Genomic DNA, 228,587 nt, shown 5'->3' with positions numbered 1-228,587 from the left:
GTCGCCGCTGTCGAGCGGCGTGTTCCAGGCGGCCTTGGTATGGTTGTTGACGGTCGGGATCTGCAGCCGGTTGATCAGGCGAAGCAGGTCGATCTCGGAGCCTTCGGAGGCCGCGACCATGGTGATGCCGTCTATATTGAGGTTCGGCGCGTTCTCGACATGGCTCTTCTGGATGTTGACGTCGCCATTGTTGATTTCGCGGGCGGAGGTGATGTTGAGCTTCTCCGCCGCCGCCATCGCGCCACGGTTCATGGCGTTGAAATAGTCGTTGTTCAGCGTGTAGAACGAATCCATGAAGTTGCGCGGCGTGGCAAGCGGATCGCCCGCGGCGCGGGCGCGGGAAAAGCCCGTTCCCGCCAGTGCCGGCGCGAGGCCCGCGAGCGCCAGAAGGCGAAAGAAATCCCGGCGTGTCCTGTCGCTGCCGAGCTTGCCGGCCAGAAGCCCGGCCAGAGTCGTATCGTCGTGCATTGCATCCTCCCAAAGCGCTATCCCGCATGAAGCATGGCGGCTCGAACGCATGTTTGCAACAGAAAAGTTACCGGTATCATTTCACTCGAGCGATATTGTGCGTAGAGCATCCGTCTTCCTCGCAAAGAAGCCTTCATCAAACTCCTGTATAATCATCATAAAATTGGATGAATCAAAAACACCCCGAGAGCCCCTCAGCGTAAATACGGCGTAAAAATGATAGCGATACCATAAATTGCACGCAGCAAGGCCGCCGCGCTCGTTCGCCGGGCGCAGCGGTGGACATCTCATGCGGACTATGCCGTCAGGCCGGTTGGCGGCCGCACAGCGGGATCACGCCGTTCGCGTCACTGAACCCGGCTCGTCTCGCCGGCGCCAAGCGCGATCTCAACGATCTGCAACCGGGCATCGGTGAGCCGCGAGGGATACTGCGTCCGTAGCCGGTCCTCATGCACGGGGATGACGCGCCGGTGCTCGCCGCCCGCATCCTTCAGCATCGCGGCACTGGCGAAGATCAGGTTCGACTGGCTGCCGACGGCCAGCCCGATCGGCACGATCTGCGGATCGCTGGGATCGAGGCCGGTGAAATTGTCCCAGGTGTAGATGAGGTCGCCGGCAAAGACGTAAGTGTCCTCGCTGGCCCGCGCGCCGTCATTGCGCACCGTCACATACATCGAGCCGTAGGTGTGGGTGTCGGCGGCAAGACGCACGTCGATGCCCGGCAGCACGTCGTCCTGGTCGCCGTCGATCGTCTTCAACCGCCCGCTCTGGGCCGCCTCGACCGCCTTGACGATATCGGCGGGATCGCCGCCACCGGTGAGAAACCGGTATTCCGACCCGAGCGACAGCGCCCAGGCCCATTTGTCGAGTTCGCGCTTCTGCACGTAGAAAGTGGCGTTGGGAAACAGGTGTATCGCGCCCATATGGTCGAAATGGGCGTGGGTGATCAGGATATCGGTGACATCCTCGGGCGCGATGCCGCATTCCGCCAGCACCTCGCGCGGCCCGTGATAGTTGGAAACACCATAAGCGTCGGCCAGCGCCTTGCCGTAATTGACATGGTCATAGCCGGTGTCGATCATCACGACGCGGTCGCGACCCTTCAGCAACACGTAGCCATAGGGCAGCTTGCGCGTGCCCTTGTATTGCGGGCCGTAGAGCATGACGCTCAAGGGGAACAACTCCACCGCCGCATATTCCAGAACCCAGATCGAATAGTCGGCCATCAGCCTCTCCTCTCAGCATGCCGTTGCGGAAAACCGGGCCGCCGGCGCCGCGCGGTGCCAGGCGCAGCAGGCCTCGCGCAGATCGACCGTCTCGAAACCCGGCACGATGCGGCCGGCCCGTTGCAATTCGTCCGATGCGGCGCGCAGGAGCGTCGACAGGCGGTCCTGTTCGTCGCGGCCACCGCGCATCGACATGCAGGCGAAAGCCTGCGCGATCGCGCGCTCCAGTGCCGCCGCCGCGCGCGACAGGTGCCGGTGATGATGGGCGGCATTGTCGGGAGGCGACGCTGCGCGAAGGTGCCGCCGCGCATCCGCCATCGTCCGCTCCGCCCGCTCGACCGGAGCGGCACAAAGCGTCGCGCGGCCACTGCCGGTCAAAAGCAGCAGCGCCACGCCGCCAAGCTGCGTCAGCGCCTCCAGCATCCGCTGCTGCGCCGCCTTGCTGTCAGCCCGATAGGCAGACGCGCGCGCGGCGGCGCTCTCCCGATCGCCCATCCCGTCAACTCCTCCCATGCGCGCCTCGTCCCGCGTAGATCCGCCGCTTCTCCGGATTTATGATACCGGTAACGCAATTTCTTCCGTGCCGTCAAGCGGAGTATTGATATTGACGCGCGCAAGCGGGTAAATGATCGGCACCTCATGTGACAGGATCGGGCATGGCGAAGAAGGAAACGGGCGGCAAGAGCCGCACGGGCAGCGGCAGTTCCAGGATGCGCGATGTCGCCGAGCGGGCCGGTGTTTCACCGATGACGGTGTCGCGGGCGCTGAAGGGCACGGGCAAGGTTTCGGCCAAGACCCGCGAGCATGTGCTGGCCGTCGTCCATGACATGGGTTACCTGCCGAACAACCTCGCCAGCAGCCTGTCGTCCAACCGGTCGACGACGATCGGACTGATCGTTCCGAGCATCGACAACTCCATCTATACGCAGACGATCAAGGGCCTGTCCGACGTCCTGCGCCGGTCGGGATTTCAGCTCATGATTGCGGAGAGCGGCTATGATCCGCTTGTCGAGGAGCAGATCATCCTGACCTTTCTCGCGCAGCGGGTGAGCGGGCTGGTGCTGCACAACACCGAACACACGGCCCATGCCATCGCGCAGCTGCGGAAATCCGGCGTCCCGGTCGTCGAGAACGGCAATTTGCCGAGCAATCCCATCGATATGGCGGTCAGCTACTCTAACCGGGATGCCGCCTTCGCCATGACCACCCATCTCGGCCGGCTCGGCTACAAGCAGATCGCCTTCGTCTCGCTGTCCTCGGTCAACAACGAGCGCTCGCGCGACCGCCTGCTCGGCTACCGGGAGGCGCTGCAGGCCATGGGCCGATCCTACGACGCTCGCCTTGTGGTAGAAACAGGACGGGGCCTCGGCGGCGGTGCGGACGCGCTTTCCCGCATCCTGCAGACGGCGCCGGAAACCGATGCGCTGTTCTGCGCCGGCGACGTTCTGGCGGCCGGCGCCCTGTTCGAGTGTCAGCGCCGGTCGATCGCCGTGCCGGGCCGGCTCGCGATCGCCAGTTTCGACGATGTCGACCTGCTGAAGCATGTCACGCCGCCGATCACGACGCTGCGCCTGCCGCGCTACGAGATCGGCGAACGCACGGCGCAGATGCTGCTCGGCCGCATCACCGGCCATGCCGACACGCTCCACGGAAACGTCGTCGACCTCCGCTTCGAAGTGATACAGCGCGAGAGCGCCTGATACGGGTTGCGCATGATCCTGTCGCCGTCTATAGTCGGTTTTGTTACCGGTATCATTTTTATGCGATAACGGTCATGACCGCAAGCGGCGCACGCGACGGGGAGAGGCAGGCCTGCGGCCGTCTCGCCGGCGGCGCGCCATCAACAGAAGCGACCAATAGATGACACAGCCCCCAGAGACGTTCGCGCCCGACCGCTTTCTGCCTGAACGCTCCCTGGATGGCCGCTTCCTGAGCGGCAGGACGGCGCTGGTCACGGGCTCGACGGCGGGCCTGGGGCTCGCCATCGCGCAGGGGCTGGCCGAGGCGGGCTGCAACATCGTGATGACAGGCCTTGCCGAGCCGGCCGAGGTCGAAAGCCAGCGCCTGTCGCTTGCATCATCCGGTGTCGACGTTGCGTATCTGAAGAGCGACCTCACGACCCTCGACGGCGTCGAGTCCCTCGTCGCGCACGCACTCGACCGTTTCGACGGCGTCGACATTCTCGTCAACAATGCCGTCGTGCGCCATTTCGCGCCGATTGTCGGGTTTCCACCGGAAAACTGGGATGCGGCGATCGCGGTCAATCTGTCGGCCGCCTTCCATGCGATCCGGCTGCTGCTGCCGCAGATGCAGGCGCGCAATTTCGGCCGCATCTTCAACATGACCTCCGTCTATGGCAGCCGCGGCACCGTCGATCGCGTCGATTACGTCACGACGAAGGCGGCGCTGCAGGGGCTGACGCGGTCGGTCGCCTTGGAAAATCTCGACTACGACGTCACCTGCCACAGCATTTGTCCGGGCTCGGTGCTGACGCCGGGGACCGAGGGGCGCGTCGTCGAGATCATGCAGTCGCAGGGCGTGGCGCGAGCGGATGCCGAGCGCAGCTTCCTCGCCGGCAAGCAGCCAAGCGGCCGGTTCGTCTCGGCGAAAAGCGTCTCGGACCTCTTGCTTTTCCTCTGCGGTCCGGTGGCGCGCGACATGACCGGTTCGCTGCTGCCGGTGGAGGCCGGCTGGCTGGCGAGCTGACGGATTTTATCCGCGCGACCAAGGGGAGGAGACGGCGATGACGGACATCTACGACATCTATGCGGTACGCTACGGCCATCATTTTCGCCATGCCGCGGCCAATTTCGTCGGCGGCGACCCGCATGACGCGCCGATGCCGCTCGACTATTTCGTCTGGGTGATCAGGGGCGAGAACGGCACCTATCTCTTCGACACCGGCTTCGATGCGGCGATGGCAGCAAAACGCAAGCGCGACCTCGTCCGGCCCGTCGAGGACGGACTGCGGCTGATCGGCATCACGCCGGATTCGGTGCGCGAGATCATCCTGTCGCATCTGCATTTCGACCATTGCGGCAATCACGACCTGTTCCCGAATGCCCGCTATCACCTGCAGGACGTGGAGATGGCCTATTGCACCGGCCGCTGCATGTGCCATCCGGTGCTGCGCCAGCCCTTTGAAGCCGAGGACGTGACGAACATGGTGCGCAAGCTCTATGAAGGCCGCGTCGTCTTCCATGACGGCGTGTCCGAGATCGCCCCCAATCTCATCGCCCACCGCGTCGGCGGCCATTCGAAAGGTTTGCAGATCCTTCGGGTGCTGACACGGCGCGGCTGGGTGGTGCTCGGCTCGGATGCGGCGCATTTCTACGCCAATGTCGAGGAAGCGCGTCCCTTCCCGGTGGTCGAGAGCATCACGGACATGCTCGACGGATACGAGACGATGAAGCGTCTCGCCTCGTCGCCACGGCACATCATCCCCGGCCACGATCCGCTCGTGCTCAGGCGCTATCCCCTCCATCATCCCGATATCGCCGACATCGTCCGCCTCGATCTCGACGCGCTCGGCTGAACGACGCGGAGACGCAAGGCAAGGGCGATCGGGAGGCTGGAAAGGGCTTGTTGCAAAAAAATCCGTGTGTGCGGGAAAGAACGCTGGTGATGTTCAGCGAGATTTTTGATGGGCGATTTCAAGTGGCGGCATTTTCAGCGAGAGTTGGCTCTGTGTGTCTGAGCAATTTCGGGTGTTTCGCTCAGTGGATTTCCGCCTTGATTATGCCGCCGCCATCATGGGTGCCAGCGCGTTGAAGGAGGCCCGATCCGGCGTCTGCCGGTCAAGGGATGAATGTGGACATCGGTTATTGTAAAAGGTCAGATAACGGCCGATGCCAGCGCGGGCCTCGGACATGGCCTTTGTAGGCGTCGAGATAGACCTTTTCGTATTTGATCTACCGCCAGAGCCGCTCGACGAAGACGTTGTCGTGCCACGCACCCTTGCCATCCATCGAGAGGGCGATCTCCGCCTTCTTCAGCAGCGCCATAAAGTCCACCGAGGTAAACTGCGAGCCCCGATCCGTGTTGAAGAATTCCGTGTCGAAGATTTCCGGGTTGCCATGGCGGGCGAGCGCCTCCTCGACCGCTTCGATTCGGAAGGCCGCTTCCATCGTGATCGACGGCCGCCACGACAGGACCTTCCGGCTGAACCAGTCGACGACGGCGCAGAGATAGACAAATCCTCGCGCCATGGGGATGCAGGTCAGGTCGATCGCCCAGACCTGATGGGGCCGGGTGACCGTCAGCTTTCACAGGAGGCAAGGATAGATTTTCTGCCCAGGCGCTGGTTCGGACGTGTTCGGGCGACGACAGATCGCCTCGATGCCCATCTTCTTCATCGGCGTGGCGACATGCAATTGCCGGACCTCCAGCCCTTCTCCCCTCAAGAGCCCTTGCAACATCCGACTTGCGGCAAACGGGCAATCGAGATGCAGCGCGTCGAGCCGCCGCATCAGGGCCAGGTCGCTGTCCGACACGGCGCGCGGAAGATGATAGACGCTTCCACGGCTGAAACCGAGAAACTTTGCCTGGCGCACCACGGATAGCTTGTGTTCGCGGTCGATCATTTCTTTCCGCCCAGCAATCCCGCCTTGCCGAGCGCACCAGACAAAAAATCGTTCTCCAGTGTCCGTTCGCCGATCTTGGCGTGCAGCGTCTTTACATCGACGGTCGGACCAGCCGGCTCCGCCTTGGCTTCATCGCCGAAAACGCCTGTCGCCCCTCAAGGAGCTGGTCTTTCCACTGCTTTATTTGGTTGGCGTGCACGTCAAACTGCTGGGACAATTCCACCAGAGTTTGCTCGCCCCTGATGGCTGCCAGCGCCACTTTCGCCTTGAAAGCCGGGCTATGGTTCCGGCGCGGTCGTCTCGTCATGCTATCTCCTGTTCCCGGCATCTCAGCCGAACTCAGGCAGAAATTCCACTTGTCCCCCCCTGTGCAGATTTATCGAGCCACTTTTGCCTGACGATGCACCGGTGATGACGACAACTTTCTGGCGAGACATGCATGCTCCTCAAAGATGCGGATGGGTCGTCTGACGGGACGACAGGGCGCGAGGGTGCCCGTTTGAGGCTCGGCCCTCTTTGATGTCGACCGACATCAAAATTATATAGATTACATACGAAATCAAAAATCAAGCGGCTTTGGTCTCACCGTTTGATTTTCCCAGGCTTGAAACGCACGCATCTTCGCAGGCGATGCGGCGAAACGTTCGGTGATTTTTTAGATTGCGAATGAAATATAAATTCCTTATTGATTTCGAACGACATCCATTTCATCGGCAATTCTGTGAGGACCAATCATGAAACGCAGTCGGCTCGTTATCGGCGCGATGGCGCTGTCGGCCTCCGCAATCACAGCATTCGCGGCGATCTCCGCATCAACGCCGGCAGAGACCGTGACCGTGACCGATTCCCGCACGGCCGACCTTCTGGTGAGGGTCACGCGGGCTCTCCCGGTCGCGGATGCCGAGCGAAAGTTCACGGGGACGATTGCGGCGCGCGTGCTCAGCAATCTGGGTTTCCGTGTCCCCGGAAAAATCGTCGAACGGCTGGTCGAGGTCGGACAGGTCGTCAAGGCAGGACAGCCGCTGCTGCGCATTGACGACACGGATTTGCGACTGTCGCTCGATGCGCGACGGAACGCGGTGTCCGCCGCCCGCGCGGTTCTGATCCAGGCGGCTGCGGACGAACGGCGATATGCGACTTTGGCCAAGGGCGGGCTGGCCGCGACACCGCAGCGCTACGAACAGGCAAAGGCTGCACTGGACACCGCCCAGGCTCAGTTTTCGATGGCCGAGGCGCAGGCACGCGTCGCCGAAAACGAGGAGGCCTATGCCGTTCTCCTTGCCGGAGCCGATGGAACCATAGTGTCGGCCGCCGGAGAGCCGGGACAGGTGGTTGCCGCCGGTCAGACCGTCGTCCAGCTGGCGCATGCGGGCCCGCGCGAGGCCGTCATCGCCTTGCCGGAAACGATCCGCCCCGTGCTCGGATCGGCTGCCGAAGCCAGCCTCTACGGGAGAAACACACACTGGAGCCAGGCGCGCCTGAGGCAGATATCCGATGCTGCCGATCCCCGGTCGCGCACTTTCGAGGCGCGGTACGTGCTGGAAGGCGATGCGGCAGAAGCCCCCCTCGGCGCAACGGTGACCGTCCGGATCAGCGACGCGCAAAAGCGCCGGGACGTCTCCGTTCCGATCGCCGCCGTGCTCGATGACGGCCGTCGAACCGGTGTCTGGGCGCTCGACGAGGGTGCCACGACAGTGCGCTTCGTGCCGGTCACCATCAGGCAGCTTGCCGGCGACGCCGCCATCGTTACGGGGGTCGACCCCGGGCAGGAGATCGTCGCCCTCGGTGCGCATCGTCTCGCCGACGGCGCCTCCGTCAGGATCGACCGGCAGGCAGGGGCGGCGAACTGATGAACCTCAATCTTTCGGCACTCGCCGTGCGCGAGCGCGCGGTCACGCTGTTCTTCATCGTTCTTCTCGCCGCCGCAGGTGTCTATGCCTTCGTCAACATGGGCCGGGCGGAAGACCCGTCCTTCACGATCAAGACGCTCACCGTCACCGCCGTCTGGCCGGGTGCGACGGCGCGCGACATGCAGAACCTTGTCGCCGAGCCGCTGGAGAAACGGGTTCAGGAACTGACGTGGTACGACCGTGTCGAGACGACGACGAGGCCCGGTTTCGCCTTCCTGACCATCACGCTCAAGGACGGCACGCCGCCGTCGGCCGTGCAGGAGGAGTTCTATCAGGCGCGCAAGAAGCTCGGCGACGAGGCGCGCAACCTGCCGCCGGGCGTGCTCGGTCCCTTCGTCAACGACGAATTCTCCGACGTCAGTTTCGCGCTTTACGCGCTGAAGGCGAAAGGCCTGCCGATGCGCGCGCTTGCGCGGCAGGCGGAGGCAATCCGCCAGGACCTGCTGCATGTGCCCGGCGTCAAGAAGATCAATATTCTCGGCGAGCGGCCGGAGCAGATCTTCGTCGACTTCTCCCATGCGAAGCTCGCGACGCTCGGCGTTTCGGTTCAGGAGATCGCGGCCGCCCTGCAGCGGCAGAATGCCGTGACGCCGGCGGGGTCGATCGACACGAGCGGTCCCCAGGTGTTCATCCGCTTCGACGGCGCCTACGAGACGCTTCAGGCGATCGCCGACACGCCCATCGCCGCCAACGGTCGCACATTCCGGCTCGCCGATGTCGCGGACGTCCGGCGCGGCTATCAGGACCCGGAAACCTATATCATCCGCCATGACGGAGAGCCCGCGATCATGCTCGCGGCCGTGATGCAGCAGGGATGGAACGGACTTGAGCTTGGCGCGGCGCTCGAAGCCCGCTCCACCGCGATCGCGCAGACCCTGCCGCTCGGCATGACGCTCGCCAAGGTCAGCGACCAGGCCGTCAATATCGACGCCGCCGTCGGCGAGTTCATGCTGAAATTCGCCATGGCGCTTGGCGTCGTCCTCTTCGTCAGCCTGGTCAGCCTCGGCTGGCGGGTCGGCATCGTCGTGGCGCTCGCCGTTCCGCTGACGTTGGCCGTCGTCTTTCTCATCATGCTGGAGACGGGGCGGTTTTTCGACCGGATCACGCTCGGCGCGCTGATCCTGGCGCTCGGCCTTCTCGTCGACGACGCCATCATCGCGATCGAGGTGATGGTGGTGAAGATGGAGGAGGGCATGGACCGCATCAGGGCGGCCGCCTATGCCTGGAGCCATACGGCGGCACCGATGCTGTCGGGCACCCTCGTCACGATCATCGGGCTGATGCCGGTCGGCTTCGCCCGTTCCAGCGCCGGCGAATATGCCGGCAACATCTTCTGGGTCGTCGGTTTCGCGCTGATTGTGTCCTGGGTCGTCGCCGTCGTCTTCACCCCCTATCTCGGCGTGAAAATGCTGCCGGACATCAAGCCGGTGGCAGGCGGCCATCATGCCATCTACGATACGCCGAACTACCGGCGGCTGCGCGCCGTCATTCAGCTGACCGTCCGCCACAAATTCGCGACCTGCGCGATCGTCGTCGCGGCCATGGCCCTGTCCGTCGTCGGGATGGGCGGCGTCAAGCAGCAGTTCTTCCCGACGTCCGACCGCCCCGAGGTGCTGGTCGAGGTGCGCATGCCCGAGGGCACCAGCATCGATGCGACCGTGACGGCCGTCGAGAAGATCGAGCGCTGGATCGGCGATCAGCCGGAGGCGCGCATCGTCACCAGCTATGTCGGCCAGGGCGCGCCCCGCTTCTTCTTCGCCATGGCGCCGGAACTGCCCGATCCGGCCTTTGCCAAGATCGTCGTGCTGACGCCGGACGCCGAGGCGCGCGAGACACTGAAACATCGGCTGCGCGATGCACTGTCGGACGGCCTCGCTCCCGAGGCGTTCGTGCGCGTGACCCAGCTCGTGTTCGGCCCCTACACGGCATTCCCGGTCGAGTTCCGCCTGACGGGCCCCGACCCCGAGCAATTGTACCGGATTTCCGGCCAGGCCCTCGAGATCATGAAGGGCGTCGCCGACGTGCGGCAGGCAAACCGCGACTGGGGCAACCGCACGCCCGTCGTCCGCTTCGTTCCCGATCAGGAGCGCCTGAACCTCATCGGCCTTTCGCCCGCCGAGGCGTCGCAGCAGTTGCAGATGCTCGTCAGCGGCATTCCGGTGACCGAGATGCGCGAGGATATCCGCAATGTTCCGGTCGTGGCGCGCAGCGCCGGCGAAAGCCGACTGGATCCGGCACGGCTCGCCGACTTCTCACTGATCGGACGGGACGGCCAGCAGATACCGCTCGACCAGATCGGCCGCCCGGAGGTTCGCTTCGAAGAGCCGATCCTGAAACGGCGCGACCGCATGCCCATCATCACGATCCGCTCCGACCTCAGCGAGGCGACGCAGCCGCCGGAGGTCTCGAAACAGGTGCTCAAGGCCCTGCAGCCGTTGATCGCGTCGCTGCCCGTCGGTTATCGCATCGAGATGGCCGGAAACATCGAAGAGTCCGTCAAGGCGAACGATGCGCTCGCCAAGGTCTTCCCGGTCATGATCACGGCGACGCTCATCGTCATCATCCTGCAGGTGCGCAGCCTGTCGACGATGACCATGGTGATGCTGACGGCGCCACTGGGCCTCGCCGGGGTGGTCCCGATGCTGCTCGTCTTCGACCAGCCCTTCGGGTTCAACGCCATCCTCGGCCTGATCGGGCTCGCGGGCATCCTGATGCGCAACACGCTGATCCTGACGGAGCAGATCAAGGAGAACCGGTCAGCCGGCCTCGACGACTATCACGCGGTCATCGAGGCCACGGTGCAGCGCACGCGCCCGGTCATCCTGACCGCCCTTGCCGCCGTGCTGGCCTTCATTCCGCTGACCCATTCCGTGTTCTGGGGATCGATGGCCTATACGCTGATCGGCGGCACGGCGGTCGGCACGGTGATGATCCTGCTGTTCCTGCCCGCGCTCTACGCCGCCTGGTTCCGCATCAGGCCGACAGGCGGGGATGCGGTTGCGCCGGCGGCAGACACGCATGAACCGGCCCCCATGCATCCGATGATGATCCTGCCGAAAGCGGCGGAGTGAACAAGAGAGAGAAGAATCCGAAAATGATGGTGAGGGTATCATGCTGAGACGACTGCTTGCGAGATGGAAGCTCTGGGAAACGCCTTGGAGGGCCTGGACGATCCTCACGCCGTGCCGCTGGATCGGCTGGAGGAAAGGATGCGGCAGATCGAGGACGAATTGAGGATCAATCCGGCCTGTCTCCACATATGCGCATCCATGACCGGTTGCATCGACACGAAATAGATTGCAATCAAACTCTAAATAGGCCATCTATGTAAGACAATCTGACAGGAGACACAGATGAGGGTCAGTCGCGCGCAGGCGGAGGCAAACCGCGAGCATGTCATCAGCACGGCAAGCCGGCTGTTCCGCGAGCACGGTTTCGACGGCATCGGCCTCAAGGACCTGATGAAGGGTGCCGGCCTGACGCAAGGCGGCTTCTACAAGCAGTTCGCCTCCAAGGACGATCTCATCGCCCAGGCATCGCGACGGGCGATGGAAAGCGCCACCTGCCGATGGTCGTCGGCTGCCGCGGGGCGCAGCGATCCGCTCGAGGCCGTGGCCGACTTCTATCTGTCGACCGCCCATCGTGACGAGAAAGGCGACGGCTGCCCGCTCGTCGCACTTGGCGCGGACGCGGCACGCCAGACGGGAGACATCAGGGAGCCGTTCCAGGACGGCATTCGCGCGCATCTCGAAATCCTCGAGACAATGATAGCAAATCGAGAGGGAGCCGCGCCGGATGCGAAGGCCATGGTGATGCTGTCCCTGATGGTCGGGGCGGCCACCTTGTCGCGCATCGTCACGGATGAGGCCATGTCGCAGCGTCTCCTCGAAACGGCGTCCGCGGAGGTCAAACGCATCGCCGCATCGAAGGCCCCGGCCTGATCCATTGGCCCTGGATCGTCGCGGCATGACCGGTCGACGGGGGTGTCTGCCAATTTGGGGCTGAAGCCCCTCCGCTCGCACGGCGACGCGGGTCGATACGTCGTGGACGCGCACGACCGACAGGAGACATCATGCGTCGCATCGTTGCTGCCGGCATGGGCGCCGTCAGCCCCCTGGCCGCGACCGTGCCTGTCGCCTGGACCCGGCTTCTGGCTGGCAGGTCGGCGTAGCCAAATCTGCGGCCGGGCATCCGCTCGGCGGGGCGGATGGACGCGAGGCGATCCTTGCCGTCCCCGCCCTTCGGGACCCGATTGCGCCGCCGACGTTAAACCTGGACACCCCGGACCCGCGTGCCGACGGGATGGGCTTGGTTGCGTTCTCCGCACGGCCGACAGCCATGGATGCGATGTCGACTGGTTTCGGCTTCGCAGGCGTGACCGCGCGCCTCGTTCTCCGTCGTTGGCTGAGTGCCTGATCCATCCTAGCGGGCGCGGACGGTGCGGGTGCGCCGGATGGGCTCTGCCTGAAATTGCGCCAATCCATTGGCCTTATGCAACAAGGTTCCATGAGGCTCTGCAGCCCCTCGCATCGTGGCCGCCATATCAGTCGCACGATGGATATGGAAACGTTCGAAAGCCCTCCGTCTCCCAAGCCCGGTTCGCCATACTATTCTTTTTATAAATTGCACCTCCTGGAGGGTGGTCTACCTTGGAACGCAGGGCGCAATACTGATCGCCAACAAGGGTGATGACAGTCGCGTGATGAATTTTCCAAGGTTTTAACTTGCATCTCGAGATCTTCGCTGGAAATCGTGATCGCGGAAAAATATCATGGTTGTATTTTTGTCCATAAAAACGTAATGATTGCAATTATTCTGCCTTTTTAATTTGCAATTGCTTAAAATATTAACGTACTGGCGACGGTTTGAACTGCAGATTGACGTTTCGTAATGCCTGACGCCGGAACGATCGTGGCGGCCGGCTCCCGCGCCACATGCCGCCGATCAGTTCAGGAAGAACGTCATGTCCATCCGTTTCAAGCTCATTTCCAGCATACTCCTCCTCGTCGTGGCGATCGCCGGTACGACAGCCTTCGGCTATCACGCGCTCCAGAAGGAAGCGGAGCTGGCGCGGTCGATCGTGGCCGACCGGGTCATTCCCATGGACCAGCTGAAGAAGATTGCCGACAGCTACGCCGTCAGCATTGTCGATACGGTGCATCGGGTGCGGGGCAAGACCCTGTCGCCGCAACAGGGCGCGGCGCGCGTCGGTGCAGCCCTTGCAACCATCGAGGAAAACTGGGCGGCTTACCGGGCAACGTCGATGACGCCGGAGGAATCGGCACTTGCAGACGCGTTTGAAACCGAACGCGAAAAGGCGGATGTCGGCATTCGCGGCATCGAGGCCCTGTTCGGGGCGGGGAATGCCTCTGATATCGCGGCATTCGCGGACAGCGGACTCTATCCGTTGATCGATCCCCTCGGCGGTGCCATCGACACGCTCATCAAGCTCCAGCTGCGTGTCGCAACCGAAGCCCTCGTCACAGGGGCCGAGTTGAAGGCGATGCTGCTGACCGTCATGGTCAGCATCGCGGCGCTGGCATTCGTCATCGCCGGCCTATCCATTGCCGTGGTTGTCAGGGGCGTGATCAGGCCGATGAATGCCATCACCGGTGCCATGACGAGCCTTGCCGATGGCGCGCTCGATGTCACCATTTTCGGCCAGGGTCGCAGCGATGAAATCGGCCGCATGGCAGATGCCGTCGCCGTCTTCCGCGACAATGCCCGCGAGCGTGTACGGCTGACGGCGGAAGCGGAGCAAAACCTGTCCCAGACGGAAAAGGAACGGCGAGACAGGGCCCGTCTTCAGGCGGACGAGGCAGCGGAAATTGCCTTCGCCCTGCAGTCGCTCGGGCAAGCGCTTGGCGAACTGGCCGAAGGCAACCTCGCCTGCCGTCTGGAGCAACCGTTCGCCGCCCGTCTGGATGGCGTGCGCACCGACTTCAACAATGCCGTCACCCGTCTGAACGATGCCATGGGGCGTGTCGGCGACAATGCCCAGGCGATTGCTGCCGGCTCCCGCGAGATCCGCATGGCGGCCGACGATCTGTCGCGGAGAACCGAGCAGCAGGCGGCGTCCGTCGAGGAGACTGCGGCCGCGCTCGAGGAGATCACCACCACGGTTGCCGATTCCAGCCGGCGCGCGGAAGAAGCCGGTCGTCAGGTCAATGCCACGCGTGACCATGCAGAACGGTCCGGTGCTGTGGTCGACAAGGCCATCAACGCCATGCGCGCCATCGAGACGTCGTCGGGCGAGATCACGAGCATCATCGGCGTGATCGACGAGATCGCCTTCCAGACCAACCTGCTGGCGCTGAACGCAGGCGTCGAGGCCGCCCGTGCCGGCGATGCTGGCAGAGGCTTTGCCGTGGTCGCGCAGGAAGTGCGGGAGCTTGCACAGCGCTCTGCCACGGCGGCAAAGGAAATCAAAACGCTTATCCGCACGTCCGAGGAACAGGTGAAGGACGGTGTGGCACTCGTTGCCGAAACCGGTCAGTCGTTGCGCGCGATCGTCGACCAGGTCAAGCATATCGACCGCAACGTCGCCAGCATCGTCGAGGGCTCGAGGGAGCAATCCACCGGCCTCAACGAGATCAACACCGCCGTGAACACCCTGGACCAGGGCACCCAGCAGAATGCTGCCATGGTGGAGCAGTCGACGGCTGCAAGCCACGGCCTCGCGCGGGAAGCCGACGCACTTTTCGCACTCCTGGCCCGGTTCCGCCTGGAAGCGTCGGACAGCACACGGTCGATCCAATCCCTCGGCCTGGCACCTCAAGCTGCAAGGTCCGGTCCGTCGGCAGAGCCGCAATCCGGAACTTTCGACCCTGTCAGGCATGGAGGCAGGCGTGCGCTCTAGAGCATTTCCGGTGAAAACGGGATCACCCGAAATGCTCTATGCTTTTGTTTTAACCGCATTGTCCGACGCCGAAGCGATTTCGCTTAGGCTGGAAATGCTCTGAATCGTCTGCAAGGCGAGATGCTGCGGGAAAGCATGCCTCCGTCCGCCGATCATGACGGGCCGGATCGAGGGCATGGAGCGCAAAGCCCACACGGGCACTCCGGCTTGCCCGCCAGCCGACGATGCAGCGCGCGAGACGCCGGGCGGTTCAGAGATGCAGGACAGGCTCGCCGCCGAGCGCATGGGGTTGGCAGCGCGTGCAATCGCTTGCCGCCGTGCCGGGGCCGCGCTGATCTCGGTCTCGATCCGGACAAGCGCGCAGCCCTCGATGCCCTGTTGGCGCTACGCCGGCGTTGCCAGGCCGGGCTCGACACGGGCGAGGCCGCTCACAAGATCAAGCGTGCCGTCGTCTTCCACGAGCGCGGCGAGACCCGTGATCGCTCCTTCGACCGTCAGGCCTTCCGGGCTTCCCGCGTCAACCTGGTGGTCAGCGCCATCCTCTCTTGCAACACCGTCTGCCCCAGCCGCGCAACGGCTCATCTGCGCCAGCACGGCCGAAGCATTTCCGATGGGTTTCTGAAACACGTCTCGCCCCTCAGTCGGGAGCATATCATTCTCACAGGCATCTATTCCCAAGACACCGAGCATGGGACACCGAGCAGCAGATGTCCGAGGGTATCAGACCCTCGCGGCGTCCGCCAAAAATCCTCTGCGCCGTATGATGTCCAGGGTGTGTTCGCGCCTGGCGCAGGATTTTGAACAGACCTTGTTCCGCACCCATAAAGGCGAGACGGCTTTGCGATTTATACTTGATGAAAACTATCATATTTAGTAGGGCATGAGCCGGGCGTGAGGATGACGCGGCGGATCTTCGCGGCGGCATCCTTCCCAATCCGCTTCACCGCAAGCGCCTGCCGACCCCGCGTGCGGTCCGGCGGGACGGTTGTGCAAACCCGGCGAAGGACATCACATGCCGAGCGACACGACGTCATCCCGTCCGCTGCGCCCCGAGGACGCTTTCCGTGTGGAGGCAGTCGGGCTTGCCGTCGACGGGCGCGCGATCCTTTCGGACGTGACGCTTAATTTTCCGGCGGGCGAGATCACGGCCCTCGTCGGTCACAACGGCTCCGGCAAGTCGACCCTGCTGAAGATGCTCGCCCGCCAGCAGCAGCCGGACACCGGCCGCGTCACCTTCTGCGGAACGCCCGTGTCGACCTTCGAGCCCCGCGCCTTTTCCCGCCGCGTCGCCTATCTCGCCCAGGATGTCGGCGCCGCCGCCGGCATGACCGTGCGCGAGCTCGTCGCCTGCGGCCGCTATCCCTGGCATGGCGCGCTCGGCCGGTTCACGGCGCGCGACCGCGAGAAGGTGGAGGAAGCGATCGCGCTGACCCGTCTCGAGGGACTTGCCGGCCGCTTCGTCGAGACGCTGTCGGGCGGCGAGCGCCAGCGCGCCTGGATCGCCATGCTGGTGGCGCAGGACAGCGACTGCCTGCTGCTCGACGAGCCGACCTCGGCGCTCGACATCGCCCACCAGATGGAGGTGCTGGCGCTCATCCGCCGCCTCTCGCATGAAAAGGGGCTCGGCGTCGTCGTGGTGCTGCACGACATCAACATGTCGGCGCGTTTTGCCGACCGTATCCATGCGCTGAAGCGCGGCCGCGTGGTGGCGAGCGGCCGCCCCGCCGATATCATGCGCCGCGCGGCGCTTCAGGAGATCTACGGCATCGCCATGGATGTCATCCCCCATCCGGGCCTCGGCCTGCCGCTTGCCTATGTCTCCTGAGAGGCGGGCGATGAGGCGGCGCGCGCTTCTCCATCTCGCCGGCGGCAGCCTCCTTGCCGGTGCCTTGCCGGCGACAGCCGGGGCGATCCCGCGGAGGATCGTCAGCCTCGACTACGGCATTGCCTCGACGCTGCTGTCGCTCGGCGTCGTGCCGGCCGCCGTCGCCAGCCTTGCCGACTGGCCGAAATGGGTGGTCGAGCCGGCGATGCCGGACGGCGTCATCGACCTCGGCAATTCCTGGGAGGTCAATTTCGAGATCCTGACGGCGCTGAAGCCCGACCTGATCCTGACGACGCCCTATCTCGACGCCAGCCTGCCGCGGCTTGAGGCGGTGTCGCGCGTCCTGCGGCTTCCGGTCTTTTCCCCCGACGGCGGGGCGATCCTTCCCTCGGCGATCGCGGCGACGCGCGTGCTGGCCGAGCGCATCGGCCGCGCGGCGGAAGGGGAACGTTTTCTCGCCGATGCCGATGCCGCGTTCGAGGCCTGCCGCCGCCGGCTTGCCGGGCGCGAACAGCCGCCGCTCGCCTTCGTCAACTTCATGGATGCCCGCCATGCGCGGATCTACGGGCCGCCCGGCATGTTCCACGGCGTGCTGACGCGCCTCGGCCTCGTCAACGCCTGGACGCAGGAGAGCAACTACTGGGGGTTCCAGACGATCGGCATCGAGGAACTGGCGCGGGTGAGGGATTCCCGCGCGCGCCTCTTCGCGCTCGAGCCGCTGCCGCCGGACGTGCTGCCGAAGCTTGCCGAGAGCCCGCTCTGGCAGGCGCTGCCCTTCGCCCGGCCCGGCCATTTCGAGGTCATGCCGGCCGCGCTGATGTTCGGCATGGTCAACGAGGCGCTGCGCTTCGCGCGCCTCCTGACCGAGCGTCTGGAGGCCGCCGCGTGATCCCGACCGCTGTGCGATTTCCCGCCGGCCCGGCGGTGGCCGTCCTCTGCCTCGTTGCCCTTGCGGCCGTGATCGCCTGGAGCCAGGTCGCGCCCGTTCTTTCCGTGCCGGCGGCCGCCGGCTACGACATCGAGCGGATGGTGCTCTACCATGCGACGCTGCCGCGCATGGCGACGGCGCTTCTCTCGGGCGCCGCTCTGGCGCTGTCGGGCGCGATCTTCCAGCAGGTGCTGCGCAATCCGCTCGCCTCGCCGACCACGCTCGGAATTTCGGCCGGCGCCAGCCTGTCGCTGGCGCTCGCCACGCTGTTCCTCCCGGCGCTTCTGGGCTTCAGCCGCGATCTCGTCGCGCTTGCCGGCAGCGCGATGGCCGCGGCCGTCGTCATGGGCATCGGCGCGCGGCGCGGCTTCTCGCCCTTCTCGCTCGTGCTGTCCGGCCTCGTCGTCGGCCTGTGGTGCGGGGCGCTGTCGGCGGTGCTCCTGCTGATGAAGGACCGCTACCTCGTCAGCCTGTTCATCTGGGGCGCCGGTTCGCTGTCGCAGCAGAGCTGGTCCGTGCCGCTGGCGCTCCTGCCGAAGATCGCCCTGCTCGCGCTCGCCGCCGTCCTCGTCATCCGGCCGCTGGCGCTGGTCGACCTTGGCGACGGCGGCGCGACGGCGCTCGGGCTCGATGTCGCGCGGCTGCGGTTTTGCGCCGTCACGATAGCGGTGGCGCTCGCCGCCCTCGTCACCAGCGCCGTCGGCGTCATCGGCTTCATCGGCCTCGTCGCGCCGACCATCGCGCGGCTCTGCGGTGCGCGGCGGCCGGGCAGCCTCCTCCTCTGGTCGGCGCTGACGGGGGCCGCGCTGCTTTGGCTTGCGGACGGCGCGGTGCAGGTGCTTGCCGGGAGCCTTTCCGATTTCCTGCCGACCGGCGCGGTCACCGCCGTGTTCGGATCGCCGCTGCTCCTCGTGCTGCTGCCGCTGCTGAAGGTGCGCCCCCGGGTCGCCGCGCGCGCCTTTGCGCCTGCCCGGCGCGTCGCCGTCGACGGCCGGCTGCTGGCGGCGGCCGCGCTCGGCCTTCTCGCCGCAGTGCTGGTCGCCCTTCTCGTCGGCCGGGCGCTCGACGGCGGCTGGGCGCTGCCGGCGCGGGACCTGATGCCGGAAATCCTGGCCCTGCGCGGGCCGAAGGTCGCCGCCGCGCTCGCCTCCGGCGCCATGCTCGCGGTCGCCGGCGTCATTCTCCAGCGCCTGACCGGCAACGAGATGGCGAGCCCCGAAGTGCTCGGCATTTCCGCCGGCGCCACCTTCGGCGTGACGATCGCCGTCTTCGTGCTGGCCGCCCCCGGCCTCGGATACCAGATCGGCTTTGCCGGGCTCGGCGCGCTGACGGTGCTCGCCGTCATCGTCGGCTTCGCGCTGCGGTCGGGGCTGGCGCCGGAGCGAGTGCTGCTCGCCGGCATCGCGCTCGGCGCGATGGTCGATGCCGTCGTCGGCATCCTCGGCGCCACCGGCGACCCGCGCGCCATGCTGCTGATGCGCTGGATGAGCGGATCGACCTATGCGGTCGATGCGCCGGTCGCGATCGCCGTCTCGCTCGCCGGGCTGATCCTGCTGGCACTGGCGGTGCTTTCCCGCCGCTGGCTGGAGATCCTGCCGCTCGGGCCGACCGCGACCCTTGCGCTCGGACTGCCGCTGACGCGGGTGCGGCTGTTGCTGTTCGGCCTTGCGGGCCTCCTGAGCGCGGTCGCGACGCTCTCCGTCGGTCCGCTGAGCTTCGTCGGGCTGATGGGGCCGCATCTTGCGCGCGAGGCCGGATTCACGCGGGCGCTGCCGCAGGTGGCGGGCGCTGCGGCGATCGGCGGCGGGCTGATGGTGCTGGCCGACTGGGCCGGGAGGAGCCTCGCCTTCCCCTACGAGATCCCGGCCGGCCTCGTCTCGGCTCTCGTCGGGGCGCCCTTCCTCATGCTGATGCTGCGGCGGCGCGCCTGAGCGCACCGGGACCGGGTGTCAGGAAACGGTGAAAGGCACGCAACCGCCGGCGATCGCGGATCGTCCGGGCTGTTCAGGCCCGCCCCTGCGGCAGCGGGCAGCTCTCGCCGCAGCCGCCGACCGCCGGCAGCGCATAGCGCAGGCAGCAGACGCGCCGGCGGGCGCAGGCGGCGCCGGTCGAATCGCGCTCCATCCGGATCGCGCCGGAAAGCGGGTTCTTCCAGCCGTCGCTCCAGTGCGGCGGATCGACAAGTGCCGCGCCCTCCAGCGCCAGGCGCGGATCGGTCAACCGTCCCGCCTCGCCGACGATCCAGACGACATAGGCCGCGACATTTCCCCAGAGCAGCTTGCGGCTGACGCCGCAAGAGGCCGCGATCGCGCCGACGAGCGGTTCGGCGTGGTGGCGGAAGAGGCCGTGCAGCCCTTCCTCGATGGAGAGCCCCGGCTCGACCGAGCCGGGCGAGGAGAGCACGAAGGCACGCGGCGCGCCCGTCGTCGGGTCGAGGCAGACCTTCATCTCGTCGAGCGCCAGCGGCAGCCGCCGGCGCATCTCCAGCCAGGCGACGGTCGCGGCGATCGTCAGCGTGCTGAAATAGTAGAGCGTCCAGAGCGACACCACCGCACGCCGGTCGGCCGCCGGACCATGGCCGGCGGCGAACCGGTCGATCAGGGCATGGAAGGCGGCCGCGTCGAGCAGGGCCGTGCAGTCCAGACAGTCGGTTCCCTCAGGCGGGGCGAGCCGGAAGGCACCCTTGCAATAGATGTATTTTTCCCCGGTCGCCTCGGCCAGCAACCGGTCGAAATCGACCGGCCCGGCCGCCCCGTCTCGGGCGGCCGGGCCCGCAGCCCCTGATGTCGGCGATGCCGTCACGGGCGGACCGTCCCTACCATGTGTATTTCAGCGTGCCGGTGACCGTGCGGCGGTCGCCGTAATAGCAGGTGCTGTAATAGCAGGAGGCGGTGTATTCCCTGTCGAAGAGGTTCTTGGCGTTGACCGCCAGCGTGACGGCCTCCGTCACCTTGTACTGCGCCATGGCGTCGATCACGGCGGCGCCCGGCGTGGTCGACGTGTTGGCATTGTCGGAGAAGCTTTTTCCGACATAGCGCACGCCGGCGCCGAGCGTCAGGTCGCCGCGCGCGCCTTCGCCCGGGATCGTGTAGTCGAGCCAGGCCGAGGCGATGTGCTGCGGCACATGCATCGGCCGGTTGCCGACGAGGTCGCCATTGCCGTCTCCGGTGATCTCGGGATCCCAGTAGGAATAGGCGAGCGTCGCGTTCATCCGGTCGGTGACGGCGACCTTACCCTCGAACTCGATGCCGCGCACAGTGACCTCGCCGATCTGCTTCTGCACCGTGTAGAGCCTGTCCCAGCTCGGCACGTTGCTCTGGGTCAGGTCGAACAAGGCGAGGGTGAAGAGGCCCTCGAAGCTCTCCGGCTCGTATTTGACGCCGACCTCGTACTGCGTGCCCTCCTGCGCCTTCAGCGAGGTGAGGCCGCCATAGCCGTTGCCGCTTGGCGCGACGAGCGGCTGGAAGGATTCGGAGTAGTTGGCATAGAGCGCGAGCCCGTCCGTCACCTTGTAGGCGAGGCCCGCCCGCTTGGTGAAGGCGTTTGCCGCCGTGTCGTCCGACGTGCCGGTCAGGTGGTAGTCGGCGGTGTTGTGGACACGGTCGAAACGGCCGCCGAGGGTGACGATCCAGCGTTCGGCGAAGGTCAGCTGCTCCTGCGCATAGAGGCCGACGGCGTTCTGCCGCACCGTCCAGTCGACATAGGGGCCGAGAGTGATGCAGGCCCGGCCGCAATAGACGGGATCGGTGATGTCGAGGCCGCCGGCCGTGCCGTAGAGGATGGTCTCGGCGGTATGGTCGTAGGCGTAGTCGAGGCCGACGAGCGTCTTCGTCTCGACCCCGCTCCAGTCCGCGTCATATTGGAGCTGGTTGTCGATGACGAAGCGGTTGGAGTTGCCGTAGACGGCGAAGGCCTCGCGATTGGCCGTCGGATCGACCGAGGCGCCATAGACCTCCTCGTAATCGAGTGAGATGTGGCTGTAGCGGGCGTTCTGGCGGAAGGTGAAGCCGTCGCCGAATTCATGCTCGAACAGCCAGCCGAAATCCGCCTGCTTCGTGTCGAAATGGTTGAAGTCCGGCTCGCCGAGGAAGACGCCGGGGTCGAGCCGCGTTCCGGCCGGATAGCCGCGCGCGCCGGTGCCGTCGCGCTTCGAATAGTCGGTCAGGAGGGTGAGCGACGTACCCTCCTGCGGCGTGACCGTCAGCGCCGGCGCCAGATAGAGGCGGTCGTCGTTGGAATGGTCGAAGCCGTAGTCGCCGTCCTGGTAGAGGCCGGTCATGCGGTAGGTCCACACGCCGTCGGCATCGAGCGGCCCGGTCACGTCCGCGCCGACCTCTCGGTGGCCCTCGCCGAGCGTCGTGTAGGTCTCGGCCTGGAACGTGTCCTGCGGCCGCTTGGTGATCGCGTTGACGAGGCCGCCGGGGCCGTTGAGGCCGAACAGCGTCGAGGTCGACCCCTTGAGGATCTCGACGCGCTGCTGGCCGTAGGGTTCGATCCGGCTTGCGGTGAACCAGGCCGGAATGCGCGCCGTCAGCCCGTCGCGATAGGTGCCGAGCGCGGTCTGGTCGAAGCCGCGGATGCGGATATAATCGTAGCGGTTGTCGGAGCCGTATTCGTCGGTGACGACGCCCGCCGTGTAGGCGACCGCCTCCTGCAGGTTCTTGACGCCGCGGTTTTCGAGCTCCTTCTGCGTGACGACGGAAACCGAGGCGGCGGTGTCGAGGATCGGCGTGTCGGTCTTGGTGCCGGTCGCCGAGCGGGTGGCGACGACGGTCGTGTCCGGCCCGACGGCGCGGCCGGTCTTGCCGCCGGTGACGCTGATCGGATCGAGCGGGGTCGCCGCGCCCTCCTGCGCCCAGGCCTGCGGGGCGAGGCACAGCATCACCACGCCCGTCACCCCCATCCTCACCGCCGTTCTCCGGCCCCGGACCTCATGTCCGCCGCTGCATCCCATGCCACTCTCCTGCGTCCGTCGCGATTGCTGTCACCCCGGCGGATCGCTCCGCCTCGGGCCGGACCCTATAAATATGATTCAAAGAGTCAAGTTTATTTTCACGCTCTCGTGATGGGATAACAAGGGGGCGCGGTGCCCGACGGCCGGATCCTCCCCTGCCCTGACGACAGGGGCGACGGGCCGTTGCCGACGAATGCCGTTGCCAAACCGGGCCATTCCCGACACTCTCGGGCGCGGGGCCGCCCGGCCCCGTCGATCGCCCCTTTTCCAGGACCCGCCATGCCCGTCGATCCCCGCCTCGTTCCGCCCGCCGATGCCGATCAGCGCCGCGCCATCCGCCCCGTCGTCGTCTATCCGAACGGATCGCTGCCGCAGCCCGACATGGGCCGTCTCGAGGCCGCGCGCGCGACGCTCGAACGCGTCGACGAGGTGATCGTGCCGCCGCGCGAGGGTCGCGCCTTCCGCGTGCCGAAGGGCCACTTCGTCAGGATCGTCAGCATCGAGGGGCCGCAGGTCGGCGACCTCAACCTGTGGAATGCCGCCGATCTCGGCGAACGCTTCTTCAGCGGCAAGACGAGGGCGCTGCACGCCACCCATGTGACGACGGGCGACCGGCTGTGGAGCTGCCTGCCGCATCTGCGGCCGATGGCGACGATCAGCCACGACACGCTCGGCTGGTACGGCTTCGATGCGGATGGCGGCGGCGTGCACGACGTCATCGGCACGCGCTGCGACCCCTTCACCCACCGGCTGCTGACCGGCGGCGACTATCACCACTGCTGCCATTCCAACCTCTGCCGCGCGCTGGCGGAGAGCGAGGGCCTGTCGGTCACGGCGGCCGAGCCCTTCGTGCACGACGTGCTCAACGTCTTCATGTGCACCGGTTTCACCCGCGACACGCAGCAGTATTTCATGAAGGCGAGCCCGGTGCGTCCGGGCGACTATCTCGAGCTTTTCGCCGAAATGGACCTGATCGGCGCGCTGTCGGCCTGCCCCGGCGGCGATTGTAGCGCCACCCATTCCAGCGATGCCGCCGCCTGCCATCCGCTGAAGGTCGAGATCCTCAGGCCGGACGCGACGCTTCTCTCGGACTGGCCCTATCCGGAGCGCAACGCCTATCGTCACCCTTAACCGGCGCGTGCCGGGATGGCGCGCGCCTGCGGCCACGCCGCCCTCGGGGCCGCGTCTTCCGCGACCACGACCGTGTTGCGCCCGGCGCGCTTGGCCTCGTAGAGGGCGGCGTCCGCCCGGGCGATGAGGCCGTCCAGCGGCATCTCGGCGGGGTCGGCCGCGGCGACGCCGAGGCTCGCGGTCACGACATCCCCGTCCGCCAGGCCGCGATGGCGGATCGCGAGGCCGGCGATACAGGTGCGGATTTCCTGCGCCACCGCTTCGGCGGTGGCGGCGTCCGTGTCCGGAAGCAGCACGAGCATCTCCTCGCCGCCGAAGCGGAAGGCCGTGCCTGTTCCTCCCGCGCCGGCCGCGATGCGCTCGGCCACCGCCTTCAGGCAGGTGTCGCCCTCGAGATGGCCGTGCACGTCGTTGAAGAGCTTGAACCGGTCGATGTCGATGAGGATCAGGGCGACGGTGCTCCTCGCCTCGCGCCAGACGCTTGCCCCCAGCCGCGCGAGGCAGTGGCGGTTGTAGAGGCCGGTCAACGCGTCGCGCTCCGACTTGCGTTCCAGTTCCTCGTGCAGGAGCCGCCCGCGCATCTGGTGGAGGAAGGTCAGCCGGTCCTTGCCTTCCGCGATATAGGCGCTCATCCCCAGGAAAATCGCCACCGTGAGGTAGAAGGTGACGACACCGGAATAGGTGACGTCGTCGAGCGTTCCGTTGAGGGCGACGGTGGTGAACTGCACGGCGCAGAGCAGGACGAGGCCGGCGACCACCGTCGCGAAGCGGGGCCGGAGCGAGATGACGAAGAAGAGGAACGTCGCGACATTGCCGGTCTGGTAGGCGAAGTAATGCGGGCTGGTGCTCGCGATCGCGACCGTCATCGGCAGCGCGCCACCGAGGACCGCGACGCTGAGGGCAAGCAGATCGTAGTTGCGCGCCGACGGAAAGCGCCGCAGGGCGAGCACGGCAAACAGCGCGAAGGGTGTGAAGAGGGCGAAGCGGACGAAGGCCAGTCGCGAATAGACGTCGGTCATCATCGTCGCGTCGCCGAAGAAGACGGCGTCGTAGATGAGCGTGCCGACCAGCGCCCAGACCGGGGCGAGGCGGACGCGCTGCGCGGCGTAGTCCTCGAGAAACAACCGTTCGACCGGCGTGGAAAACCGCATCATGCGGAAGCCGCGCGCGATCTGGCGGTCGACGTCCTCGAGCGTCACGGCACCCATTGCGCAGCCTTTCGCGATCCCGCCGCGCCGTCGCCGCTTCTCTGCGACGGCCGGCTCCGGCCGGAGGCTACATCGCAGTGCTGACGAAATCCTTAACGCGCCTGTCCGCGCGGTCGGCGGGAAAGCGACGGCGGCTCAGAGCGCGCCGTTGCGCGGCGGCAGGCGGTCGTTCAGGTAGTAGTCGCCGACCACGTGGTACTTCCAGCGGACCGGATCGTGCAGCGTGTGGGTGCGGGCGTTGCGCCAGTGGCGGTCGAGATTGAGCCGGATGCGGGTCGATCCGGTGCCGGCCAGCTCGAACAGCGTGTTGGTCGCCTCCAGCGCCACCTCCGTCGTCAGCACCTTGGCGGCGGCGACCGAGAGCGTCGCCTCGAGCACGGTGTCCTGCGTCGTATTGATCTGGGCGATGTCGACCTTGCGGCCGGCCCGCTCGAGGAGCGCGGCGGCGGCCTCGATGCGGATCGCCACATTGCCGAGGCGCGCCACCGTCAGCGGATCCTCGCTCGCCTTCTCCACGCCGGCATTCATCCAGGGTCGCGCCTTGGTGCGGACGAAATCCACCGTTTCGCGGAAGGCGGCGCGGGCGATGCCGAGATCGACGCCGGCATGGATGATCTGGCCGACCGAGCCGATCGTCGAGGGCCGTTCGAAGCCGCGATGATGGGCGACCACGGCATCCGCCTTGACATAGACGTTCTGAAGCACGGTGGTGCCGCTGCCGGTCGTGCGCTGGCCGAAGCCGTCCCAGTCGTCGATGATCTTTACGCCCTCGGTGCCGCGCGGCACGAAGGACATGGTGAGGTTGTCGTCGGTGTCGAGCGCGAAGACGGTGATCCAGTCGGCGAAGATGACGCCGGTCGAATAGAATTTCCGGCCGTTGATGCGGAAGCCCGGGCCGTCGGGGACGATGCGGGTGGCGTAGTCGCCGACGGTCCTGGTGCCGACCTCGGAGAGCGCGTTGCCGAAGCGGTCGCCGATCAGCGCGCGGCCGAAGAAATAGCGCTTCTGCTCTTCCGATCCGTCGGTGCGCAACGCCTCGAGGATGTAGAAGTGGTTCTGCGGGATCTGGCCGATCGAACTGTCGGCTTCCGACAGGATCGCGGTCACCTCCGCAAGCACGCCGTTCGAAATGTCGGCGCCGCCATAGTCGGCCGGAACGGAGATGCCGAGAAGGCCCGACTGGGAGAGGAGGTCCATCTCGGCATGGGGCAGGAGCCGCTCGACGTCGCGCTCGCTGGCGCGTGCCGCGATCGCGTCCGCGACCGTGCGGGCCGCGGCCAGCGCCTCCTCCTCCGTGGTGATGCGGGTGGCCGCGGGACGGATGGTGCGGTCGGCGATATGGGAAAGCGTGGCCATGGGCGTCGCCTCGGCATGTGAACGATGGCGACGATCTGACCACGAAAGCGGCGCGGATCTAAGGAAGTAAATTCCATAGACATTGTCGACATTAGATTTTCTTCCCTTACGACGGCGCGCGGGCGGCGGCATCATGCCGGAAAGGACCAAGGGTCGTCCAAGACCGTGATCGCCCGGCGCTTGCCTGCGATGACGTGAAGCATGCCGCCGAGGAGTATCCCGTCATGACCGCCACCCTCATCCTTCCCGGTTATCTCGGGTCCGGCCGGGATCACTGGCAGTCCCACTGGCTCATGGACGATGCGTCGGCCCGGCAGGTGGAGCAGGAGGACTGGGCCCGTCCCGACCTCGATCTCTGGCTCGAGCGGCTGGAACGGGCCGTGTCGGCGCATGACGGCGTCCTCCTCGTCGCCCACAGCCTTGGCTGCCTGCTGGCCGCGCGGCTGGCGGCAAGCCCGCTCGCCGCCAGGGTGCGGGGCGCGCTCCTCGTCGCCGCCTGCGATCCGGCGGTGACGGAGGCGCGCCACCCGGGCGCGATCCGTTTCGGAACCCCGGCGGAGCGGCCGCTGCCTTTTCCGAGCACGCTGGTGGCAAGCCGCAACGATCCCTACATGCCCTTCGCCGGCAGCGCGCGGCTTGCCGCGCTCTGGGGGTCGACCATGGTCGATCTCGGCGAAAGCGGCCATATCAATGTCGACAGCGGCTTCGGCCGCTGGCCGATGGGCTACCGTCTCGCGCGGCTGCTGTTCAGGCCGCGCGATCCGGCGGAGGCCGCCTTTGCGCCCGCCGCGGCGTTTCGGGGCCTCGTGCGCGACCGACGGCTCGCGCCATGAGCGGCAGGCGGCGGGACGCCCATCCGGCAGCGCGTGTCGAGCGGAGGAACAGGACGGCATGATGGCATCGTTCGGCTTGCTGAGGGAGAAACAGGAGCGCGCCGCTCCCGTGGTCGCGATCGTCGGCGGCGGTTTTTCCGGGGCGATGGTCGCCTGGCACCTGCGGCGGCTTTCGCCGCACGCCTCGATCCTCGTCTTCGAGCCCCGCGCCACGCTCGGCGCCGGGCTTGCCTATGACACCGCCGATCCCGCCCACCGGATCAACGTGCCGGCCTCGCGGATGAGCCTGTTTCCGGAGGACGACCAGCATCTCGTGCGCTGGCTCGGCGCGCATACGCGGGAAGCGGACGATCCGGAGGCGGCGATCGAGGGCGGCCATCTTTTCCCCCGCCGCCAGGTCTTCGGCCGCTATGTCGCCTCGGTGCTCGCGCCGCTCGTCGAGACGGGAAGCATCGTCCATCGCCGGCTGCGCGTCGCCGATGCGCGGCGGACGGCGGACGGGCGGTGGCGCCTGACGCTGTCGGACGGCTCGACCGAGACCGCCGACCGGCTGGTGCTGGCGACGAGCCATCCGGCCCCGCGCGCGCCGCGGGCGATCGACGCGGCGCTTGCCGGCCACCCGGCCTATGTCGCCGACGCGACGGTTGCGGGCGCGCTCGCCGCGATCCGGCCCGACGACCGGGTGCTCGTCGTCGGCAGCGGGCTGACGGCCGCAGACGTGATCGCGACGCTGACGCAGGCCGGCCATTCGGGGCCGATCCTCGCCGTGTCGCGCCGGGGCCTGCGCTCGCGCGGCCACCATCTGGCGGAAACGCCGGACACCGGGATCGACCTCTCGATCACGCCGCAGCCGACGGCGCTCGCCCTGCTCAGGGCGGTGCGCCGCGCGCTGGCGCGGGCGCGCGAGGCGGGCCTGACCTGGCATCCGGTCTTCGACCGGCTGCGCGGCGACGGCGGGGCGATCTGGCGCGCGCTTTCTCCAGTGGAGCGCAAGCGTCTGGTGCGGCATCTGCGGCCGTTCTGGGACGTACATCGCTTCCGCATCGCGCCGCAGGTCGAGCGGGTTCTCGACGGCCGCGTCGCCGGCGGCTCGCTTGTGTTCCGCGCCGCGGCGATCACGGCCGTGGAGCGCAACGGCGACGGCACGATCCGCGTCGATCTTCGCCTCAGGCGCGGCGGCGGGCGGCTCCGCGAGGAGGTCGACGCCGTCGTCGTCACCACCGGCCCCGGCCACGGCGCCATCCTCGAAAGCCAGCCGCTGCTCGCCGGGCTTGCCGCGGCCGGCGATGTCTGCGCCGACACAGCCGGCCTCGGGCTCGCCGTCACGGAGGAAAGCCGCGCCATCGGCGCGCAGGGCCGGGTCGCCGCCGATCTCTTCGTCGCCGGGCCGCTGGCGCGGGGGACGTTCGGCGAGCTGATGGGCCTGCCGCAGGTCGCCGAACATGCCCGCCTCGTCGCCGGCGAGGTCGCGGAAAGTCTCGCCGGCGCACCGGGCGTTTCCGGCGCGCCGGCGGCCTGAAGGCCGGCGTCCCGGAGGATGGGTGGCGGTCAGCCGGAAAAGCCGCCATCTGCGAGAAAGGCCGCCTCTTCCGCCGTCGTGTCGCGGCCAAGCATCGGATTGCGATGCGGGAAGCGGCCGAACCGGCGGATGATCGCGCGGTGACCCTCGGCGTGGTCGCGCCACGGGTCGCCGAGACGCGCATTGAGCGTGACGGAGAGATCCTGATCGGCGGCATCCTCGGAATGGGCGAAGGGCAGGCAGAAGAACAGCCTGAGGTCCGGCTCGACCGTTTCCATCAGTCCCGCCCGCAGCGCATGCCTGGCAAAGTGACGGGCGAGCCCGTCGGTTGCATACATGTGGGCGGTGCCGCGGAAGGCGTTGCGGGGGAACTGGTCGGTGAGGAGGAGAAGGGCCAGCGCGCCCTCCCCCGAGCCGATCCAGCCGTCATGCCTGCGGGCGGCCACCGCCATGTGCAGATCGAGGAAACCGTCGCGGAAACGGCGGTCGAAGCCTTCGTCCTTCTCGAACCAGAGGCCGCTCCGGCCGGCCTCGCGCCAGAAGGCGGTGACGGCGGCAAAGTCCCGGTCGTTCACGGGGCGGGCTGCGGCGCCGTCGCCCGCGCCGCCTCCGGCCGCGTCGCGTCCGGCTTGTTGCCGTAGAGCATGAACAGGCCCGCCTCGATGCCGCCGACGAGCTCGTTGGCGACGCGCTCGCTGTCGCGGCGGCGGATGTCGGCGATCGTCAGCTGCCGTTCCTCTTCCTCGACATCCATCAGTTCCAGCGCCTTCTCGGCGAGGACCAGGGCCGATTCGAAGGTCTCGCGGATCTGGAAGTCGACGCCGGCATGGGCGAGCTCCAGCGCATGCTCGCGGTCGAAGGCCCGTGCGATCACGGGCACGAGCGGGAACTCGGCCTTCATCAGCTCGACCACCTTCAGCGCCGCCGCCTTGTCGTCGATGGCGACGATGACGACGCGGGCCTCGCCGGCGCCGGCCGCATGCAGGATGTCGAGGCGCGACCCGTCGCCGTAATGGACCTTGAAACCGAAATCGCCGGCGTCGCGGATCGCGTCGGTGTCGGTCTCGATGATGGTGATCGAGCAGCTCTTGCCGAGCAGCGGCTGGCTGACGATCTGCCCGACCCGGCCGAAGCCGATCAGGAGGACGCTCGCGCCGTGGTTCGCCACCGCCTCGACCCCGTCCATCGAGGGGGCCGTGCGCGGCATCAGCCGGTCATGGGCGATGATCATCAGCGGCGTCAGCGCCATGGAGACGATGATCGTCGCCGTCAGGATGGCGTTCGCCTCGGCGTCGATGATGCCGACCGTCGTCGCGGCCGCATAGAGCACGAAAGCGAACTCGCCGCCCTGCGCCATCAGCACCGCCCGCTCCACCGCCTCGCGGTGGTCCGATTTCAGCAGCCGGGCGACGGCGTAGATGCCGGCCATCTTCAGCACCATGTAGGCGATGACGGCGACGACGATCAGCGGCCAGTTGGCGGCGATGACGGCGAAGTCGAGCGCCATGCCGACGCCGAGGAAGAAGAGGCCGAGCAGGATGCCGCGAAACGGCTCGACATCGGCCTCGAGCTGGTGGCGGAAGCTCGATTCCGACAGGAGCACGCCGGCGAGGAAGGCGCCCATCGCCATCGACAGGCCGCCGAGCTGCATGGCGAAGGCCGCGCCGAGCACGACGAAGAGCGCGGCCGCCGTCATCACCTCGCGCGCCCGCGCCTTGCCGAGCAGGCGGAACATCGGATCGAGCAGGTAGCGGCCGGCCAGCACCAGCGCCGCGATCGAGGCAAGCCCGATCGCAACGCCGGTCAGCCGTTCGCCGAGCGTGACGCCTTCGCCTCCCGGCGCGAGGAAGGCGACGAGCGCAAGCAGCGGCACGATGGCGAGATCCTCGAGCAGCAGGATCGCGACGATGCGCCGGCCGGGCGGCGCGGCAAGCTGCCCGCGTTCCTCCAGCACCTGCATGACGATCGCCGTCGAGGTCAGGACGAAGCCTGTGCCGGCGACGAAGCTCTGGGCGACAGGATAGCCGAGCGCCAGTCCGACGCAGGTAAGGAGCCCGATGCAGAGCCCGACCTGCGCCAGCCCGAGGCCGAAGATCTCGCCGCGCATCGACCAGAGCCGGGAGGGCTGCATTTCGAGGCCGATGACGAAGAGGAACATCACGACGCCGAGCTCGGCGACATGCAGGATCGACTGCGCATCGGAAAAGAGCCCGATGCCGAAGGGGCCGATGGCAAGGCCGGCGGCGAGATAGCCGAGCACCGAGCCGAGGCCGAGCCGCTTGAACAGCGGCACCGCCACGACGGCGGCGCCGAGCAGGACGACGACGGGGAGAAGGTCGAAACCGCCATGGGCGGCGGCCTCGCTTGCATGGGATACGGCGTCTGCGGCCATCGGCGTCATCCCCTCGCCAGCTGCCAGGCGGCAAGTGCCGCGACGGCGGCCGGAACGGCGAAGACGACGAGGAGAATCGGCAGTTCCTGTGTCACCGTATAGCCGGCCTTCGTCACGCCCACCCAGAGGTTGACGAGCGACAGCACCAGCCAGAGCGGCACGAAGGCCTTGGCCGCGACCGACACCGCGGCCGCGTCGCCGCCCCAGAGCCGGCCGAACAGGGCGAAAACGGCGAGAAGCAGCAGCCCCGCCAGAATGACTTGCAGCATATGCATCGTGGGTGTGCCCTCGTGTCGCCAGGGCCTGTCGCAGAGCCCGCACCGCAGCATCTTGCAGCCGGTGCGTCCGAGGTCAAGCGCCTCGATCAACCGTCGATGGCAGGCGCCGCGGTCGCAATGTCCGAGAGCCGGCGACGCGGCCCGGCCGCGCCTACCCCTCGAGGCGGGCGTAGCGTCCCTGGCTGTAGACCAGCGGCCGGCCTTCCGGCCCGACATGCACGGCGACGACGCGGCCGATGATGATCGCGTGGCTGTGCCGTTCTATCGTCTCCTCGACCACGCAGTCGATCGCCGTCAGCGCATCCTCGAGCGCCGCCGCGCCGCTGGCAAGCGTGATCCAGCGCGCACCCGCATAGCGTTCGACGCCCTTCAGCCCGCCGCGCCCGGCGAAGCGATCGGCGACCGCCTGCTGCTCGTCCGAGAGGATGTTGACGCAGAAATGGCGGGCGTCGCGGATCGCCGGCCAGGAGGAGGAGGAGCGGTTGATGTTGACGATCATCGTCGCCGGATCGACGGAAAGCGCCGTCGCGGAGGTCACCGTCGCGCCGGTGCGCTCGTCGCCGCGGCCGGCGGTGATGACGGAAACCCCGCCGGCGACGCGGCGCATCGCCGACTTCAGGCTTTCGGGATCGACGGATGTCGGGATCTCGGTCTCGATGTTCAAGCGCGCGACATGGGCGGTCATCGCCTGCTCCTTCAATGTTCCGTCTTGGCCGGGATGGTACGGCGGAATTCGCCGATGTCGCCGTCGTAGCATGGCGGGATCGAACGCCGGAGTGACAGGGTTTTAAACTGCACAAAAATGATAGAATTTCTTTTCCCTGAAGATCGGACCTCCGCGACCGACCGGGTGCCGCGTCCTGCGCTTCCGTCACGCCGGTGGCAGGGTTCCGGCGTGACGGAAGAGCGGCGCAACGGCAAGCAGCGCCTCAGTTCGCGGCCCGGACCATCCTCGGCGTCTCCGCCTCGCGCGCGTCCATCCAGTCGGCAAGGGCGGCGATCGAGGCATGGGCCTGGAGGACGATCTCGGGGACGAGGTCGATGTCCGGCAGGCTGCCGAGGCCGAGCGGCCCCATGGCGAAGAGGCCGTGGAAATCGCCGGAGGCGGTGAGCGCGCGCCCGGCCGGGTCGACCATGACGCCGAGGCCGAGTTCGTCGCGACAGACGAGCCCGCCGGCAAGCAGCTGCCGGTAAAGCGGCGCATCCGGATCGAGCGGCCGGCAGCGGCAATCGAGCACCCGTTCCGCGGAGACGACCTCCATGCCGTCGGGCCCGGAGATCAGCACGCCGTTGCGGGCGATGCGCTCGACCTTGCCGCGCTTCAGACTGATCGTCCCGTCTTCGAGCGCCTGCGTCAGGCGGCGATGATGGTCGATCGGCAGGCGGTTGCGATGGCTGTCATAGATCGGCTTGACATGGCGCTTGAAGCGGCTGCGCTCTTCCGGCGTCAGGCGATACCAGAGCTCGCGCGCATTCTGGCGAAAACCGTTCATGATGCCCTGCCAGCCGGTGCCGTCCGCCTCGGCCTTGCCGGCGGCCTCCCTCAGGAAGCGGAAGGCGGTGCGCAGCGTGCCCGGCAGCGGCCGGTCCGGCTGCACCGAGCCGATCGCCTTCTGCGCATGGGCGCGCGGCAGGAAGCGCGACCTCGTGATCAGCGTCACATGCCGGGCCTCGCCGAGAGACAGCAGCTTCAGCGCGCCATCGACGGCATGCACCCCCTGCCCGATCACCAGCGCCTCGCGCACCGGTTCCGTCGTTGCCGTCTCGACGCCGGCCTCGCGCAGGCCGAAACCGGTTGCGAGATAGACGGCGTCGAAGACATGCCGCTCCCGGTCGAGCGTGGTGACGGTGATGCCGGCCGCGCCGGGCCGGTCGATCGAGGCCACGGCGTCCGAGAGCACCTTCACTTCGGCATCGGGCCGCTGCTGCAGCGCCTCGGAAAAACGCTGATAGGCATAGGCGCTGAAGATCTCGCGCGAGACGAAGCGATGGTCCAGCCGCTCGCCGTCGTTGATCGGCACCGCCTTGCCGGCGGCGGCGCCATTGCCCTTCAGCCAGTCGCGGAAATCCTCCGGCAGCGCCGGATCGAGCGAGAGGTCGCGCACGCGGGTGTTGAGCAGCGTCGTCGTCGGCTGGGAGAGCGTCTCGCCGCCGAAGATGCGGGGGGCGGGATCGAACATCACCAGCCGGAACGGCCGGCGATAGTCGCGTAGCAGCGCGATCGCCGTCATCAGGCCGGAGAACCCGCGGCCGATGATGGCGAGGCGGGGAAGCGGACGCGGCACGGCGACGAAGGACGATTCCGTCGAAGGCGTTGCAACAGGGGTCATGCGGGCAGCTCCTTGTCGGTGGAAACGCGGGCAGCTCGGCCGGCCGGATCGGGCGCGGCCACGCATTCTCTACCAAAAGAATAGAGATTGCGGCCGGTTTGGCAAGAGGAAGCGTTGGCCTCGGTGCGGAAACGGCCGAGGGGCCACCCGGCGGCCTTGCCGGCGGAGGGAGGCACGGGCCGGGTTCGACGGTGTCGTGAAGGATCGGAGGGTGGGCGGCGACGTGCCTCAGACCGCCGCGAGAATCTCCGCCTGGAGACGGGCGGCGCGGGGATCGCCGTGCTCGCGGCGCGGACGGTCGAGGTCGATCGTCGCATCGAGCGCGATCGCCCCGTCGCGCAGAACGATGACGCGATCGGCGAGTGCCACCGCTTCGGCGACGTCGTGGGTGATCAGGAGCGTGGTGAAGCCGCGCTCCTGCCAGATTCCCTCGAGCAGCCTGTGCATCTCCAGCCGGGTCAGCGCGTCGAGCGCGCCGAACGGCTCGTCGAGCAGCAGGATGCCCGGCGCGCTGACCAGGGCCCGGGCGAGCGCCACCCTCTGCTTCTGGCCGCCGGAGAGCACGCTCGGCCAGTCGCCGCCGCGCCCCTCGAGGCCGACATCGCGCAAGGCGGCCTCGGCCTTTTCCTTCCATCCGGGCCCGCGGGCGATGCCGACATTCTCGACGACGCGCTGCCACGGCACGAGGCGTGCCTCCTGGAAGAGCAGGCGGACGTCCGGCGTCAGGCCCGCGACCGGCCGTCCGCCGATCTCGACGCGGCCCGCATTCGGCTGGTCGAGGCCGGCGACGAGGCGCAGCAGCGTCGACTTTCCCCCGCCGGAGCGGCCAACGACGGCGATGAACTGCCCTGCCGGGACCTGGAGGCCGAAGCCCGACAATACTTTGAGCGCGCCAAAACTCTTGTCGACGCGGGTGAGCGAAATCGGCATGCCGCCGTGTCGCGCCGTCGGCTCGGCCGGGAATGCCAGCGTCATGGGGTATCGCCCTTTCCGCCCTGATAGGCCGGATGCCAGGTCAGCGCCCGCCGCTCGATCGCCCGGGTCGCCATGTCTGCGACCTTGCCGAGCAGGGCGTAGACGATGATGCCGAGCAGCACGACGTCGGTCTGGAGGAATTCGCGCGCGTTCATCGTCATGTAGCCGAGACCGTTGGTGGCGGAGATCGTCTCGGCGACGATCAGGGTCAGCCACATAAGGCCGAGCGCGTAGCGCAGGCCGACCAGCATCGAGGGCAGCGCGCCGGGCAGGATGATGCGCAGGATCAGCGCCTTGCGGTCGAGGCCGTAGACCCGCGCCATCTCGACGAGCTGCGGGTCGATGGTGCGCACGCCGTGGAAGGTGTTGACGTAGATCGGGAAGAAGACGCCGATGACGACGAGGAAGATCTTCGCCGTCTCGCCGATCCCGAACCAGAGAATGACGAGCGGGATCAGCGCGAGATGCGGGATGTTGCGGATCATCTGCAGCGTGCTGTCGAGCGCGGTCTCCGCCGGCCGCCACAGGCCATTGACGACGCCGAGAACGAAGCCGACGCCGCCGCCGATCACAAGGCCGATCAGCGCGCGCTCGGTCGAGGCGAGCGTATGGTAGAAGAGCGAGCCGTCGGTCAGCACCCGCCAGAACGAGGCGGCGACCGTCGTCGGCGCCGGCATCAGCCGCGCGGTGACGAGGCCGCTGCGGGCGGCGACCTCCCAGGCGACGAGCAACAGAACCGGCAGCGCCCAGGGCGCCAGACGGCCGAGCGCCGCCCGGAGGTTCGGGCGGCGGCTGGCCTCGCCTTGCCGGAAGCCTGCGAGCGGCAGGTCGGTCATCAGGCACCGCCCTTGCGCACGGCATCCGCGATGCTGATCGAGGACGGGATCAGGCCGAGTTCGTGGAAGACGTCGGCGATCGCCTGCTGCTGCTTGACGACGGCCTCGTCGATCGCCTTGACGCCGTAGGACTGGCGCTCCAGCGCGATCGCCAGCACATCCTCGGGGATCCCGACGGAGGGCGAGAGCTCGGCGGCGGCGGCGGCGGTGTTCGCCTTCGTCCAGGTGTCGATCTCGCCGATCGCCTCGACGACGACGTCGAGCGCCGCGCCGTTCTCATCGACGAAAGTGCGGGCGCTGAGGTAGAACTGGTGGTTCGGTACGATGCCCTCGCCGTTGCGCAGCGTGCGGGCCTCGATCGCCACCTCGGCGGCGGCCTGGAACGGATCCCAGATCACCCAGGCGTCGACGGCGCCCTGCTCGAAGGCGGCGCGACCGTCGGCCGGCGGCAGGAAGGCGGTCTTGACGTCGGAATAGGCAAGGCCCGCCTCTTCCAGCGCCTTGACGAGAAGGTAGTGGACGTTGGACCCCTTGTTCAGCGCCACCGTCTTGCCCTTGAGGTCCGCCACCGTCTGGATGGCGCTGTCCTTCGGCACGAGGATCGCCTCGCCGCGCGGGGCCGGCGGCTCGTGGGCGACATAGACGAGCGGCGCGCCGGCGGCCTGGGCGAAGATCGGCGGCGTCTCGCCGGTCGAGCCGAAATCGACGGCCCCGACGTTCAGCGCCTCCAGAAGCTGGGGACCGGCCGGAAATTCGGTCCATTCGACGGCGTAGCCGATCGTTTCCAGCTTCTCTTCCAGCAGGCCCTTGCCCTTCAGCAGCACCAGCGTGCCGTATTTCTGGTAGCCGATGCGGATGACCTTGTCGCTGGCCCGCGCCGGGTTGAAGCCGGTGAGCGGCACGACGAGCGCGCCGGAGAGGACGGTGGTGAAGACGCGTCTGGTGATGCGCATGCGGTTGTCGCTCCTGAGGGTTCCCGGGCGGCATGGGACGCCGCTCTCTCGTTTGCTAATATCGATATAATAGATAGAATAAATTTCTTCGGTAGAAAATCTGTCCTAGAAATCGGCCATGCGGGGAATTTTCATTGCCCGCATGGCATCCGGGACGACGCGTGCGCGTCAGGAGCCGGAGGCGAGGCGGACATTCCCGCCATGGCCGCCGCCGCCGAAGACCTGGCGCTCGCCGAAGCTCGAACGGATCTCATTGCGCGGGCCGTCGATGCCGAGCACGGGGAAGAGCAGCTCCTGCACCCGGTAGGCCTCCTCGAGATGCGGATAGCCCGACGCGATCACGGTATCGATGCCGAGGTCCTGGTATTCCTTCAGCCGGGCGGCGACCGTCGTCGGCGAGCCGACCAGCGCGGTGCCGGCGCCGGAGCGCACCAGTCCGATCCCGGCCCAGAGATTGGGCGAGACTTCCAGCCTGTCGCGGCGCCCGCCATGCAGGGCGACCATGCGTGCCTGGCCGACCGAGTCCGACTGTTTGGCGAAGACGGCCTGGGCGGCGGCGATCGTCTCGTCGGAGAGCTTCGAGATCAGCCGGTCGGCCGCCTCCCAGGCTTCCTCGTCGGTCTCGCGGACGATGAAATGCAGGCGGATGCCGAAGGTCACCGTCCGGCCATGGGCGGCAGCGGCCTCGCGCACCTTGGCGATCTTCTCCGCCACCTGCGCCGGCGGTTCGCCCCAGGTCAGGTACTTGTCGATGATGCCGCCGGAAAAATCGATCGCCGCGTCGGACGAGCCGCCGAAATAGAGCGGCGGGCTCGGCTCCTGCACCGGCGGCAGCACCAGCCGGGCGCCATGCGCCTTGATGTGCTTGCCGTCGAGATCGGCCTTGCCGGTGGTGATCAGGCTGTTGAACACCTGGAAGAATTCGTCGGCATGGTCGTAGCGCTCGTCATGGGCGAGGAAGATGCCGTCGCCGGCGAGCTCCTGCGCGCTGCCGCCGACGACGATGTTGAGCAGCAGGCGTCCGTTGGAGACGCGATCGAGCGTCGAGGCAAGCCGGGCGTAGTAGGCGGGCGAGGCGGTGCCCGGCCGGATGGCGACGAGGAATTTCAGCTTTTCCGTCACGGCGGCGAGATTGGCCGCGAGAATGAAGGATTCCTCGCAGGCAGCCCCGGTCGGGATCAGCACGCCCGAATAGCCGAGCCGGTCGACGGCCTGGGCGATCTCGCGGAAATAGCCGGGATCGACCGGCCGGCTGAGATCGTCGGAACCGAGATAGGAGCCATCTCCGGAGGAAGGAATGAACCAGAGGAAATCCAGGGGCTTTGCGGAGGTCGACATGTCTGATCCTGTGGTGGCACCGGCGGGCGCACCCGCGCGCATGGGAAAAACGGCAGGGATCCCGCCGCATCGGACCGGATCGCTGCGCGTCCTTCGCCGCGCCGGTACGGATGGCCGAGGATACGGGATTTTCCATGGAATCTATAAGGAATATAATTTCGTTTTCAGCCGGGTTTTGAGACGCCTGATCCGCGCGCCCGGGCGGAGCCGTTCTCCCGGTCAGAGAGCGGCAAAAGAAGCTCCGGCCCGTCGTCTCGCCAGTTGGCGCAGCGGCGCCGGCCCGGCCGGGTCCGGCGCCTCGAAAAGAAAATGTACCCTTCGGTGGTCCAAAATCGCGGAAAGTCGGGTTCCATGTGCCTCGGTGCGGCCTCGGGCGAGCGCCCGGTTGTCGGGCAGACCGACGGTTGCGCCCTTCACCCGCGATCCTTAAGCAGGGCTTTCGCGTGGATCGCCATCATCCGCTCCTCGTTGGCCGGGATCACCAGCACCTCGAAGGGCCTGAGGAAGGCGAGTCGGTCGAGGATCGCCCCGCGCACCGGCGCGGCATTCTCGCCGACGCCGCCGGTGAAGACGAAACCGTCCATTCCCCCCATCGACACCGCCATCATCGCCGCCTGCTGGGCGATCTTCAGCGCATAGTGGTCGAGCGCGAAGGCGGCGCGCGGATCCGCGCTTTCGAGAAGTGTCCTGACGTCGTTGCTGATGCCCGACAGGCCCTTCAGCCCGGAGCGCTCGTAGAGCGTTTCCTCGACGGAGCGCACATCCATGCCGAGTTCGCGGATCATGAAGGTGACGGCGCCGGCATCGATCGCGCCGGGGCGGCTGCCCATCGGCACTCCGTCGAGCGCCGTCATGCCCATCGTCGTGTCGATGCTTCGACCGTCCCGAAGCGCGCAGAGGCTGGCGCCGTTGCCGAGATGGCCGACGACGAGGCGCCCCTTCGCCAGCCCCGGATGGTCGCGCTTAAGAACCCTTGCGATCCAGTCATAGGAAAGGCCGTGGAAGCCGTAGCGGCGGATGCCGCGGTCGCGCAGCGCCCGTTCCACCGCGAAAACCTGGAAGATGGGCGCGTGGCCGGCATGGAAGGCCGTGTCGAAACAGGCGATCGACGGCGCCTCGGCGAGCCGGCCGGCAGCCGAGATGCCGGCGAGATTGTAGGGCTGGTGCAGCGGCGCGAGCGGCACCAGCCGTTCGAGGGCCGCGCGGATCCCGGGCGTGACGATGACCGGAGCGACGAAATCGGCCCCGCCATGGACGATGCGGTGCACGCTCGCCACCATGCGCCAGCCGTCGTCATGGCGGTCGATCAACGCGATCACGGCGCCGAGGGCGGTGTCGTGGCCGGCAGATTCGAGCGCGCGGTCGATGCGGGCGCCGCTCTCCTCGACGACGGCCGTCAGCCGTGCCCCGGTGCCGATGCCGGTCACCTTGCCCTTGATCAGGCGGTCGAGGGTCCGGTAGGCGAAGACCTCGAACTTCAGGCTGGACGATCCGGTGTTGAGGACGAGGAGGACGTCGATCACGGGACCGCTCCCGTCCGCCGCGCCCGCGCCATCAGCATGGCGAGCGCGCAGGAGAGCAGCCGTGTCCGCTCGCCGTCGGCCCGGCTCGTCAGCACGACCGGCACGCGCGCGCCGAGGACGATGCCGGCCGCCTCGGCGCCACCGAGAAAGGTCAGCTGCTTGGCGAGCATGTTGCCGGCCTCGATGTCGGGAACGACGAGGATGTCGGCCTCGCCCGAGACCGGCGAGAGGATGCCCTTCTCGCGCGCCGCGGCGGCGCTGATCGCATTGTCGAAGGCGAGCGGCCCGTCGATCACGCAGTGCGCGATCTGCCCCCTGTCGGCCATCTTGCAGAGCGCTGCGGCATCGAGCGTCGCCTGCATCTTCGGATTGACCGTCTCGACGGCTGCGAGGATCGCCACCTTCGGCAGCCGGTCGCCGAAGACGACGCGCCAGAGATCGACCGCGTTCTGGACGATGTCGGCCTTGACGGAGAGGTCGGGCAGGATGTTGACGGCGGCATCGGTGATGATGAAGGGCTTCGGATAGCTGTCGATCGACATCAGATAGGCGTGCGAGATGCGCCGTTCGGTGCGCAAGCCGCCCTCCGACCGGAGGATCGCGCCAAGCAGTTCGTCGGTGTGCAGCGCGCCCTTCATGATCGCCTCGACCTTGCGGGCGGCGGCAAGGCCGACGGCGACGGCCGCGGCCGCGTGGCTGTGTTCGGCATCGACGATCTCCCAGCCGGAAACGTCGATTTCGGCCTCGCGCGCGGCGGCGATCGTCTTCTCCGCCGGCCCGACCAGAACGGGAACGATCAGCCCGTCGCGCATCGCCTCCGAGGCGGCCTCGATCACGCTCGGCTTCGCCGGATGGACGATCGCCATGCGCACCGGCGGCAGCGCCTTGCAGAGGTCGAGGATCGCGTCGGTCTGTCGGCTCATCGTCTGGGCACCTTTCGCTCTGCAGGCATCGCGGCGTGACCGCTCAGCGATGCACGGTCGGATCGATCGCGCGCATTATGGCACGCAATCGCCTGCGCGGCGACGACGCGACCCGGTGTCCCATTCCTGCGCCTGCGGTCGCCGCCGTCCGACGGCGCTTGCAGCATGTGCGGAGCCCGGCGCGGGCGGTATCGCTTCCACCGGTCGCTGCCGTCGGCACCAGGCTGGGATATCCCACTTCTGTACCAGACGATCGAATCCCTGCCGATGGGACGGCGCGAACGCGGTTCCACGATGACGCCGTGTCGCTGGACATCCTGTCACGCCGATGGCGCGGGAACGGACGGGGACGCGCGCACGCTGCCATGCCCTCCCCTGACGAGGCCCGCAAGGGCGAGCAGAGGCAGAGAGGGATACGCGTTTCGCCTACGTCTTCGGCACGTGGTCGCGGCCCGGATCGACCGAGGCCGGGCGGCCGTCGAGGAAGAGTTCGCCGATCTTCGGCGCGGTGCGGGAAATCACCTTGCCGGCCTTGATGACGGCAAGCCGCGTCGGCTTCAGCCGCAGCGCCTCGATCGGATCGGCGGCCTGCAGGATGACGAAATCGGCCTTGCAGCCTTTCTCAAGGCCATAGCCTTCGAGGCCGAGGGTCTTCGCCGAATTGACGGTGACGGCGTCGAAGATCTTCCTCTTGTCCTCGATGCCGGCCATCTGCGCCACGTGGACCGCCATATGCGCGACCTCCAGCATGTCGCCGGAGCCCATCGAATACCAGGGGTCCATGACGCAGTCGTGGCCGAAGCAGACGTTGAGGCCGGCCTCCATCAGCTCGCGCACCCGCGTCAGCCCGCGCCGCTTCGGATAGGTGTCGTGCCGGCCCTGCAGCATGATGTTGATCAGCGGGTTGGAGATGACGTTGATCCTGGCCTCCGCCATCAGCGGGATCAGCTTAGAGACGTAGTAATTGTCCATCGAATGCATCGAGGTGAGGTGCGAGCCGGCGACGCGGCCTTCGAGGCCGAAGCGGATCGTCTCGGCGGCCAGCGTCTCGATATGGCGCGACAGCGGATCGTCGGTCTCGTCGCAGTGGATGTCGACCGGCAGGCCGCGATCGGCGGCGATGCGGCAGAGCGCCTCGACGGAGGCCTTGCCGTCCTCCATCGTCCGCTCGAAATGCGGGATGCCGCCGACGATGCCGACGCCCATGTCGAGCGCCCGGTTCAGCGAGGCGACGCCGTCCTTCGCCCGGTAATAGCCGTCCTGCGGGAAGGCGACGAGCTGGAGGTCGATATAGGGCTTCACCCGCTCCTGCACCTCGAGCAGCGCCTCGGCCGTGACCAGCCTCGGATCGGAGGTGTCGACATGGCTGCGGATAAAGAGCAGCCCTTGAGTCACCGCGAGGTCGCAATAGCGCAGCGCCCGCTCGACCATCTCCTCCTTGGTCGCGATCGGCCGCAATTCGCCCCAGAGCGCGATGCCCTCAAGCAGCGTCCCCGACACGTTCATGCGGGGAATGCCAAGCGACAGCGTCGCATCCATGTGGAAATGCGGGTCGATGAAGGGCGGGCTGACCAGCCGGCCGGTGGCGGAGATTTCCTCGCCGGCCTCCGCCGCGATGCCGGGCTCGATGGCGGCGATCGTGCCACCTGAAACGGCGATGTCGATGCCGGTGCGGCCGTCGGGCAGGGTGGCGTCGCGGATGATCAGGTCGAACATGGTGGGCTCCTTCTGGACATTCAGCGTTCGCCGCGCCGGTAGGGCTGCATCAGCGCCTGCGGCACGCGGGCGCGCCGCGCCATGACGGCGAGCGCGACGATGGAGAGGATATACGGCGTCATCAGGAAAATCTGGTAGGGCACGCCCTCGACCACGGTCTGCAACCGGAGCTGGAAGGCGTCGAAGAAGGCGAAGAGCAGCGCGCCGAACAGCGCCCGGCCCGGCCGCCAGGAGGCGAAGACGACAAGGGCGATGCAGATCCAGCCACGCCCCTGCACCATGGTCGGGAAGAAGCTGTTGAAGGCCGACAGCGTGAGAAACGCGCCGCCGACCGCCATCAGCGCGCTGCCGGCAATCACGGCGCCATAGCGCACCTTCATCGGGTTGACCCCTTGCGCCTCCGCCGCATGCGGATTTTCCCCGACCATGCGGATCGCCAGCCCGACCGGCGTGCGGAAGACGACATAGGCGGTGACGAGGGCGACGGCGATGGCGAGATAGGTCGGCGCGGTCTGGGTGAAGAGGGCCGGGCCGAGGAAGGGCAGCGACGACAGCACGGGGATATCGAGCGCCCGGAACGGCTCGACAGTCGGCGGCGTGCCGGCGACGGGGACGACGAGACGGAAGACATAATAGCTGAAGGAGGAGGCAAACAGCGTGACGCCGAGGCCCGAGACATGCTGGGAGAGGCCGAGCGTCACCGTCAGCAGCGCATGCAGCACGCCGAACAGGCCGCCGGCAATCGCCGCGACGAGGAGCCCCGTCCAGAGGTCGGCGCCGTGGAAGACGGCGAGCCAGCCGATCATCGCGCCAAACGTCATGATGCCCTCGATGCCGAGATTGAGCACGCCGGCCCGTTCGCAGAGAAGCGCGCCGAGCGTGCCGAAGATCAGTGGCGTGGCAATGCGCAGGATCGCCGCCCAGAGGCCCGCCGAGGCGAGGATGTCGGCAAGCGCGCTCATCGGCGGATCCTGTACTGGGTGAAGAACAGCGCCACGACCATGGTGAGCAGCGACAGTGCGACGGTGACATCGGCGATATAGGTCGGGATGCCGAGGCCGCGGCTCATGCCGTCGGCGCCGACGAACATGATCGCGGTGAAGAGCGCGGTGAAGACGACGCCGATCGGGTTGAGGTTGGCGAGCATGGCGACGACGATGCCGGAATAGCCGAAGCCGGGCGACAGATCCGTGGTGACATAGCCCTTGACGCCCATCACCTCGATGGCGCCGGCAAGCCCCGCCAGCCCGCCCGACAGGCAGGCGACCTTGACCAGCGTCCGCCCGAGCGGCACGCCGGCAAAGACCGCGCCTTGCGGATTGAGGCCGGCGGCGCGCGACTGCAGGCCGAAGACCGTGCGCGACTGCACGAGATGGACGAGGATCGCCAGCGCGATGGCGATCAAGAGGCCGATATGCAGCCGCGAGCGGGCGACGAGCTTCGGCAGCATCGCCGCGTCCGCGACCGACTGCGATTGCGGCCAGCCGAAGGCGAGCGGATCCTTCAGCACCCCGTCGATCAGCATCGAGACGATCAGCACGGCGATGAAGTTCATCAACAGGCTCGTCACCACCTCGTCGACGGAAAAGCGCAGGCGCAGCCAGAGCGGGATCAGGATCAGCACCATTCCGGCGACAGCGCCGGTGACGAGCAGGGCGGGAATGAGGATCGGCCCCGGCAGGCCCGCGAGCAGTCGGGAACCGACGGCGGCGACCGCGATGGCGCCGAGATAGAACTGCCCCTCCGCGCCGATGTTCCACAGCCGGGCGCGGAAGGCGACGGCGGCGGCAAGGCCGGTGAGGATCAGCGGCGTCGCCCGCGTCAGCGTTTCGGTCGCCGAGAGCCGCGAGCCGAAGGCGCCGGTGAGGATGCGCCCGTAGGCTTCAAGGACGGGAGCGCCGGCGATGGCGATCAGGATGCCGGCGAGTGCCAGGGCGATGACGATGGCGGCGACCGGCGCGCCGACGACAAGGGTGAGCGGCCGGTGCTCACGACGTTCAAAGCGCATGGGAGACCTCCGCGACGCCGCTCCAGTCGCCGGCCATCATCAGGCCGAGGCGCCGCGCATCGGCCGCGCCCGCATCGACCGGCGGCGACAGGCGTCCGCCGACGATCGCCTGGATGCGGTCGGCGAGCGCGATCACCTCGTCGAGATCTTCCGAGATCAAGAGCACCGCCGTTCCGGCCCGCCGCGCGTCGAGGATGCGCTGGTGCACGGCGGCGACCGCGCCCTCGTCCAGCCCGCGCGCCGGCTGGGCAGCGATCAGGATGCGCGGATGGCGCCGCAAATTGCGCCCGAGGATCAGCTTCTGCATGTTGCCGCCGGAGAGCAGCCGGGTCCGCGTGGTCGGCCCGCCACCGCGCACGTCAAAACCGGCGATGATCTCGTCGGTGAATGCAATCGCCGCCTTGCGGTCGACAAGGCCGCGGCGGGAATAGGCGGGCAGCCGCTCCATCACGGCATTTTCCCAGAGCGCCATCTCGCCGATCGCGCCCTCCCTGTTGCGGTCCTCGGGGATGCGGCCGATGCCGGCCCCGACCACCTCATCCACGCTGAGATTGCCGACCGGCTGCCCGTAGAGAAGGATGTCTCCGCTGGAACGGGAAAGCGTGCCGGAGAGAAGCTGCGCCAGCGGCGCCTGGCCGTTACCGGAGACGCCGATGATGCCGAGCACCTCGCCCTCCCGCAGTCTGAATCCGACATCCGTCAGCCGGTCCACCCCGCCGATCCGGACGCCGAGGCCGCGCGTTTCCATGACGACGGCACCCGGCATTGCCGGTGCGCGCACGGGCCGCGTCACCCGCCGTCCGACCATCAGCTCGGCGAGCTCGGCCTTGTTCGTCTCCGTGGCGCGGCGTTCGGCCACCCTGCGGCCGCCACGCAACACGACGATGCGGTCGGCCGCCGCCATCACCTCATCGAGCTTGTGCGAGATGAAGATCAGCGACAGGCCCTGTCGCGCCATCTCCTTCAGCGTCGAGAAAAGCCGCGCGCCCTCGGCCTGCGTCAGCACCGCCGTCGGCTCGTCGAGGATCAGGATCCGGGCTTCGTTGTAGAGGGCCTTGAGGATTTCGACCCGCTGCTGCTCGCCGACCGAGAGATCGCCGAGCCGGGCATCGGGATCGACCTTCAGGCCGAAGCGCTCGGCGATGCCGGTCAGTTTTTTCCGTGCGGCGGTAACGCCCGAGGTGAGCCTCCACAGGCTTTCCGTGCCGGTCATGACGTTTTCGAGCACGGTGAGGTTGGGCGCGAGCGAAAAATGCTGGTGAACCATGCCGACGCCGGCGCCAATCGCCGCGCGCGGCTTGCCCGGCGGCAGCTCCGCGCCATGGATGCGGATATGGCCGGTATCGGGCACGTAATGGCCGAAGAGGATCGACATCAGCGTCGTCTTGCCGGCGCCGTTCTCGCCGAGCAGCGCGACGATCTCGCCCTTGGCCAGGCTGAGCGAGATGTCGTCATTGGCGAGCGTGTCGCCGAAACGCTTGCTGACGCCGAGGATCTCCAGAACCGGTGCCGTCATGCGTGAAGCCCCGCGATCGGAAAGGGATGGCGCCAGCGTTCCTCGGATTCGAGCCGGGCCGCAAGGGCGAGAAGCCGATATTCGCCCCCGAACGGCGCGATCATCTGGACGGGAAGCGGCAGGCCGTCGGCATCGGCGCCGAAGGAGAGCGTGATCGCCGGGAAGCCGGAAATGTTGGCGAGTGCGGCCAGCGGCGCGAAGGCGGCCATCCGGTGGAGATGCAGGTCGGTGTCGGCGTGATCGGACGGGAAGGAGCCGACCGGTGGCGGCGCGGTGGCGAGCATCGGCGTCAGGATCACATCCAGGTCTTCGAACAGGGTCCAGAGTGCCCGGCCGGCCTTGACGCCGGCATCGAGCGACGCCCAGAGCGCGGCAGCCGGAAGCGCCTGCCCGCGTGCGACGAAGGCCTGGGTCAGCGGCTCGGCGATCGCGACGTCAAGCGACAGGGTTTCAACGAGCAACGCCAGATTGGCGGCGACGATGTCGCCAAACGTCCTTCCACTCGCCGCGGCCATGGCATCGAAAATCCGCCTGTCGAGGGGGAAGCACAGATGGCCGGCGGCCTCAAGCGCTTTCGCCGCCGCCTCGACGGCACTGGCGCGGTCGGGATCGGTCGGAAAGGCCGCGCCGGTCTCGCACAGGACGCCGATGCGCAGCCGCTGATCCGTGACCGGGAGCGGCTCCGCGTCCGCGAAGGGGCCCCGCGTGTTCCCGCGCACTGCGTCGAAAAGGGCCGCCGTGTCGCGCACCGAGCGGGTGACGGCAAGCTCGCTGGCGATACCGCCGAGATGATTGCCGAAGGAAGGGCCGGCCGGCATTACGCCGCGTCCGGGCTTCAGCCCGACAAGGCCGCAGCAGGCGGCGGGCACGCGGATCGAGCCGCCGGCATCGGTCGCATGGGCGATGGCGACGATCCCGGCCGCGACCGATGCCGCAGCACCGCCGGAAGAGCCGCCCGCCGTTCGCAAGCGATCGAGCGGATTGCGGCAGAGAGGTCCGACCGCCGGCTCGCTTGCCAGCGACAGGCCGAACTCCGGCGTCGTGGTCAGCCCGAAGGGCAGCAGGCCGGCCTCGCGAAAACGGGCGGCGAGGTCGGACTCCGCCGCGCCACCCGAACGGTGAAGAAGCCGCGACCCGGCCGCGACCGGCAGGCCGGCGAAGGGACCGCCGAGATCCTTGGCAAGCGTCGGCACGCCGCCGAAGGGCCGCGCGCCGAAACGGGCGGGATCGGCGATGCGCTCCGCATCGGCGGCACGCGCAGCCGCCATCCCCATCCCGGCATCAAGATGGGCGACGGCGCCGAGGCCTTCCTGCCGCGCGACGGCGTCGAGGGAGGCTCGCATGACGCCTACGGCCGTGACGCTCCCCTCCCGGATCGCCCGGGCAAGCGTCGTCGCATCCGCGCGCATCAGGGGCCGGTTTACTTCGGCTCGTCCATGTTCTTGGTGACCTCGAAGGTGCCGGCCTTGATCTCGGCGCGCTTCGCCTCCATCGCGGCCTCGGCGTCGGCCGGCGCCACGCCCTTGACATAGGCGATGTCGCTGCCGCCGTCCTTCATCAGCCCGTAGGCCGTGTAGTTGCGGCCGACCGGCTTGCCGGCGGCGACATCGGCGATCGCGGCGTTGAGGATCGGCCGGAACAGCCAGAGCGCGTTGGCAAAGACGGTCTCGGGGTAGCGCGGCGTATAGTCGATCAGCGAGCCGACCGACCGGATGCCGCGTTCCTTGGCGGCATCCGCCGTGCCGATGCGCTCGCCGAAGAGAATGTCGGCGCCGGCGTCGATCTGGGCGAGGCCCGCCTCGCGAGCCTTCGGCGGATCGAAGAAGGTGCCGATGAAGGCGACGAGGTGTTTTGCGTCCGGGTTCACCGCCTTGACGCCCTCGGCGAAGGCGTTGATCAGCATGTTCACCTCGGGGATCGGGATGGCGCCGACCGAGCCGACGATGTTCGACTTGGTCATCTTGCCGGCGAGCATGCCGGCGAGATAGGCGCCGTCATGGTTCCAGGTACCGAACACGCCGAAATTATCGCCTTCCTCATTGCCGCTCGAGCCGAGCACGAAGGCGGTATCGGGATAGTCGGCGGCGACCTGGCGGGCTTCCTTTTCGACCGCATAGGCTTCGCCGATGATCAGCCTGTTGCCCTGCTCGGCATATTCGCGCATGGCGCGGGGATAGTCGGTGCCGGAGACGCCTTCGGAAAAGACGTATTCGATCACGCCTTCCTTGGCGGCCTCCTGAAGGGCGGCGTGCAGACAGGAATTCCAGGCATTTTCCACCGGCGATGCATGGATGCTGGCCACCTTCAGCGGTGCCGCGGCACGGGCGGCAGGCGCAAGGGCCGCAGCACCGAGCGCGATACCGGAGGCGATCACCGCCCGGCGGGAGATCAGCAGGTCGTTGGTCATGAGGTTCCCCTGTTATTTTACCATTTGGTTCAAAACCATATTGAGGGGTTAAAAAAGTGTCAAGCAAGTGAAAAGGGCGGGAAATGGGCAATCTTGGACGGCGTAGAAAGACCGCGGATGGAACGCGCGTTGATCGATGCCTGTCGTGACGGTCTCGCACGGAGATGATGGCTGAAACCGGCATTCCCAGGCGCGGCGGGACATTTCGACGACAGACGTTGCTATAAAGCCTCTGTGAAATCAGTCTCGATAATGCAACATTATCAGTTTTATTTTTTTGATGGCAAAATGTGCGTTTTTTTTAAGTTTGTCGAGGTAACCGCACATATCCCTGTATTTCTTGGCAGGAACCCGCTTTCTTCCGTTACCGACCACGCCCCGATGTGTCACAGACGTGCCAGGCTGGGCACTCCCGAGTGTCGACGGCATCCCGCTGACATCGCTTGACGATCTGGTCCGCGCGGACCCCTGGCCGCAGGCGCGATCCGCCGGCTCTTGGATCGCAAGCGGCGGTGAACATGCCGGGACCCCGTGAAGAGAAACTCACCCTGCGTGAGGCTGTGCTGTTGACCGACGATCCGGCACCGGTGGCAAGCTGCCTTTGGCCGGACGAATATTGCACCAGGGCTCTGCGGCAATCGGAACGTCGGTCGTCAGTGACGTGCCGGAGTCTCCGCCGGAACGATGGCCGCACGTCGATCACCGGCATCGTCGATTCTGCCATCCGCTCGGGACGCGCAATCTCCTTCGCGGTGACGGATCGCCGAGTCTGGTTCTTGCGCAGGTGCTGTTAGGGGGGCGGGGCTTCGTCGGACAGCCAAACCAATGAGGTTGTCGTGGTCTCGATCCTCGCCGGAGAGATGAAGGGAAAAAGAAAGAAAAATCAGCCTATTGTTCGGATCTCAATCCCAGGAGGCAATGCCGTCGCCGGCGCGACGTCGCGGTCGGCCCGTTGCGGGCCGCTGCCGGCGCCTGCCTATGCGGCATCGGCGAAGCGCGCCGTCACCTGTGCCTTCGCGCCGCGGATTGCCGTCTCGAGCGCATCGCCGAGGGCAAGCCGGGCGGCGATGCCGCTCGACAGCATGCAGCCCGTGCCGCGCAGACGGGCACCGGACCGCGCGGCGCGGAAGACGATGTCGGGCAGGCCGGGGCGCAGGAGGAGATCATCCGCCGTGTCGCCGGCGGCGTGGCCGCCCTTGACGAGCACGGCGCCGGCGGGGTTCAGCATCATGGCTGCCGCGCGGCCGGTCTCAACGTCTGCGATCTCCGCTGTTCCGGTGAGCCGCGCCAGTTCCGGCAGGTTCGGCGTCACCAGCGTCACGCGCGGAAGCAGAACCTGGCGCAACAGCATCATCGCCTCTTCCGACAGCAGGGCGCCGCCCGCCGAGGCCGCGAGCACCGGATCGAGCACCACCGGCACCTCCGCATGGGCCGCCAGCACGTCCGCGACCGCGACGAGGATCGGCCCGTTCGCCAGCATGCCGATCTTGACGGCGCCGACCGGGCCGCTGTCGAAGGCGGCGCGCATCTGCGCGGCGACGAGAGCGGGCGGCATCGCCTCGATCGCCTCGACGGCGCGGTGCGTCTGCACGGTCACGGCGGTCAGCGCCAAAGCGGCCTCGCCGCCGGCCTTCGCCACTGTGGCGACGTCGCGGGCGATGCCGGCGCCGCCGGAACTGTCGGAACCGGCGACGATCAGGACCGTCGCCACGGCGCCGTCCCTTCGATCCATGCGCGCGTGCGGGCCTCCGGGTCGCCATTCAGGGTGATGTCGGTAACGACGGCGGCACTGTCGGCGCCGTGGCGGAAGACCCCGTCGAGCCTTTCCGGCGTCAGCCCGCCGATCGCCACCAGCGGCAGGTCGCCGATGCGCGAGCGCCAGTCGCCGATCCGCTCCGGCCCCTGCGGCCGCCACTTCATTGCCTTCAGGATCGTCGGGTAGACCGGGCCGAGCGCGACATAATCCGGTCGCGCCGCCAGCGCCGTGCTGAGTTCGTCCCCGTCATGGGTGCTGACGCCGAGCTTCAGGCCGGCGGCCCGGATCGCGGCGAGATCGGCGCTAGCGAGATCCTCCTGGCCGAGATGGACGGCCGCGCAACCCTCGTCGAGGGCGATCCGCCAGTGGTCGTTGACGACGAGGACGCAGCCATGCGCGGCGCAGACCGCCTTCGCCCGGCGGATCTCGGCGGCGAGAACGTCGTCCGGCCGGTCCTTGATGCGCAGCTGCACTAGCTTGACGCCGAGCGGCACGAGGCGCGCGATCCAGTCGGCGCTGTCGACGATGAGGTAGAACGGATCGAGCCTCATGCGAACACCGCCCTGCCGATGACAGGCGTCGAGGGCACCGCCATGTCGCGCGGCTCAAGCGGCCCCGCCTCGAAAGCGCATCGCCCCGCGGCGATGGCGCCGGCAAAGGCAGATGCCATCCGCGCCGGATCGGCGGCGCCGGCGACCGCCGTGTTGAGCAGCACCGCGTCATAGCCGAGCTCCATCACCGTCGCCGCATGGGAGGGACGGCCGATGCCGGCATCGACGATCAAGGGGATATCGGGAAAGGCGGCGCGCATCGCCTTGAGGCTTGCGATGTTCTGCGGGCCGGCGGCGCTGCCGATCGGCGCGCACCAGGGCATCAGCACGGCGCATCCCGCCTCGACCAGTCTCTCCGCGACGACGAGGTCGTCGGTGGTATAGGGGAAGACCTGAAATCCCTCGCCCGTCAGGATCCGCGCCGCCTCGACGAGGCCGAAGACGTCCGGCTGCAGCGTGTCGTGATGGCCGATGACCTCGAGCTTGATCCAGTCGGTGGCAAAGACGTCGCGCGCCATCTTCGCCGTCAGCACGGCCTCGGCGACGGAATGGCAGCCGGCGGTGTTGGGGAGCACATGCACGCCCCATTCCCGGATCATCTCGAAGAACTGCCCGCCCTGCCGTCCGCCGGCCGTCTCGCGCCGCAGCGAGACGGTGACGATCTCCGCCTTCGAGCGGGCGACGGCCTCGGCGAGGATCGCCGGCGAGGGATAGCGCGCCGTGCCAAGCAACAGGCGGGAGGTAACTGTCCGGTCGTAAAGGGTCAGCATGGCTTATCCTCCCTGCATCGGGGAAAGCACCTCGATGCGGTCGCGCTCGGCAAGCGGAAAGTCCGCCCGCTCGTTGCGGTGGACGAGGTCGCCGTTGACGGCGGTCGCCAGCCAGTCGCCCTCGTAATCGAGAAGGGCGAGCAGGTCGGCAAGGGTGGCGGCGGCGAGATCGTGCTCCTCGCCATTGACGATGAGTTTCATCGGGCAGTTCCTGTCGTGATCGATCATGCGTCGGGTTCGGCATGCGGTCATGCGCGCCTACGATCGGCCGGTTGCGTCCCGATCGCCCGTGCCGTGGCCTGTGCCGCGATTGCCGGCGCCAGCAGGAAGCCGTGGCGGTAGAAGCCGTTGACGCGGATCGTGCGTCCCTCTTCGGTCACGCGCGGCAGGTTGTCGGTAAATGCGGGGCGGATCCCCGTGCCGGTCTCGAGAATGCGCGCCTCGGCGAAGGCGGGGTGCAGCGCATAGGCCGCGTTCAGGAGTTCCATCAGCGAGCGCGCCGCGATCGGGCCGTCGTCATCGCTTTCGATCATCGTCGCGCCGCACATGACGCGGCCCTCGCCGCGCGGCACGATGTAGAGCGGGATGCGCGGATGCAGGAGCCGCACCGGGCGCGACAGCGTCACATCGGGGCAGGCGAGCACGGCCATCTCGCCGCGCACGCCGCGCAATCCCGGCGTCGCGCCGATCCGCGCCGGCCCGGTACAGTCGACGATCCGCTCGAATCCGGCATCCTCCTCCGCTTGCGCCTCGTGGACGAAGAGCACGCCGCGCGAAGCGAGCGTTTCCCGCAGCCGGGTCAGGGCCTCGCGCGGATCGAGATGGGCCTCGCGCGGGAAGAACAGCGCCTCGGAGAACCGGCCGGCGAGATCCGGTTCGAGACGGGCGACCGTGTCCGCGTCGATCCGGTCGAAGCCCGAGGTGCGGGCGGCGAAGCGGGCGAGTTCCCGCCGGTCGCGGGCGGGCGCGACGACCAGCGTGCCGTTGCGCGTGACACTGCCCGGCAGAACCCGCTCCCACCAGTCGGCGGCCGATACGCCGAGCGTCAGAACTCTGTCCGGCGCGCTTTCACGCTCGCACCAGGGGGCGAGCATGCCGCCGGCGAACCACGAGGCGGGCGCGCGCGACCCCGGCGGCGGCGCGGCGACGGTGACGCGGGCGCCGGCTTCCGTCAGTTCATGGGCGACGGCGAGGCCGGCAACGCCGGCCCCGCGCACGAGGATGCGCATCTCATTCCCCCGCCAGCACCTGAAGGTCGTCGGGCGCCATGTAGAGGTCGCCGCCCTCGCGGTATTTCGCCGCCATCGCCGCCATGCCCTCCTTCTGCGCCTCGGCGCGGATGTCGTGCGAGATGCGCATCGAGCAGAATTTCGGGCCGCACATCGAACAGAAATGGGCGAGCTTGTGGGCCTCCTTCGGCAGGGTCTCGTCGTGGAAGGAGCGCGCGGTCTCCGGGTCGAGCGACAGGTTGAACTGGTCCTCCCAGCGGAACTCGAAACGGGCGCGGCTGAGCGCGTCGTCGCGCAGCTTTGCCGCCGGATGGCCCTTGGCGAGATCGGCGGCGTGAGCGGCGATCTTGTAGGTGATGACGCCGGTCTTGACGTCGGTGCGGTCGGGGAGCCCCAGATGCTCCTTCGGCGTGACGTAGCAGAGCATGGCCGTTCCGAACCAGCCGATCATCGCAGCACCAATCGCGGAGGTGATGTGGTCGTAGCCCGGCGCGATGTCGGTCGTCAGCGGCCCGAGCGTGTAGAAGGGCGCCTCGCCGCAGACCTTCAGCTGCTTGTCCATGTTCTCCTTGATCTTGTGCATCGGCACATGGCCGGGGCCCTCGATCATCACCTGGCAATCCTTGGCCCAGGCGATCTGCGTCAGTTCGCCGAGTGTTTCGAGTTCGGCGAACTGCGCGGCGTCATTGGCGTCGGCGATCGAGCCGGGGCGCAGGCCGTCGCCGAGCGAGAAGGAGACGTCATAGGCCCTGCAAATGTCGCAGATCTCGTCGAAATGCTCGTAGAGAAAACTTTCGCGGTGATGGTGCAGGCACCACTTGGCCATGATCGAGCCGCCGCGCGAGACGATGCCGGTGACGCGGTTGGCCGTCAGGTGGATGTAGCCGAGGCGGACGCCGGCATGGATGGTGAAATAGTCGACGCCCTGCTCGGCCTGCTCGATCAGCGTATCGCGAAAGATCTCCCAGGTGAGGTCCTCGGCGATGCCGCCGACCTTCTCCAGCGCCTGGTAAAGCGGCACGGTGCCGATCGGCACCGGCGAATTGCGGATGATCCATTCACGGATGTTGTGGATGTTGCGCCCGGTCGACAGGTCCATGACGGTGTCCGCACCCCAGCGCGTCGCCCAGACCATCTTCTCGACCTCCTCCGCCATCGAGGAGGTGACGGCGGAATTGCCGATATTGGCGTTGATCTTGACGAGGAAATTGCGGCCGATGATCATCGGCTCGGATTCCGGATGGTTGATGTTGGCGGGGAGGATGGCGCGGCCGCTGGCGATTTCGGCGCGCACGAATTCCGGCGTCACATGATCGGGCACATGGGCGCCGAACATCTCGCCGTCGCGGTCGAGCGCTGCTTCGGGCGCCTTGCGGCCGAGGTTTTCGCGGATGGCGACGAATTCCATTTCCGGCGTGATGATGCCCGCGCGAGCGTAAGCCAGCTGCGTTACCGTCCTGCCCGGCTTCGCCCGGAAGGGCTGCGCGAGGTTGGGAAATTCCGGCGTCAGCCGCTCGCCGGTGGCAAAGCCGTTGTCCTCGGGCCGCACATGCCGTCCCTGATAGGCCTCGACATCGCCGCGCGCCGCGATCCAGTCTCGCCGGAGTTTCGGCAGTCCTGCCTCGATGCGGATCTCGGCGCCGGCCTCGGTGTAGGGGCCGGAGGAATCGTAGACGGCGACGGGCGGCTCGCCGGCGGTCGGGTGCAGGTCGATCTCGCGCAGAGGCACGCGGATATCGGGATGCAGCGTGCCGGGAACGAAGATTTTCCGCGCGGCGGGCAGCGGGCCGGTGGTGACGGTCGGGGTGAGGTTTTTGGCGGCAATGTTCATCGTGAGGCTCCAAGGTTGGAGACCCAGTTCCACGCCGGACTGATGGAAAGACGCCGCAGCGCGGATAGACGATCCCTTGATCGGGAATACCGCTTGAGCAGGCGCTCGCACCGTCCCTACGCCAGTATGAACTGGATCAGGTTCAACGGGTCACTGCGCGCTCTAGCAGTATCTCAGCCCCTTGCCGGGACCCCCCTGGTGAATGATCCAAAGGCTAAGGCCAACCCTGCGGATCTGTCAAGCGGGTGTTTTCGGAAAGATCTTTTCGTTCGTCCTGGCTTACAGGAGACTGCGTCCTCCGTCGCCGGAAACGAACCGATCCCGCCCAAGGCCGTACAGGAGCGGGATCGGAAAAACTATTTTATTGCAATCTCTTGAAAGAAGATACCATGCCGGTTTCCCGGCCGGAGCCTCAGTCCATCTGGACGTTGGCGTCGCGGATGATCGGCGTCCATTTGGCGATCTCGGCGGCGACGTGGGCGCCGAGTTCCTCCGGCGAGGAGGCGACGATCGTGGCGCTGAACTCCTTCATCCGCTCGGCGACGGCGGGGTCGGCCATCGCCTTCTTCGCCGCGGCGTTGAGGCGTGCTACAACTTCCGGCGGTGTTCCGGCCGGGGCGAAGAGCGCGTTCCAGGTATAGGTCTCGTAGCCGGGAATGCCCGATTCCGCGACCGTCGGAATGTCGGGGAAGGATGCGGCCCGTTCCTTCGTCGTCACGGCGAGCGCGCGCAGCGTGCCGGATGTGATATGGCCTGACGAGGACGGCAGGTTGTCGAACATGATCGGCACCTGATTGCCGATGACGTCGTTCAGCGCCGGCCCCGCGCCCTTGTAAGGGATGTGCTGCATGCTGACGCCGGCCATCGACTTGAACAGCTCGCCGGAGAGATGCAGAGGCGTGCCGTTGCCGGACGATGCATAGCTGTATTTTTCGGGATCGGCCTTCAGCAGCGCCAGCAGTTCGCCGACCGTCTTTGCCGGCAGTTCGGGATTGACCACCAGCACGTTGGGCACGACGACGAGCAGCGAGACAGGGGCGAAATCCTTGACCGCGTCATAGGGCGTCGACTTGAGGATCAGCGGGTTCAGCGCGTGGGTGGCGACGGTGCCCATCAGGATCGTGTAGCCGTCGGCTTCCGCGCGGGCGACCTGGCCGGCGCCGAGATTGCCGCCGGCGCCAGCGACGTTCTGCACGATCACCTGCTCTCCGAGATCGTCGGCCATCTTCTGGGCGACGATGCGGGCGACGACGTCGGTCGAGCCACCGGCGGCAAACGGCACGACCAGCGTCACCTGCCGTTCGGGAAAGCCCGCCGCAAAGCCGGATGCGGCGAGCGACAGGAAGGCGGCGCCGGCGATCAGCGCGCGGCGGGTCAGTGTCATCATCTGCATCTTCTTCTCCTCCGTTGAAGACGTCATGGTGAATGCGTCGATGGCAGGCCGGGTCCGGCGCGGCGATCAATCCTCCTCCTGGAACACCTCCTCGCGCTTCGCCTTGACGCTCGGCATGAAGACGACGACGAGGACGCCGAGCGCGATCAGGAGCAGCACGGCGCTGATCGGCCTTGTGACGAAGGTGGTCGGATCGCCGCGCGAGAGAATCATCGCCCGGCGCAGGTTTTCTTCCAAGAGCGGCCCGAGCACGAAGCCGAGCAGCAGCGGCGCCGGCTCGCAGCGCAGCTTGGTCAGCAGGTAGCCGGCAAGACCGAAGAAGGCGACGGCATAGAGGTCGTAGACGTTGGAATTGACGCTGTAGACGCCGATGGCGCAGAAGGCCATGATGATCGGGAACAGCACGTAATAGGGGATCGTCAGGAGCTTCACCCACAGCCCGATCAGCGGCAGGTTGAGGATGACCAGCATCAGGTTGCCGATCCACATCGAGGCAATGATGCCCCAGAACAGCGCCGGCTGCTCACTGGCGACATTCGGGCCGGGAACGATGCCCTGGATGATCATCGCGCCAACCATCAGCGCCATCACGGGATTGGCGGGAATGCCCAGCGTCAAGAGCGGGATGAACGAGGTCTGCGCCCCCGCATTGTTGGCCGATTCGGGGCCTGCGACACCGGCGATCGCGCCGTGGCCGAACTCCTGCGGTTTGTCGGAGACGCGCTTTTCCACCGTGTAGGAGGCAAACGCCGCGAGAATGGCGCCGCCGCCCGGCAGGATGCCGAGCACCGAGCCGATCGCCGTGCCGCGCAGCACCGGGCCGACCATGCGGCGGAAATCGTCCCGTGTCGGAAGCAGGCCGGAGACCTTCGCCATCAGCACCGTGCGGGTCTTCTCGCCTTCGAGGTTGCGCAGGATCTCGGCGATGCCGAAGACGCCGACGGCGACAGCGACGAAATTGAGCCCGTCGGCATATTCGCGGATGCCGAGCGTGAAGCGCGGCGTGCCGGTGTAGATGTCGGTGCCGACGAGGCCGAGCAGCAGGCCGAGCACGACCATGGCCAGCGCCTTGATGATCGAGCCGTGGGCGAGCGCAATCGAGGAGACGAGGCCGACGACCATCAGCGAGAAATACTCCGCAGCGCCGAATTTCAGCGCGATGCCGGTCAGCGGAATGGCGAAGATGGCGACGAGGAAGGTGGAGACCGTGCCGGCGAAGAAGGAGCCGAGGGCGGCGATCGACAGGGCCGCGCCTGCCCTGCCTTTTCGCGCCATCTGGTAGCCGTCGATGGCGGTGACGGCGGAGGAGGATTCGCCGGGCATGTTGATGAGGATCGCCGTGGTCGAACCGCCATATTGCGCGCCGTAATAGATGCCGGCGAGCATGATCAGCGAGGAGACCGGCTCCAGCTGGAAGGTGATCGGCAGGAGCATGGCGATGGTGGCGGTGGCGCCGATGCCGGGCAGTACGCCGATCAGCGTGCCGAGCAGCACGCCGATGAGGCAGAAGAGCAGGTTTGCCGGCGAGGCGGCGGTGGCAAAGCCGAGCGCGAGATTGCTGATGAGATCCACGGCCGTCTCCTAGAACCGGACCCAGGGGCCGAAACGTTCGAAGGGCAGGCCGAGCGCGTAGCTGAACACGGCGACGGAGAAGACGGTGATCGCCGCCGCGAGCACCAGCGCCATTGGCGCCTTCATCCGCGTCGAGGCGAAGGCGGCGATCAGCGCGGTGAAGAACAGCGACGGCACGAAGCCGAGGCCGCGCACGGTCAGCCCGAAGAACACCGGCGCCGGCAGGATGAAGAGCATGCCGCGCAGCGCGATCGGCCCGAGGGCATCGCCCTTCACCCGCGTCGCCTGTGCCAGGATGACGAGCCCGAGCAGGGTCAGGATCACCGCCAGCACCAGCGGGAAGTAGCCAGGCCCCATGCGCAGTGCCGTGCCGATCTCCAGATCGATGCATTGAAGGATGAAGAAGCCGCCGAGCAGGACGAAGATCGCCCCGCACAGCGCGTTGGTTGTATCGAAGGCAAGCGGTTTCATCGGCGTTCGGTCCCCGGCATGAAGATGGTCGTCCGGCCGGATCCCGCCCGTGGCGGGCGGGGGCCTTGGCAAGGCCCCCGTCCTTTGCGGGAGGAGGAGTGGCGGACGGGAGGGTCGATGCGGCGCGCGGGCCGTCAGTCGGCGTACTGGCCGGCGGCCTCGATCACCGGCTTCCAGCGGGCGATCTCGCTTTCGAGCTTGGCTTTTAGTGCCGCTGGCGTCGCATCAGCTTCCGGCGAGGGGGCGGTGCCGAGTTCGGCGAAGCGGGAGACGACGTTCTCGTCCTTCAGCGCTTTTTTCAGCGCGGCCGACAGCTTGTCGGTCGCCTCGGCCGGCGTGCCCTTCGGCACGTAGATGCCGTGCCAGATGCCGACCTGGAAATCTTTCAGGCCCGCTTCCGCCGCCGTCGGCAGGTCGGGGAAGATCGCCAGCCGCTCGGGCGAGGTGACGGCATAGGCCTTGATCGTGCCGCCCTGGATCTGCTTCGTCGTGTTGGTCGTCTGGTCGCACATGATGTCGACCTGGCCGCCGAGGAGGTCTGTCATCGCCGGGCCCGTTCCCTTGTAGGGTACGGTGACGAGCGGCGTCTCGATGGCGCTCATGAACAGCATGCCGCAGAGATGGGAGGCGGCGCCGATGCCGGCATTGGCGACCGTCACCGTGTCCTTGTTCGCCTTGACGTAGTCGATCAGGCCCTTGAGGTCGGCCGGCTCGAAATCCTTGCGCGCGACGATCGTCATCGGAACCTCGGTGACGAGGCCGACATAGTCGAAGGCGTTCAGCGTGTCATAGGCGAGCTTGCGGTAGAGCGTGGCGCTGGTCGCCATGCCGATATGGTGGAGCAGGACGGTGTAGCCGTCCGCATCGGCGCTCGCCACGCGGCCGGCGCCGAGCGTGCCGCCGGCGCCGCCGACATTCTCGACGACGATCTGCTGGCCGAGATCCTTCGACATGGATTCGGCGACGAGGCGCGCCACCGTGTCGGTCGGCCCGCCGGCCGAAAACGGCACGACCATGGTGATCGTGCGTTCGGGATAGTCGGCATAGGCGGTGGTGGCGAAGGCGGCGGCAAGCGCGGTGGCGGCCAGCAGCGTGCGGAAAAGCGACATGAGATCCTCCCTTTGTCCCAAGAAGACGGCGGGGCTCCTCCGGCGCCGTCCCTGTTTCGCCAAGTGTGGCCGTCGCTGCCGATCCGACAACGCAAAAGCAGGGCCGCTGTGGCCCTGCCGGCTTTTTTGTGCCGCAGCATGGGTGGAAACCGCCCCAAACGCGCCTGCCGATGGGTGGATTTCCACCCATCGGCCTCAGGTCAGGCGATGCCGTCCTGCTTGCGCGTCTTGACGAGGCTCCAGGCGACGCCGCTGCCGATGATCGCGAAGGTGATGCCGAGCGAGACGGCGGCGGGGAATTTTTCGAGCCCCATCAGATCGGCGACGAAGACCTTCGAGCCGATGAAGACCAGCACGATGGCGAGCGCGGGCTTCAGGTAATGGAAGCGGTGGATCATCGCGGCAAGGGCGAAGTAGAGGGCGCGCAGGCCGAGAATGGCGAAGATGTTCGAGGTGTAGACGATGAAGGGGTCGGTGGTGATGGCGAAGATCGCCGGCACGGAATCGACCGCGAAGATGACGTCGGCGACCTCGATGACGATCAGTGCCATGAACAGCGGCGTGACGAACAGTTTCAGCTTGCCCGTCACCGGATGGGGCTGGCGGACGAAGAAGCGCTCGCCGTGATGGGTGTCGGTGACGTTCAGCCGGCGGCGCAGGAACCTGATCAGCGGATTGGCGGCAAGATCGGTCTCCTTCTCGGCGACGAACAGCATCTTCAGGCCGGTGAGGATGAGGAAGCCGGCGAAGAGATAGAGCACCCAGGAGAATTCGGTGACGAGCGCCGCGCCAAGGCCGATCATGATCGCGCGCAGCACGATGACGCCGAGAATGCCCCAGAACAGCACCCGGTGCTGGTAGAGGCGCGGCACGGCGAAGAAGGAGAAGATCAGCGCGATGACGAAGACATTGTCGAGCGCCAGCGTCTTCTCGACGACGAAGCCGGTCAGGTAGTTCATGCCGGAGTCGGGGCCGAGATACCACCAGACCCAGGCGCCGAAGGCCAGGCCGAGGGTGATGTAGAGCGCCGAGAGCTTCAGGCTGTCGGCGACCTCGATCTCGCGGTTCTCCTTGTGCAAGATGCCGAGATCGAAGGCGAGGATGGCGATGACGAGCGAAATGAAGGAAGCCCACATCCATACGGGCTTGCCGAGCCAGTCGGCAAAAAGGAAGGCGAAGTCCATCGTCCCTGGTCCCTGGGCCGGCAGTGCTGTCGGAAACGGTCCGACATCACACGGGCGCCGGCGGCTCGTGCCAGAGGGGCCCGGACCAACGGGTTGGAGGCGAAATGGGGCGGCCGGACGTCGGCTTCAAGCGGCGAGGCGATCACATGATCTTGAGGTCACGTGATCGTGGCGTGATCGTCCGGATCGGTGATCAGCTTCCGGTCGAGGCCGTATTTCTGCATCTTCTCGTAGAGCGTCTTGCGGGAGATGCCGAGGCTTTCGTAGACGGGGCGCAGGCTGCCGCCATGGGCGGCGATCGTACCGGCGATGATGCGTCGCTCATAGGCCGCGACGCGGTCGGCGAGCCGTGCCGTGCCGGTCTCGGCCGCCGGCACGGCGCCGTCGCCGATGTCGAGGCCGAGCACGTAGCGGTCGGCGGCGTTGCGCAACTCGCGCACATTGCCCGGCCAGTCGCGCTCGGCGATGCCGGCGAGCGTCTCCGGCGGCACGGCGACGTCGTCGCGGCCGTAGCGGGCGGCGGCCTCGCGCACGAGCTGGAGGAAGAGCAGCGGAATGTCGGCGCGGCGCTGGGAGAGCGCGGGCACGTGCAGCGTCGCGACGTTCAGCCGGTAGAAGAGGTCGGCGCGAAAACGGCCTGCGGCGACCTCGCCGGCAAGGTCGGCCTTGCTGGTGGCGATGAAGCGCACGTCGAGGGGCACCTGTTCGTTCGAGCCGAGCCGGGTGATCACCCTTTCCTGCGCCACGCGCAGGAATTTCGCCTGCAGGTCGAAGGGCATCGAGCCGATCTCGTCGAGCAGGATCGTGCCGCCGCGTCCGTGCTCGAACTTGCCGTAGCGCGGCCGCAGCGCGCCGGGAAAGGCGCCGGCCTCGTGGCCGAAGAGCTCGCTCTCGATCAGCGTTTCGGGGAGGGCGGCGCAGTTGATGGCGATCAGCGGCCGGCTCGACCGGGCGCTGATGTCGTGCAGCGCGCGGGCGACCACTTCCTTGCCGACGCCGGTGTCGCCGATGACGAGCGTATCGGCGTCGGTCGCGCCGATGGCGCGCAGCCGGTAGCGGAGATCCACCATCACCTGCGTGCGTCCGGGCAGGCGCGCCTCGATGTCGTCGCGCTTGCCGGCGACCGCGCGCAGTCTCCGGTTTTCGAGCACGAGGCTGCGCCGGTCCATGGCGCGCCGGACGATGCCGGCCAGGTGCTGGACGGAAAACGGCTTCTCGATGAAGTCGTAGACGCCCTCGCGCATCGCCTTGACCGCGAGCTGCACCTCGCCATGGCCGGTGACGAGGATGACCGGGATTTCCGCGTCGAGCTCGCGCACCCGCTGCAGAAGCGTCATGCCGTCCATGCCGGGCATGCGGATGTCGCTGACGACGACGCCGTCGAAACCGTAGCCGACCCGTTCCAGCACCGGCTCGGCCGCGGAAAAGGTCTCGACCGTCAGGTCGAAGAGTTCGAGCGCCTGCGCTGTCGAGCGGCGGAGCTCCTCCTCGTCATCGATCAGCAGGATGCGCCCGCTCATTCGGCCGCCGCCTTCGCCCCGCTTGCGGCATCGAGCGCGATGCGGAACAGGGCGCCGCCCTCCGCATGGGTCTCGACCGACAGGCTGCCGCCGAAATCCTTGACGATGTTGTAGGAGATCGACAGGCCGAGCCCGAGGCCGCGCCCGACGCCCTTGGTGGTGTAGAAAGGATCGAAGATGCGCTCGCGGATCGCCTGCGGCACGCCGGGCCCGTGGTCGCGCATGGTGATAAGCACGCGCTCGTCGCCGCATTCGGCACGCAGATGGATGCGCCGGTCGTCGAGGCCTTCCACCGCGTCGGCGGCGTTGGTCAGGATGTTGACCAGCACCTGCTGCAGGCGCACCGAGCCGGCGCGCACGACCGGCGGAACCGGGCCGAGATCGACGTCGAGCACCGCCTCCGCCGCCTTCAGCCGCGCGGCGACGATCTCCAGCGTGTCGGCGACCACCGCGTCGAGCGCCACCGGCCCGAGCTTCTCGTTCGGCTTGCGGGCGAAGTTGCGCAGGTGCCGGCTGATCGAGGCCATGCGGTCGATGAGGCCGGAAATGCGCCGGATGTTGTCCTCCGCCTCGCCGACCCGGCCGCGCTCGATCAGGAGCGCAGCGCTGTCGGCATAGGTCTTGGCGGCGGCGAGCGGCTGGTTGAACTCGTGCGACAGGGCCGCCGACATCTGGCCGAGGCCGGCGAGCTTGCCGGCCTGGATGAGGTCGCCCTGCGTCTTGCGCAGTTCCTGCTCGGTCAGGCGCCGCTCGGCGATTTCCTGTTCGATCTGCCGGTTGACGCGGGCAAGGTCGGCGGTGCGCTCCTCGACGCGCCGTTCCAGCTCACCTTGCGCCTCCGCCTGCAGCCGGAGCCGCTCGGCGAGCCGGGCGCGGCGCTGCAGCACGATGGCGAGCGTCAGGACGGCGAGGCAGATGAGCAGGACGACGGCCAGCAGCACGGTGCGCGCCTGGCCGTGCACCGAGGCCGTGTCGACGAGAACATTCACGGTCCAGTCGGCCTCGGGCATGTAGCGCGAGAGCACGAGATATTCACGGGTCGTGCCGCCGTCGGCGATCGTCATCAGGTCGTGCGCGCCGAGGCGGGTCCGCGTCACCGGCAGCTCCGTCAGCTTCGCCTCGGCGTAGCGGCGTGAGGCCTCGGTACGGGCGATGCGCTCCGGCGTCAGCGGCAGGATGCTGTCATAGAGCCAGTCCGGACTGCCGCTCATGAAGATGATCCCCTCGGGATCGGAGACGAAGATCCTGTATTCGCCGCCGCGCCAGGAGGCCTCGACCGATTCGATGTCGACCTTGAAGACGATGACGCCGGAAATGGCGCCGGCCTCGCCGATCGGGGCGGAAAAATAGTAGCCGCGCACCTGCGACGTCGTGCCGACGGCATAAAAGCGCGCCGGTCGTCCCCGGGCCGCATCCTGGAAGTAGGGCCGGTAGCTGAAATTCTGTCCGACGAAACTGCCCGGCCGGTCGTAATTGCTGGCGGCGATCGTCTCGCCGTCGGGCGTCAGGACGTAGATGTCGGAGGATTCGAGCAGGCCGTTGATCTCCTTCAGATAGGCGTTCGCCTCGGCCTTCAGCGCCGGGTCGCCGGGTGCCGCGACCAGGGCGCGGATACCCTCATGGTCAGCGATCAGCGCCGGCAGCGGCTCGTAGCGGCTCAGATGGCCGCTCAGCGCCGAGACGGCGAGCCGAAGCGTCGAGCCGGCCTGGAGCGAGGCCTCGTCCATAGCGCTGCGCGTCGCGAGCCGCCCGCCCTCGACGATCAGGAGGTAGGCGGCGATCGGCATCAGGCACAGAAAGGCGATCAAGCGACGTCGCGCGCGCACGGGCCGGGCTTCCTCCTTGCCGTCGATCTCGGTCATGGGGGAAGTCTAGTGCATCTTCCGGGACAAATGAAAGGCGCAGCCGCCCGATCCATGCCGAAAGCCCGGATGGCGGCCATCCGGGCTTTGCGGAACAGGGTGCCGGCATGGGGCCGCCGATCAGTAGCCGTAGCCGTACTGGAAGAAGACCTTGCCGCCGTGGCCGTTCCACCTGGAGTGGGAGTGGCTGTTGTAGCCGTAGCGCTTCTTGAACGTCTTGTATCCGTAGACCTTGTGGCCGTAGCCGTGATGCTTGTAGCCATAGCCATGGCCGTAGCTCTTGTGTCCGTAACCGTGGCCCCAGCCGTAACCGCCAGCCTGCGAGGGGGCGGCGAACGAGACGGCGGCGACGACGGCGACGACGGCGGACAGGATGATCTTGCGCATTTCGGTTTCTCCTTCGGGGTTCCGGAGGAGCCAATCTCGTCCGGTGATGGGACTTTCGCCCATTCTCCCCGCCGGCGCTGTTCCATGCGAAACACCTGCGGCAGCCATGCCGTCTTTTCCGCGCGCAGCCCTCAGGCCAGCTGCCGCGACACCTGCCGCGCCGTCTCCTGGTCGACGATCAGCACGGTGGCGAGCTTGGCCTTCAGCATGCCGAGGATCGCCTCCACCTTCTCCGGCCCGCCGCCGATGCAGATGCGGCGCGGCACGTTGACGAAATCCTCGAGCGGCATGACGATGTGGCGATCGTCGAAATCGGTACGGACGATCTCGCCTTCCGGGCTGAAGAAATAGCCGGAGACGAAGCCGATCGCCCCCTTGTCGAGATAGGTGTGCAGCAGTTCCTCGGTCATCACGCCGGAGGCCTCGAGCAGGGTCGGGCCGGCGAGCTGGGTGACGCCGAAGAGGTTGGTGGTGCACTGGCGAAGCAGGTTGAAATGCTGATCGATGATCGGCTCGCGCATCAGCAGCCGCTTCATCTCGGCATGGGAGACGACGCCCGGCGCATGCAGGTTGACGCAGCGCGCGTTGAGCCGCGCGGCGATGTTGGAGGTGCAGAGCTCCGGCGAGAAATCATAGGTCGCCATGGAGCTGCCGGTCACCTGCGCCACCGTCACGCCCGGCTTGTTCGCCGGCGCCAGCGCCTTCGACAGCGCCATCACCGTGCGCCCCCAGGCGACGCCGATCACCTCGTCGTCCTCGATCTTCTGTTCGAGGATGCGCGCGCCGACCCGGCCGATCCGGTCGTAGAGCGGCTGGCCGGACCCTTGCGCGGGCAGGACGTAGCACTCCATCAGCCCGCCCTTTTCCTTGATCTCGACGGACAGGTCCGCCCGCTCGAGCCGGGTCGGATCGATGGTGATGGTGACGATGCCCTCGTCGCGCGCCTTTTGCAGCAGGTTGAAGACGGAGGCGCGGGAGATGCCGAGCCGCGCGGCGATCTCGTCCTGCTTCAGCCCTTCCTCGTAATAGAGCCAGGCGGCCCACAGCGCCTGGTCGGCGCCGAACTGCATGGGCGGCGGCGGCCGGCGCCGCTTCTCGGGTGCCTCGTCGGATTGCATGTCTGTCTCCCCTCGGGTCGAGACTCTTGGCAGTTTTTTTCCTGTGCGTCCAGCCGCTTGCCCCCTGCTGCACCGCGGCAGAAATGGCAATTGCCATCGACAAATAAAAAAAGCCATTGACAATTTGCAAGCCTTGGTGAAAATTTCCATCAACAGGTTTCGGGAGGACAAGATGACCATTGCCGCAGGCGGCGTCCGCGCGCCCTTGAACGGTCGCGACTGGAACGCGCTGATCAGCGACGTCAGCGCCGGCCGCTGGATCGATCCGGACACCGGCAAGGCGGCCGAGGTGCCGTTCAAGACCATCCTGATCGAGGACAGCCTCCAGGGCGCCGAAGACGAACTCGTCGCCAGGGTATTGCCGGCGAAGAGTTATGCCGTCGTCGCCGACGAGGACACCTATGCCGTCTATGGCGAGGCGGTGGCGAGGGCGATCGGGCCCAAGGCCGAGGTCGTGGTGCTGAAGCATCCGCATGCCGACGAGGCAGAGGTGCGCGCGCTTCGCGAAAGAACCCGCCATGTCGAGGCGCTGGTCGCCGTCGGCTCGGGCACGATCAACGACCTGTGCAAATACACGACCGCCGGTGACGGCCGCGCCTATTGCGTCTTCGGCACCGCGCCGTCGATGAACGGCTATACCTCGACCACCGCCTCGATCACGCTGGATTCCGGCCTGAAGACCACCCAGCCGGCCCATGCCGCCAAGGGCGTGTTCCTCGACATCGCCGTCTCGGCCAATGCGCCGCAATACCTGATCGCCGCCGGTTTCGGCGACAGCCTCTGCCGGCCGACCGCCCAGGTCGACTGGTATTTTTCCCACCGGCTGCTCGGCACCCGCTACGCCACCTCCCCGTATGTTCTCCAGGCCGAGGACGAGGCGGAAATGCTGAAGCGCTCCGCCGGGCTCGGCGCCCGCGAGCACGAGGCGATCGGCTTCCTGCACCGCATCCTGACGCTCGGCGGCCTCGGCATCAGCGTCACGGGGCTCAGCCACCCCGGCTCGATGGGCGAGCACAATATCTCGCACTGGATGGACAGTTTTGCCGGCGACCGCCATCCCGGCACCGTGCACGGCCAGCAGGTCGGCATCGCCTCGGTGACGATGGCGCGGCTGCAGGAGATCATCCTGTCGAGCCCGAACGCGCCGCAGGTGCGCCCTACAAAATTCGACGAGGCGGCGATCCGTGCCCGCTATCCGGCGGCGGCCGTCGAGGACTGCCTGCGTGCCGCACGCGCCAAGGCGATGGATTCGGCCGCGGCCGCCCGCTTCAACGCGACGCTGGAAAAGCTCTGGCCGGAATTGCGCGCCGAGCTTCTCGCCGTCGCCATCCCGTCCGCGACGCTCGCCGCGCATTTGCGCGCCGCCGGCGGCGGCGCGACGGCCGCGGAGATCGGCATCGACCGCGACCTCTACCGCGATGCGGTGCGCTATTCGAAGGAGATGCGCGACCGCTATTCCATGCTCGACCTCGCCGCCGACATGGGCATCCTCGAAGACTTCATCGCGGAGGAATGCTGATGCGTCCGCTCGCCGATCTCTCCGACGCCGTTCTGGCCGATGTCGTCGCCGTCTTCACCGATATCGACGATACGTTGACCAGCGAGGGACAGCTGCCGGCCGCATCTTACGCCGCGCTGGAACAGCTGGCCGGGGCCGGGCTTGCCATCGTGCCGATCACCGGAAGGCCCGCCGGCTGGTGCGACATGATCGCCCGCTTCTGGCCGGTCGCCGGCATCGTTGGCGAGAACGGCGCCTTCTACTTCTCCTATGACCGCACGGCGCGAAAGATGCGCCAGCGCTTCTTCGCGAGCGATGCGGAGCGCAGGGAGAACCGACGCAAGCTCGATGCGCTGCGGGAAAAGATTTTGGCCGAGGTGCCGGGGACGGGGATCGCCTCCGACCAGCTCTATCGCGAAGCGGACCTCGCGATCGATGTCTGCGAGGATGTCGATCCCCTGCCCGCCGCCGAGGTCGACCGGGTGCTGGCGCTGTTCAAGGCTGCCGGCGCGGTGGCGAAACTCTCCTCCATCCACGTCAACGGCTGGTTCGGCGATTACGACAAGCTGTCGATGAGCCGGGTCTTTGCCGCCGACATTCTCGGTATCGATCTCGACCGGAAAAAACAGCGCATCGTCTTCGTCGGCGACAGCCCGAATGACGGGCCGATGTTCTCCTTCTTCCCGAATTCCTGCGGCGTCGCCAATGTCGTCGATTTCAAGGATTCGGGCAGCGCCCTGCCCGCTTTCGTCGCACCCAGCCGTGGCGGCGAGGGTTTTGTCGAGATCGCGGAACGGATTCTCGGCGCTCGCGCCGTGCCACAGCGGGAGCGCGCCCATGGCTGAGGCGAGCGCCAACCCCGTCTATGACGTCGCCATCATCGGCGGCGGCATCAATGGCTGCGGCATTGCCCGCGATGCGGCGGGGCGCGGTCTCTCCGTCTATCTCTGCGAAAAAGGCGATCTCGGCGGCGCGACCTCCTCCTCCTCGACCAAGCTTCTGCACGGGGGCCTGCGCTATCTCGAGCATTACGAATTCCGCCTGGTGCGCGAGGCGTTGCAGGAGCGCGAGACGCTCTGGGGCATCGCGCCGCATTTCGTCCGGCCGCTGCGCTTCGTCCTGCCGCACACGCCCGGCATGCGGCCGAAATGGCTGCTGCGCCTCGGCCTGTTCCTCTACGACCACATCGGCGGCCGCAAGCGCCTGCCGGGCACGGCGACCGTCCACTTCGACAGGAGCCCGATCGGCGAAGGACTGCGTGAAAGCCTGAAGGTCGGCTACGAATATTCCGACTGCTGGGTCGAGGACAATCGCCTGACCGTGATGAACGCCCGCTCCGCCGCCGAACTCGGTGCGGTGATCGAGCCGCACACGCGCTGCGTCTCCGCCGATCGCGGCGCGGACGGCTGGCGGCTGACGGTCGCCCGCGAGGAAGACGGGGCGCGAAAAACCGTCAACGCCCGCATCCTCGTCAATGCCGCCGGCCCCTGGGCGAACGGCATCGTCGATCTGGCGGCGAAGCGCCCGGCGCGGGGGAAGGTGCGGCTGGTGCAGGGCTCGCACATCGTCGTGAAAAAACTTTACACGCATGACCGGTGCTTCATCTTCCAGAACGGCGACGGCCGCATCGTCTTCACCATTCCCTATGAGGACGATTTCACTCTGATCGGCACCACCGACCGCGACTTCTCCGGCGATCCGGCAGGGGTAAGAGCGACCGAGGAGGAGATCGTCTATCTCTGCACGGCGGCAAGCGGCTATTTCCGCAAACCCGTCGACCGCGCCGATGTCGTCTGGAGCTATTCCGGCGTGCGCCCGCTCTACAGCGGCGACAGCGACGGCGGAGCGGCGCAGAAGGCGACGCGCGACTATGTGCTGGAGACGGACGAGGAAAACGGCATCGCCGTCGTCTCGATCTTCGGCGGCAAGATCACCACGTACCGGCGCCTGGCGGAATCGGTGCTGGAGACGCTTATTCCCCATCTGCCCCCGGCGAAGGCCGGCCATGCGCGCCTTCGCGCCGGCTGGACGGGACGCGCGGCGCTTCCGGGCGGCGGCTTTGCCATCGATGCCTTCAGCGACAGGGTCGAGGCGTTGCGGCGCACCTATCCGTTCCTGTCGCCGCGCGATGCGCTGCGGCTCACCCGCTATTACGGCACCGACGCGGCCCGCGTGCTCGGCAATGCCCGCAGCGCCGCCGATCTCGGCAAGGCGTTCGGCGCCGGGCTGACGGAAGCGGAGGTCGACTATCTGGTGCGGCACGAATGGGCGCGGACGGCTGAGGACATTCTCTTCCGCCGCAGCAAGCTCGGCCTGCGGCTGACGGCGGGCGAGATCGCGGCGCTCGACCGCCATCTGCAGGACAGGAGGCTGCCGCTGGCGGGGTGAGGAGACCCGGCCGGCAGCAGGAGACGACACGCGGAGAGGACTGGGGAAGGCCGGGCGCCCGAAAGGCCGGCACGGGAGGAGGAACCCATGTATCTCGGCATCGACCTCGGCACGTCCGGGGTGAAGTCGGTCCTGATGGACGAGGCTCAAGGCATCGTCGGCGAGCATGCGTCGCGGCCGCTGGAGGTCTCGCGCCCGCAGCGCGGCTGGTCGGAACAGCATCCGGACCTCTGGTGGGACGCCGTCTGCGAAAGCCTCGACGGGCTTGCCGCCGCGCATCCGAAGGCGATGTCGGCGGTCGCGGGCATCGGCCTCTCCGGCCAGATGTATGGCGCGACCCTCATCGACGAGGCCGACCGGCCGCTGCGTCCCGGCATCCTCTGGAACGACACGCGCACCGAGCGGCAATGCGCCGAACTGGCCGAAAAAGTGCCTGATATCGCCCGCATCGCCGGCCGCAGGCCGACACCCGGCGTCACCGCGTCGAAGCTCGCCTGGGTCGCCGAGGCCGAGCCGGAGATCTTCGCCCGCACCCGCCACGTGCTGCTGCCGAAGGATTATGTCCGCCTGCAGCTCTCCGGCGACAAGGCCTCCGACATGGCCGATTCCTCCGGCACGATGTGGATGGACGTCGCAGGGCGCGACTGGTCGGAGACGCTGCTCGCGGCGACCGGCATGCGCCGCGAACAGATGCCGAGGCTCCACGAGGGCACCGAGGCGACGGGCACGTTGCGCAGGACGCTCGCCGCGCGCTGGGGGATGACCGGTAAGCCGGTGATCGCGGCCGGCGGCGGCGACAATGCCTGCGGCGCCTGCGGCACCGGCGTGATCCGCGACGGCGAGGGCACCGTCTCACTCGGAACCTCGGGCGTGCTCTTCGTCGCCATGGACGAGGCGCGGCCGAGCGACACCCATGCGATCGAGACGCTCTGCCATTCCGTGCCCGGCGTCTGGCACCAGATGTCGGTGCTGCTCTCGGCCACGGCCTGCGTCAACTGGCTGGCGAAACTTTTGAAGCGGCCGGCCGCCGAACTGGTCGGCGCGCTCGGCACCGAGCTCGAGGCCCCCTGCCCGGTCCTGTTCCTGCCCTATCTCGACGGCTCCTGGTCGCCGCTGAGCGATGCGGAGATCCGCGGTGCCTTCGTCGGGCTCTCGCACGGCACCGACGACGCGGTGCTGACGCGCGCCGTGCTGCAGGGCATCGCCTTCGCCTTCCGGGAATGCGCCGATGCCTTCCGCTCGACCGGCACCTCGATCGACGGACTGCTCGCCATCGGCGGCGGCTCGCGCTCCGATCTCTGGCTGTCGATGATCGCCACCTGCCTCGGCGTCGAGCTGAAGGTGCCGGCGGCGAGCGAACTGGGTGCCGCCTTCGGCGCCGCCCGCCTCGGCATGATCGCCGCCACGGGTGCCGCGCCTCAGGACGTGCTGCGCCGGCCGGTGATCAGCCGGGCGATCGCCCCGGTCGAAAGCCTTCGGCCCGCCTATGGCGAGACCTATCGCGAATGGGCGGCGCTGGTCGCGCCCGTGCGCCGCGCCTCGGCCGAACTCGGCCGGGCCGGATGAGGAGATACCGCCCGCCCTCGTGGCGGGTGGCGTGACATTGCCGGCGCGGAGCCCCGCGTCCGGTCATCGAGTGGTCAAACCTTTGGGAGGAGCCTATGACCGAATTCCAGTTCAACCTGTCGCGTCGCGCACTGATGGGCGGCACCGCCGCCCTGTTCGCGGCGCAGTATTTCAGCGCCAGCGGCGCACGCGCGGAGGCGGGCAGCCGCAACTTCGCCGCGGCGCTGGGCTGGACGACCTATGACTCGGGTCGCCACCTGCAGGACGGTTTCGCCGCCGCCGTCGCCGAACTCGGCGGCAACCTGACGACGACGGATGCCGGCTTCGACGCGAAAGTCCAGTCCGACCAGATCGACTCGCTGATCGCCTCCAAGCCCGACGCGCTGTTCATCACGCCGGCCGATGCCGTCGCGATCGCACCCGCCGTGCAGCGGGCGATCACCGCCGGCATCCCTGTCTTCTGCGCCGACAGCGCCGTTCCGGGCGTCGCCGTCAACACGACCGCCATGTCGAACAATTTCGGCATGGGCTCCTATTCCTGCGAATACATCGCCAAGGCCTTGAACGGCAAGGGCCGCATCGCCCGCGTGCTCCTGCCGCAGAACGAGAGCTGGGACCAGCGCACGCTCGGCATGGAATGGACGCTGCGCCGCTATCCCGACATCAAGATCGTCGCCGACTGGGCCTTCGCGCTCGCCGGCAACGTCACCCCGCGCCAGGCCGTCGACAACATCCTGACGGCCAACGCCGATATCGACGCGATCTGGTGCGCCTGGGACGGCGCGGCCGTCGAGGGCACGCTCGCCGCGCGCGCCGCCGACCGGCCGAACCTGATCATCACCGGCATCGACGGCGGCTCGCAGGCCTTCAGCTACATCGCCGGCCCGTCGCAGCTGAAACTCTCCATGGCCCAGAGCTTCTACGAGATGGCCTATCTCGCCGTGCTCTACGCCCACCAGCATCTGGCCGGCGGCAAGACGCCGCGCCTCGTCATCACGCCGACCTACGCCGTGACCGAAACCATGCTGAAGGACGGCCTGCCGGACGACTTCGACGTGCCGGGCCGCGCCGCCGAACTCGGCTGGACCCGCGCCGTCTGACACGGACGCGAAACGAAGGCGCGGCCCTTTCGAGGGGCCGCGCCGTTTGCCGGTAAGCAAAACGGAGGTTGAAGTCCATGGCGGTTCCCGCATTGTCCGCAAAGGCGGTGTCGAAACGGTTCGGCCCGGTCAACGCGCTGAGCGATGTCGATTTCGTCCTCGAACCGGGCGAGGTCCATGCGCTGCTCGGCGTCAACGGCGCGGGAAAATCGACCTTCATCAAGATCGTCTCGGGTGTCTACACGCGCGATGCCGGCGTCATCGAGGTCGATGGCAAGCCGGTCGATTGCCGCACGCCGCAGGATGCGATGCTGAGCGGCATCGCCACGGTGCAGCAGCATCCCGAGCTCGTGCCGGATTTCACCGGCTACGAGAACATCTTTCTCGGCCGCGAGGCCGACCGGCCGAGTTTTCTCGCCCGCGTCGACCGGGCGGAACTAAAGCGGCGCGGCGACCAGCTGCTGTCGCGCTTTCCCGTCGACATCGACCTGTCGAAGCGGCTCGCCGACATGCCGGCGGTCGAGCGCGAGATCGTAGCCATCCTGCAGGCGCTTGCCGGCGACCACATCCGCATCCTCATCCTCGACGAGCCGACCTCGACCCTGACCGAGGTGGAGAAGGCCGTGCTTTTCCGGCTGATGCGCACGCTGAAGGCCGGCGGCATCTCCATCCTCTACATCACCCACCGGCTGGAGGAAGTGATCGAGATCGCCGACCGCTTCTCCGTCTTCCGCGGCGGGCGCAAGGTGGCGACGATGACGCCGACGGAGGCGGCCGAGCGCGGCCTGTCGCTCGCCGAACTGATGCTCGGCGAGACGCTCGGCCACGTCTTCCCGGAAAAGGCGGCAAGCGCGCCGGGTGAGACGGTTCTCGACGTGCGCGGCCTTGGCCACGGCCGCATCTTTTCCAATGTCGGCTTCGAGCTGAAGCGCGGCGAGATCCTCGGCATTTTCGGCCTGGTCGGCTCCGGCATCGATGAACTGTCCAAGGTGCTGTTCGGCGCCCTTCCCGCCGATGGCGGCGCGATGGCGCTAAAGGGCAGGCCGTTGAAACCCCGCTCGCCGCGCGAGGCGCTAAAGGCCGGCATCTTCCTCGTGCCCGGCGACCGGCGCATCGAGGGACTGGCGCTGACGCAGTCCTCGATCTTCAACATCACCATCGGCAACCTCTCCCGGGCCTCCGGCTTCGCCGGCATCCTGCGCCGGGCGCTGAACCGCAGGAAGAGCAGCGAATTCGCCAACCGCGTGGCCTTGAGCCCGCCCAATCTCGCCATGCCCGTGTCCGGCTTTTCCGGCGGCAACCAGCAAAAGATCGTCGTCGCCAAGGGCCTCTTCGCCGATGCCGACGTCTACATCTTCGTCGAGCCGACCGTCGGCGTCGACATCGGCGCGCGGGCAAAGCTCTACGGGCTGATGCGGGAGCTCTCGCGGTCGGCCGGCGTCATCGTCATGTCGAGCGACTGCGACGAGGTGCACGGCGTCGCCGACCGCAGCTTCGCCCTCTACAAGGGCCGCCAGGTGACGCTGCCCGGCCAGGTGATGACCCGCAACCAGCTGCTGATGGCCGGAATTCTTGGAGACGCCCGCCATGCATAAGAGCCTCCTGCCCGCCGGCTCCGGCCGGCTGATCGCCTTCGTCGCGCTCGTCGCCGTGCTCGCCGGCGCCTTCGCGCTCTACGAGCCACGCTTCCTGTCGAGCCAGAACCTCTCCGCCGTGACCCGGCACATGGCCGCAAACGGGCTCGCCGCCCTCGGCCTCACCTTCGTCATCATCGTGCGGAAGTTCGACCTTTCCTTCGCCGGAACGGCCTCCTTCGCCGCGATGACCATCGGCTTCCTCATCGCCAACGGCTTCGACCTCTGGTTCTGCATCCTGGTCGGCCTCGCCGCGGGTGCGGCCGTCGGCGCGGTCAACGGGCTTGCCGTCAGCTATTTCCGCCTGCCGGACATCGTCACGACGATCGCGACCGGCTCGATCGCCGGCGGCCTCGCCTTCCTCTATTCGCGCGGCCGCACGATCTTCCAGAACTTCATGAATTCGGGCATCATCGACCTCAACGACGCCCGCATCCTCGGCTACAGCGTCTCCTTCTTCTTCCTCCTCCTCGTCTATGCGCTCGCCTGGTTCTTCATGAGCCGCACCCGCTACGGCGCCTCCTTCCAGGCGACCGGCGAGAACCCGGTCTCGGCCTATTTCTCCGGCGTGCCGACGAAGCTCTACACCTTCCTCGCCTTCGTCATCTGCGGCATGACCTCGGTGCTCGCCGTCGTGCTGATCCTCGCCGAGTCCGGCACCGCCGATACCAACGAGGGCGCGAACCTCCTGATGCCCGCCTATGCCGGCGTCTTCCTCGGCGCGGCGCTCTTCGGCGGCACCTCGGTGCTGGCGACGCTCGCCGGAACCTTCCTCATCACCATGCTGCTCGACGGCTTCTCTCTGCTCGGCGTGCCCTACTACTATTCGGACGGCGTGGTCAGCGCGATCCTTCTCGCCGGCGTCCTCCTCTTCGACGCCCGCGTGCGCGCCATGGTGACCGACCTTTCCGCCTTCCTGATGCCGCCCGCCCGATCCGAGGAGAAACGGCCATGACCGACATCGTCGCAGAGCGCGTTTCCCGCGACCGGAGCCCCTCCATGCTTCCACGCCTCGTCAGCCGCTACTGGCTGGTCGCCACCCTCCTCGTGATGACCGCCGTCTTCGCCACGCTGAAGCCGCAACTCCTCGATCCCTCGAACGTCGCCACCATCCTGCGCACCTCGGCGCTGATGGCGATCATGATCCTCGGGCTGACTTGGCTGATCGCCGCCGGCAAGATCGACGTCAGCTTCATGAATGTCGCGGCCCTCGGCAACATGACCGCCGCCTATCTCCTGGCATCTGGCAGCGGCTGGACGGCGGCGGCCGCCGCCGGCATCGCCATCGGCGCGGTCGCCGGCCTCGTCAACGGCGTGCTCGTCGCGATCATGCGCATTCCGCCGCTGATCGTCACGATTGCCACCGGCGGCATCTGCGCCTCGATCGCGGCGGCGCTCGGCAAGGGTACCTCGATCCGCATCGCCGATCCCGGCATCTTGGGCGAGCTTCTCTATCTCAATTTCGGCCCGATCCCGCTGATCGCGATCGTCGTCGCGGTGATCTATGGCATTTCCTGGGTGGCGCAGGAAAAGCTGACCTTCGGCCACTACATCTTCGCCGTTTCCCAGAGCGAGGCGGCGGTGAACGAGGCCGGCATTTCCGCCCGCCGGCTGATCCTCTTCCTCTTCGTCTTTTCCGGCATCTGCTCGGCGGTCGCCGGCGTGCTGCTCGCCGCCAGCCTCTCCTCCGGCCAGCCGCTGCTCGGCTCCTCCTATTTCATCGACGGCCTGACCGCCGTTCTCCTCGGCGGCATGATGATCCGCGTCGGCAAGCCGAACGTCATCGGCACGACCACGGCGATCCTGCTTCTGTCCGTGCTCGTCAGCGGCAGCGCCATGCTCGGCTGGTCGGATTACCAGCGCCAGATCATCAAGGGCCTGCTGCTGCTCCTCGGCGTCGCCGTCGCCATGCGCATGAGCCGCCCCTCCTCCCCCCACACGTCCGGAGCCTGACGCCCATGTCCGCAAACGCTTACGTCATCGGCCTCGACGGCGGCACGGGCGGCGCCCGGGCGCTCATGTCCGACCTCGACGGCAATGTCGTCGCCATGGCGACGCACGAATACGACACGACCTTCCCGAAACCCGGCTGGGCCGAACAGACGCCGTCCGACTGGTGGCGCGCCGCCTGCGTCGCCGTGCGCAAGCTGATCGTCACCGCCAATGTGCCGGTCAGCCAGATCTGGTCGATCTGCGCCGACGGCACATCGAGCACGCTGGTGGCGCTCGACGAACAGGGCGAGCCGACCATGCCGGCGATCCTGTGGATGGACAACCGCGCCTCGCTGCAGGCACGCCGCATGCTGCAGACCAATGATCCGGCGCTGCGCCGGACCCGCCTCGGCGTCAGCTCGGAAACGGGCATCCCGAAAATCCTGTGGCTGAAGGAGAATCGGCCGGACATCTATCGCCGCTCGCGCTGGTTCGTCGAGATGGCCGACTATCTTGCCTTGAAGCTCACCGGAAAGCTGACGCTCGGCCACAACCAGATCACCAACCGCTGGTTCTATGACGGGCGGCGCGGCGGCTGGCCGGAACGGTTTTTCGCCCGCATCGGTCTCGACGGCATCACCGAGCGCTTTCCCTCAACCATCCTGCCGCTCGGCGCGCCGATCGGCCGGATCACGCCGGAGGCGGCGGAGGCCATGGGCCTGTCGCGCGAGACCACCGTCGTCTGCGGCGGCACGGACGCCTATGTCGCCATGCTCGGCCTCAATGTCTGCGCCGCCGGTCGCACCGCCTTCATTACCGGCTCCTCCCATCTCGTCCTGCCGATGACCGACAAGGACATCGAGGTGCCCGGCATTTTCGGGCCGCATCCGGATTGCGTCATCCCGGGCCTCTTCGTCATGGAGGGCGGGCAGGTCTCGTCCGGCTCGGTCATCCGCTGGTGGCACGACCACATCGGCAAGGCGCTGAAACCCGGCGAGGACGCCTATGCGGCGATGATGCGCGAGGCGGCGGAGATCCCGATCGGCGCCGATGGTCTGGTCGCCTTGGATTTCTGGCAGGGCAACCGCAATCCCTATACGGACTATGACCTGCAGGGCGCGATGTGGGGCATGACGCTGAAGCACACGCCGGCGCACATGCTCCGGGCGCTGGTGGAATCGGTGGCCTATGGCACGCAGAACATCCTGCAAACGCTCGCCGACAATGGCGTGCCCATTGAAACCATGGTGATCTGCGGCGGCGCCACCCGCAGCCCGTTCCTGCTGCAGATGCATGCCGATGTCGCCGGCATCCCGATCGTCGTGCCGAAGGTGCTGGAGGCGACCGCCTTCGGCTCGGCCATCGCCGCCGCCGTCGGCGCCGGCCTGCATGGCAGCCTGGTCGAGGCGGCGGCGCATATGGTGCGCGAGGAGACCGTCGTCGCGCCGGACATGGCCGCGCATCGGCGCTATGCCGAGGTCTTCTCCTACTATAAGGACACCTATCAGGCGCTGCATCCGCTGATGCACCGCATGGCGCGCCGCGGCGAGGAGGCCCCGGCTGCGGAGGATGTGCCGCATCCGGCGGCCGGGCACGTCTCGGCCTGAGGAGCTGCGGCGGCAACAGATTCGGGAGGATTTCATGGCCCATATCGGCGATCTCGTGGCCGAGATGCTGGCGCAGTACGGCGTCGAATACGTCTTCGGCATGCCCGGCGGCCAGACGACCGCATTGCATGACGGTATTTCGCGGCGCAACGACCGCATTCAGCACATCCTGATGCGCGACGAGCGCAATGCGGCCTATGCGGCGGATGCCTATGCGCGGCTGACCGGCAAGCCCGGCGTCTGTGACGTCACCGTCGGCCCCGGCGCCAATCTCCTGCCGGCCGGCTTCCTCGAGGCGCTCAACGCCTCGATCCCGATGATCGGCATCGTCGGCGAACTGCCGCTCGATTGGCTGCCGCTGAAGGACAAGGGCATCGCCTCCCAGGGCTTCGACCAGCTCTCCTTCTTCAAGTCCTGCTCCAAGGATGCCTGGCTGGTACCCTCCGTCGCGGCCCTGCCCGAGCTGATCCGCACCGCGTTTCGCGTTGCGACATCGCCTCGCCCCGGCCCTGTGGCGCTCTTGATCCCGCACGACATCTTCGATGCCGACTGGGACGAGGAGAAACTGACGATCCGCGTCGACGACCGTTCTCGGCAGGCGCCCTATCTGCGCTCGAACGCACCCGCCGACGATATCGCCCGCGCCGCCGCGCTGATCCGCAAGGCGAAGCGCCCGGCGCTGGTCTGCGGCGGCGGCGTGCATGGTTCGGACGCGGCCGGGACGGTGACGGCCTTTGCCGACCGTTTCGGCGGCCTCGTCGTCACCAGCCTGTCGGGCAAGGGATCGGTGCCGGAGACGAGGCCCTATGCCGCCGGCGTGCTCAATCCGCTCGGCTCCTGGGCCGCGATCGAACTGATCCAGGAGGCCGACCTCATCGTCTGGTGCGGCTCGAAGGTCAGCCAGAACACCGGCATGAACTGGACGCTGCCGAAGCCGGACCAGGCGACGATCACCATCGACTGCGATCCGCTCGAACACGGCCGCACCTTCCGCCCGACCGTGCCGCTGCTCGGCGACGTGCGCGAGATCATCGCGGCGCTCGGTGCGGCCCTCTCCGAGGATTTCACCGGCACGCGGCCGGACTGGGAGGCGCGCATCGCCGCGGTGAAGGCCGACGGCGAGGCGCGCAAGGCCGAGGAGATCGCCGCCGACACCGTGCCGATTTCGCCGCCGCGGGTGATGGACGAGATCGCCAGGCGCCTCGGCGCGGACGACGTCATCGTCTCCGACGCCTCGTTTGCCGCCGGCTGGATCGCCGGCTACATCCCGGCGAAAAAGCCCGGCCGCCAGTTCGTCTATGCGCGCGGACAGGGCGCGCTCGGCTATTCCGTCCCCGGCGCCATCGGCGCGGCGGCGACCCGGCCGGACGTGCGCATCGTCACGGTCGCGGGCGACGGCGCCTTCTCCTACACGGTCGGCGAATTGGTGACGCAGGCGCAGAACCGCCAGCGTATTGTCAATGTGGTGATCAACAATGGCAAGCTCGGCTGGATCCAGCTCTGGCAGGAGCTTTACTTTAACAATCCGCAATCGGTGGAACTCGAAACCCAGAGCCTGAAGCCCGGCTTCGCCGCCGCCGCCGAGGGGCTGGGGCTGAAGGGCTTCTATGTCGAGCGGCCGGAGGAGATCGGCGCCGCCCTCGACGCCGCCTTCGCCCATGACGGGCCGTCGGTGGTGGAGGTGCGCATCGACGACCGCGCCACGCCGATCCACTCCTTCAAGCGCCGCCTGAAGGACGGATCCGACAAAGCGCGCCCGCGCCCCGGTACGGTCTACAAGCTGCGCGACTGGAAGATTTCGCCGGACCTCTGAGCCTGTCGGCAGCCTCCGTCCCGCCGGCAGCGGCGCGACGGAGGCTGACCGGTTTGTCGGCGTGTCATCATCACCGCCTCGAACGTTGCCAGCGCTCGCCCAGACATCCTGAATGCGTCACGGACAAGGGCTGGGCCCGATCGGGCCGGTGTTCGACCGTTTCAGACATCTCTTGAGCGCGTGCCATGTCGCCTCGAAGAAACCATCGTTGACGCTTCGGTTCGGACAGTCATCGCGGACTTCGTCTCGTCGACGTGGCTCAGGAGCTGTCCGCGAACCGAGCAGAACGCTCCGTCGCAGGCCCCTTCTCGACCCTGGGACATCCGGTCGCGGCTCACGCTTCATAAAATTATCGTATCGATATCTTAAGAATATATAATTGGAATTTATCGATCGCCTCTGCTACCCCGCTAGCCACCGCGAGGGAACGGCGCGCACGATGCCCATGGACCCGGGTTCACAGCCCTGTTCCTTCCGACGGTTCGGCGCATTTTCGGCGGGAGCGGGATCGCACCGGCGCCGGAGATTGCGGTCAAGACAAGAACATGGCGCATGGCCGGCGGACCCCTTTTCCCCGGACGTGACCGAAACGTAAAATTTCCAATGGAGGACGACATGGACGCAATCACTCCGAAAACGGCCGGCAAATGTCCCGTCATGCATGGCGGCAACACGGCCATGGGCAAATCCGTGACCGAATGGTGGCCGAACGCGCTCAACCTCGACATCCTGCACCAGCACGACGTGAAGACCGACCCGTTCGGCAAGGCCTTCGACTATCGCGAGGCGCTGAAGTCGCTCGACGTCGAGGCGCTGAAGGCCGATCTGCGCGCGCTGATGACCGAGAGCCAGCCCTGGTGGCCGGCCGACTGGGGCAGCTATGTCGGCATGATGGCCCGCGTCACCTGGCATGCGGCCGGCTCCTACCGCACCTCCGACGGTCGCGGCGGCGCCAACACCGGCAACCAGCGCTTCGCTCCGCTGAATTCCTGGCCGGACAACGTCAACACCGACAAGGGCCGCCGCCTGCTCTGGCCGATCAAGAAGAAGTACGGCAACAAGATCTCCTGGGCCGACCTGATCGCGCTCGCCGGCACCATTGCTTATGACGTCGCCGGTCTGAAGACCTTCGGCTTCGCCTTCGGCCGCGAGGACATCTGGCATCCGGAAAAGGACGTCTACTGGGGCGACGAGAAGGAATGGCTGGCGCCGAGCGACGGGCGCTACGGCGACGTGACCAAGCCGGCGACGCTCTCCAACCCGCTCGCCGCCGTGCAGATGGGCCTGATCTACGTCAATCCGGAAGGCGTCAACGGCAAGTCCGACCCGCTGGCGACGGCAGCCCAGATGCGCGAGACGTTTGCCCGCATGGGCATGGACGACGCGGAGACGGTCGCGCTGACCGCCGGCGGCCACACGATCGGCAAGACGCACGGCAATGGCAGTGCCGCCGATCTCAGCGCCGATCCGGAAGCCGCGGGACCCGAATTCCAGGGCCTCGGCTGGATGAACACCAAGGGGCGCGGCATCGGCCGCAACACTGTCGTCTCCGGCCTCGAGGGCGCCTGGACCAGCCGGCCGACCCAGTGGGACAACGGCTTCTTCGAGATGCTGTTCAAGCATGACTGGCATCTGGTGAAGAGCCCGGCCGGTGCCACCCAGTGGGAGCCGATCACGATCGCCGAGGAGGACAAGCCGGTCGACGTCGAGGATCCGTCGATCCGCCTGATGCCGATGATGACCGATGCCGACATGGCGCTGAAGGTCGATCCGGCCTACCGGGCGATTTCCGAACGCTTCATGAATGATTTCGACGCCTTCTCCGACGCCTTTGCCCGCGCCTGGTTCAAGCTGACGCACCGCGACATGGGGCCGAAGTCGCGCTATCTCGGGCCCGACGTCCCGGCGGAGGACCTGATCTGGCAGGATCCGATCCCTGCCGGCCGCACCGACTACGACGTCGCCGCCGTCAAGGCGAAGATCGCCGCCGCCGGCCTGCCGGTCGCGGAGCTTGTCGCCACCGCCTGGGACAGCGCCCGCACCTTCCGTGGCTCCGACTTCCGCGGCGGTGCCAACGGCGCCCGCATTCGCCTCGCGCCGCAGAAGGACTGGGAGGGCAACGAGCCGGCCCGCCTCGCCAGGGTTCTCGCCGTCCTCGAGCCGATCGCGGCCGAGACGGGCGCGAGCCTCGCCGACGTGATCGTGCTCGCCGGCAACCACGGCGTCGAGCAGGCGGCGAAGGCGGCCGGCTTCGACATCGCCGTGCCTTTCGCACCGGGCCGGGGCGATGCCACCGCCGCGCAGACGGATGCCGACAGCTTCGCGCCGCTCGAGCCGCTGGCCGACGGCTTCCGCAACTGGCAGAAGGCGGACTACGTCGTCAGCCCCGAGGAACTACTGCTCGACCGCGCCCAGCTGATGGGCCTGACGGCGCCGGAACTGACCGTGCTTGTCGGTGGCCTGCGCGTCATCGGCACGAACCATGGCGGCACCGCCCATGGCGTCCTGACCGACCGCGTCGGCGCCCTGACACCGGACTTCTTCTCGACGCTGACCGACATGGCCTATTCCTGGGTCCCGACAGGCAAGAACCTGTACGAGATCCGCGACCGTGCCACCGGCGCAGTGAAGTACACGGCGACCCGCGTCGATCTCGTGATCGGCTCGAACTCGATCCTGCGCGCCTATGCGGAAGTCTATGCCCAGGATGACAACCGGGAGAAATTCGTCAACGACTTCGTCGCCGCCTGGACGAAGGTGATGAACGCGGACCGTTTCGACATCCGCTGAAGGCCTGACGGACGCTGAGGGCTGACTGGAACAAAAGACCCCGGCTCATGAAAACGGCCGCATCCGGGTATCGGATGCGGCCGTTGTCATATTTCATATTTTTGCAGGTAGAGCGGGTCCAAACAGGACAGGTTCGTCGAACCTGCTTTATCTTTTCAACTTTGCCGCATGTCGGACTCCGAAGCGATTTGGCTTCGGTTGACGTGTTCGAGACGCCTCAGCGGGAGGTTGCCTTGTCGCGGGCGTCCTTGGCCGACTGCCCGCTGCCGGACGGATCCGTGCCGCGGCCCTCGCGCTCATGCGCCTCCGGGCCGGCGACGATCACGCCGGTGTCGTCCTCGTCGAGGGTTTCGTGGTCTTTCGGTGCCTGCTTGTGCTGGTCTGCCATGTGGGTTCTCCCGCTTTCCGATGGAGATGAAACGGGAAAGGCCGGGCAAGGTTCCATGGCCGCCGGAACGGACGCAGTGGCGTCCGGCCTCAGATCACCAGGGCGGCGCCGTCGCAGGGGTGGAGCAGCAGGGATTCGAGCTCGGCGTCGAGATGCAGGACGGAGATCGATGCCCCGGCCATGTCGATCGACGTGCAGTAATGGCCGATCCAGTTCGCGGCGATCGCGATGCCTTTTGCCGACAGCCGTTCCTCGACGCGGCGATAGAGGATGTAGAGCTCCATCATCGGCGTCGAGCCGAAGGAGTTGACGAGCACGGCGACCCGGTCGCCCGCGGCCGGCCGCATCTCGGAAAAGATCCGGTCCATCACCATGTCGACGATGTCGTCGGCGGCGCCGAGTTTTTCGCGCATGACGCCCGGCTCGCCATGGATGCCCATGCCGATCTCGATCTCGTCGGGGCCGATCTCGAAATTGTAGCGCCGCGTCTGCGGCAGCGAGCAGGGCTCGAGCGCAACGCCAAGCGTGAAGGTGCGGGCATTGGCCCGGCGCGTCACGGCCTCGCATGCGGTGAGCGCCAGGCCACGGTCGCAGGCCGCTCCGGCGATCTTGAAGACGAAGAGATTACCGGCGACGCCCCGCCGCCCGTCGCGGTCCTCGTAGCTGGCGGAGGCGATGTCGTCGGTGGTGATGACGGTGCGCACGGCGATGCCGTTCTCGGCGGCGATCTCGGCCGCCATCTCGAAATTCATCACGTCGCCATGGTAGTTGCCGTAGACGAAGAGGACGCCGGCGCCCCGGTCGACTGCCCGCACGCATTCGAAGATCGGGTCGGGCGGCGGCGAGGAGAAGACGTTGCCGACCGCGACCGCGTCGGCGAGCCCCCTGCCGACATAGCCGAAGAAGCAGGGCTCGTGGCCGGAGCCGCCGCCAATCACCATGCCGACCTTGCCGGGCCGCGGCCCTTCGCGGGCGATCAGCGCGCGGGGAAAGCCGGGCAGCGGCGAAAGATGGCGGTGATGGGCCTTCAGCGCGCCGGCGAGCATCTCCTCAATCACGTCCTGGGGATTGTTGATGAACTTCTTCACCTGCTCGCGGGCCGCGATCGCCGTCGTCTCGGCGCGCGGACGCCCGACGATGCGCCCGTCATCGTCGGCGACGCCCTCGGCCCTGAGGATGCCGCTCGCCGTCACCGCATCGGTGACGAGGACAGAGACGAGCTTGCCGCGCAGGGCGGCGAGGATCGCCGGCACCTTGTCGTTGCCGCCCGCAACCGCGATCCGGGTCGGGATGGCGCTGAGGCCCGCAAGCGAGAGGCCGACCACCCGCTCCTCCATCGGCCCTTCCACCAGCCGGCCGCGCTCGTCGATGAACCGTCCGGCGACGACGCCGACCGCCTTGGCGGCGAGGTAATGCTGCAGGATTCCCGGCTCCTCGAGGAGGCCGCTCTGGTGCACCGTCGAGTTCGGCCGGAGCGAGGCGATGCCGAAGATGATCCTGTTGGCGGCCGAAAGCTGGTCGAGCTGCCGGCGCAGCACCGTCTCCTCCTCGAGCATCCGGCGCATCGCGGGGGACGAGACGAGGAGGGGGGCGAGAATGTTCTCGCAGGTGCCGCCGAGCGCCTCGGCATAGGTCCAGGCGCAGTGCTGCGGGGTGGACAGCAGCCCGGCGGCCATGCCGCCCGTCGCCTGCAGCACGGTGACGTCCTGAAGGCCGGCCTTGCTGAGATGGGCGCCGACGGCAAGCACGCTGCGCCCCCAGACGACCGCGAGCCGGTCGCCGGACCGCACGAGCTTCTCCAGCACCTGCGCGCCGACCACGCCGAGGCGGTCGATCAGCGCCAGCCCGTCATCGCCGGTCGGCGCGACGATGCAATCATGCAGGCCGAAATGGCGCTTGAGCGTCTGGGCGAGGTTGAGCGAGGCGAGCCGCGACGGGTCGAGCGTGATGCGGATGATGCCGCGCTCGCGCGCATCGGCGAGATAGGCGTTCACCGTCGCGCGCGAAATCCCCATGGTCCGCGCGATGTCGCCCTGGGTCAGGCCCTCCTCGTAATAAAGCCAGCAGGCCCAGACCAGCGGGTCGTTGCCGAAGCGCAGCGGCATGTCCAGGCCGGCGCCGTTTTCCCCGGGCTTTTCCCTCACCATGCGTCGCGTCCGCCCTCTCGCCGGGCACCCCGCCCGTCATTCGTCCTGTCATCACGGGCCATGTCCGGCCGGGACGAGACCGCTCCGGCGCGGATGCCACGTGTTCGGTAGAAGCCCCTTACCTGCCGGCCGCCGCGTCCGCGAGCGGGCCCGTGCGGCCGATCAAAAGACAGGATCAACGGCGCCGGGCAATCCCGCCGCGCCGGCCCGCTTTCGGGACAGCGTCCGGCCGAGCCGCCCTCAGCGATCGAGGAAATCGCAGATGACGCCGATGACGATCGCTGCCGAGGCCGCACCCGGATCGATATGGCCGAGCGAGCGGTCGCCGAGGCGCGAGGAACGGCCCTTGCTCGCCACCATCGTCTTCGTCGCCTCCGCCCCGTCTTCCGCCGCCCTGCGCGCCGCCGCAAGCACGGCCGCGACAGGCTCGCCTGCCTCGCGCGCCTTGACAACGGCGATCGCCGCCGGCTTCCAGGCGTCGATCATCGTCTTGTCGCCGAGCTCGGCCTTGCCGCGATCGGCGATGCCGCGCGCCATCGCCTCGATGATCATCGGCGCATCGGCAAGATCGATCGTCCCCTGCCCCTTGAAGGCGGCGCCGGCCCGCATGAAGGCGGTGGCGTAGAGCGGGCCCGACGAGGCGCCGACGGCGTTGAGGAAGGATTTCGCCGCCGTGTTGAACATGTCGGAGGGCGTCGCCGTCTCGGGCGCGAGCGCGTCGAGCGCCTTCGCCACGGCGCTGAACCCCTGCTCCATGGCGATGCCGTGGTCGGCATCGCCGATCTTGCCGTCGAGTTCGCACAGATGGTCGCGCTCGCCCTCGATGCGCCCGGCGATCCGGCGGAACATGTCCTTGATGTCGGTGGCGGTCAGCTGCATCGGCCCTCTCCTCACTTGACCTCGAACATCGCGCAGTCGCACGGATGGTCGAGCAGTTCGGTCGTTTCGTCGTCGAGATGGAGGAGCGTGATCGAGGCGCCGGCCATTTCGAGGGAGGAGCAGTAGGTGCCGACCCAGGTCTTGTGGATGCCGATCCCGGCCCCGGCAAGGCGCTGCGCCACCCGGCGGTTCATGATGTAGAGTTCCATCAGCGGCGTCGAGCCGAGCGAGTTGACGAGGACCGCGACCCTGTCGCCGGCGGCCGCACCCATCTCGGCGAGGATCCGGTCCATGATGTCGTCGACGATGGCGTCGGCGCTCTTCAGCGTCTCGCGGAGGATGCCGGGCTCGCCATGGATGCCCATGCCAACCTCCATCTCGTCCTCGCCCATCTCGAAGTTCCAGCGCCGCGTCTGCGGCAGCGAGCAGGGCGACAGCGCCACGCCGACGGTGAAGGTCCGGTCGTTGGTCTTGCGGGCGATCCGCTCGCACTCGTCGATCGAGGCCATCCTGTCGGCGGCGGCGCCGGTCAGCTTGAAGACGAAGAAGTTGCCGGCGACGCCGCGGCGCTTCTCGCGCTCGCTGCGCGGCGCGGAGGCGATGTCGTCCGTGGTCAGCACCGTGCGCACCTCGACGTCGTCGAGCGCCATCATCTCGGCCGCCATGTCGAAGTTCATCACGTCGCCGGCATAGTTGCCGTAGAGGTAGAGCACGCCGGCGCCGCGGTCGACGGCGCGGGTGCAGGCCATGATCGGGTCCGGCGGCGGCGAGGCGAAGACGTTGCCGACGGCGCAGGCATCGGCGAGCCCCTTGCCGACGAAGCCGACGAAGGTGGGCTCGTGGCCGGAGCCGCCGCCGATGACGATGCCGACCTTGCCCTGGCGCGGGCCGTTGCGGGCGATCACCGCGCGCCCGTTCTCCTCCGATACGTGGAGGATGTCGGGATGGGCGGCGAGAATGCCCTCCAGCATTTCGTCGACGGCGTTGTTGCCGTCATTGATGATCTTCTTCGTCTGCATGGCGAACCTCCCGTTTCGATGCGCCCGTCTCAGCCCTGGCGGACGGCTTGCGTCTTCATGAACTCCATGACCTGGTCGAAGGAGACGATGCCCGCATCCGAACCGAGCCCGGTGGCGACGAGGGCCGCCGAGGCCTGGGCGAAGGCGAGCCGGGTCTCGAGGTCCATACCATGATGGAGCGCGACGATGTAGCCGGCATCGAAACTGTCGCCGCAGCCGGTGGTGTCGACCACGTCGACCTCGTAGGCTGGCCTGGTCAGCCGGTTGCCCGCCCGGTCGGCGTAGAAGGCGCCCTCGGCGCCGAGCGTGAAGACGCAGGCGTTCACCCCCCTGTCGAGGAAGAAAGCGGCGGCGTCCTCGACCGTCGTCTGCCCCGACATGGCGCAGGCCTCCTCGATCGACGGCATGAAATAGTCGATATGGGGCAGGAGCGGCTCGACCACGCCGATCGTCTCGGCGGTCGCCGCAATGAGATCGAAGGTGACGGTGCGGCCGCGCCTCTTCGCCTCCGCCAGCAGTTTCCGGCTCGGCTCGCCGTCGAGCGTCCTCAGGAGGCCCGTGCCGCCGAGATGGATGATCGGCGGTGCCAGCACCGCGTCATAGGTGTCCTCGGCGACATCGAAATGATCGGAGGCGCCGCGCTGGTGCAGCGCCGGGCGCTCGCCGTTTCGGCGGATGTTGAGGATGGTGGCGGAGGAAGGCACGCCGGAAAGCCGCTGCATGCCCGACGTGTCGATGCCGAATTTCTGCATGGTCGCGAGCATGAAGTCGGCCTTCTCGTCGTCGCCGACGGCGCCGACGGCAAGGCAGTTCAGCCCCATCTTGGCAATGTCGACGACGGTGCCGCCGGCGGTGCCGGCGACGGTCAGGCGGATCTCCTCGATGAAGTCGACCCTCCCACCCGGCGGGATCGCGTCGACCGGCCGGCCGAGCACGTCGAGGATGTAGAGACCGATAACGGAAACGTCGTGCATGCGTCCTTCCCTCCTATGCCTGCCGGCCGGTGATCTCGGCGACCCTTACCCCGTCGCGATAGAGGCTGACTTGGGCCGGATCGATGGCCACATGCGCCGTCGCCCCGCGCGCGAAGGGCGGGCGCCCGTCGGTCTTCGCCTTGATCACGGTTCCGCCGACATCGAGCGTGACAATGAAGCGGCCGGCGATGGTGACGTTCATGTCGCGCACCCGCGCCGGAACGCTGCCCGGCTGCGGCTCCGCCACGATCCGCACATGCTCCGGGCGCACGCCGAGGCGATAGTCTCCGGGCCCGAGATCGCCGCGCGACAGCGTGAGCGCGCCCGCCGTCAACGGCGAGGCGACGTTCGCGCCGACAAGCGTCGCCGGCGGAAAATTCATGCCGGGATTGCCGAGGAACCAGCCGGCGAATTCCGTCGCCGGCGTGCCGTAGAGCGTCGCCGGCGTGTCGTACTGGACAATGCCGCCGTCCTTCATCAGCGCGACGTTGTCGGCGAGCGTCATCGCCTCCGTCTGGTCGTGGGTGACATAGACGATGGTCTGGCGCAGCCGCTGGGTGACGAGCTTGAAGGCACGGATGAGCAGCAGCTTGGCGTTGACCTCGACATTGGTCGTCGGCTCGTCGAAGAGCACGATGTCGGAACGGCGCGCCACCGCGCGGCCGACCGCGACCTTCTGCCGGCTGCCGGCATCGAGATCGCCGATGAAGAGATTGCGCTTGTCGCGCATGTCGAGGACGTCGAGCACCTCGTCGATGCGCCGCGACCGTTCCGCCGCCGACAGCGAGGCGTCCTGGGTCAGCGGCAGGGCGATGTTCTCCTCGACGGAGAGCGTCTGGTACATGACCGGATACTGGAACACCATGCCGACATTGCGCTTGCGCGGCGGCAGCGTTCCCATGTCGCGGTCGTTGAAGAGGATGCGGCCGGAGGTCGGCCGTTCCAGCCCGACGATCATGCGCATCAGCGTGGTCTTGCCGCAGCCCGACGGCCCGAGCAGGCAGGTCACCTGCCCGTCGGCGAAGGTCGCGGTCATGCTCCTGATTGCGGTGAAGGTGCCGAAGGTTTTCGTGACGTTGTCGATGACGATCCGTGCCATGGCTCTTCCCCTTACGCCGCCGCGCCGCCGGTGCAGCGGCCGAGGAAACGGCCGCTCTCCCGGTCGAAGACCATGACGCTTTCCGGCTGGACCGCGACGGTGACCGCGCTGTCGATCGGTGGCGCGCCGATGGCGTTTTCCGCCGGATAGGCCGCGGTCAGCGATACGCCGTCGACATCGGCATAGAGCACGATCTCGGAGCCCAGATGCTCGACGATCGCGACGCGCCCTGCCCGGCCGGGCCCTCCGGTGCCGACGAGAACGTGCTCGGGACGGATGCCGAGGAGGAGCCGGCTCGACGCGATCCCCGGGGGAAGCCGGAAGGAGAAGCCGGCGATCCGCGCCTCGCCGCCGCTCGTCCCAGCATCCAGGATGTTGGCGCGGGGAAAGCCGATCACCTCGAGGCTGCGCACGTTCCTCGGTTCGAGATACATGTCCACCGCCGGCCCATGCTCGACGAGCCTTCCCGCCTCCAGCACGACGAGGGACTGGGCAAGCGTCAGCGCCTCCAGCGAATCCGAGGTGGCGTAGACGAAGGTCGTCTTCAGCGCCTCGCAAAGCTGCTTCATCTCGTCCATCAGCCGCTCGCGCAGCTTGTAGTCGAGGCCGACCAGCGGATCGTCGAGGACGAAGACATGGGCGTCCTTCATCAGGCCGCGGGCGACGGCGACGCGCTGCTTCTCGCCGCCGGAGAGCTGGTCCGGCGTCTTCTTCAGTAGATGCGTGATCGACAGCATCGCCGCCGTCTGGTCGACGCGCCGCGCCGTCTCCTCGCGTGGAGCCTTCGCGAGCCGCATCGGATAGGCGATGTTCTCGAAGACGCTCATGTGTGGGTACAGCGCGAAGCTCTGCGGCACGTAGCCGATGTTGCGGCCCGAGGGCGGCGCATGGGTGATGTCGCGCCCTTCGAGCAGGATGCGGCCGGAATCGGCCTGTTCGAGGCCGACGAGCAGGCGGAACAGCACCGACTTGCCGGCCTTGGGCGGGCCGCAGATCACGGTGAAGCTGCCCGGCTCGATCGACAGGCTCACGCCGTCGATCGCCTTCCTGCCGTGAAAGGCCTTGGTGACGTCCTGAAACTCTACCGCATGCATGTCAGCGTCCAATTCCGGCAAAATAGGGGGCGAGCAGGATGCCGAGGCCGAACATCAGCGCGACGACGCCGAGCAGGAGCACGATGCGCAGGATGCTGGCGCCGACGCCCAAGGTCCGCGGCACGTTGCCGACGGCGATCTGCACCAGCGTGGCGCAGACGAGGATCGAAAGGCCGATGCGGAACACCGTCACCGACCATTGCTGGGCGACGAGCAGGATGCCGACGACGATCAGCGTCATCAGCACGGCCTCCAGCCGGTCGATGAACGGCGTCTCGCGCGTCGTCCCGGTGTCTTCGGTTTCGGGCGTCATGTCACACCTCCCCGCGGACCGTGCCGAAGGTCATACCGACGAGCAGGTATTTCTGGAAGAAATAGATGAAGAGGACCGGCGGCAGGATGTAGATCGAGGTCAGCGCCGAGATGAAGGTCCAGTTGAGGCCGCCGTCCGAATAGGCGCCGACGGCGAGCGCATAGGGAATGTTCTGCGTCGAGACGCCGCCGATGATGAAGTTGAACAGGAACTCGTTCCAGACGAAGATCATGTTGAAGATGAAGGCGGCGATCAGGCCCGGCTTCACCTGCGGCAGCACGACGCGGAAGATGATGTGGAACCAGGAGCCGCCATTGACCCGGCCGGTCTCGTCGAAGCGCGTCGAGACGCCATCGAGGAAGCCCTTCAGGATCCAGACCGAGAAGGGGATCGAGAACATGGCGTAGAACAGGATCAGCGCCAGGTGGCTGTCCTTCCAGCCGAAGGCCACATACATCAGATAGACCGGCAGGATGACCGCCGGTCCGGGCAGCATGCGGATCGACAGCAGCAGGAACATCAGGAAATCCGTTCCCTTCGGCCGGAAGCGCGAGAAGCAGAAGGCCGCCAGGAACGAGACGAAGACCGCGATCACCACCGCCGCCACCGACAGGATGACGGAATTGGCGAGCTGCAGCAGGAAGGAGCGGTTGTTGACGAAGAGATCGACGTAATTGGCGAGCGTCGGGGTGAAGAACAGCTTCGGCGGCGTCGCCAGGATGTCGCCCCGCGTCTTGAAGGACGACAGGATGATCCAGGCGACCGGCGAGAAGAACAGGAGCGAGACCAGCCAGAGGACGACGTAGTAGACGCGGGCGCGCAAGGTTTCGGACATGTCAGCGTCCCTTCCGGCGGCGGTTGAGGATGAAGATGAACATCGAGGTCATGGCGATCGAGATCAAAAGGAGGAGCACCGAATAGGCCGACGACCAGCCCATGTTGAAGCTCTCGAAGCTCTGCTTGTTGAGCTCGACGGCGACGAGGCGGGTGGTCTGGCCGGGGCCGCCCTTGGTCATCGGGATGATCAGGTCGAGCGTCTTGAAACTGTCGATGGTGCGCAGCAGCACGCCGAGCATCAGGATGAACTTGCCGTGGTGCCAGATGACCAGCGAGACGCGCTTCGGCCAGGAGAGCCGGTCGATCTCGGCCGCCTCCAGTTCCGCCTTCGGCACGGAGCCGAGCGCCGCCAGCGTCATCAGCGTCATGAACGGCGTCCACATCCAGCAGTCGACGGCGAGCACCGCCCAGAAGGCGATCTGCGGATTGCCGAGGAAATCGATGGTGCCGGTCGGCGACAGCCAGCCGACGAGCGCGTTCAGCACGCCGAAGGTCGGGTCGTAGATGAAGCGGAAGAAGGTTCCGGTCGCCACCGGCGTCAGCACCATCGGCGTGAACAGCAGCGTCAGAGCGAGCCTGCGGCCGGGCATGTCCTTCGATCCCCAGAACAGGAAGCCGAGCAGGATGCCGAGCCCGGTCTGCACGGCGACGCCGACGCCGACGAAGAGGAAGGTGCGGCCGAGATCGCCCCAGATGCCGTTGCGGTTGCGGAAAATGTCCTGGAAATTGCGGAAGCCGAAGAATTCGGGCGGCATGCCCGAGATCAGCGAGAACTTGTGGAAGGAGAGCCCGAGCAGCCAGAGCGTCGGGATCGTGTTGAACACGACGAAGAAGGCCAGCACCGGCGCGAGCAGCGCGAACACGATGACGCGACGATTGTCCTTGAAGCCGGAGGGGCCGGGTGCTGACGCCATGATCTTTCAATCCGTAAGGTGTGCGGACAGGGCTGCGATACGCTCTGCGGGATCACCGCGAGGCCCACGCAGGCACGGCAATGCTGTCCTTCGGGCAAGGAAGGGGCGGCCCATCGCGTGCAAGCACGCAAACGGGAGGGCCGCCACCGGTATCAGATCACGCCCGCCGGCTCAGAGCGAGGTCGATCCGCAGGCATCCGACGGGCTTTCCGAGGCGAAGCCGTCGTCGTAGAGGATCTGCTGCTGCTGGCAGGCGATATAGTCGAGCGCCTGCTTGGCCGAGGCCGTGCTGCCGGTCATGAAGGAGGTGAAGCCTTCCTGCTGGACTGCGAGCATCTCCGAGTAGCGCGGATGGTGCCAGAAGTCGCGCGAGCGGCCGGTCTCCAGCATGTACTTGTAGGCCCGGTTCCACGGATTGATGCTCTCGAAATCCGGATTGGACAGCGTCGCCTTGTCGGTCGGGTTGCCGCCGCGCTTGGCGAATTCCAGCGTGGTCTCGGGCAGGTACCACCAGTTCATGAAGTCGATGGCGACACGCATCTTGGCGTCGTCGTTGAAGGCGTTGATCACCCAGGGCTGGCCGCCCATGCAGTAGACGCGTTTCGCCGCATCGCCGCTGCCGAATTTCGGCGGGGGCACGACGAGGACCTTGTCCTTGTTCTCCGGCGTGATCATCGCAAGTCCGACCGCGGCCCACTGTACGCAGGTCGCCACCTTGTTCTGCGTCCAGACGTCGATTTCCTCGGCGATGCCGTAGTTGGTCGCGCCGGGCGGCATGTATTTCAGCCAGGACTTGTAGAGCTCCATCGCCTTGGCGTTGTCGTCGGTGTTGAGGATGCCCTCGACCTGGCCGGTCTTCGGATCCCAGATGTCGCCGCCGCGGCTCCACATGATGGAAAGCTGCGGGCAGGTGCAGAAATCGTAGACGCGGCTGTACTGCCATGCGGCACCCCACAGGCCCTGGTCGGGGCGCGTGAAGAACTCCATGACCTTCTCGTAGTCCTCGGCGGTGAGGTTCTCGTACTCCTCGAAGGTCGAAGGCAGCTTCATGCCGTATTTCGCCTGGAAGGCTTCCTGCTCCTTCGGATCCTCGACGAGGTCCTTGCGCACGTAGAGCGCCATCGTGTCGCCTTCCTGCGGGAGGCCCCAGACGCTGTCGCTGCCGTCCGGATATTTCATGTAGGTGTTGACGACGGTGTCGGAGTACCAGTCGAGCTGCAGGTTCTTGTTCTTCGCGATGATGTCGTTCAGCTGCAGGATCCAGCCGGGCTTGGCGAGCGCGCCCAGCCACTGGCTGTCGGAGATGATGATGTTGTATTCCTGGCTCTTGGTGGCGAGCGAGGTCGCGGCCTTCTGGAACAGGTCGGCGAAGGGCGCCTCGGCGAAACCGAAGGTCACGTCGTAGCCGTACTTCTCCTTGACGAAATCGGCGAAGAGCGGCGACATCTGCACGCCGAGCGACGAGGGCAGCCAGCCGGCGATGCCGAGGATGTTCATCTCGATCTTCTGGCCGGCCAGCGGATGGGATTCCTGCGCCTTCAGCCGGTTGATGAAGGGTGCGGAGAACGCGCTGGAAAGGCCGGCCACCGCCGCGCCCTTCAGGATAGTTCTGCGCGGCAGGATAAAGCGTGCGGCAGGCTTGCCGCCGGTGTCTGCAGTCATGATGTCTCTCCTCCCAATGCCGCTGGCGGCTCCTCCCGCTGCGGCCGATCCGTGCCCGGGCTTCCTCAAGCCAGTCACTTTGACATTTGTTCGATACGATCTGTATTTTGTCAAGATTGCTTCTCGTCTCGGAAGGAATTTCTTGGGCACGCCCGGCGGTCAGGTCCGGATCAGGACCGTGCCATAGGGCTTGATCCGGCGAGTCCGCCGGGTGAAAAGGGAGCAAGGCCTGCTTCGCCGCATCCGCGATATCCGCAAGCGGGCCCTGAGCCGGTGTGCATGCGCCGGGACAGACAAGGACGAGAACAGATGCAGGACGACGCAAGCGACCTTCCGGTACGGGGAACAGGTCCCGGTTCGGCGCCCGGACAGGAGGGCACAAGCCTTCCCGTCCGGCTGGACCGGCTCGTCGACCGCGCGCGCGGCTATGTCGAGGCGGCGAGCTCGGCCAATACGCGCCGCGCCTATGCAGCGGACTGGAAGCATTTTTCCGGCTGGTGCCGCCGGGCCGGGCTCGAGATTCTTCCGCCGGAGCCGCGCGTCGTCGGCCTTTACATCACCGCCTGCGCCTCCGGCACCGCCGATGGTCGCAAGAAGCCGAATTCCGTCTCGACCATCGAGCGGCGCCTCTCGTCGCTGTCCTGGAACTACGCCCAGCGCGGCCTCGCGCTCGACCGCAAGGACCGCCACATCGCCACCGTGCTCGCCGGCATTCGCAACACCCATGCCGCGCCGCCGCGGCAGAAGGAGGCGATCCTGCCGGAAGACCTGATCGCCATGCTCGAAACGCTTGACCGCGGCACGCTTCGCGGGCTTCGCGACCGCGCCATGCTGCTCGTCGGCTTCGCCGGCGGGCTGCGCCGCTCGGAGATCGTCGGCCTCGATGTCGGGCGCGACCAGACGGAGGACGGGCGCGGCTGGATCGAGATCCTCGAAAAGGGCATGGTGGTAACGCTGCGTGGCAAGACCGGCTGGCGCGAGGTCGAGATCGGCCGCGGCTCGTCGGATGCGACCTGTCCTGTCGTGGCGTTGCAGACCTGGCTGACGCTGGCGAAGATCCCGGCCGGGCCACTCTTCCGCCGGGTCACCGGAAAGGGCAAGGCCGTCGGGCCGGACAGGCTCTGCGACCAGGAGGTGGCGAAGCTCGTCAAGCGCACCGCGCTTGCCGCCGGCGTGCGCGGCGACCTCAGCGAGGCCGAGCGCGCGCTGAAATTCGCCGGCCATTCGCTGCGCGCCGGCCTTGCCTCGTCGGCGGAAGTCGACGAGCGCCATGTGCAGAAGCAGCTCGGCCATGCCTCGGCCGAGATGACGCGCCGCTACCAGCGCCGGCGCGACCGCTTCCGCGTCAATCTGACCAAGGCGGCGGGCCTCTGAGACGGGCGCCTTCATCCGTGCCGCCAGAGTGCCCTGCGCGGATCCTGCCCTCCCATCCTTTCCCGTTCTGGCCGGCCTTGCGTCAATCTTCGTGGCGGCGCCTTGACGGGCGGGCCGGCCGGCCGCTATCTGGAGATGACGGTTCCCCTGCCCATGAGGTGGAGGGGAATAATAGGGAACACGGTGCGGACGACCCGGAAAAGGGGCCAAGACCGTGGCTGCCCCCGCAACTGTAAGCGGATTGCCGTTCATCCTCGTGGCGCAAGATGCGCCATGCCACTGCGCGAGACCCGCGCGGGAAGGCAGATGACCGGCGCATATCCGTAAGCCAGGAGACCTGCCGTCATACGAAGATCCAGCGTCACGGGCGGGGATGCCCGGAACAGGAGCCCTATGACCATCACCTTGTCTTCACGGCGCATGCGCGCGCCTGCCTCCCCGATGACGATCGATCGACGCGCCTGTCGGCCTTCCTGACATCGCCTTTCCATCCACGTCATTCATATCGGGGAATCCCTATGACCATTCTCTCCAGCCGGCGCATCGTCGCCGGGCTCGTGGCGCTTGCCGCCGGTTTCGCCGCGCCGGCATTCGCCGCCGAGACCGCCTATCCGCTGACGCTCGAAAACTGCGGCCGCAGCATCACCATTCAGAAAGCGCCGCAACGCACGGTGTCGATCGGCCAGAGCAGCACCGAGATCCTCTACCTGCTCGGCCTTTCCGACAGGGTCGCCGGCACGGCGCTCTGGGTTGGACCGGTGCTGAAGGGCTACGAGGAGGTCAACGCGACGATCGACCGGCTCGCCGACAACGATCCGAGCTTCGAGAGCGTGCTCTCGAAGAAGCCGGACATCGTCACGGTCCAGTTCCAGTGGCAGGTCGGGCCGGAGGGCGTCGTCGCCAGGCCGGAACAGTTCGAGGAACTCGGCGTCCCGGTCTATACCTCGCCGGCCGATTGCGTCGGCAAGGAGAACAGTGCCGCCAGCGACGGCGTGCGCCACCAGGTCTTCACCATGGACCTCGTCTACAGGGAGATCCGCGACCTCGCCGCGATCTACGACGTGCAGGACAGGGGCGAGGAGGTCGTCGCCGACCTCAAGGCGCGCGAGGCGGCGGCCCGCGAGAAGATCGCCGCCGCGCGCGGCCGGATCTCGGCCGTCTTCTGGTTCTCGAGCGCCGCCGATGCCGATCCCTATGTGGCGGGGAGGAACGGCGCGCCGGGCTACATCATGTCGGCGCTCGGCATCGACAACATCATCAAGACCGACGACGAATGGCCGACCGTCGGCTGGGAGACGATCGCCAAGGCGAACCCGACCGTCATCGTCGCCGGCGCGATGGAGCGGCGGCGCTATCCGCTCGACAGCCTGGAGGCGAAGCGCGATTTCCTGAAGACCGATCCGGTGGCGCGGCTGATGCCGGCGGTGACGGCGGGCCATGTCTTCGCCATGGACGCGCAGGCGATGAACCCGACGATTCGCACGATCGAGGGCATCGAGACGCTCGCCGCCGACATCGACGCCGCCGGCCTTAGCCGGTGAGCCGGACCGTCCCTCCCCTCGGGCGCACGGGCGCGGTGATCGCCGCGCTCGTCGTTCTGCTCGCCGCGCTCTGGTTCGGCGCGGCGATCGGCGAGACCGCCATCCCGTTCTCGACCGTGGCGCAGACGGTGGCGAACCGGCTGTGGAACGCCGGCTATCCGCTGGAGCCGCTCGACGAGGGCATCGTCTGGAGCTACCGCATGAGCCGGGCCGTGGTCGCGGCCGCCTGCGGCGCCTCGCTGGCGCTGTCCGGCGTGGTGCTGCAGTCGCTGCTGCGCAATCCGCTCGCCGACCCTTATATCCTCGGCATTTCCGCCGGCGCCTCGACCGGGGCGGTCGGCGTCGCGATCCTCGGGGTTGGCGCGGGGGTCCTGACGATGCCGCTCGGCGCCTTCCTCGGCGCCGTCGTCGCCTTCCTGCTCGTCAGCCTGCTCGCGGTCCGGGCCGGGCGCGGCACGGCGGCGATCATCCTCGCCGGCGTCGCCGGCTCGCAGCTCTTCAACGCGCTCACCTCCTTCATCGTCACCAAGGCGGCAACCGCCGAGCAGGCGCGCGGCATCATGTTCTGGCTGCTCGGCAACCTCTCCGGCGTGCGCTGGCCGGATGCCTGGCTGGCGGTGCCGGCGGCGCTTGCCGGCCTCGTCGTCTGCCTGATGCATGCCCGCGCGCTCGACGCCTTCACCTTCGGCGCGGAATCGGCCGCCTCGCTCGGCATTTCCGTGCGCCGCACCTATCTGGCGCTCGTCGGTGTCGCGGCGATGATGACGGCGGTGATGGTGTCGATCGTCGGTTCGATCGGCTTCGTCGGCCTCGTCATCCCGCATGCGGCACGCCTTCTGGTCGGGGTGCGCCACGGCGTGCTGCTCCCGGCCTCCGCGCTGATCGGCGCGGTGTTCATGATCCTCGCCGACATCCTGTCGCGCACGCTGATCCCCGGCCAGGTCCTGCCAATCGGCGTCATCACCGCGCTCGTTGGCGCGCCGGCCTTCGCCGTCATCCTGGGGCAGAGGAGGGCACGCCCATGACGCTTGCAGGCGAAGGGCTCCGCTGGTCCGCCGGCGGGGTGGAGATCCTGAAGGACGTGTCGCTGACGGTCCGCACTGGCGAATTCCTCGGCATCATCGGGCCGAACGGCTCGGGCAAGACCAGCCTGATGGCGCTCATTGCCGGCATCCGCGTGCCGAAGGCCGGCATCGTCACCCTCGACGGCGCGCCGATCGCGACCCTCGGGCGCCGCGCCGTCGCCCGAAGGCTCGCCTTTGTCGAGCAGCAGGCGGAAACCGCCGAACGCATCACCGCGCGCCAGGCGGTCGAGCTCGGCCGCACCCCTTATCTCGGCGCGCTGACGCCCTGGTCGCCGGAGGACGACCGCATCGTCGACGCGGCGCTCGCCAATGTCGACATGGCCCATCTTTCCGGCCGCTGGTGGCACACGCTGTCGGGCGGCGAGCGGCAGCGGCTGCACATCGCGCGCGCCCTGGCGCAGCAGCCGGACATCCTGCTGCTCGACGAGCCGACCAACCATCTCGACATCGGCCATCAGATCGCGCTCCTCGACCTCGTGCGCCGGCAGGACCTGACCGTCGTCGCCGCGCTGCACGACCTCAACCACGCGGCGATGTTCTGCGACCGGATCGCGGTGATGCAGGGCGGCCGGCTCGTCACCCTCGGCACGCCGCGCGAGGTGCTGACGGCGGAGCGGATCGCCGATGTCTTCGGCGTCGAGGCCGACATCGCCCACGAGGCCGACGGCGGCTGCCACATCCGTTTCGCCGTCGCGCGCCGCCCGTCGCGGGTCGTCTCTCCGGCCGGGCGGATCGGCGCATGAGCGGCAGCGGCAATTACGACCTGAAAGAGGACATCCGCGACTACTGGTCGCGGCGCGCGGCGACCTTCGACCTCGCCTTCGGCCATCGCATCCCGCGGGGCCCCGAACACGACGCCTGGGCGGCGGCGATCGGCGCCGTGCTCGGGCCTCCTCCGCAGACCGTGCTCGAACTCGCCTGCGGCACAGGCGAGATCACCGACGTGCTGCTCTCGCTCGGCCATGCCGTCACGGCGCTCGATTTTTCCGAGGCGATGCTCGCCACCGCGCGCGCCAAGCATCGGGACCGCGTCCGTTTCCGGCTTGCCGACGCCGAGCGGACGATGGAGCCGGACGCGGCCTATGACGCCGTCGTCTGCCGCCACCTCGTCTGGACGCTGACGGCGCCGGAGGCCGCCTTTGCCGACTGGTTCCGCCTGCTGAAGCCCGGCGGCGTCCTGCTCGTCTTCGACGGCGACTGGGCGAGGCCGACGCCGCTCGGCCGCCTCGCCGCGACCGCGATTTCCCTCGTCGAACGGGTGATCGGCCACGACCCCCATTACGACGGCGCGATGGGCGAGCGGCACGGTGCGATCATGCGGCGGCTTCCCTTCGGCGCCGGGCTGACGGTCGAGCGGCTGGTGCCGATGCTCGACGCCGCCGGTTTCGAAGGCTTCGAGGAGCGGTCGCATGTGCCGATCGCCGCCGCGCAACGCAAGGGCGCGGATCTGCGCAACCGGCTGCGCACGCGGCTCTACCGGCGCTTCGTGCTCTCCTGCCGCAAGCCTTCGGGCAACGGCTGACGCCGCCCTCGGCAACGCCCGCCATTTGCGCGACGCTTCGGCGCGAGCATGTTCGGTGAGCACCGGCTCACTGAACATGCTGTCTCGTTTTGTTTTTGCCATATTGTCCGACGCCGAGGGGAGCCCGCCACGGCCGGAAATGCTCTGGAAGCCATAAGCGTCATCCTGACCCGGACAGGCCTTCCGGTCTTTCGGGGTCGCGTGTCCTTTCGGGACAAACGGATCGCATTGGCCCTGACACGTCCGGAACGCGTCGGGATCTTTTAGAATCGCGTCTGCGCTTTATATGTTCGCCTTCACGCATGTCTTGCAAAACCGCTGCGCGCCTTTGCGGGACATGCTCCGGATCGTCGCGGAGGACAGCATGCAGGACAGGGTCGTCATCGTCACAGGTGCTTCGGGCAATCTCGGCCGCGCGGTCGTCGCCGAGCTTCTGTCTGCCGGCGCGAATGTGCTGGCCACGGGGCATGACGGACACGGGCTTGCCGGACTGGCCGCGCCGGAGAGCGGCAGGCTCGAAACGCTCGGCAGCATCGACCTTGGCGATCCCGCGCACTGCGCCCGCGTCGTGGCGCACTGCCTCGCGACGTTCGGCCGCGTCGACGGGCTGGCGAACACGGTCGGCGGCTTCGACATGGGGCCGGTCGCGCCCGAGGGCCTCGCGCTCTTCGACCGGCTGATGGAGATGAACGCCCGTACCGCCTATGCCATCAGCGCGGCCGTTCTGCCGGCGATGCAGGAGGCGGGCCATGGCCGCATCGTCCATGTCGCGGCGGCGCCGGGGCTGAAGGCCGGGGCGCGCCAGTCGGCCTATGCCGCCTCGAAGGCGGCGGTGATCCGGCTGACCGAGGCGATCGCGGCGGAAAACCGCGACCGCCGCATCACCGCCAACTGCATCCTGCCCGGCACGATCGACACGCCGGACAACCGCCGCGCCATGCCGGATGCGGATCGCTCCGCCTGGGTCTCGGCGCAGGCGATCGCCCGGCTGATCCGCTTCCTGCTCTCGGCGGAAGCCTCCGCCGTCACCGGCGCGGCGATCCCGGCGACCGGGCGGGACTGATCAGCGGTTGAAGCCGGTGTCGATGTGCGGCTCCCAATAGGCGACGGATTCGCGCAGCATGTCGACCATCTGGTGGTCGGTCGGCTCGCGCTCGCGGAAGGAGAGCTCCATGCAGATCTCGTTGTCCGTGCCGCCGGCATCGGCGACCGCCTTGATCAGCTTTTCCGGCTGGATGCGGCCGTCGACATTGCGGTCGTTGGTGAACGGCCAGTGGCCTCCCTTGTTCATCGACGACTGCTTGACGTGGATGATCGGGGACTCGTGCGGGAAGGCGGCGGCCCAGGCATAGGGGTCGGTGTCGTCGGGATTGTCGGAGGTGACGTCGCCATGGTCGATGTCGACGATCATCTTGAACGGCAGCGCCAGGCCCTCGCCGGCGAAGCGCGTGTCGAGACGGCGGCATTCGGCGATCGTATGGCCGAACTCGCGCCCGACCGACATCGGCTCCCAGAAGACATAGTCGAGCCCGGCCGCCTTGCCCTGTTCGGCGATCTCGCGCCAGCCGTCGATGACGATCTTGGTCAGTTCCTCGCGCCGCTCCGGATCGTCGTAGTCCTTGTGGGTGAAGATGGCGAATTGCGAGCCCATGCCGTCGGCGCCGAGCTCGCCGGCGATGTCGGCGAAGGTCTTGAACCAGTCGATGTAGTAGCGGCGCACATCGGCGTCGGGGTGACCGAGATGGTTGAGGCGGGCATAGGTGCTGGTCATCAGGGAGGTGACGCGCACCTGGTTGCGCTCCAGCGCCCGGCGGAATTCGCGCACGCGGCGGGTGATCGTCGCGGCCGGCCAGTGCGGCTGGATGAATTCGGGGGTGAGCTGGATATAGCCGATGCGGATTTTCTCGGCGATCGTGTCGATCACGTCATCCGGGTCGGCGAAGCGGTTCACCATCGGATTGGTGTTGAGGGACAGACGAAACGCCATGGCAGGATCCTTTTGCTACCAGAGGAATTTGGGTGTGAGGAAATCCGGAACCGCGCCATGCTCGGCATAGAGCGTCTCGCGCTCGCCGTCGGTCGCATGTTCGAGGATGCCGGTGGTGACGAGAAGCGAGGCGAGCCCGGCGCCGGCCGCACCGGCGATGTCGTGCTCGATGCTGTCGCCGATGCAGCAGATGCGCTCCGGCGGGATGCCGTCGAGGAAAGCGCGGGCCGTGGCATAGATGTCCGGGAACGGCTTGCCGATCCAGCGCACCGTGCCGCCGAGATCCTCGTAGAGCTCGGCGATGCGGCCGGCGCCGTAAGCGGTGCCGTCCTTCGTCAGCATGATCTTGTCGGGGTTGGTGCAGAGGCACGGCACGTCGCGGCGCGCAGCCGGCGCCAGCAGCGCTTCGTAATGTCCGATCGGATGAACATCGCCCTCGCTCGCGGCGAGCAGCACGACATCGGCCTCCGCGCCGCTTTCCGTGCGGCGCAAATTCAGCCCGTCCAGTGCAGACGTGTCGCCGTCGCGGCTGACGAGCAGGCAGGCGCGTTCCGCCCCCTCCCCTTCCGCCGAAAGCAGCCGCCAGGCGACTTCGCCCGAGGTCAGGAACCAGTCCCAGGAGCCGGGAACGAAGCCGAGCTTTTCCAGCCGGACGCTGTTTTCCGCCGAACGTTTTCCCGAATTGGAGAGGATGACGATGCGCTTCCCCGCCTCCTTCAGCCGCGTCAGCGTCTCCGGCGCGCCGGGATAGGGGCCGGTCGCGTCGCGCAGCACGCCGAACTGGTCGATGAGGAAGGCGTCGAAGCGGTCGACGAGGTCGCCGATACCGTCGATCCGGGTCGGGCTCATCGGATCACCCCCGCAGCCTTCGCGCCGGCAAGCGCCAGCCGGGCCGTGCCGGCCGCCGCCTCCTCCGACAGCACCGGCTCGAAGGGCACGGCGAGCGCCCTTTGGCGGATCGCGCTCCAGGCCGCATTCTTCGCCCCGCCGCCGACGGTGCGCACCGAGCGCAAGGCCGGGCTGCCGAGGCCGGCGAGCCGCTGATAGGCGAGCCGTTCGACACCGGCGATACCCTCGAAGATGGCCTTGAGGAATTCGGCGTCACTGTCGGGACGGGGCGACATGCGCGGCTTCATCGCGGGATCGTTGATCGGAAAGCGTTCTCCGTCCTTCACCAGCGGATAGTAGTCGAGCCCGGTCACGGTTTCCGGATCGATCTCCTGCGACAGAAGCGCGATCTCCTCGCTGGTAAAATGGGCGGCGAGCACGACGCCGCCGGTGTTCGAGGCACCGCCGGCGAGCCAGACGTCACCGATGCGGTGGCTGTAAAGGCCGTATTCCGGCGCGAAGAGCGGCGTGTCCGACAGCATCTTCACCGTCAGCGTCGTGCCGAGCGCGCTGACGCCGTCGCCCGGCCGGTCGGCGCCGGTGGCAAGGAACGAGGCGCAGCCGTCGGTCGTGCCGGCGACGACGACGAGATCGGCCGGCAGGCCGTATCGGGCGGCGGCGTCCGGCGTGATCGTGGCGACCGGCGAACCGGCGGGCAGTACCCGCGGCAGCAGCTCGGCGCGGGCGCCGGTCGCGGCGATCCAGTCCGGCCAGCGGCGCGCGACGGGGTCGTAGCCGGTCTTCAGCGCATTGTTCTCGTCCGAGGTGTCGTAGCGGCCGGTGAAATGGCCGGAAAGCCAGTCGGCCTGGTGAATGATGCGGAAGACGCCCGGGATCGCCTGATAGGTGATCACCTTGGCGAGGCCGGAGGTTGCGCCATGGGCGGCACTTTCCTTTGGCGCATGGGCGGCGATCGCCGCGAGGATCGCCGCGTCGTCGACCGGATCGTTGTACATCATCGCCGGCCCGAGCGGCGCGCCCGCTTCGGAGACCGGCAGCATCGTGCCCGACGTGCCGTCGATCGCAAGCGCGCGGATGCGGGACCGGTCGTCGACGGCGGACAAGGCCTGCCTCAACGCCGCATCGACCGCGCCGCGCCAGCCTTCCGGATCGCGATGATCGGCGGAAAAATCCGCCATCTTCGCCGCCCCGGATGCGACGATGGCGACATCCGGCGTCATGAGAACGGCGCGGGCGCCCGACGTGCCGATGTCGATGCCGAGAACGAGGGGGCCGCTCATGACCTCACGTTCCCTTCCCGCTCGAGCTGCTGGCGGTATTTCTCCGCGTCCCAGCCGAGCAGTTCGGCATTCTCGCCGTCGGTCAGGTAGCGCAGTTCCGCGCCCGGCGCGATACGGCCGGCGACGTCGGACAGGCAGCGCGCCATGGCGAGTGCGCCGGGCGTGGCGCCCTTCGCGACCAGCACGCCCTTGCCGGGGAAGAGGATCGCCGGCGGCAAAGGAAGGTCTTTCTCACGCAGCGCGGTCTCGATCGACAGTGCGGTCTCGCCCGGGCCGGCGATCACCGACCCCTTGCCGAGGAAGATGACATGATCGGGATAGAGGCTGCCGCCGGCCGCGACCGCAAGGCTCGCCGGATCGGTCGCGGCGTCGTGGATCGCGGCATCGTCGGGCAGCGTGAAGGAACTCCCCTCGGCGTGTTCCGACAGGAACGCCGGATCGGCGGCAGGCGCCGTCCGGCGCGCCGCGGCGAGCATGCCCGACACCCGTTCGAGCAGGGCGTCCGCCTCCGCCACCGTGTCCGCCGCGACGGCGAGGCCGTGATTGCCGAGGATCAGCATCCGCGTGTCCGGCGTGATGCGGGCGGCGATGGCGCGGGCCAGCGGCAGGCCCGGCCGGGCATAGGGGACATAGGCATGGGGGATGCCGGCGAGTTTTTCCGCGGCACGCGTCTCGGCATCGGCATGGACCGCAAGCGCGATCGTCTCGACGCAATGGACGTGGACGACGACCGCCTGCGGCATCAACGCATGCACGGTCGTCTCGATCGAAGGCCGCAGGCCGGAGGGATTGCGCTCCCTGACGACATAGTCCTGCGCTTTCTCGGCCGAAGGATCGTTGCGCCGGAGCGCGTCGAGCAGGGGCGCGAGCGCGACCGGGACCATGACGTCGCTTTTCAGCGCGTTCATCAGCCACAGGCCGGAGGCCTTGATCCAGAGGATGCCGTCCTCTTTGATCGAGGTGTTGCCGCCGGCACCCTGGACCAGCGCCGGGTCGGCCCCGACCCGCGCGGACAAGGCGCGCAAAGCTTCAAACTCGGAACGTCCCACCGGTCTCTCCTCCTCGGGCTCTTATAATCGACCGCCGCGCGGATTTCGACGGGGTCATGAAAAAAATTTTCACCATTACTCGGATGCGAAACGGGCGCCGCCTGCCGGAGGCGGCGCCCTGTCCCTTGACCGCCTGTGGCCGGAACCGGTCAGCACGGATTGACGGGCGGCAGGCCGGCGAGATACCGGCGCACCTCCTCCGCCGCCATCTCGGCGGCATAGGTGACGGTGCGCACCGAGGCGCCGGCGATATGTGGCGTCAGCGTGACGTTCGGCAATTGCAGGAGCGGCCAGTCGGCCGGCACCGGCTCGACGGCGAAGGTTTCCAGCATGGCGGCGGAAAGCCGGCCGTCGGTCAGCGCCGCGTGGAGCGCCTCGTAGTCGCAGAGCGGGCCGCGCGCGGTGTTGACGAAGACGGCGCCCGGCTTCATCTTCGAGAAGGCCTCGGCATTCATCATGTTCTTCGTCTCCTCGGTCACGCGCGGATGCAGCGTGACGAGGTCCGAGCGGGCGAGCAGGTCGTCGAAGGAGACATGCTCGACGCCGGCATTGCGGTCTTCCGCGGAAAGCTGGACATAGGGGTCGTGCACGAGCACCTTGGTGCCGAAGGCGCGCAGCAGGCGCACCACCTTTGTGCCGATATTGCCGTAGCCGACGACGCCGACGGTCATTTCCGACAGTTCCCGGCCGGTGCGGTCGGCGCGGTAGAGGTCGCCGCGCCAGTCGCCCTTGCGCAGCGCCTCGTGGCCGGTGCGGATCAGCCGCGTCTCGGCGAGGATGGCGCCGAGGGTGAATTCGGCCACCGCGCTCGCATTGCGACCGGGCGTGTTGACGACGAGGACGCCGGCCTCGCGCGCCGCCGCCATGTCGATGTTGACCGGCCCGCCGCGCGAGACGGCGATCAGCTTCAGGTCCGGCATCTGCGCCAGCATGCCGCGCGAGACCGGCGCGAGCTGCGTGATCAGGATCTCGGCATCGCCGATGAAGGCGACGATTTCGTCGGGCCTCCCCATATATTCCTTGAGCCCGTCCATGCCCTCGACGGCATAGCCGTGCTCCATAGGCTCGTCGGGCCAGGGCATTTCGAGAAGGCGGATCTCAAGGCCGTCGCCGCAGGCCTCCACGACCTTGTCGCGAAACACCTCGGGCAGCATGAACCGGTCGCCGATGATGGCTATTTTCTTCATGGAGTCTTAATCCTGTGGGGATGGGGGCACGGCGGCAAGGTCGTGCCAGGTGGGACGGAGCGCCTGCCGCGACTGGCGGTAGATCGGGAAGAGGCGGTCGTAGCGCTCCGCGAGAACGGGGTCGTGCGGCTCGGCCGGGCGCTGGTAGGGCGTGACCCAGTCGCGCACGCAGGCCTCCATCGACGGATAGATGCCGAGCGAGACGGCGGCGATCATCGCGGTGCCGGCGGCACCCGCCTCCTCGCGCTCGCTCGTCTGGATGCTGGCGCCGAGTGCCGCGCCGACGATGCGGCGCAGCGAGCGGCTGCGCGCCGCACCCCCCGTCAGCCGGATCCGCTTCGGCAGCGCGCCCATCTCGACGTAGCAGTCGCGGCCGGACAGCGCGAGGCCCTCGAGGACGGCCCGCACCATGTCGGCGAAGCCGTGCGAGACCGAAAGCCCGATCAGCGACGCACGCGCCGTGGCATCGACGAACGGCCCGCGCTCGCCGGCCTCGGAGATATAGGGGTGGAAGACGAGCGGCGTGTCGCCCGCCTGTTCGAGCCAATGGTCGATGCGGCCGAGGAGATCGGACTTCTTCGGTGCCGTCCCCATCGCCGTCATCACGTCGGCGGCGATCTGGAGGATCCAGTCGATGTTGAGCGTCGCGGCCATGTTGGTCTGCATCTGGCCGTAGGCGCCCGGCACCGGCAGGCACATCACATAGCCGGTGCGGTCGGCGTTCAGATGCACGTCGTCGGCGCTCGGCGCGAGGCGCATATGCATGCCGGTCGAGCCGATGATCGAGCAGCCTGTGTCGGTGCCCGGCTCGTAGAGGCCGGCGCCGAGCGCGGTGCAGACCACGTCGACATAGCCGAGCACGACGGGCGTCCCTGCGAGGAGGCCGGTCGCGCGGGCGGCCTCCGCCGAAAGCGCGTGCTGCTCGCGCGCGCCGTCGACGATCTCCGGCAGGAGATGCTTCAGCCTCTCGAGGCCGAGAAAGCCGATCACCTCGTCGCTGTAGCTGCGGGCGCGGAAATCGCCGAAGGTGAAGCAGGCCTCCGACGGATCGGTCGCGCGCTTTCCGGTCAGCTTGTAATAGAGCCAGTCCTTGCAGTGAAAGCCGGTCGTGGCGCCGGCATACATCTCCGGCGCGTGGTCGCGCATCCAGACAAGCTGCGAACCCTGCTGGCAGGCGGCAAGGCCGCTGCCGGTCCGGGCGAAGCGCGCCGCTTCCCCGGGATCGGCCCGCAGGCGGTCGACGATGTCGCCGGCGCGCGCATCGAGCCAGAGCCAGCCCTTGCCGACCGGCTCTCCGTCCCGGTCGATCAGCCAGGTGCCGTCGCCCTGCGCCGTGACGGACACCGCAGCCACCCTCGAGGCGAGGTTTTCCACCTTGCCGGCAAGGTCGCGCAGCGTCGCCGCCGCATCCGCCCAGGTGCGGGCGAGATCCTGCACGACGCCGCCGCGGCCGACGGTCTCGTAGCTGTTGGCAATGGCGGCCGCGGCGATCTGGCGGCCTTCGAGATCGAAGGCGACCGACTTCAGCACAGAGGTGCCGGCGTCGATGCCGATCAGGATGTCACGCATGGCCGGCCGCCTCCCGCGCGCTCAAAGGTTCGATCGTCTCCAGCGTCACACACCGGCATTCCTCCTCCTGCAATGGCGGTCCGCGCCCCTTTGGCGTGACCGGGCTCCGCCTTTCCGTTCCGTCATGTCCTATGTCCGCGTTGGTCCGTGGCGCCCAGCTGCGGACGCGTCCTCGCCGCCTGCCGCGCGTCCGCCTCCGGGGCCGGCGGCGCTTGCAGTCTCGTCCTCGATCGAACCGCTGACGAGCGCGCTTGCGGTTCGTTCGTCGGTGACCAGCCCCTTCAGCAGGCCGCTGCACAGCACGGCATGGATCGCCGGCGCCTTGCGCCGGCCGCCGGCGACCGCGACCACGCGCCTCCCGGCGAGCGCGTCGCGCGTCAGCGTGAAGGTGAGACCCGAGAGCGGCGTCTCCAGCAGCGCGCCGTCGCGCGTGAAGAAATGGCCGAGCAGTTCTCCGACACCGCCGAGCGCGCGCACCGCCTCGATCTCGTCGGTGCCGATCATGCCGGTCGCGACCAGCGATGCCTCCGGCCCGGTCGTGCCGATGCCGACGACGAAGAGATCAGCGGTGGCGGCCAGGTCCATGATCTCGCGCACGCCGCGCTGGCTGAACAGCACCGCGCGGTCGGAGAGCGTGTTGGCGAAGAAGGGGACCGGAATGACATAGGCATCCGCGCCGGTCCGGTCGGCCAGCCGGTGGATCACGTCGTGCGGATTGGCGGAAAATTTCCGCGTCAGCCCGCCGAGCAGCGAGACGAAGCGCACATGCGCGCTCTGCATGCGCGGCAGCTGGTTGGCGAGCGCCGCCAGCGTGCGCCCATGGCCCATGCCGATCAGCGGCGCGCCCTCCCGTTCGATCTCGCGCTTGAGGAACTGCGCCCCGGCAATGCCGAGCGCCTTCAGCGGCAGGTCGTCGGAGTCGAAATCGGGGACGACCTCGCAATAATCGAGGCCGTACCGGTCGATCAGGCGCTGCTCCAGCGCGACGCAATCCGAGACCTCGCCGTCGATGAAGACCTTGACGAGGCCTTCCTGGTTGGCCCTCGTGATCAGCCGGTGTGCCTTGAGCGAGGTGATGCCGAGGCGCTTGGCGACGTCGGTCTGAGTCAGGCCGCCGGCATAGTGCAGCCAGGCCGCTCGCGTCGCCAGACTGGCCTCCTCCTCGCGAAGCGTGGAGCCGCCGCCGGTCGCCATTCCTCCTCCCCTTTGATATTTTTATCCTCTTATGAAAAGATTTTCATGATTTGCCCGTCCTGTCAAGAATTCCGGCACCGGGACGGACAACGTCCGTTCTGGTTGCGGCTGCGACACATCTCGCCGGGGCTATCGGCGGATCTCAGAAAAGGAAATCCTCGCGGTAGAGAGCGACCTCGGTATTGATGAGGATGACGATATCCGCCTTTCCGTCTCCGTCGACGTCGCCCTGCAACAGGGTTTTTCCTCCGTCGTGCTCAAACCGGAGTTCGCCCGCATGCCTGGTGAATTCCCGGGTCCTGATCCAGTCGAAGACCTGATTGCCGGAGACCTTCGTGTTCGCGTCGATGGCGGCCAAATCGATGAGGTCACCGGGCAGGAGATCGCCCTTTCCGGCATCCCATGTCGTGATCTGGTCGGGTGCCGTTGCCGTGCTGTCCAGGACCGACTTGAAGAGGAACGTGTCGGCGCCCTTGCCGCCCGAGAGAATGTCCCGCCCCGTCGATCCGTAGAGGACATCGTCGCCACGATCGCCGTAGAGGAAATCGTTTCCGGCGCCGCCCATGAGCTTGTCCATGCCGCCGTCACCTTTCAGCGTGTCGGCCCCTGCTGTCCCCCTGATCACCGTCAAGGTGTCGATCACGGAAAAATCGACCTCTGCCGACACCTGAAAGGCGCCGGGTTCGCTGCTGGCGAGGAAGCTCATGGTGTAATAAAAAAAGTGATAGCCAAAATAACCGTAGTCTATCTTATCATTGGTGAGGATTTTGTTGCCTTCTATTCGAAAGAAATCCGTCGACGCCTCGCCGCCGCTTCCATCGTCGCGGTCGACGATGCTTTGACTGAGTATGCTGTACGACCATGTTTCTGGGGCTGCTCCGGAGACATATATCTCCCCGAGGAGGGTTCCGATCGGCGCATCCTCCGGCACAGGCTCCATGAGTTTCACCACCGAGATTGTTTCGCCGGACATGGGTCTCTCTCCGTGACTGGTTGTCTTCTCCCGGCAATCATGGGCGCGTTGACGGGAACCCGCAATCCCGCCTGTCGGAATGTCCTCTGTGCCTGTGCCGGGTGTCTTTCAGGCTTCTGATCCGAGACGGCAACGGAACGCTTGCGAAGGCGACGCCAGGCGATTGTGGATCCCGCCGTGACCGCCCCATCGGCGGCGAAAGCCGACCTGCGGCAAGGAGCCGCTGACTGCCGTCGGCACCCGGTCGGCCGATCCCGCGCCGGTGGCGGCCGGTTCAGCCGGTTTGCTCGGCCCGAAGTCCGCGATGCACGCTCGCCACCCGCGCGAGATCGTCGGCAAAGCGCCGGCGCTCGTCGGCTTCGCGGTGCGCATCGGGCAGCCGCAGCAGGTAGGACGGATGGATGGTGGCGATCAGAACGCGGCCGCCGGTCATCGGAAGAACCTGCCCGCGGCGCGCGCCGACGGGCCCGGTCTCACCGGTGAGGGCGAAGAACGCGGTCGCGCCGAGCGCGACGACGATCCGCGGGCCGACCAGCGCGATCTCGCGGTCGAGCCACCAGCGGCAGGCGGTCACCTCGCCGCGATCCGGGCGGCGGTGCAGCCGCCGCTTGCCGCGCGGCTCGTATTTGAAATGCTTGACCGCATTGGTGACATAGGCGTCGCGCCGGTCGATGCCGGCCTCCTCCAGCATCCGGTCGAGCAGCCGGCCGGCCGGGCCGACGAAGGGGCGCCCCGCGAGGTCCTCCTGGTCGCCCGGCTGCTCGCCGACGAACAGGATGTCTGCTCCCGCCCTGCCCTCGCCGAACACGGTTCCGGTGGCCATGCGGTGCAGGCCGCAGCCGGTGCAGCCCCGCGCAGCGTCGCGAAGCCCGTCAAGCGTCTCCGCTTCCGGCGCTGGTGGCGACGGCATATCCGCGGCGCGGGCCTGCAGCCTATGGTGAAAGAGCGGCGGCTCCGTCGCCGGGCGCGCTGCCATCGACCGCACCACCTCGGGCGCGCCGGCGATCAGGCCGGGGATGAGGGCCGCCTCCGGCAGGTTCTTCCAGTATTTCTTCGGCATTTCCGCCTGCATCGCCCTGGTCTTCAGTCGGGCGGGATTGAAGATATGCGCGTAATAGGTCTTCCACAGCACGTCGGCCTGATCCTCCGCCTCCGGCCGGGGCGCCGGTGCGTCGGAGATGCTGAGCGCCGTCCCGTCCCAGGCGCTCGCCCCCTTCGGCGTGGCGATCAGCCAGTCCATGTCCGCGAAGCGGCGCCGGAAAAAGCCGGCGGTGCGCCTGACGATGTAATGGTCGGGTTCGAACCAGGCGGCGAAGCGCCGGCGGGCTGTGTCACCGGCCTCGACCTCGCGGAACCGGACGAAGGCGGTCATCTTGTGGCAGTCGCGCCGGACGGAGCGTTCGAGGCGCGTCGCCCGGGCGATGTCGGGGTCGGCGGCGTTGTCGAGCAGCCGCGGCTCCGTCTTCAGCCGCCACAGCAATCTGTAAAGGAGCGCAAAGCGCGCCGGATCGCTGTGGCACAACGCCGCCTCGGCGAGGGCGACGAAGCGCGCGGGCACCGTCATCCGTGCAGCATCCGGGCGGGCGTCCGGCAGGCGATCGCCGGCGCCGAACAGGTCCCCCTCCCCTGCGCTCGACCAGGAGACCTCCTCCGGGGCGATCGCGGCGGAGACGAGCGCGCGGGCGGCGCTGCGCCACTCCTCGCCGTCGCCCCGTCCTTGAAGCCGGACACGGATCATTCGAAGAGCGAAAGCTGCCGCGGCTCGGGGCGAAAGCGCGCGGAAAGATCGGCCCTGTCGATCAGTCGCACCGGCGTCCAGCCTTCGGTGACGACGAAGGGCCGGATCTTCTTCAGCGAGACGCCGAGCCGGGCGAGATGATCGAGCGACAGCGACGCGTGGCGCCTCGAGGCCAGGATGGCCTTCACCGCCTTGACGCCGAGGCCCGGCACCCGCAGCAGCATCTCGCGCGGCGCCCTGTTGACGTCGACGGGAAACTGTTCGCGATGCGAAAGCGCCCAGGCGAGCTTCGGATCGAGGTCGAGGTCGAGCATGCCGTCGGCCCGGCCCGCCGTCACCTCGTCGATGGCGAAACCGTAAAAGCGGTAGAGCCAGTCGGCCTGATAGAGCCGGTGCTCGCGCATCAGCGGCGGCCGGACCAGAGGCAGGGCCTTCGATGCGTCGGGGATCGGGCTGAAGGCGGAATAATAGACGCGTTTCAGGCCGTAGCTGCCATAGAGCCGGGCGCTCGCGTCGAGGATCGTCCGGTCGTCGGCGGCATCCGCGCCGACGATCATCTGCGTGCTCTGCCCGGCCGGCACGAAACGCTTGCGCCTGCCGCTTTGCGTCGGCTCGCCCGCCGCCTCGATCTTCAGCCTGAGATCGGCCATCGACCTGCGGATCGTCTCGGGTCGCTTTTCGGGCGCGTAGCGACGGATGCCGGCATCGGTCGGCAGTTCGATGTTCATCGACAGGCGATCGACATAAAGGCCGGCCTCCTCGATCAGCGCCGGCGACGCCTCCGGGATCGCTTTCAGATGGATGTAGCCGCGAAACTGGTGGTCGCGGCGCAGGCTGCGCGCCACGCGCAGCATCTCCTCCATCGTGTGGTCCGACGAGCGGATGATGCCGGAGGAGAGGAACAGTCCCTCGATGTAGTTGCGCCGGTAGAATTCGAGCGTCAGCCACACGACGTCCTCGACGCTGAAGCGGGCGCGCTCGACATTGCTGGAAGAGCGGTTGACGCAATAGGCGCAGTCATAGATGCAGAAATTCGTCAGCAGGATCTTGAGCAGCGAGATGCAGCGGCCGTCCGGCGCGTAGGAATGGCAGATGCCGGAGCCCTCGGTCGAGCCGAGGCCGCCCGTGCCGGCGGAGTGGCGACGGACCGTGCCGCTCGAGGCGCAGGACGCATCATATTTCGCGGCATCGGCGAGGATGGCCAGCCGTTCTTTCAGGGATCGCTGCATATGTTCATGATATGTTCTTTCTCCGTTGCCTGTCAATCGTCAAAATCGGGTCGGTCGGGAACGAAGCCGGTGGCAAGTCGTTGATGGGGCGAGCCCGTCTGCGCCGAACCCTACCGACACCAGAAGGCAGCCCGATCGCGGGTTGCCGCTCACGACGAAGGAGACGGGCCATGCCCCGAATCGACCAAGCGAAAATCCTCATCCTCGCGACCGACGGCTACGAGCGCTCGGAACTGCGCGTTCCCCTGGATGAACTCAAGGCAAAAGGTGCCGAGGTCAGGATCGCCTCGCTCAAAACCGGGCCAATTCGCAGCTGGGACGAAAAGAACTGGGGCGACAGCGTCGAGGCGGACCTCGCCGCCGAGGCCGTCGACGTGGAGGCCTTCGATGCGCTGGTCCTGCCCGGCGGCCAGATCAATCCCGACACGCTGCGGAATGAAAGGGACGCGATGCGCGTCGTCAGCGACTTCGTCCGGTCCGGCAAGACGGTGGCGGCGATCTGCCACGCCCCCTGGCTGCTGATCGAGGCGGACGCGCTGCGCGGCCGCAAGGCGACGTCCTATCCGTCGATCCGCACCGACATGGTCAATGCCGGGGCGATCTGGCGGGACGAGCCCGTGGTCACCGACAAGGGGATCGTCACCTCGCGCAAGCCGGACGATCTCGCCGCCTTCGTCGCGAAGATCGTCGAGGAGGTCGAGGAAGGCCGCCACGACCGTCGCAGCGCCGCCTGAGTTGCCGGAAGCCGAGAGGAGAACACCATGGCAGATCTTGAGAAAACCCGCCTCGACCCGCTGCAGCAGCTCTGGGACGAAATCGGCGACATCCATGCCGGCATGCTCGGCGTCGAGGAGTCCGGCCAGCACATGCAGCCTATGGCGCCCTTCGTCGAGAAGGAAACCAATTCGATCTGGTTCTTCACCAAGACGTCGACGGACCTGATCGCCGCCGTGCGAGCGGGAAGCCGGGCCCATTTCTGCGTCGTCGGCAAGGACCACGACTACCATGCCTGCCTTGCCGGGACGATCAGCGAACGCCTGTCGCGCGAGCATGTCGACAGGTTCTGGTCGGCCGCCGTTTCCGCCTGGTACGAGGGGGGAAAAGACGATCCCGAGCTCACCCTGCTGCAGCTGAAGCTCGACGACGTCTCGATCTGGGCGTCGCCGAAGAGCGCGCTGCGCTTCGGCTGGGAGGTGGCGAAGGCCAATCTGACCGGACGCGAGCCGGACCTCGGCGTCCACACCCATCTGTCGCTGCCGCATTGAACGACGACACCCGCGGCCTTCCGGCCGCGGGTGTCTTACCGGACCTCGTGGCGGAGCGCCTCTTCAGCCCTGGAACTGGTCGACGGCGGCGATGACGCCGCGCAGTTCCGCAAGGCCCTTCAGCCGCCCGATGCAGGAATAGCCCGGATTGACCGTCTTCTTGATGTCGTCGATCAGGAGATGACCGTGGTCCGGACGCATCGGGATGACGCTGTCCGCCCTCCCCTCCGCTTCCCGGCGCCGCTCCTCGGCGCGCAGGACCGCGATCAGCGACACCATGTTGACATCGCCGGAAAGATGCTCGGATTCGATGAACGACCGGTCCGACTCCTTCGTCACGTTGCGCAGATGGGTGAAGTGGATGCGGTCAGCGAAACGCTCTGCCATCGCCACGACATCGTTGCCATGGCGCGAACCGTAGGAACCGGCGCAGAGCGTGATGCCGTTTTCCGGGACATCGACCGCGCCGAGGACGGTCGCGATGTCCTCGGCCGTCGAGACGACGCGCGGCAGGCCGAAAAGGGAGAAGGGCGGATCGTCCGGATGGATCGCCAGCCGCACGCCGGTCTCGGCCGCGACGGGCACGACCTCCTTCAGGAACGCCACGAGATTGGCGCGCATGTCGTCGGGGGACAGGTCGTCATAGGCGGCGATGCGGGTGCGGATCGTTTCGCGCGTGTGCGTGTCCTCGCCGCCCGGAAGGCCGGCGATGATGTTGGTCTCGAGCCTCAGGATCTCGTCCTCGCCCATCCGGTCGAGACGCGCGCGGGCAGCGCTGACCACCTCGACGTCATAGCTCTCCTCGGCATTGCGCCGTTTCAGCACGAAGACGTCGTAGGCGACGAAATCGATCATGTCGAAGCGCAGGGCGAAGCCGCCGGCCTCCGTCGGATAGAGCAGGTTGGTGCGCGTCCAGTCGACGACGGGCATGAAATTGTAGCAGACGACCGGCACCCCGCCGCGGCCGAGATTGGCGAGGCTCGTCTTCCACGCATCGAGCGTCTGCCGCCACTTGCCGTCGCGCAGCTTCAGGGAGGACGCGACAGGGATAGACTCGCAGACGGCCCAGACCATGCCTGCCTTTTCCACCAGCGCCTTGCGCTCCGCCACGTCCTCCGGCGTCCAGGCGCGCCCGTCATAGATATGGTGCAGCGCCGTGACCACGCCGTGGGCGCCCGCCTGTCGCGCGTCGGCGAGCGTCACCGGGTCCTCGGGACCGAACCAGCGCCAGCTTTCGAGCATGATGTTTCCTCCGTTTTTCGCATCCGTCGCGCGCACTTAATCCGCGGCTCGCCGCTTTTGCAAGCCGGCCGCACGCTGTTGCCGCGGCGCCGATTCCCGCTTCCCAAGCGGCGCCCGGCTGCGTTAACACTACCGCCGGCAGAAAAGCCCGGCGCCTGGAGCGCCGGAGGAGACGGGAGGATCACTGTGGGAGAATTTTCCGGCAAGGTGGCGGTCGTCACCGGCACGACCGGCATCGGGCGCGCGGTCGCGCTCCGACTGGCGCAGGCGGGGGCGAAGGTCGCGGCGCTCGGCATCGACGACGACGCCAATCGCGAACTCGAAGGCATCGCCACGGTCAAGGGGTTCGACCTCGTTTCGATCCGCACCGACATTTCCGTTCCCGCCGATGTCGCGGCCGCGATGGGCGAGGCGGTCGGCACCTTCGGCGGTCTCGACATTATCGTCAACGCCGCCGCCGTCCACCCCTATGGCGATGCAACGACGACGCCCTTCGACGTGTTCATGCGCTGCATGGCGGTCAATGTCGGCGGCATCCACCTGACGGCCGAATACGGCGTTCCGGAGATGCGCCGCCGCGGCGGCGGCGTCATCGTGAACCTGTCCAGCGTGCAGGGCCATGCCTGCCAGCGCGGCGTGTCGGCTTATGTCGCCTCGAAGGGCGCGATCCACGCGCTGACCCGGGCGATGGCGCTCGATTTCGCCCCGGACCGCATCCGCGTCGTCTCGGTCAGCCCCGGTTCGGTGCGCACGCCGATCCTGGCGCTGGCCGCCCGCACCTTCGAGGGAGAGGATGCCGATCTCGACGCGGTCTTCGCGCGCTTCGGCGAGGCGCATCCGATCGGCCGCATCGGCGAGCCGGAGGAGGTCGCGGATTTCATCGCCTTCCTTGCCTCCGATCGGGCGGGCTTCATCACTGGTTCCGACCATCGCATCGACGGCGCGCTGACCGCCGGCATCGGCGTCAAGTAGACGACATCAGGGAGAGTTCAGATCATGACCACCGTCAAGCGCAGCGAGATCAACCGCATCATCCGCGAGAGCGAAGCCTTCATGCGGGGGCACGGCTACATCCTGCCGCCCTTCGCGCACTGGACGCCGGAGGAGATGAAGGCGCGCGGTTCCGAGATCGCCGGCATCACCGGCGCCAGCCTTGGCTGGGACATCACCGATTTCGGCCTCGGCGATTTCGCCGCGACCGGCCTGATCCTCTTCACCGTGCGCAACGGAAGGTTCGAGGACCTGAAGCGCGGGCGCGGCATGCTCTATGCCGAAAAGGCGATGATCTCGCGCAAGGATCAGGTGACGCCCATGCACCGCCACGATCTCAAGGCCGAGGACATCATCAATCGCGGCGGCGGCACGCTGGTCCTGGAACTCTACGGCGACACGGACGGTGCCTGCGACCGGTCGAAAGGGGTGACGGTGGCGACCGACGGGATCGTGCGGACCATCGCGCCCGGAGAACGGCTGCGGCTCGCGCCCGGCGAGAGCGTGACGCTGATCCCCGGCGACTGGCACGCCTTCTGGGGCGAGGGTGGCGACGTCTTCGTCGCCGAGGTCTCGACCGTCAACGACGACGCCACCGACAACGTCTTCGAGGATCCGGCGGTCACCCGCTTCTCCGGCATCGAGGAGGACGAGGCGCCGTTCCGCCTGCTCGTCTCCGACTACAGGACCTGGCTCGGCTGATCAGTAGAACAGGTGCCAGGGGGTCATGAAGGCCCGCTCGAATTCGATCTCGCGCTCCCGGTCGACCGTCTCGGTCCTTTCCGGGCGCGCCTCGCGCACTGTGCGATCCTCCGGTGCGTGCGTCTTGCCGCGCTTCAGTGGCGCGGTGAAGTAGCCAAGGCTCATTCCGCCGAGATAGAACATGCCAAACCCCTGTTTTCCCGTCCCTTCGTCGCGAGGGATCGGTGAAACTCTGCCACAAGCGTAGCGCCTGTCAATAGTCCATAAATTTAATGAATTATTCGGCGGTCAATGACAGGCCTTGGCGCAGGAACGGGCATTCGGGACGCAAACGGAGCGCCGGGACGTCCCTGACGAAAGGATCTGCCCTTGCCGGGTGTTCCACCGTGTCCGTCCCGAGCCCGCGTTGTCCGCGGACAACCGCTGCCGCAGCTTAGTGTCTCGCCGGTTGTCCGCGGACAACGGCGATATTTACATTTTGGTAACCATCGAAACCTATGCTAACTGCGCAGAACAAAGCCGATCGAGATGATTTGCGCAGTTTGAGAGGGTGCGATGGCGCAGCAGAGAATGGCCGTGGCGGAGGTGCAGGAGCACCTGCCGTCGATGCTGGCCCAGGACGCGCAGGAGCTGGCGCATCAGTTGCAGGAGCATCAGCGCAAGACCTTCCCGCCGATGTCGCAGAAATCGATGCGGCCGTTCTCGCCGGCCGAAGCCGCCGCCTTCATCGGCATCGGCGAGGGCTATCTGCGCCAGGTGGCGCTCGAGGGCCATGGGCCGGAGCCGCTGGCGAACGGCCGGCGGCTCTATTCGGTCGCCGACATCGAGCGGATCCGCCATGTCCTCGACGAGGGCAACAAGGCGGGCAAATACGTGCCGCACCGCCGTGCGGGCGAGAAGCTGCAGGTCGTCTCGGTGATGAACTTCAAGGGTGGCTCCGGCAAGACGACGACCGCGGCCCATCTCGCGCAATATGTGGCGCTGCGCGGCTACCGCACGCTGGCGATCGACCTCGATCCGCAGGCCTCGCTTTCCGCGCTCTTCGGCCACCAGCCGGAGCTCGACGTCGGCGAGAACGAGACGCTCTACGGCGCGATCCGCTACCAGAATGCCCGCCCCGTCAGCGACATCGTCCGCACCACCTATATCGAGCGGCTGCACATCATCCCCGGCAATCTCGAACTGATGGAGTTCGAGCACGAGACGCCGCGGGCGATGACCGCCGGCACCGCCGAGACGATGTTCTTCGCCCGCATCGGCGACGTGCTCGCCGACATCGAGCAGTTCTACGACGTCGTCGTCATCGACTGCCCGCCGCAGCTCGGCTTCCTCACCATGTCGGCGCTCTGCGCCGCGACCTCCGTGCTGATCACCGTGCATCCGCAGATGCTCGACGTCATGTCGATGTCGCAGTTCCTGTCGATGACCAGCGAACTGATGGCGGTGGTCGAGAATGCCGGCGGCCGGACGAGCTACGACTGGATGCGCTATCTCGTCACCCGCTTCGAGCCGAATGACGGGCCGCAGAGCCAGATGACCGGTTTCATGCGGGCGATCTTCGGCAACCGCATGCTGCAGCACGCCATGCTGAAATCGACCGCCGTTTCCGATGCGGGCGTGACCAAGCAGACGCTCTACGAGGTCGACCGGGCGCAGTTCACCCGCGGCACCTATGACCGGGCGATGGAATCGCTCACCGCCGTCAACAGCGAGATCGAGGCGCTCCTGCGCGGCGTCTGGGGAAGGAAGTAGTCATGGCCCGCAAGAACCTCATCGGCATTTCCGAGACGCCATCGCCCGCTCCGGACGCGGAGGCCGGCCGCGCCGGGCCGCCCGGCCGGCCGATCGCCGGCTTCGTCCCGCCGCCGCGCGTACCGGGCCAGGTCGGCGGCATCACCCGCTCGCTCTCCAACATCACCCAGAAGGTCGAACGCGCCGAGGCGCTGGAGCGCCAGCTCGCCGAGGGCCAGGCGGTGGTCGAGCTCGATCCCGACCTCGTCGACGGCTCCTTCGTCGCCGACCGGCTCGGCGTCAGCGCCGAGGACCGCGCCTCGCTCACGGCCCAGATCCGCGAGCATGGCCAGCAGGTGCCGATCCTCGTGCGCCCGCATCCGGACGTGAGGGGCCGCTACCAGGTCGCCTACGGCCATCGCCGCCTGGCGGCGGCGCGCGATCTCAGGATCCGGGTCAAGGCCGTGGTGCGCTCGCTCAGCGACGAGCAGCTGATCGTCAGCCAGGGGCAGGAGAACAATGCCCGCACCGATCTCTCCTACATTGAGCGGGCGCTGTTTGCCGCGCGGCTCGAGGATCGCGGCTTTGCCCGCGACACGATCATGTCGGCGCTCGGCGTCGACAAGGCGGCGCTGTCGCGGATGATCGCCGTCGTGCGGCGCCTGCCGGTGGCGCTGATCGAGGCGATCGGCCCGGCCGGTGCCTTCGGCCGGCGCCGCTGGATCGAGCTGACCGAGCGGCTGGAAAGGGCGGACGCTCCCGACCGGGCCCTCGCGCTCGCCGCCCGGCCCGGCTTTGCCGCGCTCGACACCGACCAGCGCTTCCAGTCGGTCTTCGATGCGCTCGCCGAAAGGGGCGGGGAGGAGGGCGCGCGCGCCGAGCCCTGGATTGCCCCGGACCGCTCGTCGCCGCTGAAGATCCGCGAGGGACGGACGGAAACGATCTTCGCCGTCAGCCGCAAGTCGGCCCCCGGCTTCGACGACTTCCTGCGGGGAAAGCTCGCCGGCCTCTATGACGAATACCGCGCCGCGCGCAAGGCCGGTCAGTCGTCCGAGTAACGCTCCTCGGCCCAGGGATCGCCGCGCATGTGATACCCGTTGCGCTCCCAGAAGCCGGCTTCGTCTTTCGCGCGGAAATCGATGCCGCGGATCCACTTGGCGCTTTTCCAGAAATAGAGGTGGGGCACGACGAGCCGCACCGGCCCGCCATGCTCGCGCGTCAGCGGCAGGCCTTCCCAGGCGGTGGCGAGCAGCGCGTTGTCGACGGCGAAATCGGCGAGCGGCAGGTTGGTCGTGTAGCCGTCATAGCTCGTCAGCATGACGAAGCGGGCCTCCGGCTTCGGCATGACGTGGTCGAGAAGGTCGCGGGTCGAAACGCCTTCCCAGTGATTGTCGTAGCGCGACCAGGTGGTGACGCAGTGGATGTCGGAGAGATGGGCGCTCTGCGGCAGCGCGGCGAAGCCGTCGCGGTCGAGCGAGACCGGATGCTCGACGAGGCCGGTCACGTCGAGGCGCCAGTGGCGCGCGTCGATCACCGGCGTCTGGCCGAGATCGAGCACCGGCCAGCCGGTGACGAGATGCTGGCCGGGCGGCAGGCGTTCGGTGGCGGGCCGCCCCTCGCGGCCGGTCAGGAAGCGTCCCTCCGCCGCCCAGCGCCGCTTGGTCGCGGTCAGCTTGCTGTCCTTTTCCGTCATCGGCGTCTCCTTCCGGCGTGTCGTTCCTCGCGTCAGAAAACCGGTCGGGCCGCGCCGGTCAAGCAGGAACGGGGCCGGGGCACGCCAATTCCGACAAAATCCATGCAGTTTATGGGCTGGCGCCTTGTGATCGCCATCGTCCTGATGTACCTCCAGAGCCTGCCCCGCCGCAAGGTCGGCGCCGGCGTCGCATCCTTTCCCGAAGTGAAGAGACATGCTGACCAAAAAAGGAAAATACGGACTGAAGGCGCTGGCGGACCTGGCGACCCTCGGCCCGGGCGAGACCGCATTCGTCACCGACATCGCCAAGCGCAACAACATTCCGAAGAAATTCCTCGACACGATCCTTCTCGAACTGCGCAATGCCGGCATGCTGCGCTCGAAGAAGGGCCCGGGCGGCGGCTATTCCCTGTCGAAGCCGGCGGACGAGATCCGCATCGGCCAGGTGATCCGAACCCTCGACGGTCCGCTCGCGCCGATCCGCTGCGCCAGCCGCACCGCCTTCGAGGCCTGTGACGACTGCGCCGATCCGGGTCGATGTCAGGTCCGCCGCTCGATGAGCGAGGTGCGCGACGCGATGGCGGCGGTGCTCGACACGATGACGCTGGCGGAATTCGCCGTTCCCGGCGCCAATGTCGACGACGACGTGCCGCTTGCGGCACAGGCCGGCTGAGCCGCTCGTGTCGATTTAAATCCGTCTCTGATCGATGGAACCGGTGCCGTTCGACGCAGGCCGCACCCTTGTGGCGCGAGGACGGACATGGCATGACGGCGCAAAGGACGTGGCGCGTCGTGAGGCCCACGCGGGCTACCGGTGAGGAGACACGTCGATGACCAAGACGGACCTGGCAAGGCGGGTGTACAACCACGCCTTCAAGCTCGATCCGATCGTGCGCAGCCTGCTCGATACGGATTTCTACAAGCTCCTGATGCTGCAGATGATCTGGAAGCTCTATCCGGACGTCGACGCGACCTTCACGCTGATCAACCGGACGAAGACGGTCTTCCTCGCCGAGGAGATCGACGAGCAGGAGCTGCGCGAGCAGCTCGACCATGCCCGCAGCCTGAAATTCACCAAGAAGGAGATGATCTGGCTCGCCGGCAACACCTTCTACGGCCGCAAACAGATCTTCTCGCCGGAATTCCTCGCCTGGCTCGCCGACTTCCGCCTGCCGGACTACGAGCTGAAGCGCAACGACAAGCAGTACGAACTGACCTTTCCCGGACGCTGGGCCGAGACGACGCTCTGGGAGATCCCCGCGCTCGCCATCATCAACGAGCTGCGCTCGCGCGCGGCGATGAAGGGGCTCGGACGCTTCACCCTCGATGTCCTCTATGCGCGGGCGAAGGCGAAGATGTGGTCGAAGGTCGAGCGGCTGCGCGCCCATCCGGATCTGAGGATCTCCGATTTCGGCACGCGCCGACGCCACTCCTTCCTCTGGCAGCGCTGGTGCGTCGAGGCGTTGAAGGAAGGCATCGGCCCGGCCTTTTCCGGCACCAGCAACGTGCTCCTCGCCATGGACACCGACCTCGAGGCGCTCGGCACGAATGCCCATGAACTGCCGATGGTGGCGGCGGCACTGGCGCGCACCAAGGTCGAGCTTGCCGCGTCGCCCTACAAGGTGCTGCAGGACTGGAACCAGCTCTATGGCGGCAACCTTCTGATCGTGCTGCCCGACGCCTTCGGCACCGCGGCATTCCTGCGCGACGCGCCCGACTGGGTCGCCGACTGGACCGGCTTCCGCCCGGACAGCGCGCCGCCGATCGAGGGCGGCGAGAAGATCATCGCCTGGTGGGAGAAGATGGGCCGCGACCCGCGCGAGAAGCTCCTGATCTTCTCCGACGGCCTCGACGTCGACACGATCATCGATACCTACCGCCACTTCAACGGCCGGGTGCGCATGAGCTTCGGCTGGGGCACCAACCTCACCAACGACTTCGCCGGCTGCGCCCCGACCGAGATCGGCGGGCTGAACCCGATCTCGATCGTCTGCAAGGTCAGCGAGGCGAACGGGCGCCCGGCGGTGAAGCTCTCGGACAATCCGCGCAAGGCGACCGGTGACCCGAAAGAGGTCGAGCGCTATCTTGGCATCTTCGGCCGCGAGGACTTCGTCGAGACGGCCGTGCGCGTCTGACGGGAAAGCCCCGCGCCAGCCTGGCATGGGAGGATCGCGGACCACGACGTCGATCCCGGAATGCCGCCATGCCTTACACGACACCTCCCGGCGGGGCCCATCGCCCCGGTCTCGCGCCACGCTGTTCCTTGACGGGGACGCGCGCATGAAGGCCGTCATTCTCGCAGGCGGGCTCGGCTCGCGCATCGCCGAGGAGACGCACCTCAAGCCGAAGCCGATGATCGAGATCGGCGGCCGGCCGATCCTCTGGCACGTGATGAAGCTCTATCACACGCACGGCATCCGCGACTTCATCATCTGCTGCGGCTTCCGTGGCTATGTGATCAAGGAATATTTCGCCAATTACGGCCTGCACATGTCGGACATCACCTTCGACCTGAAGACGAACCAGATGCAGTTCCACCGCCAGAGTGCCGAGAACTGGCGGGTGACGCTGGTCGACACCGGCGAGACCTCGATGACCGGCGGGCGCCTGCGCCGTGTCGCCGATTACCTGAAGGACGAGGACGCCTTCTGCTTCACCTATGGCGACGGCGTCAGCAATGTCGACATCGCCGCCACCATCGCCTTCCACCGCAGCCACGGGCGGCTCGCAACCGTGACGGCGGTCCGGCCGCCGGCGCGCTTCGGCGCGCTGAAGCTCGACGGCGACGACGTGCGCGGCTTCGTCGAGAAGCCGGAAGGCGAGGGGGGCTTCATCAATGGCGGCTTCTTCGTGCTCTCGCCGAAATGCATCGACCGGATCGACGGCGACGACACGGTCTGGGAGGGCGAACCCTTGTCCTCGCTTGCCGAGGACGGCGAGCTGAAGGCCTATTTCCACACCGGCTTCTTCCAGCCGATGGATACGCTGCGCGACAAGGTGCATCTCGAAAACCTCTGGCAGGGCGGGGCCCCGCCCTGGAAGAGCTGGTAGCGGCCGTCCGGCCGCCGCCAAAGCCTCGCTCAAGCTTCGGCGTCTAGGCTCGCGCAGCAGGCTGGCATCCGACCATGCGCCTGCCAGATCTTTGCCGATCCCGAGGAGCGCCCATGACCGTCACCTTCTGCATTCCCGTTTCCGCAGCCGATGCCGCGCCCTCGCGTCTCGTCGCCGCGCTGACGGCCGGAAGCGACGACATCGAGATCGTCGTCGCGGCGCCGGAAGCGATCGCCGGTGACCTGCCCGCCCTTTCCGCCGATCCGCGCCTGCGCCTCGTCACGGCCCCGCTCGATCCGGGCGACCTGCGCGCCCTCTGGCGCCTGGCGCTCGAAAACGCCACCGGCGACTGGGTGACGCTGGTCGAGCCCGGCGACATGATCGAGGCCGGCCTTGCCGCGCTCAGCGGCTTCGTCGAAGGGGTGGCGCCTTCCGCCGACGCGATCGGCTGGAACACCTTCCAGATCGACCCGCGCCAGGACGCCGCCGCCGCCGATTCCGTCGCCGTGCCGACCTCCTTCAACGTGCACACCTTCGAGAAGACGGCCATGCTCAAGGCCTTCTTCTACTGGCAGGGCAGCCTCGACGTGCCGAAGGTGCCCTTCGGCGTCTTCCACGGCCTCGTGCGCCGCCCGCTTCTCGAAACGATGCTCGCCATTCCCGACGCCATGCCCTGGACGACGCCGGTGCCGCGTTTCGAATGGACGGCGAAGACGGTGCTGTGCGCCGATGCGCTGGTCTTCTGCGCCCGGCCGATGTCGGCGATCAATGCGCTGCCCTTCGACGCCGTGCCGGTCGCGCCCGGCGGCTTTCCGCTCCATGCTGGGATCGGCATCACAGCGGCGGTCGCGGAAGCGCAGTTTTACGTGCTGCGCAGCCTCGGCTCGGACTGGCTCGGCGCCGAGGCCGACTTCATCCGCGCCTGCATCATCGACTGCATGAAGGAAGTGGAACCCGCCCGTTTCGAGGCGAAGGCGCGCGCCTATGGCGCCGCGCTCGCGGCGCTGGATCCCGCGCTCGCCCGTGCCTTCCAGCCCCAGTTCCGCGGCCGGCCGCCGCGCGACACGCGGCGCGGCCTGCACGGCGACACGCTGATGGTCGACCGCTTCCTCGGCGGCGCGCGCGACGCGCAGGACTTCTTCGGCGTCGTGCGGGCGATGATCGCGCCGCTCGATTTCATCGGCACCAATGTCGTGCGCGCCGGCGTCGTCTGATCCCGTGATGCCGCCACTTTTCCGCTCCCGCCTGTCACCGGAAGGATGATGATGCGCACCCGACCCTTGCTGAGCATCTGCGTTCCCTCGCGAAACCGCCAGTTCTATTTCAAGGACACGATCCTTTATCTGGTGAAGAGCCTGCGCACCGACGTCGAATTCGTCTTCTCCGACAATTCCGACGACGCCTCGATCATGATCGACTTCATGAAGGAGCTCGACGGCGATCCGCGCATCGTCTTCCTCCCGTCCGCCGACCGGGTCCTGTCGATGCAGGACAACTGGGAGCGGACGATGGAGGCGACCAGCGGCGACTGGATCTGCATCGTCGGCGACGACGACATGGTCGATCCGGAGGCCGCCGAACTGATCCGCCGCACGCTGGCGCTGAAGCCGCACACGGAAGCGATCGCCTGGAGCCGGCCCTGCTACATCTGGCCGAAGCCCGGCCGGCGCCCGCTCAGCGTCATCGTCGAGCTCGGCAGGGACGTCACCGACGTCCGCCGCTCGACCATGTGGGAGCGCTACTATCTCTGGGGCACGACGTCTGCCGGCATCCCGCAATGCCCGTTCAGCATCTACCACGCCGCGATCTCGCGCGACCTGATGCTCAGGATCAGGAAGCGCTTCGGCGGGCGCTACTTCGAGTATCCGGCGCCAGACCTCGAGATGACGCTGAAGATCCTGACCTATGCCAAGCATCTGGTCTATTCGCAGCGCCCCTATTCCGTCGCCGGCATCTGCCCGGAAAGCAACGGATCGAGCTTCGGCGACATCAAGCGGATCAAGGAAATCCAGCAGAATTTCGCCCGCGACCTCGGCCGCGACATGGAGAAGGACGACCACTTCGCCGATTTTCCCTTCCCCTCCTATCTCGGCAACTGCATCATCATCGCCCAGGCGCAGATCTGGTTCAAGCGCAAGTACAATATCGAGTTCTCCGGCTGGGAGGAGAATTTCGTCAAGGCCTGCGCGCTCGGCTGCGAATATCTGAAGACCGAGGAAGACTACGACATCGCCATCGCCGACTATCGCGAGGGCTTCGCCAGGTGGCGCGGCGGCGCCTATGCCCATCTCTTCGCGCCGCGCCCCTATGCGCCGCCGGCGGACGTGCCGAAATACACCGGCGTGATCCACCACACCAATGTCAGCCTTCTCTATCTCGACGAGGAGATCGGCGGCGCCAGGACGCTCGGCACCTTCTACGATCACATGCTGCAGATCATCCCGACGATCGACGAGCTCGATTTCAGCAATGTAGGGGCCCTCGACCGCGAGGAACGGCAGAAGGCGTCGGCATGACCCACCCCCGCCTGTCGATCTGCGTGCCCTCGCGCAACCGGCCGAAGACCTTCCAGGAAACGATCCGCAGCCTGGTGTCCAACCTGCGCTTCGACGTCGAATTCGTCTTCACCGACAATTCCGACGATCCCGCGCCGATGAACGACTTCATGCGCGAGGTTGCCCGCGACCCGCGCGTCGTCTGGCAGCCCTCCACCGGCGCGACGCTGTCGATGATGAGGAACTGGGAGCGCTGCGTCTCCGGCGCCACCGGCGACTGGGTCATCGTGATCGGCGACGACGACTATGCCGATCCGGACGTGATCGACGTCATCGACCGGATCGAGGCGACGGGTACTCCCGTCGACGCGATCACCTGGGGGCGGCTCGCCTACAACTGGCCGGACAACCGGGCGCGGCCGTGCAACGTGATGGTCAAGCTCGGTACCGGCATTCACAAGGTGGAGCGCGAGACGCTGATCGGCGCGATGTTCCGCTGGGAAGGCGCGGGCGAGACGCCGAACTCGCCCTTCGGCATCTATCACGGCGCCCTGTCGCGCCACGCGCTCGACACGCTCAAGGCCCGGTTCGGCTGCGTCTTCGAGTTCCCGGTCGTCGACTACGAAAGCATCATCAAGATGCTCTTCGTCGCCCGCGGCTTCGCCTATGTCGAGCGGCCCTATTCCGTGCTCGGCGCCTGCGCCGCCAGCAATTCCGGCGGCAACGGCGACGCGGCCGAACTCCAGAAGCGCTACGAGGCCTTCATGGCCGATCTCGGCCGCAACCTCGACCACGATCCGGACCTGAAGGATTTCCCCTTCACCTCCAATCTCGGCGTCGCCGCCGCGGTGGCGCAGGTGCAGCACTGGTACAAGACGCGCAACGGCTATCGCGTCACCGGCTGGGAGAAGCGCTTCGCCGAGGCCTGTGCCCGCAGCTGCTCGAACGCCCTGACCGAGATCGCCTACCGGCAGATGTGCGACGGCTACGGCCTCGCCTTCGACCGCTGGGAGGGCGGGCGGCACAGGAAGCATTTCCGGCCGGAATGGCAACCGGTCCGCGCCACGGGCTACCGCGTGTTTACCGGCCGCGAGGGGGACCGGCTCTATCTCGACGAGGCGATCGGCGGCGTCGAAACGCCCCGCGCGCTCTACGACCTCATCGACCAGATCGTCGTGCCGGGCAAGGAGCTGGACCTGCGCTTCGCGGCGCCCGCCCGCGCCGCCTCCGGCGGTCCGCCCCCGCTCACCGCGTCAGGGTCGGGCAAGTCACGCCGGCGATAATGAGCAAGAGTTCTGAAATCGGGAAAGTCACACGATATGCGCCTGGACATTGAGCAGAAGATTCAGCCTCGCATCGAGGCGGCGCGCACGGCGCTCGGCGAAGTCGTGCCGCTGCGCACCCCTTACGTCGTCTTCATCGATCCCTCGAGCGCGTGCAACTTCAAGTGCACCTTCTGCCCGACCGGCGACCGCGAGCTGATCAAGTCGACGGGGCGCTACCAGGGCAACCTGTCGCTCGGCGAATACCACAAGATCATTTCCGACATCGCCGAATTCGACGACCAGCTGAAAGTCCTGCGCCTCTACAAGGACGGCGAGCCGCTGCTCAACAAGAACCTGCCGACGATGATCCAGATCGCGTCCGAGGCGAAGGTGGCGAAGATCATCGACACCACCACCAACGGCTATCTGCTGAACGGCGAGATCGGCGAGAAGCTGATCTCGGCCGGCCTCAACCGCGTCAACATCTCGATCGACGGGCTCGACGAGGAGCAGTTCTGGAAGTTCACCAAGGCCAAGGTGGACATGCCGAAGTTCGTGCAGGGGATCAAGGACTTCTATTCCGTCTCCGGCGAGTGCCAGGTGGTGATCAAGACCACGTCCGAGATCATCGGCAAGGAGAGCCACGACAGGTTCTACGATCTCTTCGGCGACCACTGCGACAAGATCTTCGTCGAGAACACCTCGCCCTGCTGGCCCGACTTCGACGTCGAGGAGCGGATGAACATCAAGATCACCACCGGCCTCTACGGCAACGAGATCGAGGACGTGCAGGTCTGCCCCTATCTCTTCTATTCGATCTCGGTCAATTCGGACTCCTCGATCAGCGCCTGCTTCGTCGACTGGTCGCGCGGCCTTCGTGTCGGCTCGCTGCGCGACACCAGCCTCAAGGAGATCTGGACGGGTCCCGAGATGCAGTCGCACCGGCTCGCCCATCTCCAGGGCCTGCGCAAGAACCACGGCGTCTGCGGCAAGTGCAGCCAGGTGACGCACTGCAAGGCCGACAATGTCGACGCCGACAGGGACAAGATGCTGGCGGCCTTCAGCGTGCTGCCGGACACGTTCTTCAGCAAGGCCGTCCTGGAGGGATACAGCCGTGGGCATTGAAATGGATCCCAACAAGGTCTTCATGCTGCCGAAGGCCTATCCGCGCGAATCGCTCGGCAACCTCCTGCCGCTGCCAAACCCGATCTCGATGCAGATCGACCCGGCCTCGCTCTGCAACTTCAAGTGCAGCTTCTGCCCGACCGGCGACCCCCACCTGATCAAGGCGTCCGGGCGCGGGCAGATGTTCATGAAGCTCGACCTCTTCCAGAAGATCATGGACGATGTCGGCAAGTTCGAACGCCCGCTGAAGGTGCTGAAGCTCTTCAAGGACGGCGAGCCGATGCTCAACCCGAACTTCATCGAGATGGTCAAGGCGGCCAAGCGGGTCGGAAAGGTCGAGCGCGTCGAGACGACGTCGAACGGCTCGAAGATCGCGCCCGGCTTCAGCGAGAAGCTGGTCGAGAGCGGCATCGACCGCGTCGTGCTGTCGATCGAGGGCGTCACCTCCGAGCGCTACCTGAAATTCGCCCGGGTGAAGTTCGATTTCGACGCCTTCGTCGAGAAGGTCCGCCATCTCTATTCGATCCGCGGCGACATGAAGCTGCATGTCAAGACGGTGGCGCAGAACCTCGACTACACGATCGGCGAGGACCGGATGTTCTTCGACACGTTCGGCCCGATCTCCGACGGCATCTTCATCGAGAACACGGTGGCGAGCTGGCCGAGCTTCGCCGTCGCCGACGCCGTGCACAAGGACATCGACGCCTACGGGCGCCAGACGGTGCACAAGGAGATCTGCCCCTATCTCTTCTACTCGCTGTCGATCAATGCCGACGGCATCGTCTCGCCCTGCTGCGTCGACTGGAACCGCGAGCTCGCCATCGGCGACCTGAAAACGGACTCGATCATGGACATCTGGCACGGCGAGAAGCTGCGGGAGCTCCGCCACGCCCATGTCTTCGGCGGCCTGTCCTCGGTCTCGTCGTGCAGTTCCTGCGGCCAGGTCCATGCCTGTACCCATGACAATCTCGACGGCCACCGCGAACAGTTGAAGAAGCAGCTTTCATGAGCGTCACGGAAGAACAGCTCGGCGCGGCGCTCGCCACCGGCCGCTTTGCGCTCATCGGCGCCGGCCAGCTTGGCGAGATGGCGCTGGCGCTCTGGCCGGCCGGGGTGGAGAAGCCCGCCTTCATCCTCGATTCGAGGAAGCGCGGCACGCTCGGCGGCATCGAGATCCGCGACCTTACCGACCACCAGCCGGTCGAGGGCATCACCTATCTGCTCAGCGCCTTCAAGATGCCGACGGCCGAGGTCGACGGCATCTTCGCCCGGCTCGGCCAGCCGATGGTGCTGACCGTCTACGATTTCTTCGACCACCATTCCCCGGCGATCTTTTCCAACGGCTGGCGCAACCTCGAGGCCGACGATGCCACCCGGGCAAGGCTCGCGGCGCTGCCGGCGCTGTTTTCCGATGCCGAGTCCGGCGCGATCCTCGAGGCGGTCGGCGCCTGGCGCTACGACCGCGTGCTGAGACACGACTATCCGGTCGGACCGGAAGGATCGAAATACGATCTCGGCCTGTTCGGCCGCGCGGACACCCATTACGACCGCGTCTACGATTGCGGCGCCTTCGACCTCGGCCTCGTCGACTATTTCGATCCCGCGGGGATCACCTTCGGCCGCTATCTCGCCTTCGAACCGGATCCCCGCAATTTCGCGACCTGCGAGCGGAGGAAGGCGAGGCTTGACGACCGGCGCGCGGCGGCGATCACGATCGACGCCCACCCCGTCTACGACCGGCCGGGCAGCCACGCCTTTCTTGCCAATGGCCAGCTCTCGGCGCGCATCACCGGCGAAGGCGCGCTCGGCCATCCGGCGCTGATGGACCTCGACGCGGTGACGCTCGACGATGTCCACGCGGAGACCGGCGGAGCCGCCGGCGGCCGCGTGCTGATCAAGCTGCATGTCGAGGCGGCCGAGCCGCTGGCGCTCGCCGGCGCGCGCCGGCTGATCGCGGCGACGAGGAGCGACATCCTCGTCAACATCTCCCATGACGAACGGTCGCTGCTGGAGATCCCGGCGGTTCTCGCCGGCTTCGGCGCCCACGACCTCTATCTCCGCTCCCATTCCCTGTTCGGCGAGGGGCTGACCCTGTTCGCCCGCCACAAAGATTGAAAAGAGAGGCTTCGATGTACAAAGACGCGCCCCTGTCGGATCGATACGCAATCGCCTCGGAGGCCACCTGCTGCCGCAGCTGCGGCGGCACGGACCTCACCTGGACGACGACGAACATGAAGCTGATGACCCCGTCCGGCTATCCGCTCTCCGGCGACATGGCCGTGATCACCTGCAAGGACTGCGGCTTCATCGGCAATGCCTCGCCCTCGGTCAACGCCGACTACATCGACTACTACACCCGCTTCAACAAGCATTATACCCGCGTCGGCGCGCTCGGGCTGATCGACAAGGCCTATTTCGAGGGCGTGCTCGATCTCATCGGCAATGACGGCGGCCTCGACTGGCAGAAGACCGACGTCCTCGATTTCGGCTCCGGTGCGCTCGCCTTCTCCGAGCTCGCCAGGGAACGCGGCGCCCGCGCGGCCTATAATTACGACATGGAGAGCCCCTATCCGGATCTCGCCTACGGCCTCGTCGTCTCGACGCACTGCTTCGAGCATGTCTACAACTTCAACACGGAATTTGCCCGCATCCGCGAGATCCTCGCCGATGACGGCCTGTTCTGCGTCGCCGTCCCCGACATGCGCGGCTATGACGAGCTCTACTACGGTCCCTACAACTGCTTCGACCTCGAACACATCAACCATTTCGAGATCACGACGCTGACCGATGCGCTCGCCCGCGCCGGGTTTACGATCGTCTCGACGCGCGAATCCGAGCGCCGCGTCACGCCGACGCTCGCCTATCCGGAAATCCTCGTGCTTGCCCGCAAGGCGGCGGAGCCGCAGCCGGAGCCGAAGCTTCCGTCGATCCGCAGCGCACCGGCCGAGGTGATGGCGCACTACCTGTCGCGCTCCGCGCGCGACCTGGAGGTCACCGTCGGCGCCGTCCACGCGACCGTCGCGGACTATGCGGAAAAGGGCATCGCCGCCCGCTTCGGCGTCTACGGCCTGTCGAGCTATGCCTTCCGGCTGCTGCAGACGCTCGCCGACCGGGCGTTCGACGGGTTCGACTGGATGGCGGATTCCGACGCGCGGCTCACCGGGCGCAGCATCGCCGGCAAGACGATCCTCGGCGCCGACGATTTTGCCGCGCTGGTCGCCGAGAGCAAGGCCGCCGGCATGCGCTCCGTCGCCTTCGTCTCCGCCGTCAACGGCCACCGCATCGAGACCTATCTCGCCGAGACCTATGGCGGCGACGTCGACGTCGTCATGCTGCCGCCCGACTGCCAGAACCGCACGCCGACGGCGGAATTTTCCGCCGACCGCGCCCGCATGGCCGAGCGCAACTGGGTCGACCCCGAGGTCCGCGCGACCGTGCGCGCCTGGCACGACGGCAGCCGCACCTTCGACTATCAGTACATGTTCCAGTGGCTCGGCCTGCCGATCATCCAGGACCCGCAGGACATCGCGGCCCTGTCGGAAATCATCTGGCGCGTGCAGCCGGACGTGATCGTCGAGACCGGCATCGCCCGCGGCGGCTCGCTGGTGCTGTCGGCGAGCATCCTCGCCGCGATCGCCCACGGCGAGATGCTGAGGACCGGCGCCTACACGCCGCGCAAGGTGATCGGCATCGACATCGACATCCGCGCCCATAACCGCAAGGCGATCGAATCGCATCCGCTGGCGCCGATGATCACGCTGATCCAGGGCTCCTCGATCGACGCCGCGATCATCGACGCGGTGAAGGCCGCAATCGGCGAGGCGAAGACGGTGCTCGTCTTCCTCGATTCCAACCATACCCGCGACCATGTCTTCGAGGAACTGAAACTCTACGCCCCGATGGTCACCTCCGGTTCGGCCGTCGTCGTGCTCGACACCGGCATCGAATATGCGCCGCAGGACACGTTCAACGTCACGCGGCCCTGGGGCCCGGGCAACAGCCCGCTGACGGCGGTCAACGACTTCCTCGCGACGGAACAGGGCGCCGACTTCGTGAAAGACCGTTCGATCGAGAAGCGCCATCTCCTGACCTGCGCGCCGGAAGGCCTGCTGGTCCGGCTCTGAGCCGCGCAGATATCCGCCGGGAGGGGCGCCGCCGCCAGGCCGCGCCCTTCTTTCATCTCGCGAGCGCGTTCGGTGAGAATCGGCTGACCGAACGTGCTCTCTCCCATTTATTGCCGCAGTGTCCGACGCCGAAGCGATCCCGCGTCGGCTGGACATGCTCTCGACGCCGGTTTTCGCGCCGGCCGATGTCGCGCCCGCGTGTTGACGCCGCCCCTCGCCCCTCCCTACACCATGGAAGGACATCCTCGGGGGCTTCATGGACACGATCCTTCTTGACGACGGGCTGGACTGGCGCGGCATCGCCGCGATCGCCGAAGGCGCGCGCCTGACGCTGAGCGCGGCCGCGTGGGACCGCATCGACCATGCGCGGGCCATCGTGACGGCCATCGTCGAGAGCGGCGTGCGCGCCTATGGCGTGACGACGGGCGTCGGCGCGCTGTCGGACACGGCGGTCGACCGCGCCGCGCAGCAACGCCTGTCGCGCAACCTGATCATGAGCCATGCCGCCGGCGTCGGGCCGCTCCTGCCGGAAGCCGAGGTCCGGTCGATCATCGCCGCGCAGATCTCCAATCTCGCCCATGGCCATTCCGGCGTGCGCGCCGCCATCATCCGCCATTATCTCGCCTTCCTCGACCATGGCTGCATTCCCCACGTGCCGTCGAAGGGCTCGGCCGGCTATCTCACCCACAATGCCCATATCGCCCTTGTCCTGATCGGGGAGGGGAGGGCACGGCTCGACGGTCGCTCCGTCTCCGGTCGCGAGGCGCTCGCCGCCATGGGTCTCGAACCTTTGCTGCTCGAAGCCAAGGAGGGCCTCAGCCTCGTCAACGGCTCGGCCTGCGCCACCGGCCTCGGGGCGCTGGCGCTTGCCCGGGCCGAACGGCTGATCGGCTGGGCCGAAGCCGCGGCGGCGCTGACGATCGAGGCGCTCGGCGGGCAAGTGAACGCTTTCGGCGAGGACGTGCTGTCGATCCGCCGGTCCGAGGGTCTGCAGGCTGCAGGTGCGGATCTGCGTGCCCGGCTCGCCGGCAGCGGCATGATCCCCGCCTCGCAGGGCCGGCGCACGCAGGATGCGCTGAGCCTGCGCGCCGTCCCGCACGCCCACGGCGCCGCCCGCGATGCCTTCGCCTTCGTGGCGGAGGTCGTCGATCGCGAGATCGCCTCGGTCACCGACAATCCGGCGCTGTTCGGTACGCCGGAGGATCCGCGCGTCGCCTCGCAGGCCCATGCGGTGGCGCCGGCCCTCGGCCATGGGCTCGACACGCTCGCGATCGCGCTCGCCCAGATCGCCATCATGAGCGAGCGGCGCATCGAGCGCCTGACCAATCCGGCGCTGAGCGGCCTGCCGGCCTTCCTCGCCGCCGATCCGGGCGCCGGCTCCGGCTTCATGATCGCCCAGTATACCGCCTGCGTGCTTGCGGCGGAAAACCGGCGGCTGGCGGCGCCCGCGAGCGTCGACGGCGGCGTCACATCGGCCCTGCAGGAGGATTTCCTCGGCCATCCGACATCCGCCGCCAACAAGCTGATGACGCTGATCGACAACACCGCCGATATCCTGTCGATCGAACTCCTGGCGGCGGCGGAGGCGAGCGACATCCAGGCCGGCCTTGGCGCCCGCGCGCCGGGCACCGAGGCGATCCACCGCGCGGTGCGCGATCGTTCCGCCCGCTATGCCGACGACCGGCCGCTTTCCGCCGAGATCGCGGCGGTCCGAGGCCTTCTCGACGCATTGCCACCGGCCATCCCCTGACCGCGACGACTTTCATCTTTCCCGACAGTTGAGAAAATTTCACCCGCAGGACAGAATGGCCTCCGAGACACCGGGGGAAGCGGCATGGGCAAGAAGAGCGACACGGTCGAGACGGGGGGGCTGGCTGCCGCCTTCGGCCAGGATCCGCATGCATTGCGGGAGCCGACCGTCAACAATCTCGAGATCGCCATCGGCCACGAGGTGCGGGCGTTTCGCAAGACGCTCGGCATCACCGGCGCCGATCTCGCCTCGGCCACCGGCCTGTCGCTCGGCATGCTGTCGAAGATCGAGAACGGCAATATCTCGCCCTCGCTGACGACGCTGCAATCGCTGTCGCGCGCGCTCGGCGTGCCGCTGACCGCCTTCTTCCGCCGCTTCGAGGAGCCGCGCAACGCCGTCTTCGTGAAGGCGGGGGAGGGGGTGGAACTGGAGCGGCGCGGCACCCGCGCCGGCCACCAGTACAATCTGCTCGGCCATATCGACAACAATTCGAGCGGCGTCGTCGTCGAGCCCTACCTGATCACGCTGTCGGCCGACAGCGACACGTTCCCGGCCTTCCAGCACGAGGGCATGGAGTTCATCTACATGCTGGAGGGCGAGGTGGTCTACCGCCACGGCGACCGGCTCTTCACCATGCTGCCCGGCGACAGCCTGTTCTTCGACGCCGACGCCCGGCACGGACCGGAGGAACTGGTGCGCCTGCCGATCCGATACCTCTCGATCATCTCCTATCCGCAGCCGCATGCCCGCGGCTGATTTGCCTTAAAAGAAATTTTTATTCTCCTTAGTTGATATTTCCGTGCGGGGCTGGTAGGTCTTTCCCATCGACCCCATCAAGAGGAAGCGCGCCCGTGTGCGGAATCGTCGGACTGTTTCTCAAGGACAAATCGCTGGAGCCGGAGCTTGGAAACCTGCTCTCGGACATGCTGATCACCATGACCGACCGGGGGCCGGATTCGGCCGGCATCGCCATCTACGGCGCGCCATCGAGAGGCCGTGCCAAGATCACGGTGCAATCGGCCGATCCCGCCGATTTCGCTGCGCTCGCCGCGCAGCTGAAGGACGCGACCGGCCATGAGGTCGCGGTCACCGTGAAGAGCACCCATGCCGTGATCGACCTCGACTCGGCGGCGCTCGACGAAACGCGCGCGGCGATCGCCGCGATCAACCCGCGCATCCGCGTCATGGGCGCCGGCGACAGCGTCGAGATCTACAAGGAGACCGGCTTGCCGAAGGACGTCGTCTCCCGCTTCGACATCCGCGCGATGGGCGGCACGCACGGCATCGGCCATACCCGCATGGCGACGGAATCGGCGGTGACCACGCTCGGCGCGCATCCCTTTTCGACCGGCGCCGACCAGTGCCTCGTCCACAACGGCTCGTTGTCGAACCACAACAACCTGCGGCGTGAACTGAAGCGCGAAGGCATGGCCTTCGAGACGGAGAACGACTCCGAGGTCGCTGCCGCCTATCTGACGGCCGAGATGGCCAAGGGCAAGGATCTCGGCGAGGCGCTGACCGGCGCGCTCGACGATCTCGACGGCTTCTTCACCTTCGTCGTCGGCACCAAGTCCGGCTTCGGCGTGGTGCGCGATCCGATCGCCTGCAAGCCGGCGGTGATGGCCGAGACCGACCGCTATGTCGCCTTCGGCTCGGAATACCGCGCGCTCGTCAACCTGCCGGGCATCGAGACCGCCCGCGTCTGGGAGCCGGAGCCGGCGACCGTCTACTTCTGGGACCACGACAAGGCCGCCTGAGCGCCTCCCGACATCAAGGACCATCCATGCCCGTCTTCGATCTTTCCGTCACGCCGCTGCGTGACCTCAACAGCGCGCTGCACGCCCTTCCCGAGGGCTCGAACGAGACCCATTTCGAGGTGGTCAATCCGCGCGGCAGCCATGCGGTGGCCGTCGGCATCGACAAGCCCGTGAGCGTCGACGTGCACGGCTCCGTCGGCTATTACTGCGCCGGCATGAACGATGGCGGCACGGTCACCGTGCACGGCTCGGCCGGTCCGGGTGTGGCGGAAAACATGATGGGCGGCACCGTCGTCATCGAGGGCGACGCCTCGCAATATGCCGGCGCCACCGGACGTGGCGGCCTTCTCGTGATCAAGGGCAACGCGGCGTCGCGCTGCGGCATCTCGATGAAGGGCATCGACATCGTCGTCCACGGCAATATCGGCCATATGTCGGCCTTCATGGGCCAGTCCGGCCACCTCGTCGTGCTCGGCGATGCCGGCGACGCGCTGGGCGACAGCCTCTACGAAGCCAAGCTCTTCGTGCGCGGTTCGGTGAAAAGCCTGGGCGCCGACTGCATCGAGAAGGAGATGAAGCCGAAGCATGTGAAGCTCGTCGCCGAGCTTCTGGAGAAGGCCGGCGTCACCGATGTCGATCCGGCCTCGTTCAGGCGCTACGGTTCGGCGCGCAAACTCTACACGTTCAACATCGACAACGCCGAAGCCTATTGAGGGACCGGACATGAGCTATCACAATCCGCGCACGCCGCCGCGCAAGTCCGCCACCTTCGACGATTATACGCTCGCCGAAATCCGCCGGGCTGCGGCGACCGGCATCTACGACATCCGCGGCGGCGGGGCGAAGCGCAAGGTTCCGCATTTCGACGACCTGCTCTTCCTCGGGGCCTCGATCTCGCGCTATCCGCTCGAAGGCTATCGCGAGAAATGCGAGACGTCGGTGACGCTCGGCACGCGCTTCGCCAGGAAGCCGATCACGCTGAAGACGCCGATCACCATCGCCGGCATGAGTTTTGGCGCGCTGTCCGGCCCGGCCAAGGAAGCGCTGGGGCGTGGCGCCACCATTGCCGGCACATCGACCACGACAGGCGACGGCGGCATGACCGACGAGGAGCGCGGCCATTCGCAGACGCTGGTCTACCAGTATCTCCCTTCGCGCTACGGCATGAACCCGAAGGACCTTCGCCGCGCCGACGCGATCGAGATCGTCGTCGGCCAAGGGGCGAAGCCCGGCGGCGGCGGCATGCTGCTCGGCCAGAAGATCTCCGACCGCGTCGCCGAGATGCGCACGCTGCCGAAGGGGATCGACCAGCGCTCCGCCTGCCGCCATCCGGACTGGACCGGACCGGACGATCTCGAAATCAAGATCCTCGAGATCCGCGAGATCACCGACTGGCAGAAGCCGATCTATATCAAGGTCGGCGGCGCGCGCCCCTATTACGACACCGCGCTCGCGGTGAAAGCCGGCGCCGATGTCGTCGTGCTTGACGGTATGCAAGGGGGCACGGCGGCGACGCAGGACGTCTTCATCGAGAATGTCGGCATGCCGACGCTCGCCTGCATCCGCCCCGCCGTGCAGGCGCTGCAGGATCTGGGCATGCACCGGAAAGTCCAGCTCATCGTCTCCGGCGGCATCCGTTCCGGCGCAGACGTGGCGAAGGCGCTGGCGCTCGGCGCCGATGCGGTCGCGATCGGCACGGCGGCACTGGTGGCGCTCGGCGACAACGATCCGCACTGGGAAGACGAGTATCAGGCGCTCGGCACCACCGCCGGCGCCTATGACGACTGGCACGAGGGCAAGGACCCGGCCGGCATCACCACGCAGGACCCGGACCTGTCGAAGCGCCTCGACCCGATCCTCGCCGGTCGCCGTCTCGCCAACTACCTGAAGGTGATGACGCTCGAAGCGCAGACGATCGCGCGGGCCTGCGGCAAGAACCACCTGCACAATCTGGAGCCGGAGGATCTCGTGGCACTCACCATCGAGGCCTCGGCGATGGCGCACGTGCCGCTCGCCGGAACCAGCTGGATCCCCGGCAAGGGCGGCTTCTGATCCATGCCCGTCCACGTCGCCACGGTCGTCTGGGAGCGCGGGGCCGACGAGGCCTTCGCCGACGGGCGATTCCACCGCGGCCACCACTGGACCTTCGACGGCGGCCTCATGGTCCGGGCCTCGTCCTCGCCCGCCGTCATCCCGCGCTATTCCGATGCCTCGGGGATCGACCCCGAGGAGGCCTTCGTGGCGAGCCTTTCCTCCTGCCACATGATGTCCTTCCTCTATGTCGCGGGCAAACGCGGCCTCGTCGTGAACCGCTACAGCGACACGGCGGAAGGCCTCCTCTCGCGCACTGCGGAGGGACAATACTGGATCAGCCGCGTCGTGCTGCGTCCGCTCATCGTCTGGGAGGGCGATGCGCCGGATGAAGCGACGATCGCGGACCTGCACGATCTCGCCCACCGCGAATGTTTCATCGCCCATTCGGTCCGCACGGAGGTCAGCGTCGAACCCGCCGCCTGACCGCCACCGGGCCTGTCGTCAAAAAAACGGGGAACTGCCATGACGATCGATCTCGCCAGCTACGCCAAGGAACACGGCGTCAAATATTTCATGATCAGCTACACCGACCTCTTCGGCGGCCAGCGCGCCAAGCTGGTTCCGGCGCAGGCGATCGCCGGCATGCAGGAGGAGGGCGCGGGTTTCGCCGGCTTCGCCACCTGGCTCGACATGACGCCGGCCCATCCCGATCTCTTCGCCCTGCCGGACGCCTCCTCGGTCATCCAGCTGCCGTGGAAGAGGGAGGTCGCCTGGGTCGCCGCCGATTGCGCGATGGAAGGCAAAAGCGTGGCGCAGGCGCCGCGCAACGTGCTGAAGGCGAAGATCGCGGAAGCCGCAGCGCTTGGCCTGCGCGTCAAGACCGGCGTGGAGGCGGAGTTCTTCCTCATCTCCGCCGACGGCTCCGCGATCTCCGATATCTACGACACGGCCGAAAAGCCCTGCTACGACCAGCAGGCCGTCATGCGCCGCTACGACGTCATCGCCGAGATCTGCGACTACATGCTCGAACTCGGCTGGGGCGCTTACCAGAACGACCACGAGGACGCGAACGGCCAGTTCGAGATGAACTGGGAGTATGACGATGCGCTGTCGACCGCCGACAAGCACTCCTTCTTCAAGTTCATGGTGAAGTCGGTCGCCGAAAAGCACGGGCTGCGCGCCACCTTCATGCCGAAGCCGTTCAAGGGGCTGACCGGCAATGGCTGCCATTGCCACATTTCGGTCTGGGATCTCGACGGCAAGACCAATGCGTTTGCCGACCGGGAGGCCGCCTTCGGTCTCTCGGCCAAGGGCCGCACCTTCCTCGGCGGCATCATGAAACATGCGAGCGCGCTTGCCGCGATCACCAATCCGACGGTCAATTCCTACAAGCGCATCAATGCGCCGCGCACGATCTCGGGCGCGACCTGGGCGCCGAACTCGGTGACCTGGACCGGCAACAACCGCACCCACATGGTGCGCGTGCCCGGCCCCGGACGCTTTGAGCTGCGCCTGCCCGACGGGGCGGTCAATCCATACCTCTTACAGTCGGTGATCATCGCTGCCGGCCTCGACGGTATCCGCAGCGATGCCGATCCCGGCCCGCATCGCGACATTGACATGTACCAGGAAGGACATCTCATCACCGACGCGCCGAAGCTGCCGCTGAACCTGCTGGACGCGCTGCGCGCCTATGATGCCGATGCCGGCCTCAAGTCGGCGATGGGGGACGACTTCTCCGCCGCCTACCTGAAGCTCAAGCATCAGGAGTGGAACGCCTACGCCTCCCACTTCACGCAGTGGGAGCGCGACACCACGCTCGACATCTGAACCACGTCCCGTCAAATCCGGATCGGATTTGACCGCCGGACACGGTGTGCAAGGCATAGACAGGACATCTCCGGTGATCACGGGATCGCCCGACCATGCCCTGCCTCCTTGTTCGCGGCGCCTTGCCCGATAGCCGGAGCGAATGCGCTCCCGCGTCAGCCGCGCGCGGAACGCTCCTCCATCCATTCGACCATCAGCCGTCCCCAGCCGATGTCCGCCTGGATGGCCGCGCGCGCGCCGTCGCCGTCGCGCGCCCTCAGGGCGGCGAGCACGTCGTAGTGCTTGTGGCGCTCGCTGGCGAGGTCGCGCGCCGGAACCGTCATGTGGAAGAGCCGGAGCAGCGGTCCGAGCAGCGTCCACATGTTCTCGACGGTGGCAAAGATCAGCGGCATGCGCGCGGCGGCGACCAGCTGGAAATGGAACTGCCGGTTGAGCAGCGCCGCCTGCTGCGGGTCGCTCGCCGCCGCCAGCCGAAAGTCCTCCTGCAACGTCTCCAGTGCCTGAAGGTCGGGCGGGGTGATGCGGGCGGCCGCCTGCAGGGCGGCTTCGCCTTCCAGATGGTGGCGGATCGTCTGGATCTCCGCCACCTCGGCGGCCTTGAGATCGCGCACGCGGATCGCCGTTGCGGCGGTCATTTCCAGCGCATGCTCGCTGACGAGGCGGAAGATCGCCTCGCGCACCGGCGTGATCGACACGCCGAGTTCGTCCGCCAGCGCGCTGATGCGCAGCCGGTCGCCGGGGGGATAACGCCCGTCCATCAGCGAATTGCGGATCGCGTCGTAGACCTGGCTGGAAAGATTGCCCCTGTCGATCTTGCCCAATGTGCCCATGTCGAACTCCGGTGATGGCGCATCTTATAGCGCCGGGGTCGGGACCTGTCAGCCGCGCGGGCCGGAAGGTGTGTCCGGCGACGAGGGGTCCGCTGGACGTTCCCCGTCCTTTCTTGTCGCCGCCTTGGCCGATGCCGAAACGATCCCGTTTCGGCTGGACATGATTTAAAGCGTGTCGCGATCTTTCAGATTCGCTTATACGCTTCAGGCCTTTGTTTTTACGCGTGTCTTTTCGCAAAGCTGCTGCACGCCTTTGCGAGACACGCTCTAGAAGCTGGCCGCGACGATCGCCTCGAGGTCGGCCCTGCCGGCGGGCTTGCGCGAGCAGGCGATGTCGAAGCCGTAATTGGCCTCGGCGATGTCGAGAAGCCGGCCCGTCTCGTCGCGGGCAAGGCCGAGGCGCGACAGCCGCGCGTCGAGGCCGATGCGATCGAAGAAGCCGGAGAGGCGTCCGGCGAGGTCGCCGCCGCCGAAGAACCCGGCGACGGTCGCAAGCCGGTCCGCCGCGACCGGATGGGTCCAGCGCACCGTCTCGACGAGGAAGGCGGCGCAGCTTTCCCCGTGCGGCGTGTCCTTCAGGGCGCCCAGCGCCTGGCCGAGCGCATGGGGAATGCCGACGCCGATGGCGCCGAGCGTGATGCCGGCCATGTAGCAGGCCTCCGCCATGCGCGTGCGCGCCTCGATGTCGGCCCCGTCGTCGCAGGCGCGCGGCAGCCACTCCGCCGTCAGTTCCATCGCCCGCAGCGAGAAGAGATCGGTCCAGCCGCTCGGCCGCGTGCCGATATAACCCTCGAAGGCGTGGAGGAAGGTGTCGACGCCGGTCGAGGCGGTAAGCCGCCTCGGCTTGGTCCGGTGCAGGTCGGGATCGATGAGCGCCACGTCCGGGAAGCAGAACGGATGGATGATCGTCGCCTTCAGGTGCAGGTCGGGATGGGAGAGCACGGCGAAGGGTGTGATCTCGGCGCCCGTGCCGGCATTGGTCGGGATGGCGATCAGCGGTATGCCGCGCCGTTCCGGCTGGCGCACCTGCGCCCCGGCGCGCGCCGTATAGTCCCAGCTCGTCCCGCCGTTCGCCGCCACCAGCGCCACGGCCTTCGCCGCATCCATGGTCGATCCGCCGCCGAGCGCGACGATCATGGTCGCGCCGGCCTCGACCAGCTCCGCCGCTGCCCGGTCGCAGGTGCCGGCGCGCGGATTGGGCACGATGTCGTGCCAGAGGCTGGCGGAGACGCCGGCCTGCGACAACGAGGCCAGCACGCCGCGCTCGACCGGCGTCTCCTTCAGGAACGGATCGACCATGACGAAGGCACGGCCGCCGATCCGTCCCGCTTCCTCCGAGAGCCGGCGGCGCTCGCCCGGTCCGAAGAAAACCTTTGTCGGCAGGGTGATCTGGTAGGTGCTGGCGGCGTCCATGGGGTCCTCATTTTCCGTATTGTCAGAGTAAAAGATATATCATATATCATTTCTCGTTCGCAACGAGCGACGCAGGGATTTTTCGATCCGCAGGGAGGCAGAATGGCATCGGCGGGACACAATCATCGGCCGGACGCGGCGACGGTCGCACGGCTCAAGGAACGAGCCCGGTTCGTCCGGCTGGAAACGATCCGGCTGATCGAGATCGCCAAGGTCGGCCACTATACGTCGGTCTTCTCAGCGGCGGAGATCTTCTCCGCGCTCTATTATGACGTGATGACGCTGCGCCGGGGCGAGCCCGGCTGGCCGGACCGCGACCGCTTCCTGATGGGCAAGGGCCATGCGGCGGTCGGCCTGTTTCCGGTGCTCGCCGATCTCGGCTTCTTCGACGCCGCGCTGCTTGACGATTATACCCGCCTCGGCAGCCCGCTCGGCGACCATCCCGACATGCGCAAGGTGCCGGGCGTCGATTTCTCCTCCGGCTCGATCGGCCACGCGCTGTCGAACGGCATCGGCATGGCGACCGGCGCGCGGCTGCAGAGGCGCGGCTTCACCACCTTCGTCATGCTCGGTGACGGCGAGATGCAGGAAGGTCAGGTCTGGGAGGCGGCCCTTCACGCCGCTCATCACAAGCTCGGACGCCTCGTCGCCATCGTCGACCGCAACGGCTATCAGCTCGACGGCGCCGTCGACGACGTGATCGGCATCGAGCCGCTCGACGAGAAGTGGCGCGCCTTCGGCTGGGAGGTGCATGTCGTCGACGGCCACGACGTCGCCGCGCTCACCGAATGCCTGCGCTCCGTCAAGGCCGACGCGGCGCGCGACAAGCCCGCCTGCGTCATTGCCCGCACCGTCAAGGGCAAGGGCGTTTCCTACATGGAAACCGAGCCCGGCTGGCATCTCGGCTATCTCGACCCGTCGGACGCCGAGCGCGCCGTCCGCGAAATCGTCGCCGAGGAGATCTGAGCCATGAATCGTCCGCTGTCGCAAAATTCCTGGCATTACCGCGAGCTCAATGCCCGCACGCCCGGCCTCGACCATTTTTCCAACGGGCTCTTCCGTCTGCTCGATGCCGGCCATCCGGTCGTCGCCGGCTCGGCCGACCTGCAATTCTCGAACGGGCTGAACCGGTTCGCCGAGCGCCACCCCGAGCGCTACATCCAGTTCGGCATTTCCGAGCAGAACATGGTCTCGGTCGCCGCCGGGCTTGCCACCACCGGCATGATGCCCTTCGTCGCCACCTTCGCCTCTTTCCTCGGCCTGCTCGCCTGCGAGCAGATCCGCATGGATGTCGCCTATTGCGCCCAGCCGGTCCGGCTCGTCGGCCATCACACCGGCATTTCCATGGGCTTCTACGGCACCTCGCATCACGCCACCGAGGATATCGGCACGATGCGCTCGATTGCCGACCTCACCATCGTCTCGCCCGCCGACGGGCCGCAGTTCGAGGCGGCGATCGTGGCGTCCGCCGACCATGACCGGCCGATCTATTTCCGCACCGGCCGCGGCCGTGAACCGGCGCTTTACGACGCGCAAAAACCATTCGTCTTCGGCAAGGCGATCGAGCATGCGAAAGGCGAGGAGATCACCGTGATCGCCTGCGGCATGCCTGTTTATCCGGTCGTCCAGGCGGCGCGCAGGCTGAACGCCGCCGGCCGCTCTGTCGGCGTCCTCGACATGGCGACCGTCAAGCCGATCGACCGCGACGCGATCCTCGAAGCGGCCGCGTCCTCGCGCATGCTGATGACGGTCGAGGAGCACAATGTGCTCGGCGGCCTCGGCTCCGCCGTCGCCGAGGTGCTTGCCGACGAGGGCATCGGCAGAAAACTCATTCGCCACGGCATCCGCGACGAATATGCGCTGATCGCTCCCCCGACCCATCTCTACGCCCATTACCGGCTCGACGAGGCCGGGATCGAGCGGGAGATCCTCGCGGCGATCGGCGGCTGAGGAGAAACGCCATGACCGATCTCCGCACCATGCGCCGGCTCGCCAACGACCTCGCCCAGTTCGCCGACATCGACCTCGTTTCGGGTGAGGACGGGCCGGCGCGCGGCGCGCGCTTCCTCATCGGCCGGACGATCGCCGGCCTGCACTTCCGCATCGCCGTCGACCGCGGCCTCGACATCGCCGATCTCGACTATCGCGGCCAGCCGCTCGGCTGGCATTCGCCGACCGGGCTGACGGCGCCCGGCCTGCACGGCACGGACGGGGAGGGCGGGCTTTCCTTCCTGCGCGGCTTCTCCGGCTTCCTCGTCACCTGCGGCTGGGACCATTACGGCCCGGCGCGCGAGGGCCCGGCGGATCATCACCGCTATGCCCTGCGCGAGCGGCAGGACTATCCGTTGCATGGCAGGGCCCATGCCGTGCCCGCCCGCCTCCTCTCCTATGGCGTCGAGACGGAAGGAGAACCCGTGATCCGCATTCGCGGCCGGCTCCGGCAGTTCTCGCTCTTCGCCGAGGGCTACGACGTCATCCGCACCATCACCATCCCGGTCTTCGAGCCGAAGGTCACGCTGGAGGACCAGGTCACCCATATCGGCCGCAACCGCTCGCCGCATCGCGTCCTCTACCACGTCAACCTCGCCTATCCGCTCGTCGACGACGGCACCACGATCGACGGCGTGCCCGCCGATCCTCACATGCCGACGCCGATGCCGCCGCTTTCCGACGACGAGGTCGAACGGTTCAAGTGCATTCCCCGCTCCGAATGGGCCGACACGATCACCGTGGGCCAGGCGGCGGAGAAGGGCGGTCTGTCGCTGGCGATCACGATGGATTCGCCGCATTTCACCCATCTCGTGCAATGGTGGAACCGCTTTCCCGGCGCCAACATGATCGGCATCGAGCCGGCCTCGGCGATGATGCCGGGGCTGGCGTCCGAGGGAGATTTCCATCCGGATGCCTGGATGGAGCCGGGCGAGAGCCGGACCTACCGGCTCGTCTTCGACATGGGCGGGGGAGCGTGACATGGACGGACGGCTTCAAGGAAAGGTCGCGATCGTCACCGGCGCGGCGCAGGGGCTCGGCGAGGCGATCGCCCGCGCCATGGCGGCCGAGGGCGCGATCGTCGCCGGCTGCGACGTGAAGAAAGAGGAGGGGCGGGCGGTTTTCGCCAGCCTCGATCCCTCGGGCGAGCGGTCGCTGTTCAGCCGCGTCGATCTCGCCGACGAAGCGTCGGTCCGCGCCTTTGTCGCGGCGGTCAGGCAGCGCTTCGGCCGCATCGACATCCTCGTCAACAATGCCGCGATCCTGCCGCCGCCCGGCCGTTCCCTGCCGGAGATGGCGGAAGCTGACTGGAGCCGCGTGCTCGACATCAATGTCGGCGGTGCGTTCCGCATCACCGGCGCGGTGCTGCCGGCGATGATCGAGCAGAAGGGCGGCGCGGTGATCAGCCTGTCGAGCGTGCATCGCAGCCATTCGATCCCCGGCTTCACCGCCTATGCCGCCTCCAAGGGCGCGATCGTATCGATGACGCGCCAGCTCGCCCTCGAATACGGGGCTCAGGGCATCCGCTTCAACACGATCTCGCCGGGCGCGATCGCCACGGCGATGACGCAGGCGATCCTCGACGGCGATCCGACCGGCGGGCTGACGGCGCGGTTTCGCCACATGCATGCGCTGGAGCGCATCGGCCGGCCGGAGGAGGTGGCGGCAACGGCCGTCTTCCTCGCCTCCGACGGGGCCGGCTTCATCACCGGCGAGGACATCCTCGTCGATGGCGGCCTGACCAAGGCCACGCGGCTGGATTTCTGAGGCGCCGATGAAGATCACCCGCCTCGACCTGCCGCCGATGATCCTCGGCGAAAGCCCGCTCTGGCATCCGGACGAAAACGCCTTCTACTGGGTCGACGGCCTGCGGCCGGCCCTCTTCCGCATGCACTGGGCAAGCCGTCTCGTCGAGCGGCAGATCCTGCCCGACACGGTCGGCTCGATCACGCTTTGCGCCGACGGCGCGATCCTGCTTGCCTTCTCCCGCCGCATCGGCCGTCTGCGCTTCGGCGCGGAGCCCGAGACCGTCGCGGCGCCCGGCCTCCTGCCGCCCGGCGTGCGCTTCAACGACAGCAAGGTCGACCCTGAGGGCCGGCTGCTCGCGGGGACGATGGATCTCGGCGAGAGCGCGCCGATCGGGGCGGCCTATCTCTTTTCCGAGGACGGCGCCTGCCGCATGGTCGACCCCGGCTACACCGTCTTCAACGGGCCGGCCTGGTCTTCGGACGGGCGTGTGCTCTACATGTCCGACAGCGCCGGCATGGCGGTATGCCGCGTCGACTACGACCCTGCGAGCGGAACGCTCGGACGCAAGCGACCTTTCATCACGCTTGCCGAGGAGGACGGCCTGCCGGACGGCGCCACCGTCGATGCCGACGGGCGCTACTGGCAGGCGAGGAACGGCGCCGGCATCCTCGCCGTGCACGATGCCGACGGCGACCTGCGCGACGCGGTCATCCTGCCCACCGCCAACCTCACCAGCCTCGCCTTCGGCGGGCCGGATCTCGACAGCCTGCTCGTCACCTCGATGAACCGCCGCCTGCCCTGGCAGGGCGGTCTCGATGTGCAGGCCGGCAGCGTCTTTCTCATCGAGGACCTCGACGCCCGCGGGCGTCCGGAGCCCCGCGCCCGCCTCGTCCCATCCATCAAGGAGACACATGCATGACCAGGCTCGCGCTCGTCACCGGAGGCGGCACCGGCATCGGCCGCGCGGTCGGCGAACGGCTGACGGCGGAAGGCTGGCGGGTGATCGCCGCCGGCCTTGCCGCCGATCCGGATCTGCCCGACGCGATCACCTTCGTGGAGGCCGACGTTTCCGACATCGCCTCGCTTTCGGCCAAGCTGCCGGCCTTCGAGCGGCTCAACGGCCTCGTGCTCTGCGCCGGGATCCTCCGCCACGAGCGCGAGTGGCAGGAGGACGCCTTCGCGGAAGTGATGGCGATCAACGTCACCGCCGGCTTCGCGCTCGCCAATGCCATGCTGCCGAGGCTCGAGGCGGCGGGCGGCGCGGTGGTGACCATGGCCTCGATGTGGTCGATCTTCGGCTCGCCCGGCGCGCCGGCCTATACGGCGAGCAAGGGGGCGGTCGCGGCGATGACGCGGTCGATGGCGGTCGCCTGGGCGCCGCGCGGCGTGCGCGCCAATGCGGTCGCGCCCGGCTGGGTCGAGACCGCCATGACCCAGCGCGCCCGCGACGACGGCGATCGCCGCGCCCGGATCGGCGCCCGCATCCCGATGGGACGCTGGGCCCGTCCCGCCGACATCGCCGCCGTCATCCATTTCCTGCTGTCGGGCGATGCGTCCTACGTCACCGGCGTCGTGCTGCCCGTCGACGGCGGCTATGCGGTCGCCTGACGTCGGGCATCTGCCGCGTTCTGCCGGGGCGCGGCGGACGGAAGGAGCGGACCGCGGCGCCGTGTGAGTCCGAACCGAGCTGCGAGACGCGACAAAATGTCGGCACTTTCCAGACAGGACCGGGCCGCCGGGCGAGGATGAACGCGTCGCGTTCCGGACATCGATCCTCCGCCCGATCCACCGGTGTCTTCCCGCGTCCGTCGCCGAAAGGCGGGTCCTGCGGCAGGACCCGCCTTTCACCGTCTCAGACGGTCACATAGGGCCGCCAGTAGTCGACACTTGCCGCGAGCTGCGGGATCACCAGCCGGTCGGCGGGCTCGCGCTCGCGAAAACTCAGCTCCATGCAGAGTTCGCATTCCGCCGGACCGTGCTCGGCGACGGCGGCGGCGATTTCGGCCGGATCGATGCGGCCGTTGCTGTTGTAGGGTTCGACGAAGGGAAAATGGCCGCCCTTGTTGCTGGCGCTGCTCTGCTTGACATGCACGATCGGGCTTTCCTTGCCGAAGGCGCGGATCCAGGCGAAGGGATCGGTGTCGTCGGGGTCGGGCGAGCTCAGGTCGCCGTGGTCGACGTCGAGCAGGAGTTTGAGCGGCAGGCCCCGCGCCCGGACGCGGCGCTGCAGGTCTTCGGTCGCCTTGATCGTGTGGCCGAGCTCGCGGCCGACCGACATCGTCTCCCAGAACAGGAAATCGAGGCCGAAGGCCTCGGCCGCCGTCCAGATCTCCTCCCAGCCGTCGAGCGCCGCCGTGATCCGCGCCTCGCGGCGGGCGGGATCGTCATGGTCGGCCCAGGTCAGGATGGCGAATTGCGAGCCGATCGAGCGGGCGCCGAGGTCGCCGGCAATCCGCGCGAAGCCGATGAACCAGTCGACCGTCCAGCGGCGGACATCGGGATCTGGATGGCCCATGGCGAGGAGGCGCGCCTGCGCGCCGGTCATCAGCGAGGTGGCGCGCAGTCCCCGCGGCGCGGCGGCCTTCGTGAAGGCGCGCACCAGCCGGTGCTGCGCCGCCACCGGCCAGGTCGGATTGATGAATTCGTGGGTGAGCTGCAGGCGCCGGATGCCGATCTCGTCGGCGGCGATGCGCGCGAGGTCGCCGAGGTCGCCGACGCGGTTGATCAGCGGGTTGGTGTTGACGGAGAGCGTGACGGTCAAGAGAGGATTTCCTTTTCGATCAGGGCGTTCCAGCGGTCGCGATAGTCGTCGAGACCGGGAAAGGCGGCGGTGGGGCAGGGGTGCAGGGCGGACGGCAGCTCGGGCAGGCGTCCGCTCCCCTTCATCAGCGCAAGCATGCCGGCGCCGAGTGTCGTACCCTCGGCGAGATCGGAAGCGAGCACCGGCTGGCCGGGCCTCAGCGCGCCGATCAGGCCGGTCAGCAACGGATTGCGCGCCGCCGGCCCGTCGATGATGATCTCCGCCGACGAGCGCAGGTTGGTCAGCATCCGGTCGGCCATCAGCGCGTAGTAGAGCGTGGCGACCGAGGCGCGTCGTTCGGCGGTGTCCGGTCCCGCGCCGACGATGCGGCCGCGCTTGCCGCGGTTCGGAACCGGCCCGCCCGTGTCGGAGAAGCTCGGTAGGGCGAACACGTCGTCGCCGATCACCTGCCGGATCGATGCGATGTCCGCATCGTCGGGCCGCGCGCCGGCGAGGATGCGGTCGAACTCGTAGCCGCCGTAGAAGCGGGCGCAGCCGACCGGGCGGCCGAAGATGTCGTTGAAGGAGAACGTGTCGGTTTCAGGATCGAGACCGCCGAGGTCGGCGCCGGAATCGAAGCCGATGACGAAGGTGCCGGTCGACAGCAGCGAGAAGGGGCCGCTGCGCCCGGCGAGATAACGCAGCCAGTTGGCGTTGGAATCGTGGATGCCGCAGAGGATGTCGCCGCGCCCGCGGAGCCTCCGTCCGTCGCCGGCGCGAAAGGTCCCGACGACATCCCAGGCATGGCGCCTGGCGGGAAAGAGCCGCTCCCAGCCGCGGCGCGTAACGAGGCTCGACCAGGTGCCGCTGCGCACGTCGATCAAATGGGTGAAGACGCCGAGATTGGAGATCTCGCTTACCGCCGCGCCGCCGAGCGCCATGCCGATGAAGGCGCTCCACGGGACGACATGGCGGATCCGGGCAAAGTCCTGGGGGTGAGCGGTTTCCAGCCAGTAAAGCTGGCGCCCGAGCGTCAGCGCGCTCGGCGAGACAAGCGAAAACACCTCCTCGAAGGGCGGCGCGATCGCGGCATAACCCGCCGCGATCTCCGGCGGCGGCTCGGCGAGATAGTCCATGATCGGGAAGACCAGCCCGCCCCCGGCGTCGAGGCAGGCGACGGTCGCGCCGAAGGCGCTGATCGCGATCGTGTCGACCGGACGTTCCGCGTCGAGCGCGATCAGGCTCTCGGTGACGAAGGCGACGAGGTTTTCATGGTCGATCCGGGCGAAGGGCGGCCTCGGCCGGTGCAGCGTCGCCGTCTTGCGGCTTGATATCTCTTTCAGGTCCGCGTCCATCAGCACGACACGGCTGTTGGTGGCGCCGATGTCGATCACGGCGATCGCATGGTCTTCCTGCATGTCTCTCCTCCCCTGGGCCTCTCCCGGGCCCGTCCTTTCCGGTTCAGCCGTTGCGCCTCAATGCCTCCGCGGGCCCGAGCACGATCTCCTCGAGTTCCTCCATGCCGGAAAGCGGCCGGACCCCTGCCGGTGCCGGCACCGTCGCGTGCGGCACGAAGACGACCGGCATGCCCGAGGCAAGGCCGGCGGCGGCACCGCTCAGGCTGTCCTCGACGATCAGGCAGGCGCCCGGTGCCGCGCCGAGCAGGTGCGCGGCGCGGTGGTAGCCTTCAGGATCCGGCTTTCCCTTGCGGACGTCGTTGCGGGCGACCGTGACGAGGCCGGGGCGGGCCAGCCCGACCGCGCGCAGGTTGACGTCCATGATCAGCCGGTCGCTGTTGGAAACGACGGCCTGGGCGATGCCGGTGGCCTCGAAGCGGCGCCAGCAGGCGATGGCGGCGTCGAAGCCGCGCAGCGCGTCCGCCTGGCGCATATAGTGGTGGAGCTTGCGCCGTTCCCAGGCGAGCGGATCGAGGCCGAGCCCATATGCGTCGCGCATCCAGCGGTAGAGGTCGTCGGCCGCCCGGCCCGCGGCGCTGTGGTGGAGATCCTCAGGTGGGGTGATGCCTTGCTCTGCGATGGCGAGGGCGAGCGCGGCGATAGCGATGGTCTCGCTGTCGACCAGCGTGCCGTCCATGTCCCAGAGGACCGCGGTGATGCCTGTCATGATGGCCTGCCTGATATCCTGTGTCGGCGGCGTCCGTGCGCCGCCGGCGGGGTGAACGCGCCCGCCCGAAAGGCCGGACGGTGTCGCGCGTGATCGAAGGACCGCCGGCCTCTAATGAGGCGGTCGGCGTAAAAAATAAAAATCATTTTTTTTAATGTTGCGCAATAAAGAATTTCCTTCTATGACAGAAATACGGATCGAATTCGACGCGGGAGGGGCGGATCCGGAGGGAGGAGCGATGCCGGCGTGACCGTCGCCGTGCCGCATCCCGGCCGTCCACCCCACCCGCCGGCACCACGGACGACCGCGCAGAAGGTTGCGCGGCGCAAGGAGGACATCATGGTTGGAAACGGGCTTTCGCAGGGGCTTTCCCTTCAGGGGAAATCCTGCATCATCACCGGCGCGGCGTCCGGCATCGGCGAAGCGGTCGCCCGCATCTATGCCGACAACGGCGCGCGGGTCGCGATGGTGGATTTCGACCGCGAGCGGCTCGAGCGCATCGCGGCGGAAATCAAGGCGGAGGGCGGCGACGTGCTGCCGATCTTCGCCGACGTCACCGAGGAGGAGACCGTCCGCGCCTTCTTCAGGCAGGTCAACGACGCCTTCGGATCGATCGACGTCGTCGTCAATTCGGCCGGCCGCGACAGCCTGGCGCCGCCGGTGACGCAGGTGACGCTCGAGGAGTGGAACAAGACGATCGGCCCGAACCTGACCGCCGTCTTCCTCTGCTGCCGCGAAGCCTTCCTCTACATGGAAAAGCAGGCCGAAGGCGGCCGCATCATCAACATGGGCTCGTCCTCGACCCGCGTCGCTTCCGGCCCCGGCCACAGCCCCTACCGCGCCTCCAAGCACGGCATGCTCGGCTTCTCGAAGAACATCCTGCTCGAAGGCAAGGAGAAGAAGATCGGCGTCACCGTGCTCAACCCGAGCCATGTGAAGACGCCGATGACCGAGATCATCGACAAGGGTCTCTATGACGGCAATCTGGTCGCCTATACTGACGGCTGGCTCGACGAGAAGGAAATGAAGGAAGGCATCCACGCCTCCTGCATCGACGTCGACAACGTCGCCTGGCTGGCGCTCTATGTCGCGACCCGCACGCCGGACGTCACGATCCCGACGATCTCGCTCTACCCGACCCACAAGGCGCATCGCTACGGGATGGAGGTCTGAGCCGATGAAGGCCGCCGTCTACCAGGGGCAGGGCACGATCGCGCTCGAGGAGCGCGACCGGCCGCGCCCGAAGGACGACGAAGTCCTGGTCCGGGTCCATGCCGCCTCGATCTGCGGCACCGACCTGAAGATCGTCCGCGGCGGTCATTTCCGCGTCGGCGCGAACGACACGCGGGTGCTCGGCCATGAACTTTCCGGCGAGGTGGTCGAGGTCGGCCGCCACGTCTCCTTCTGGACGCCGGGAAAGCGCGTCTCCGTCGTGCCCAACATCGGCTGCGGCCATTGCGAGATGTGCCGGCGCGGCTTCAACAACATGTGCCCGGACTACGATGCCTTCGGCATCAACATCGACGGCGGCTTCCAGCAATACATGCTCGTGACGCAGCCTGCGCTTTCCGGCGGCAATCTCTTCGAGATCCCCTCGGCGCTGTCCTACGAGGAGGCCTCGCTGGTCGAGCCGCTCTCCTGCTGCGTCAATGCCTGGAAAGACCTCGACGTGACGCCTGAGGATCGGGTGCTCGTCATGGGCACCGGGCCGATCGCCGGCCTCTTCCTCCAGCTCGCCCGCGCCTATGGCGCGCGGCAGGTGATCGTCGTCGGCCGCCGGGCCGGGCGGCTCGCCGAAATCGCCGACCAGGGAGCGACCGATACGGTCGATTCCAGCACGGTCGATGTCGTCGAGGAGGTGATGCGGCTGACCGGCGGACGCGGTGTCGACGTGGCGCTGACCTGCGCGCCGGCACCGGAGCTGCAGGGACAGGCGATGGCCTGCCTTGCCCGTCTCGGCCGGATGAACGTCTTTTCGGGCCTTGCCAAGGGCACGCGGGTCGAGCTCGACACCAACAAGATTCATTACTGGGGCATCCGCCTGATGGGTTCGACCGGATCGAGCGTCAGTGACTACGCCCATGCGCTGCGCCTCGTCGAGACCGGCAAGATCCGCGTCCGCGACATCGTCACCCACCGCTTCGGCATGGACGACGCGGTCGCCGCCTTCGACCATGCGCTGTCTGGCAAGGGCATGAAGACGGTGCTGTTTCCGCAGGAAGGACATCTCGCATGAAGGCCGCCATCCTGCACGCCCCCGCCGATCTGAGGGTCGGGGACGTCCCGGTCCCCGTTCCCGGTCCGGGCGAGGTCCTGGTCAAGGTCGGCGCGGCCGGCATCTGCGGCTCCGACATCGGCCGCGTCATGGTCACCGGCACCTATCGTTTTCCGACCATTCCCGGCCATGAATTCTCCGGCACCGTCGCGGGGCTCGGCGACGGCGTCAGCGGCCTTGCCGTCGGCGACCGGGCGGCGATCGCGCCGCTGATCCCCTGCCGGCATTGCCAGTGGTGCGCGGCCGGCAAGTTCTCGCTCTGCGACGACTACGACTTCGTCGGCTCGCGCCGCGACGGCGCCTTCGCCGACTATGTCTGCGCGCCGGCGGAAAACGTCGTCAAGGTGCCGGCGGGCGTCTCGCTGGAGGTCGCCGCCACCATCGAGCCGGCGGCGATCATCCTGCACGGCATCCACAAGCTCGACCTGAAGCTCGGCGATGCGGTGGCCGTCGTCGGCTGCGGCGCGCTCGGCTTCTTCGCGCTGCAGTTCGCACGGCTTTCGGGCGCCCAGCCGCTGATCGCGATCGACGTCGACGAGGAGAAGCTGGCGCTTGCGAAGAGCGTCGGCGCCGATGTCTGCATCAATCCGGCGAAGGTCGATGCGGTCGCCGAGGTCCTGAAAGCGACCGGCGGGCGCGGCGTCGCGGTCTCGCTCGAATGTGCGGGCTCGGGCCCGGGCCGGGATCTCGCGGTCCTTGTTGCGAAAAAGCAGGGAAAGGTGATGTTCTACGGCACCGCCCATGGCAACGTCACCTTCGCGGAAAAGGCGTTCGCCCGCATCGTGCGCGAGGAGCTGGAGGTCATCGGCTCGTGGAATTCCTATTCCCTGCCGTTTCCCGGCAAGGAATGGTTCGACATCATCGCCCTGATCGAGGCGGGGCGGCTCGTCGTCGAGCCGCTGATCACCCACAGGGCGGCGCTGGAGGAGGCGCCGTCCATCTTCAAGGCGCTGAAGGAGCGCACGTTCGGCCCCTACCACAAGATCCTGTTCAAGCCGAACGACTGAGAGTTTCTGGGAGGAGACCATGGTTCAGACCTACGTGATGGCGCTCGACGAGGGCACGTCGAGCGCGCGCGCCATCCTGTTCGACCGGGCCGGCAGCATCGTCGCGCTCGCTCAGCGCGAATTCCGGCAGATCTATCCGAAGCCGGGCTGGGTCGAGCATGACGGCAACGAGATCTGGGCGACGCAGCTCTCCGTCGCGCGCGAGGCGATGCAGAAGGTCGGGGCGACGGCATCGGACATCGCCGCGATCGGCATCACCAACCAGCGCGAGACGAGCCTCGTCTGGGACCGCCGCACCGGCATCCCCTTGCAAAACGCGCTCGTCTGGCAGGACCGCCGCACCGCCGGCATCTGCGACCAGCTCAAGGACCGCGGCCTCGAAGCCTATGTCAAGGAGAACACCGGGCTTGTCATCGATGCCTATTTCTCCGGGACGAAGATCGCCTGGGTGCTCGACCATGTGCCCGGCGCGCGGGAGCGGGCGGAGCGCGGCGAGCTTGCCGCCGGCACGATCGACACCTGGCTGATCTGGAACCTGACCGGCGGCCGCGTCCACGTCACCGACGCCTCCAACGCCTCGCGCACGCTGCTCTTCAACATCCGCACCGGCGACTGGGACGAGCGGCTGATGCGGGAACTGAACGTGCCGCGTACGGTGCTGCCCGAGGTGCGCAATTCCTCCGAACTCTACGGGCTCACAGACGAGACGCTGTTCGGCGGCGCGATCCCCGTCGCCTCCTCGATCGGCGACCAGCAGGGCGCGCTCTTCGGCCAATCCTGCTTCGAATCCGGCCGCGTCAAGGCGACCTACGGCACCGGCGGCACGTTGCTCATGAACACCGGGCCGAAGATGATCTCGTCGGACAACGGTCTGCTCACCACCGTCGCCTGGAAGATCGACGACAGGCTGGAATACGCGCTGGAAGGCACGCTCTTCACCGTCGGCTCGGTGGTACAGTGGCTGCGCGACGAGCTGAAGATCATCCATTCCGCCTCCGAGACGGAAGCCGCCGCCCTTGAGGTGGAGGACACCAACGGCGTCTATGTCGTGCCGGCCTTCACAGGGCTCTCGGCGCCCTTCTGGGACCAGTATGCCCGCGGCACCATCGTCGGGCTGACGCGCGGCGCCAACCGCAACCACCTGATCCGCGCCTCGCTCGAATCGATGGCCTACCAGATCCGCGACGTGATCGGCCGGATGGAGGCCGATTCCGGCATCGCGCTCACCGAGCTGAAGGTCGACGGCGGCGCCGCCATGAACAATTTCGTCCTGCAGTTCCAGTCGAACCTGCTCGGCGTGCCGGTGCTGCGCCCGAAGGTGATCGACACGACCGCGCGGGGGGCTGCCTTCCTCGCCGGCCTCGCGGTCGGTTTCTGGAAGGACAAGGCGGACCTGCGCAACGCCTTCGCGCTCGACCGGGAATACCATGCCTCGATCGAACGCGGCGAGGCCGACAGGCTCTATCGCGGCTGGAGCCGCGCCGTCGAGCGTTCGCGCGACTGGGCGGATCACGAATAGGATCGACCATGGCTTACGCTCCCGCCGACCGCCGGACGATGTATTTCATCGGGGTGACCACCGGCAAGTCCTCGATCATGAAGGTCTTTCCGGCCTGGGCCGACCATCTCGGCCTCGACGCGGTGATGAAGGGCATCGATTTTGCCCCGAACGCCGCGCCGGAGGCCTATCGCGAGGCGGTGTCGTTCATCAAGGCCGATCCGCTGTCGCTCGGCGCGCTGGTGACGACGCACAAGGTCAACCTGCTGAAGGCCGCCCGCGCCATCTTCGACGATCTCGACCCTTACGCGGCGACGCTGCATGAGGTGAGTTCGATCTCCAAGCGCGGCGGGCGGCTCGCCGGCCATGCCAAGGACCCGATCACGGCCGGCGCCAGCTTCGAGGCGATCGTCCCGCAGGGCCATTGGCAGGAGACGGGCGCGGATCTGCTCCTGCTCGGCTCCGGCGGCTCGTCCCTCGCCTTGACGCTCTACCTGCACAACAAGAAGGCCGGCGGCGGCGACGTGCCGGCGCGGATCGTCGTTACGGCCCGGCGCGAGGCCTCGCTTGCCGACATGCGCGCGGTTCATGCCGCGATCGGCTTTTCCATCCCGGTCGACTACCGGCTCGCCGCCAGTCCCGTCGACGCCGACGCGATCGTCGCGGCGCTGCCGCAAGGCTCGATGGTGGTGAACGCCACCGGCCTCGGCAAGGACGGCCCGGGCTCGCCGCTCAGCGACGCCGTCGTCTTTCCGAAGGATGGCCTCGTCTGGGAATTCAACTATCGCGGCGACCTCGTCTTCCTCGACCAGGCGCGCGCGCAGCAGCAAAGCCGCAACCTCACCGTCCATGACGGCTGGGTCTATTTCATCCACGGCTGGACCCGCGTCATCGCCGAGGTCTTCGCCATCGACATCCCGATGGCGGGCCCGGCCTTCGACGAGATCAGCCGTATCGCCAGGGACGCAACCGCCTGAAGGAAGGGCCACTCCGATGACCATCATGTTCCCGAGCCTGCACGAATTCAACCTGAACAACGGCCTGAGCTCGACCCGCGAGCCGATCCGCCGCACGCTGTCAAAAATGAAGGGCATGTTCCACGACGAGGCCGCCTTCCGGGCCACGCTTTCGGCGGGCGACCCCCTCGTCTACGAATTCTACGACATGGCCGTGCCCGAGACGGAAAAGGACGTCGCCTACGGCACGTCGATCACCTATCCCGGCAAGGTCGGCGACGAATATTACATGACCAAGGGCCATTTCCACACGATCATCGACACGGCGGAGATCTACTACTGCCTGCGCGGCCACGGCTACATGATGATGGAAACGCCGGAGGGCGACACCGAATGGCGCGAGTTCCTGCCGGGCAAGGCGGTCTACGTCCCCGGCCGCTGGGCGCACCGCTCGATCAACGTCCATCCGACCGAGCCGCTCGTCACCTTCTTCGCCTTCCCCGGCAATGCCGGTCACGACTACGGCACGATCGAGACCAAGGGGTTCCGCAAGCTGATCGTCGAGCGCGACGGCAAGCCGACCGTCGTCGACAATCCGCGCTGGAGCGCGTGATGGGCGGACGCATCGCGGTGACGCCGCGATCGCTGTCGGGCGCCGGCCATCCGGCGTTGGCGCGGCTGGTCGAGCGCGGCTTCGAGATCGTCTATCCGGCCCCCGGACGGACGCCGTCCGAGGACGATCTGATCCGGACGGTGCCGGGCTGCGTCGGCTGGCTTGCCGGCGTCGAGCCGATCAGCAACCGCGTGCTCGACGCGGCGACGGGCCTGCGCGTCATCAGCCGCAACGGCACCGGCGTCGACAACCTCGACGTGGCGGCCGCCGAGACGCGGGGCATCGCGGTCGAGCGGGCCGTCGGCGCCAATGCGCGCGGCGTCGCGGAACTGGCGATCGCGCTGCTGCTTGCCGGCTTCCGCCACATCCCCTGGTCGCACGACCATCTGAAGAAGGGCGACTGGCAGCGCCGCATCGGCCGGGAGGTGCGCGGGCGCACCCTCGCCGTGATCGGCTGCGGCGCGATCGGCCGCGACGTCGTCGACATGGCGCTCGGCCTCGGCATGGAGGTGATCGGCTACGATCCGTATCCCGGCCATTCGTTCGCCCGTCCCGGCTTCCGCTTCGCGCCGCTTGCCGAAGCGCTTCGCCTGGCGGACGCGGTCTCGCTGCATTGCCCGCCGGCCGGGCGTCCGATCCTCGACGCAGGCGCGATCGCGACGCTGCGGCCCGGCGTCGTCGTGGTCAACACCGCGCGCGCCGAACTCATCGATGAGGGCGCCATGCTCGAAGGCCTCGACAGCGGCCGGGTCCAGGCGCTGGCGACGGACGTCTTCGTCGCCGAGCCGCCGCCGCCCTCGGCGCTGCTTTCGCACGAGCGCGTCATCCTGATGCCGCATGCCGGCGGCCTCACCGACGAAAGCGTCGAGCGCGCCACCCGTGTCGCCGTCGACAACCTGTTGAAAGTGCTTGCCCAATAGCGCCCGGCAGAAGGCCGCGTCGCAACATCGAGGAATGGAACCATGGATTTCGGGGTCAAGGGAAAAGTCGTCATCGTCACCGGGGGCGCGACCGGCATCGGCCATGCCATCGCAAAGACCTTCCATGAGGAGGGCGCCGTCGTCGTCATCAATGGCCGCGACAAGGCGAAGCTCGACGCGGCCGCCGCCGCGATCGGGGCCAATGCCTATGGCGTCGTCGCCGACCTCCTGACGGCGCAAGGGGCGGAGACGCTGGCGAAGGAGGCGGCTGCGCTCGGACCGGTCGCCTTCCTCGTCAACAATATCGGCGTCTTCGACGTCAACGACTTCTTCGAGGTCTCCGACGCGCGCTGGATGGAGTATTTCAACCACAACATCATGACGGCGGTGCGCATCACCCGCCTCCTGATGAAGGACATGCTCGCGCGCAACGAGGGCAGCGTCGCCTTCATCTCCTCGGAAGCCGGCATCCGATCGATCGGCAACATGGTGCCCTACTCGGTCACCAAGACGGCGATGCTCGGCCTCAGCCGGTCGCTCGCGGAGCTGACGCGCGGCACCAAGGTGCGGGTCAACAGCTACATGCCCGGAACGACGGCGACCGAATCCGTCGCCGGCTATTTCGAGGGGCTGGCGAAGGAACAGGGCAAGACGGTCGAGGAGGCGCTGCGCGACTTTTACCGCGACGTCCAGCCGTCGAACCTGACCCAGACGCTGATCGATCCGGCCATGCACGGCCGCGGTGTCATCCAGCTGATGACGAACACGGCGATGAACGGCGTCTGCCACCGCGCCGACGGCGGCACGATCCGCTCGATCTTCGGCTGAACGACAACACGACAGGGGAGGAAACCATGTCCGGCCAATTCGGCGTCCACAGTCTCGTCTTCACCGACGACTGGAATCCGGCGAGCGCGCGTTCCGCCTGCATGGCGGCCCGCGAGATCGGCTACGACCTGATCGAGGTGCTGATCTTCGATCCGGCCCGCCTCGACGTCAGGGCGACGGCGGACGCGGTGAAGGAGGCCGGCATCGGCCTGCGCCTCGGCATGGCGCTCGGGCCGGACACGGACATCGCCTCCGACGATCCCGAAATCGCGGCGCGCGGCGAGGCGACGGTGGCGCGCTGCCTCGAGATCGCCTCGCAGCTCGAGGCCCCGGCGCTGAGCGGCATCGTCTATGCCGCCTTCCATTCCTACGGCGCGCCGCAGACCCCGGCGCAATGGGCGCGCGTCGCCGAGAAGCTCGGCCGTCTCGATCGCCGCGCCGGCGAACTCGGCCTGCGCCTCGGCCTCGAGGCGGTGAACCGTTACGAGAGCTTCATGATCAACACGCTCGACCAGGCGGCGGCGATGATCCGCGATGCCGGTGCCGCGAACATGTTCATCCATATGGACACGTTCCACATGAACATCGAGGAAGGCGACGTCACCGCCGCCATCCATCGCAATGCCGGGCTGCTCGGCTATGCCCATGTCGCCGACAGCAATCGCGGCGTGCTCGGCGGCGGCCATTTCGACCTCGTCGGCTATTTTCGCGCGCTGGAATCCGTCGGCTACACGGGCGATATCACCGTGGAAAGCTTCTCCTCCAAGGTGCTCGGGCCGGATCTCGTCGGCGGCGTGCGCCTCTGGCGCCCGGCCTTCGACAACGCGGTGGAGGCGGCGCGCACCGCCCTGCAGCTGATGCAGGCGGCGCGTGCGGCGGCCATCGCCGGCACGCGCGTCTGGTAGAAAAAAGAATTCCTTTTCGACCATCCTGCAAGCTATAGAATTGCACATCGGCATGCAGAGGACCACGACATGGACGAGATCGCCACGGACAACAGGCAGGGGATCCTGACGCGGATTCGCTGGAAGGCGGGCTATATGAACCCTGCCCTCCGGCGGATCGCCGACCGGGTCCTGAAGGCGCCCGACGAGATCAAGGCGATCTCGATCAAGGATCTCGCCTTGCAATGCGAGGTGTCGGAATCGACCGTCACCCGCTTCGTGCGCGAGATCGAGGTGCAGAGCTTCCAGCATTTCAAGATCCTGATCGCCGAGGAACTGTCGCAGGGAAGCTCGAGCACGCCGCCGATCACCGACCGCCACGTCTACGAGGACATCACCGACCAGGACGACACCGCCTCGGTCCTGTCGAAAGTGGCGGCACGCTATGCGATGACGGTCGCCGACACCCGGGCCGGCCTGCCGGCCGAGGCGCTGGAAAAGGCTGTTCTTGCCATCGAGGAGGCGGACGTGCTCGGCTTCTTCGCCATGGGCGCCTCGCTTCTCTGTGTCGAGAACGCGCTGCTGCGCTTCATGCGCGTCGGCAAGCGCTGCCTCTTCTTCCGCGACCTCGGCATCCGGAAATTCTCCATCTCAACGCTCGGGCCGAAATCGCTTGCCGTCGGCGTCTCCAATTCCGGCCGCAGCATCTCGACCGTCGACAGCCTGCGCCAGGCCAAGGCGCAAGGGACGACGACGCTCGCCATCACCTCCTTTCCCGATTCGCCGATCGTCCGCCACGCCGACATCTGCCTGTTCACCCCGACCGTCACCGGCGTCATCGGACCCGCCGAATACCACGAATCCATGGTCTCGAAGATCGCACAGCTCCAGGTGATCGACGTGCTCTATTCGCTCTATGCCGTGCGCAATTTCGGCCGCGCAATCGAGGGGCTGGAGCGCACCTCCGACGTGACGGCGCTGACACGCTATTGAACCATGCCCCGGGGCGGCGCGCCGTCCCCATCGAAAGGTCTGCCATGCCCTCGACGGACAGGATCCCTGCGCTCGACCGCGACGGCCTCGCGCAACGGCTTGCCACCGCGAAAGCGGCGGCGACGGCGGCGGGCGATGCCCTTCTCGCCCATTACGCCCGGCGCGACCGGCTGGTGATCGACCAGAAGGGCGTCAACGATTTCGTTTCCCAGGCCGACCGCGAGGCGGAAGACATCATCGCCGCAATCCTGCGCCCCGCGTTTCCGCAGGACGGCTTCCTCGGCGAGGAGACCGGCCTCTCCGGCCCTGAGGCGGCGGCGGCCGTCTGGTGCGTCGACCCGCTCGACGGGACGACCAATTTCCTCAAGGGCGCGCACAACTGGTGCGTCTCGATCGGGCTCTGGGCCGGCGGCGCGCCGGTTGTCGGCGTCATCCACGATCCGGTGCGCGGCGAGACGTTTGCCGCCGCCGCCGGCCTCGGCGCGACGATGAACGGCACTCCGATCTCCGTCACCGCGATTGCCGCGCTCGACCAGGCGGCCATCGGCGTCGGCCACAACCGCCGCGTCGATGTCGACGCCTTCACCCTCGGCCTCAACCGGCTCCTGTCGCGCGGGGCGGGCTTCCGCCAGGTCGGCGCCGGCGCGCTGATGCTCGCCTATGTCGCCGCCGGCCGGGTCGACGCCTATGCCGAGGGCCACATGCTGCCCTGGGACGCGGTCGCGGGTCTGGCGCTGATCCGCGAGGCGGGCGGGGCGCTGACCGACTATCTCGCCGGTGGCCGGTCGCTGACCGGCGGCGGCCCGATGATCGCCGGCAGCCCGGCCCTCGTCGCCGAGATCCTCGCGGTGATGGGCGAGACCATTCCCGCCCGCCTTGCCTGACGCAGGATGAGGCGGCGGGGCCGCTGCCGTCCGCCGCGTGCCTTTCCGCCGATCTGCGGGTTTCCTGAACGATGCATCCCAGCAGGACGCGGCCCCGTCCAACGGGTTCGCGCGAGAGGATTCCCGTGCCGGTTCCGTCCCGCATGTCGCGTCATCTCGGGCGCAAAACCGTTTCCCGCCGACAAAGAGACGTTGAGATTCGCGCAGCGGTCGTGTTATCTTGTGACAATCATCACAAAACCGAACCCCGCCTTGCGGGGCTTCGCCGGCGGAGCCGCCTGAATGACCATCCGCAAGCGGGAACGCGTCCTGAAGCTCGCCGACACCGTGGCGCAGCGCAAGTTCCTTCACATCCGCGACGCCGCCGCTCTTCTCGACGTGTCGGAAATGACGGTGCGGCGGGACGTCGGCGAGAACCCGGATCTGTTCGGCTATGTCGGCGGCCACATCGTCCAGGCCGCCGATGTCGAGGGGGAATCGACCTACGAGCTGGCAAAGGCGGCCGATTCGCATGCGACCGCCAAGCGCGAGGCCTGCGCCGCCGCCGCCGCCATGATCCGGCCGGAGGACACGATCTTCATCGACTGCGGCACGACGCTCGACCATCTCGTTGATTTCATACCGGACACTCTGCCGGTCACGGCGATCTGCTACGCGCTCAACATCGCCGAGAAACTGTCGCGCAAGCCCGAGATCCGCCTCGTCATGCTCGGCGGCGTCTACCATCCGGCCTCCGCCTCCTTCTCCGGTCCGGCGGGGATGGCGACGCTGCGCTCGCTCGGCATCAATGTCGCCTTCCTGTCGGCGGCCGGCGTCGATTTCGAGCGGGGCGCCACCTGCATGCATTTCCACGAGGCCGAGATCAAGCGGCAGGTGCTCGCCCAGGCGAAGAAGCGCGTCCTGGTCTTCGACAGCAGCAAGATCGGCAAGCTGAAGCCGGCCTTCTTCGGCGAACTGTCCCGGTTCGACGTTCTCGTCACGGAGGCCGGGCCAATGTCCGTGCCGTCGTGATCCTGCCGCAGAATTTCCGCGCGACGATGCGGCTTCCCCTTGACGCTCGTCGGAAATGATGAAATTGTCACAAAAATTCTGATACAAAAATCACAAGACGTCGCATGATGCGGCGTCGGGTGGGAGGAGCAAGATGGAGCTTTCCGCAGCCGTTGCGGCGCAGGACGCCGTACGCCCGGTCTCCGGGCATGGCGTTGCCCATGCCAATAAGCCCGCGCGCAACGCCGGCATGGATCTCGACCTTGGCTGGATCGCCGATGTGCGCGTCAACCTCTCGGCGACCGAACGGCGCGTCGCGACGCTGCCCGGCCGGCGCACGGTGAAGAAGGACGCGCAGGCCGCCTGGCTGCTCAAGGCGGTCACCTGCATCGACCTGACGACGCTCAACAGCGACGACACGCCGGAGCGCGTCAAGCGCCTCTGCGCCAAGGCGATCACGCCGGTGCGTCCCGACATCCTCGACGCGCTCGGCATGGGCGGGCGGCGGATCACCACCGGCGCCATCTGCGTCTATCATCGTTATGTCGCGACCGCCGTCGAGGCGCTCGGCACGTCCGGCATCCCGGTCGCCGCCGTCTCCACCGGCTTTCCGGCCGGCCTGTCGCCGCATCATCTCAAGGTCAAGGAGATCGAGGCTTCCGTCGCCGACGGCGCGCAGGAGATCGACATCGTCATCACCCGCGAACATGTGCTGACCGGCAACTGGCAGGCGCTCTACGAAGAGATGCGCGACTATCGCGCCGCCTGCGGCGAGGCCCATGTCAAGGCGATCCTCGGCACCGGCGACCTGAAGACGCTGCGCAACGTCGCGCGCGCCTCGCTCGTCTGCATGATGGCGGGCGCGGATTTCATCAAGACCTCGACCGGCAAGGAGGGCGTCAACGCGACGCTCGCCGTGACGCTGACCATGCTGCGCGCCATCCGCGCCTATGAGGAGCGCACCGGCTTCAAGGTCGGCTACAAGCCCGCCGGCGGCATCTCGCTCGCCAAGGACATCCTCAACTACCAGTTTCTGATGAAGGAGGAGCTGGGGCGCGAATGGCTGGAGCCGGACCTGTTCCGCATCGGCGCGTCGAGCCTTCTCGCCGACATCGAGCGCCAGCTCGAGCACCACGTCTCCGGCGCCTACTCGGCCTTCAACAGACACCCGATCGGATAACGCCATGCCTGCCCAGAGCAATGTAGCGAAGTATTTCGACGACATGTCCTACGGACCCGCCCCCGAAGCCGACACCGAGGCCCGCGACTGGCTTGCGCGCCATTCCGGTGAATTCGGCCATTTCATCGGCGGCCGCTTCGTCAAGCCCGCCTCCGGCCGGACCTTCGAAACCTTCGAACCCGCGACCGGCAAGGCGCTGGCGCGGCTCGCCGCCGGCGACGCTGCCGACGTCGATGCGGCGGTCGCAGCCGCCCGCAAGGCGCAAGGGGCCTGGGCGAAGCTTCCGGGCCACGCCCGCGCCCGCCATCTCTATGCCCTGGCGCGGATGATCCAGCGCCACGGCCGCCTGATCGCCGTCGTCGAGGCGATCGACAACGGCAAGCCGATCCGCGAGACGCGCGACATCGACATCCCGCTCGCCGCGCGCCACTTCTACCACCATGCCGGCTGGGCGCAGCTCCAGGAGAGCGAATTCGCCGACCAGGATCCGGTCGGCGTCGTCGGCCAGATCATCCCGTGGAACTTTCCCTTCCTGATGCTCGCCTGGAAGGTGGCGCCGGCGCTGGCGCTCGGCAACACGGTCGTGCTGAAGCCGGCCGAGTTCACCTCGCTGACCGCGCTGCTCTTCGCCGAGCTCGCCGCCGCCGCCGGGCTTCCGGCGGGCGTGCTCAACGTCGTCACCGGCGAGGGCGACACCGGCGCGCTGATCGTCGAGCACCGGGACATCGACAAGATCGCCTTCACCGGCTCGACCGAGGTCGGCCGCCTGATCCGCGAGAAAACCGCCGGGGCGGGCAAGTCGGTGACGCTGGAACTCGGCGGCAAGTCGCCCTTCATCGTCTTCGACGACGCCGATATCGACGGCGCGATCGAAGGCGTCGTCGACGCGATCTGGTTCAACCAGGGCCAGGTCTGCTGCGCCGGATCGCGCATCCTCGTGCAGGAGGGCATCGCCGCCACCTTCCACCAGCGCCTGAAGCGCCGCATGGAGACGCTTCGCGTCGGCCCGCCGCTCGACAAGGCGATCGACATGGGCGCAATCGTCGCCCCGGTGCAACTGAAGCGGATCGCGGCGCTGGTCGAGAAGGGCGTCGCCGAGGGCGCGACCCTGCACCAGGCGAAGATCGCCATGCCCGCGGGCGGCAGCTTCTATCCGCCGACGCTGCTCTCCGGCGTCCAGCCGACCGCGACGGTCGCCGTCGAGGAGATTTTCGGGCCGGTCGCGGTGTCGATGACCTTCCGCACGCCGGAAGAGGCGATCCAGCTTGCCAACCACACGCGTTATGGGCTTGCCGCCAGCGTCTGGAGCGAGACGATCGGGCTGGCGCTGAATGTCGCCGCCAAGCTCGCCGCCGGCGTCGTCTGGGTGAACGCGACCAATCTTTTCGACGCCGCCGTGGGCTTCGGCGGCAAGAAGGAATCGGGCTTCGGCCGCGAGGGCGGCAGGGAAGGCGCCTACGAATATCTGAAGCCGAAGGCCTGGGCCGGGCGGAAGAACCGCGCCGCAGGCCCGGTTCCGGCTGCGAAGGAAACCGGTGGCGATTTCGCCATGCCGGCGCTCGACCGCACCGCCAAGCTCTTCATCGGCGGTAAGCAGGCGCGCCCGGACGGCAATTATTCCCGTCCCGTCGTCTCGGCCAAGGGACGGGTGATCGGCGAGGTCGGCGAGGGCAACCGCAAGGACATCCGCAACGCCGTCGTCGCCGCGCGCGGGGCGGCCGGCTGGTCGTCGGCGAGCGCCCACAACAGGGCGCAGATCCTTTACTATATCGCGGAAAACCTGAGCGGTCGTGCGGGGGAATTTGCCGCGCGGATCGCGGCGATGACGGGCGCTTCGGCGTCGGCTGCGGCAGGCGAGGTCGATGCGTCGATCGCGCGGCTCTTCACCTATGGCGCCTGGGCCGACAAATACGAGGGCAGCGTCCACACACCGCCGCTGCGCGGCGTGGCGCTCGCCATGCCCGAGCCGATCGGCGTCGCCGGCGTCATCTGCCCGCCGGAAGCGCCGCTGCTCGGCTTCGTCAGCCTGGTGGCGCCGCTGATCGCCACCGGCAACCGGGTGGTGGCGATCCCGAGCGAAGCCTATCCGCTGGCCGCGACCGATCTCTATTCGGTGCTCGAGACCTCGGACGTGCCGGCTGGCGTCGTCAACATCGTCACCGGCGACGCGCTGGAACTGGCGAAGACGCTCGCCGCCCACAACGACGTCGATGCCGTCTGGGCCTTCGGGTCGGCGGAGCTCTCGGCGACCGTCGAGCGGCTTTCGGTCACCAATCTCAAGCGCACCTTCGTCGACAACGGCAAGGTGATCGACTGGGCCAATCCCGCCCAAGCGGAAGGACCGCTGTTCCTGCGCCAGGCGACCGACGTGAAGAACATCTGGATTCCCTACGGCGAATGACCGGTGCCGCTTCCCGGGGGAGGGAAGCGGTGCGATAGATGAGGCCGCAATGGACGCGCGGTTTCTGAGACGGGTGCCCGACCGGCACCTGCCGCGCATGACGAGGAGGATTGCCCGTGCTGAAGAATATCGACCCCGCGCTCAACGCCGACGTGCTGCATGCGCTGCGCGCCATGGGCCATGGCGACCGGCTGGTGATCGCCGACACCAATTTCCCGTCCGATTCGATCGCGAGGCAGACGGTGCTCGGCAGGCTGCTGCGCATCGACAACGTCTCGGCCGCGCGCGCCTTCAACGCGGTGCTCTCCGTCTTCCCGCTCGACACGCCGCTGCAGCCTTCCGTCGGACGGATGGAGATCATGGGCGCGCCGGAGGAGATCCCGGACGTCCAGCGCGAGGTCCAGGCGGAGATCGATGCGGCCGAGGGCGCGCCGGCGCCGATGTACGGCATCGAGCGTTTCGCCTTCTACGAGGAAGCGAAGAAGGCCTATGCCGTCATCACCACCGGCGAGAACCGGTTCTACGGCTGCTTCATCCTGACGAAGGGCGTCATTCCCCCAAGGGGCTGACGGCAGGGGCAGGGGAGGAGGAAAGACAATGAAGGCAGGCGTATCGATCCTCGGCATTTTCGTTGCCGACACGGCCTATCTCGCCAGGCGCATGCCGAAGGTCGGCGAGACCATCACCGGCAGCGGCTTCTCGGTCGGGCCGGGCGGCAAGGGCTCGAACCAGGCGGTGGCCGCCGCCCGCGCCGGCGCGAAGGTGTCGTTCATCTCCAAGCTCGGCCGCGACACCTTCGGCGACATGGCGCTGAAGACCTATGCCGAGGCCGGCGTGACGCCGAAGGTCGTCGTCATGGACGACATGCCGACCGGCGCCGCCTTCATCTATGTCAACGACGAGAACGGCGACAATGCCATCATCGTCTATCCGGGCGCGGCTGGCACCATCGGTGAGGCGGATGTCGAGGAGGCGCGGGCGACGATCGAGGCCTCTTCCGTCTTCGTCACCCAGCTCGAACAGCCCGCAGACGCCGCCTTGCGGGCGCTGGCCATCGCGCGCGAGGCCGGTGTCACCACCGTCTTCAATCCGGCGCCCGCCGAGGCTTTTCCCGGGACGATCTATCCGCTCTGCGACTATATCGTGCCGAACGAAACCGAAGCCGCCGCCCTTGTCGGCTTCCCGCTCGACACGATCGACGCCGCGCGCCGGGCCGGCGACGCGTTTCTCGCCAAGGGTGTCGCGACAGCGCTGATCACGCTCGGCGGCCGGGGCGTGCTCTATCATACGGCCAGCCGCTCGGTTCACGTTCCCGCCCTTTCGGCCGGCGCGGTGATCGACACGACGGGTGCCGGCGACGCCTTCGTCGGGGGTTTCGCGGCGGCGCTGTCGCGCGGCATGGAGCCGGTCGAGGCGGTGCGCTTCGGCTGCGCCACCGCCGGCATCGCCGTGACGCGCCGCGGCACCGCGCCGGCGATGCCGGCGCTCGCCGAGATCGAGGCGCTGCTGCGGGAAAAAGGTGCCGCATGACCCGCAACGATCCGGTCAAACACTTTTTCATCTGGCCGGCGCTGCTGATCGTGCTGGTCATCTCGATCTTCCCGCTGGTCTATTCGCTGACATCGAGCTTCATGAGCATGCGGCTCGTCCCGCCGATGCCGCCGCGCTTCGTCGGCTTCGACAACTACGTGTCGCTCCTGCAGAATCCGCGTTTCTGGCATGTGACGGGAACGACGACGCTGATCGCCTTCACCGCCGTCGCCTTCCAGTATGTCATCGGTTTCGCCGTGGCGCTGGCGCTCAACGCCCGCGTGCCGGGCGAGGGCGTGTTCCGCGTCGGCTTCCTCCTGCCGATGCTGGTCGCCCCGGTCGCCGTCGCCCTCGTCGCGCGCCAGGTGCTGAACCCGACGATGGGGCCGCTCAACGAATTCATGACGCTCGTCGGCTTCCCGAACCTGCCCTTCCTCACCCAGACGAGCTGGGCGCTCGGCTCGATCATCGTCGTCGAGATCTGGCAGTGGACGCCCTTCGTCATCCTGATGCTGCTCGCCGGCCTGCAGACGCTGCCCGACGACGTCTACGAGGCGGCCGCGCTCGAAAACGCCAGCGCCTGGCAGCAGTTCCGCGACATCACCTTCCCGATGATGCTGCCGATCTCCGTCGCCGTCGTCTTCATCCGCCTGATCGAGAGCTACAAGATCATCGACACCGTCTTCGTCATGACCGGCGGCGGCCCCGGCGTCTCGACGGAAACGCTGACCCTCTTCGCCTACCAGGAGGGCTTCAAGAAGTTCAACCTCGGTTACACGTCGGCCCTGTCCTTCCTGTTCCTCATCGTCATCACCGTCATCGGCCTCGTCTATCTCGCCATCCTGAAACCCTATCTGGAGAAGCACAGATGAGCGGCATCCGCACCTATACCGGAAGCCGCCGCTGGATCGCCTTTGCCGGCTGCATGCTCTGGCTCGCCTTCACGCTCTTCCCGCTCTACTGGGTCGCCGTCACCTCGTTCAAGAGCCCGATCGGCGTCGTCGGCGGACCGACCTATATCCCCTTCGTCGATTTCGAGCCGACGCTGACGGCCTGGCGGGAACTCTTCTCCGGCCAGCGCGGCCAGTTCTTCAATACGTTCATCTCCTCGACGGTGATCGGCCTTTCCGCCTCGGTGCTGGCGACGCTCATCGGCGCGATGGCGGCCTATGCGTTGGTACGCTTCACCTTCCGCGTGAAGCTGATGAGCGGCGTCCTCTTCGCCGTCGTCGCCATCGGCGGCTTCCTCGCCTTCCGCAACCTCCTCGGTCTCGGCCAGGGCCTGTCGCTGATCTACGCCTTCCTTCTCGCGCTGCTGCTGTCGATCGGATCGAGCCGGGTGCGCCTGCCGGGTCCTGAGCTCGGCAATGCCGACATCGTCTTCTGGTTCGTCAGCCAGCGCATGTTCCCGCCAATCGTCACCGCCTTCGCGCTGTTCCTGATGTATACCGAGATCGGCAAGATGGGCTTCAAGCTGGTCGACACCTATGTCGGCCTCACCTTCGCCTATGTCGCCTTCTCGCTGCCGATCGTCATCTGGCTGATGCGCGACTTCTTCGAGGCGCTGCCCGTCGAGGTGGAGGAGGCAGCGATGGTCGACAACGTGCCGACCTGGCGGATCTTCTTCGGCATCGTCCTGCCGATGTCGAAACCCGGTCTCATCGCCACCTTCATGATCACGCTCGCCTTCGTCTGGAACGAGTTCCTCTTCGCGCTCTTCCTCACGACCTCGAAATGGCAGACGCTGCCGATCCTCGTCGCCGGCCAGAACAGCCAGCGCGGCGACGAATGGTGGTCGATCTCCGCCGCCGCCCTCGTCGCCATCGTGCCGATGGTGGTGATGGCCGGGCTGCTCAGCCGGCTGATGCGGTCCGGCCTGCTTCTGGGAGCGATAAAATAAACGACCGCTTTTCGTAAGTTCGATTTCAACTGGGAGGAAACCATGAAACGAAGACTGCTTGCCTCGACCGCGACCCTGCTTCTGGCCCTTGGAGGCGGCTCGGCCGCGCTCGCCTGCGAGCCGGACTATACCGGCGTCACCGTGACGGCCGCAGCCCAAACCGGCCCCTATATCGCCTCGGCGCTGCAGAAGGCCGCCGCCGGCTGGGAGAAGAAGACCTGCGGCAAGGTCGCCGTGGTCGAATTCCCCTGGTCGGAGCTCTATCCGAAGATCGTCACGGCGCTGAGCGCCGGCGAGGACACGTTCGACGTCGTGACCTTCCCGCCCGCCTGGGCGCCGGACTTCACCGACTATCTGACCGAAATGCCGGCGGCGATGCGCGAGGGAGCGGACTGGGAGGACGTCGCCCCCGTCTATCGCGAGCAGCTGATGGTCTGGAAGGGCAAGATCCTGTCGCAGACGATGGACGGCGACGCCCATACCTATTCCTACCGGATCGACCTCTTCGAGAACGCCGACAACCAGAAGGCGTTCAAGGAAAAATACGGCTACGATCTCGCCCCGGCGAAGACCTGGAAGGAATATCTCGACATCGCCGAGTTCTTCAACCAGCCGGCCAACAACCTCTGGGGCACGGCGGAAGCCTTCCGCCGCGGCGGCCAGCAGTTCTGGTTCCTGTTCAGCCACGTGGCGGGCTATGCCAGCCATCCGGCCAATCCCGGCGCCATGTTCTTCGATCCGGACACGATGGACGCGCAGGTCAACAACCCGGCCTGGGTGCGCGGCCTCGAGGAATATATCCGCGCCTCGAAGCTGGCACCGCCGAACGCGCTCAACTTCTCCTTCGGCGAGGTCAACGCGGCCTTCGCCGGCGGCCAGGTGGCCGAATCGATCGGCTGGGGCGACACGGGCGTGATCGCGGCCGACAAGAAGCAGTCGAAGGTGGCCGGCAGCGTCGGTTCGGCACCTCTTCCGGGCGCAGACGAGATCTGGAACTACAAGACCAAGACCTGGGACAAGCAGGATCACGTCGTCCAGACCTCGTTCATGGCCTTCGGCGGCTGGCAGGCGGCGGTTCCGGCCTCGTCCGGCAAGCAGGAAGCGGCCTGGGATTTCGTCAAGTACCTGACGAGCCCGGATGTCTCCGGCGAGGCGACGGTGACGGGCGGCACGGGCGTCAACCCCTACCGCATCTCGCACACCACCAACCTCGAGCGCTGGTCGACGATCTTCACCGACCGCGAGGCGAAGGAATATCTCGGCGCGCAGAAATACGCGGTCACGGCCGAGAACATCGCCCTCGACATGCGCCTGCCGGGCTATTTCTCCTATACCGAGATCCTGGAGATCGAGCTGTCGAAGGCGCTGGCCGGTGAAGTCGAGCCGCAGGCGGCCCTCGACAGCGTCGCCCAGCAGTGGAACGCGCTGACCGACGAGTTCGGCCGCGACAAGCAGCTCGCTGCCTACCGCGCCTCGATGGGCCTGCCCGAGAAGTAAGCTCTGCGTCCCGTCCCCGCGCCGCCGGCGCGGGGACGGGAACACGGCGGCCGTCGTGCCGCGTCGATACGAAAACCTCGGGGAGATGTCCGTGCCAACCGGTGCCGGGCGGGCTCCCGTCTTCTTAAAACAGGGTGGAACACATGGCTCAGGTCCGCTTGGAGCAGGTCACCAAATCCTTCGGCACCGCCACGGTGATCCCGCCGCTCGACCTCACCATCGCCGACCGGGAATTCGTCGTGCTCGTCGGCCCGTCCGGCTGCGGCAAGACGACGACGCTGCGCATGATCGCAGGGCTCGAAAACGCGTCGAGCGGGACGATCCGCATCGGCGAGCGCGACGTCACCGAGCTTCGCCCGGGCCTTCGCAACTGCTCGATGGTGTTCCAGAACTACGCGCTCTATCCGCACATGACGGTGGCGGAGAACATCGGCTACGGCATGAAGGTGCGCGGCACGTCGAAGGAGGAGATCGAACGCTCGGTCTCGGAAGCGGCGCGCATCCTCAATCTCGGCGACTATCTGGCCCGTAAACCGAGCGCGCTGTCCGGCGGCCAGCGCCAGCGCGTCGCCATCGGCCGGGCGATCGTGCGCCAGCCGGACGTCTTCCTCTTCGACGAGCCGCTGTCGAACCTCGACGCCAAGCTGCGCATCGAGATGCGCACCGAGATCAAGTCGCTGCACCGGCGGCTGCAGACCACCATCGTCTACGTCACCCACGACCAGGTCGAGGCGATGACCATGGCCGACCGCGTCGTCGTGATGAACAAGGGACAGATCGAGCAGGCGGCCGATCCGATCACGCTCTACGAGCGTCCGGTGAACCGCTTCGTCGCCGCCTTCATCGGCGCGCCGAGCATGAATTTCGTCGACGGCACGCTGGAGCGCCACGACGGCCTTGCCTTCCGCGGCGCCGACGGCTTCGTCGTGCCGATGGCGCCGGAGAGGATCGCCGCGCTCGAACCCCATGTCGGCCAGAAGGTCACGCTCGGCATCCGCCCCGAACACACCGGGCTTGCCGGGGCGCCTTCGGTCAAGCTGAAGATCAAGGACCTGGAGCCGCTCGGGCCGCACACGCTGGCGATCGGCCGGGCCGGCGACGCGGCCTTCACCGCCCAGATCCCCGCCTTCGCCAGGGTCGGCGTCGACGAGACGATCGACGTGACGATCGATCCGCGGCAGGTCCACCTGTTCCTGGCCTCGACCGGGAAGGCGCTGCCGAGGCCTTGAGCGGCCCGCGCCGGCCGTGGTCTGCAAGCGGGGTAGGCGCATGGCGGCGCCGATCCGCCGTGCATGGGCGCGCCGTGGACGGCGCCAGCGACCGTTGAAGGCGCGCCACTGCAGATTTCAGGAGAGTGGCCGCAGCCGTTCGGATGCGCGTGCGTTCGGGCGTCGCTCGCGGCTCTCATCCCGGTGCGCGTCAGGGCCGCCATTCCTGCATTGCTGTCCTGCGCAGCGATCACTGGTCCGGGAGGAATTCTGCCCTATATTCACTTTCAGCGACGTCATGCACCTCCTCCCGCAGACGTCGCCTCGCAGGCTCCCCACTCCTCCTCCCAGGGGAAGCCTGCCGGAACGACGGCACTCCTCCTCCTCGCCGTCGTTCGATCCTTTCGAAGAGCCCGCCGCACCTCCTCCCGCGGCGGGCTCTTCGTGTTTCAGGGCTTATCTCTGTGACGCGTTCCAGTCACGACTGACGGTTTCAGGCAGCGGCGGCGTTCTCCCGGCGCCGTCAGCCGACCGGGATCTCGGCCAGGCTGGCGATCTCGGCGTCGGGCCTTACCGAGGCATGCGGGTTCGGGATGCCGGTGGAGACCAGATAGGAGCGCAGGCCCGCGCTCTGGCCGGCGATGATGTCGGTGGCGATCTGGTCGCCGACCATGATCGTCTCCTCCGGCCGCGTGCCGAGCCGTTCGAGCGCCTCCAGGATCATCAGCGGCGAGGGCTTGCCGACGATCGCCGGAACGACGTCCGGCGCGGCCGCCAGCAGCGCCGCGAGAAAGGCGCCGACACAGGGCTCGACCCCGTCCTCGAGCGGGGCGATCACGTCCGGATTGGTGACGACGAGCGCCGCCCCGGCCCGCAGCGCCCGCGTGGCGACAAACATCTTGCGGAAATTGAAATCATAGTCGCTGCCGAGCACGACCAGGTCGGCGCGCTCGTGATCGACGAGGCTGGCGCCGGCCGCGGTGACCGCATCGACGAGCGCTGCCTCGCCGATGACATAGGTGGCGATGCCCGCCCTGAAATGCCGGCCGACATAGGCGGCCGTCGCATCCGTCGAGGTCAGCACCTGCGCATCCGAAAGCGCCACGCCGAGGCGGCGCAGCTTGTCGGCAAAGGCCTTTGCCGATTTCGCCGAATTGTTGGTGACGAAGACATACGGAATGCCGCGTCGCGCCCAGTCGGCGATCGTCTCGACCGCGCCGGGAATGGCGGTCTCGCCGCGATAGACGACGCCGTCGAGATCGCTGACGATGGCACGGATCGGCGGAGTCATGCGGAGCGCCTTTCGTGGATGCGGGTCTCGACCGCATGCGTCAGCCAGTTGCCGATCTCGGTCAGCCGCACCATCGGGTCGAGGATATCGGCGCCGAGGCCAAGGCGCCAGGCGATCGCCGTCAGGCGCGGATCGGCGGCGAGGCGGCGCAGCTCCGCGACATAGGCGGAAAGACCGTCGAGCGTCTCGAAATTTCCCTCGTCGACCAGCACCTGCCCGTAGCGGGCGATCACGTCGGCAATGTCGGTCAGGGCGTATTCCGGATGATACTGCGTCCCCCAGAAGAGCCCGCCGCCGTAGTGGATCTCGGCCGCCTGCACCGGGCTGACGCCGTTTGCCGCAGTCACGATCGCGGCTTCGGGCAGCACTGTCACATGGTCGCCATGGATCGCCGGAGCGCTGAAGGCAGGCGGACGGCCGGCATGCATCGGATGGCGCGCGCCCTCCGGCGTCAGCCAGATGTCGCGGGCATAGGCGACCTCGCGGCCCCTGTCGTTCCGTTCCACGCGCCCGCCGGCGGCGACGGTCGCGATCTGCAGGCCCCAGCAGGAGCCGAAGAAGGGCGTGCCGGCGGCAAAGACCGCACGGGCGAACTCGACCTGCCGGCGCACCTCCGGCACGTCGTGATAGGCGTTGAGCGCCGATCCGGTGATGGCGATGCCGTCATAGGCGGCGAGCGGCAGCGGCGCCGGCGTCGCGTCGTCGGCCGGCGCGACGATGTCGACCCTGGCGTCGGCACGCAAGCGCCTCAGTTCTTCTGCATAGCGCTCGCCCGGCGTCAGGCCGTAGAGGCTCCGGCAGAGCCGCCGCATGGCGGCGGCGTTTCCCTCGACGACGAGCAGGCGCAGTGCGGCCATGGCGGATCTCCCCGGTCGTCAGATCCTGAACGAGAGATCGCCGTCGATCGCCGCGCGGGTCAGCACGGCAAACTCTTCGGCGGTGAAGCGGCGCGGATTGGCGCCGGCGGTCGGGTCGTTGACCGCATCGGCCGCGATCCCCTCGACATCGCCATGGCCGACGCCGAGATCGGCCAGGGTGTGCGGCACGCCGATCTCGGCGCGCAGATCGACGATCCATGTGAGCACGGCGTCGAAACCGCCGGTGAGGCCCAGCGTTCGGGCGACCCGTTCCAGCTTCTCCTCGATCGCCGGCCGGTTGGCGACGATGACATAGGGGAAGAGCACGCCGTTGGTCAGCCCGTGATGCGAATTGAACCGGGCGCCGACCGGATGGGAGACGGAGTGGATGGCGCCGAGACCCTTCTGGAAGGCGGCCGCGCCCATCGAGGCGGCGGCGAGCATATAGGCGCGGGCCTCGAGATCGGCGCCGTTCTTCACCGCGCGCGGCAGGTGGATGTCGATGATGCGCAGGCCCTCGAGCGCGATGCCGTCAGCGATCGGGTGGAAGCTGTCGACGCAGAAGGCCTCGAAGCAATGAGCGAGCGCGTCCATCCCGGCGCCGGCGGTCAGAAGCGGCGGCAGGCCGACGGAAAGCTCCGGGTCCTCGATCGCGACCTTCGGCAGCATCAGCGGATGGAAGATGATCTTCTTCTCATGCGTCGCCAGATTGGTGATGACGCCGGCGCGGCCGACCTCGGAGCCGGTGCCGGCCGTGGTCGGCACGGCGATGATCGGCGAGATCAGGCTGGCGTCCGCCCGCGTCCACCAGTCGCCGATGTCCTCGAAATCCCAGACCGGCCGCGTCTGGCCGTGCATGAGGGCGATGCCCTTGCCGATGTCGAGCGCCGAGCCGCCGCCGACGGCGACGATGCCGTCATGGCCGCCGGCCCTGTAGGCGGCGACACCCGCATCGAGATTGTCGCCGGTCGGGTTGCCCTGCACGTCGGAGAACAGCGCGCCGGCGATGCCGGCCTGCGAAAGCAGCGCCATCACGTTGGCGATCATCGGCGCGTCCTTCAGGCCGCGATCGGTGACGACGAGAGGATTGGCGATGCCGGCATCGCGGGTCACCTGCGGCAGCGTCCGGATCGATCCGACGCCGGTGAGGACGCGGGTGGGGTAGCTCCAGGAGGCGGTGAGGAAATCGGTCATGGGCTCGTCTTTCGAAAGGATATCAGGTGGAACGGGGAAGCATCGGGATCGCGCACGGCGGCGTCTCCGGCGTCTCTCGTCGCAATGTGCGCAGCGGGGAACAGCCAGTCGTCGTCATCGCCGGATCCGTCAAATGATCTCGAAATAGCGCGCCAGTTCCCAGTCGGTGATGGCGCGGCGGAATTCCTGGTCCTCCCAGCGCCGCGTCATGGCGTAATGCTCGATGAAGATCTCGCCGAACAGCGCCTTCGCCGCCGCGCTCGCCTCCAGCCGGTCGGCGGCCGCGCTCAGCGTGCGCGGCAATTGCCGCTCCGGCGCATGCGCCATGTCATAGGCATTGGTGGCGATCGGCGCGTCCGGCTCGATGCGGTTCTCGATGCCCCAGAGGCCGGAGCCGAGCGCCGCGGCCATGGCGAGGTAGGGATTGATGTCAGCGGCGGCCACGCGGTATTCGACGCGCTGGCTCTTCGGCGAGCCGGGAATGACGCGCAGCGCGCAGGTGCGGTTCTCCACGCCCCAGGTCGCGTCCGTCGGCGCCCAGAAGCCGGGAATGAGGCGCGAATAGCTGTTGACGGTCGAGGCGACCATGGCGATGAGCTCCGGCATCAGCGCCTGCTGGCCGCCGACGAACCAGCGCATCGTGTCGGACATGCCGTGCGGCTTGCCCTCGTCGTAAAAGACCGGCGTGCCGTCCCGGCCCTTCAGCGACAGGTGCAGATGGCCGGACTGGCCGGGCCAGTCGTTCGACCACTTGGCCATGAAGGTGATCATCTTGCCGCGCCGCTCGGCCATCACCTTGGAGAAGGTCTTGAAGATCGCGGCGCGGTCGGCGGCGTCCATCGCCTCGGTATGCTCGATCGCGGCCTCGAGCACGCCGGGCCCGGTCTCCGTGTGCAGGCCCTCGATCGGAATGTCCATCGCCTCGCACATCGCCAGGAGATCGTGGTAGAATTCGGCCTCGACCGAGGAACGCAGCATCGAATAGCCGAAGAAGCCGGGCGTGATGTTGGTCAGGCCCTTGTAACTCTTCTGGCGCACCGAGTGCGGGGTCTCGTCGAAGACGAAGAACTCGAATTCGGCGGCAATCGAGGCGGAAAATCCCAGCCCGGCGGCGCGCGCCACGGTGCGCTTCAGCAGGGTGCGCGGGCAGACGTCGGCGGCCCGCCCCTGGAATTCGCCGAGGAAAAACAGCATCTCGCCTTCCTCGGGCACGTTGCGGCAGCTTTCCGGCACGACATGGACGAGGGCGTCCGGGAAGGCGGTGTGCCAGCCGGTGAACTTGCCGTTCGGATAGAGCTGGTCGTTCGAATCCCAGCCGAAGATCACGTCGCAGAAATTGAAGCCGCTCTCGAGCGCGGAGAAGAACTTCTCCCGCGAGATGTATTTGCCGCGCATGACGCCGTCGAGATCGACGATCGCCACCTTGACATGGCTGAGGCCGCGCTCGCCGACAATCGCACGGGCATCGGCCGCGTTCCTGACATCCCTGGGATCCATCGGGGTCTTCCTGTTTCGGACAAGGTCAGCCGGCGAGCCCGAGGCGCGCCAGCACGGTTTCGAGGCGTTCGGCGAGCGTATCCGCATCGGCCTTGCCCGCCACCAGCGGCGGCCGGATCTTCAGGACGTCGGCGGCAAGGCCGGCCACGCCGATCAGCACGCCCTCGTCCTTCAGCCCGTTGACGATGGCGCTCACCGGATCGGTGTTGCCGCGCCATTTCTCCTTCGGCACCGTGATGCTGACGCCGAGATAGAGGCCGGCGCCGCGCACCCCGGAAAGCACCGGGAGGGAGGCCGCCATCTCCTGGAGCCGCTCCCTCAGATAGGCGCCGGTGACGCGGGCATTCTCCATCAGCCCGTCCGCCTCGATGGCGTCGAGCACGGCAAGGCCGGCGGCAGCGGCGGCCGGCGTTCCGCCAAAGGTGTTGAAATAGCCGAACTGCTCCTGCAATTCGACGAGCAGGCCCGGCCGGGTGACCACGCCGCCGATCGGGAAACCGTTGCCCATCGGCTTGCCCATGGTGACGATGTCGGGCACGACGCTGTGGCGCAGGAAGCCCCACATGCCGTCGCCGGTGCGGGCAAAGCCCGGCTGCACCTCGTCGGCGATGACGAGGCCGCCTCCCGCGCGCGTCGCATCCACCGCGCCCTTCAGGAACCCGGCCGGTTCGGCGAAGACGCCGTCGCTGGAGAAGATGCTGTCGACAAGAAGGGCTGCGAAGCCGTGGCCTTCCGCCTTGAGTTCGGCGATCGCGCCGTCGACGGCCGCGGTGAAGCCGCCGGCGATGTCGTCGCCATAGGCCTCTCGCGACGGCGGTTCGACAAGTTTCACGAAAGCCGGCGGCAGGCCGCGCTTGTAGGAGGACGGCGAGACCTCGGTGACGGCGGCGGTGTTGCCGTGATAGGCGCCGCGGGTGACGACGACGCCATGGCCGCCGGTGACGCTGCGGGCGATCCGGAGCGCCAGATCGTTCGCCTCGCTGCCGGTGCAGGTGAAGGTGACATGGGCGAGCGGCGCCGGGAACGTGGTGAGCAGCCGTTCCGAATAGGTCTCGCAGATGTCGTAGAGGTAGCGTGAGTGGCTGTTCGCCGTCAGCATCTGCGCGTGGACGGCATCGGCGACCCGGGGATTGCAATGGCCGACCGAGGCGACATTGTTGTAGAAATCGACATAGCTGCGGCCGTCGGCCGTCAGGATGCGGTTGCCCTCCGCCTTCACCACGTTCAGAGGCTCGCGGTAGAAGAGCAGCGACGAGGGGCCGTAGCTTGCCTGCCTTCGGGCGACGAGTGCCTTCAGGCCGGGGTCGAGCGCCTCCGCGTCGCCCGGTTCGAAGGCGTTGAGCGAGAGGATGGAACGGGTCTGGTCGGTGGTCATGTCTGTCTCGCTGCCGGTCACGCCTGGCGGGCGCGGGCAAGGCCCGGGCCGTTGATCATGTCGAGCACCTCGTCGAGCAGCGCGCGCGTGGCGGCGGCGACCACCCGCCCGTCGGACTGCGGCGTCAGCGCCCGGCCTTCCCAGTCGGTGATGATGCCGCCGGCCCCCTCGATGATCGGCATCAGGGCCATGAAGTCGAAGGTCTTCAGCGAGGTCTCGATCACGAGGTCGATGTAGCCGGAGGCGAGCAGGCCGTAGATGTAGCAGTCGCCGCCGAAGCGGCGGAAGCGTGCCGCGCGGCTGATGCGATCGTAGACCTGCCAGTCCCCGTCGCTGAAGATGTCCTGCGAGGTGGTGTAGATCTGTGCGTCGGCGAGCGCCGTGCAGGCGGAGACTTTTGCCGGCGCGCCATTGAAGCGCGCGGCGTCCCCCGTCCCGGTCCAGCGCTCGCCGATCGCGGGAATGTCGATCATGCCGAAGACGGTGCGGTCTTCCTCGGTGTCGCGCAGCGCCGCGAGCAGCCCGTAGAAGGGCATGCCGGAAATGAAGCTCTTCGTGCCGTCGATCGGGTCGATATACCAGGTGTAGCGACCGCCCTCCTCGGCCTCCATCTCCTCGCCGACGATGCCGTGGTCGGGAAAGGCGGCGTGGATCCGCTCGCGCATATAGGCCTCGATCGACTGGTCGGCGATCGTCACCGGAGACAGGTCTTCCTTCTGTTCGAAGGCCGTCTTCTGGCGGAAATAGCGCATGGAGATCGCCTTGCCGCCCTCCGCCAGTTCGGCGCAGAATGCCTCGATGTTCGCCAGATCGATGTCAGACACGGATGAATTCCCCTTGCATCACTTGGGCCCGCCGCGGGCGCCCGAGGCCCGAATGGCCGCGCCCGCCCCTCCGCCGGGGCTTCGCGTTCGACTTTGAGGTTTGTGCCTGCGGGCGTCCACGCGAAAAACGCCGCCTGTAGGCCGAGCAAAGATTTGCTGGAGAGGCGGACGGGCCATCCCCTCCGGCTGGAGCCTGCCTGTGGGGCGATGTGGAACCTTCCAACCCGCCCCCGACGCATCAGGCCGCCGGCGCCTCGCGGCCCCGCGTGCCGAGCCCGGACTGGCGCGCATCGCGCGGGGCGATGCGGAAGTGGCGCGAGAAGGTGCGGGAAAAATGCGAGGCGTTCTTGAAGCCGACCTGGTAGGCGATCTCCGAGACGGTCAGCGCCCCGTTGCAGTCGGCGACCAGCAGTTCATAGGCCTTCTGCAGCCGCCGTGCCTGGATGAACTGGCCGACGGTGGTGTTGTTGTCGGAAAACAGCGAGTAGAGATAGCTCGGCGAGATCCGGTTGGCCTTGGCGATCTTCTTCGGCGACAGTTCGGCGTCGTCGAGGTTGCGTTCGACGAAATCGAAGATGCGCTGCTTCAGCCGGTAGCGGCTGTTGCGCCAGTTCATCGTCTCCTTGCGGTTTTCCGAGGCGAGCACGAGCATGACGAAGCCGATGACCTCGGTGGCGAGCGCCTCCGGGTTCGGCGGGCTTTCTTCCGCGAAGGTTTTGGCGATCATCGCGACGAAGCCGGTGAGCAGGTTCGCCATGCGGCCGTTCTGCTCGAAGCGCTTGCCCACATGGTCGTCGATCGACGACAGCCGGCCGCGCAGGTCCGGGCCCGGCAGGCTGATGCGCCAGTGGCTGAGCGCGTCCTGCGACGACAGCTCGTAGAAATGCGCCCGGTTGAGCAGGACGTATTCGCCCGGCGCGACCTCGCCGCTGCGGTCGCGCTGGCAGAAATAGACGGTCGCGTCGCAGGGGATGATCAGGTCGTAGGCATCCTCGACCGGTGCCGATTCCTGCTGGCCGGCATGGACGTGGCGCATCAGCCCGGCGCCGGCGCGCGCCATGGTGATGCGGCCGATCGCATAGTCGAAATTGAGGCCGAGTTCGGCCGGCCCGCCATGCGGGCCGCTGCCGTTGTGCGGGCCGGCGTCGAGCGCGCGGGGGAAGATGCTCTGAACGGTCATGTCCGCCTCCGTCAATCCTGGTTTCCGGTGATGATGAGTTCGACGCCCGCGATGCGCACCGCCTTGGTCAGCGCGGGCGGCGGGGCCTGGTCTGTGAAGAAATGGTCGAGTTCCTGCCATTCGGCGTAGCAGACGAGCGAGGGCACGAGGAACTTGGTCGAGTCTGCGACGAGAATGGCGCGGGCGGCCCGCGTCACCATGGCGCGGTAGACGGCGCCGGCCTCGTCGTCGGCGTCGTAGAGCCCGTCGACATCCGTGCCCGTGGCGCCGACGATCGCCCAGTTGGCCTGGAAGCCGTTGATGCCGGCGATCGTCTGGTGGCCGTAGACATAGCCTTCGGTCGGATGGGTGCGTCCCGGCAGGAACAGGGTGCGGATCGTCGGGTTGTGGCAGAGCGCCTGGGCGATCGAGAAGTCGTGGGTGATGACGGTGATGTTGCGCCGGATCGCCGCCAGGCGCCGCGCGACGTGGTTGGTCGTCGCGCCCGCGCCCATCAGCAGGACCTCGTTCTCCGCGATCCGCTCGCAGACGGCGGCGGCGATCCGCTCGCGTTCGTCGACCATATATTTGCTGCGTTCGCGCACCGGCGCCTCGAAGGCGAAGGGCCGCGCCGCGCCGCCATAGGTCCGGTTGATCAGGCCGCGGCTGTCGAGTTCCATCAGGTCGCGCCGGATCGTCTCGTGCGACACGCCGAGCGCGGTCGCGAGTTCGGAGGCGCGCAGCGTCGGCGAGGCCTGCAGTTCGGAGATGATCCGTTCCTGCCGCACCGTTTTCGACAGACGCGCGGCTCCGAGCGTCATCATGTCGCTTTCCAGCTTAACCAAGAGGCTCCCCTTGCGAAAAATCATGCTGTTTCGCACAAATTTTCATCAGACGATTGTCTCGCCTTGTTATTGGGCAAGCTTCGCATGAAAACGTGGAAGTGTCCACATAATTTGTGGGACCTCTGTGGATTATGTGCGTGTTTGCTAACCACAGGTCGCGCTGTCCTCAGATTTCGCGCGCCACGAAAGGCGTGCCTCCTCGCGCGATGCCGCCATTGGGGCCGGTGCGAGCTTCACGAGGGCGGACGGAACGTCTTCGGCGAGATTTTCAATGCCGAACCTGAGGTCCAGCCCAACAGCAGCCCGTTCGGCCGGCTCTTCGAAGACGGCGACCTGTTCGCGACCGGCCCGCCCGACGCGATGGTCCTGCCTGTGCCCGGCCACACGCCCGCCTGCCTCGCCTGGGTTGCGGGCAACGTGGTCTTTCCCAACGACATGCCGCCCAGGCCCGACGACGGCACGGCGTACGTCGACGCTCCCGCTAAGGCGATGCCCGCATGCTCCGCCGCTCCATCCGCCGCCTCAGCCGGGGACTCGCGGATGTGCCCGTGCCACGACCACAGGGCACCGGATCTTCGCAGCCCTTGTCCGCGGCGTCCTGTTCGCTGGGCGGTCTCGTGATCTGAGGCACGGTCGATCCCGCGCGCGCCTTCGCCTTCGCAGTTGGTAGAGCGCTGATTCCGTCGGTGATCGCCCTCTGCGATCAGGCGGCGCCGCGTCCGGCCGTCCTCCGACGCGCGGTGCCCGTGTTCCGGCGGGCAGGAGGGATCGACCGTCCGCTCGTCGTCGGCACCGCCTTCGGTGTCACCACCGCGCCGACCTTATGCCGTCTCCGGTTTCCTCGACGGCATGCCTTGCGGGATTGTGGGATCCCGTCTCGCCCGGCGCCTTTCCGTCCGAAAGGACATGCTCGACCGCCCGTTCGCCCGGATCATCTCCCGCAGCCTCGACCGGCGCTTTCGGGGTGAGACGGCGGCGTACCCGTCAGGCGTCCGTCGTTCTCCAGCCGCGCGCGCGCTCGACGGCGGCATGGAAGCGCCTGCGGTCGGCGGGCGTGAGGGTGTTGTCCGGCGATACATGGCGGGCGTCGGCGCGCACCGGTGCCCCGTCGATGCCGCAGAGTTCGGCAAGGCCGAGCGCCGTCAGTTCGTGCATCGCCGGCAGCGTGATGCTGCGTCCGCTGGCGGAGGCGAGGCATCGGGCAAAATAGCGGCTCTGCGAGACGCCGCCGTCGATCGAGATCGCTGCCGCGCCGCCCACCGCCGGGCCGGCCGCGTCGATCAGCCCGGCCGTCAGCAGCGCGATGCCTTCGATGGCCGCGCGGCAGAGGTCCTGGCGGCTGGTCGCATGGTCCATGCCGATCATCAGCGGCGCCGCGTTGCGGTCCCAGTAGGGCGCTGCAAGTCCGGAGAGGGCCGGCACGAAGGCGATGCCGCGGCTGATCGCCGAGGGGCCGTCGAAACCGTCCAGTTCCGTGACCTCGTCATAGAGCCGGAGACGTTTCAACCATTCGAGTGCCGCGCCGGCATCATAGACGCCGCCCTCGATGGCGTAGACCGGCGCCTCCCTGTCCCGCATCCAGCCGATGGTCGGCAGCAGCCCGCCGGCCTCCGGCCGCTCCGCGCCGCTGACGGCAAGCAGGAAGGCGCCGGTGCCGAAGGTGATCTTGCAGTCGCCGGGCTGCCGGCAGCCATGGCCATAGAGCGCGGCCTGCTGGTCGACGATCGAGGCCTGGACCGGCACGCCGTCGATCAGGCCGAAGCCGGCGTCGACGGGCCGGATCTCCGGCAGGCAGCCGATCGGGACGCGATACAGCGCGCACATCTCCTCGCTCCAGACGCCCTCCGAAAGGTCGAGGAGGCCGGTGCGCGAGGCCGTGGCGAGATCGGTGGCGAAGGCGCCGGCGAGCCGGTCGAGGAAGAAGGCGTCGGTGGTGCCGAGCCGGAGCCGGCCGGCCGCATGGGCGGCGGCGACGGCGGGCACGTTCCTAATCAGAAAGGCGAGCTTGCTCGCAGAGAAATAGGGATCGAGCGGCAGGCCGGTGACCGCCTTCGAGCGCGCGTCCGCCGCCGGCCCGAGGGCTTCGAGCGCCTGCGCCGTGCGCGCGTCCTGCCAGACGATGACCGGGGAGAGGGCGGCACCCGTCATCGCGTCCCAGGCAAGGCAGCTCTCGCCCTGGTTGGCGATGGCGATCGCATCGACCGGACCGGCGGCGGCAAGGACGGCGCGGATATTGGCGAGCAGTTCCTCCGCATCGTGCTCGACCCATCCGGCGGCCGGATGGTGCTGGGCGTGGCGGCGGCTGGCGGCGACCTGGGTCAGGACGCGGCCCGCCCCGTCCTCGGAAATGACGAGGCAGCGGGTCGAGGTCGTTCCCTGGTCGATGGCGGCGATGCGCATCAGGCGCGCTCCCTGAAGTGGAAACGGATATGGTCCGCCTCGGGTGCCCCCGGCGGGATCGGCACGAGGATGCGCCGTTCCGGCTTCCAGTCGCCTTCTTTCGCCCAGACCTCGCGCCCGTCGAGGCTGAGCGACAGCTGGCCGCGGGCGCGGCGGGCGAAGCGGAGCTGGAAATCGGCAAAGGCTTCCGGCGACTGGCCGCGCCGCAGGAGCGTCGGCACGACGAGCTTGACCGGTGCGTCGAAGAGGACCGACACCGTCGGCGCCTCGGCCGGTTCGCGGCCGAGATCGGCGGCGATCGCTGCGCCCACGCGGCGCCCCTCTCGAAAGGCCCAGCCGCCCGTCTCGACCGCGCGCAGCACATTGCCGCCGGCAAAGTAGAGCGGATTGTCCAGCCGGCCGCTGGCGTCGATCGCCGGGCCGGCACTGCCCTCGGCCAGTGCCAGCGTCGACTGCCGCACCAGCGATGCTTCCGGGGTGAAGCGGCCGGTGAAGAGCACGCCATCGCAGGAAAACGTTCGAAACGTGCCGTCGGCGAGCCGCACCGTGACCGTCTCGACACGGGTGGCGCCGCGAATATCGACGAGCGTTGCTCCGGTGTGGAAGGGAATGCCGGCAAGCCGCGGCAGCAGGGTCAGCGGCGCCCGCGCCAGAGGATGCGGCCCCGGTTCGATCATCGCCACCGGGCGCGCGCCATGGCCGAGGCAGGTGATGACGGCGGAGAGCGACACGAGTTCGGAGCCGACGATCAGCGGCCTTCGGAACGGCATCAGCCCGTGGAACGCGACATAGGATTGCAGCGCGCCGGTGGTGAGGATGCCGACCGGCCGGTCGCCGGGGGCGAGCAAAGCGGAACGCGGCATCTCGCGCGCGCCGGTCGCAATCATCACGCGCCGGGCGGCAAGCCGCGTGACACCGCCGGGCGTCGCAAGGGTCAGCAGCCCGTCGTCGCCGAGCGAGACCACGGAATGGTGAAGGCGGATGTCGATGCCCGCCCGTTCGGCGTCCGCCTGCAGGCGCCGGCCATAGGCGGCGCCGAGATAGATACGGCCGAATTCGCGCATGCCGAAGGGCGAATGGCTGCAATGGCGGGTCGCACCGCCCAGCATGGGCTCGCGGTCGAGGATCACGACGCGCGCGACGCCCCGGCGGCGCAGTTCGAGGGCCGCGGCAACCCCTGCCGGGCCGCCGCCGATGACGGCGACATCCGCGTCCGCGCCGCTCATGGCCGGTCTTTCTCGCCGGCGGCGAGCGGTGTCGCAAGCCGCCCGGCGGTCAGGGCCGCCAGATGCGCGTTGCAGTAGAAGCCCTGGCAACGGCCCATGCCGGCACGGGTGCGCCGCCTGAGCCCACCGAAATCGCCGGGAGGCACGGCGCTCGAGAAGGTCGCTTCCACCTCGCGCCGCGTCACCAGCTCGCAATGGCAGAGGATCTCGCCATGGTCCGGGCGCTGCCAGTCGCGCTCTTCCGTTTCGGTGAGGTTCGGCAGGCGGATGTCGGGCACGCGCTCCGGCGCGGTCAGCGTCGCGCCGAAGGTGCCGTGGAGCGCCAGCGCGTGGCGGGCGAGGCCGAGGGCGGCGCTGAGGCCGGTCGAGCGGATGCCGCCGAGCGTGATCGCCCGGTGTTCCGGCCGGCAGTAGACCCGGTAGCCCTTCTCTTCCGTCCCCGGACGCAGGCCAGCATAGAGCGCGGTGACCGGCATGCCGGCGAGTGCCGGCACGATTTCCGCCCCGCGCGTCACGAGCGCCCGCAGCGTTTCCGTGTCAACGGTGGCGCGCGTCCGGTCGTCCTGCTCCTCCGCCGTCGGCCCGACCAGCACGTTGCCGAAGGCGGTGGGGCAGACGACGACGCCCTTGGTGATCGCGGTCGGCACCGGCAGGAGGATGCGCGGCACGTGGCGGAAGGCGGCCTTGTCGAGGATGACGAACTGGCCCTTACGCGGCCGGATCGAAAATTCCGGCGAAAAGCCCAGCCGCGCGTCGACGATGTCGCCATAGAGCCCGGCGCTGTTGACGACCGCGCGGGCCTTCAGCGTTCCGGCGCCGGTGTCGAGCGTCCATTCGCCGTCGAACGTGCCCTTCACCAGTTCCGCATTGCGGAAGAAGCGGGCGCCGAGCGCTATGGCTTGGGTCAGATAGGCAAGCGGCGCCGTCCAGGGGTCGATGACATGCTCGCCGTCGACCTCCAGCGCCGCGACGAGGTTTTCGGACAGCGACGGCATGGTGCGGCGGGCTTCCGTGCCGGAGAGGATCCTCAGATCGGTGATGCCGTTGACTCGGCCCTGCCGTTCGAAGCCCTCCAGTTTCGCGGCCTCCTCGGCGCTCCAGGCGCAGACGAGCGCGCCGGTGCGCACCATCGTCAGGCCGAGGCTCGCGCGCATCTCCAGATATTCCTCGCGCCCGGCCCTGACGAGGTCCAGTTCGAGACTGTCCGGCGGCGCGTCGAAACCGGTGTGAAGGATGGCGCTGTTCGCCTTGGAGGCGCCCGAGAGAATGTCCGCTCCCTTTTCGACGAGCACCACTTTCGCGCCGGCCAGTGCGAAACGGCGGGCGACGGCACAGCCGACGACGCCGGCGCCGATGACGGCGACGTCGAACAGGTCCTCGCTCAAGGGATGGGAGTGTGGGAGCATACCGCTCTCTTCAAAGGGCGCCGGACGGCGCCGGGGCATCGGGGGGCGGCAGGCCGGAGCGGTGCCGCCGCGCAACGGTCATGGGAGGGACGGCGCGCGCCGAGGCGGCGCCGTCCCGGTTTTTCCCGGTCGCTCAGCGATAGGGATAGCCGGCCTTTTCCATGACGGCGGCGTATTTCTTGAAGGCCTCGACCACCTTGCCGGCGCGGGGACTGGAAGACGCCGTCTCGTCCCAGAAGCTCGCGGAATCCTTGACCACCTGGTTCCATTCCTCGGCCGGCAGCGCGGTCAGCTCCATCTTCTCGCCCTCGACGCGCAGCTTCGCCTCGCCGCCCCAGTACCAGACGTCGCGATAGTAATGCGACTGGTCGATGGTGATGCGGAAAAGCTCCTGCAGGTGCGGCGGCACCTTGTTCCAGCTCGCCGTGTTGGCGAAATAGGAGCCGAACCAGGCGCCGGTCACCGAGTTCGTCAGCGCATACTTGCACACGTCCGCCCAGCCGACCTCATAGGCCTCGGTGAAGCCGCACCAGGCGACGCCGTCGAGTTCGCCGGTCTGCAACGCGACCTCGACATTGTCCCACGGGATCGTCACCGGGACGAGGCCGTAGCGCGACAGGAACCGGCCGGCTGTCGGCACGCCAAAGACGCGCAGGCCGTTCATGTCGGCAAGGCTCCGGATCGGCTTGTCGACGGTGAAGATGTGCAGCGGGTCCCAGGCGCCGGCCGACAGCCACGTCACGCCCTCGACCTCGCCATAGGCTTCTTCCCAGATTTCCTTGAGGCCGTAATAGTTGAAGAGCGCCGGCACATCGAGGCTGTAGCGGGTGGCGAAGGGGAAGTAGCCGCCGAACTGGGCGATGTCGACCGGCGAGGCCATCGTCGCCTCGTCCGACTGGACGGCGTCGATCGTGCCGCTCTGCAGCGCGCGGAACAGGTCGGATGTCGGCACGAGCTGGTCGGCATAGTAGAGCTCGATCTCCATCTCGCCGTTCGCCGCCTTGTTGAAGGCCTCGATCTGCGGCTTGATCACATGGGCGCCGAGCGGCGCGCCGGAATAGGTCTGCAGGCGCCACTTGATCGGGCCGCTCTGGGCGTTGACGTAAGGGGCGGCGAGCGTTGCGCCGGCGACGGCCGCGCCGGCGCCGAGGCTGGCTCTCGTCAGGAAATGGCGGCGGCTGGCGAGGATCGCCTCCGAAGGGCTCGGCTTTTTCGTGTCGTCGGTCATTCTTGTTCTCCTCTGGATTGTTTTGGAAGGGATGTGCAGGGCCGGTGTCCGGATCAGCCCTTCACGTTCATATGCTCCGGAAGCCACAGGGCGATCTGCGGAAAGATCATGAGGATGATGACGGTCAGCACCATGATCCCCGCGAAGGGCCAGATCGACTTGTAGATGTCGACCAGCGAGATTTCCTTCGGCGCGAGCGAGCGCATCAGGAACAGGTTGTAGCCGAAAGGCGGGGTGATGTAGGCGATCTGGCAGGTGATGGTGTAGAGGATGCCGTACCAGATCAGCTGGTTGTCGAAGCCGAGATCGAGCGCCTTGACGAGCGGGATATAGAGCGGCGCGACGATGACGAGCATGGCGGTGTCGTCGAGGAACATGCCCATGATGATGAAGCTCAGCTGCATCATGATGATGATCGTCCAGGGGTTCAGATCCCACTGGGTGATGAACAGGAATTCGATCGCCTTGACCGCGCCGAGCCCGTCGAAGACGGAGCCGAAGGCAAGCGCCGCCAGGATCAGCCACATGAACATGCAGGAGACGCCGAGCGTCTTCATCGAGGAATCGCGGATCACCTTCCAGGTGAAGCGTCCCTTGGCGACCGCCGCGAGCGTCGCCGCCGTCGCGCCGACGGCCGAGCTTTCGACGAGGCTGACCCAGCCCATGACGAAAAGTCCGGTCATGAAGAAGAAGATGGCGAAGGGAATGATGCCGGCGCGCAGCAGCGCCAGCTTCTCCCGCATCGGCATCGCCAGCTCCTCCTCCGACAGCTTCGGGGTCAGCTTCGGATTGAGCTTGGCGCGGACATAGATGTAGAGGATGAACAGCGCCGCCATCAGAAGGCCGGGAAAGACGCCGGCGAACCACAGCTTCGACACGGGTTGGCGGGCGATCATGCCGTAGAGCACGAGGACCACCGACGGCGGAATGAGGATGCCGAGCGACGAGCCGCCCTGCACCACGCCGGAGATCAGCACCTTGTCGTAGCCGCGGCGGATCATTTCCGGCAGGGCGATGGTGGCGCCGATCGCCATGCCGGCGACGGAGAGCCCGTTCATCGCGGAGATGATGACCATCAGGAAGATGGTGCCGATGGCAAGCCCGCCGGTGAGCCTGCCGAACCAGACATGCAGCATCTTGTAGAGGTCTTCGGCGATGCCGGATTCCGCCAGGATGTAGCCCATGTAGATGAACAGGGGCAGCGTCAGCATGGCGTACCAGTTGAACAGCTTGAACACCTGGTTGAACGGGATCTCGATGGCGCCCGGTCCGTAGAGCAGCAGGGCGGCGGCGCTGGCGACGAAGCCGATGCCGGCGAAGACGCGCTGGCCGGTCGCCAGCATGAACATCATCGATCCGAACAGGATCAGCGCGATCATTTCATAGCTCATGCGTGCCGCTCCCGGCGCAGCGCGTCGATGTGCTTGAACACCTCGCCGATGCATTGCAGCAGCATGAGGACCAGGCAGGCAACCAGCAGCGCCTTGATCGGAATGACGGACGGGTTCCAGATCGAGAAGCGCTTCTCGTTGGTCTCGATAGCGTAGATCAGGCTGGAAATGCCGCCGATCAGCAGGACGCCGAGATAGAAGATCATGCAGCCGCTGGTGGCGAGGTCCATCCTGTGCTTGCCGCGCTCCGACAGGGTCGAATACCAGAGGTCCATGCGCACATGCTCGTTGTTCTTGATCGTGAAGGGCCCGCCCATGAAATAGTAGGCGGCAAGGGTGAATTGCGTCAGTTCGACCGCCCAGTGCACCGGCATCCGGATCAGGTTGCGGGTGACGGCGTCGAAGAGCAGCGTTCCGCCCATGAAGAAGATGAGCGAGGCCGCCAGATAGCCGACATAGTCGGAGATCCGGTCGGTCCATTTGACATAGGCGGCGATCATCGGATGCATGCGGGCGCTCCGGGGCGGATGCGTTCGTCAGGCGTTTCAGGCATTGGGCTGTCTCCATCGCTGGCCGGCACGAAGGAACGCACGGCGCCGGATGTCCGGAGCCGGCCCCTGGCCGAGTGTCACTGAGGCGGATGCGTCCTGCGGCGCTACCGTCTGGCGATGGTCGTGTCGGACTTGGTCATTGCGTTCCCCTGGTCTCTCTCTCGATGGCCCGTGTCCGGTCCATCGGCGCGGCCCGTTTCGGTTGTCTCGCGCGGTGGCCAGATTAACGGGCTTTGCGGGAAAGAAAAGACCAAATTTATCACGAAAAGCCCGAATGATCGCGGCATGCAGAGTATAAGAGGCCGAACGGTCATCTTTTCTCATTTTTGTTGACCGAACGGTCAGTGCGTCCTACAACGAGGATGCTGTCGCGACGGAGCGCGACGGCTGCCGGAGGAGCCGCCGATGTCGCCGACCGACCGCTGGGACAGGATCGTCGCGCTGCTCGGCCAGGGCGGAGGCATGAGTGTCGAGGCGCTGGCCGAGGCGCTCGCCGTCTCCCGCGAGACGGTGAGGCGGGACCTTGCGCGGCTCGATGCCGCCGGGCGGCTGCGCAAGATCCATGGCGGCGCACGGCCCCTCGTCGCGCCGGCGACGGCCAGCAACAAGGAAGGGCCCTTCGCGCAGCGGATGATGCAGAATGCCGAGGCGAAGCACCGGCTGGCGCGGGCGGCGGCGGCCCTCTTCGCGCGTGGCGATTCGCTCTTCATCGATACCGGCAGCACCACCGTCGCCTTCGCCGAGGCGCTGGCGAGGATCGACGGCCTGGTCGTCGTCACCAACGCGCCGCGCATCGCCGCCACCCTTTCGGCCAATGCCAGCCAGTCGCTGTTCCTGATCGGCGGCGCCTATGGCGCGGATGCCGGCGAAAGCCTCGGGCCGCTGGCGCTGGAGCAGATCGGCAAGTTCCGCGCCCGGCATGTGGTGCTGACCGTCGGCGCGCTGGACGCCGCCTGCATCATGGATTTCGACCTGCAGGAGGCCGAGGTGGCCAAGGCGATGATCGAGCGGGCCGATCGGCTGACCGTGCTTGCCGACCACTCCAAGCTCGATTGCCGCGCCGTCTTCGAGGTGGCGCCGCTTTCGGCCCTCGATACGCTCGTCACCGACGCGCCGCCGCCGCCGGCGATCGCGCAGGCGCTTGCCGATGCCGGCGTGGCGGTCGTCGTCGCCCGCTGACCGGGATCTCGCCACCGCGGCGGAGGCGGGCGCGGCCCTCGTTTTTGAGGTTGCCCAAAGGTGCGCCACAGCGCCCAAAACTTGGGCGAAATTTCCTCTTTTCTCCAATTATTGCCGCCACTTACGTCGAAATTCCCGGCGTGGGCGAAATATAAACTTAATCGGTCGCCGTTAACCTCGGCTTCATCGTCAATCCAGGTCTTGCGGCACATGGCGTCTTTCCTGAACAGGCTGCGTCCGAAGGGGCGCGGCGCGCCCGTCTTTCTGTCCTTTATGTTCCTGCTCGCTCAGGGCAGCGTCGCGAGCGCGGCCGGCACGCCGCTCGACGCCCTGCGCGCCGATCTCGACCTGCTCTGGATGATGGCGGCGGCGGCGCTCGTGATGCTGATGCAGGTCGGCTTTCTCCTGCTCGAAGCCGGCATGGTCCGATCGAAGAACTCGATCAACGTCGCGCAGAAGAACATGCTCGATTTCGTCTTCGGCGCCGTCGCCTTCGCGGCGGTCGGCTTCATGCTCGCCTTCGGCGCGGCAACGGTGCTTCCCTTCGGCATGGACGGGCGTTTCTTTTTCCTCTCGGGCCTTTCTCCCTACGAACAGGGCTTCTTCGTCTTCCAGGTGATGTTCTGCGGCACGGCGGCGACGATCGTCTCCGGCGCGGTCGCCGAACGCATGCGCCTTTCCGCCTATGTCTTCGGCGGGCTCGCCATGTCGGGCATCATCTATCCCGTCTTCGTCCACTGGGCCTGGGGATCGGCGCTCGGCCGTAATGCCTCTTCCTTCCTTTCCCGGCTCGGCTTCGTCGATTTCGCCGGTTCCACGGTCGTCCATTCGACGGGCGCCTGGGTTTCGCTCGCCGCCTGCCTCGTCATCGGGCCGCGCGTCGGGCGGTTCGATGCCGCGGGCCGGCCGGTGCGCATGTCCGGCCACAGTCCCGTGCTCGCGACCACCGGCGCGCTGCTGCTCTTCATCGGCTGGATCGGTTTCAACGGCGGCTCGACGCTTTCGGCCCGCGCCGACGTCGCCAAGATCGTCATGAACACGGTGCTTGCCGGCTCCGTCGGCGCGGTCGTCGGCTACTGCCTCGGCTGGTGGCAGGACCGCGTCTACCTGCCGGAAAAGGCCAATTGCGGCATGCTCGGCGGGCTGGTCGCCGTCACCGCCGGCTGCCAGATGCTGGAGCCCCTCGGGGCGCTCGCGATCGGCGCGCTCGGCAGCGTTGCCGCGATCCAGGTCAACATCCTCATCGAGACGCGGCTGCGCATCGACGATGCCGTCGGCGCGATCGGCGTGCATGGCGCGGCCGGGGTGGCGGGCACGCTGGCGCTCGCGCTGCTTGCGCCGGTCGATCTCCTGCCGGCCGGCGGGCGCCTCGCGCAATTCTCCGTCCAGTCCTTCGGCGCGCTGGTGAATTTCGCCTGGGCCTTTTCGGCCGGCTATGCCTTCTTCTGGCTGCTCGGCCGGCTGATGCCCGTGCGCGTCGAGGCGGATGCCGAGGAGATCGGGCTCAACGAGGCGGAGCATGCGACGCGGATCGGTACCGGCCATGTCGAGGATGCCTTCGCGACGCTGGTGCGCGGCAATGCCGATCTCGGCATGCGCCTTCCGGTCGATCGCGGCGACGATGCGGAGAAGCTGACGCGGCTCTTCAACGCGCTGATGGACAATCTCGAGGCGGAGGAGCAGGCGCGCGGTGAACAGGCGGAGATGCAGCGGGACGCGGAGGAATCCGAACGCGTCTCCGCGATCGCCAACGCCACCTTCGAGGCGATCCTGATGCATCGCGCCGGGACCGTCATCGACGGCAACGCCCAGCTCGCGGCCCTTTACGGCGCGCCCCTCGACGCGCTCATCGGCAAGCCGGTCGCCGATCTCTTCCCGCGCGAGCACCGCGACGCCTTCGCCGGCCTCGGGCGCGACGACGCCACGCGCGAGGTCGAGCTCGTCGATGCGGCCCGCCGCCGCATTCCCGTCGAGGCGCGCGGGCGCAGCATCACGCTGAGAGGCGAGAATGTCGAGATCAGCTGTATCGTCGACCTGCGCGAGCGCAAGAAATCCGAGGCGCGCATCCTCCATCTCGCCCAGCACGATCCCCTGACCGGGCTCGCCAACCGTGCCCTTTTCAACGAAAGACTGCAGCGCGCCGTCAGCCGCGCGGAGAGCGGCACCGGCATCGCCGTGCTGCTCGTCGACCTCGACCGCTTCAAGGATGTCAACGACATCCACGGCCATCCGGCCGGCGACGCCGTGATCCGGGAGACGGCGCGCCGCCTTCAGGCGCTCGTGCGCGGCGGCGACACCGTCGCGCGCCTCGGCGGCGACGAGTTCGCGATCCTGATGCCGCGTGTCCCGTTCGAGGCGCAGGTGGCGGATACGGCGATGCGCATCGTCGAGGACATGCGCCGGGAGATCGATGTCGGCGACGGTGTCTTGGTGCGCTCCGGCGCCAGCATCGGCTGCGCGCTGCATCCGCTGCATGCCGACAGCGCCGAACTTCTCGTCGCCCGCGCCGACATCGCGCTCTACCACGCGAAAAATTCCGGCCGCAACCTCTACAGCCTGTTCCGGCCCGGCATGAACGACATCGTCGAGAAGCGGCGGGCGCTGGAGGCCGACCTTCAGGCGGCGATCGACGGCGACGGGTTCGAACTCTACCTCCAGCCGCGCGTCGATACGCGCACGGCCGCCGTCGCCGGCTACGAAGCCCTGCTGCGCTGGCATCATCCCGAGCGCGGGCTTATCGGTCCCGCCGATTTCATTCCGGTGGCGGAGGCCTCCGGAAAGATCGTCCAGATCGGCGAATGGGTGATCCGCCGCGCCTGCCACATCGCCCGCGACGGCCTTGACGGACGCCGGATCAGCATCAATGTCAGCCCGCTGCAATTCCGCCAGCACAATTTCGTCTCGATCGTCGCCGACATCATCGCCGAGACCGGCATCGATCCGCGCCGGCTCGAGCTTGAGATCACCGAGGGGACCCTGATCGACGACGACCGCCGCGCGCTGGCGGTGCTGCGGGCCCTGAAGCGCCTCGGGGTCGACATCGCGCTCGACGATTTCGGCACCGGCTATTCCTCCCTGAGCTATCTGAGCCGGCTGCCCTTCGACACGATCAAGATCGACCGCAGCTTCGTCGCCGGTCTCGGCACCAACGACAACGCCCCCGCCATCATCCGCTCCATCATCGATCTCGGCGCCGGTCTCGGCATGACCGTGGTGGCGGAGGGGGTCGAGACCCCGGACATCGCCGAGATCCTGGTGCGCGCCGGCTGCGACGAGCTGCAGGGTTTTCTGCTCGGCAGACCCGCGCCGCTCGGCGAGGCGGCGGTGCGCATCCCGCCGGAGATCGCCGCGCTGCTGCTGGCCGCGCGGCCCGGGGCCGACACGGCCGGCCTGCGCGCCGTCGCCGAGCGGATGCAGGACGGGCCTGCGGGCGTGCAGAAGGCGACGCGCCGCGGGTAGGGTTGCGCGGGCTCCGTTCTCCGAACCGGCCTGGCCTCATCCCGCATGACGATCCCGTCGCCGCGAAACGGGTCCCGAAGAAGGGGGCAATCGCGGTCGTCCCGGCCGGAGCAAGAGTCTCCCGTCCCATGAAAAACACCGGGTGGCGTTGCCTGCGGCTGCGGCGCACGGGCATCCGGGCTTCGGCTATTTCGCCTCGCCCCGCTTTCTTCTACCCGGTGCGGCCGGACGTCGAAGGGCGGCGCCCCGACCGTCCGTTTCAGCCTGCGGCCGGCACATCGCAGCGATCCGGTGACGGCTTGCCACCGGGCCCTGCGGCGCTCGACGCCTCATCTCGAAGCATGATCTTGCCGATCCTCGTTTCATTCCGGTCGGATTATGCTCTAACGCTTGGTAAGCGAGAGGCCGCGGAGGGCAGTTCATGGACAGGCAATCGGACAAGGCGCCGGCAAGCGGGCTGCATCACGTCACGCTGATCACCCGCCGGGTGCAGGACAATGTCGATTTCTATGTCGGCTTCCTCGGGCTTTTCCTCGTCAAGCGCACCGGCGGCTTCGAGGACGCCACCCAGCTCCACCTCTTCTACGGCGACCGGCAGGCGACGCCCGGCTCGCTCGTCACCTTTCTCGTCTGGGAGGACGGTGCGCCCGGCCGGGTCGGCACCGGGCAGGTGTCGGAGATCGCCCTTTGCGTGCCGAGGGCCTCGATCGGCGCCTGGCTTACCCGGGCGCTGGCGCAGGGCGTCAGGGTCGAGGGGCCGATGCGCGAGTTCGGCGAGCCGGTTCTGCGGCTGAAGGATCCGGACGGCATCATCGTCAAGCTGGTCGGCGTCGGCGACGAGGATGTCGCCGGCGTGCCGGACGCGCCGCTGCGGGCGGGCAGGCTGCGCGCGGTGACGATCCTGACCGATGCGCCGGAGGAGACCGCGGCCTTTCTCGAGCGTTTCGGCTACCGGCCCGTCGCGAGCGCGGGCTCCTCGCGCCGGATGGTGTCCGACACCGATGCGGTCGATGTCCGCGATGCCTCCGGCTATGTGCCGGGCGTTCCCGGCACTGGAACGGCCGACCACGTCGCCTTTCGCGCCGCCGACGGCGCGGCGCTCGTCGCCGCCGAGCAGTCGCTCTCCAGGCGCAACGCCTCGCCGACGACGATGCACGACCGTCATTATTTCGCCTCGCTCTATGTGCGCGAGCCGGGCGGGGCGCTGATCGAGCTTGCGACCGACGGGCCGGGCTTCGCCATCGACGAGGCGGAGGGGCGGCTTGGCGAGATCCTGTTCGTCCCGCCGCAGGACCGCGACCGCGCCGAGGATCTGAAGGTACTGCTGCCGCAGTTCTCGCTGCCCGGGGCGCCGCGCCCGCCGCGCCGCGACCTGCCCTTCGTCCACCGCTTCCACACGCCCGACGATCCGGATCACCGGACGATCGTGCTCCTGCACGGGACCGGCGGCGACGAGGCCGACCTGATGCCCTTCGCCCGCCGCATCGCGCCGCGGGCGACCCTTCTCGGCGTGCGCGGCCGGGCGACGGAGGAAGGCGTGCCGCGCTGGTTCCGGCGCTTTTCTCCCGGCGTCTTCGACGAGGCCGACATCCGCGCCGAGGCCGAGGCCTTCGCCGCCTTCGTCGAGGGCGCGGTGACGGGCTATGGCCTCGACCGCGGCGCGCTGACCTTCCTTGGCCTGTCGAACGGCGCCAACTTCCTCGCCGCGGTGATGGCGCTTCATCCGGGACTGATCCGCAGCGCCATGCTCTTTCGCGCCGCTCCGGTCCTTGCCTTGCTGCCGGCGGTGGACCTTGCCGGAACGCGTGTGCTCGCCGTCGCCGGTCTTGCCGACGCCGCCGGCGGGGAGCGGGGGCGCCTCGAAGGCTGGCTACGCGCCGGCGGCGCCGACCTGACGATCGCTCCCGTCGATGCCGGCCACGGCCTTTCCGCCGCCGATGGTCCGGTGGCGCGCGCATGGCTCGATCCGTGACCGACTGGCATGGTGGCGATCGCGCGATGCCGCAATCGTGATCGGCGGCGTGCTCCTGCCTTCTGTTTTTGCCGCAGCGTCCGACGCTGAAGCGATCCCGCTTCGGCTGGAAATGCTTTAGGATGGCGGCATTCGCCGAAGACCGCCGAGGAGGGCGCTCGATGACCCGGATGACCGCCGCCGATTTCCCGCAGGAACTGCTGGAGCTCTATGACTTCTACGCCCATGGAAAGATCACCAAGCGCGAGTTTCTCGACCGCGCCGCCAAATATGCGGTCGGCGGCGTCACCGCCGTAGCCCTTCTCGGCGCGCTCGGGCCGGACTACGCGCTGGCGCAGCAGGTGGCCTTCACCGATCCCGACATTCTGGCCGAGTACATCACCTATCCGTCACCGAAGGGGCATGGCGACGTGCGGGCCTATCTCGTCCGCCCGGCGAAGGCGTCCGGCAGGGTGCCGGGCGTTGTCGTGGTGCACGAGAATCGCGGCCTCAACCCCTATATCGAGGATGTTGCCCGCCGCGTCGCCAAGGCCGGCTTCGTCGCGCTCGCCCCGGACGGGCTGACCTCGGTCGGCGGCTATCCCGGCAATGACGACAAGGGGCGCGAACTGCAGCAGACCGTCGACCCCAAAAAGCTGATGAACGATTTCTTCGCGGCGATCGATCACCTGACGGCGAGCGCGCTCACGACCGGCAAGGTCGGCATCACCGGCTTCTGCTACGGCGGCGGCGTCTCGAACGCGGCCGCCGTCGCCTATCCGGACCTCGGCGCCGCGGTTCCCTTCTACGGCCGGCAGGCACCCGCCGGGGACGTGGCGAAGATCCGCGCGCCGCTGCTCTTGCACTATGCCGAACTCGACACCCGGATCAATGAGGGCTGGCCGGCCTACGAGGCGGCGCTGAAGGCGGAGGGCAAGACCTACGAGGCCTATGTCTATCCGGGCGTGAACCACGGTTTCCACAACGACTCCACCCCGCGCTACGACGAGGCGGCGGCGACGCTCGCCTGGGAGCGCACGATCGAGTGGTTCCGTCGCTACCTCGCCTGACCGCCGCGGCAGGCCTTGACGCCCGCCCGGACGCATGGGCCGGGGCCGATCCGGCGATGTCCCTCACCCCCTTCCGCGACGAGGCGGCCGGCTTTATCCCGGCTCTCGGCTGCAACGGTGCCGGACGGGCTGTTACGGGATGATCCGCTCGGCGCGCAGCCTGTCGAAGACGTCGACGAAGGAGCGTTCCGTGTCCTGGAAGCCGGTGAAGCCGAGCTTGCGGCTCTTCGCCATCGAATGCAGGCATTCCATCGGCCGGCCGAGGTCCAGATCCGTATGCCAGGCGGACGCGAGCCGGTCGAGCGGATTGGCCTGCAGGCCGTGTTTTCGCACGATTGCCTCCCAGTCGCCAGCATAGGTCTTCATCTTCGGTTCGAGCGGATTGGTCTCGCCCGGATAGGCGCCCGGCGCGATGCCGAAGTAGCCCGCGATCGACGCCCAGAGCTCGCGCCAGCGGAAGACGTCGCCATTGGTGGCGTTGAAGGCCTCGTTGCGGGCATTGGGCTCGGTCGAGGCCCAGACGATGTGGCGCGCCAGCAGCCGGGCGTCGGTGATGTCGTTGATGCCGCTCCAGCCGGTCGGGCTGCCGGGAAAGACGAAGGGGCGGCCGGTCTCGCGGCAGATCGTGGCATAGGTCGCGAGCGTCGCGCCGATGTTCATCAGGTTGCCGACGGCATAGCCGATGATCGTGTGCGAGCGGTGCACGCTCCAGCCGAACCCCTGCCGCGATGCCGCCTCGGCGAGCACGTCCTCGAGTTCGTAGTAGAAGTTCTTCTTCGGCAGCCGTGGCGCGTCCTCGCGGAAGGGCGTGACCGGCTCGACCTTGCCGTAGTCCTCGAAGGGGCCGAGATAGTGCTTCGTTCCGGTGACGACGGCGACATGCTCGACGGAACCGCGCCGGTTGACGCCCTCCAGCACGGTGCGCAGCATGCCGCCGTTCAGCCGGATGTTCTCGTCCTCGCTGCGTCCGAGCGTCCAGCTGCAGTAATAGACATGGGTCGGGTCGAGCGTGGCGAGGATGTCGCCGGTGCCGGGGTCGTGCAGGTCGACGGCGACGCTTCGCATGTAGGAGGCGCCGAGCGGCGGCCGGCGCGACAGGCCGGTGATCTCGAAGCCGCCGCGATCGCGCAGATGCTCGGCAACGTTCAGGCCGACGATACCCGTGGCGCCAACCACGAGCGCGCGCTTCTGATACATGACATGTCTCCAGGGGGATGGGGCGGCGGACAATCCGGCTGCCCGGTTCGCCCGCAGACTGGCATGGCGGAACGGGCAGGGAAAGCGTAAGAGCGTCACGAGTGACGTGACGGAAATTCATCGAGGGAGGGATGCATGTCGAGCCGGTTTTCCGACATCGAGGTCTTCGTCCGGGTGGTCGAGACCGGCAGTTTCGCCCTTGCCGCAGCCCAGCTCCACCTGTCGCCGTCTGCGGTCAGCAAGACGATCGCCCGCATCGAGGAGCGGCTCGGCCTGCCGCTGGCGATCCGCTCGACCCGAAAGCTGCGGCTCACCGCCGAGGGCGAGGATTTCTACGCGCGCGGCAAGGCGATCGTCAGCGAGGTGCAGATGCTGGAGCGTACCGTGCGCGAGCGCGCCGGGCAGGTGGCGGGAACGCTGAGGGTCAGCTGCAACATTCCCTTCGGCCTGCACCGGATCTCGCCGCTGGTGCCGGAATTCCTCGCCGCCTATCCCGGCATCCAGCTCGACCTCCAGCTCTCCGACGCGCCGGCCGACCTCATCCGCGACGGCATCGACATCGCCATCCGCACCGGCGTGCTGGCGGATTCGACTATCCGCGCGCGGCGCCTCGACGCCTCCGCCCGCCATGTCGTCGCGGCCCCCGCCTATCTCGCCCGCCACGGCATGCCGGCGCAGCCGGCCGACCTCCTCGCCCACAATTGCCTGACGCTCGGCTTCAACCGGAACTACGGCAAATGGCCGTTCCGCATCGCCCAGGAGGGCGTGATGACCGAGCTCGACCTCGCCGTGCGCGGCAACCTGATGGTCGACAACGGCGAGAGCCTGCGCCGCTTCGCGCTTGCCGGCGTCGGCGTCGCCCGCCTGTCGGAGTTCCATATCGGCGCCGACATCGCGCAAGGGCGGCTCGTGCCGCTGCTCGAAGGTTTCAATCCCGGCGACCGCGAGCCGGTGTCGCTGATCTATTCCGACCAGGCCCATCTTTCCGCCCGCATCCGTGCCTTCGTCGATTTCATCGCCGCGCGCCTCTGACCATTCGCGACCGCGCTTCACAAATCAAGTGACCTCAATTCATGAAGTCTGGCCTGGCACCGGTGCTAGGCTTGCCGGGGCGCGGCTTCCGGCCGACGCCCGGCGCAGGGTGAAACGGCGGCAGGGCGCCCTGCGATGCCGCGCTGCCTGCGAAGGACCGCCGTCGTGCAGGAACGGTGCCGTAGAGCGGAGGGAGGCGACGTGAGCGGATTGTCGGATTTGCGGATGTTCGCGGAGATTGCCCGATCGCGCAATCTCTCCCAGGCCGCCGCGCGGCTCGGCATGTCGCCGGCGACGATCTCGGGGCGGCTGAAGGCGCTGGAGGAGCATTTCGGCCTGAGCCTCGTGCAGCGCACGACCCGGGCGGTGGCGCTGACGGAGGAGGGCAGGCTGCTCCTCGAGCGGTCGAGCGATCTCCTGAAGGCCTTCACCGAACTGGAGCAGGCGATGGGCGCGCGCAAGCGCGGTCTTGCCGGCGCGATCGTCGTCTCGGGGCCCGGCCCCTTCTGTCGCCGGCATGTGCTGCCGGCCGCGCGCAGCTTCGCCGCCGACAATCCGGGCATCCGCTTCGAATTCCGCTTCGATCCGGACGATGTCCCGGAACGGGTCCGGCCGGACATCCAGATCCGCCCCGGCGACGAACGGCACGCGGCGCTGATCACGCGGCGCCTCGCCGAGCAGCCGATGATGCTGGTGGCCGCCCCCGCCTATGCGGCGCGCCACGGGCTGCCGGTGCGTCCGGCCGAGATCACGCGGCATCGCGGTCTGATCGAGGTCGTGGCCGGCGTGCCGCAGGACATGGTCGAGGTCGCCGGCGGCGAGGATGCCGGCGTCTTCCGGCTGCAGGGTCACTTTCTCGCGGCCGATCTGCAGATGCTCGTCGACCTCGCGCTCGCCGGGGAAGGCCTCCTGTTCGGACCGGCCGAAGACCTTTGCGCCCATGTCGAGCGCGGCCGCCTGATCGCGGTGCTGCCGGGACGGACGCTCGGCGAACGGCGCCTTCAGCTCGTCAGCGCCCGGCGCGACCAGCTGCCGTCGCGCACCTGCCGTTTCATTGACCATCTGCTGGAATGGCTCAGGAGCACGACGCCGCCGCATCCCGGCATCGGGCGCGGCCAGATGCTACCTGCGACGAAAGTTGATGATGTGAAATTTTTTTCCTTGCAAAATTAGTGCAAAAAAATTAGTTCTATTTGCCAAGGAACACATCGCATCTGTCGGCCGGCCACCGCCGCGCGCCTCAATGGCGGCGCCCATGGGATCGGCTGCGTCGGACGGAGCGCGGCGTGCAGGGGAGGAGCGAATGGATTACGGACTTGCCGGCCGGCATGTGCTGGTGACGGGAGGAGCGAGCGGCATCGGGCTTGCGGTCGCGCGCGCCTTCATCGCCGAAGGCGCCCGTGCCACCATCTCAGGCCTTGAAGCGCGGGACGTGGCAACGGCGCTCGACCATCTCGGCGCAGGCGCCCGCGGCCTGGCCTGCGACCTCACTGCCGCCGGCGAGGACCGGCGGCTCGCGGATTTCGCCGAGGAAACCGGCCCGGTGGATTTCCTCGTCAATTCCGTCGGCATCTTCGAGGTGCGGCCGTTCTTCGAGACGACCGATGCCGACTGGTTCCACTACTTCGACGTCAACGTCATGACGGCGGTGCGCATGTCGCGCATCGTGCTGAAATCCATGCTCGAGCGCGGCGAGGGAAGCGTCGTCTTCATCTCCAGCGAGAGCGGCGTCAAGCCGCAGGCCTGGATGCCGCATTACGGGGCGATGAAGACCTGCCTGCTCGGCGTTTCGCGGGCGCTCGCCGAACTGACGCGCGGCACGCGGGTCCGCGTCAACACCATCCTGCCGGGGCCGACCGAGACGGCGGCCGTGCGCCGCTACCACGAGGCGATCGCCGCCGGGCGCGGCGTCACCCGCGAGCAGGTCGTGGCCGACTATTTCGACGAGACCGAACCGACCTCGCTGATCCGCCGGCTGATCGCGCCGGAGGAAATCGCCGCGAGCGTGCTGCATCTCGCCGCTTCGCCGAGCCTCAACGGCATGGCGATGCGCGCCGAGGGCGGAACCATCCGCTCTATCCTCTAACGCCGGGAGTTCGACGATGGCGGATCTGCAGATCGACAATCTGGGCAAGACCTTCAAGGGCGGCCATGCGGCGCTCGCCGGCATCTCGCTCGACGTCGCCGACCGCGAGGCCGTGTTCCTGCTCGGTCCGTCCGGCGCCGGCAAGACGACGACGCTGCGCCTTGTCGCGGGCCTGGAGGAGGCGACCACCGGGCGCATCCTCATCAACCGCCGCGACGTGACGCAATGGACGCCGCGCGAGCGCAATCTGGCGATGGTCTACGACAAGCATTCGCTGTTCCCGCATCTCTCGGTCTTTGAAAATCTCGCCTATCCGCTGCGCATCCGCAAACTCGGCGAGGCGGCGATCCGCGCCCGGATCGCCTCGGTGGCCGAGACGCTGCAGATCGAGCGGCTGCTCGAACGGCGCCCGGCCCAGCTTTCCGGCGGCCAGCAGCAGCGCGTCGCCATCGGCCGGGCGCTGGTGCGCGAGGCGGACTGCTACCTGCTCGACGAGCCGATCTCCCATCTCGACGCCCAGCTCCGCGCCCGGATGCGTGTCGAGTTCAAGCGCCTGCAGCGCGATTTCCGCGCCACCATGCTCTACGTCTCGCACGACCAGCTCGAGGCGATGACCATGGCTGACCGCATCGTGCTGATCAACAAGGGAAAGATCGAGCAGATCGCCGCGCCGCAGGTGCTGTTCGACCGCCCGGAGACGCTGTTTGCCGCGACCTTCATCGGCGAGCCGCCGATGAACGTGCTGAAGGCCGAACTCGCCGAGACCGGCGGCCGCTTCGTTCTCTCGATCGGTGGCGCTCTGATCGGTGCGGGTGCCGACTGGCTTTCGGCCGGAGCGCCGCTTGCGGCCAATCGCGGCTACAGGATCGGCCTGCGTCCGCAGCATCTCGTGCTCGCTGCCCCCGACGACAGCCGCCCCGGCCGCGTCAACGGCACCGTCTTCGCTGTCGAGACGCTCGGCTCGCGCACCATCTTCGACATCGAGACCGCCGGCGGCATGGTGCGGGTGATGACCAGCGTCGACGAGGCGCGCCGCCATCCGCGCGCGATCGGCGCGCCGATCGCCTTCCGGGTCGATCCGGACTTCGTCTACCTGTTCGACGCCGCCACCGGCCGGACCATCCGCCAGGCGCGCTTCACCGACGAGGCCGGACGGCAGCGGGTTCCGGCGCGTCCGGTCTAGGACACGATCCTGCGGGAGAGAAACGAGGATCGGCAGGAGGATGCCTTGAAATAAAGCGCTTAGGGCGCGGCTTCGATCCGCTTCGATCGAATTCGCGCTCTCGGGAGCGTCCATCCGGGATGGACGGACAATCAAGAGGAGGAGAACACGGATGAAAAGCAAGATCATCGGCGCGGCGCTGGCATTGATGCTGTCGACCGCCGCAACCTACGCGGCCCCGACGGAAGCGCAGAAGGCGCTTGCCGGCGAGACGATCCACTTCCTGGCGCCGTCGATGCCGCAATTCGCGGCGCTCGGCAAATTCGTCGCCGAATTCGAGAAGACCTACGGCATCAAGGTGGTGATCGACGAGGTGCCGTTCGAGAACTACCGGCAGAAGTCGCTGGTCGAGATGCAGCAGGGCACCGGCGCCTACGACCTCTACGCCGTCGACGTCATGTGGCTCGCCGAATATGCGGCGGCCGGTTTCCTCGACCCGCTGATGGGCTATGTGAAGAATCCCGACCTGACCGCCGCCGACTATGACATTGACGACTTCCTGCCGCGCGTGCTCAGCGGCACCGGCGTCTTCAACGACACGCTCTACACGATCCCGCTCGGGGCCGGTCCCGTCGGAACGACCTTCCGCGCCGACGTCGCGGAAGCGGCCGGCTTCAAGCTGCCGGAGCGCTTCTCGCCGGACTTCACCACGGACTACATGCTGGACGCCGCCAAGAAGGTACACAAGCCCGAATCCAACATGATCGGCTTCGCCAACGTTCCGGGCCGGTGGTTCTGGGGCGTGACCTACCTTCCCTATCTCTACGCCTTCCAGACGCCGGAGACCAAGGGCGACGAATATGTCGACAAGGACTGGAAGATCACCATCGACAACGAGCGCACCGTCGCCTCGATCGACTATTTCGTCTCGCTGAAGCAGTTCATGCCGGCCGACAGCGCCAACTGGGGCATCGGCGAGGCGACCGCCGTCTACCAGTCCGGCACCGCCTTCGGCACCTGGAACTACCAGGACTTCATCAAGGGCTTCTTCGAGGATCCCGCGACGCAGGCCAAGGTCGCCGGCAAGAACGTGCACCTGCACACGCCGGCCGGCCCGAACGGCGTGATCGATCCCTGGTTCGGCGCCTGGTCCTTCGGGCTTTCGAAGGACTCCAAGCGCAAGGACGCGGCCTGGACCTTCATCCAGTGGATGACGTCCAAGGACGTGCAGGAACGCGCCACCGAGTTCGGGGCCGGCCCTTCGCGCCACTCGACCTACAAGAGCGAGACGCTCGCCAAGTACCAGCCCTGGTGGCCGTCCGTCTATGAGTTCATGCTGAAGGAGACCAATCCGGACGAGCGCATCCGCGTGCCGGAATGGGCGGAAATCTCCGACATCATGGGCGAGGAGGGCAACAAGGTCTGGATCGGCGAGATCGATTCGAAGACGGCTGCCGCCAACATGCAGAAGCGCATGACCGACGCCATGCGCAAGGGCGGCTACTACATCCCCGGCCGCACCGACCTGCCGAAGCAGCTCTGGCGCGACCTCTCCTACTACGACCGCCTGCCGTCGCAGTGGAACTGAGCGGATGACGACGGAACCGGGCGCTGAGCCCGGTTCCGGTCCCCGCAGGCGACGACCCATCCCGATACCGAACGCCTTGCGCCACCCGACGCGGCGCGCAAGACCATGACTGGAGGCTGAGACATGTCGATCTCGGAAACGACCGCCGGCAAGGCGGTGGAAGCGCGCCCGCATACGGGCCGGCGCTCCCTTCTCGCCCGCTTCGGCCCGTCCAACCGCGCCGTCTTTCCCTGGGTGCTGATGGCGCCGACGCTGATCATCCTGTTTGCGATCGGCATCTATCCCTTCCTCTATTCGCTGTGGATCGCCGGCCACAACGTCATCCTGTCGAAGCCCTATATCCCGCGCTATTTCGTCGGCCTCTACCAGTACCAGGCGCTGATGCAGGACCAGGAATTCTGGTCGGCGCTGACGAAGACGCTGATCTTCACCGTCGAGGCGGTGTTCATCGAATTCTGGCTCGGCCTCGGCCTGGCGCTGCTCTTCCAGCGCCGCCTCGTCGGCATGAGCGTCATGCGCGTCTTCATCCTGATCCCGATGATCCTGCCGCCGCTCGTCGCCGCGCTGATCTGGCGCTACATGTTCTATCCGGGCGCCGGCCTCGTCACCTATTATGTCGGCGGCATCACCCGCGCGCTCGGCCTCGGCGAGATTCCCTTTCTCTCCGATCCGGTGATCGCCTTCCAGACGCTCGTCTTCGTCGACGTCTGGGAATGGACGCCCTTCATGTTCCTGATGCTGTCGGCCGGCCTCGCCTCGATCCCGCGCCAGCCCTACGAGGCGGCTGAGATCGACGGCGCCAACGCCTGGCGGGTGTTCTGGACGATCACCATGCCGCTTTTACGCCCGGCGATCCTGATCGCCGTGATCATCCGCACCATGGATGCGTTCCGCACCTACGAGCTGATCGTCATCATGACGCGCGGCGGCCCCGGCAATGCGACGACCACGCTCAACGTCTTCCTCACCAAGACCGGGCTCGAATTCTTCGATGCCTCGAAGGCCGCCGCCCTGTCGCTGATCATGATGATGATCATCATCGTCATGAGCTTCGTGTTCATCCGCGTCTTCCGCTCGAAGACCGACGTCGCCGCCTGAGGACCGACCATGACCAGCCTCAACACCCGCATCGAATCGCCCGCGGCACCGCCGACGGAGCGCAACTGGTGGGCCTACATCATCATTGGCCTCGTCTGCTTGATCAACTTCGTCCCCTATATGTGGATGGTGATGACCGGCTTCATGGACGGCGCCTCCGCCTCGTCGAGTTCGCCCAACTGGATCTTCACCCCCTCGCTCGAGGCGTTCCGCTATCTGATCTTCGAGAAGGGCATCCTGAAGAACTTCTTCAACAGCGTCGTCGTCTCGCTCGCCTCCACCTTCTTCTCGGTGACGATCGGCATGTTCTGCGCCTATGCGCTGGCGCGCTACGAGTTCACCGGGCGCGACGACGTCTCCTTCTGGGTGCTGACCAACCGCATGATGCCGCCGGTCGCCGTGCTCATCCCGATCTTCGTCACCTTCCAGACGGTCGGCCTGCTCGACACGCTGCTCGGCCTGATCGTCCTCTACACCGCGATGCAGCTCCCCTTCGTCGTCTGGATGCTGACCGGCTATTTCCGCGACATCCCGAAGCGCTACGAGGAGTCGGCGATGGTCGACGGCGACACCTGGTTCGCCGCCTTCCGCAAGGTGACGCTGCCCCTGATGATGCCGTCGATCACGGCGACCGCGATCTTCGTCATGATCCTGTCCTGGAACGAGTTCGCCTTCGCCACCTTCCTCACCTCGACCAGCGCCAAGACCATGCCGCCGGCGATCATGGCCTACTCGATCGGCGCCGACATCGCCTGGAACGTGCTCGGCGCCGCCGTGGTGCTGATCACCGCCCCCCTCATCCTCTTCGTCCTCATCATGCAGCGCCAGCTCATCAACGGCCTCTCACAGGGCGTGGTGCGCAAATGACGCTGGCTTCAGGATCGGAACACCGCCATGGCTGACATTCGGATCGATGGTTTGAACAAGAATTTCGGCGCCTTCTCCGCCGTGAGGGACGTCACGATCGGCGTCGAGGACGGGGAGTTCGTCTTCCTGCTCGGGCCGTCCGGCTGCGGCAAGACGACGACGCTCCGGATGATCGCCGGCCTCGAAATGCCCTCCGAGGGCGCGATCCGCATCGGCGGGCGCAACGTCACCTTCCTCAAACCCCGCCACCGCAATGTCGGCATGGTGTTCCAGGACTACGGCCTCTACCGGCACCTGACCGTCTTCGGCAACATCGCCTATCCGCTGGAGGTCCGCAAGCTCGACCGGGCGGCGATCCGCGACAAGGTCGGCGCCGTCGCGCGGACGATGCAGATCGCCGACATCCTCGAGCGCAAGCCCGACCAGCTTTCGGCCGGCCAGCTGCAGCGCGTCGCGATCGCCCGCATGCTGGTGCGCGACGCGGACGTCTTCCTGATGGACGAGCCGATGTCCCATCTCGACGCGCAGCTTCGCGGCGAGATGCGCGCGGAGCTGCGCCACATCCAGAAGACGATCGGCGTCACCACCATCTTCGTCACCCATGACCAGCTCGAGGCCATGACCATGGCCGACCGCATCATCGTGATGAAGGACGGCGAGATGCTGCAGTTCGCCAGCCCCCGCGAGATCTTCGAGCGTCCGGCGACGGAATTCGTGGCAACCTTCGTCGGCGAACCGCAGATGAACGTCTTCGACATCGAGATCGCCTCGGAAAGCGGCCGGGTCCTCGGCCGGACCGGCGCGTTCGACATCGCCTTCGATGCCGGATGGGCGGCGGAGAACCGCCTTGCGGACCGGGTCGGCACAAGGCTCCGCCTCGGCGTGCGGCCCGAGCATGTTCTCGTCGCGGGCCACCCCGACGCGCGCTGCCCCGTGGTCGCCGAGCTCTATTCCTTCGAGCCGACCGGGGCGGAGAACCTCTACGTGTTGCGGGCGGGCGCGATCGAGATCACCACGCGCACCTCGACCACCGAAACGGCCGGCCTGTCGAAGGAAGAAGGCAGCCGGCTCGCCATGGGCTTCGATCCGAACTGGCTCTACCTCTTCGATCCGGCGACCGGCCGCACGATCGCCCATGCCAAAGCCGCCGAAGACATCGGGGAGATCTGAACCGTGAAGTCGCAATTCGTCCTCCTGATCATCATCGCCTTCCTGCTCGGCTCCTGCACGGTGATCGCCGGCGACACGTCGCACTGGCCGGCCTCGCTGACCGCCGTGATCGTCATCGTCGCCTTCAAGCTCTGGAACGACCGCGCCAGGCTGCTCGCCTGGCCGATGGAATTCCTGCTCGCCGCCGGCGTCACCATGATCGTCATCAATCTCGGCCGGCTCTACATGCTGCCGCTGCCCTACTAGAGACGGAGCCTTGCCGTGACCGTCGATCGCGCGCTTGTCACTGACGGACTGACGAAGAGCTTTCGCGGCCGGCGCGCCGTCGACGGCGTCGGCCTCTCGGTCCGCCGCGGCGAGATCGTCGGCTTCCTCGGTCCGAACGGCGCCGGCAAGACGACGGTGATGGGCATGGTCACCGGGCTTGTCGCGCCGGATGCCGGCCATGTCGAGCTTCTCGGCATCCGCGACGGACAGCGGCGCAAGGATGTGCTGATGCGAGTCGGCTTCCTCCAGGAAAAGCCGAGCGTCTATCCGGAGATGACGGCGCGCGCCTATCTCGCCTTCTTCGCCCGGCTCTACGGGCTCGACGCGGTGACGTCGCGCGTCGGCGCCGCGCTCGAGCGCGTCGGCCTGTCCGCCGCCGCCGACCGCCGCGCCGGCACCTTTTCGCGCGGCATGCAGCAGCGGCTCTGCCTCGCGCGCGTGCTCATGCACCGGCCGGAATTCCTGATCCTCGACGAACCGACGCTCGGCCTCGACCCTGAGGGCGTCGCCGACATGCGCGCGATCTTCCGAGAGATGCGCGAGGCGGGCGCGACGCTGCTCTTTTCCTCGCATCAGCTCGCCGAGATGGAGCGGGTCTGCGACAGCGTGATCTTCATGAAGGACGGGCGGATCGTCGCCTCGGGCCGGCAGGCCGATCTCGCATCCGCCGCCGGCGCGCGCCAGCGGCTGACGGTGGAGATCTTCGAGGAGGCGGCGACGGCCGCCACGGTCCTTCTCGGCCGGCGGGGTCTTTCCGACATTCGCGCCGTCGATGCCTGCCGGATCGAGGTCGCGCTCGATCCGGCGCTGACCAGGGACGCGCGCACGGACCGGGCGACGGCGGCGAAGCTGGTCGCCGCGGCCGGCTTCACCGTGCTCGCCGTCGCCATCGTCGAGCCGACGCTCGAGGACCTGTTCCTCGGCCTTACCGCAACGCCGGCTGCCGGCGCATCATCCCCCTTTCTGAAGGAGCACGCCGCATGAACCTCGGCTATGACGGAAAACGCTGCCTCGTCACCGCCTCGACCGGGGGCCTCGGCTTCGCCATCGCCAGCGGCATGGCCGCCGAAGGCGCGACCGTCGTCGTCAATGGCCGCAGCGCCGCCTCGATCGAGGCGGCGCGCGCGCGCATCCTCGCCGCCCATCCGGACGCGCGCGTCGAGGCCGCCGTCGGCAATTCGGGAACGGAGGAGGGCTGCCGCGCCCTCATCGCCGCCTGCCCGGACGTCGACGTGCTCGTCGTCAACCTCGGTATCTACGAGGCGGTCGACATCTATGCGGCCGGCGACGACCGCTGGTACGCGCTGATCGAGACCAACGTGATGAGCGGCGTGCGTCTCGGCCGCCATTACCTGCCGAAGATGCTTGCGCGCAATGCCGGGCGGGTGATCTTCATGGCGAGCGAATCCGGCATCAATCCGGCGCCGGAAATGCCCGCCTACAGCGCCACCAAGACGATGCAGCTCTCGCTGGCGCGCAATCTCGCCGAGACGACCAAGGGCACGAAGGTCACGGTCAATTCCGTCCTGCCGGGTCCGTGCAGCACGGAAGGGGTGGCCGCGCTGATCGCCGGCCTCTATCCCGGCGTGCCGACGGAGGAAGCCGAGCGCCGCTTCGTCGCCGACAACCGGCCGACCTCGTTGATCCAGCGCCTGTCGAAGCCGGAGGAGGTCGCGGATTTCGTCACCTTCCTCGGCAGCGCCCGCACCGGCATCGTCAACGGCGCGGCGCTGCGGATCGACGGCGGCCTGATCCGCACGGTGATGTGACGGGGGAGAGGCCATGACCACGCTCGCGATCCCCCTTCCCCCGCCCGCCGCCCGGCGGATCGTCGCGGTTCTGACCGCGCGCGAGGCCTCGTCGCGGCTCGCCTCCGTCTGGTTCTGGCTGGTCGCCACCGCGACGAGCCTCATCGCCTTTGCCTGGGGGGCGGGCTTCCAGCAGGCCTTCGTCACGGAATCGGTCCTCGTCACTGCCGATCCGCTGATGCCGCTCACCATTCTCGTCGTCGCCTTTCTCGGCCTCGTTCTCGGTCTGCGCCTCGCAACGGCGCTGAGCGGGGAGCGGGAGCATCGCACGCTCGACGTGCTGCTCGCCGGGCCCGTGACATGGCCGTCGCTCGTCGTCGCCAAACTGCTCGCCGAGGTCGTCGTGCTTGCCGGCCTTGTCGGCCTGCTGATGGCCTATCTCCTCCTCGCCCAGCCGCTCGGCGCCGGCATGCTCACGGTGTCGGATCTTCGTTCCCTGGCGCTTGCACCGCTTGCGGCGCTGCCGCTGATGGCGGCGGGGCTCGCCGTCTCGGCCTGGCTGTCGACCGTGCGCGGCGCGGTCATCGCCTATCTCGCCTGTATCGTCCTCTCCGCGGCGTTCGAGGCGGGCCTCGGCGTGCTCCAGCGGGCGAACCCGGCAGAGATGGGCCTCAGCGCGCTCTATGCACGCGCGGCGCTCGAAACCGTCTCGCCCGTCGTCGCGCTGCTGTCGCCGATCCGCCCCATCGCCGAGATGATCCGGCTTGCAGACGCGCAGGAGATGCCCTCCGCCGCGCTCTGGTGGCAGGCACTCGGCCTTGCCGCGGGATATCTGGCACTGGCGCTCGTCGCGGCGCGGATCCGGGGAGGACGATCATGACACAGCGCATCCTGTCGGCCCTTCTGGCGCTGTTTTTCCTTGCCGCCCCGGCGGCGGCGCTCGAGCCTGAACGGCGCGAGGCGGTCATCGTCACCGGCCGCGTCTGGGACGGCTTTGCCTACCGGGAGACGTTCCTGCCCTCCGACCGTGGCGAGCTGCGCCTTCTTGGCGGCGCCGACGGCGTCATCTCCTTCGTGCGCACCCTCGAATATTACTGGCCGCTCGCCCGCCAGGTCTATGTCGATCTCGACAACACCCGCGAGGTGCTGGACGGGCGGCTGCGCATCACCCGCGACGGCGCCGTCGTCGCCGAGCTCGACCGGACAGACTATGCGATCGTCTATCCGGAAGGGGCGGTCAACGGTGGGGCGACGCTCGTCTTCGGCGCGGCGGCGAGCGAGGCCTATCGCGCCTATGAGGCGGGGGAACGCGACTTCGCCCGGAAACTGACCGCGGCGCAGCAGGCCCACAGCGCCTATGAACGGCAACTGGTCGAGGCCGGCGCCGCGCGGCTGCGCGACGGCATCGTGCGCGAAATTCCGCCGCCGGAGCCGCTGCCGTCGCCGAGCCTCAGGCTTGTGACGAAGCCGTCCTCGGCCTTCCGCATCGCGCTCGATCCCGGCCGCTACGACATGGTCATGGTGAAGGAGGGCGTGGAGGTCGCGGAAACGGCGCGTCACCTGACGGTCGTCTCCGCCGAGGGGCGGCGCTCCGTCGTCGCCGACATCATCCCGGAGGAGCGCTGGACCAAGCCGATCCCCGCCGATGGCGCGGATGCGCGGATCTTCGCCCGGCCGGGCACGGTCTTCTACGCCACCCTCTCCAACGCCGACCGCTACGACGAGGCCGAGTATCTCCCGGTCGTGATGCCGCAATCGAACCCCGTGGCGGGGCGAACCCTATGGGTGCGGCGCAATCCCTCGCCGATCGACAGCATGGCGCTTGCCTGGGAAGGTCAGGCGCCGAGCATGGTGGCGCTCGGCCGGTTGAAGGTCGAGCAGACCGAGGGATCGGGATTCGGCTATCGCGTCCGCCCCGCCCGTGGCAGCGAGAAGGACGACCTCCGGGCCTTTGCCGTCGCGGTCCCCGAGGATGCGGACATCGGCCGCGGGCGGATCGGCGATGTATCCGCCGCACTGCAGCGCAGCATAACCATCGTCCATCCGCGGCGCGCCGGCCTCGCCTTCGGCCTGGCCTTGCTGCCGTTGCTCCTGTGGGCGGGTGTTTGGTTCTCCGCAGGACGGCGCGCCTGACCCGGTCGCCGACATCGAGATGGAAAAAACGCCGGAGCATTGGCGCCGGCGCCCCGTAGGTATCCATCTGAAAAATAAACGTGGTCGGCATGCAGTCGCCGCAGGGGGCGAAGGCGGCTGCCCTCGCGAGGCCGGACCGTCCTTCCCGACTCCCAGACCGTAGCGGAAAACGGGCCTTAGCGGAAAACGGGGCTGCGCTGCGCGTTCATGAGCAGTTCCGCGCGGGTGGCGAAGCGTCCGAACAGGAGCCTCAGCCGTTCTTCTTCCGCCTTTTCGATCCTGTATTTCCGACAGAACGTCTCGATCGAGATCACTTCGCGGCAGGCCGTCTGGTCGATGTCGGATGGATCGGAATGCTGTGTCATGGCGCTCTCCCCTTTTTCGGGGTCTAAACCGCGACGGCGCCGCATTGTTCCAAGGTCTGGCGGGAAAAAATCCGGTTCGGCATGCGCCGGTTCCCAAACGAGAAAGCCCGACGCCGGGAGGAGGAGGGCGTCGGGCTTCACACGAAGAACCGAACGATCGCTGGGAGGAGGAGTGCGATCGTTCCATCGATCCGGCTTGGGAGGAGGAGAGGCCGGATCAATACATCGAAGCAGGTCGGGAGGAGGTGACCGCTTCGATGAGGATCAATATACAGGATCCCGCCTGTTTGACCATAGGCATTGCTGCAATGCAGCAATGCATGGCCTGCACGGCGCGGCCGGCTGCAACGCGTCGCTTCAGTGCTTCGGTGCGCGGGGCTTGGCGACGTCGTTGACGCCTTCCGGATCCGGCGCATGGCCGTAGCTCATCCGCTTCATCTGGGCGATGACGCGCTCCATCTCGTCGTCGGGAAGGATCGGCGGTTCGCCGAGCGTCAGCGCCTGCACATACATGCGCGAGATGGTTTCCACCTCGATCGCCAGCCACAGCGCCGATTCCAGCGTCTTGCCGAGCGAGATCTGGCCGTGCTGGCCGAGCAGGCAGGCGAGCCGGTCCTGCAGCGCTTCCAGCGCATGGTCGGAAAGCGCCTGGGTGCCGAAGGTCGCGTATTTCGAGCAGCGGATCGTCGTGCCGCCGGCAACGCCGGTCATGTAATGGAAGCTCGGGATCGTCTTGTGGTGCACGGCAAGCGTCGTCGCATAGATCGAGTGGCAATGCAGCACCACATTGACATCGGGCCGGTTCTTCAGGATGTCGCGGTGGAAGCGCCATTCCGACGACGGGCGCCGGCCGACATAGGTTCCGTCGAAATCCATCTCGACGAGGTCTTCCGGCTGCATCGTCTCGTAGGGCAGGGAGGAGGGCGTGATCAGGAAGCCGCTGCCGCTGCGCACCGAGAGGTTGCCCGCCGTTCCCTGGTTGATGCCGCTCGCATTCATCCGACGGCAGATGCCGACCATTTCCCGCCGCAGTTCCATATTGTCGGTGTCGTCGCTCATGTCTCAGCCTTTCCGTGATCCGCTGTCGGTGTTGGCGCGGGAACGCTCCCGCCATTGCGCGGCATAGGCCGCAAGGGTGTCCCGAAGCGCGCCGAGCGGCGCGGCGACGCCGAGCGGCAGCGAGGCCGGCGCCGTGCGCGTCCGGTGCTCGAAGAGCAGGGCGGCGCCGGAGGCGACACCGTAGCTTTCGAGGCTGAAGCGGGTGTCGGCACCCGGACGCAGGGTTGCCACCAGCGACGCATAGACGGGCTCGCGCAGGAAGCTGCCGTCGAGGACGACCGTGCCGCCTGCGTCGAGCGCATCGAGGCATTCGAGGGTGGTCAGCGCCGAATAGAGCACGGCAAGCGCCTTGCGCTCGCCGGCGTCGGCCGGCGGCGGGCCGTCGATGCGCCCGCGCCCGGCCGTGCCGGCGAAGATGCCGTCATCGGCGCCGAAGGTGGGAATGGCGAAGGTGCCGCGCGCGACGAGGCGCCCGACCGTCTCCACCGTCACCGCATCCTCGTGCGCCGGCGATCCGGCGATCGCGGTGAATTCGCGGCCGCCCATGGTGAGGCTGCCGCCGACCGGCCTGCCGTCGACGTCGCTGTTGCAGGTCATCGAGCGGCGCTCGTCGAGCCGCTCCAGCGGCGTCGTGGTACTGAGCGCGACGATCCAGGTTCCCGTCGAGACGACGGTCGCGTCGGCAAGACCTGCGGCCTGATAGCGATAGAAATTGGCGCTGCTGTCGTGGATGCCGGGAAAGACGGCGATCTGCTGCGGGATGCCGTAGCGGGCGGCGAGCGCTGCGCGGATCGTGCCGATCGGCGCATAGGCGCGGGCGAAGGGCGGCATCAGCCGCTGCCAGCCGCGCGCTGCGACGATCGGGGTGAAGCGCGCCTCCGCGACGTTCCAGAGATGGGACTGGGCGCCGAGGATGGTGAATTCCGACACCGCGACCCCCGACAGCCGCCAGGCCCAGTATTGCGGCACGCCGAGATACCAGCGCGCGGCGGCGAAGGCTGCCGGTTCGGCCTCCTGCATCCAGTAGAGCTGGCGGGCCTGATGGGTGGCGCCAAGCATGAGAGCGCTGCCGCGATCGGAGAAACTGCCGGAGAGCGGGCCGTAGCCGTCACGGATCGTGTCCGGCAGCGCCTGCTCGTAGTCGATCATCGGCAGGGCCGCGCCGTCGCCGTCGTCCGGATCGCCGCAGACCAGCACGCCGCCCGACCCGTGGCCGGAGGTGACGAAGGCGGTGATCAAATGGCGGCGGCAGAGGTCCGCCAGCGAGGTGAACACCCATTCGGACAGGCCGCCGAGATCATGGTGGCGCCAGGGCGGCGCGGCGAGCACCGTGTTCGGGCGGGAGACGGTTTCGAGGAAATCGCCGGCGGGCGTGACGACGTTGAGCTTCACATTGGTCTTGCCAATGTCGAGCACCGCGACACATCCCGTCGCGCCGTTGTTCTGTGGCATTGCGTCCCGTTCCTCCCGGCCGGGCGCGCTCGTGCGCATCCCGTCCTCCCAGCCCTTCATCCCGTTTCGACCGGAACCTGTCAAGGTTCAACATCGGCCGGACGGCCTTCGTTGAAATGCGCGTTGCGGAAACGGGCGGGCATGGCGTCGACATAGGGAAAGTGCGGGAAGAAGGGGCGCGCCTCGTCGATCACCCGGCGGACCGACGGGCGCTCGACCAGCCGTTCGAAATAGGCGGAGAGGTGGGGATGGGCGTCAGCGAAGGGGGCGACGATGCCGGCATAGAAGAGCGCCGGCGCCGCAGCGCAGTCGGCCATGCTGACGTCGTCGCCGCAGGCCCATCGCCGCTTCTCCAGATGACGGTCGGCCATGGCATAGGCGGTGGCGAGCGTCGCGCGGGCTTCCTCCACCCCGAAGGCGTCGCGGGCGCTTTCCGGCCGCAGCCGGTCGGTGACGATCTTCTGCATCGGCGCATGGATATAGAGATCGAAGACCCGGTCCCAGAGCCGTGCCTCGCGCGCCGCCTCCGGATCCTCCGGAACGAGACGGCGGGCGCCCGGATGGTGCCGGTCGAGATAGTCGATGATGATCGTGGTCTCGGCGACGATCCGGCCGCGCGCGCCGTCCTCCAGCACGGGGATCTTGCCGACCGGCCAGAGAGCGGCGAGCCGGTCAAGCTCCGGTCCGCCGGAAAAGTCGACGATCCTGGCCTCGAAGGGCGTGCCGTTCTCGTAGAGCGCGACCAGCACCTTGTGGCAGAAGGACGCAAGCGGATGCAGATGGAGCGTCAGTGTCATCGAAAACCTCCCCTGGACATCACCGGAGGAGGAACGGATTTTCCGCGCGCGTCAAGGCAGTTGCCGCGCGGCCGGCCTCGCGCCGTCACATCTCGGTGACGAACTTGGTGCGCAGATAGGCCTCCAGGCCCTCGATCCCCGATTCCGAGCCGTAGCCGGATTCGTTGACGCCGCCGAAGGGGGTTTCCGGCGTCGACACCATCATGTGGTTGACGCCGACGAGGCCGGCGTCGAGCGCCATCTCGGTCTTTTGCGCCAGCGTGCCGCTGCGGGTGAAGACGAAGGAGGCAAGCCCGTAGGGCAGGCCGTTCGCCCGCTCGATCACCTCGTCGAAACCGGAGAAGGTGGTGGTCGGCGCGATCGGTCCGAAGGGCTCCTCCGACATGATGCGGGCCTCTTCCGGCACGTCGGCGAGCAGCGTCGGCGCGTAGAAATAGCCCGTATTGCCGATCCGCTTGCCGCCGGTCACCACCCGCGCGCCCCTGGCGGTGGCGTCCGCTACCAGCGCGTCCATGACGTCGAGCCGGCGCGGCGCGATCATCGGGCCCATCTGCACACCGTCCTCGAGGCCGTAACCGACCTTGATCTTTTCGGCGCGGGCGGCAAAGCCGGCGAGGAAGGGTTCGTAGATCGCCTCGTGGACGTAGAAGCGCGTCGGCGAGGTGCAGACCTGGCCGGCATTGCGGAACTTGAACAGCACGACCGTGTCGAGCGTCTTCTCGAGGTCGGCATCCTCGTGGACGATGACCGGCGCATGGCCGCCGAGCTCCATCGTGCAGCGCTTCAGCGTCTCGGCCGCCTGCTTCTGCAACAGCTTGCCGACGGCGGTCGAGCCGGTCAGCGACACCTTCTTCGGGATCGACGAGGCGATGAGGTGGGAGGAGACCTCGGCCGGCTTGCCGAAGACGATGTTGAGCACGCCGTCCGGCAGGCCCGCCTCCTGGAAGCAGCGGGCGAAGGCGACGGCGGTGCCCGGCGTCTCCTCGGCCGGCTTCAGGATGATCGAGCAGCCGGCGCCGAGCGCGCCGGAGATCTTGCGGATGACGTTGCTCGCCGGAAAGTTCCAGGCGGCGAAGGCGACGACGGGGCCGACCGGCTCCTTGAACACCATCTGGCGCACGCCCGGGATGCGGGCCGGCACGATGCGGCCATAGGCGCGCTTGCCTTCCTCGGCATACCAGCGTGTCGCATCGGCGGAAAACTGCACCTCGCCGACGGCTTCCGCCAGCGCCTTGCCGTTCTCCATGGTCAGCGTGCGGGCGATCTCGGCCTTGCGCGCCTCGATGAGGTCGGCCGCCTTCGACATGATCGTGTAGCGCTGCGCGGCCGTCATCGCCTTCCAGATGCGAAAGCCCTTGAGCGAGGCGGCGAGCGCGCGGTCGAGATCGGCGGTCGAGGCATGCGGCACCTCGGCAAGGACCTCTTCCGTCGCCGGATTGATCAACGGTTCCGTCACGCCGTCCGATCCCTGGCAGAACACGCCGTCGATCAGGAGCTCGATCGTCTCACTGTACATGCTTCGTCCTTTCCGTCCGGCCGGACGACTCAGGCGCCCGGTTTTGCGACCTTCTGTGCGGCATTCCTCAGCCCGTGTCGACACGGAAAGGGGTCGCCCGAAGATATTTTATAAAATGTATAGTGTAGAAAGCAACGCGCCAAAGTGTCGTCCTCGCGATGCGGATGCCGGCGACGGGGCTGGCCGGACGCGCTTACCGGCAGGCGCGTTTCTGACCGGGCCGGTTCGGGCCGCGCCCTTGCGGGGGCTTGGGCAAACGCGTTACAGCGCAGGACCAAGAGGAGACCGCGCCATGGCCGACACGAACGTCACCCGCCCGATCCGCATCCTGATCTGCGACCTGATCGGGCTGCGCTTCGACGCCGAAGGATGCCCGGACCACAGCGAACTGCGTGCCTATATCGCTGAAAAGGGCGGCGTCTTCCACGAGGATGCGCTGGAGCGCGACGGCGATCTTCCGCCCGGCCTGCACTTCTTCTACCAGCCGCATCTTTCGAGCCGGGACGAACTGATCGCGGCGGCCGGCGAGGGACAGTACGACGCCGTGATCGCGGCCGCGACCGTCCTCCCCGCCGAGACCGTGTTTCCGCTCGGCGGCGTGCGCATCGGCGCCGGCACCGGCAACATGGGATCGCGCTCCTGGGGCGGCGGCACCGGGGAAGGCGGCGAGGCGCCCCTGATGAACACGCCCGGCATCAACAGCCGCGCCACGGCGCAAATGGCGATGAAGGCGATCCTGAAGGTGCTGCCCGATCTTCCGGTCGACTGGCTCGATGCGCTGGTCTCGACCGGCGACTTCGACACCGGCCGGCAGTTGCGCGACTTTCCGACGGAGAAGCTCGACGGCAAGCGCATCGGCATCATCGGCTACGGCAATATCGGCCGGGAACTGGCGAAGCTCGCCCGTGCCTTCGGCATGGAGGTCGTCATCCATGCCCGGCCGCGCCACCGCGATGCGATCGAGGCGGAGGGCTTCCTCCATGCCGAAACGCCGCTGGCGGCGGCGGCGGGCGCCGCCGTGCTCTCCGTCCATGTCGGCCTCGGAAGCCTCGATCCGCTGACGAAGCGCTACGCCAATGCCGGCCTGGTCGACGCCGCCCTCCTGAACGCGCTTGCCGACGGCGCGGTGCTGGTCAATTACGACCGCGGCGAACTCGTCGACGTCGAGGCGCTCGGGGCCGCGCTCGCCTCCGGCAAGGTCCGGCATGCGGCGATCGACGCCGACCTCTTCCGCGATGCCGCGACCGGCGCGCTCAGCGGCCCGATGCTGCCCTATCTGGCGCTGGTCGAAGCCCATGGCGAGCGGCTGGAACTGCTGCCGCATGCCGCCGCCGACACCGACCATCCCTCGCGGGTTGCCGGCGCCCGGCAGGCCGTCGACCAGATCGTCGACGCGATCGTCCACAGGCGGGTCGTCAATCGGAAGGGGACGCTGCCCGAAGGCTATACCGACGGCGGCGCGAAGCGTCCGCCCGGGATCGGCCCGGTCTGCCTCGATCCGCTTTTCGCCGACCGTGCCGCGCTCGAGGAACTCTCGGCGCTCGCGCGTGAACAGGTCAATCTCCTCACCCGGCTCGGCGCCGGCGCGTTGCCGCAGGAGGACGCCCGCCGCCTCGTCCGGCTGATGACGCTCTACCGTACCCGTCTCGAACGCCACCACCTGACCGGCCCCGCCGCCTGAGGCGAGGCCGCCTCACTCGACGGAAAACCGGCTGCGCTCGCTGAGGAAGCGGAGAAAATCCTCGCCGCCGAGGATCAGGTCCTGGCGCATCGCCTCGCCGGCGGCCTTGACGTCGCGGGCGGCAAGCGCTGCGATCACCTTCTCATGCTCGGGGCTCGCGACGAAACGGTGATCGCCCTCGCGGAAGAACACGGTCAGCATCGGGCCCATCGACAGCCAGAGATCCTCGATCTGCTCGACCAGCATGTCCATGCCGGAGAGCGTGTAGACCCCGAAGTGAAAGTCGCGGTTGTAGCGGAAGGTGGCGTCGGCATCGCCCTTGAGGTCGTGCTCGGCATAAAGCCGGTTGATCTCCGTCAGCTTTTCGACGTCGTCCGCCGTCGCATTCGCGGCGGCGAGCTCGGTTGCGAGCCCTTCGAGCGCGATGCGGATGGTGCGCACCTGCATGTAGCGGTGCATGGTCATTTCCGGGACGATGGCGAAGCGGCCGGAGCGCAGTTCCAGCCCGCGTTCGCTCACAAGCCTCAGGCAGGCCTCGCGCACCGGCGTGATGCTGGTTCCGAGCTGCTGGGCGAGATCCTGCATGACCAGGCGCTGGCCCGGCCGGAACTTGCCGGAGATGAGACCTTCGCGCAGGACCATGTAGGCGCGGACAGACAGGCTGTTCTGCTCGAGTCTCTCGATCTTCACGATTTGGCGCCTGCCTTCCTGTCGTCTGGTTCGGCGCCTCCGGCGGGGCGCGGTCGTGCAAGGATCGACCCCGCTGTTGCAAGGTATATTTTATCGGGCACCGAAGGCAAGCGGCGCCGGTCTCATCCGTCAGTCGAAGACCTCGGGACGCGCCTGCAATTCGAGCCGGGTGCGGCGGATGTGGCCCTTGAGGATCATGCCCGCCTGCTCGCCGTCGCGCCGCTCCAGCGCCTCGACGATCAGGGCATGCTCATGATGGACCGTCGTCATCCCCGTCGCGTCGACGCCGAGGGTGAAGGCGCGGCGGTAGTGCTGCGTCGAATTCCAGTAGGTCTCGATGATGGTCAGCAGACGCGGCATGGCCGCGGCGCTGTAGCTCAAAAGGTGGAAATCCCGGTCGAGCGCGAGGAACTCCTCGATGTCCTTGGTCGCGGCGATCCGGGCCGCCAGCGCGCGCAGCCTCGCCGTCACCTCCGCCGGCATGCGCGCGGCGCTCTCCAGGATCGCCAGCGGCTCCAGCCGCTCGCGGATCTTGTAGATCTCCACGCATTCCGCCTGGTCGAGCCTGGCGATCCAGGCGCCGCTGTTCGGCTTGAGGACGACCAGCCCCTCGCTTTCGAGCTGGTGCAGCGCTTCGCGCACCGGGATGCGGCTGATGCCGTAGGTCTCCGCCAGTTCCTCCTGACGCAGCCGGCTGCCCGGCGCGAGCCTGCCGCCGAGGATCGCCTCGCGCAGGGCGTCGACCACCCGCCCTCGGCTCAGCGCCGCCTCGCCCTCGGGCATCTCGCCTTCCGTCGCCGTTTCTTTCTTGCGGGGCATGAACGCTCGCTGTTGTCGCAGATGCGGCGGACTATTGCAGGATCATCGTTGCGGTTCAACTGGATGCCACAGCCGGCGCGGCGTTTCCCGCTCGTAGGCCTTGCCGTGCGGATAGGAGACGAGTTCGAGCTGCATGCCCCAGGGGCTGAGGAAGTAGACCCAGCTCTGCCCGCCGGACGGCCCCGTCTCGCGGACCGTCGGCGCGCCGAGTATGCGCACGCCATGGGCACGAAGATGGGCAAGCGCCGCTTCCATGTCGTCGACATAGAAGGCGAGGTGATGGCCGCCGACGTCGCTGTTGCGCGGCGGTTGCCGGGCCTGATCCGCAGCCTCGTATTCGAACAGTTCGAAGTTCGGACCGTGGCCGCAGCGCAGGAAGGTGAGCCGGCGCATCACCGCCCGGTGGTCGACGTTCAGGTGTGTCTCCATCCAGTCGTCCGCCGCGCTGAACGGGCCGAGCGAATAGAACACCTCGCAGCCGATGACGGTGACGAAGAAGGCGATCGCGGCGTCGAGGTCCGGCACGGTGAAGCCGATATGCTCCGTGCCGCGCAGGCCCGGCAAGCCCCTGCCCGTGATGGCGCTCCCCATGATTCCTCCAATATGTATCCAATATACAAGAAAATATCATATAATGTGACGAAATACGACTTTAAAATATTATTTTGTATCCAATTATTGACAGCCGGATGGGATCGCGCTGAAATGCCGTAGAGTGTTCCGGAGGAGACGACCGTGCAGCAGGAAACCCCCGATCCCCGTGACGGTATCGCCTTCGTCGGCGGCCGCTACATGCCCCTTTCCGAGGCGAGCGTCCCGATCCTCGATCGCGGCTTCGTCCGTTCCGACGCCACCTATGACGTCGCCCATGTCTGGCAGGGGCGCATCTTCCGGCTCGACGACCATATCGAGCGTTTCTTCGCCTCGATGCGCGGCCTGCGCATGAGCCTGCCCTACGACAAGGCGGCGCTGACGGAGATCCTCGTCGAATGCGTGCGCCGCAGCGGCCTGCGCGATGCCTATCTGCAGATGACCTGCACGCGCGGCATACCGCCGCGCGGCACGCGCGACCCGAGGCTCTGCGAGAACCGGCTCTATGTCTTCGTCCAGCCCTTCGTCTGGATCGCCAATGCCGAGCAGCAGCGCCAGGGGCTGACGATGGTGGTCAGTTCCGTGGCGCGCATCCCGCCCGATTCCGTCGATCCGCGCATCAAGAATTTCCACTGGCTCGACCTGACCATGGGCATCTTCGAGGCCTATGACCGCGATGCGCTCGTCGCGGTGCTGAAGGGGCCGGACGGGACGGTGACGGAGGGTGCCGGCTTCAATCTCTTCGTCGTGCGCGACGGCCGGCTGGCGACGCCGGAAAGCGGCGTCTTCGAGGGCATGACGCGCCGCACCGTCCTCGATTTCGCCGGGGATCTCGGCCTTGAGATCGAGGTTCGCCCGGTTCTCGCCGAGGAACTGGCCGGCGCGGACGAGGTTTTCATCACCTCGACCGCCGGCGGCATCATGCCGGTCACCGTCGTCGACGGCCGCATCCTGTCGAATGGCAGGCCGGGGCCGGTGACGGGACGGGTGCGCGACCTTTACTGGGCGCGTCATGACGAAGGCTGGCGGATGACCCCGATCGACTATCGCGACTGAGGCGCTCCTCGCCATCGCCTTAACCCCTTCGGCCGGCAAGCGCGAGCACATGGTCGGCGATGGCGAGCGAGGCGGTCAGTCCCGGGCTCTCGATGCCGTAGAGGCCGATCACGCCGGGCGCGCCATGGGTCTCGGGGCCGTGGATGATGAAGTCGGCGGTCGGCATGCCCGGTCCTGAAAGTTTCGGCCGGATGCCGCTATAGGCCGGCTGCAGGCTGTCGTCCGGCAGGTCCGGCCAGTAGCGGCGGATCTCGTCGTAGAAGCCACGCGCCCGCGCCGGATCGACGCGGTAGTCGACCGTCTCGATCCACTCGACATCCGGCCCGAAGCGCATGCTGCCGCCCAGATCCATCGTCAGGTGGACGCCGAGGCCGCCGTCGAAGGGCACCGGGTAGATCAGCCGCGAGAAGACGCCGCGGCCGGGGGCCGCGAAATAGTTGCCCTTGGAGAGATATTGCCGCGGCACGCGTGCCGGGTCGAGGCCGTCGATGGCGCGCGCAAGCGTGGGCGCGCCAAGGCCCGCCGCATTGACGAAGAGGTCGGCCGCGATCTCGAATTCGTCGCCGGTCTCCCGGTCGCGGGTGAGAAGGCGGACGCCGTCGCGGCGGGCATCGCCGCAGACGATCTCGGTGTTGAAGACGATGCCCGCGCCGTCCGCCTCCGCATCCGCCTGAAAGGAGAGCATCAGGGCATGGCTGTCGATAATGCCGGTCTGCGGCGAATGCAGCGCGGCGACGCAGGCGAGCGCCGGCTCCATCGCCATGGCCTCCTCGGGGCCGATCGCGACCAGGCTCGTCACGCCGCAGGCCGTGGCGGAGGCGTGGATGCGGGCGAGCGCCGGCAGCTGCGTCGGGTCGGTCGCGACGATCAGCTTGCCGCAGCGCCGGTGCGCGATGGCGCGCTCGGCGCAATAGCGGTAGAGGGCATCGCGTCCCGCGATGCAGAGCCGGGCCTTCAGCGAGCCTTCCGCATAATAGAGGCCGGCATGGATCACCTCCGAATTGCGCGAACTCGTTCCCGAGCCGATCAGCGTTTCCGGTTCGATCACCAGCACGTCGCGGCCGGTCGCAGCCATCGCGCGCGCGATCGCAAGCCCGACGACGCCGGCCCCGGCGATGACGCAGTCCACCTTGTCCATTCCGGTCTCCTCAGGCCCTGGCGCCGCCGAGACTGTCGATCCGCGAGACGATCAGCCCGCTCGCGTCGTTGATGTCACGGATCATCGCCGCCTCGGCCGCGTCCGGCTCCCGCGCGGCCACCGCATCGACGATCCGGTCGTGGGCATGGTTCATCAGCCGGCCGCCATTTGCATAGGCATCCGCGATCAGCGGCCCCATCTGCAGCCAGAGACGGCCGAGGATGCTCGACAGCACCGGCATCCCGGCAATGCCGGCGAAGGCGCCGTGGAACATCTGGTTGAGTTCGACGGCGTCGTGCCAGCGCTCCTCGCCGATGGCGATCTCGCCGCGGCGGATCAGGTCGCGCAGCCGCGCCACGTCCTCAGGCGTCGCCGAGAGCGCCGCCTCGCGCGCCGCCAGCCCCTCGAGCCGGGTGCGGATGCTACGGATTTCCTGGTAGCGCCGCTGGCTCATCACCGGCACGCGCACCTCGCGGCCGCGCGTCTGCACCAGCGCCTCGTCCTGCACGAGGCGCAGGATCGCGTCGCGCACGGGCGTGCCGGAGGTGCCGAGGAGGCCGGCGAGCTCGCGGATCGTCAGCCGCGTGCCGGGAGGGAAGCGGCCGCGCATCAGCGCCTCGCACAGGCGGCGGTAGACGATGTCGCCGAGATTGCTGCTGTCGATCGCTTCCAGTTCCGGCGTGTCGTTCACCCGGCATCCCCTTCCGTTTCATGCTATGAATTTCCGGTGAAGCAAGCTTGACTTTATATTTTATAAAAAACAAGATGCAACATCAAACACAGCGACGAGGCGCGGCCGGGGCTCCGGATCCGGCGCCGGCAAGGGGTCAGGACACACCGATGACGAGCCATCCGAATTCGCCCGAGGCACGGGACATCCGCTACCATCTCCATTCCTACACCAATGCCCGCAAGCACCAGGATGTCGGTCCGCTGGTGATCGAGAAGGGCGATGGCGTCTATGTCGAGGATATCAACGGCGCGCGCTACCTGGAGGCTATGTCCGGCCTGTGGAGCGCCGGCCTCGGCTTCTCCGAGCCGCGTCTGGTCGAGGCGGCCGCCCGGCAGATGGCCAAGCTTCCCTTCTACCACACCTTCACCCACCGCAGCCACGGACCGGCGATCGACCTTGCCGAAAAGCTCGTCTCGATCGCGCCGGTGCCGATGAGCAAGGCCTATTTCACCAATTCCGGCTCGGAAGCCAACGATACCGCGATCAAGCTGATCTGGTATCGCGCCAATGCGCTCGGCCAGCCGCAGCGCAAGAAGATCATCGCCCGCAAGCGCGGCTATCACGGCGTCACCATCGCGGCCGCCAGCCTGACGGGCCTGCCCTACAACCAGACCTCCTTCGACCTGCCGATCGCCAACATCCTGCACACGTCGAGCCCGCATTACTGGCGCGAGGGGCGGCCGGGCGAGAGCGAGCAGGCGTTCTCCAGCCGCTGTGCCGACGACCTCGAGCAGCTGATCCTCGCCGAGGGACCGGAGACGATCGCCGCCTTCTTCGGCGAGCCGGTGATGGGCGCCGGCGGCGTCGTGGTTCCGCCGGAGGGCTACTGGGAGAAGATCCAGGCGGTGCTGAGGAAATACGACATCCTCCTCGTCGCCGACGAGGTCATCTGCGGCTTCGGCCGCACCGGCAGAATGTTCGGCTCGCAGACCTTCGGCATGACGCCGGACATCATGGTTCTCTCGAAGCAGATCTCCTCGTCCTACCTGCCGATCTCGGCGCTGCTGATCAACGACAGGGTGTTCGAGCCGATCGCCGACGAAAGCAGCCGCATCGGCACGCTCGGCCACGGCTTCACCGGCGGCGGCCATCCGGTCGCGGCGGCCGTGGCGCTCGAAAACATCGCCATCATCGAGGAGCGCGACCTCGTCGCCAACGCGGCCGAGGTCGGGGCCTACATGCAGTCGCGCCTGCGCATGTTCGCCGATCACCCGCTGGTCGGGGAGGTGCGCGGCCTCGGACTGATCGCGGCGATCGAGCTCGTCGGCGACAAGGCGGCGAAGACGCCGCTCGGTGCTCCCGGCACGCTCGGCACGCAGGTCAACGGCCTGATGCTGAAGAACGGCGTCATCACCCGCAACATGACCGACGCGGTCGCCTTCTGCCCGCCGATGATCGCCACGACCGCAGATATCGACGTCATCGTCGGCGCGCTGTCGCGCGCGCTCGACGAGGCGGTGGCCGCGCAGCAGGCCGCCTGAGCAGGCAGATCGGACGGGGCCGCAGCCATGCGGTCCCGTCACCGTATTTTGTATCCAATTGATTTATTTACGAGCGTTAATTGAGCTTTTGAAGCGAATTTTGTCTCGAATTGGATACACAAATGTTGACAGGCGGGGTGAAGCACGTCACCCTCGCCGTCAGGAAGAAGAGGCCTTGAACGGCCCGAACCGTGGAACGCGAACATCAACCGGGAGACAATCATGACGTCCTTCAAGCGCATCCTCGCCTGCGCGCTCGCCGCCACCGCCCTTTCGGCCGGGACCGCCGGCGCTGCCGACTGGTGGCCCTTCAAGATCGCCGCCGCCAAGGACGGCGACCTCAACAAGGTCGAGCAGATCGAATACACGCCGCTCGAAAAGGCGGAGAAGCCGTGGAACCTCTGCGTCCTCTACCCGCATCTGCAGGACAGCTACTGGGTGTCGGTCAATTACGGGCTGATCGAGGAGGCCAAGCGCCTCGGCGTCAAGGTCTCCGTTTTCCAGGCCGGCGGCTACACGGCCCTGCCGAAGCAGATCTCGCAATATGACGATTGCCTCGCATCGGGCGCCGACGCCATCCTGATCGGCGCGATCTCGGAAGCCGGCGTCGCTGCCAAGATCACCGAGGGCATGGGCAAGGGCATCGTCAACATCGCCGTCGCCAATCCGGTCCTCGAGACGCCGATCACCGCCCGCATCACGCCCGACTTCTTCCAGAAGGGGTTCCAGACCGGCGAATACGTCAAGACCTATCTCGGCGACAAGCAGGGCGCCGCCGTCGGCTTTCCCGGGCCCCAGGGCAGCGGCTGGGCCGAGACCTATATGAGCGGCTTTGCCGAGAGCCTGAAGACCGGCAACATCAAGCTGCTCGCCGAGCAGTATGGCGAGGCGAGCGTGCCGGCCCAGCTTCGCCTGGTCGAGGATGCACTGCAGACCTATCCGGACATGAACGTCATCTGGGGCGGCGCGCCGACGGCGGAAGCCGCGATCGGCGCGGTGCAGGATGCCGGCCGCGACGACGTGACGATCATCGCTTCCTACGAGAACCAGACGATGCTGAAGTCGGTGTCCGAGGGCAAGGTGCTGGCGTTCGCCACGGAATATCCGGTGATCATGGGGCGCATCTCCGTCGACCTCGCCGTGCGCGCGCTCGAAAAGAAGCCGCATGAAAAGATTCTTCTCGTTGCGCCGGGCATCGTGACGAAGGACAATATCGCGACCTTCGATACGACGCAGATCTTCGCGCCCGAGGGCACGAGTCCCGAGTTTTCGGTGAAGTGATCCGCCCGGACCGGCCCGCGCCGCAAGGGGCGGGCCGGTCCGTCTTCGCGGGGGGATGGCATCGCCAGGACGGCGGCCCGGCCCGTGCCGGGCCTGCGGGATAAGGATCACATGCTGGACGTAACCGGTCTTACCAAGACATTCCGCGGCGCGGTCGCGCTCGACAGCGTCGATTTTTCGCTCGTGCCGGGCGAGGTGCATGCGCTGCTCGGCGAAAACGGCGCCGGCAAGTCGACGCTGATCAATCTTCTCGTCGGCACCTTCCCGCCGGACGGCGGCGCTTTCGACATCGGCGGCCGCAGGCTCCAGCGCATGACGCCGTCGCTGTCGCGCGAACTCGGCATCTCGGCCGTCTTCCAGGAGTTCAGTCTCGTCCCCGACCTCACCGTCCTCGACAACATCTTCCTCGGCCGCGAGAAGACGAGGGGCCTGATGATCGACGGGCGCACGATGCGGGCCGAGGCCGAGCGCCTCTTAGCCGACCTCGCCTTCGACCTGCCGCTCGACGTCGCCGTCGGGCGCCTGTCCCGTGCGCAGAAGCAGATGGTGGAGATCGCCAAGGCGCTGCGCACGAACCCGAAGATCCTGATCCTCGACGAGCCGACCGCCTCGTTGACCGACGGCGAGGCCGACAAACTCTTCCGCGCGATCGCGGCCCTGAAAAGCCGCGGCGTCGCCATCGTCTATGTCTCGCACCGCATGGCGGAGATCCGCACTCTCTCCGACCGCGTGACGGTCCTGCGCGGCGGGCGCCTGATCGGCACGGTCAGGACCGGCGACGTCAGCGACACCGGGCTGATCGAGATGATGGTCGGCCGCCCCGTCGCCCAGCTCTTCCCTGTGATCAATCACAATCCCGGCGCCGTCGCCTTCGAGGTCAGGGGCCTGACCACGGCAAAGGGTTCCGTCGTCGACGCCTCCTTCCATGGCCGCAAGGGCGAGGTCGTCGGGCTTGCCGGCCTCGTCGGCTGCGGCCGCAGCGAACTCTGCCGGGCGATCTTCGGCCTGGAACCGGTCGCCGCCGGCACGATCGCCGTCGCCGGCGAGACGGTCGCCCATCCGACGCCGAGCGGCATGCTCGCGGCGAGTGTCTGCTATTTCCCGGCCGATCGCGGCGCCGAGGGGCTCGCCTTGTCGCGCCCCGCCCGCGAGAACGTGACGATGAGCGCGCTGTCGCTCGGCGCCATCGCGGCCGGCCCTTTCCTGAAGCTTGGCGCCGAGCGCCGCGCCGTGCGCAAGCCGCTCGCCGATCTCGGCCTGCGCCCGATGGCGCCGGAGCGGCGCGTCTCCGCCTTTTCCGGCGGCAACCAGCAGAAGGTGATGCTGGCGCGCGGCCTGATGCGCGACTTTGACGTCTACCTCTTCGACGAGCCGACCGTCGGCATCGACGTCGGCGCCAAGGCGGATGTCTATGCGCTGATCAAGGCGTTGACGGAGGCCGGCGCCTGCGTCGTCGTCTCGACATCGGAGCTTCCCGAACTGATCAACCTCGCCGCGCGCATCTATGTCATGCATGAAGGCGCGATCGTCGCCGAGATCGACGAGGCGGAAAAATCCGAAGCCGGGATCCTCCAGCATTATTTCGGCGGGCGCGAGGATACTTTCGACGAGAAGGCGAGGGCCGCCCGATGACGACCGGAACCGCTGCCCGCAACCGGGCGAACGCGTTTGAAACCAGCCCCGTCGAGCGCATCCTGGCGCAGGGCGGCATCGTCATCGCCCTCGTCGTCATTGCCGTCGTCGGCACGGCGCTGATGGAACCGCGTTTCCTCAACCGGCTGAATATCACCAATCTCCTGCGCAATGTCTCGTTCCTCGCGCTGCCGTCGCTGGCGCAGATGCTGGTGATGACGACGGGCGGTTTCGACCTGTCGGTCGGCGCGGTGCTGGCGGTCAGTTCGGTCGTCACGGCGATGATCATGCTCGTCGCCGGCCCGATGTTCCCGGGCATGGACCTGCTCGTCATCCTCATGGCGCTCGGCGGCGCGGTTTCGGTCGGCGTCGCCGTCGGCCTCGTCAACGGCCTGCTGATCGCGCGCTTTGGCCTCTCGCCCTTCATGGTGACGCTCGCCGTCACCTCGGGCCTGATGGGGCTGGCGCTCTATTACACGCAAGGCATCCCGATCTACGGCGTGCTCGACAGCTTTTCGAACGGCATCGGCCGCGGACAGGTCCTCGGCCTGCCGATGGTGCTGGCCATCGCGCTGGTCGTGCTCGCGGCCATCATCCTCCTGCAGCGCCGGACCGTGCTCGGCCGCCACATCTATGCCGTCGGCAGCGACGCGCGCTCGGCCCGGCTTTCCGGCGTGCCGGTCAGGCGAACGCTGGTCGTCACCTATGTCATGGCGAGCGTGCTTGCCGCCTTTGCCGGCTTCCTGATGACCTCGCGCCTCGGGTCGGGTCAGGCGACGATCGGCGGCACGCTGGCGCTGGAATCGATCGCGGCGGCGGTCATCGGCGGCGTGTCGCTGCGCGGCGGCGTCGGCCGGGCCGAGCATGTCTTCATGGCGGCGCTGTTTTTGACCGTCATCGCCAATGCGATGAACCTTCTCCAGATCGACAGCAAGTACCAGACGCTGATGCTCGGCGCCGTGCTGATCGGCGCGCTCTCGCTCGAGCGCCTTCTCCTGAGGAAACCATGACCGTGCCGGACACCGCCAAGACCCCGCCCGCGTCCGCCTCGCTGCGGCAGGCGGCGAAGGCCGCAACCCTGCCGCTGGCGATCCTCCTCGCCTTCGTCCTTTTCGGCCTTGTCGAGGGACGCGTGTGGTCGCTCGCCAACATCCGAAACATCGTCGTGCAGGGCAGCTACCTCGCCATCTTCGCCATGGCGCAGACCGTCGTCATCCTCACCCGTGGCTTCGACCTGTCGCTTGGCTTCAGCGTCTCGCTTGCCAGCGTCGCCTGCGCCATGGCGATGGTGGCCGTCGGCGACGGCGGCCCGGCCGTCTTCGCCGGCATCGCGGCCGCCCTTGCCGTCTCGACGCTGATCGGGCTCGCCAATGGCATCCTGATCGCCGGCGTCGGCATCAATCCGCTGGTGACGACGCTCGGCATGGCCAACATCGTGCTGGCGCTTGCCTCCACCGTCAGCGGCGGTTTCCCGGTCACGGGCATGCCGGCCGGCTTCAACGCCTTCTTCTCGCAAGGCGCGGTGCTCGGCCTGCCGGTACCGACGCTCGCGGCCCTGCTCGTCTTCGCCGCGATCGCCTTCGTCCTGGTCATGACCGGCTTCGGCCGCAGCCTCTACATCATCGGCGCCAATCCGCGCGCCGCGACCGCGGCCGGCATCCGCTCCGTCCCGGTTCTGACCGCCGCCTATACGCTGTGCGGGCTTCTGACCGGCATCGGCGCGATGATGCTGACGGCGCGCACCGGTTCCGGCGAGCCCAATCTCGGCGGCAACCTGACGCTCGAATCGATCGCGGCTGCGGTCGTCGGCGGCGTGCGGCTGTCGGGCGGCGAGGGCGGCGTCGGCGCGGCGATCCTCGGCGCGCTCTTCGTCACGGTGCTGTCGAACGGCATGAACCTCGTCCAGATCGACGGCTACCTGCAGCAGATCTGCCTCGGCGCCATCATCGTCGTCAGCCTTCTTCTCGCGCGCGACGACCAGCGCCGCTAACCCATCCAGACCACTCCCGAGGACGTTTCATGGCTTACCAGGTGTGTATCGATATCGGCGGCACGTTCACGGACTGCCTCGTCTCCAACGAGAAGGGCGAGATCTCGATCTTCAAGTCGCCGACGACGCCCGGTGAATTCGAGAAGGGCTTCATCAACGTCCTGCATGTGGCCGCCGAAGGCTACGGCCTGCCGCCGGAAGCGTTCCTCCAGGAAATCGACCTGATCGTGCACGGCTCCACCGTCTCGACCAATGCGCTGGTCGAGCGCAAGACGGTCAAGGTCGGCCTGATCCTCACCGAGGGCCACCAGGATATCCTGGTCCTGCGCGAAGGCCCGCGCAAGGGCGCCTTTCAGTGGAAGCTGAACTACCCGGAGCCTTACGTTCCGCGCCATCTGACGAAGACGGTCGGCGGCCGCATCGACGCGCGCGGACGGATCATGACGGCGCTGAAGCCCGAGGATGTGGTCAAGGCGGCGGGCGATTTCCGCGCCTCGGGCGTCGAGGCGATCGCCGTCGGCCTGCTGTGGTCGGTGGTCAATCCCGAGCATGAACGGGCCGTCCGCGACATCCTGGAGAAGGAACTGCCGGGCATCCCGATCACGCTCAGCCA

198 protein-coding genes, 2 pseudogenes and 2 riboswitches (2 of these 202 cut by a window edge) are annotated in these 228,587 nt (G+C 67.5%); of the genes and pseudogenes, 106 read left to right on the top strand and 94 right to left on the bottom strand.

The genetic code is table 11. The features are described from left to right. From ACEVQ6_RS13175 to ACEVQ6_RS13165, 3 genes are all read right to left on the bottom strand, one after another. Positions 1-468: the beginning of a sugar ABC transporter substrate-binding protein gene (locus ACEVQ6_RS13175; RefSeq protein ID WP_374889453.1), read on the bottom strand. Its footprint begins 855 nt before the window's first position; the window shows 468 of its 1,323 coding nt (coding positions 1-468); its start codon is at positions 466-468; its stop codon lies beyond the left edge, outside the window. A gap of 347 nt (positions 469-815) precedes the next feature. Next, the gene (locus ACEVQ6_RS13170; protein WP_374889452.1) at positions 816-1,694 is read right to left on the bottom strand and encodes an N-acyl homoserine lactonase family protein; all 879 of its coding nucleotides are present in this window, start codon (positions 1,692-1,694) and stop codon (positions 816-818) included. Between the two features lie 12 nt (positions 1,695-1,706). Then, on the bottom strand, positions 1,707-2,189 hold the full coding sequence (locus ACEVQ6_RS13165; protein ID WP_374889451.1) for a hypothetical protein: 483 nt from the start codon (positions 2,187-2,189) through the stop codon (positions 1,707-1,709). A 161-nt stretch (positions 2,190-2,350) separates the two neighbouring features. On the opposite strand from ACEVQ6_RS13165, the gene ACEVQ6_RS13160 reads away from it, so the two are divergent. From ACEVQ6_RS13160 to ACEVQ6_RS13150, 3 genes are all read left to right on the top strand, one after another. Next, positions 2,351-3,394, top strand: coding sequence for a LacI family DNA-binding transcriptional regulator (locus ACEVQ6_RS13160; RefSeq protein ID WP_374889450.1), 1,044 nt, complete (start codon positions 2,351-2,353; stop codon positions 3,392-3,394). A 160-nt stretch (positions 3,395-3,554) separates the two neighbouring features. Next, positions 3,555-4,400, top strand: coding sequence for an SDR family NAD(P)-dependent oxidoreductase (locus tag ACEVQ6_RS13155; protein ID WP_374889449.1), 846 nt, complete (start codon positions 3,555-3,557; stop codon positions 4,398-4,400). Between the two features lie 37 nt (positions 4,401-4,437). Continuing rightward, complete coding sequence (locus ACEVQ6_RS13150) at positions 4,438-5,229, top strand: N-acyl homoserine lactonase family protein (RefSeq protein WP_374889448.1); 792 nt, start codon at positions 4,438-4,440, stop codon at positions 5,227-5,229. 201 nt (positions 5,230-5,430) lie between these two features. Here ACEVQ6_RS13150 and ACEVQ6_RS13145 read toward each other — a convergent pair. Beyond that, positions 5,431-6,584, bottom strand: a pseudogene (locus tag ACEVQ6_RS13145) (IS3 family transposase). A gap of 427 nt (positions 6,585-7,011) precedes the next feature. Between ACEVQ6_RS13145 and ACEVQ6_RS13140 the strand changes: the two are divergent. From ACEVQ6_RS13140 to fhuB, 9 genes and pseudogenes are all read left to right on the top strand, one after another. Then, positions 7,012-8,127, top strand: coding sequence for an efflux RND transporter periplasmic adaptor subunit (locus ACEVQ6_RS13140; protein ID WP_374889447.1), 1,116 nt, complete (start codon positions 7,012-7,014; stop codon positions 8,125-8,127). Then, positions 8,127-11,258: an efflux RND transporter permease subunit gene (locus ACEVQ6_RS13135; protein ID WP_374889446.1), complete on the top strand. Its 3,132-nt coding sequence runs from the start codon at positions 8,127-8,129 to the stop codon at positions 11,256-11,258. The genes ACEVQ6_RS13140 and ACEVQ6_RS13135 overlap by 1 nt, the downstream gene beginning before the upstream one ends. Before the next feature lie 282 nt (positions 11,259-11,540). Continuing rightward, on the top strand, positions 11,541-12,128 hold the full coding sequence (locus tag ACEVQ6_RS13130) for a TetR/AcrR family transcriptional regulator (RefSeq protein WP_374889445.1): 588 nt from the start codon (positions 11,541-11,543) through the stop codon (positions 12,126-12,128). A 196-nt stretch (positions 12,129-12,324) separates the two neighbouring features. After that, positions 12,325-12,603, top strand: coding sequence for a beta-ketoacyl-[acyl-carrier-protein] synthase family protein (locus ACEVQ6_RS13125; protein ID WP_374889470.1), 279 nt, complete (start codon positions 12,325-12,327; stop codon positions 12,601-12,603). A 547-nt stretch (positions 12,604-13,150) separates the two neighbouring features. After that, positions 13,151-15,046: a HAMP domain-containing methyl-accepting chemotaxis protein gene (locus ACEVQ6_RS13120; protein ID WP_374889444.1), complete on the top strand. Its 1,896-nt coding sequence runs from the start codon at positions 13,151-13,153 to the stop codon at positions 15,044-15,046. A gap of 381 nt (positions 15,047-15,427) precedes the next feature. Then, positions 15,428-15,810 (top strand): annotated as a pseudogene (locus ACEVQ6_RS13115) (Tn3 family transposase); the annotation flags it as partial. 248 nt (positions 15,811-16,058) lie between these two features. After that, complete coding sequence (locus ACEVQ6_RS13110) at positions 16,059-16,871, top strand: ATP-binding cassette domain-containing protein (protein WP_374889443.1); 813 nt, start codon at positions 16,059-16,061, stop codon at positions 16,869-16,871. 10 nt (positions 16,872-16,881) lie between these two features. Beyond that, positions 16,882-17,760: an ABC transporter substrate-binding protein gene (locus ACEVQ6_RS13105; protein WP_374889442.1), complete on the top strand. Its 879-nt coding sequence runs from the start codon at positions 16,882-16,884 to the stop codon at positions 17,758-17,760. Beyond that, positions 17,757-19,730: a Fe(3+)-hydroxamate ABC transporter permease FhuB gene (gene fhuB / locus ACEVQ6_RS13100; protein WP_374889441.1), complete on the top strand. Its 1,974-nt coding sequence runs from the start codon at positions 17,757-17,759 to the stop codon at positions 19,728-19,730. The genes ACEVQ6_RS13105 and fhuB overlap by 4 nt, the downstream gene beginning before the upstream one ends. A gap of 73 nt (positions 19,731-19,803) precedes the next feature. Here the strand turns inward: fhuB and fhuF are convergent, their stop codons facing one another. Together fhuF and ACEVQ6_RS13090 are read right to left on the bottom strand one after the other, a co-directional pair. Further along, on the bottom strand, positions 19,804-20,601 hold the full coding sequence (gene fhuF / locus ACEVQ6_RS13095) for a siderophore-iron reductase FhuF (protein WP_374889440.1): 798 nt from the start codon (positions 20,599-20,601) through the stop codon (positions 19,804-19,806). A gap of 13 nt (positions 20,602-20,614) precedes the next feature. Beyond that, the gene (locus ACEVQ6_RS13090; RefSeq protein WP_374889469.1) at positions 20,615-22,702 is read right to left on the bottom strand and encodes a TonB-dependent siderophore receptor; all 2,088 of its coding nucleotides are present in this window, start codon (positions 22,700-22,702) and stop codon (positions 20,615-20,617) included. A gap of 330 nt (positions 22,703-23,032) precedes the next feature. Between ACEVQ6_RS13090 and ACEVQ6_RS13085 the strand changes: the two genes are divergently transcribed. Then, positions 23,033-23,884, top strand: a complete 852-nt coding sequence (locus tag ACEVQ6_RS13085; RefSeq protein ID WP_374889439.1) for an urea carboxylase-associated family protein — start codon at positions 23,033-23,035, stop codon at positions 23,882-23,884. Here the strand turns inward: ACEVQ6_RS13085 and ACEVQ6_RS13080 are convergent. After that, positions 23,881-25,092, bottom strand: coding sequence for a GGDEF domain-containing protein (locus ACEVQ6_RS13080; RefSeq protein ID WP_374889438.1), 1,212 nt, complete (start codon positions 25,090-25,092; stop codon positions 23,881-23,883). The two genes, ACEVQ6_RS13085 and ACEVQ6_RS13080, sit on opposite strands and share 4 nt — an antisense overlap. 135 nt (positions 25,093-25,227) lie before the next feature. After that, positions 25,228-26,448, bottom strand: a complete 1,221-nt coding sequence (locus tag ACEVQ6_RS13075) for an SfnB family sulfur acquisition oxidoreductase (protein ID WP_374889437.1) — start codon at positions 26,446-26,448, stop codon at positions 25,228-25,230. Positions 26,449-26,672: 224 nt separating this feature from the next. Here ACEVQ6_RS13075 and ACEVQ6_RS13070 point away from each other — a divergent pair, with 224 nt between their 5' ends. Then, positions 26,673-27,281: an RBBP9/YdeN family alpha/beta hydrolase gene (locus ACEVQ6_RS13070; RefSeq protein WP_374889436.1), complete on the top strand. Its 609-nt coding sequence runs from the start codon at positions 26,673-26,675 to the stop codon at positions 27,279-27,281. Between the two features lie 61 nt (positions 27,282-27,342). After that, the gene (locus ACEVQ6_RS13065; protein ID WP_374889435.1) at positions 27,343-28,800 is read left to right on the top strand and encodes an FAD/NAD(P)-binding protein; all 1,458 of its coding nucleotides are present in this window, start codon (positions 27,343-27,345) and stop codon (positions 28,798-28,800) included. A 29-nt stretch (positions 28,801-28,829) separates the two neighbouring features. On the opposite strand, the gene ACEVQ6_RS13060 is transcribed toward ACEVQ6_RS13065, so the two are convergent. The 32 genes from ACEVQ6_RS13060 to ACEVQ6_RS12905 form a co-directional block, all read right to left on the bottom strand. Then, on the bottom strand, positions 28,830-29,375 hold the full coding sequence (locus tag ACEVQ6_RS13060) for a DUF924 family protein (protein WP_374889434.1): 546 nt from the start codon (positions 29,373-29,375) through the stop codon (positions 28,830-28,832). Beyond that, a complete protein-coding gene (locus ACEVQ6_RS13055) occupies positions 29,372-31,192 on the bottom strand; it encodes a monovalent cation:proton antiporter-2 (CPA2) family protein (protein WP_374889433.1) in 1,821 nt (606 codons plus the stop codon). The genes ACEVQ6_RS13060 and ACEVQ6_RS13055 overlap by 4 nt, the downstream gene beginning before the upstream one ends. 5 nt (positions 31,193-31,197) lie before the next feature. Beyond that, the gene (locus tag ACEVQ6_RS13050; protein ID WP_374889432.1) at positions 31,198-31,467 is read right to left on the bottom strand and encodes a hypothetical protein; all 270 of its coding nucleotides are present in this window, start codon (positions 31,465-31,467) and stop codon (positions 31,198-31,200) included. Positions 31,468-31,621: 154 nt separating this feature from the next. Next, a complete protein-coding gene (locus ACEVQ6_RS13045) occupies positions 31,622-32,155 on the bottom strand; it encodes a flavin reductase family protein (protein WP_374889431.1) in 534 nt (177 codons plus the stop codon). A gap of 244 nt (positions 32,156-32,399) precedes the next feature. Further along, entirely contained in the window at positions 32,400-33,800 is a 1,401-nt protein-coding gene (locus ACEVQ6_RS13040) for an FAD/NAD(P)-binding protein (RefSeq protein WP_374889430.1), read from the bottom strand. Between the two features lie 228 nt (positions 33,801-34,028). Continuing rightward, complete coding sequence (locus ACEVQ6_RS13035; RefSeq protein ID WP_374889429.1) at positions 34,029-34,775, bottom strand: ATP-binding cassette domain-containing protein; 747 nt, start codon at positions 34,773-34,775, stop codon at positions 34,029-34,031. Continuing rightward, positions 34,772-35,611, bottom strand: coding sequence for an ABC transporter permease subunit (locus ACEVQ6_RS13030; RefSeq protein ID WP_374889428.1), 840 nt, complete (start codon positions 35,609-35,611; stop codon positions 34,772-34,774). Before ACEVQ6_RS13030 ends, ACEVQ6_RS13035 begins: the two co-directional genes overlap by 4 nt. After that, complete coding sequence (locus tag ACEVQ6_RS13025) at positions 35,611-36,564, bottom strand: sulfonate ABC transporter substrate-binding protein (protein ID WP_374889427.1); 954 nt, start codon at positions 36,562-36,564, stop codon at positions 35,611-35,613. The genes ACEVQ6_RS13030 and ACEVQ6_RS13025 overlap by 1 nt, the downstream gene beginning before the upstream one ends. A 168-nt stretch (positions 36,565-36,732) precedes the next feature. Then, positions 36,733-37,902 carry an FMNH2-dependent alkanesulfonate monooxygenase gene (ssuD, locus tag ACEVQ6_RS13020; RefSeq protein WP_374889426.1) on the bottom strand — a complete coding sequence of 390 codons (1,170 nt, stop codon included), beginning with the start codon at positions 37,900-37,902 and terminating at the stop codon, positions 36,733-36,735. Between the two features lie 413 nt (positions 37,903-38,315). After that, positions 38,316-39,425, bottom strand: a complete 1,110-nt coding sequence (locus ACEVQ6_RS13015; protein WP_374889425.1) for an acetate/propionate family kinase — start codon at positions 39,423-39,425, stop codon at positions 38,316-38,318. Continuing rightward, positions 39,422-40,348, bottom strand: coding sequence for a bifunctional enoyl-CoA hydratase/phosphate acetyltransferase (locus ACEVQ6_RS13010; RefSeq protein ID WP_374889424.1), 927 nt, complete (start codon positions 40,346-40,348; stop codon positions 39,422-39,424). Before ACEVQ6_RS13010 ends, ACEVQ6_RS13015 begins: the two co-directional genes overlap by 4 nt. A gap of 426 nt (positions 40,349-40,774) precedes the next feature. Next, positions 40,775-42,064, bottom strand: a complete 1,290-nt coding sequence (locus tag ACEVQ6_RS13005; protein WP_374889423.1) for an amidohydrolase family protein — start codon at positions 42,062-42,064, stop codon at positions 40,775-40,777. 20 nt (positions 42,065-42,084) lie between these two features. After that, on the bottom strand, positions 42,085-43,026 hold the full coding sequence (locus tag ACEVQ6_RS13000) for an ABC transporter permease (RefSeq protein ID WP_374889422.1): 942 nt from the start codon (positions 43,024-43,026) through the stop codon (positions 42,085-42,087). Beyond that, positions 43,023-44,072, bottom strand: coding sequence for an ABC transporter permease (locus ACEVQ6_RS12995; protein ID WP_374889421.1), 1,050 nt, complete (start codon positions 44,070-44,072; stop codon positions 43,023-43,025). Before ACEVQ6_RS12995 ends, ACEVQ6_RS13000 begins: the two co-directional genes overlap by 4 nt. After that, positions 44,062-45,588 (bottom strand): ABC transporter ATP-binding protein, encoded by a 1,527-nt coding sequence (locus ACEVQ6_RS12990; protein WP_374889420.1) that lies wholly within the window; start codon positions 45,586-45,588, stop codon positions 44,062-44,064. The genes ACEVQ6_RS12995 and ACEVQ6_RS12990 overlap by 11 nt, the downstream gene beginning before the upstream one ends. Then, positions 45,585-46,997 carry an amidase gene (locus tag ACEVQ6_RS12985; RefSeq protein WP_374889419.1) on the bottom strand — a complete coding sequence of 471 codons (1,413 nt, stop codon included), beginning with the start codon at positions 46,995-46,997 and terminating at the stop codon, positions 45,585-45,587. The genes ACEVQ6_RS12990 and ACEVQ6_RS12985 overlap by 4 nt, the downstream gene beginning before the upstream one ends. Positions 46,998-47,008: 11 nt before the next feature. Then, entirely contained in the window at positions 47,009-47,995 is a 987-nt protein-coding gene (locus tag ACEVQ6_RS12980; RefSeq protein ID WP_374889418.1) for a BMP family protein, read from the bottom strand. Positions 47,996-48,971: 976 nt separating this feature from the next. After that, positions 48,972-49,706 (bottom strand): hydroxymethylpyrimidine/phosphomethylpyrimidine kinase, encoded by a 735-nt coding sequence (locus ACEVQ6_RS12975; protein WP_374889417.1) that lies wholly within the window; start codon positions 49,704-49,706, stop codon positions 48,972-48,974. Further along, positions 49,691-50,302, bottom strand: coding sequence for a thiamine phosphate synthase (locus tag ACEVQ6_RS12970; protein ID WP_374889416.1), 612 nt, complete (start codon positions 50,300-50,302; stop codon positions 49,691-49,693). The genes ACEVQ6_RS12975 and ACEVQ6_RS12970 overlap by 16 nt, the downstream gene beginning before the upstream one ends. Then, a complete protein-coding gene (locus ACEVQ6_RS12965) occupies positions 50,299-51,072 on the bottom strand; it encodes a thiazole synthase (RefSeq protein WP_374889415.1) in 774 nt (257 codons plus the stop codon). Before ACEVQ6_RS12965 ends, ACEVQ6_RS12970 begins: the two co-directional genes overlap by 4 nt. A 3-nt stretch (positions 51,073-51,075) precedes the next feature. Beyond that, on the bottom strand, positions 51,076-51,273 hold the full coding sequence (gene thiS / locus ACEVQ6_RS12960) for a sulfur carrier protein ThiS (RefSeq protein ID WP_374889414.1): 198 nt from the start codon (positions 51,271-51,273) through the stop codon (positions 51,076-51,078). A gap of 47 nt (positions 51,274-51,320) precedes the next feature. Then, entirely contained in the window at positions 51,321-52,301 is a 981-nt protein-coding gene (thiO, locus tag ACEVQ6_RS12955; RefSeq protein WP_374889413.1) for a glycine oxidase ThiO, read from the bottom strand. Position 52,302: 1 nt separating this feature from the next. Continuing rightward, positions 52,303-54,132: a phosphomethylpyrimidine synthase ThiC gene (gene thiC, locus ACEVQ6_RS12950; RefSeq protein WP_374889412.1), complete on the bottom strand. Its 1,830-nt coding sequence runs from the start codon at positions 54,130-54,132 to the stop codon at positions 52,303-52,305. 95 nt (positions 54,133-54,227) lie between these two features. After that, positions 54,228-54,339, bottom strand: a riboswitch (TPP riboswitch). 205 nt (positions 54,340-54,544) lie between these two features. After that, positions 54,545-55,525 (bottom strand): Bug family tripartite tricarboxylate transporter substrate binding protein, encoded by a 981-nt coding sequence (locus tag ACEVQ6_RS12945; RefSeq protein WP_374889411.1) that lies wholly within the window; start codon positions 55,523-55,525, stop codon positions 54,545-54,547. Between the two features lie 66 nt (positions 55,526-55,591). Continuing rightward, complete coding sequence (locus tag ACEVQ6_RS12940) at positions 55,592-57,097, bottom strand: tripartite tricarboxylate transporter permease (RefSeq protein WP_374889410.1); 1,506 nt, start codon at positions 57,095-57,097, stop codon at positions 55,592-55,594. 9 nt (positions 57,098-57,106) lie between these two features. Further along, positions 57,107-57,568: a tripartite tricarboxylate transporter TctB family protein gene (locus ACEVQ6_RS12935; protein WP_374889409.1), complete on the bottom strand. Its 462-nt coding sequence runs from the start codon at positions 57,566-57,568 to the stop codon at positions 57,107-57,109. Between the two features lie 134 nt (positions 57,569-57,702). Next, complete coding sequence (locus tag ACEVQ6_RS12930; RefSeq protein WP_374889408.1) at positions 57,703-58,677, bottom strand: tripartite tricarboxylate transporter substrate-binding protein; 975 nt, start codon at positions 58,675-58,677, stop codon at positions 57,703-57,705. A gap of 200 nt (positions 58,678-58,877) precedes the next feature. After that, a complete protein-coding gene (locus ACEVQ6_RS12925; RefSeq protein ID WP_374889407.1) occupies positions 58,878-59,861 on the bottom strand; it encodes a TerC family protein in 984 nt (327 codons plus the stop codon). A gap of 158 nt (positions 59,862-60,019) precedes the next feature. Beyond that, positions 60,020-61,381, bottom strand: coding sequence for a sigma-54-dependent transcriptional regulator (locus tag ACEVQ6_RS12920; RefSeq protein ID WP_374889406.1), 1,362 nt, complete (start codon positions 61,379-61,381; stop codon positions 60,020-60,022). After that, positions 61,378-63,243: a sensor histidine kinase gene (locus ACEVQ6_RS12915; RefSeq protein WP_374889405.1), complete on the bottom strand. Its 1,866-nt coding sequence runs from the start codon at positions 63,241-63,243 to the stop codon at positions 61,378-61,380. Before ACEVQ6_RS12915 ends, ACEVQ6_RS12920 begins: the two co-directional genes overlap by 4 nt. Positions 63,244-63,363: 120 nt before the next feature. After that, positions 63,364-63,630: a hypothetical protein gene (locus ACEVQ6_RS12910; protein WP_374889404.1), complete on the bottom strand. Its 267-nt coding sequence runs from the start codon at positions 63,628-63,630 to the stop codon at positions 63,364-63,366. A 131-nt stretch (positions 63,631-63,761) separates the two neighbouring features. Beyond that, entirely contained in the window at positions 63,762-64,748 is a 987-nt protein-coding gene (locus tag ACEVQ6_RS12905) for a sugar-binding transcriptional regulator (protein ID WP_374889403.1), read from the bottom strand. A gap of 172 nt (positions 64,749-64,920) precedes the next feature. Here ACEVQ6_RS12905 and ACEVQ6_RS12900 point away from each other — a divergent pair, with 172 nt between their 5' ends. The 11 genes from ACEVQ6_RS12900 to katG all read left to right on the top strand — a co-directional run bounded on the left by ACEVQ6_RS12900 (position 64,921) and on the right by katG (position 81,076). Further along, complete coding sequence (locus tag ACEVQ6_RS12900; RefSeq protein ID WP_374889402.1) at positions 64,921-66,267, top strand: iron-containing alcohol dehydrogenase; 1,347 nt, start codon at positions 64,921-64,923, stop codon at positions 66,265-66,267. After that, positions 66,267-67,091, top strand: a complete 825-nt coding sequence (locus ACEVQ6_RS12895) for an HAD-IIB family hydrolase (protein WP_374889401.1) — start codon at positions 66,267-66,269, stop codon at positions 67,089-67,091. Before ACEVQ6_RS12900 ends, ACEVQ6_RS12895 begins: the two co-directional genes overlap by 1 nt. Beyond that, positions 67,084-68,634 carry a glycerol-3-phosphate dehydrogenase gene (gene glpD / locus ACEVQ6_RS12890; protein ID WP_374889400.1) on the top strand — a complete coding sequence of 517 codons (1,551 nt, stop codon included), beginning with the start codon at positions 67,084-67,086 and terminating at the stop codon, positions 68,632-68,634. The genes ACEVQ6_RS12895 and glpD overlap by 8 nt, the downstream gene beginning before the upstream one ends. A gap of 87 nt (positions 68,635-68,721) precedes the next feature. Continuing rightward, complete coding sequence (gene xylB, locus ACEVQ6_RS12885; RefSeq protein WP_374889399.1) at positions 68,722-70,200, top strand: xylulokinase; 1,479 nt, start codon at positions 68,722-68,724, stop codon at positions 70,198-70,200. 95 nt (positions 70,201-70,295) lie between these two features. Continuing rightward, a complete protein-coding gene (locus ACEVQ6_RS12880) occupies positions 70,296-71,300 on the top strand; it encodes a sugar ABC transporter substrate-binding protein (protein ID WP_374889398.1) in 1,005 nt (334 codons plus the stop codon). Between the two features lie 77 nt (positions 71,301-71,377). Beyond that, positions 71,378-72,895 carry a sugar ABC transporter ATP-binding protein gene (locus ACEVQ6_RS12875; RefSeq protein WP_374889397.1) on the top strand — a complete coding sequence of 506 codons (1,518 nt, stop codon included), beginning with the start codon at positions 71,378-71,380 and terminating at the stop codon, positions 72,893-72,895. Next, positions 72,888-73,889: an ABC transporter permease gene (locus ACEVQ6_RS12870; RefSeq protein ID WP_374889396.1), complete on the top strand. Its 1,002-nt coding sequence runs from the start codon at positions 72,888-72,890 to the stop codon at positions 73,887-73,889. The genes ACEVQ6_RS12875 and ACEVQ6_RS12870 overlap by 8 nt, the downstream gene beginning before the upstream one ends. Continuing rightward, positions 73,886-74,887 carry an ABC transporter permease gene (locus tag ACEVQ6_RS12865; protein WP_374889395.1) on the top strand — a complete coding sequence of 334 codons (1,002 nt, stop codon included), beginning with the start codon at positions 73,886-73,888 and terminating at the stop codon, positions 74,885-74,887. Before ACEVQ6_RS12870 ends, ACEVQ6_RS12865 begins: the two co-directional genes overlap by 4 nt. A 5-nt stretch (positions 74,888-74,892) precedes the next feature. Beyond that, entirely contained in the window at positions 74,893-76,473 is a 1,581-nt protein-coding gene (locus ACEVQ6_RS12860) for an FGGY-family carbohydrate kinase (protein WP_374889394.1), read from the top strand. 34 nt (positions 76,474-76,507) lie between these two features. Further along, positions 76,508-78,286, top strand: coding sequence for a thiamine pyrophosphate-binding protein (locus ACEVQ6_RS12855; RefSeq protein ID WP_374889393.1), 1,779 nt, complete (start codon positions 76,508-76,510; stop codon positions 78,284-78,286). A gap of 615 nt (positions 78,287-78,901) precedes the next feature. After that, positions 78,902-81,076: a catalase/peroxidase HPI gene (katG, locus tag ACEVQ6_RS12850; RefSeq protein ID WP_374889392.1), complete on the top strand. Its 2,175-nt coding sequence runs from the start codon at positions 78,902-78,904 to the stop codon at positions 81,074-81,076. 217 nt (positions 81,077-81,293) lie between these two features. Here katG and ACEVQ6_RS12845 read toward each other — a convergent pair whose 3' ends face one another. From ACEVQ6_RS12845 to ACEVQ6_RS12795, 11 genes are all read right to left on the bottom strand, one after another. After that, entirely contained in the window at positions 81,294-81,464 is a 171-nt protein-coding gene (locus ACEVQ6_RS12845; RefSeq protein ID WP_374889391.1) for a hypothetical protein, read from the bottom strand. Between the two features lie 89 nt (positions 81,465-81,553). Continuing rightward, on the bottom strand, positions 81,554-83,611 hold the full coding sequence (locus tag ACEVQ6_RS12840) for a bifunctional sugar-binding transcriptional regulator/dihydroxyacetone kinase subunit DhaK (protein ID WP_374889390.1): 2,058 nt from the start codon (positions 83,609-83,611) through the stop codon (positions 81,554-81,556). 240 nt (positions 83,612-83,851) lie between these two features. Next, a complete protein-coding gene (gene dhaL / locus ACEVQ6_RS12835) occupies positions 83,852-84,490 on the bottom strand; it encodes a dihydroxyacetone kinase subunit DhaL (protein WP_374889389.1) in 639 nt (212 codons plus the stop codon). 11 nt (positions 84,491-84,501) lie between these two features. Further along, positions 84,502-85,509: a dihydroxyacetone kinase subunit DhaK gene (locus tag ACEVQ6_RS12830; RefSeq protein ID WP_374889388.1), complete on the bottom strand. Its 1,008-nt coding sequence runs from the start codon at positions 85,507-85,509 to the stop codon at positions 84,502-84,504. Positions 85,510-85,538: 29 nt separating this feature from the next. Then, positions 85,539-86,483, bottom strand: a complete 945-nt coding sequence (locus tag ACEVQ6_RS12825; RefSeq protein WP_374889387.1) for a carbohydrate kinase family protein — start codon at positions 86,481-86,483, stop codon at positions 85,539-85,541. Between the two features lie 13 nt (positions 86,484-86,496). Next, positions 86,497-87,582, bottom strand: a complete 1,086-nt coding sequence (locus ACEVQ6_RS12820) for an ABC transporter ATP-binding protein (protein WP_374889386.1) — start codon at positions 87,580-87,582, stop codon at positions 86,497-86,499. An 11-nt stretch (positions 87,583-87,593) separates the two neighbouring features. Continuing rightward, positions 87,594-88,676 carry an ABC transporter ATP-binding protein gene (locus ACEVQ6_RS12815; RefSeq protein WP_374889385.1) on the bottom strand — a complete coding sequence of 361 codons (1,083 nt, stop codon included), beginning with the start codon at positions 88,674-88,676 and terminating at the stop codon, positions 87,594-87,596. 1 nt (position 88,677) lies between these two features. Beyond that, entirely contained in the window at positions 88,678-88,989 is a 312-nt protein-coding gene (locus tag ACEVQ6_RS12810; protein ID WP_374889384.1) for a hypothetical protein, read from the bottom strand. A 1-nt stretch (position 88,990) separates the two neighbouring features. Beyond that, a complete protein-coding gene (locus ACEVQ6_RS12805) occupies positions 88,991-89,824 on the bottom strand; it encodes a carbohydrate ABC transporter permease (protein WP_374889383.1) in 834 nt (277 codons plus the stop codon). Between the two features lies 1 nt (position 89,825). After that, entirely contained in the window at positions 89,826-90,740 is a 915-nt protein-coding gene (locus tag ACEVQ6_RS12800; RefSeq protein WP_374889382.1) for a carbohydrate ABC transporter permease, read from the bottom strand. 171 nt (positions 90,741-90,911) lie between these two features. After that, complete coding sequence (locus ACEVQ6_RS12795; protein WP_374889381.1) at positions 90,912-92,402, bottom strand: extracellular solute-binding protein; 1,491 nt, start codon at positions 92,400-92,402, stop codon at positions 90,912-90,914. A gap of 309 nt (positions 92,403-92,711) precedes the next feature. Between ACEVQ6_RS12795 and ACEVQ6_RS12790 the strand changes: the two genes are divergently transcribed. The 6 genes from ACEVQ6_RS12790 to ACEVQ6_RS12765 all read left to right on the top strand — a co-directional run bounded on the left by ACEVQ6_RS12790 (position 92,712) and on the right by ACEVQ6_RS12765 (position 98,987). Next, entirely contained in the window at positions 92,712-93,776 is a 1,065-nt protein-coding gene (locus ACEVQ6_RS12790; protein ID WP_374889380.1) for a site-specific integrase, read from the top strand. Positions 93,777-93,898: 122 nt separating this feature from the next. Next, a riboswitch (cobalamin riboswitch) is annotated at positions 93,899-94,135 on the top strand. Positions 94,136-94,294: 159 nt separating this feature from the next. Beyond that, complete coding sequence (locus tag ACEVQ6_RS12785; RefSeq protein WP_374889379.1) at positions 94,295-95,317, top strand: ABC transporter substrate-binding protein; 1,023 nt, start codon at positions 94,295-94,297, stop codon at positions 95,315-95,317. Next, positions 95,314-96,342 (top strand): FecCD family ABC transporter permease, encoded by a 1,029-nt coding sequence (locus ACEVQ6_RS12780; RefSeq protein WP_374889378.1) that lies wholly within the window; start codon positions 95,314-95,316, stop codon positions 96,340-96,342. Before ACEVQ6_RS12785 ends, ACEVQ6_RS12780 begins: the two co-directional genes overlap by 4 nt. After that, the gene (locus tag ACEVQ6_RS12775) at positions 96,339-97,145 is read left to right on the top strand and encodes an ABC transporter ATP-binding protein (protein ID WP_374889377.1); all 807 of its coding nucleotides are present in this window, start codon (positions 96,339-96,341) and stop codon (positions 97,143-97,145) included. Before ACEVQ6_RS12780 ends, ACEVQ6_RS12775 begins: the two co-directional genes overlap by 4 nt. Further along, positions 97,142-97,924 (top strand): class I SAM-dependent methyltransferase, encoded by a 783-nt coding sequence (locus tag ACEVQ6_RS12770; protein ID WP_374889376.1) that lies wholly within the window; start codon positions 97,142-97,144, stop codon positions 97,922-97,924. The genes ACEVQ6_RS12775 and ACEVQ6_RS12770 overlap by 4 nt, the downstream gene beginning before the upstream one ends. Before the next feature lie 364 nt (positions 97,925-98,288). Next, a complete protein-coding gene (locus tag ACEVQ6_RS12765) occupies positions 98,289-98,987 on the top strand; it encodes an SDR family NAD(P)-dependent oxidoreductase (RefSeq protein ID WP_374889375.1) in 699 nt (232 codons plus the stop codon). Here the strand turns inward: ACEVQ6_RS12765 and ACEVQ6_RS12760 are convergent, their stop codons facing one another. From ACEVQ6_RS12760 to ACEVQ6_RS12715, 10 genes are all read right to left on the bottom strand, one after another. Next, positions 98,988-99,911, bottom strand: coding sequence for a sugar phosphate isomerase/epimerase family protein (locus tag ACEVQ6_RS12760; RefSeq protein ID WP_374889374.1), 924 nt, complete (start codon positions 99,909-99,911; stop codon positions 98,988-98,990). Between the two features lie 15 nt (positions 99,912-99,926). Beyond that, positions 99,927-100,760 carry a TIGR01459 family HAD-type hydrolase gene (locus ACEVQ6_RS12755; protein ID WP_374889373.1) on the bottom strand — a complete coding sequence of 278 codons (834 nt, stop codon included), beginning with the start codon at positions 100,758-100,760 and terminating at the stop codon, positions 99,927-99,929. Continuing rightward, entirely contained in the window at positions 100,757-102,040 is a 1,284-nt protein-coding gene (locus ACEVQ6_RS12750; RefSeq protein ID WP_374889372.1) for an FGGY-family carbohydrate kinase, read from the bottom strand. Before ACEVQ6_RS12750 ends, ACEVQ6_RS12755 begins: the two co-directional genes overlap by 4 nt. Next, entirely contained in the window at positions 102,037-103,089 is a 1,053-nt protein-coding gene (locus ACEVQ6_RS12745) for a class II aldolase/adducin family protein (RefSeq protein ID WP_374889371.1), read from the bottom strand. The genes ACEVQ6_RS12750 and ACEVQ6_RS12745 overlap by 4 nt, the downstream gene beginning before the upstream one ends. 149 nt (positions 103,090-103,238) lie before the next feature. After that, positions 103,239-104,276, bottom strand: coding sequence for a 2-hydroxyacid dehydrogenase (locus tag ACEVQ6_RS12740; RefSeq protein WP_374889370.1), 1,038 nt, complete (start codon positions 104,274-104,276; stop codon positions 103,239-103,241). A gap of 6 nt (positions 104,277-104,282) precedes the next feature. Continuing rightward, positions 104,283-105,845, bottom strand: a complete 1,563-nt coding sequence (locus ACEVQ6_RS12735; protein ID WP_374889369.1) for an FGGY-family carbohydrate kinase — start codon at positions 105,843-105,845, stop codon at positions 104,283-104,285. Between the two features lie 129 nt (positions 105,846-105,974). Beyond that, entirely contained in the window at positions 105,975-107,039 is a 1,065-nt protein-coding gene (locus ACEVQ6_RS12730; protein ID WP_374889368.1) for a sugar-binding transcriptional regulator, read from the bottom strand. 142 nt (positions 107,040-107,181) lie between these two features. Further along, positions 107,182-108,012 carry a calcium-binding protein gene (locus tag ACEVQ6_RS12725; RefSeq protein ID WP_374889367.1) on the bottom strand — a complete coding sequence of 277 codons (831 nt, stop codon included), beginning with the start codon at positions 108,010-108,012 and terminating at the stop codon, positions 107,182-107,184. Positions 108,013-108,286: 274 nt separating this feature from the next. Next, positions 108,287-109,750 carry a UdgX family uracil-DNA binding protein gene (locus ACEVQ6_RS12720; protein ID WP_374889366.1) on the bottom strand — a complete coding sequence of 488 codons (1,464 nt, stop codon included), beginning with the start codon at positions 109,748-109,750 and terminating at the stop codon, positions 108,287-108,289. Next, complete coding sequence (locus ACEVQ6_RS12715; RefSeq protein WP_374889365.1) at positions 109,747-110,979, bottom strand: putative DNA modification/repair radical SAM protein; 1,233 nt, start codon at positions 110,977-110,979, stop codon at positions 109,747-109,749. Before ACEVQ6_RS12715 ends, ACEVQ6_RS12720 begins: the two co-directional genes overlap by 4 nt. Positions 110,980-111,149: 170 nt before the next feature. On the opposite strand from ACEVQ6_RS12715, the gene ACEVQ6_RS12710 reads away from it, so the two are divergent. Together ACEVQ6_RS12710 and ACEVQ6_RS12705 are read left to right on the top strand one after the other, a co-directional pair. After that, positions 111,150-111,713 carry a type 1 glutamine amidotransferase domain-containing protein gene (locus ACEVQ6_RS12710; protein WP_374889364.1) on the top strand — a complete coding sequence of 188 codons (564 nt, stop codon included), beginning with the start codon at positions 111,150-111,152 and terminating at the stop codon, positions 111,711-111,713. 27 nt (positions 111,714-111,740) lie between these two features. Beyond that, positions 111,741-112,244, top strand: a complete 504-nt coding sequence (locus tag ACEVQ6_RS12705; RefSeq protein WP_374889363.1) for a pyridoxamine 5'-phosphate oxidase family protein — start codon at positions 111,741-111,743, stop codon at positions 112,242-112,244. Between the two features lie 63 nt (positions 112,245-112,307). On the opposite strand, the gene uxuA is transcribed toward ACEVQ6_RS12705, so the two are convergent. Then, on the bottom strand, positions 112,308-113,486 hold the full coding sequence (uxuA, locus tag ACEVQ6_RS12700) for a mannonate dehydratase (protein ID WP_374889362.1): 1,179 nt from the start codon (positions 113,484-113,486) through the stop codon (positions 112,308-112,310). Between the two features lie 186 nt (positions 113,487-113,672). On the opposite strand from uxuA, the gene ACEVQ6_RS12695 reads away from it, so the two are divergent. Beyond that, the gene (locus tag ACEVQ6_RS12695; RefSeq protein ID WP_374889361.1) at positions 113,673-114,458 is read left to right on the top strand and encodes an SDR family NAD(P)-dependent oxidoreductase; all 786 of its coding nucleotides are present in this window, start codon (positions 113,673-113,675) and stop codon (positions 114,456-114,458) included. A 24-nt stretch (positions 114,459-114,482) separates the two neighbouring features. Continuing rightward, positions 114,483-115,178, top strand: a complete 696-nt coding sequence (locus tag ACEVQ6_RS12690) for a D-lyxose/D-mannose family sugar isomerase (protein ID WP_374889360.1) — start codon at positions 114,483-114,485, stop codon at positions 115,176-115,178. Here ACEVQ6_RS12690 and ACEVQ6_RS12685 read toward each other — a convergent pair whose 3' ends face one another. Beyond that, positions 115,179-115,361 (bottom strand): hypothetical protein, encoded by a 183-nt coding sequence (locus ACEVQ6_RS12685; RefSeq protein ID WP_374889359.1) that lies wholly within the window; start codon positions 115,359-115,361, stop codon positions 115,179-115,181. A gap of 372 nt (positions 115,362-115,733) precedes the next feature. Between ACEVQ6_RS12685 and repA the strand changes: the two genes are divergently transcribed. Beyond that, positions 115,734-116,930, top strand: a complete 1,197-nt coding sequence (repA, locus tag ACEVQ6_RS12680) for a plasmid partitioning protein RepA (protein WP_374889358.1) — start codon at positions 115,734-115,736, stop codon at positions 116,928-116,930. 2 nt (positions 116,931-116,932) lie between these two features. Beyond that, complete coding sequence (gene repB / locus ACEVQ6_RS12675) at positions 116,933-117,967, top strand: plasmid partitioning protein RepB (RefSeq protein WP_374889357.1); 1,035 nt, start codon at positions 116,933-116,935, stop codon at positions 117,965-117,967. Here repB and ACEVQ6_RS12670 read toward each other — a convergent pair. Continuing rightward, the gene (locus tag ACEVQ6_RS12670) at positions 117,952-118,602 is read right to left on the bottom strand and encodes a sulfite oxidase-like oxidoreductase (RefSeq protein WP_374889356.1); all 651 of its coding nucleotides are present in this window, start codon (positions 118,600-118,602) and stop codon (positions 117,952-117,954) included. The genes repB and ACEVQ6_RS12670 overlap by 16 nt on opposite strands. A 214-nt stretch (positions 118,603-118,816) precedes the next feature. Between ACEVQ6_RS12670 and ACEVQ6_RS12665 the strand changes: the two genes are divergently transcribed. The 17 genes from ACEVQ6_RS12665 (at position 118,817) to glnT (ending at position 138,033) form a co-directional block, all read left to right on the top strand. Next, positions 118,817-119,275: an RrF2 family transcriptional regulator gene (locus ACEVQ6_RS12665; RefSeq protein WP_374889355.1), complete on the top strand. Its 459-nt coding sequence runs from the start codon at positions 118,817-118,819 to the stop codon at positions 119,273-119,275. Positions 119,276-119,432: 157 nt separating this feature from the next. Then, positions 119,433-120,737 (top strand): nicotinate phosphoribosyltransferase, encoded by a 1,305-nt coding sequence (gene pncB, locus ACEVQ6_RS12660; RefSeq protein ID WP_374889354.1) that lies wholly within the window; start codon positions 119,433-119,435, stop codon positions 120,735-120,737. A 145-nt stretch (positions 120,738-120,882) separates the two neighbouring features. Continuing rightward, on the top strand, positions 120,883-121,653 hold the full coding sequence (gene rfbF, locus ACEVQ6_RS12655) for a glucose-1-phosphate cytidylyltransferase (RefSeq protein WP_374889353.1): 771 nt from the start codon (positions 120,883-120,885) through the stop codon (positions 121,651-121,653). A 113-nt stretch (positions 121,654-121,766) separates the two neighbouring features. Beyond that, complete coding sequence (locus ACEVQ6_RS12650; RefSeq protein WP_374889352.1) at positions 121,767-122,867, top strand: hypothetical protein; 1,101 nt, start codon at positions 121,767-121,769, stop codon at positions 122,865-122,867. Positions 122,868-122,918: 51 nt separating this feature from the next. After that, on the top strand, positions 122,919-124,169 hold the full coding sequence (locus ACEVQ6_RS12645; RefSeq protein ID WP_374889351.1) for a glycosyltransferase family 2 protein: 1,251 nt from the start codon (positions 122,919-122,921) through the stop codon (positions 124,167-124,169). Further along, entirely contained in the window at positions 124,166-125,431 is a 1,266-nt protein-coding gene (locus ACEVQ6_RS12640) for a glycosyltransferase family 2 protein (RefSeq protein WP_374889350.1), read from the top strand. Before ACEVQ6_RS12645 ends, ACEVQ6_RS12640 begins: the two co-directional genes overlap by 4 nt. Before the next feature lie 36 nt (positions 125,432-125,467). After that, complete coding sequence (locus ACEVQ6_RS12635) at positions 125,468-126,538, top strand: radical SAM/SPASM domain-containing protein (protein ID WP_374889349.1); 1,071 nt, start codon at positions 125,468-125,470, stop codon at positions 126,536-126,538. Further along, complete coding sequence (locus ACEVQ6_RS12630) at positions 126,528-127,547, top strand: radical SAM/SPASM domain-containing protein (protein ID WP_374889348.1); 1,020 nt, start codon at positions 126,528-126,530, stop codon at positions 127,545-127,547. The genes ACEVQ6_RS12635 and ACEVQ6_RS12630 overlap by 11 nt, the downstream gene beginning before the upstream one ends. Further along, the gene (locus ACEVQ6_RS12625) at positions 127,544-128,653 is read left to right on the top strand and encodes a class I SAM-dependent methyltransferase (protein ID WP_374889347.1); all 1,110 of its coding nucleotides are present in this window, start codon (positions 127,544-127,546) and stop codon (positions 128,651-128,653) included. The genes ACEVQ6_RS12630 and ACEVQ6_RS12625 overlap by 4 nt, the downstream gene beginning before the upstream one ends. A 14-nt stretch (positions 128,654-128,667) precedes the next feature. Next, on the top strand, positions 128,668-130,662 hold the full coding sequence (locus tag ACEVQ6_RS12620) for a CmcI family methyltransferase (protein WP_374889346.1): 1,995 nt from the start codon (positions 128,668-128,670) through the stop codon (positions 130,660-130,662). 256 nt (positions 130,663-130,918) lie between these two features. After that, the gene (locus tag ACEVQ6_RS12615; protein ID WP_374889345.1) at positions 130,919-132,412 is read left to right on the top strand and encodes an HAL/PAL/TAL family ammonia-lyase; all 1,494 of its coding nucleotides are present in this window, start codon (positions 130,919-130,921) and stop codon (positions 132,410-132,412) included. Positions 132,413-132,496: 84 nt separating this feature from the next. Continuing rightward, entirely contained in the window at positions 132,497-133,168 is a 672-nt protein-coding gene (locus tag ACEVQ6_RS12610; RefSeq protein ID WP_374889344.1) for a helix-turn-helix domain-containing protein, read from the top strand. Between the two features lie 95 nt (positions 133,169-133,263). Continuing rightward, positions 133,264-134,169, top strand: a complete 906-nt coding sequence (locus ACEVQ6_RS12605; RefSeq protein WP_374889343.1) for a class II glutamine amidotransferase — start codon at positions 133,264-133,266, stop codon at positions 134,167-134,169. Positions 134,170-134,195: 26 nt separating this feature from the next. After that, positions 134,196-134,882, top strand: coding sequence for a GltB/FmdC/FwdC-like GXGXG domain-containing protein (locus tag ACEVQ6_RS12600; protein ID WP_374889342.1), 687 nt, complete (start codon positions 134,196-134,198; stop codon positions 134,880-134,882). A gap of 10 nt (positions 134,883-134,892) precedes the next feature. Further along, on the top strand, positions 134,893-136,221 hold the full coding sequence (locus ACEVQ6_RS12595; protein WP_374889341.1) for an FMN-binding glutamate synthase family protein: 1,329 nt from the start codon (positions 134,893-134,895) through the stop codon (positions 136,219-136,221). A 3-nt stretch (positions 136,222-136,224) separates the two neighbouring features. Then, the gene (locus ACEVQ6_RS12590; protein WP_374889340.1) at positions 136,225-136,686 is read left to right on the top strand and encodes an OsmC family protein; all 462 of its coding nucleotides are present in this window, start codon (positions 136,225-136,227) and stop codon (positions 136,684-136,686) included. 39 nt (positions 136,687-136,725) lie between these two features. Next, positions 136,726-138,033 (top strand): type III glutamate--ammonia ligase, encoded by a 1,308-nt coding sequence (gene glnT, locus ACEVQ6_RS12585; RefSeq protein WP_374889339.1) that lies wholly within the window; start codon positions 136,726-136,728, stop codon positions 138,031-138,033. Positions 138,034-138,188: 155 nt separating this feature from the next. Here glnT and ACEVQ6_RS12580 read toward each other — a convergent pair whose 3' ends face one another. Next, the gene (locus tag ACEVQ6_RS12580) at positions 138,189-138,863 is read right to left on the bottom strand and encodes a GntR family transcriptional regulator (protein WP_374889338.1); all 675 of its coding nucleotides are present in this window, start codon (positions 138,861-138,863) and stop codon (positions 138,189-138,191) included. Between the two features lie 267 nt (positions 138,864-139,130). Continuing rightward, positions 139,131-140,276 (bottom strand): iron-containing alcohol dehydrogenase family protein, encoded by a 1,146-nt coding sequence (locus tag ACEVQ6_RS12575; RefSeq protein WP_374889337.1) that lies wholly within the window; start codon positions 140,274-140,276, stop codon positions 139,131-139,133. Between the two features lie 102 nt (positions 140,277-140,378). On the opposite strand from ACEVQ6_RS12575, the gene ACEVQ6_RS12570 reads away from it, so the two are divergent. Genes ACEVQ6_RS12570 through ACEVQ6_RS12545 form a run of 6 tightly spaced genes read left to right on the top strand, consistent with a single transcriptional unit; the run spans position 140,379 to position 145,622 of the window. After that, positions 140,379-141,242 carry a transketolase gene (locus tag ACEVQ6_RS12570; protein WP_374889336.1) on the top strand — a complete coding sequence of 288 codons (864 nt, stop codon included), beginning with the start codon at positions 140,379-140,381 and terminating at the stop codon, positions 141,240-141,242. A 3-nt stretch (positions 141,243-141,245) separates the two neighbouring features. Beyond that, complete coding sequence (locus ACEVQ6_RS12565) at positions 141,246-142,226, top strand: transketolase family protein (RefSeq protein WP_374889335.1); 981 nt, start codon at positions 141,246-141,248, stop codon at positions 142,224-142,226. A gap of 11 nt (positions 142,227-142,237) precedes the next feature. Further along, positions 142,238-143,245, top strand: coding sequence for a DUF4432 family protein (locus ACEVQ6_RS12560; RefSeq protein WP_374889334.1), 1,008 nt, complete (start codon positions 142,238-142,240; stop codon positions 143,243-143,245). Position 143,246: 1 nt separating this feature from the next. Then, a complete protein-coding gene (locus tag ACEVQ6_RS12555; RefSeq protein WP_374889333.1) occupies positions 143,247-144,032 on the top strand; it encodes an SDR family NAD(P)-dependent oxidoreductase in 786 nt (261 codons plus the stop codon). A gap of 7 nt (positions 144,033-144,039) precedes the next feature. Then, positions 144,040-144,933 carry an SMP-30/gluconolactonase/LRE family protein gene (locus tag ACEVQ6_RS12550; RefSeq protein WP_374889332.1) on the top strand — a complete coding sequence of 298 codons (894 nt, stop codon included), beginning with the start codon at positions 144,040-144,042 and terminating at the stop codon, positions 144,931-144,933. Beyond that, entirely contained in the window at positions 144,930-145,622 is a 693-nt protein-coding gene (locus tag ACEVQ6_RS12545) for an SDR family NAD(P)-dependent oxidoreductase (RefSeq protein ID WP_374889331.1), read from the top strand. The genes ACEVQ6_RS12550 and ACEVQ6_RS12545 overlap by 4 nt, the downstream gene beginning before the upstream one ends. A 244-nt stretch (positions 145,623-145,866) precedes the next feature. On the opposite strand, the gene ACEVQ6_RS12540 is transcribed toward ACEVQ6_RS12545, so the two are convergent. Genes ACEVQ6_RS12540 through ACEVQ6_RS12530 form a run of 3 tightly spaced genes read right to left on the bottom strand, consistent with a single transcriptional unit; the run spans position 145,867 to position 148,878 of the window. After that, positions 145,867-146,775, bottom strand: a complete 909-nt coding sequence (locus ACEVQ6_RS12540) for a sugar phosphate isomerase/epimerase family protein (protein WP_374889330.1) — start codon at positions 146,773-146,775, stop codon at positions 145,867-145,869. Then, on the bottom strand, positions 146,772-148,172 hold the full coding sequence (locus ACEVQ6_RS12535; protein WP_374889329.1) for an FGGY-family carbohydrate kinase: 1,401 nt from the start codon (positions 148,170-148,172) through the stop codon (positions 146,772-146,774). Before ACEVQ6_RS12535 ends, ACEVQ6_RS12540 begins: the two co-directional genes overlap by 4 nt. A 43-nt stretch (positions 148,173-148,215) precedes the next feature. After that, positions 148,216-148,878 (bottom strand): HAD family hydrolase, encoded by a 663-nt coding sequence (locus tag ACEVQ6_RS12530; protein WP_374889328.1) that lies wholly within the window; start codon positions 148,876-148,878, stop codon positions 148,216-148,218. A gap of 339 nt (positions 148,879-149,217) precedes the next feature. On the opposite strand from ACEVQ6_RS12530, the gene ACEVQ6_RS12525 reads away from it, so the two are divergent. The 20 genes from ACEVQ6_RS12525 (at position 149,218) to ACEVQ6_RS12430 (ending at position 170,463) form a co-directional block, all read left to right on the top strand. Then, positions 149,218-150,051 (top strand): SDR family oxidoreductase, encoded by an 834-nt coding sequence (locus tag ACEVQ6_RS12525; protein ID WP_374889327.1) that lies wholly within the window; start codon positions 149,218-149,220, stop codon positions 150,049-150,051. A gap of 4 nt (positions 150,052-150,055) precedes the next feature. Next, a complete protein-coding gene (locus ACEVQ6_RS12520; protein ID WP_374889326.1) occupies positions 150,056-151,114 on the top strand; it encodes a zinc-dependent dehydrogenase in 1,059 nt (352 codons plus the stop codon). Continuing rightward, positions 151,111-152,160, top strand: a complete 1,050-nt coding sequence (locus ACEVQ6_RS12515) for a galactitol-1-phosphate 5-dehydrogenase (protein WP_374889325.1) — start codon at positions 151,111-151,113, stop codon at positions 152,158-152,160. The genes ACEVQ6_RS12520 and ACEVQ6_RS12515 overlap by 4 nt, the downstream gene beginning before the upstream one ends. Positions 152,161-152,179: 19 nt before the next feature. Continuing rightward, positions 152,180-153,679, top strand: a complete 1,500-nt coding sequence (gene glpK, locus ACEVQ6_RS12510; protein WP_374889324.1) for a glycerol kinase GlpK — start codon at positions 152,180-152,182, stop codon at positions 153,677-153,679. A gap of 8 nt (positions 153,680-153,687) precedes the next feature. Continuing rightward, a complete protein-coding gene (locus tag ACEVQ6_RS12505) occupies positions 153,688-154,635 on the top strand; it encodes a shikimate dehydrogenase (RefSeq protein WP_374889323.1) in 948 nt (315 codons plus the stop codon). A 16-nt stretch (positions 154,636-154,651) separates the two neighbouring features. Further along, on the top strand, positions 154,652-155,227 hold the full coding sequence (locus tag ACEVQ6_RS12500) for a glucose-6-phosphate isomerase (RefSeq protein WP_374889322.1): 576 nt from the start codon (positions 154,652-154,654) through the stop codon (positions 155,225-155,227). Next, complete coding sequence (locus ACEVQ6_RS12495) at positions 155,227-156,147, top strand: phosphoglycerate dehydrogenase (protein ID WP_374889321.1); 921 nt, start codon at positions 155,227-155,229, stop codon at positions 156,145-156,147. The genes ACEVQ6_RS12500 and ACEVQ6_RS12495 overlap by 1 nt, the downstream gene beginning before the upstream one ends. A 42-nt stretch (positions 156,148-156,189) precedes the next feature. Continuing rightward, positions 156,190-156,975 carry an SDR family NAD(P)-dependent oxidoreductase gene (locus tag ACEVQ6_RS12490; RefSeq protein WP_374889320.1) on the top strand — a complete coding sequence of 262 codons (786 nt, stop codon included), beginning with the start codon at positions 156,190-156,192 and terminating at the stop codon, positions 156,973-156,975. 26 nt (positions 156,976-157,001) lie between these two features. Continuing rightward, on the top strand, positions 157,002-157,880 hold the full coding sequence (locus ACEVQ6_RS12485) for a sugar phosphate isomerase/epimerase family protein (RefSeq protein ID WP_374889319.1): 879 nt from the start codon (positions 157,002-157,004) through the stop codon (positions 157,878-157,880). Between the two features lie 69 nt (positions 157,881-157,949). Next, entirely contained in the window at positions 157,950-158,852 is a 903-nt protein-coding gene (locus ACEVQ6_RS12480; protein WP_374889318.1) for a MurR/RpiR family transcriptional regulator, read from the top strand. Positions 158,853-158,896: 44 nt separating this feature from the next. Continuing rightward, a complete protein-coding gene (locus ACEVQ6_RS12475) occupies positions 158,897-159,736 on the top strand; it encodes an inositol monophosphatase family protein (RefSeq protein WP_374889317.1) in 840 nt (279 codons plus the stop codon). A 282-nt stretch (positions 159,737-160,018) separates the two neighbouring features. After that, a complete protein-coding gene (locus tag ACEVQ6_RS12470) occupies positions 160,019-160,747 on the top strand; it encodes a DeoR family transcriptional regulator (RefSeq protein ID WP_374889316.1) in 729 nt (242 codons plus the stop codon). Positions 160,748-160,976: 229 nt separating this feature from the next. After that, positions 160,977-161,906 (top strand): deoxyribose-phosphate aldolase, encoded by a 930-nt coding sequence (gene deoC / locus ACEVQ6_RS12465; protein WP_374889468.1) that lies wholly within the window; start codon positions 160,977-160,979, stop codon positions 161,904-161,906. A gap of 4 nt (positions 161,907-161,910) precedes the next feature. Next, positions 161,911-164,307, top strand: a complete 2,397-nt coding sequence (locus tag ACEVQ6_RS12460; RefSeq protein WP_374889315.1) for an aldehyde dehydrogenase family protein — start codon at positions 161,911-161,913, stop codon at positions 164,305-164,307. A 116-nt stretch (positions 164,308-164,423) separates the two neighbouring features. Next, positions 164,424-164,876, top strand: coding sequence for an RbsD/FucU family protein (locus ACEVQ6_RS12455; protein WP_374889314.1), 453 nt, complete (start codon positions 164,424-164,426; stop codon positions 164,874-164,876). A gap of 28 nt (positions 164,877-164,904) precedes the next feature. After that, entirely contained in the window at positions 164,905-165,837 is a 933-nt protein-coding gene (rbsK, locus tag ACEVQ6_RS12450) for a ribokinase (RefSeq protein ID WP_374889313.1), read from the top strand. After that, positions 165,834-166,709: a carbohydrate ABC transporter permease gene (locus tag ACEVQ6_RS12445; protein WP_374889312.1), complete on the top strand. Its 876-nt coding sequence runs from the start codon at positions 165,834-165,836 to the stop codon at positions 166,707-166,709. Before rbsK ends, ACEVQ6_RS12445 begins: the two co-directional genes overlap by 4 nt. Beyond that, positions 166,706-167,737 (top strand): carbohydrate ABC transporter permease, encoded by a 1,032-nt coding sequence (locus ACEVQ6_RS12440; protein ID WP_374889311.1) that lies wholly within the window; start codon positions 166,706-166,708, stop codon positions 167,735-167,737. The genes ACEVQ6_RS12445 and ACEVQ6_RS12440 overlap by 4 nt, the downstream gene beginning before the upstream one ends. A 42-nt stretch (positions 167,738-167,779) precedes the next feature. Further along, positions 167,780-169,234 (top strand): extracellular solute-binding protein, encoded by a 1,455-nt coding sequence (locus ACEVQ6_RS12435; RefSeq protein WP_374889310.1) that lies wholly within the window; start codon positions 167,780-167,782, stop codon positions 169,232-169,234. 143 nt (positions 169,235-169,377) lie between these two features. Beyond that, a complete protein-coding gene (locus ACEVQ6_RS12430; RefSeq protein ID WP_374889309.1) occupies positions 169,378-170,463 on the top strand; it encodes an ABC transporter ATP-binding protein in 1,086 nt (361 codons plus the stop codon). A gap of 502 nt (positions 170,464-170,965) precedes the next feature. On the opposite strand, the gene ACEVQ6_RS12425 is transcribed toward ACEVQ6_RS12430, so the two are convergent. The 14 genes from ACEVQ6_RS12425 to ACEVQ6_RS12360 form a co-directional block, all read right to left on the bottom strand. Then, the gene (locus tag ACEVQ6_RS12425; RefSeq protein ID WP_374889308.1) at positions 170,966-171,733 is read right to left on the bottom strand and encodes an HAD-IIA family hydrolase; all 768 of its coding nucleotides are present in this window, start codon (positions 171,731-171,733) and stop codon (positions 170,966-170,968) included. After that, positions 171,730-172,590, bottom strand: a complete 861-nt coding sequence (locus tag ACEVQ6_RS12420) for a type 1 glutamine amidotransferase (protein ID WP_374889307.1) — start codon at positions 172,588-172,590, stop codon at positions 171,730-171,732. Before ACEVQ6_RS12420 ends, ACEVQ6_RS12425 begins: the two co-directional genes overlap by 4 nt. A gap of 18 nt (positions 172,591-172,608) precedes the next feature. Next, entirely contained in the window at positions 172,609-173,784 is a 1,176-nt protein-coding gene (locus ACEVQ6_RS12415; RefSeq protein ID WP_374889306.1) for an iron-containing alcohol dehydrogenase, read from the bottom strand. Positions 173,785-173,913: 129 nt separating this feature from the next. Beyond that, the gene (locus ACEVQ6_RS12410) at positions 173,914-175,281 is read right to left on the bottom strand and encodes a glutamine synthetase family protein (protein WP_374889305.1); all 1,368 of its coding nucleotides are present in this window, start codon (positions 175,279-175,281) and stop codon (positions 173,914-173,916) included. Between the two features lie 25 nt (positions 175,282-175,306). Beyond that, the gene (locus ACEVQ6_RS12405; RefSeq protein ID WP_374889304.1) at positions 175,307-176,656 is read right to left on the bottom strand and encodes an aspartate aminotransferase family protein; all 1,350 of its coding nucleotides are present in this window, start codon (positions 176,654-176,656) and stop codon (positions 175,307-175,309) included. A gap of 17 nt (positions 176,657-176,673) precedes the next feature. After that, positions 176,674-177,480, bottom strand: coding sequence for an inositol monophosphatase family protein (locus ACEVQ6_RS12400; protein WP_374889303.1), 807 nt, complete (start codon positions 177,478-177,480; stop codon positions 176,674-176,676). 238 nt (positions 177,481-177,718) lie between these two features. Further along, entirely contained in the window at positions 177,719-178,660 is a 942-nt protein-coding gene (locus ACEVQ6_RS12395) for a helix-turn-helix domain-containing protein (protein WP_374889302.1), read from the bottom strand. Positions 178,661-178,671: 11 nt separating this feature from the next. Continuing rightward, positions 178,672-179,463: a DeoR/GlpR family DNA-binding transcription regulator gene (locus tag ACEVQ6_RS12390; RefSeq protein ID WP_374889301.1), complete on the bottom strand. Its 792-nt coding sequence runs from the start codon at positions 179,461-179,463 to the stop codon at positions 178,672-178,674. 1,005 nt (positions 179,464-180,468) lie between these two features. After that, entirely contained in the window at positions 180,469-181,884 is a 1,416-nt protein-coding gene (locus ACEVQ6_RS12385; RefSeq protein ID WP_374889300.1) for an FGGY family carbohydrate kinase, read from the bottom strand. Next, positions 181,884-183,110 (bottom strand): NAD(P)/FAD-dependent oxidoreductase, encoded by a 1,227-nt coding sequence (locus tag ACEVQ6_RS12380; protein ID WP_374889299.1) that lies wholly within the window; start codon positions 183,108-183,110, stop codon positions 181,884-181,886. Before ACEVQ6_RS12380 ends, ACEVQ6_RS12385 begins: the two co-directional genes overlap by 1 nt. Then, entirely contained in the window at positions 183,107-184,516 is a 1,410-nt protein-coding gene (locus tag ACEVQ6_RS12375) for an NAD(P)/FAD-dependent oxidoreductase (protein WP_374889298.1), read from the bottom strand. The genes ACEVQ6_RS12380 and ACEVQ6_RS12375 overlap by 4 nt, the downstream gene beginning before the upstream one ends. Positions 184,517-184,649: 133 nt before the next feature. Next, positions 184,650-185,744 carry a TRAP transporter substrate-binding protein DctP gene (gene dctP, locus ACEVQ6_RS12370; RefSeq protein WP_374889297.1) on the bottom strand — a complete coding sequence of 365 codons (1,095 nt, stop codon included), beginning with the start codon at positions 185,742-185,744 and terminating at the stop codon, positions 184,650-184,652. Between the two features lie 53 nt (positions 185,745-185,797). Beyond that, the gene (locus ACEVQ6_RS12365; RefSeq protein WP_374889296.1) at positions 185,798-187,135 is read right to left on the bottom strand and encodes a TRAP transporter large permease; all 1,338 of its coding nucleotides are present in this window, start codon (positions 187,133-187,135) and stop codon (positions 185,798-185,800) included. Beyond that, the gene (locus ACEVQ6_RS12360) at positions 187,132-187,644 is read right to left on the bottom strand and encodes a TRAP transporter small permease subunit (protein ID WP_374889295.1); all 513 of its coding nucleotides are present in this window, start codon (positions 187,642-187,644) and stop codon (positions 187,132-187,134) included. The genes ACEVQ6_RS12365 and ACEVQ6_RS12360 overlap by 4 nt, the downstream gene beginning before the upstream one ends. 447 nt (positions 187,645-188,091) lie before the next feature. Between ACEVQ6_RS12360 and ACEVQ6_RS12355 the strand changes: the two genes are divergently transcribed. From ACEVQ6_RS12355 to yghX, 4 genes are all read left to right on the top strand, one after another. Further along, positions 188,092-188,865, top strand: a complete 774-nt coding sequence (locus ACEVQ6_RS12355) for a DeoR/GlpR family DNA-binding transcription regulator (protein ID WP_374889294.1) — start codon at positions 188,092-188,094, stop codon at positions 188,863-188,865. Positions 188,866-189,075: 210 nt separating this feature from the next. Beyond that, positions 189,076-192,324 (top strand): ammonium transporter, encoded by a 3,249-nt coding sequence (gene amt, locus ACEVQ6_RS12350; protein ID WP_374889293.1) that lies wholly within the window; start codon positions 189,076-189,078, stop codon positions 192,322-192,324. Positions 192,325-192,745: 421 nt separating this feature from the next. Next, entirely contained in the window at positions 192,746-194,296 is a 1,551-nt protein-coding gene (locus ACEVQ6_RS12345) for a VOC family protein (protein WP_374889292.1), read from the top strand. Positions 194,297-194,457: 161 nt separating this feature from the next. Further along, a complete protein-coding gene (yghX, locus tag ACEVQ6_RS12340) occupies positions 194,458-195,345 on the top strand; it encodes a YghX family hydrolase (protein ID WP_374889291.1) in 888 nt (295 codons plus the stop codon). A gap of 132 nt (positions 195,346-195,477) precedes the next feature. Here the strand turns inward: yghX and ACEVQ6_RS12335 are convergent, their stop codons facing one another. Next, positions 195,478-196,542 carry an SDR family oxidoreductase gene (locus tag ACEVQ6_RS12335; protein WP_374889290.1) on the bottom strand — a complete coding sequence of 355 codons (1,065 nt, stop codon included), beginning with the start codon at positions 196,540-196,542 and terminating at the stop codon, positions 195,478-195,480. Positions 196,543-196,677: 135 nt separating this feature from the next. On the opposite strand from ACEVQ6_RS12335, the gene ACEVQ6_RS12330 reads away from it, so the two are divergent. From ACEVQ6_RS12330 to ACEVQ6_RS12270, 13 genes are all read left to right on the top strand, one after another. Next, on the top strand, positions 196,678-197,574 hold the full coding sequence (locus ACEVQ6_RS12330) for a LysR family transcriptional regulator (protein WP_374889289.1): 897 nt from the start codon (positions 196,678-196,680) through the stop codon (positions 197,572-197,574). Between the two features lie 135 nt (positions 197,575-197,709). After that, on the top strand, positions 197,710-198,747 hold the full coding sequence (locus ACEVQ6_RS12325; protein WP_374889288.1) for a LysR family transcriptional regulator: 1,038 nt from the start codon (positions 197,710-197,712) through the stop codon (positions 198,745-198,747). Positions 198,748-198,877: 130 nt separating this feature from the next. Further along, a complete protein-coding gene (locus ACEVQ6_RS12320; protein WP_374889287.1) occupies positions 198,878-199,660 on the top strand; it encodes an SDR family NAD(P)-dependent oxidoreductase in 783 nt (260 codons plus the stop codon). A gap of 16 nt (positions 199,661-199,676) precedes the next feature. Next, positions 199,677-200,843, top strand: coding sequence for an ABC transporter ATP-binding protein (locus tag ACEVQ6_RS12315; RefSeq protein ID WP_374889286.1), 1,167 nt, complete (start codon positions 199,677-199,679; stop codon positions 200,841-200,843). 151 nt (positions 200,844-200,994) lie between these two features. Then, on the top strand, positions 200,995-202,410 hold the full coding sequence (locus ACEVQ6_RS12310) for an ABC transporter substrate-binding protein (RefSeq protein WP_374889285.1): 1,416 nt from the start codon (positions 200,995-200,997) through the stop codon (positions 202,408-202,410). Between the two features lie 123 nt (positions 202,411-202,533). After that, positions 202,534-203,508, top strand: coding sequence for a carbohydrate ABC transporter permease (locus ACEVQ6_RS12305; RefSeq protein WP_374889284.1), 975 nt, complete (start codon positions 202,534-202,536; stop codon positions 203,506-203,508). 9 nt (positions 203,509-203,517) lie between these two features. Next, entirely contained in the window at positions 203,518-204,375 is an 858-nt protein-coding gene (locus tag ACEVQ6_RS12300; RefSeq protein WP_374889283.1) for a carbohydrate ABC transporter permease, read from the top strand. A 27-nt stretch (positions 204,376-204,402) separates the two neighbouring features. After that, entirely contained in the window at positions 204,403-205,545 is a 1,143-nt protein-coding gene (locus ACEVQ6_RS12295) for an ABC transporter ATP-binding protein (RefSeq protein WP_374889282.1), read from the top strand. A gap of 3 nt (positions 205,546-205,548) precedes the next feature. Further along, positions 205,549-205,791, top strand: a complete 243-nt coding sequence (locus ACEVQ6_RS12290) for a hypothetical protein (RefSeq protein WP_374889281.1) — start codon at positions 205,549-205,551, stop codon at positions 205,789-205,791. A gap of 15 nt (positions 205,792-205,806) precedes the next feature. Next, positions 205,807-206,796: an ABC transporter ATP-binding protein gene (locus ACEVQ6_RS12285; protein WP_374889280.1), complete on the top strand. Its 990-nt coding sequence runs from the start codon at positions 205,807-205,809 to the stop codon at positions 206,794-206,796. Beyond that, positions 206,793-207,581, top strand: a complete 789-nt coding sequence (locus ACEVQ6_RS12280) for an SDR family NAD(P)-dependent oxidoreductase (protein WP_374889279.1) — start codon at positions 206,793-206,795, stop codon at positions 207,579-207,581. Before ACEVQ6_RS12285 ends, ACEVQ6_RS12280 begins: the two co-directional genes overlap by 4 nt. A 13-nt stretch (positions 207,582-207,594) precedes the next feature. Next, positions 207,595-208,440, top strand: a complete 846-nt coding sequence (locus ACEVQ6_RS12275; protein WP_374889278.1) for an ABC transporter permease subunit — start codon at positions 207,595-207,597, stop codon at positions 208,438-208,440. Continuing rightward, positions 208,437-209,693: a hypothetical protein gene (locus ACEVQ6_RS12270; protein WP_374889277.1), complete on the top strand. Its 1,257-nt coding sequence runs from the start codon at positions 208,437-208,439 to the stop codon at positions 209,691-209,693. The genes ACEVQ6_RS12275 and ACEVQ6_RS12270 overlap by 4 nt, the downstream gene beginning before the upstream one ends. A gap of 176 nt (positions 209,694-209,869) precedes the next feature. Here the strand turns inward: ACEVQ6_RS12270 and ACEVQ6_RS12265 are convergent, their stop codons facing one another. The 5 genes from ACEVQ6_RS12265 to ACEVQ6_RS12245 all read right to left on the bottom strand — a co-directional run bounded on the left by ACEVQ6_RS12265 (position 209,870) and on the right by ACEVQ6_RS12245 (position 214,882). After that, positions 209,870-210,058, bottom strand: coding sequence for a hypothetical protein (locus tag ACEVQ6_RS12265; RefSeq protein ID WP_374889276.1), 189 nt, complete (start codon positions 210,056-210,058; stop codon positions 209,870-209,872). 357 nt (positions 210,059-210,415) lie between these two features. Next, positions 210,416-211,117: a class II aldolase/adducin family protein gene (locus tag ACEVQ6_RS12260; RefSeq protein WP_374889275.1), complete on the bottom strand. Its 702-nt coding sequence runs from the start codon at positions 211,115-211,117 to the stop codon at positions 210,416-210,418. 3 nt (positions 211,118-211,120) lie between these two features. Then, positions 211,121-212,569, bottom strand: coding sequence for an FGGY-family carbohydrate kinase (locus ACEVQ6_RS12255; protein ID WP_374889274.1), 1,449 nt, complete (start codon positions 212,567-212,569; stop codon positions 211,121-211,123). Between the two features lie 80 nt (positions 212,570-212,649). Continuing rightward, positions 212,650-213,366, bottom strand: a complete 717-nt coding sequence (locus tag ACEVQ6_RS12250; protein ID WP_374889273.1) for a glutathione S-transferase family protein — start codon at positions 213,364-213,366, stop codon at positions 212,650-212,652. Positions 213,367-213,451: 85 nt separating this feature from the next. Next, complete coding sequence (locus ACEVQ6_RS12245; protein ID WP_374889272.1) at positions 213,452-214,882, bottom strand: NAD-dependent succinate-semialdehyde dehydrogenase; 1,431 nt, start codon at positions 214,880-214,882, stop codon at positions 213,452-213,454. A gap of 292 nt (positions 214,883-215,174) precedes the next feature. Here ACEVQ6_RS12245 and ACEVQ6_RS12240 point away from each other — a divergent pair, with 292 nt between their 5' ends. Next, positions 215,175-216,563, top strand: a complete 1,389-nt coding sequence (locus ACEVQ6_RS12240; RefSeq protein ID WP_374889271.1) for an NAD(P)-dependent oxidoreductase — start codon at positions 215,175-215,177, stop codon at positions 216,561-216,563. A 12-nt stretch (positions 216,564-216,575) separates the two neighbouring features. On the opposite strand, the gene ACEVQ6_RS12235 is transcribed toward ACEVQ6_RS12240, so the two are convergent. The 3 genes from ACEVQ6_RS12235 to ACEVQ6_RS12225 all read right to left on the bottom strand — a co-directional run bounded on the left by ACEVQ6_RS12235 (position 216,576) and on the right by ACEVQ6_RS12225 (position 218,663). Beyond that, positions 216,576-217,253 carry a GntR family transcriptional regulator gene (locus ACEVQ6_RS12235; RefSeq protein ID WP_374889270.1) on the bottom strand — a complete coding sequence of 226 codons (678 nt, stop codon included), beginning with the start codon at positions 217,251-217,253 and terminating at the stop codon, positions 216,576-216,578. Positions 217,254-217,382: 129 nt separating this feature from the next. After that, positions 217,383-218,072 carry a GntR family transcriptional regulator gene (locus ACEVQ6_RS12230; RefSeq protein ID WP_374889269.1) on the bottom strand — a complete coding sequence of 230 codons (690 nt, stop codon included), beginning with the start codon at positions 218,070-218,072 and terminating at the stop codon, positions 217,383-217,385. Between the two features lie 42 nt (positions 218,073-218,114). Then, positions 218,115-218,663, bottom strand: a complete 549-nt coding sequence (locus ACEVQ6_RS12225) for a VOC family protein (protein WP_374889268.1) — start codon at positions 218,661-218,663, stop codon at positions 218,115-218,117. A gap of 144 nt (positions 218,664-218,807) precedes the next feature. Between ACEVQ6_RS12225 and ACEVQ6_RS12220 the strand changes: the two genes are divergently transcribed. Continuing rightward, positions 218,808-219,719, top strand: a complete 912-nt coding sequence (locus ACEVQ6_RS12220) for an aminotransferase class IV (protein ID WP_374889267.1) — start codon at positions 218,808-218,810, stop codon at positions 219,717-219,719. A gap of 19 nt (positions 219,720-219,738) precedes the next feature. On the opposite strand, the gene ACEVQ6_RS12215 is transcribed toward ACEVQ6_RS12220, so the two are convergent. Next, on the bottom strand, positions 219,739-220,857 hold the full coding sequence (locus ACEVQ6_RS12215) for an NAD(P)/FAD-dependent oxidoreductase (RefSeq protein ID WP_374889266.1): 1,119 nt from the start codon (positions 220,855-220,857) through the stop codon (positions 219,739-219,741). Positions 220,858-220,867: 10 nt separating this feature from the next. Beyond that, complete coding sequence (locus ACEVQ6_RS12210) at positions 220,868-221,548, bottom strand: GntR family transcriptional regulator (protein ID WP_374889265.1); 681 nt, start codon at positions 221,546-221,548, stop codon at positions 220,868-220,870. Between the two features lie 149 nt (positions 221,549-221,697). Between ACEVQ6_RS12210 and ACEVQ6_RS12205 the strand changes: the two genes are divergently transcribed. The 6 genes from ACEVQ6_RS12205 to ACEVQ6_RS12180 all read left to right on the top strand — a co-directional run. Further along, the gene (locus tag ACEVQ6_RS12205) at positions 221,698-223,071 is read left to right on the top strand and encodes an aspartate aminotransferase family protein (RefSeq protein WP_374889264.1); all 1,374 of its coding nucleotides are present in this window, start codon (positions 221,698-221,700) and stop codon (positions 223,069-223,071) included. Between the two features lie 222 nt (positions 223,072-223,293). Continuing rightward, the gene (gene torT, locus ACEVQ6_RS12200) at positions 223,294-224,352 is read left to right on the top strand and encodes a TMAO reductase system periplasmic protein TorT (protein ID WP_374889263.1); all 1,059 of its coding nucleotides are present in this window, start codon (positions 223,294-223,296) and stop codon (positions 224,350-224,352) included. Between the two features lie 111 nt (positions 224,353-224,463). Then, on the top strand, positions 224,464-225,984 hold the full coding sequence (locus ACEVQ6_RS12195) for a sugar ABC transporter ATP-binding protein (protein ID WP_374889262.1): 1,521 nt from the start codon (positions 224,464-224,466) through the stop codon (positions 225,982-225,984). Beyond that, positions 225,981-226,994: an ABC transporter permease gene (locus ACEVQ6_RS12190; RefSeq protein WP_374889261.1), complete on the top strand. Its 1,014-nt coding sequence runs from the start codon at positions 225,981-225,983 to the stop codon at positions 226,992-226,994. Before ACEVQ6_RS12195 ends, ACEVQ6_RS12190 begins: the two co-directional genes overlap by 4 nt. Continuing rightward, a complete protein-coding gene (locus tag ACEVQ6_RS12185; RefSeq protein WP_374889260.1) occupies positions 226,991-227,974 on the top strand; it encodes an ABC transporter permease in 984 nt (327 codons plus the stop codon). The genes ACEVQ6_RS12190 and ACEVQ6_RS12185 overlap by 4 nt, the downstream gene beginning before the upstream one ends. A gap of 29 nt (positions 227,975-228,003) precedes the next feature. Continuing rightward, positions 228,004-228,587 carry the 5' end (the start) of a hydantoinase/oxoprolinase family protein gene (locus ACEVQ6_RS12180; RefSeq protein WP_374889259.1) on the top strand. Its footprint extends 1,477 nt past the window's final position, so the window shows 584 of its 2,061 coding nt (coding positions 1-584); its start codon is at positions 228,004-228,006; the stop codon falls past the right edge of the window.

It is taken from the genome of Ensifer soli (assembly GCF_041928815.1).
Taxonomy (GTDB): Bacteria; Pseudomonadota; Alphaproteobacteria; order Rhizobiales; family Rhizobiaceae; genus JBHFEI01.
This window is presented reverse-complemented; position numbering and strand designations above follow the sequence as displayed.

What these genes read in the sequence shown, in the direction of transcription:
- ACEVQ6_RS13170 (WP_374889452.1), bottom strand. Translation starts at nt 1,694, where the DNA reads ATGGCCGACTATTCGATCTGGGTTCTGGAATATGCGGCGGTGGAGTTG.
- ACEVQ6_RS13165 (WP_374889451.1), bottom strand. Translation starts at nt 2,189, where the DNA reads ATGGGCGATCGGGAGAGCGCCGCCGCGCGCGCGTCTGCCTATCGGGCT.
- ACEVQ6_RS13160 (WP_374889450.1), top strand. Translation starts at nt 2,351, where the DNA reads ATGGCGAAGAAGGAAACGGGCGGCAAGAGCCGCACGGGCAGCGGCAGT.
- ACEVQ6_RS13155 (WP_374889449.1), top strand. Translation starts at nt 3,555, where the DNA reads ATGACACAGCCCCCAGAGACGTTCGCGCCCGACCGCTTTCTGCCTGAA.
- ACEVQ6_RS13150 (WP_374889448.1), top strand. Translation starts at nt 4,438, where the DNA reads ATGACGGACATCTACGACATCTATGCGGTACGCTACGGCCATCATTTT.
- ACEVQ6_RS13140 (WP_374889447.1), top strand. Translation starts at nt 7,012, where the DNA reads ATGAAACGCAGTCGGCTCGTTATCGGCGCGATGGCGCTGTCGGCCTCC.
- ACEVQ6_RS13135 (WP_374889446.1), top strand. Translation starts at nt 8,127, where the DNA reads ATGAACCTCAATCTTTCGGCACTCGCCGTGCGCGAGCGCGCGGTCACG.
- ACEVQ6_RS13130 (WP_374889445.1), top strand. Translation starts at nt 11,541, where the DNA reads ATGAGGGTCAGTCGCGCGCAGGCGGAGGCAAACCGCGAGCATGTCATC.
- ACEVQ6_RS13120 (WP_374889444.1), top strand. Translation starts at nt 13,151, where the DNA reads ATGTCCATCCGTTTCAAGCTCATTTCCAGCATACTCCTCCTCGTCGTG.
- ACEVQ6_RS13110 (WP_374889443.1), top strand. Translation starts at nt 16,059, where the DNA reads ATGCCGAGCGACACGACGTCATCCCGTCCGCTGCGCCCCGAGGACGCT.
- ACEVQ6_RS13105 (WP_374889442.1), top strand. Translation starts at nt 16,882, where the DNA reads ATGAGGCGGCGCGCGCTTCTCCATCTCGCCGGCGGCAGCCTCCTTGCC.
- ACEVQ6_RS13090 (WP_374889469.1), bottom strand. Translation starts at nt 22,702, where the DNA reads ATGGGGGTGACGGGCGTGGTGATGCTGTGCCTCGCCCCGCAGGCCTGG.
- ACEVQ6_RS13085 (WP_374889439.1), top strand. Translation starts at nt 23,033, where the DNA reads ATGCCCGTCGATCCCCGCCTCGTTCCGCCCGCCGATGCCGATCAGCGC.
- ACEVQ6_RS13080 (WP_374889438.1), bottom strand. Translation starts at nt 25,092, where the DNA reads ATGGGTGCCGTGACGCTCGAGGACGTCGACCGCCAGATCGCGCGCGGC.
- ACEVQ6_RS13075 (WP_374889437.1), bottom strand. Translation starts at nt 26,448, where the DNA reads ATGGCCACGCTTTCCCATATCGCCGACCGCACCATCCGTCCCGCGGCC.
- ACEVQ6_RS13070 (WP_374889436.1), top strand. Translation starts at nt 26,673, where the DNA reads ATGACCGCCACCCTCATCCTTCCCGGTTATCTCGGGTCCGGCCGGGAT.
- ACEVQ6_RS13065 (WP_374889435.1), top strand. Translation starts at nt 27,343, where the DNA reads ATGGCATCGTTCGGCTTGCTGAGGGAGAAACAGGAGCGCGCCGCTCCC.
- ACEVQ6_RS13055 (WP_374889433.1), bottom strand. Translation starts at nt 31,192, where the DNA reads ATGGCCGCAGACGCCGTATCCCATGCAAGCGAGGCCGCCGCCCATGGC.
- ACEVQ6_RS13050 (WP_374889432.1), bottom strand. Translation starts at nt 31,467, where the DNA reads ATGCATATGCTGCAAGTCATTCTGGCGGGGCTGCTGCTTCTCGCCGTT.
- ACEVQ6_RS13045 (WP_374889431.1), bottom strand. Translation starts at nt 32,155, where the DNA reads ATGACCGCCCATGTCGCGCGCTTGAACATCGAGACCGAGATCCCGACA.
- ACEVQ6_RS13040 (WP_374889430.1), bottom strand. Translation starts at nt 33,800, where the DNA reads ATGACCCCTGTTGCAACGCCTTCGACGGAATCGTCCTTCGTCGCCGTG.
- ACEVQ6_RS13035 (WP_374889429.1), bottom strand. Translation starts at nt 34,775, where the DNA reads ATGACGCTGGCATTCCCGGCCGAGCCGACGGCGCGACACGGCGGCATG.
- ACEVQ6_RS13030 (WP_374889428.1), bottom strand. Translation starts at nt 35,611, where the DNA reads ATGACCGACCTGCCGCTCGCAGGCTTCCGGCAAGGCGAGGCCAGCCGC.
- ACEVQ6_RS13025 (WP_374889427.1), bottom strand. Translation starts at nt 36,564, where the DNA reads ATGCGCATCACCAGACGCGTCTTCACCACCGTCCTCTCCGGCGCGCTC.
- ssuD (WP_374889426.1), bottom strand. Translation starts at nt 37,902, where the DNA reads ATGTCGACCTCCGCAAAGCCCCTGGATTTCCTCTGGTTCATTCCTTCC.
- ACEVQ6_RS13010 (WP_374889424.1), bottom strand. Translation starts at nt 40,348, where the DNA reads ATGAGCCGACAGACCGACGCGATCCTCGACCTCTGCAAGGCGCTGCCG.
- ACEVQ6_RS13005 (WP_374889423.1), bottom strand. Translation starts at nt 42,064, where the DNA reads ATGTTCGACCTGATCATCCGCGACGCCACCCTGCCCGACGGCCGCACC.
- ACEVQ6_RS13000 (WP_374889422.1), bottom strand. Translation starts at nt 43,026, where the DNA reads ATGAGCGCGCTTGCCGACATCCTCGCCTCGGCGGGCCTCTGGGCGGCG.
- ACEVQ6_RS12995 (WP_374889421.1), bottom strand. Translation starts at nt 44,072, where the DNA reads ATGCGCTTTGAACGTCGTGAGCACCGGCCGCTCACCCTTGTCGTCGGC.
- ACEVQ6_RS12990 (WP_374889420.1), bottom strand. Translation starts at nt 45,588, where the DNA reads ATGACGGCACCGGTTCTGGAGATCCTCGGCGTCAGCAAGCGTTTCGGC.
- ACEVQ6_RS12985 (WP_374889419.1), bottom strand. Translation starts at nt 46,997, where the DNA reads ATGCGCGCGGATGCGACGACGCTTGCCCGGGCGATCCGGGAGGGGAGC.
- ACEVQ6_RS12980 (WP_374889418.1), bottom strand. Translation starts at nt 47,995, where the DNA reads ATGACCAACGACCTGCTGATCTCCCGCCGGGCGGTGATCGCCTCCGGT.
- ACEVQ6_RS12970 (WP_374889416.1), bottom strand. Translation starts at nt 50,302, where the DNA reads ATGAGGCTCGATCCGTTCTACCTCATCGTCGACAGCGCCGACTGGATC.
- ACEVQ6_RS12965 (WP_374889415.1), bottom strand. Translation starts at nt 51,072, where the DNA reads ATGCTGACCCTTTACGACCGGACAGTTACCTCCCGCCTGTTGCTTGGC.
- thiS (WP_374889414.1), bottom strand. Translation starts at nt 51,273, where the DNA reads ATGAAACTCATCGTCAATGGCGAGGAGCACGATCTCGCCGCCGCCACC.
- thiO (WP_374889413.1), bottom strand. Translation starts at nt 52,301, where the DNA reads ATGCGCATCCTCGTGCGCGGGGCCGGCGTTGCCGGCCTCGCCGTCGCC.
- thiC (WP_374889412.1), bottom strand. Translation starts at nt 54,132, where the DNA reads ATGAACATTGCCGCCAAAAACCTCACCCCGACCGTCACCACCGGCCCG.
- ACEVQ6_RS12945 (WP_374889411.1), bottom strand. Translation starts at nt 55,525, where the DNA reads ATGCAGATGATGACACTGACCCGCCGCGCGCTGATCGCCGGCGCCGCC.
- ACEVQ6_RS12935 (WP_374889409.1), bottom strand. Translation starts at nt 57,568, where the DNA reads ATGAAACCGCTTGCCTTCGATACAACCAACGCGCTGTGCGGGGCGATC.
- ACEVQ6_RS12930 (WP_374889408.1), bottom strand. Translation starts at nt 58,677, where the DNA reads ATGTCGCTTTTCCGCACGCTGCTGGCCGCCACCGCGCTTGCCGCCGCC.
- ACEVQ6_RS12925 (WP_374889407.1), bottom strand. Translation starts at nt 59,861, where the DNA reads ATGGACTTCGCCTTCCTTTTTGCCGACTGGCTCGGCAAGCCCGTATGG.
- ACEVQ6_RS12920 (WP_374889406.1), bottom strand. Translation starts at nt 61,381, where the DNA reads ATGAGCGGGCGCATCCTGCTGATCGATGACGAGGAGGAGCTCCGCCGC.
- ACEVQ6_RS12915 (WP_374889405.1), bottom strand. Translation starts at nt 63,243, where the DNA reads ATGACCGAGATCGACGGCAAGGAGGAAGCCCGGCCCGTGCGCGCGCGA.
- ACEVQ6_RS12910 (WP_374889404.1), bottom strand. Translation starts at nt 63,630, where the DNA reads ATGCGCAAGATCATCCTGTCCGCCGTCGTCGCCGTCGTCGCCGCCGTC.
- ACEVQ6_RS12905 (WP_374889403.1), bottom strand. Translation starts at nt 64,748, where the DNA reads ATGCAATCCGACGAGGCACCCGAGAAGCGGCGCCGGCCGCCGCCGCCC.
- ACEVQ6_RS12900 (WP_374889402.1), top strand. Translation starts at nt 64,921, where the DNA reads ATGACCATTGCCGCAGGCGGCGTCCGCGCGCCCTTGAACGGTCGCGAC.
- ACEVQ6_RS12895 (WP_374889401.1), top strand. Translation starts at nt 66,267, where the DNA reads ATGCGTCCGCTCGCCGATCTCTCCGACGCCGTTCTGGCCGATGTCGTC.
- glpD (WP_374889400.1), top strand. Translation starts at nt 67,084, where the DNA reads ATGGCTGAGGCGAGCGCCAACCCCGTCTATGACGTCGCCATCATCGGC.
- xylB (WP_374889399.1), top strand. Translation starts at nt 68,722, where the DNA reads ATGTATCTCGGCATCGACCTCGGCACGTCCGGGGTGAAGTCGGTCCTG.
- ACEVQ6_RS12880 (WP_374889398.1), top strand. Translation starts at nt 70,296, where the DNA reads ATGACCGAATTCCAGTTCAACCTGTCGCGTCGCGCACTGATGGGCGGC.
- ACEVQ6_RS12875 (WP_374889397.1), top strand. Translation starts at nt 71,378, where the DNA reads ATGGCGGTTCCCGCATTGTCCGCAAAGGCGGTGTCGAAACGGTTCGGC.
- ACEVQ6_RS12870 (WP_374889396.1), top strand. Translation starts at nt 72,888, where the DNA reads ATGCATAAGAGCCTCCTGCCCGCCGGCTCCGGCCGGCTGATCGCCTTC.
- ACEVQ6_RS12865 (WP_374889395.1), top strand. Translation starts at nt 73,886, where the DNA reads ATGACCGACATCGTCGCAGAGCGCGTTTCCCGCGACCGGAGCCCCTCC.
- ACEVQ6_RS12860 (WP_374889394.1), top strand. Translation starts at nt 74,893, where the DNA reads ATGTCCGCAAACGCTTACGTCATCGGCCTCGACGGCGGCACGGGCGGC.
- ACEVQ6_RS12855 (WP_374889393.1), top strand. Translation starts at nt 76,508, where the DNA reads ATGGCCCATATCGGCGATCTCGTGGCCGAGATGCTGGCGCAGTACGGC.
- katG (WP_374889392.1), top strand. Translation starts at nt 78,902, where the DNA reads ATGGACGCAATCACTCCGAAAACGGCCGGCAAATGTCCCGTCATGCAT.
- ACEVQ6_RS12845 (WP_374889391.1), bottom strand. Translation starts at nt 81,464, where the DNA reads ATGGCAGACCAGCACAAGCAGGCACCGAAAGACCACGAAACCCTCGAC.
- ACEVQ6_RS12840 (WP_374889390.1), bottom strand. Translation starts at nt 83,611, where the DNA reads ATGGTGAGGGAAAAGCCCGGGGAAAACGGCGCCGGCCTGGACATGCCG.
- dhaL (WP_374889389.1), bottom strand. Translation starts at nt 84,490, where the DNA reads ATGCAGCTGACCGCCACCGACATCAAGGACATGTTCCGCCGGATCGCC.
- ACEVQ6_RS12830 (WP_374889388.1), bottom strand. Translation starts at nt 85,509, where the DNA reads ATGCAGACGAAGAAGATCATCAATGACGGCAACAACGCCGTCGACGAA.
- ACEVQ6_RS12825 (WP_374889387.1), bottom strand. Translation starts at nt 86,483, where the DNA reads ATGCACGACGTTTCCGTTATCGGTCTCTACATCCTCGACGTGCTCGGC.
- ACEVQ6_RS12820 (WP_374889386.1), bottom strand. Translation starts at nt 87,582, where the DNA reads ATGGCACGGATCGTCATCGACAACGTCACGAAAACCTTCGGCACCTTC.
- ACEVQ6_RS12815 (WP_374889385.1), bottom strand. Translation starts at nt 88,676, where the DNA reads ATGCATGCGGTAGAGTTTCAGGACGTCACCAAGGCCTTTCACGGCAGG.
- ACEVQ6_RS12810 (WP_374889384.1), bottom strand. Translation starts at nt 88,989, where the DNA reads ATGACGCCCGAAACCGAAGACACCGGGACGACGCGCGAGACGCCGTTC.
- ACEVQ6_RS12805 (WP_374889383.1), bottom strand. Translation starts at nt 89,824, where the DNA reads ATGTCCGAAACCTTGCGCGCCCGCGTCTACTACGTCGTCCTCTGGCTG.
- ACEVQ6_RS12800 (WP_374889382.1), bottom strand. Translation starts at nt 90,740, where the DNA reads ATGGCGTCAGCACCCGGCCCCTCCGGCTTCAAGGACAATCGTCGCGTC.
- ACEVQ6_RS12795 (WP_374889381.1), bottom strand. Translation starts at nt 92,402, where the DNA reads ATGACTGCAGACACCGGCGGCAAGCCTGCCGCACGCTTTATCCTGCCG.
- ACEVQ6_RS12790 (WP_374889380.1), top strand. Translation starts at nt 92,712, where the DNA reads ATGCAGGACGACGCAAGCGACCTTCCGGTACGGGGAACAGGTCCCGGT.
- ACEVQ6_RS12785 (WP_374889379.1), top strand. Translation starts at nt 94,295, where the DNA reads ATGACCATTCTCTCCAGCCGGCGCATCGTCGCCGGGCTCGTGGCGCTT.
- ACEVQ6_RS12775 (WP_374889377.1), top strand. Translation starts at nt 96,339, where the DNA reads ATGACGCTTGCAGGCGAAGGGCTCCGCTGGTCCGCCGGCGGGGTGGAG.
- ACEVQ6_RS12770 (WP_374889376.1), top strand. Translation starts at nt 97,142, where the DNA reads ATGAGCGGCAGCGGCAATTACGACCTGAAAGAGGACATCCGCGACTAC.
- ACEVQ6_RS12765 (WP_374889375.1), top strand. Translation starts at nt 98,289, where the DNA reads ATGCAGGACAGGGTCGTCATCGTCACAGGTGCTTCGGGCAATCTCGGC.
- ACEVQ6_RS12760 (WP_374889374.1), bottom strand. Translation starts at nt 99,911, where the DNA reads ATGGCGTTTCGTCTGTCCCTCAACACCAATCCGATGGTGAACCGCTTC.
- ACEVQ6_RS12755 (WP_374889373.1), bottom strand. Translation starts at nt 100,760, where the DNA reads ATGAGCCCGACCCGGATCGACGGTATCGGCGACCTCGTCGACCGCTTC.
- ACEVQ6_RS12750 (WP_374889372.1), bottom strand. Translation starts at nt 102,040, where the DNA reads ATGAGCGGCCCCCTCGTTCTCGGCATCGACATCGGCACGTCGGGCGCC.
- ACEVQ6_RS12740 (WP_374889370.1), bottom strand. Translation starts at nt 104,276, where the DNA reads ATGAAGAAAATAGCCATCATCGGCGACCGGTTCATGCTGCCCGAGGTG.
- ACEVQ6_RS12735 (WP_374889369.1), bottom strand. Translation starts at nt 105,845, where the DNA reads ATGCGTGACATCCTGATCGGCATCGACGCCGGCACCTCTGTGCTGAAG.
- ACEVQ6_RS12730 (WP_374889368.1), bottom strand. Translation starts at nt 107,039, where the DNA reads ATGGCGACCGGCGGCGGCTCCACGCTTCGCGAGGAGGAGGCCAGTCTG.
- ACEVQ6_RS12725 (WP_374889367.1), bottom strand. Translation starts at nt 108,012, where the DNA reads ATGTCCGGCGAAACAATCTCGGTGGTGAAACTCATGGAGCCTGTGCCG.
- ACEVQ6_RS12720 (WP_374889366.1), bottom strand. Translation starts at nt 109,750, where the DNA reads ATGATCCGTGTCCGGCTTCAAGGACGGGGCGACGGCGAGGAGTGGCGC.
- ACEVQ6_RS12715 (WP_374889365.1), bottom strand. Translation starts at nt 110,979, where the DNA reads ATGCAGCGATCCCTGAAAGAACGGCTGGCCATCCTCGCCGATGCCGCG.
- ACEVQ6_RS12710 (WP_374889364.1), top strand. Translation starts at nt 111,150, where the DNA reads ATGCCCCGAATCGACCAAGCGAAAATCCTCATCCTCGCGACCGACGGC.
- ACEVQ6_RS12705 (WP_374889363.1), top strand. Translation starts at nt 111,741, where the DNA reads ATGGCAGATCTTGAGAAAACCCGCCTCGACCCGCTGCAGCAGCTCTGG.
- uxuA (WP_374889362.1), bottom strand. Translation starts at nt 113,486, where the DNA reads ATGCTCGAAAGCTGGCGCTGGTTCGGTCCCGAGGACCCGGTGACGCTC.
- ACEVQ6_RS12690 (WP_374889360.1), top strand. Translation starts at nt 114,483, where the DNA reads ATGACCACCGTCAAGCGCAGCGAGATCAACCGCATCATCCGCGAGAGC.
- ACEVQ6_RS12685 (WP_374889359.1), bottom strand. Translation starts at nt 115,361, where the DNA reads ATGTTCTATCTCGGCGGAATGAGCCTTGGCTACTTCACCGCGCCACTG.
- repA (WP_374889358.1), top strand. Translation starts at nt 115,734, where the DNA reads ATGGCGCAGCAGAGAATGGCCGTGGCGGAGGTGCAGGAGCACCTGCCG.
- repB (WP_374889357.1), top strand. Translation starts at nt 116,933, where the DNA reads ATGGCCCGCAAGAACCTCATCGGCATTTCCGAGACGCCATCGCCCGCT.
- ACEVQ6_RS12670 (WP_374889356.1), bottom strand. Translation starts at nt 118,602, where the DNA reads ATGACGGAAAAGGACAGCAAGCTGACCGCGACCAAGCGGCGCTGGGCG.
- ACEVQ6_RS12665 (WP_374889355.1), top strand. Translation starts at nt 118,817, where the DNA reads ATGCTGACCAAAAAAGGAAAATACGGACTGAAGGCGCTGGCGGACCTG.
- pncB (WP_374889354.1), top strand. Translation starts at nt 119,433, where the DNA reads ATGACCAAGACGGACCTGGCAAGGCGGGTGTACAACCACGCCTTCAAG.
- rfbF (WP_374889353.1), top strand. Translation starts at nt 120,883, where the DNA reads ATGAAGGCCGTCATTCTCGCAGGCGGGCTCGGCTCGCGCATCGCCGAG.
- ACEVQ6_RS12650 (WP_374889352.1), top strand. Translation starts at nt 121,767, where the DNA reads ATGACCGTCACCTTCTGCATTCCCGTTTCCGCAGCCGATGCCGCGCCC.
- ACEVQ6_RS12645 (WP_374889351.1), top strand. Translation starts at nt 122,919, where the DNA reads ATGCGCACCCGACCCTTGCTGAGCATCTGCGTTCCCTCGCGAAACCGC.
- ACEVQ6_RS12640 (WP_374889350.1), top strand. Translation starts at nt 124,166, where the DNA reads ATGACCCACCCCCGCCTGTCGATCTGCGTGCCCTCGCGCAACCGGCCG.
- ACEVQ6_RS12635 (WP_374889349.1), top strand. Translation starts at nt 125,468, where the DNA reads ATGCGCCTGGACATTGAGCAGAAGATTCAGCCTCGCATCGAGGCGGCG.
- ACEVQ6_RS12625 (WP_374889347.1), top strand. Translation starts at nt 127,544, where the DNA reads ATGAGCGTCACGGAAGAACAGCTCGGCGCGGCGCTCGCCACCGGCCGC.
- ACEVQ6_RS12620 (WP_374889346.1), top strand. Translation starts at nt 128,668, where the DNA reads ATGTACAAAGACGCGCCCCTGTCGGATCGATACGCAATCGCCTCGGAG.
- ACEVQ6_RS12615 (WP_374889345.1), top strand. Translation starts at nt 130,919, where the DNA reads ATGGACACGATCCTTCTTGACGACGGGCTGGACTGGCGCGGCATCGCC.
- ACEVQ6_RS12610 (WP_374889344.1), top strand. Translation starts at nt 132,497, where the DNA reads ATGGGCAAGAAGAGCGACACGGTCGAGACGGGGGGGCTGGCTGCCGCC.
- ACEVQ6_RS12600 (WP_374889342.1), top strand. Translation starts at nt 134,196, where the DNA reads ATGCCCGTCTTCGATCTTTCCGTCACGCCGCTGCGTGACCTCAACAGC.
- ACEVQ6_RS12595 (WP_374889341.1), top strand. Translation starts at nt 134,893, where the DNA reads ATGAGCTATCACAATCCGCGCACGCCGCCGCGCAAGTCCGCCACCTTC.
- ACEVQ6_RS12590 (WP_374889340.1), top strand. Translation starts at nt 136,225, where the DNA reads ATGCCCGTCCACGTCGCCACGGTCGTCTGGGAGCGCGGGGCCGACGAG.
- glnT (WP_374889339.1), top strand. Translation starts at nt 136,726, where the DNA reads ATGACGATCGATCTCGCCAGCTACGCCAAGGAACACGGCGTCAAATAT.
- ACEVQ6_RS12580 (WP_374889338.1), bottom strand. Translation starts at nt 138,863, where the DNA reads ATGGGCACATTGGGCAAGATCGACAGGGGCAATCTTTCCAGCCAGGTC.
- ACEVQ6_RS12575 (WP_374889337.1), bottom strand. Translation starts at nt 140,276, where the DNA reads ATGGACGCCGCCAGCACCTACCAGATCACCCTGCCGACAAAGGTTTTC.
- ACEVQ6_RS12570 (WP_374889336.1), top strand. Translation starts at nt 140,379, where the DNA reads ATGGCATCGGCGGGACACAATCATCGGCCGGACGCGGCGACGGTCGCA.
- ACEVQ6_RS12565 (WP_374889335.1), top strand. Translation starts at nt 141,246, where the DNA reads ATGAATCGTCCGCTGTCGCAAAATTCCTGGCATTACCGCGAGCTCAAT.
- ACEVQ6_RS12560 (WP_374889334.1), top strand. Translation starts at nt 142,238, where the DNA reads ATGACCGATCTCCGCACCATGCGCCGGCTCGCCAACGACCTCGCCCAG.
- ACEVQ6_RS12555 (WP_374889333.1), top strand. Translation starts at nt 143,247, where the DNA reads ATGGACGGACGGCTTCAAGGAAAGGTCGCGATCGTCACCGGCGCGGCG.
- ACEVQ6_RS12550 (WP_374889332.1), top strand. Translation starts at nt 144,040, where the DNA reads ATGAAGATCACCCGCCTCGACCTGCCGCCGATGATCCTCGGCGAAAGC.
- ACEVQ6_RS12545 (WP_374889331.1), top strand. Translation starts at nt 144,930, where the DNA reads ATGACCAGGCTCGCGCTCGTCACCGGAGGCGGCACCGGCATCGGCCGC.
- ACEVQ6_RS12535 (WP_374889329.1), bottom strand. Translation starts at nt 148,172, where the DNA reads ATGCAGGAAGACCATGCGATCGCCGTGATCGACATCGGCGCCACCAAC.
- ACEVQ6_RS12530 (WP_374889328.1), bottom strand. Translation starts at nt 148,878, where the DNA reads ATGACAGGCATCACCGCGGTCCTCTGGGACATGGACGGCACGCTGGTC.
- ACEVQ6_RS12525 (WP_374889327.1), top strand. Translation starts at nt 149,218, where the DNA reads ATGGTTGGAAACGGGCTTTCGCAGGGGCTTTCCCTTCAGGGGAAATCC.
- ACEVQ6_RS12520 (WP_374889326.1), top strand. Translation starts at nt 150,056, where the DNA reads ATGAAGGCCGCCGTCTACCAGGGGCAGGGCACGATCGCGCTCGAGGAG.
- ACEVQ6_RS12515 (WP_374889325.1), top strand. Translation starts at nt 151,111, where the DNA reads ATGAAGGCCGCCATCCTGCACGCCCCCGCCGATCTGAGGGTCGGGGAC.
- glpK (WP_374889324.1), top strand. Translation starts at nt 152,180, where the DNA reads ATGGTTCAGACCTACGTGATGGCGCTCGACGAGGGCACGTCGAGCGCG.
- ACEVQ6_RS12505 (WP_374889323.1), top strand. Translation starts at nt 153,688, where the DNA reads ATGGCTTACGCTCCCGCCGACCGCCGGACGATGTATTTCATCGGGGTG.
- ACEVQ6_RS12500 (WP_374889322.1), top strand. Translation starts at nt 154,652, where the DNA reads ATGACCATCATGTTCCCGAGCCTGCACGAATTCAACCTGAACAACGGC.
- ACEVQ6_RS12495 (WP_374889321.1), top strand. Translation starts at nt 155,227, where the DNA reads ATGGGCGGACGCATCGCGGTGACGCCGCGATCGCTGTCGGGCGCCGGC.
- ACEVQ6_RS12490 (WP_374889320.1), top strand. Translation starts at nt 156,190, where the DNA reads ATGGATTTCGGGGTCAAGGGAAAAGTCGTCATCGTCACCGGGGGCGCG.
- ACEVQ6_RS12485 (WP_374889319.1), top strand. Translation starts at nt 157,002, where the DNA reads ATGTCCGGCCAATTCGGCGTCCACAGTCTCGTCTTCACCGACGACTGG.
- ACEVQ6_RS12480 (WP_374889318.1), top strand. Translation starts at nt 157,950, where the DNA reads ATGGACGAGATCGCCACGGACAACAGGCAGGGGATCCTGACGCGGATT.
- ACEVQ6_RS12475 (WP_374889317.1), top strand. Translation starts at nt 158,897, where the DNA reads ATGCCCTCGACGGACAGGATCCCTGCGCTCGACCGCGACGGCCTCGCG.
- ACEVQ6_RS12470 (WP_374889316.1), top strand. Translation starts at nt 160,019, where the DNA reads ATGACCATCCGCAAGCGGGAACGCGTCCTGAAGCTCGCCGACACCGTG.
- deoC (WP_374889468.1), top strand. Translation starts at nt 160,977, where the DNA reads ATGGATCTCGACCTTGGCTGGATCGCCGATGTGCGCGTCAACCTCTCG.
- ACEVQ6_RS12460 (WP_374889315.1), top strand. Translation starts at nt 161,911, where the DNA reads ATGCCTGCCCAGAGCAATGTAGCGAAGTATTTCGACGACATGTCCTAC.
- rbsK (WP_374889313.1), top strand. Translation starts at nt 164,905, where the DNA reads ATGAAGGCAGGCGTATCGATCCTCGGCATTTTCGTTGCCGACACGGCC.
- ACEVQ6_RS12445 (WP_374889312.1), top strand. Translation starts at nt 165,834, where the DNA reads ATGACCCGCAACGATCCGGTCAAACACTTTTTCATCTGGCCGGCGCTG.
- ACEVQ6_RS12440 (WP_374889311.1), top strand. Translation starts at nt 166,706, where the DNA reads ATGAGCGGCATCCGCACCTATACCGGAAGCCGCCGCTGGATCGCCTTT.
- ACEVQ6_RS12435 (WP_374889310.1), top strand. Translation starts at nt 167,780, where the DNA reads ATGAAACGAAGACTGCTTGCCTCGACCGCGACCCTGCTTCTGGCCCTT.
- ACEVQ6_RS12430 (WP_374889309.1), top strand. Translation starts at nt 169,378, where the DNA reads ATGGCTCAGGTCCGCTTGGAGCAGGTCACCAAATCCTTCGGCACCGCC.
- ACEVQ6_RS12425 (WP_374889308.1), bottom strand. Translation starts at nt 171,733, where the DNA reads ATGACTCCGCCGATCCGTGCCATCGTCAGCGATCTCGACGGCGTCGTC.
- ACEVQ6_RS12420 (WP_374889307.1), bottom strand. Translation starts at nt 172,590, where the DNA reads ATGGCCGCACTGCGCCTGCTCGTCGTCGAGGGAAACGCCGCCGCCATG.
- ACEVQ6_RS12415 (WP_374889306.1), bottom strand. Translation starts at nt 173,784, where the DNA reads ATGACCGATTTCCTCACCGCCTCCTGGAGCTACCCCACCCGCGTCCTC.
- ACEVQ6_RS12410 (WP_374889305.1), bottom strand. Translation starts at nt 175,281, where the DNA reads ATGGATCCCAGGGATGTCAGGAACGCGGCCGATGCCCGTGCGATTGTC.
- ACEVQ6_RS12405 (WP_374889304.1), bottom strand. Translation starts at nt 176,656, where the DNA reads ATGACCACCGACCAGACCCGTTCCATCCTCTCGCTCAACGCCTTCGAA.
- ACEVQ6_RS12395 (WP_374889302.1), bottom strand. Translation starts at nt 178,660, where the DNA reads ATGACCGTTCAGAGCATCTTCCCCCGCGCGCTCGACGCCGGCCCGCAC.
- ACEVQ6_RS12390 (WP_374889301.1), bottom strand. Translation starts at nt 179,463, where the DNA reads ATGATGACGCTCGGAGCCGCGCGTCTGTCGAAAACGGTGCGGCAGGAA.
- ACEVQ6_RS12385 (WP_374889300.1), bottom strand. Translation starts at nt 181,884, where the DNA reads ATGCGCATCGCCGCCATCGACCAGGGAACGACCTCGACCCGCTGCCTC.
- ACEVQ6_RS12380 (WP_374889299.1), bottom strand. Translation starts at nt 183,110, where the DNA reads ATGAGCGGCGCGGACGCGGATGTCGCCGTCATCGGCGGCGGCCCGGCA.
- ACEVQ6_RS12375 (WP_374889298.1), bottom strand. Translation starts at nt 184,516, where the DNA reads ATGCTCCCACACTCCCATCCCTTGAGCGAGGACCTGTTCGACGTCGCC.
- dctP (WP_374889297.1), bottom strand. Translation starts at nt 185,744, where the DNA reads ATGACCGACGACACGAAAAAGCCGAGCCCTTCGGAGGCGATCCTCGCC.
- ACEVQ6_RS12365 (WP_374889296.1), bottom strand. Translation starts at nt 187,135, where the DNA reads ATGAGCTATGAAATGATCGCGCTGATCCTGTTCGGATCGATGATGTTC.
- ACEVQ6_RS12360 (WP_374889295.1), bottom strand. Translation starts at nt 187,644, where the DNA reads ATGCATCCGATGATCGCCGCCTATGTCAAATGGACCGACCGGATCTCC.
- ACEVQ6_RS12355 (WP_374889294.1), top strand. Translation starts at nt 188,092, where the DNA reads ATGTCGCCGACCGACCGCTGGGACAGGATCGTCGCGCTGCTCGGCCAG.
- amt (WP_374889293.1), top strand. Translation starts at nt 189,076, where the DNA reads ATGGCGTCTTTCCTGAACAGGCTGCGTCCGAAGGGGCGCGGCGCGCCC.
- ACEVQ6_RS12345 (WP_374889292.1), top strand. Translation starts at nt 192,746, where the DNA reads ATGGACAGGCAATCGGACAAGGCGCCGGCAAGCGGGCTGCATCACGTC.
- yghX (WP_374889291.1), top strand. Translation starts at nt 194,458, where the DNA reads ATGACCCGGATGACCGCCGCCGATTTCCCGCAGGAACTGCTGGAGCTC.
- ACEVQ6_RS12335 (WP_374889290.1), bottom strand. Translation starts at nt 196,542, where the DNA reads ATGTATCAGAAGCGCGCGCTCGTGGTTGGCGCCACGGGTATCGTCGGC.
- ACEVQ6_RS12330 (WP_374889289.1), top strand. Translation starts at nt 196,678, where the DNA reads ATGTCGAGCCGGTTTTCCGACATCGAGGTCTTCGTCCGGGTGGTCGAG.
- ACEVQ6_RS12325 (WP_374889288.1), top strand. Translation starts at nt 197,710, where the DNA reads ATGCCGCGCTGCCTGCGAAGGACCGCCGTCGTGCAGGAACGGTGCCGT.
- ACEVQ6_RS12320 (WP_374889287.1), top strand. Translation starts at nt 198,878, where the DNA reads ATGGATTACGGACTTGCCGGCCGGCATGTGCTGGTGACGGGAGGAGCG.
- ACEVQ6_RS12315 (WP_374889286.1), top strand. Translation starts at nt 199,677, where the DNA reads ATGGCGGATCTGCAGATCGACAATCTGGGCAAGACCTTCAAGGGCGGC.
- ACEVQ6_RS12310 (WP_374889285.1), top strand. Translation starts at nt 200,995, where the DNA reads ATGAAAAGCAAGATCATCGGCGCGGCGCTGGCATTGATGCTGTCGACC.
- ACEVQ6_RS12305 (WP_374889284.1), top strand. Translation starts at nt 202,534, where the DNA reads ATGTCGATCTCGGAAACGACCGCCGGCAAGGCGGTGGAAGCGCGCCCG.
- ACEVQ6_RS12300 (WP_374889283.1), top strand. Translation starts at nt 203,518, where the DNA reads ATGACCAGCCTCAACACCCGCATCGAATCGCCCGCGGCACCGCCGACG.
- ACEVQ6_RS12295 (WP_374889282.1), top strand. Translation starts at nt 204,403, where the DNA reads ATGGCTGACATTCGGATCGATGGTTTGAACAAGAATTTCGGCGCCTTC.
- ACEVQ6_RS12280 (WP_374889279.1), top strand. Translation starts at nt 206,793, where the DNA reads ATGAACCTCGGCTATGACGGAAAACGCTGCCTCGTCACCGCCTCGACC.
- ACEVQ6_RS12275 (WP_374889278.1), top strand. Translation starts at nt 207,595, where the DNA reads ATGACCACGCTCGCGATCCCCCTTCCCCCGCCCGCCGCCCGGCGGATC.
- ACEVQ6_RS12270 (WP_374889277.1), top strand. Translation starts at nt 208,437, where the DNA reads ATGACACAGCGCATCCTGTCGGCCCTTCTGGCGCTGTTTTTCCTTGCC.
- ACEVQ6_RS12265 (WP_374889276.1), bottom strand. Translation starts at nt 210,058, where the DNA reads ATGACACAGCATTCCGATCCATCCGACATCGACCAGACGGCCTGCCGC.
- ACEVQ6_RS12260 (WP_374889275.1), bottom strand. Translation starts at nt 211,117, where the DNA reads ATGAGCGACGACACCGACAATATGGAACTGCGGCGGGAAATGGTCGGC.
- ACEVQ6_RS12255 (WP_374889274.1), bottom strand. Translation starts at nt 212,569, where the DNA reads ATGCCACAGAACAACGGCGCGACGGGATGTGTCGCGGTGCTCGACATT.
- ACEVQ6_RS12250 (WP_374889273.1), bottom strand. Translation starts at nt 213,366, where the DNA reads ATGACACTGACGCTCCATCTGCATCCGCTTGCGTCCTTCTGCCACAAG.
- ACEVQ6_RS12245 (WP_374889272.1), bottom strand. Translation starts at nt 214,882, where the DNA reads ATGTACAGTGAGACGATCGAGCTCCTGATCGACGGCGTGTTCTGCCAG.
- ACEVQ6_RS12240 (WP_374889271.1), top strand. Translation starts at nt 215,175, where the DNA reads ATGGCCGACACGAACGTCACCCGCCCGATCCGCATCCTGATCTGCGAC.
- ACEVQ6_RS12230 (WP_374889269.1), bottom strand. Translation starts at nt 218,072, where the DNA reads ATGCCCCGCAAGAAAGAAACGGCGACGGAAGGCGAGATGCCCGAGGGC.
- ACEVQ6_RS12225 (WP_374889268.1), bottom strand. Translation starts at nt 218,663, where the DNA reads ATGGGGAGCGCCATCACGGGCAGGGGCTTGCCGGGCCTGCGCGGCACG.
- ACEVQ6_RS12215 (WP_374889266.1), bottom strand. Translation starts at nt 220,857, where the DNA reads ATGGACAAGGTGGACTGCGTCATCGCCGGGGCCGGCGTCGTCGGGCTT.
- ACEVQ6_RS12205 (WP_374889264.1), top strand. Translation starts at nt 221,698, where the DNA reads ATGACGAGCCATCCGAATTCGCCCGAGGCACGGGACATCCGCTACCAT.
- torT (WP_374889263.1), top strand. Translation starts at nt 223,294, where the DNA reads ATGACGTCCTTCAAGCGCATCCTCGCCTGCGCGCTCGCCGCCACCGCC.
- ACEVQ6_RS12195 (WP_374889262.1), top strand. Translation starts at nt 224,464, where the DNA reads ATGCTGGACGTAACCGGTCTTACCAAGACATTCCGCGGCGCGGTCGCG.
- ACEVQ6_RS12190 (WP_374889261.1), top strand. Translation starts at nt 225,981, where the DNA reads ATGACGACCGGAACCGCTGCCCGCAACCGGGCGAACGCGTTTGAAACC.
- ACEVQ6_RS12185 (WP_374889260.1), top strand. Translation starts at nt 226,991, where the DNA reads ATGACCGTGCCGGACACCGCCAAGACCCCGCCCGCGTCCGCCTCGCTG.